186 protein-coding genes, 4 tRNA genes, 2 other RNA genes and 2 pseudogenes (1 of these 194 only partly in view) are annotated in these 230,686 nt (G+C 49.7%); 103 read left to right on the plus strand and 91 right to left on the minus strand.

The window, feature by feature from the left end:
• The first annotated feature begins 937 nt into the window (after window positions 1-937).
• The 6 genes from DYH27_RS01690 (at window position 938) to DYH27_RS01715 (ending at window position 6,679) form a co-directional block, all read left to right on the plus strand.
• Window positions 938-1,918 carry an IS982 family transposase gene (locus DYH27_RS01690; protein ID WP_044112721.1) on the plus strand — a complete coding sequence of 327 codons (981 nt, stop codon included), beginning with the start codon at window positions 938-940 and terminating at the stop codon, window positions 1,916-1,918.
• A 124-nt stretch (window positions 1,919-2,042) separates the two neighbouring features.
• The gene (locus DYH27_RS01695; protein ID WP_025067982.1) at window positions 2,043-2,942 is read left to right on the plus strand and encodes a diaminopimelate dehydrogenase; all 900 of its coding nucleotides are present in this window, start codon (window positions 2,043-2,045) and stop codon (window positions 2,940-2,942) included.
• A gap of 90 nt (window positions 2,943-3,032) precedes the next feature.
• Window positions 3,033-3,434 carry a PH domain-containing protein gene (locus DYH27_RS01700; protein ID WP_025067983.1) on the plus strand — a complete coding sequence of 134 codons (402 nt, stop codon included), beginning with the start codon at window positions 3,033-3,035 and terminating at the stop codon, window positions 3,432-3,434.
• Entirely contained in the window at window positions 3,431-4,744 is a 1,314-nt protein-coding gene (dacB, locus tag DYH27_RS01705; protein WP_025067984.1) for a D-alanyl-D-alanine carboxypeptidase/D-alanyl-D-alanine endopeptidase, read from the plus strand. The genes DYH27_RS01700 and dacB overlap by 4 nt, the downstream gene beginning before the upstream one ends.
• Before the next feature lie 22 nt (window positions 4,745-4,766).
• On the plus strand, window positions 4,767-5,981 hold the full coding sequence (locus tag DYH27_RS01710) for a mechanosensitive ion channel family protein (protein ID WP_025067985.1): 1,215 nt from the start codon (window positions 4,767-4,769) through the stop codon (window positions 5,979-5,981).
• Window positions 5,982-6,157: 176 nt separating this feature from the next.
• Window positions 6,158-6,679, plus strand: coding sequence for a hypothetical protein (locus tag DYH27_RS01715; protein WP_025067986.1), 522 nt, complete (start codon window positions 6,158-6,160; stop codon window positions 6,677-6,679).
• 35 nt (window positions 6,680-6,714) lie between these two features.
• On the opposite strand, the gene DYH27_RS01720 is transcribed toward DYH27_RS01715, so the two are convergent.
• The 8 genes from DYH27_RS01720 to DYH27_RS01755 form a co-directional block, all read right to left on the minus strand.
• Window positions 6,715-7,380 carry a DUF4276 family protein gene (locus DYH27_RS01720; protein WP_025067987.1) on the minus strand — a complete coding sequence of 222 codons (666 nt, stop codon included), beginning with the start codon at window positions 7,378-7,380 and terminating at the stop codon, window positions 6,715-6,717.
• Window positions 7,377-8,438, minus strand: a complete 1,062-nt coding sequence (locus tag DYH27_RS01725; protein ID WP_025067988.1) for an AAA family ATPase — start codon at window positions 8,436-8,438, stop codon at window positions 7,377-7,379. Before DYH27_RS01725 ends, DYH27_RS01720 begins: the two co-directional genes overlap by 4 nt.
• Window positions 8,439-8,668: 230 nt before the next feature.
• A complete protein-coding gene (locus DYH27_RS01730; protein WP_025067989.1) occupies window positions 8,669-9,052 on the minus strand; it encodes a protease inhibitor I9 family protein in 384 nt (127 codons plus the stop codon).
• Between the two features lie 262 nt (window positions 9,053-9,314).
• Window positions 9,315-9,773, minus strand: coding sequence for a DUF6078 family protein (locus DYH27_RS01735; RefSeq protein WP_025067990.1), 459 nt, complete (start codon window positions 9,771-9,773; stop codon window positions 9,315-9,317).
• 85 nt (window positions 9,774-9,858) lie between these two features.
• Window positions 9,859-11,592, minus strand: a complete 1,734-nt coding sequence (locus tag DYH27_RS01740; protein WP_029216483.1) for an acyl-CoA dehydrogenase family protein — start codon at window positions 11,590-11,592, stop codon at window positions 9,859-9,861.
• A gap of 88 nt (window positions 11,593-11,680) precedes the next feature.
• Window positions 11,681-12,079 carry an endonuclease domain-containing protein gene (locus DYH27_RS01745; RefSeq protein ID WP_025067991.1) on the minus strand — a complete coding sequence of 133 codons (399 nt, stop codon included), beginning with the start codon at window positions 12,077-12,079 and terminating at the stop codon, window positions 11,681-11,683.
• 125 nt (window positions 12,080-12,204) lie between these two features.
• On the minus strand, window positions 12,205-13,227 hold the full coding sequence (locus DYH27_RS01750; protein ID WP_013671644.1) for an electron transfer flavoprotein subunit alpha/FixB family protein: 1,023 nt from the start codon (window positions 13,225-13,227) through the stop codon (window positions 12,205-12,207).
• Between the two features lie 166 nt (window positions 13,228-13,393).
• Entirely contained in the window at window positions 13,394-14,263 is an 870-nt protein-coding gene (locus DYH27_RS01755; RefSeq protein WP_025067992.1) for an electron transfer flavoprotein subunit beta/FixA family protein, read from the minus strand.
• Between the two features lie 363 nt (window positions 14,264-14,626).
• On the opposite strand from DYH27_RS01755, the gene dnaG reads away from it, so the two are divergent.
• Genes dnaG through cls form a run of 3 tightly spaced genes read left to right on the plus strand, consistent with a single transcriptional unit; the run spans window position 14,627 to window position 19,674 of the window.
• A complete protein-coding gene (gene dnaG, locus DYH27_RS01760) occupies window positions 14,627-16,558 on the plus strand; it encodes a DNA primase (RefSeq protein ID WP_029216482.1) in 1,932 nt (643 codons plus the stop codon).
• Window positions 16,555-18,225 (plus strand): hypothetical protein, encoded by a 1,671-nt coding sequence (locus DYH27_RS01765; protein ID WP_029216481.1) that lies wholly within the window; start codon window positions 16,555-16,557, stop codon window positions 18,223-18,225. The genes dnaG and DYH27_RS01765 overlap by 4 nt, the downstream gene beginning before the upstream one ends.
• Before the next feature lie 27 nt (window positions 18,226-18,252).
• The gene (gene cls, locus DYH27_RS01770) at window positions 18,253-19,674 is read left to right on the plus strand and encodes a cardiolipin synthase (protein WP_013671640.1); all 1,422 of its coding nucleotides are present in this window, start codon (window positions 18,253-18,255) and stop codon (window positions 19,672-19,674) included.
• A gap of 184 nt (window positions 19,675-19,858) precedes the next feature.
• On the opposite strand, the gene DYH27_RS01775 is transcribed toward cls, so the two are convergent.
• The 3 genes from DYH27_RS01775 to DYH27_RS01785 all read right to left on the minus strand — a co-directional run bounded on the left by DYH27_RS01775 (window position 19,859) and on the right by DYH27_RS01785 (window position 21,972).
• Window positions 19,859-20,389, minus strand: coding sequence for an RsmD family RNA methyltransferase (locus tag DYH27_RS01775; protein ID WP_007368197.1), 531 nt, complete (start codon window positions 20,387-20,389; stop codon window positions 19,859-19,861).
• Window positions 20,390-20,534: 145 nt separating this feature from the next.
• A complete protein-coding gene (locus DYH27_RS01780; RefSeq protein WP_036860404.1) occupies window positions 20,535-21,431 on the minus strand; it encodes a DUF3822 family protein in 897 nt (298 codons plus the stop codon).
• 202 nt (window positions 21,432-21,633) lie between these two features.
• Complete coding sequence (locus DYH27_RS01785; RefSeq protein ID WP_004351708.1) at window positions 21,634-21,972, minus strand: MerR family transcriptional regulator; 339 nt, start codon at window positions 21,970-21,972, stop codon at window positions 21,634-21,636.
• 264 nt (window positions 21,973-22,236) lie between these two features.
• On the opposite strand from DYH27_RS01785, the gene alaS reads away from it, so the two are divergent.
• The 8 genes from alaS (at window position 22,237) to recA (ending at window position 32,025) form a co-directional block, all read left to right on the plus strand.
• On the plus strand, window positions 22,237-24,903 hold the full coding sequence (gene alaS / locus DYH27_RS01790) for an alanine--tRNA ligase (RefSeq protein ID WP_025067994.1): 2,667 nt from the start codon (window positions 22,237-22,239) through the stop codon (window positions 24,901-24,903).
• Window positions 24,904-25,586: 683 nt separating this feature from the next.
• A complete protein-coding gene (locus DYH27_RS01795; protein ID WP_029216480.1) occupies window positions 25,587-25,949 on the plus strand; it encodes a BlaI/MecI/CopY family transcriptional regulator in 363 nt (120 codons plus the stop codon).
• Between the two features lie 69 nt (window positions 25,950-26,018).
• Window positions 26,019-27,461 carry a M56 family metallopeptidase gene (locus DYH27_RS01800; protein ID WP_025067995.1) on the plus strand — a complete coding sequence of 481 codons (1,443 nt, stop codon included), beginning with the start codon at window positions 26,019-26,021 and terminating at the stop codon, window positions 27,459-27,461.
• 104 nt (window positions 27,462-27,565) lie between these two features.
• Complete coding sequence (locus DYH27_RS01805) at window positions 27,566-28,507, plus strand: tetratricopeptide repeat protein (protein WP_025067996.1); 942 nt, start codon at window positions 27,566-27,568, stop codon at window positions 28,505-28,507.
• 262 nt (window positions 28,508-28,769) lie between these two features.
• Window positions 28,770-29,390 carry a DUF6621 family protein gene (locus DYH27_RS01810; RefSeq protein ID WP_013671632.1) on the plus strand — a complete coding sequence of 207 codons (621 nt, stop codon included), beginning with the start codon at window positions 28,770-28,772 and terminating at the stop codon, window positions 29,388-29,390.
• Between the two features lie 13 nt (window positions 29,391-29,403).
• A complete protein-coding gene (locus DYH27_RS01815) occupies window positions 29,404-30,642 on the plus strand; it encodes a saccharopine dehydrogenase family protein (RefSeq protein WP_025067997.1) in 1,239 nt (412 codons plus the stop codon).
• Between the two features lie 4 nt (window positions 30,643-30,646).
• The gene (locus tag DYH27_RS01820) at window positions 30,647-30,967 is read left to right on the plus strand and encodes a TfoX/Sxy family protein (RefSeq protein ID WP_025067998.1); all 321 of its coding nucleotides are present in this window, start codon (window positions 30,647-30,649) and stop codon (window positions 30,965-30,967) included.
• 32 nt (window positions 30,968-30,999) lie between these two features.
• On the plus strand, window positions 31,000-32,025 hold the full coding sequence (gene recA / locus DYH27_RS01825) for a recombinase RecA (RefSeq protein WP_029216479.1): 1,026 nt from the start codon (window positions 31,000-31,002) through the stop codon (window positions 32,023-32,025).
• A 92-nt stretch (window positions 32,026-32,117) separates the two neighbouring features.
• Here the strand turns inward: recA and DYH27_RS13355 are convergent, their stop codons facing one another.
• A complete protein-coding gene (locus DYH27_RS13355) occupies window positions 32,118-32,273 on the minus strand; it encodes a hypothetical protein (protein WP_004351654.1) in 156 nt (51 codons plus the stop codon).
• Window positions 32,274-32,425: 152 nt separating this feature from the next.
• Between DYH27_RS13355 and DYH27_RS01830 the strand changes: the two genes are divergently transcribed.
• On the plus strand, window positions 32,426-36,448 hold the full coding sequence (locus DYH27_RS01830; RefSeq protein ID WP_025067999.1) for a DEAD/DEAH box helicase: 4,023 nt from the start codon (window positions 32,426-32,428) through the stop codon (window positions 36,446-36,448).
• Between the two features lie 135 nt (window positions 36,449-36,583).
• Here the strand turns inward: DYH27_RS01830 and DYH27_RS01835 are convergent, their stop codons facing one another.
• The 6 genes from DYH27_RS01835 to surE form a co-directional block, all read right to left on the minus strand.
• Complete coding sequence (locus DYH27_RS01835) at window positions 36,584-36,946, minus strand: GntR family transcriptional regulator (protein WP_025068000.1); 363 nt, start codon at window positions 36,944-36,946, stop codon at window positions 36,584-36,586.
• 5 nt (window positions 36,947-36,951) lie between these two features.
• The gene (locus DYH27_RS01840) at window positions 36,952-37,755 is read right to left on the minus strand and encodes a hypothetical protein (protein ID WP_025068001.1); all 804 of its coding nucleotides are present in this window, start codon (window positions 37,753-37,755) and stop codon (window positions 36,952-36,954) included.
• Between the two features lie 19 nt (window positions 37,756-37,774).
• Window positions 37,775-38,503, minus strand: coding sequence for a GIN domain-containing protein (locus DYH27_RS01845; RefSeq protein ID WP_025068002.1), 729 nt, complete (start codon window positions 38,501-38,503; stop codon window positions 37,775-37,777).
• A 19-nt stretch (window positions 38,504-38,522) separates the two neighbouring features.
• On the minus strand, window positions 38,523-39,344 hold the full coding sequence (locus DYH27_RS01850) for an ABC transporter ATP-binding protein (RefSeq protein WP_025068003.1): 822 nt from the start codon (window positions 39,342-39,344) through the stop codon (window positions 38,523-38,525).
• Between the two features lie 878 nt (window positions 39,345-40,222).
• Window positions 40,223-41,383, minus strand: a complete 1,161-nt coding sequence (gene lpxB, locus DYH27_RS01860; protein ID WP_025068004.1) for a lipid-A-disaccharide synthase — start codon at window positions 41,381-41,383, stop codon at window positions 40,223-40,225.
• Between the two features lie 12 nt (window positions 41,384-41,395).
• Window positions 41,396-42,169, minus strand: a complete 774-nt coding sequence (gene surE, locus DYH27_RS01865; RefSeq protein ID WP_004351679.1) for a 5'/3'-nucleotidase SurE — start codon at window positions 42,167-42,169, stop codon at window positions 41,396-41,398.
• A 114-nt stretch (window positions 42,170-42,283) separates the two neighbouring features.
• Between surE and DYH27_RS01870 the strand changes: the two genes are divergently transcribed.
• From DYH27_RS01870 to DYH27_RS01890, 5 genes are all read left to right on the plus strand, one after another.
• Window positions 42,284-43,051 carry a ParA family protein gene (locus tag DYH27_RS01870; RefSeq protein ID WP_013671624.1) on the plus strand — a complete coding sequence of 256 codons (768 nt, stop codon included), beginning with the start codon at window positions 42,284-42,286 and terminating at the stop codon, window positions 43,049-43,051.
• Window positions 43,052-43,210: 159 nt separating this feature from the next.
• On the plus strand, window positions 43,211-44,116 hold the full coding sequence (locus DYH27_RS01875) for a ParB/RepB/Spo0J family partition protein (protein WP_004351694.1): 906 nt from the start codon (window positions 43,211-43,213) through the stop codon (window positions 44,114-44,116).
• Window positions 44,117-44,334: 218 nt separating this feature from the next.
• A complete protein-coding gene (locus DYH27_RS01880) occupies window positions 44,335-45,114 on the plus strand; it encodes a DUF5683 domain-containing protein (protein WP_004351625.1) in 780 nt (259 codons plus the stop codon).
• Window positions 45,115-45,154: 40 nt separating this feature from the next.
• Window positions 45,155-45,397 (plus strand): hypothetical protein, encoded by a 243-nt coding sequence (locus DYH27_RS01885; protein ID WP_025068005.1) that lies wholly within the window; start codon window positions 45,155-45,157, stop codon window positions 45,395-45,397.
• A 56-nt stretch (window positions 45,398-45,453) separates the two neighbouring features.
• A complete protein-coding gene (locus DYH27_RS01890) occupies window positions 45,454-47,748 on the plus strand; it encodes a RelA/SpoT family protein (RefSeq protein ID WP_004351606.1) in 2,295 nt (764 codons plus the stop codon).
• A 616-nt stretch (window positions 47,749-48,364) separates the two neighbouring features.
• Here the strand turns inward: DYH27_RS01890 and DYH27_RS01900 are convergent.
• The 7 genes from DYH27_RS01900 to DYH27_RS01935 form a co-directional block, all read right to left on the minus strand.
• Window positions 48,365-49,033: an ATP-binding cassette domain-containing protein gene (locus tag DYH27_RS01900; protein WP_025068006.1), complete on the minus strand. Its 669-nt coding sequence runs from the start codon at window positions 49,031-49,033 to the stop codon at window positions 48,365-48,367.
• The gene (locus DYH27_RS01905; RefSeq protein WP_025068007.1) at window positions 49,030-49,944 is read right to left on the minus strand and encodes a hypothetical protein; all 915 of its coding nucleotides are present in this window, start codon (window positions 49,942-49,944) and stop codon (window positions 49,030-49,032) included. Before DYH27_RS01905 ends, DYH27_RS01900 begins: the two co-directional genes overlap by 4 nt.
• Window positions 49,945-50,040: 96 nt before the next feature.
• Window positions 50,041-50,817, minus strand: coding sequence for an ABC transporter permease (locus tag DYH27_RS01910; RefSeq protein ID WP_025068008.1), 777 nt, complete (start codon window positions 50,815-50,817; stop codon window positions 50,041-50,043).
• Window positions 50,818-50,823: 6 nt separating this feature from the next.
• Window positions 50,824-51,732 (minus strand): ATP-binding cassette domain-containing protein, encoded by a 909-nt coding sequence (locus tag DYH27_RS01915; RefSeq protein ID WP_025068009.1) that lies wholly within the window; start codon window positions 51,730-51,732, stop codon window positions 50,824-50,826.
• Between the two features lie 74 nt (window positions 51,733-51,806).
• On the minus strand, window positions 51,807-53,567 hold the full coding sequence (locus DYH27_RS01920) for a 1-deoxy-D-xylulose-5-phosphate synthase (RefSeq protein ID WP_029216478.1): 1,761 nt from the start codon (window positions 53,565-53,567) through the stop codon (window positions 51,807-51,809).
• 305 nt (window positions 53,568-53,872) lie between these two features.
• Window positions 53,873-55,351, minus strand: a complete 1,479-nt coding sequence (locus DYH27_RS01925) for an ATP-dependent DNA helicase (RefSeq protein ID WP_025068010.1) — start codon at window positions 55,349-55,351, stop codon at window positions 53,873-53,875.
• 408 nt (window positions 55,352-55,759) lie between these two features.
• Entirely contained in the window at window positions 55,760-58,927 is a 3,168-nt protein-coding gene (locus DYH27_RS01935; RefSeq protein ID WP_025068011.1) for a glycoside hydrolase family 2 TIM barrel-domain containing protein, read from the minus strand.
• A 219-nt stretch (window positions 58,928-59,146) separates the two neighbouring features.
• On the opposite strand from DYH27_RS01935, the gene DYH27_RS01940 reads away from it, so the two are divergent.
• Genes DYH27_RS01940 through DYH27_RS01950 form a run of 3 tightly spaced genes read left to right on the plus strand, consistent with a single transcriptional unit; the run spans window position 59,147 to window position 64,706 of the window.
• The gene (locus tag DYH27_RS01940; RefSeq protein ID WP_172462789.1) at window positions 59,147-61,834 is read left to right on the plus strand and encodes a SusC/RagA family TonB-linked outer membrane protein; all 2,688 of its coding nucleotides are present in this window, start codon (window positions 59,147-59,149) and stop codon (window positions 61,832-61,834) included.
• Window positions 61,835-61,866: 32 nt separating this feature from the next.
• The gene (locus DYH27_RS01945) at window positions 61,867-63,501 is read left to right on the plus strand and encodes a RagB/SusD family nutrient uptake outer membrane protein (RefSeq protein WP_029216477.1); all 1,635 of its coding nucleotides are present in this window, start codon (window positions 61,867-61,869) and stop codon (window positions 63,499-63,501) included.
• Window positions 63,502-63,509: 8 nt separating this feature from the next.
• A complete protein-coding gene (locus tag DYH27_RS01950) occupies window positions 63,510-64,706 on the plus strand; it encodes a metallophosphoesterase (protein ID WP_025068013.1) in 1,197 nt (398 codons plus the stop codon).
• Window positions 64,707-65,020: 314 nt separating this feature from the next.
• On the opposite strand, the gene DYH27_RS01955 is transcribed toward DYH27_RS01950, so the two are convergent.
• Entirely contained in the window at window positions 65,021-66,382 is a 1,362-nt protein-coding gene (locus DYH27_RS01955; protein ID WP_244595137.1) for a histidine phosphatase family protein, read from the minus strand.
• A gap of 435 nt (window positions 66,383-66,817) precedes the next feature.
• Window positions 66,818-68,221 carry a C1 family peptidase gene (locus DYH27_RS01960; protein ID WP_029216475.1) on the minus strand — a complete coding sequence of 468 codons (1,404 nt, stop codon included), beginning with the start codon at window positions 68,219-68,221 and terminating at the stop codon, window positions 66,818-66,820.
• A gap of 141 nt (window positions 68,222-68,362) precedes the next feature.
• Here DYH27_RS01960 and DYH27_RS01965 point away from each other — a divergent pair, with 141 nt between their 5' ends.
• From DYH27_RS01965 to DYH27_RS01975, 3 genes are all read left to right on the plus strand, one after another.
• Window positions 68,363-69,376, plus strand: a complete 1,014-nt coding sequence (locus DYH27_RS01965; RefSeq protein WP_244595138.1) for a tyrosine-type recombinase/integrase — start codon at window positions 68,363-68,365, stop codon at window positions 69,374-69,376.
• Window positions 69,377-69,758: 382 nt separating this feature from the next.
• Window positions 69,759-71,741, plus strand: a complete 1,983-nt coding sequence (locus tag DYH27_RS01970) for a leucine-rich repeat domain-containing protein (protein WP_029216473.1) — start codon at window positions 69,759-69,761, stop codon at window positions 71,739-71,741.
• 24 nt (window positions 71,742-71,765) lie between these two features.
• Window positions 71,766-71,975 (plus strand): hypothetical protein, encoded by a 210-nt coding sequence (locus DYH27_RS01975; RefSeq protein WP_029754977.1) that lies wholly within the window; start codon window positions 71,766-71,768, stop codon window positions 71,973-71,975.
• A 300-nt stretch (window positions 71,976-72,275) separates the two neighbouring features.
• Here the strand turns inward: DYH27_RS01975 and DYH27_RS01980 are convergent, their stop codons facing one another.
• From DYH27_RS01980 to DYH27_RS01995, 4 genes are all read right to left on the minus strand, one after another.
• Window positions 72,276-73,367 (minus strand): DUF4876 domain-containing protein, encoded by a 1,092-nt coding sequence (locus DYH27_RS01980; RefSeq protein ID WP_025068046.1) that lies wholly within the window; start codon window positions 73,365-73,367, stop codon window positions 72,276-72,278.
• 126 nt (window positions 73,368-73,493) lie between these two features.
• The gene (locus DYH27_RS01985; RefSeq protein WP_004351915.1) at window positions 73,494-74,900 is read right to left on the minus strand and encodes a hypothetical protein; all 1,407 of its coding nucleotides are present in this window, start codon (window positions 74,898-74,900) and stop codon (window positions 73,494-73,496) included.
• Between the two features lie 15 nt (window positions 74,901-74,915).
• Window positions 74,916-76,373: a hypothetical protein gene (locus DYH27_RS01990; protein WP_004351922.1), complete on the minus strand. Its 1,458-nt coding sequence runs from the start codon at window positions 76,371-76,373 to the stop codon at window positions 74,916-74,918.
• Window positions 76,374-76,387: 14 nt separating this feature from the next.
• A complete protein-coding gene (locus tag DYH27_RS01995) occupies window positions 76,388-78,814 on the minus strand; it encodes a TonB-dependent receptor (RefSeq protein WP_025068047.1) in 2,427 nt (808 codons plus the stop codon).
• A 689-nt stretch (window positions 78,815-79,503) separates the two neighbouring features.
• Between DYH27_RS01995 and DYH27_RS02000 the strand changes: the two genes are divergently transcribed.
• Both DYH27_RS02000 and DYH27_RS02005 read left to right on the plus strand, forming a co-directional pair.
• Entirely contained in the window at window positions 79,504-82,101 is a 2,598-nt protein-coding gene (locus DYH27_RS02000) for a transglutaminase-like domain-containing protein (protein ID WP_029216472.1), read from the plus strand.
• Window positions 82,102-82,130: 29 nt separating this feature from the next.
• Window positions 82,131-82,892, plus strand: coding sequence for a copper homeostasis protein CutC (locus tag DYH27_RS02005; protein WP_025068048.1), 762 nt, complete (start codon window positions 82,131-82,133; stop codon window positions 82,890-82,892).
• Window positions 82,893-83,469: 577 nt separating this feature from the next.
• On the opposite strand, the gene DYH27_RS02010 is transcribed toward DYH27_RS02005, so the two are convergent.
• From DYH27_RS02010 to rsfS, 5 genes are all read right to left on the minus strand, one after another.
• A complete protein-coding gene (locus tag DYH27_RS02010; protein WP_013671600.1) occupies window positions 83,470-84,168 on the minus strand; it encodes a SprT-like domain-containing protein in 699 nt (232 codons plus the stop codon).
• A gap of 31 nt (window positions 84,169-84,199) precedes the next feature.
• Complete coding sequence (locus DYH27_RS02015; protein ID WP_025068049.1) at window positions 84,200-84,964, minus strand: porin family protein; 765 nt, start codon at window positions 84,962-84,964, stop codon at window positions 84,200-84,202.
• 235 nt (window positions 84,965-85,199) lie between these two features.
• Complete coding sequence (locus DYH27_RS02020; RefSeq protein ID WP_029216471.1) at window positions 85,200-86,069, minus strand: phosphatidate cytidylyltransferase; 870 nt, start codon at window positions 86,067-86,069, stop codon at window positions 85,200-85,202.
• Window positions 86,070-86,083: 14 nt separating this feature from the next.
• On the minus strand, window positions 86,084-88,114 hold the full coding sequence (gene ftsH / locus DYH27_RS02025; protein ID WP_029216470.1) for an ATP-dependent zinc metalloprotease FtsH: 2,031 nt from the start codon (window positions 88,112-88,114) through the stop codon (window positions 86,084-86,086).
• Between the two features lie 50 nt (window positions 88,115-88,164).
• The gene (gene rsfS / locus DYH27_RS02030; protein WP_004352049.1) at window positions 88,165-88,524 is read right to left on the minus strand and encodes a ribosome silencing factor; all 360 of its coding nucleotides are present in this window, start codon (window positions 88,522-88,524) and stop codon (window positions 88,165-88,167) included.
• A gap of 320 nt (window positions 88,525-88,844) precedes the next feature.
• On the opposite strand from rsfS, the gene DYH27_RS02035 reads away from it, so the two are divergent.
• Window positions 88,845-88,915: transfer RNA gene (locus tag DYH27_RS02035), tRNA-Gln, on the plus strand.
• An 83-nt stretch (window positions 88,916-88,998) separates the two neighbouring features.
• Window positions 88,999-89,385, plus strand: coding sequence for a rhodanese-like domain-containing protein (locus DYH27_RS02040; protein WP_004351908.1), 387 nt, complete (start codon window positions 88,999-89,001; stop codon window positions 89,383-89,385).
• 334 nt (window positions 89,386-89,719) lie between these two features.
• On the opposite strand, the gene DYH27_RS02045 is transcribed toward DYH27_RS02040, so the two are convergent.
• From DYH27_RS02045 to DYH27_RS02070, 5 genes are all read right to left on the minus strand, one after another.
• Complete coding sequence (locus tag DYH27_RS02045) at window positions 89,720-90,589, minus strand: class I SAM-dependent methyltransferase (protein ID WP_004352031.1); 870 nt, start codon at window positions 90,587-90,589, stop codon at window positions 89,720-89,722.
• A gap of 121 nt (window positions 90,590-90,710) precedes the next feature.
• On the minus strand, window positions 90,711-92,600 hold the full coding sequence (locus DYH27_RS02050; RefSeq protein ID WP_004352005.1) for a DUF349 domain-containing protein: 1,890 nt from the start codon (window positions 92,598-92,600) through the stop codon (window positions 90,711-90,713).
• A 158-nt stretch (window positions 92,601-92,758) separates the two neighbouring features.
• Entirely contained in the window at window positions 92,759-93,685 is a 927-nt protein-coding gene (locus tag DYH27_RS02055) for a magnesium transporter CorA family protein (protein ID WP_004351934.1), read from the minus strand.
• Between the two features lie 486 nt (window positions 93,686-94,171).
• On the minus strand, window positions 94,172-95,221 hold the full coding sequence (locus DYH27_RS02065; protein WP_025068050.1) for an AMP-binding protein: 1,050 nt from the start codon (window positions 95,219-95,221) through the stop codon (window positions 94,172-94,174).
• 31 nt (window positions 95,222-95,252) lie between these two features.
• The gene (locus tag DYH27_RS02070; protein ID WP_025068051.1) at window positions 95,253-96,305 is read right to left on the minus strand and encodes an o-succinylbenzoate synthase; all 1,053 of its coding nucleotides are present in this window, start codon (window positions 96,303-96,305) and stop codon (window positions 95,253-95,255) included.
• Between the two features lie 197 nt (window positions 96,306-96,502).
• On the opposite strand from DYH27_RS02070, the gene mfd reads away from it, so the two are divergent.
• On the plus strand, window positions 96,503-100,063 hold the full coding sequence (mfd, locus tag DYH27_RS02075) for a transcription-repair coupling factor (protein WP_025068052.1): 3,561 nt from the start codon (window positions 96,503-96,505) through the stop codon (window positions 100,061-100,063).
• A 149-nt stretch (window positions 100,064-100,212) separates the two neighbouring features.
• Here the strand turns inward: mfd and menB are convergent, their stop codons facing one another.
• The 4 genes from menB to DYH27_RS02095 form a co-directional block, all read right to left on the minus strand.
• The gene (gene menB / locus DYH27_RS02080; protein ID WP_004351937.1) at window positions 100,213-101,040 is read right to left on the minus strand and encodes a 1,4-dihydroxy-2-naphthoyl-CoA synthase; all 828 of its coding nucleotides are present in this window, start codon (window positions 101,038-101,040) and stop codon (window positions 100,213-100,215) included.
• Between the two features lie 85 nt (window positions 101,041-101,125).
• Window positions 101,126-102,787, minus strand: a complete 1,662-nt coding sequence (menD, locus tag DYH27_RS02085) for a 2-succinyl-5-enolpyruvyl-6-hydroxy-3-cyclohexene-1-carboxylic-acid synthase (protein ID WP_025068053.1) — start codon at window positions 102,785-102,787, stop codon at window positions 101,126-101,128.
• A gap of 78 nt (window positions 102,788-102,865) precedes the next feature.
• Window positions 102,866-103,912 carry an isochorismate synthase gene (locus tag DYH27_RS02090; protein ID WP_025068054.1) on the minus strand — a complete coding sequence of 349 codons (1,047 nt, stop codon included), beginning with the start codon at window positions 103,910-103,912 and terminating at the stop codon, window positions 102,866-102,868.
• On the minus strand, window positions 103,913-104,329 hold the full coding sequence (locus DYH27_RS02095) for a PaaI family thioesterase (RefSeq protein WP_004351909.1): 417 nt from the start codon (window positions 104,327-104,329) through the stop codon (window positions 103,913-103,915).
• A gap of 280 nt (window positions 104,330-104,609) precedes the next feature.
• Between DYH27_RS02095 and lysS the strand changes: the two genes are divergently transcribed.
• The 4 genes from lysS (at window position 104,610) to DYH27_RS02115 (ending at window position 109,816) form a co-directional block, all read left to right on the plus strand.
• Entirely contained in the window at window positions 104,610-106,346 is a 1,737-nt protein-coding gene (gene lysS, locus DYH27_RS02100) for a lysine--tRNA ligase (protein WP_025068055.1), read from the plus strand.
• A gap of 250 nt (window positions 106,347-106,596) precedes the next feature.
• The gene (locus tag DYH27_RS02105) at window positions 106,597-107,592 is read left to right on the plus strand and encodes an NAD(P)H-dependent glycerol-3-phosphate dehydrogenase (protein ID WP_025068056.1); all 996 of its coding nucleotides are present in this window, start codon (window positions 106,597-106,599) and stop codon (window positions 107,590-107,592) included.
• 6 nt (window positions 107,593-107,598) lie between these two features.
• Window positions 107,599-108,957, plus strand: a complete 1,359-nt coding sequence (locus DYH27_RS02110) for a glucose-6-phosphate isomerase (protein ID WP_025068057.1) — start codon at window positions 107,599-107,601, stop codon at window positions 108,955-108,957.
• Window positions 108,958-109,081: 124 nt separating this feature from the next.
• Entirely contained in the window at window positions 109,082-109,816 is a 735-nt protein-coding gene (locus tag DYH27_RS02115; RefSeq protein WP_025068058.1) for an HAD family hydrolase, read from the plus strand.
• Between the two features lie 196 nt (window positions 109,817-110,012).
• Here the strand turns inward: DYH27_RS02115 and rsgA are convergent, their stop codons facing one another.
• The 4 genes from rsgA to rsmA all read right to left on the minus strand — a co-directional run bounded on the left by rsgA (window position 110,013) and on the right by rsmA (window position 113,284).
• Complete coding sequence (gene rsgA / locus DYH27_RS02120; RefSeq protein ID WP_025068059.1) at window positions 110,013-110,957, minus strand: ribosome small subunit-dependent GTPase A; 945 nt, start codon at window positions 110,955-110,957, stop codon at window positions 110,013-110,015.
• A 218-nt stretch (window positions 110,958-111,175) separates the two neighbouring features.
• A complete protein-coding gene (frr, locus tag DYH27_RS02125) occupies window positions 111,176-111,736 on the minus strand; it encodes a ribosome recycling factor (protein WP_025068060.1) in 561 nt (186 codons plus the stop codon).
• A 68-nt stretch (window positions 111,737-111,804) separates the two neighbouring features.
• Window positions 111,805-112,290, minus strand: coding sequence for a GAF domain-containing protein (locus tag DYH27_RS02130; RefSeq protein WP_029216469.1), 486 nt, complete (start codon window positions 112,288-112,290; stop codon window positions 111,805-111,807).
• Window positions 112,291-112,459: 169 nt separating this feature from the next.
• Window positions 112,460-113,284: a 16S rRNA (adenine(1518)-N(6)/adenine(1519)-N(6))-dimethyltransferase RsmA gene (gene rsmA / locus DYH27_RS02135; RefSeq protein ID WP_029216468.1), complete on the minus strand. Its 825-nt coding sequence runs from the start codon at window positions 113,282-113,284 to the stop codon at window positions 112,460-112,462.
• A gap of 78 nt (window positions 113,285-113,362) precedes the next feature.
• Here rsmA and DYH27_RS02140 point away from each other — a divergent pair, with 78 nt between their 5' ends.
• The 3 genes from DYH27_RS02140 to DYH27_RS02150 all read left to right on the plus strand — a co-directional run bounded on the left by DYH27_RS02140 (window position 113,363) and on the right by DYH27_RS02150 (window position 117,003).
• Window positions 113,363-114,394, plus strand: a complete 1,032-nt coding sequence (locus DYH27_RS02140; RefSeq protein ID WP_029216467.1) for a lysylphosphatidylglycerol synthase transmembrane domain-containing protein — start codon at window positions 113,363-113,365, stop codon at window positions 114,392-114,394.
• A gap of 68 nt (window positions 114,395-114,462) precedes the next feature.
• The gene (locus DYH27_RS02145) at window positions 114,463-115,917 is read left to right on the plus strand and encodes an aminoacyl-histidine dipeptidase (RefSeq protein ID WP_025068062.1); all 1,455 of its coding nucleotides are present in this window, start codon (window positions 114,463-114,465) and stop codon (window positions 115,915-115,917) included.
• Window positions 115,918-116,124: 207 nt separating this feature from the next.
• Window positions 116,125-117,003 (plus strand): hypothetical protein, encoded by an 879-nt coding sequence (locus tag DYH27_RS02150; protein ID WP_004352050.1) that lies wholly within the window; start codon window positions 116,125-116,127, stop codon window positions 117,001-117,003.
• Window positions 117,004-117,079: 76 nt separating this feature from the next.
• Here the strand turns inward: DYH27_RS02150 and DYH27_RS02155 are convergent, their stop codons facing one another.
• The 4 genes from DYH27_RS02155 to DYH27_RS02170 all read right to left on the minus strand — a co-directional run bounded on the left by DYH27_RS02155 (window position 117,080) and on the right by DYH27_RS02170 (window position 120,001).
• Window positions 117,080-117,658 (minus strand): hypothetical protein, encoded by a 579-nt coding sequence (locus DYH27_RS02155; protein ID WP_004351896.1) that lies wholly within the window; start codon window positions 117,656-117,658, stop codon window positions 117,080-117,082.
• Between the two features lie 669 nt (window positions 117,659-118,327).
• A complete protein-coding gene (locus DYH27_RS02160; protein ID WP_004353683.1) occupies window positions 118,328-118,750 on the minus strand; it encodes an RNA-binding S4 domain-containing protein in 423 nt (140 codons plus the stop codon).
• A gap of 33 nt (window positions 118,751-118,783) precedes the next feature.
• Window positions 118,784-119,356 carry an aminoacyl-tRNA hydrolase gene (pth, locus tag DYH27_RS02165; RefSeq protein ID WP_004353668.1) on the minus strand — a complete coding sequence of 191 codons (573 nt, stop codon included), beginning with the start codon at window positions 119,354-119,356 and terminating at the stop codon, window positions 118,784-118,786.
• Between the two features lie 30 nt (window positions 119,357-119,386).
• Window positions 119,387-120,001, minus strand: a complete 615-nt coding sequence (locus DYH27_RS02170) for a 50S ribosomal protein L25/general stress protein Ctc (protein WP_004353679.1) — start codon at window positions 119,999-120,001, stop codon at window positions 119,387-119,389.
• A gap of 264 nt (window positions 120,002-120,265) precedes the next feature.
• Here DYH27_RS02170 and nusB point away from each other — a divergent pair, with 264 nt between their 5' ends.
• The 5 genes from nusB to DYH27_RS02195 all read left to right on the plus strand — a co-directional run bounded on the left by nusB (window position 120,266) and on the right by DYH27_RS02195 (window position 123,838).
• Entirely contained in the window at window positions 120,266-121,345 is a 1,080-nt protein-coding gene (gene nusB, locus DYH27_RS02175; RefSeq protein WP_029216466.1) for a transcription antitermination factor NusB, read from the plus strand.
• 94 nt (window positions 121,346-121,439) lie between these two features.
• On the plus strand, window positions 121,440-121,769 hold the full coding sequence (gene yajC / locus DYH27_RS02180) for a preprotein translocase subunit YajC (protein WP_025068063.1): 330 nt from the start codon (window positions 121,440-121,442) through the stop codon (window positions 121,767-121,769).
• Between the two features lie 33 nt (window positions 121,770-121,802).
• Window positions 121,803-122,813 (plus strand): CdaR family protein, encoded by a 1,011-nt coding sequence (locus DYH27_RS02185; RefSeq protein WP_025068064.1) that lies wholly within the window; start codon window positions 121,803-121,805, stop codon window positions 122,811-122,813.
• Entirely contained in the window at window positions 122,810-123,373 is a 564-nt protein-coding gene (gene coaE / locus DYH27_RS02190) for a dephospho-CoA kinase (protein WP_004353686.1), read from the plus strand. The genes DYH27_RS02185 and coaE overlap by 4 nt, the downstream gene beginning before the upstream one ends.
• A gap of 27 nt (window positions 123,374-123,400) precedes the next feature.
• A complete protein-coding gene (locus DYH27_RS02195; protein ID WP_013671573.1) occupies window positions 123,401-123,838 on the plus strand; it encodes a DUF5606 family protein in 438 nt (145 codons plus the stop codon).
• Window positions 123,839-124,063: 225 nt separating this feature from the next.
• Here DYH27_RS02195 and DYH27_RS02200 read toward each other — a convergent pair whose 3' ends face one another.
• From DYH27_RS02200 to DYH27_RS02215, 4 genes are all read right to left on the minus strand, one after another.
• The gene (locus tag DYH27_RS02200; protein ID WP_025068065.1) at window positions 124,064-124,894 is read right to left on the minus strand and encodes a DUF4846 domain-containing protein; all 831 of its coding nucleotides are present in this window, start codon (window positions 124,892-124,894) and stop codon (window positions 124,064-124,066) included.
• A gap of 326 nt (window positions 124,895-125,220) precedes the next feature.
• The gene (locus DYH27_RS02205) at window positions 125,221-125,628 is read right to left on the minus strand and encodes an Hsp20/alpha crystallin family protein (protein ID WP_004353681.1); all 408 of its coding nucleotides are present in this window, start codon (window positions 125,626-125,628) and stop codon (window positions 125,221-125,223) included.
• 133 nt (window positions 125,629-125,761) lie between these two features.
• Window positions 125,762-126,100, minus strand: coding sequence for a DUF488 domain-containing protein (locus DYH27_RS02210; protein ID WP_025068066.1), 339 nt, complete (start codon window positions 126,098-126,100; stop codon window positions 125,762-125,764).
• A 4-nt stretch (window positions 126,101-126,104) separates the two neighbouring features.
• Window positions 126,105-126,629 (minus strand): hemerythrin domain-containing protein, encoded by a 525-nt coding sequence (locus DYH27_RS02215; RefSeq protein ID WP_025068067.1) that lies wholly within the window; start codon window positions 126,627-126,629, stop codon window positions 126,105-126,107.
• A 124-nt stretch (window positions 126,630-126,753) separates the two neighbouring features.
• Between DYH27_RS02215 and DYH27_RS02220 the strand changes: the two genes are divergently transcribed.
• On the plus strand, window positions 126,754-127,425 hold the full coding sequence (locus DYH27_RS02220) for a Crp/Fnr family transcriptional regulator (RefSeq protein ID WP_029216465.1): 672 nt from the start codon (window positions 126,754-126,756) through the stop codon (window positions 127,423-127,425).
• Window positions 127,426-127,571: 146 nt separating this feature from the next.
• Complete coding sequence (locus DYH27_RS02225; RefSeq protein ID WP_025068068.1) at window positions 127,572-128,498, plus strand: calcium/sodium antiporter; 927 nt, start codon at window positions 127,572-127,574, stop codon at window positions 128,496-128,498.
• Window positions 128,499-128,675: 177 nt separating this feature from the next.
• On the opposite strand, the gene DYH27_RS02230 is transcribed toward DYH27_RS02225, so the two are convergent.
• The 4 genes from DYH27_RS02230 to DYH27_RS02250 form a co-directional block, all read right to left on the minus strand.
• Complete coding sequence (locus DYH27_RS02230; protein WP_025068069.1) at window positions 128,676-129,167, minus strand: 3'-5' exonuclease; 492 nt, start codon at window positions 129,165-129,167, stop codon at window positions 128,676-128,678.
• 120 nt (window positions 129,168-129,287) lie between these two features.
• Window positions 129,288-130,301 (minus strand): acyltransferase family protein, encoded by a 1,014-nt coding sequence (locus DYH27_RS02235; RefSeq protein WP_025068070.1) that lies wholly within the window; start codon window positions 130,299-130,301, stop codon window positions 129,288-129,290.
• Between the two features lie 104 nt (window positions 130,302-130,405).
• Window positions 130,406-131,389 carry an ISAon1 family transposase gene (locus tag DYH27_RS02240; RefSeq protein ID WP_455430468.1) on the minus strand — a complete coding sequence of 328 codons (984 nt, stop codon included), beginning with the start codon at window positions 131,387-131,389 and terminating at the stop codon, window positions 130,406-130,408.
• A 1-nt stretch (window position 131,390) separates the two neighbouring features.
• Window positions 131,391-131,735 carry an ISAon1 family transposase N-terminal region protein gene (locus DYH27_RS02250; RefSeq protein ID WP_025068505.1) on the minus strand — a complete coding sequence of 115 codons (345 nt, stop codon included), beginning with the start codon at window positions 131,733-131,735 and terminating at the stop codon, window positions 131,391-131,393.
• A 634-nt stretch (window positions 131,736-132,369) separates the two neighbouring features.
• Between DYH27_RS02250 and DYH27_RS02255 the strand changes: the two genes are divergently transcribed.
• The 10 genes from DYH27_RS02255 (at window position 132,370) to DYH27_RS02300 (ending at window position 143,282) form a co-directional block, all read left to right on the plus strand.
• Window positions 132,370-132,442: transfer RNA gene (locus tag DYH27_RS02255), tRNA-Lys, on the plus strand.
• 38 nt (window positions 132,443-132,480) lie between these two features.
• A tRNA-Lys gene (locus DYH27_RS02260) sits at window positions 132,481-132,553 on the plus strand.
• 93 nt (window positions 132,554-132,646) lie between these two features.
• On the plus strand, window positions 132,647-134,071 hold the full coding sequence (locus DYH27_RS02265; protein ID WP_025068248.1) for a S8 family peptidase: 1,425 nt from the start codon (window positions 132,647-132,649) through the stop codon (window positions 134,069-134,071).
• 83 nt (window positions 134,072-134,154) lie between these two features.
• Entirely contained in the window at window positions 134,155-135,459 is a 1,305-nt protein-coding gene (xseA, locus tag DYH27_RS02270) for an exodeoxyribonuclease VII large subunit (RefSeq protein ID WP_025068249.1), read from the plus strand.
• A 187-nt stretch (window positions 135,460-135,646) separates the two neighbouring features.
• Window positions 135,647-135,835, plus strand: coding sequence for an exodeoxyribonuclease VII small subunit (gene xseB, locus DYH27_RS02275; protein ID WP_004354160.1), 189 nt, complete (start codon window positions 135,647-135,649; stop codon window positions 135,833-135,835).
• A gap of 131 nt (window positions 135,836-135,966) precedes the next feature.
• On the plus strand, window positions 135,967-136,983 hold the full coding sequence (locus tag DYH27_RS02280) for a branched-chain amino acid aminotransferase (protein WP_025068250.1): 1,017 nt from the start codon (window positions 135,967-135,969) through the stop codon (window positions 136,981-136,983).
• Between the two features lie 150 nt (window positions 136,984-137,133).
• On the plus strand, window positions 137,134-137,619 hold the full coding sequence (locus tag DYH27_RS02285; protein ID WP_004354158.1) for a ferritin: 486 nt from the start codon (window positions 137,134-137,136) through the stop codon (window positions 137,617-137,619).
• A 725-nt stretch (window positions 137,620-138,344) separates the two neighbouring features.
• Window positions 138,345-139,001, plus strand: a complete 657-nt coding sequence (locus DYH27_RS02290) for a hypothetical protein (RefSeq protein WP_025068252.1) — start codon at window positions 138,345-138,347, stop codon at window positions 138,999-139,001.
• Window positions 139,002-139,165: 164 nt separating this feature from the next.
• Window positions 139,166-141,166: a ribosomal protection-like ABC-F family protein gene (abc-f, locus tag DYH27_RS02295; protein ID WP_025068253.1), complete on the plus strand. Its 2,001-nt coding sequence runs from the start codon at window positions 139,166-139,168 to the stop codon at window positions 141,164-141,166.
• An 82-nt stretch (window positions 141,167-141,248) separates the two neighbouring features.
• The gene (locus DYH27_RS02300) at window positions 141,249-143,282 is read left to right on the plus strand and encodes a M13 family metallopeptidase (protein WP_025068254.1); all 2,034 of its coding nucleotides are present in this window, start codon (window positions 141,249-141,251) and stop codon (window positions 143,280-143,282) included.
• Between the two features lie 723 nt (window positions 143,283-144,005).
• Here DYH27_RS02300 and DYH27_RS02305 read toward each other — a convergent pair.
• Both DYH27_RS02305 and DYH27_RS02310 read right to left on the minus strand, forming a co-directional pair.
• A complete protein-coding gene (locus tag DYH27_RS02305; RefSeq protein WP_025068255.1) occupies window positions 144,006-144,512 on the minus strand; it encodes an HD domain-containing protein in 507 nt (168 codons plus the stop codon).
• Between the two features lie 94 nt (window positions 144,513-144,606).
• Window positions 144,607-146,073, minus strand: coding sequence for an RNA-binding domain-containing protein (locus DYH27_RS02310; protein WP_013671553.1), 1,467 nt, complete (start codon window positions 146,071-146,073; stop codon window positions 144,607-144,609).
• Window positions 146,074-146,439: 366 nt separating this feature from the next.
• Here DYH27_RS02310 and DYH27_RS02315 point away from each other — a divergent pair, with 366 nt between their 5' ends.
• A complete protein-coding gene (locus DYH27_RS02315) occupies window positions 146,440-146,652 on the plus strand; it encodes a heavy-metal-associated domain-containing protein (protein WP_025068256.1) in 213 nt (70 codons plus the stop codon).
• Window positions 146,653-146,885: 233 nt separating this feature from the next.
• Complete coding sequence (locus DYH27_RS02320) at window positions 146,886-148,805, plus strand: heavy metal translocating P-type ATPase (RefSeq protein WP_029216627.1); 1,920 nt, start codon at window positions 146,886-146,888, stop codon at window positions 148,803-148,805.
• Between the two features lie 180 nt (window positions 148,806-148,985).
• On the opposite strand, the gene DYH27_RS02325 is transcribed toward DYH27_RS02320, so the two are convergent.
• From DYH27_RS02325 to DYH27_RS02340, 4 genes are all read right to left on the minus strand, one after another.
• Entirely contained in the window at window positions 148,986-149,846 is an 861-nt protein-coding gene (locus DYH27_RS02325) for a hypothetical protein (protein ID WP_025068257.1), read from the minus strand.
• Window positions 149,847-150,040: 194 nt separating this feature from the next.
• On the minus strand, window positions 150,041-150,985 hold the full coding sequence (locus tag DYH27_RS02330) for an aldose epimerase family protein (protein ID WP_025068258.1): 945 nt from the start codon (window positions 150,983-150,985) through the stop codon (window positions 150,041-150,043).
• Between the two features lie 320 nt (window positions 150,986-151,305).
• On the minus strand, window positions 151,306-151,761 hold the full coding sequence (gene queF / locus DYH27_RS02335) for a preQ(1) synthase (RefSeq protein WP_025068259.1): 456 nt from the start codon (window positions 151,759-151,761) through the stop codon (window positions 151,306-151,308).
• A gap of 120 nt (window positions 151,762-151,881) precedes the next feature.
• Window positions 151,882-152,574, minus strand: a complete 693-nt coding sequence (locus tag DYH27_RS02340) for a queuosine precursor transporter (RefSeq protein WP_004354180.1) — start codon at window positions 152,572-152,574, stop codon at window positions 151,882-151,884.
• 185 nt (window positions 152,575-152,759) lie between these two features.
• On the opposite strand from DYH27_RS02340, the gene DYH27_RS02345 reads away from it, so the two are divergent.
• The 7 genes from DYH27_RS02345 (at window position 152,760) to DYH27_RS02375 (ending at window position 159,239) form a co-directional block, all read left to right on the plus strand.
• Window positions 152,760-153,596, plus strand: coding sequence for a peroxiredoxin family protein (locus DYH27_RS02345; protein ID WP_004354194.1), 837 nt, complete (start codon window positions 152,760-152,762; stop codon window positions 153,594-153,596).
• A gap of 558 nt (window positions 153,597-154,154) precedes the next feature.
• The gene (locus DYH27_RS02350; RefSeq protein WP_018910662.1) at window positions 154,155-154,634 is read left to right on the plus strand and encodes a hypothetical protein; all 480 of its coding nucleotides are present in this window, start codon (window positions 154,155-154,157) and stop codon (window positions 154,632-154,634) included.
• The gene (locus tag DYH27_RS02355; RefSeq protein ID WP_018910663.1) at window positions 154,621-155,013 is read left to right on the plus strand and encodes a hypothetical protein; all 393 of its coding nucleotides are present in this window, start codon (window positions 154,621-154,623) and stop codon (window positions 155,011-155,013) included. The genes DYH27_RS02350 and DYH27_RS02355 overlap by 14 nt, the downstream gene beginning before the upstream one ends.
• Window positions 155,010-157,076: a bifunctional DNA primase/helicase gene (locus DYH27_RS02360; RefSeq protein ID WP_029216626.1), complete on the plus strand. Its 2,067-nt coding sequence runs from the start codon at window positions 155,010-155,012 to the stop codon at window positions 157,074-157,076. Before DYH27_RS02355 ends, DYH27_RS02360 begins: the two co-directional genes overlap by 4 nt.
• Complete coding sequence (locus tag DYH27_RS02365) at window positions 157,064-157,372, plus strand: helix-turn-helix domain-containing protein (protein WP_004360030.1); 309 nt, start codon at window positions 157,064-157,066, stop codon at window positions 157,370-157,372. The genes DYH27_RS02360 and DYH27_RS02365 overlap by 13 nt, the downstream gene beginning before the upstream one ends.
• A 198-nt stretch (window positions 157,373-157,570) precedes the next feature.
• A complete protein-coding gene (locus DYH27_RS02370; RefSeq protein ID WP_004360031.1) occupies window positions 157,571-158,335 on the plus strand; it encodes a type IV toxin-antitoxin system AbiEi family antitoxin domain-containing protein in 765 nt (254 codons plus the stop codon).
• Window positions 158,328-159,239: a nucleotidyl transferase AbiEii/AbiGii toxin family protein gene (locus tag DYH27_RS02375; RefSeq protein WP_004360032.1), complete on the plus strand. Its 912-nt coding sequence runs from the start codon at window positions 158,328-158,330 to the stop codon at window positions 159,237-159,239. Before DYH27_RS02370 ends, DYH27_RS02375 begins: the two co-directional genes overlap by 8 nt.
• A gap of 221 nt (window positions 159,240-159,460) precedes the next feature.
• Here the strand turns inward: DYH27_RS02375 and ssrA (DYH27_RS02380) are convergent.
• The 4 genes from ssrA (DYH27_RS02380) to DYH27_RS02395 form a co-directional block, all read right to left on the minus strand.
• Window positions 159,461-159,859, minus strand: a transfer-messenger RNA (tmRNA) gene (gene ssrA, locus DYH27_RS02380).
• An 85-nt stretch (window positions 159,860-159,944) separates the two neighbouring features.
• Window positions 159,945-166,136 carry a helicase-related protein gene (locus DYH27_RS02385; protein ID WP_025068260.1) on the minus strand — a complete coding sequence of 2,064 codons (6,192 nt, stop codon included), beginning with the start codon at window positions 166,134-166,136 and terminating at the stop codon, window positions 159,945-159,947.
• Window positions 166,137-166,242: 106 nt separating this feature from the next.
• Entirely contained in the window at window positions 166,243-168,327 is a 2,085-nt protein-coding gene (locus tag DYH27_RS02390) for a type IA DNA topoisomerase (RefSeq protein WP_025068261.1), read from the minus strand.
• Window positions 168,328-168,348: 21 nt separating this feature from the next.
• Entirely contained in the window at window positions 168,349-169,749 is a 1,401-nt protein-coding gene (locus tag DYH27_RS02395; RefSeq protein ID WP_025068262.1) for a DUF4099 domain-containing protein, read from the minus strand.
• A gap of 390 nt (window positions 169,750-170,139) precedes the next feature.
• Here DYH27_RS02395 and DYH27_RS02400 point away from each other — a divergent pair, with 390 nt between their 5' ends.
• The 8 genes and pseudogenes from DYH27_RS02400 to DYH27_RS02435 all read left to right on the plus strand — a co-directional run.
• The gene (locus DYH27_RS02400; protein ID WP_025065555.1) at window positions 170,140-172,503 is read left to right on the plus strand and encodes a TonB-dependent receptor; all 2,364 of its coding nucleotides are present in this window, start codon (window positions 170,140-170,142) and stop codon (window positions 172,501-172,503) included.
• A gap of 21 nt (window positions 172,504-172,524) precedes the next feature.
• Window positions 172,525-173,763, plus strand: a complete 1,239-nt coding sequence (locus DYH27_RS02405; RefSeq protein ID WP_051132058.1) for a YncE family protein — start codon at window positions 172,525-172,527, stop codon at window positions 173,761-173,763.
• Between the two features lie 257 nt (window positions 173,764-174,020).
• Entirely contained in the window at window positions 174,021-174,335 is a 315-nt protein-coding gene (locus DYH27_RS02410) for a hypothetical protein (RefSeq protein ID WP_070668413.1), read from the plus strand.
• 228 nt (window positions 174,336-174,563) lie between these two features.
• Entirely contained in the window at window positions 174,564-175,055 is a 492-nt protein-coding gene (locus DYH27_RS02415) for an outer membrane beta-barrel protein (protein WP_025068263.1), read from the plus strand.
• A 70-nt stretch (window positions 175,056-175,125) separates the two neighbouring features.
• Window positions 175,126-175,740: a TetR/AcrR family transcriptional regulator gene (locus DYH27_RS02420; RefSeq protein WP_004362761.1), complete on the plus strand. Its 615-nt coding sequence runs from the start codon at window positions 175,126-175,128 to the stop codon at window positions 175,738-175,740.
• A 27-nt stretch (window positions 175,741-175,767) separates the two neighbouring features.
• Window positions 175,768-177,522, plus strand: a complete 1,755-nt coding sequence (locus DYH27_RS02425; RefSeq protein ID WP_025065558.1) for an ABC transporter ATP-binding protein — start codon at window positions 175,768-175,770, stop codon at window positions 177,520-177,522.
• 21 nt (window positions 177,523-177,543) lie between these two features.
• On the plus strand, window positions 177,544-179,271 hold the full coding sequence (locus tag DYH27_RS02430) for an ABC transporter ATP-binding protein (protein ID WP_025068264.1): 1,728 nt from the start codon (window positions 177,544-177,546) through the stop codon (window positions 179,269-179,271).
• Between the two features lie 6 nt (window positions 179,272-179,277).
• A pseudogene (locus DYH27_RS02435) lies at window positions 179,278-179,475 on the plus strand (hypothetical protein); the annotation flags it as partial.
• A 38-nt stretch (window positions 179,476-179,513) separates the two neighbouring features.
• Here DYH27_RS02435 and DYH27_RS02440 read toward each other — a convergent pair.
• A complete protein-coding gene (locus DYH27_RS02440) occupies window positions 179,514-180,497 on the minus strand; it encodes an ISAon1 family transposase (RefSeq protein ID WP_455430468.1) in 984 nt (327 codons plus the stop codon).
• 1 nt (window position 180,498) lies between these two features.
• Window positions 180,499-180,843: an ISAon1 family transposase N-terminal region protein gene (locus tag DYH27_RS02450; RefSeq protein ID WP_025068505.1), complete on the minus strand. Its 345-nt coding sequence runs from the start codon at window positions 180,841-180,843 to the stop codon at window positions 180,499-180,501.
• Window positions 180,844-180,909: 66 nt separating this feature from the next.
• On the opposite strand from DYH27_RS02450, the pseudogene DYH27_RS02455 reads away from it, so the two are divergent.
• The 3 genes and pseudogenes from DYH27_RS02455 to DYH27_RS02465 form a co-directional block, all read left to right on the plus strand.
• Window positions 180,910-183,090 (plus strand): annotated as a pseudogene (locus tag DYH27_RS02455) (efflux RND transporter permease subunit); the annotation flags it as partial.
• Between the two features lie 45 nt (window positions 183,091-183,135).
• The gene (locus DYH27_RS02460; protein ID WP_025065560.1) at window positions 183,136-183,915 is read left to right on the plus strand and encodes an outer membrane lipoprotein-sorting protein; all 780 of its coding nucleotides are present in this window, start codon (window positions 183,136-183,138) and stop codon (window positions 183,913-183,915) included.
• 2 nt (window positions 183,916-183,917) lie between these two features.
• Window positions 183,918-185,222: a DUF1302 family protein gene (locus DYH27_RS02465; protein ID WP_025068430.1), complete on the plus strand. Its 1,305-nt coding sequence runs from the start codon at window positions 183,918-183,920 to the stop codon at window positions 185,220-185,222.
• A gap of 21 nt (window positions 185,223-185,243) precedes the next feature.
• On the opposite strand, the gene mobC is transcribed toward DYH27_RS02465, so the two are convergent.
• The 3 genes from mobC to DYH27_RS02480 all read right to left on the minus strand — a co-directional run bounded on the left by mobC (window position 185,244) and on the right by DYH27_RS02480 (window position 189,004).
• On the minus strand, window positions 185,244-187,247 hold the full coding sequence (gene mobC, locus DYH27_RS02470; protein ID WP_025068429.1) for a conjugal transfer protein MobC: 2,004 nt from the start codon (window positions 187,245-187,247) through the stop codon (window positions 185,244-185,246).
• A 66-nt stretch (window positions 187,248-187,313) separates the two neighbouring features.
• Complete coding sequence (gene mobB, locus DYH27_RS02475; RefSeq protein ID WP_029216669.1) at window positions 187,314-188,594, minus strand: conjugal transfer protein MobB; 1,281 nt, start codon at window positions 188,592-188,594, stop codon at window positions 187,314-187,316.
• Window positions 188,591-189,004, minus strand: coding sequence for a plasmid mobilization protein (locus DYH27_RS02480; RefSeq protein ID WP_025068428.1), 414 nt, complete (start codon window positions 189,002-189,004; stop codon window positions 188,591-188,593). The genes mobB and DYH27_RS02480 overlap by 4 nt, the downstream gene beginning before the upstream one ends.
• A 589-nt stretch (window positions 189,005-189,593) precedes the next feature.
• Here DYH27_RS02480 and DYH27_RS02485 point away from each other — a divergent pair.
• The 17 genes from DYH27_RS02485 to metK all read left to right on the plus strand — a co-directional run bounded on the left by DYH27_RS02485 (window position 189,594) and on the right by metK (window position 203,440).
• A complete protein-coding gene (locus tag DYH27_RS02485; RefSeq protein WP_025068427.1) occupies window positions 189,594-190,397 on the plus strand; it encodes a division plane positioning ATPase MipZ in 804 nt (267 codons plus the stop codon).
• The gene (locus DYH27_RS02490; RefSeq protein ID WP_025065565.1) at window positions 190,384-190,902 is read left to right on the plus strand and encodes a DUF3408 domain-containing protein; all 519 of its coding nucleotides are present in this window, start codon (window positions 190,384-190,386) and stop codon (window positions 190,900-190,902) included. Before DYH27_RS02485 ends, DYH27_RS02490 begins: the two co-directional genes overlap by 14 nt.
• Entirely contained in the window at window positions 190,899-191,675 is a 777-nt protein-coding gene (locus tag DYH27_RS02495) for a hypothetical protein (RefSeq protein WP_025065566.1), read from the plus strand. The genes DYH27_RS02490 and DYH27_RS02495 overlap by 4 nt, the downstream gene beginning before the upstream one ends.
• Window positions 191,676-191,831: 156 nt before the next feature.
• Window positions 191,832-192,134, plus strand: coding sequence for a DUF4134 domain-containing protein (locus DYH27_RS02500; protein WP_004365152.1), 303 nt, complete (start codon window positions 191,832-191,834; stop codon window positions 192,132-192,134).
• A 4-nt stretch (window positions 192,135-192,138) separates the two neighbouring features.
• Window positions 192,139-192,474, plus strand: coding sequence for a DUF4133 domain-containing protein (locus DYH27_RS02505; RefSeq protein WP_008566149.1), 336 nt, complete (start codon window positions 192,139-192,141; stop codon window positions 192,472-192,474).
• Window positions 192,471-194,984: a TraG family conjugative transposon ATPase gene (locus DYH27_RS02510; protein ID WP_115337992.1), complete on the plus strand. Its 2,514-nt coding sequence runs from the start codon at window positions 192,471-192,473 to the stop codon at window positions 194,982-194,984. Before DYH27_RS02505 ends, DYH27_RS02510 begins: the two co-directional genes overlap by 4 nt.
• Before the next feature lie 27 nt (window positions 194,985-195,011).
• Window positions 195,012-195,641, plus strand: coding sequence for a DUF4141 domain-containing protein (locus tag DYH27_RS02515; protein ID WP_024985983.1), 630 nt, complete (start codon window positions 195,012-195,014; stop codon window positions 195,639-195,641).
• Window positions 195,642-195,693: 52 nt separating this feature from the next.
• Complete coding sequence (gene traJ, locus DYH27_RS02520; protein WP_029216702.1) at window positions 195,694-196,731, plus strand: conjugative transposon protein TraJ; 1,038 nt, start codon at window positions 195,694-195,696, stop codon at window positions 196,729-196,731.
• A gap of 51 nt (window positions 196,732-196,782) precedes the next feature.
• Complete coding sequence (gene traK, locus DYH27_RS02525) at window positions 196,783-197,406, plus strand: conjugative transposon protein TraK (RefSeq protein WP_025068476.1); 624 nt, start codon at window positions 196,783-196,785, stop codon at window positions 197,404-197,406.
• Window positions 197,407-197,410: 4 nt separating this feature from the next.
• Window positions 197,411-197,713 carry a hypothetical protein gene (locus tag DYH27_RS02530; RefSeq protein ID WP_004353772.1) on the plus strand — a complete coding sequence of 101 codons (303 nt, stop codon included), beginning with the start codon at window positions 197,411-197,413 and terminating at the stop codon, window positions 197,711-197,713.
• Entirely contained in the window at window positions 197,706-198,977 is a 1,272-nt protein-coding gene (gene traM, locus DYH27_RS02535) for a conjugative transposon protein TraM (RefSeq protein ID WP_025068475.1), read from the plus strand. Before DYH27_RS02530 ends, traM begins: the two co-directional genes overlap by 8 nt.
• A gap of 48 nt (window positions 198,978-199,025) precedes the next feature.
• Entirely contained in the window at window positions 199,026-199,976 is a 951-nt protein-coding gene (gene traN / locus DYH27_RS02540) for a conjugative transposon protein TraN (protein ID WP_029216444.1), read from the plus strand.
• The gene (locus DYH27_RS02545; RefSeq protein WP_025067685.1) at window positions 199,970-200,563 is read left to right on the plus strand and encodes a conjugal transfer protein TraO; all 594 of its coding nucleotides are present in this window, start codon (window positions 199,970-199,972) and stop codon (window positions 200,561-200,563) included. The genes traN and DYH27_RS02545 overlap by 7 nt, the downstream gene beginning before the upstream one ends.
• A gap of 12 nt (window positions 200,564-200,575) precedes the next feature.
• Window positions 200,576-201,043, plus strand: coding sequence for a DUF3872 domain-containing protein (locus DYH27_RS02550; RefSeq protein ID WP_025066642.1), 468 nt, complete (start codon window positions 200,576-200,578; stop codon window positions 201,041-201,043).
• Window positions 201,040-201,549 (plus strand): glycoside hydrolase family protein, encoded by a 510-nt coding sequence (locus tag DYH27_RS02555; protein WP_025066641.1) that lies wholly within the window; start codon window positions 201,040-201,042, stop codon window positions 201,547-201,549. Before DYH27_RS02550 ends, DYH27_RS02555 begins: the two co-directional genes overlap by 4 nt.
• A gap of 71 nt (window positions 201,550-201,620) precedes the next feature.
• Window positions 201,621-202,397 carry a hypothetical protein gene (locus DYH27_RS02560; protein ID WP_004380960.1) on the plus strand — a complete coding sequence of 259 codons (777 nt, stop codon included), beginning with the start codon at window positions 201,621-201,623 and terminating at the stop codon, window positions 202,395-202,397.
• The gene (metK, locus tag DYH27_RS02565; protein WP_004380961.1) at window positions 202,397-203,440 is read left to right on the plus strand and encodes a methionine adenosyltransferase; all 1,044 of its coding nucleotides are present in this window, start codon (window positions 202,397-202,399) and stop codon (window positions 203,438-203,440) included. Before DYH27_RS02560 ends, metK begins: the two co-directional genes overlap by 1 nt.
• 110 nt (window positions 203,441-203,550) lie before the next feature.
• Here metK and DYH27_RS02570 read toward each other — a convergent pair whose 3' ends face one another.
• From DYH27_RS02570 to ssrA (DYH27_RS02615), 10 genes are all read right to left on the minus strand, one after another.
• Window positions 203,551-203,769, minus strand: coding sequence for a hypothetical protein (locus DYH27_RS02570; protein ID WP_025066640.1), 219 nt, complete (start codon window positions 203,767-203,769; stop codon window positions 203,551-203,553).
• Window positions 203,770-203,773: 4 nt separating this feature from the next.
• Entirely contained in the window at window positions 203,774-204,028 is a 255-nt protein-coding gene (locus DYH27_RS02575; protein ID WP_025066639.1) for a hypothetical protein, read from the minus strand.
• A gap of 23 nt (window positions 204,029-204,051) precedes the next feature.
• Window positions 204,052-205,323: a PcfJ domain-containing protein gene (locus DYH27_RS02580; RefSeq protein ID WP_025066638.1), complete on the minus strand. Its 1,272-nt coding sequence runs from the start codon at window positions 205,321-205,323 to the stop codon at window positions 204,052-204,054.
• Window positions 205,324-205,340: 17 nt separating this feature from the next.
• The gene (locus tag DYH27_RS02585) at window positions 205,341-205,871 is read right to left on the minus strand and encodes an antirestriction protein ArdA (RefSeq protein WP_025066637.1); all 531 of its coding nucleotides are present in this window, start codon (window positions 205,869-205,871) and stop codon (window positions 205,341-205,343) included.
• A 12-nt stretch (window positions 205,872-205,883) separates the two neighbouring features.
• Complete coding sequence (locus tag DYH27_RS02590) at window positions 205,884-206,300, minus strand: PcfK-like family protein (protein ID WP_025067684.1); 417 nt, start codon at window positions 206,298-206,300, stop codon at window positions 205,884-205,886.
• A gap of 5 nt (window positions 206,301-206,305) precedes the next feature.
• A complete protein-coding gene (locus DYH27_RS02595; RefSeq protein WP_004374602.1) occupies window positions 206,306-206,737 on the minus strand; it encodes a hypothetical protein in 432 nt (143 codons plus the stop codon).
• A gap of 356 nt (window positions 206,738-207,093) precedes the next feature.
• Window positions 207,094-207,441 carry a hypothetical protein gene (locus DYH27_RS02600; RefSeq protein ID WP_025067683.1) on the minus strand — a complete coding sequence of 116 codons (348 nt, stop codon included), beginning with the start codon at window positions 207,439-207,441 and terminating at the stop codon, window positions 207,094-207,096.
• Window positions 207,442-207,581: 140 nt separating this feature from the next.
• Complete coding sequence (locus DYH27_RS02605) at window positions 207,582-208,049, minus strand: DUF1896 domain-containing protein (protein ID WP_025067682.1); 468 nt, start codon at window positions 208,047-208,049, stop codon at window positions 207,582-207,584.
• Window positions 208,050-208,054: 5 nt separating this feature from the next.
• Window positions 208,055-209,341, minus strand: coding sequence for a site-specific integrase (locus tag DYH27_RS02610; protein WP_018911100.1), 1,287 nt, complete (start codon window positions 209,339-209,341; stop codon window positions 208,055-208,057).
• Window positions 209,342-209,684: 343 nt separating this feature from the next.
• Window positions 209,685-210,084, minus strand: a transfer-messenger RNA (tmRNA) gene (gene ssrA, locus DYH27_RS02615).
• Between the two features lie 255 nt (window positions 210,085-210,339).
• Here ssrA (DYH27_RS02615) and DYH27_RS02620 point away from each other — a divergent pair.
• Window positions 210,340-211,701: a dipeptidase gene (locus DYH27_RS02620; RefSeq protein ID WP_025067681.1), complete on the plus strand. Its 1,362-nt coding sequence runs from the start codon at window positions 210,340-210,342 to the stop codon at window positions 211,699-211,701.
• Between the two features lie 242 nt (window positions 211,702-211,943).
• Here the strand turns inward: DYH27_RS02620 and DYH27_RS02625 are convergent, their stop codons facing one another.
• The 3 genes from DYH27_RS02625 to DYH27_RS02635 form a co-directional block, all read right to left on the minus strand.
• Complete coding sequence (locus tag DYH27_RS02625; RefSeq protein WP_025067680.1) at window positions 211,944-213,002, minus strand: agmatine deiminase family protein; 1,059 nt, start codon at window positions 213,000-213,002, stop codon at window positions 211,944-211,946.
• Between the two features lie 622 nt (window positions 213,003-213,624).
• Entirely contained in the window at window positions 213,625-215,115 is a 1,491-nt protein-coding gene (locus DYH27_RS02630; RefSeq protein WP_025067679.1) for a hypothetical protein, read from the minus strand.
• Window positions 215,116-215,237: 122 nt separating this feature from the next.
• On the minus strand, window positions 215,238-217,565 hold the full coding sequence (locus DYH27_RS02635) for an outer membrane beta-barrel protein (protein ID WP_244595139.1): 2,328 nt from the start codon (window positions 217,563-217,565) through the stop codon (window positions 215,238-215,240).
• Window positions 217,566-218,114: 549 nt separating this feature from the next.
• Here DYH27_RS02635 and DYH27_RS02645 point away from each other — a divergent pair.
• The 3 genes from DYH27_RS02645 to DYH27_RS02655 all read left to right on the plus strand — a co-directional run bounded on the left by DYH27_RS02645 (window position 218,115) and on the right by DYH27_RS02655 (window position 222,682).
• Window positions 218,115-220,961, plus strand: coding sequence for a putative LPS assembly protein LptD (locus tag DYH27_RS02645; protein ID WP_025067677.1), 2,847 nt, complete (start codon window positions 218,115-218,117; stop codon window positions 220,959-220,961).
• Window positions 220,962-221,144: 183 nt separating this feature from the next.
• Window positions 221,145-221,660, plus strand: coding sequence for a nitroreductase (locus DYH27_RS02650; RefSeq protein WP_025067676.1), 516 nt, complete (start codon window positions 221,145-221,147; stop codon window positions 221,658-221,660).
• Between the two features lie 137 nt (window positions 221,661-221,797).
• Window positions 221,798-222,682 carry a carbon-nitrogen hydrolase gene (locus DYH27_RS02655; RefSeq protein WP_025067675.1) on the plus strand — a complete coding sequence of 295 codons (885 nt, stop codon included), beginning with the start codon at window positions 221,798-221,800 and terminating at the stop codon, window positions 222,680-222,682.
• A 535-nt stretch (window positions 222,683-223,217) separates the two neighbouring features.
• Here DYH27_RS02655 and asnA read toward each other — a convergent pair.
• Window positions 223,218-224,255, minus strand: a complete 1,038-nt coding sequence (gene asnA, locus DYH27_RS02660; RefSeq protein ID WP_025067674.1) for an aspartate--ammonia ligase — start codon at window positions 224,253-224,255, stop codon at window positions 223,218-223,220.
• A 538-nt stretch (window positions 224,256-224,793) separates the two neighbouring features.
• Between asnA and DYH27_RS02665 the strand changes: the two genes are divergently transcribed.
• The 4 genes from DYH27_RS02665 to DYH27_RS02680 all read left to right on the plus strand — a co-directional run bounded on the left by DYH27_RS02665 (window position 224,794) and on the right by DYH27_RS02680 (window position 230,035).
• Window positions 224,794-224,867: transfer RNA gene (locus tag DYH27_RS02665), tRNA-Arg, on the plus strand.
• A 178-nt stretch (window positions 224,868-225,045) separates the two neighbouring features.
• Window positions 225,046-226,224, plus strand: a complete 1,179-nt coding sequence (locus DYH27_RS02670; protein WP_025067673.1) for a dicarboxylate/amino acid:cation symporter — start codon at window positions 225,046-225,048, stop codon at window positions 226,222-226,224.
• Between the two features lie 96 nt (window positions 226,225-226,320).
• Window positions 226,321-227,544 (plus strand): peptidase T, encoded by a 1,224-nt coding sequence (gene pepT, locus DYH27_RS02675; RefSeq protein WP_025067672.1) that lies wholly within the window; start codon window positions 226,321-226,323, stop codon window positions 227,542-227,544.
• A gap of 220 nt (window positions 227,545-227,764) precedes the next feature.
• Entirely contained in the window at window positions 227,765-230,035 is a 2,271-nt protein-coding gene (locus DYH27_RS02680) for a cation:proton antiporter (protein WP_025067671.1), read from the plus strand.
• A 616-nt stretch (window positions 230,036-230,651) separates the two neighbouring features.
• Here DYH27_RS02680 and DYH27_RS02685 read toward each other — a convergent pair.
• Window positions 230,652-230,686: the 3' portion of a DNA polymerase III subunit gamma/tau gene (locus tag DYH27_RS02685; protein WP_025067670.1), read on the minus strand. It continues 1,768 nt past the right edge of the window; the window shows 35 of its 1,803 coding nt (coding positions 1,769-1,803); the start codon falls outside the window, past its right edge; it ends in the stop codon at window positions 230,652-230,654.

Genomic DNA, 230,686 nt, shown 5'->3' on the forward strand with positions numbered 1-230,686 from the left:
AACGATGTGGTTTAGCTTTTATTGTATGTTAATGTATAAAAAGCAGGCAAGTGAACACTCTGTCCACCTCTTTCCGCTACGCTCCAAGAATACCTGCGCCGTCCCCGGAGTGATATTCCTCTACACCAAACATTGCACTTCTATCTTGAATGTTTAGCTCTGTCCACCACCTGTCCACCAGCCTCCTCCTCTGAAGGAAGGGCTTGATTACCGCTTGCCTTTATTAATTCGTCACCGCTTTTCCACCACTTTTCATGGCTTATGTCCACTCGTCACTGTCCGCCCCAATAGCCTTTTTGCCTTCCTCTCGGTCAGCACTGGTTGTCGTCGGGAGATTTTCAAGTGGTTTCGCTGTCTCTGTCTTGCTTTTTTTGGTCAGCTGCGGAGGGGGCTGATGATGCGTTCTGGTTTAGAAATAACTTTACAATCAAAAGGGCTGGAAGCATTGTTTTTCACACGTCAAGACACCCGGGAAACAGGCTGTAAAGAGTCCGTTGCATTGTAACTGACCACTCACAGCATTCTAAGTAAGGCTTACTTGCATTGCAACTAAGGCCTTTCTGGGCTTCAATTGAGGCTTAATAACACTGCAACTAAGCACCTTTTCAGTTATGGGATGTATGTGTGTGATTATAAGCTGATTATGCGGAATGCAAGGGCTTCTTCTCCGGCAGTTCAATCTTTCCTCTACCAGTTCTGCAGACTGATGGATCCTGTTGTGAATGTCCCGATAGACGGATTGGTAAATAATCAATACAAAAGTAAGACTCTCCCCCCTTGCATTTCTCTTCTGTCAAGGAGTCTGTCTTCTGACAGATATCCCCTGTTACAGCTGAATGGCAAGACAGACAGAGCTTTTCATGCCTCTCTCTCCAGAGGGAGGAGATGTGGGGACAGGGCTACTACCCGTTGGCGGAATTAAAATGTAGCTATAATGATATACAAAAAGTTGCACATGTCGTTGATTTTCAGTAACTTAGTGAAGTCAAAACCATTAAGTACAAATCCTCGTATGTGCAACTTATACACAAAATTCGTCAAAATCCTTGAGATATGCAAGCAATTCTCTCACAACCTTGTCAATGAGCAGGGAAATATACCCCGTCGTGGTCCCATGCCAAAATTTTCAGATTTGGAGGTCGTTGCCTTGTCCTTGACAGCGGAATCAGAGAGCATTGATAGTGAAAAATGGCTTTTTGATTATAAGCTTCAGGAGTACAAAGACAAAATACCTAACCTCATATCTCGCAGGCAATTCAACGACCGTAGAAAGAATACCGCAGGATTATGCGAAGACATACGAAAGAGAATCGCTGCCCAAATGGACGGTGGGGAAACTCAATTCTTCGTAGATTCCAAGCCGATAGCCGTATGCAGGGTTGCCAGAGGGAAGCGTTGCAAGATGGGGCGAATGGGAGATTTCTCACAAGCACCGGATTTCGGCTTCTGTGCATCTCAAAATATGTATTACTTTGGCTATAAACTCAATGCACTCTGTGGGTTAAGTGGGGTGATACACTCCTATGACTTGTCAAAGGCCAGCGTGCATGACCTCAATTATATGAAAGATGTCAAGCTGGTCTATCATGACTGTAACATCTATGGCGACAAGGGATATATAGGGGCTGATGTTCAACTCGATCTTTTCCAAACGGCTCACATTAGATTGGAATGTCCATATAGGCTGAACCAAAAGAATTGGAAACCAAAATTAATCCCTTTTGCCAAAGCCAGAAAAAGGATTGAAACTCTCTTCTCACAACTCACAGATCAATTTTTGGTTATCAGGAATTATGCGAAAATAACAAATGGTCTGTTTGCCCGAATAATCGGGAAAATTAGTGCGCTGACCATATTACAATATGTCAACTTTATTAATAACAAACCCATCGGAAGAATTAAATACGCACTAAATTAATTCCGCCAACGGGTGGCTACTATATAATTGTGTTAAAAATATGCCGCAAGGCAATACTTTCTACAAAGAAAACATTACTTTTGCAGATGTATAAAGAGTACTAATTATAAAAGGTAAAAGGAATATGAAAAAGATCAGAGCAGCCGTTGTGGGCTATGGCAATATCGGTCAGTACAGTGTTCAGGCATTGGAAGCCGCAAGGGATTTCGAGATTGCAGGTATCGTACGCCGTCAGGGTGACAAGGACAAACCTCTGGAACTTACTCCGTATGAGGTGGTTGACGACATTACCAAGCTCAAGGATGTGGACGTAGCTATTCTTGCCACACCTACCCGCAAGTGTCCGGAATATTCCGAGAAAATCACGGCACTGGGTATCAACACCGTTGACTCGTTCGACATTCACGGCTCTATCCTCGACTACCGTACGAAGCAGATGGAGAACAACAAGCGCACGAATACCGTCAGCGTGATTTCAGCAGGCTGGGATCCGGGTTCTGATTCTATCGTACGTGTGCTGCTGGAAAGCCTTGCACCGGAAGGCCTCTCCTATACCAACTTCGGTCCGGGCCGTTCCATGGGACACTCTGTCGTTGCCCGCAGCAAGAAAGGGGTGAGGGACGCATTGTCCATGACCATTCCTCTCGGCGAGGGAATCCACCGCCGTATGGTCTATGTGGAACTGGAAGAGGGGGCGACCCTCGAGGAGGTAACCAAGGAAATCAAGGCCGACGACTACTTCGCCCACGACGAGCTGCACGTGTTTGCCGTACCGAGCGTTGCTGCCCTGAACGATGTCGGGCATGGCGTTCACATGACACGCAAGGGCGTGAGCGGGAAGACGCACAATCAGCGTTTCTCGTTCGACATGAGCATCAACAATCCGGCTCTTACGGCGCAGGTGCTCGTGAATGTGGCGCGTGCCAGCTTCCGCCTTGCACCGGGCTGCTACACAATGCCGGAGATACCGGTCATCGATATGCTGCCGGGCAGCCGTGAGGACGTTATCGCAACGCTGGTTTAGAATGATGGCTTATGGGCTGAGAAGCCTTGTTGATCTTATTGGTCTTATTCGCCTGACAAGGGCGATAAGGCCAATAATCTTTTGCACAATATGAGAACTTTCCGACATAAAGTGACGATAAACGACGCAGGAGCCATCGTGGTGTTTGGCTTGGGATCCTTTTCCTGTCTGTGGAACAGGACGAACAGTCTGATGATTGTCCTCGGTGTCCTCCTTGTTGTCGTGACCATCAGGGCTGTGGACCGTGCCATCCATACGGAATATGTGCTGACTGATGACGGTGTGCTGCAGGTGAAGACAGGACGGGTCGGCCAGACAAGACGGATAGAACTGAAGAAGATAAAGAAGATAGGGAAACGTCCGTTTGCCTTCCGTTTAGGTGTCTACGCACTGATAGAACTGGAGGACGGAAGCGTTGTCAGCGTTCAGCCTGATAATATGGACGGTTTCCTGTCAGCCCTTGGAAAACGGATAGAAACGAAAGAGAAATGAGATTGAGACTCTTCCCGGCACTGCTTCTCGGTGTCGTGTTAAGCCTGCCGGTACAGGCGCAGGTCAGTTTAGACAGCACGATGGCTGCGGACACCATCGTCTCGAAGGCTTTTGCAGTACAGCCGGAGAACGACGATTCCATCAGCGAGGAAGAAGATACGGACAGTATTATCCCGGCCTTCTCTACAGACAGCCTGCTCAGCTGGAAGGAGAATGCCGTGATGCGGCTGGACGGCATACTCCGCAGCCCGTTGTTGGAGACAGTGCAGACGAGTGTGATGGTTTGGGATCTGACCGATGATGTACCTGTCTATCAGTTCCGTGAACGCCTCCATCTGCGCCCGGCCTCCACGATGAAGTGCGTCACTGCCATTGCAGCCTTGGACAGGCTCGGAGCCGACTACGATTTCCGGACACGTGTTTACTGCACTGGCGAAATGGATGATTCCACACTCGTTCTGCATGGCGACCTCTATTGTGTGGGCGGTATGGATCCGATGCTCTCGTCCTCGGACCTGGCGGAGATGGCACGTGTCATACGCAATCATGGCATCACGTGTGTAGAGGGCAATCTCTATACCGACTTCTCCTTTAAGGACCGCGACCGGCTGGGGAAAGGCTGGTGCTGGGACGACAAGAATCCTGTGCTCTCGCCGCTGCTTGTCGATCGCAAGGATGACTTCGTCGACCGTTTCCGCCGCCGATTGTCGGAGGCGGGCGTAACGGTGAACGGTATTACCGCCGACCGGCAGCTTCCTGACAGTGCCCGGCTGCTGACGATGCAGACGCACTCCGTCCGCCAGGTGCTCCGCCGCATGATGAAGGTGAGCGACAATCTCCATGCCGAGTCGCTGTTCTACCAGCTGGCTGCCAGCGGCGGTACACGGTGGGCGTCGGCACGCCAGGCACGGCAGTATGCGTATTCTCTCTTCAGCCGTATCGGGCTGAATCCCCGTGACTATTATGTGGCTGACGGGTCCGGTCTCTCTCTGTATAATTACGTGAGTACCGAACTTGAGGCAAGGCTGCTGCGGTATGCCTATCAGCATCCGGAAATCTATGAAGCCCTGCATGAGGCTCTGCCGATAGCGGGAGTGGACGGAACCTTACGGAAACGGATGCGCGGCACGGCTGCGGCCGGCAATGTGCGGGCCAAGACGGGTACGGTGAAAGGTGTCAGTTCGCTGGCGGGTTACCTCACGGCTTCCAACGGTCATCTGCTCTGTTTCTCGGTCATCTGCAACGGCGGACTCTCCAACGGTCCTATGCGCAACCTGCAGAACAAGATCTGTTTGGCACTGTGCCAATAGCTTATGAACTTAGGATTTGTGAATGATGAATTTCAAATTAACACCTCCCCGTCATTTTGTCAACGACGCACTTGAGGAAATCAGAATCTTCGTAGAGAACATTATCCTTTCGTTAGGTGTACACGGCCATGCCGTACCCGTCGTGCGCCATGTGTTGCTGGCCGTGGTTGCCCTCCTGCTGGCATTCTTTGCCGAACGGCTCTGTAAGTATATCCTCGTGCCGCTCATTCTCCGGCTGGTGAAGCGTACCGAAGCGCACTGGGACGATGTTGTCTTCGATCGTCAGGTACTGCGAACGGCCTGCCACATTGCCCCTGCACTGGTGATATGGCAGCTGATGCCGCTCGTCTTCTATCAGTTCCCCATGGTGCAGGAGGGGTTGCGTCGGCTCACGGCGGTCTATCTCACCATCGCTGCGACACGTCTGATTACCGGCATCATCGACCGTCTGCGTTATCTGAACACCCGCCCCGGCAGTTCCACGAGCCAGTATCTCAAGTCGTTCTGCGGCGTACTGAAGATTCTTGCCATCTTCATCGCCGTGGTTGTCGTCATCGGTATTCTCATCAATCGCAGTCCGATGGCATTGCTTGCCGGCCTGGGAGCGACTTCGGCTGTCCTCATGCTGGTGTTCAAGGACACCATCGACGGCCTCGTCGCCGGTATCCGGCTGACCAGCAACGAGATGATACACATCGGAGACCATATCACCGTACCCGGCGGATTCGTGGACGGAACGGTCATGGACATCACACTCACTACCGTAAAGGTGCGGCAGGCCGACAATACCATCACCACCGTGCCGCCCCTGACACTCGTCAGCGGTATCTTCCAGAACTGGAAAGGGGTGCAGGATGTGGACGGACAGCGGGTGAAGAAGATGGTCTACTTCGACGTGCGCAGCATCCGTGTAGTGGATGACAGCCTCCGGAAGCAGCTTCTGGAGCAGGGATTCGTGAAGGAGGAGGAGCTGAAGGGGGAGGTCGTCAACATGGCACTCTTCCGCCATTATATGGAGCATTACCTTGCCAAACGGGAAGATGTCAATGAGAAGATGACGCTCCTCGTGCGCCAGCTGGAGGCCACACAGGCGGGTGTGCCGATTGAACTCTATTTCTTCCTACGCACAAAAGACTGGATTCCCTACGAGCATTCGATGGCCGATATTCTCGAGCACGTCTATGCGTATGCCAATGCTTTCGGCCTGAAAATCTACGAGCAGACCCCTGTACAGTGAGCACTTCCTCCTTATTCCCCATCCCCTTTCGGGTGGGGAGAGGGAAAGGGGACCGCTTACATCATTCCTGCATCAGATAGCGTTTTTTATTACCGAAAAAGCTTCCAACTGGAAAAAAAACGGTATATTTGCACTATACTTCTATCGGATTGACTAACTTTTAAACAGGAATGAACATGAAACAACTGAAAACAATCAAACGTCTGACTGCCTTCGGCCTGTTGGTACTGATGACCGCCTGCTCCACAGAGAATACCGTTATCGGAAATGTCGGAGTAAGTGATGTGAAGTCGTCAGGCTGCAAGGCCTCTGCCTCGCAGCTGGATTCCCGTCCTGAATACTATAATAATTTTGTAGGACAGAAGTCTGTGCTGCATCTTACGCTCGGTGCGGATAACATCGTCAATGCACGCTTTGCCGACTTTATGGACAACTGTGCCATCGAACTGTTCCATGTTGATGCAAGCAGCAGCGAAGGGAAAATCGTCCTCGTTCTGTACCCCGATAAGGATATGGCGACAAACTGCATCTGCCGGTATGATATCGACTTTAAGATGCAGAACATCGTTCCCGGCAGCTATCAGCTGGAGGTGTACCATACTGCTGCTGACAAGCAGATCAGCAAGGACAATAGGGTCTATAGCGGCACCGTAAGCCTGGAGAATGGGAAAGAGGTTGTGCTGACAATGAGCCGGTAGGAGGATAGTGTGGAAAGTATGGTCGTGTTACCCTTTTATTCAAGGGCTCCTTCCATACTTTCCACCCATGTTTTGAATCTGGGGCATTTCTCCAGCAGCTCAGACATCCTCACAGTATTGATAATATCTATTCCATGTAACACTTTATTATAACCGGGGATAAGTTTTTTCAATCGCACGGAAGGAGCCGTGTCGGGGTGGTTGTTAATGTCTTCGGGATTAGGATGTTGTTGGATGACATCTATTAATCCTTTGTAATCCATTTCGTTTCTTTCAAACAGGGAGTCTATCCCATTGATGGAAGCAAACACCAAAGCCTCAAATTCATGAAGTTGGATATAGGGGATGAAGTTATCGAATTGATGTTTTTGAGTGTCTTCCAAGTCTTTCTTTATTCTTGTTTCGAGCAGATCTGCTTGTTCCTTGTGCGTTTGTGTTGCTGTCAGATCACTGAAACCGGGAAAGTCTGAAGGCAGACGGTAGAAATCTATCATCATTGATACGATTACATCTTTTTCATATATTGTGTTCAGAATGTCCTTTTTGATGTAAGAGTATTTGGAAACTCCCCCATGCGAGTGTTTTGTCTTGAAGCATTGTATGGTATTATACAGTCCTTTGGAACAGAAAAAAGGACGGAGTATATTATTGACGAAACTTTCTTCGGTTTCGCCTTCTACGATTATTACCAGTCTTTTCATAGCAATTTTGGTTGTCCGTTAATTATGCTTTTTGTCCATAATTCTCCTAAAGAGTAATCATTTAACCAGCTTTGCAGTGTGTCGTTGTTCAGTCTGTTGAAAGAGGATTGCCTGTCCTTGCGGTCTACAGTGATAATATCTTCAGCATCAAAGTTGTTGATAAGGTTTACCGACTGTGTGGATATGATAACCTGACAATTTCTGGAAGCAACGGATTTTATCATACCAGCCAGCTTGACGATAGCTGTCGGGTGCAGGCCCAGTTCTGGTTCGTCAATGATAATAACTTTGGGCAAGGTAGGTTGTTGCAGTAGTGTGGCAAGAGCAATGAACCGTATGCTGCCATCAGATAAATCATTGGCATCGAAATACTTCTCGTTATTTTCCATATCACTCCACTGTAAGTTGATCTGGCTTTCGTCGAGCAGAGATGGTGCAAGAGAGAAATTACCAAAGTAAGGCATAACAGAACGGATCGTCAGTTCTATCCTTTTCAGTGTCTTGGGATGTTTCTCTTGCAGCATATATAGAAACGCCGGGAGGTTGCTTCCGTCAGTCTTGAGAAAACGGTTGTCATTGATATTTGCACTGCTTCTCAACGGTGCGCCTTTACTTGTGTCATGGAAGTGGAAAATCTTGTAACTTTGGAGGTATTCTCTCAGCCACTTGTCGCTAAAGGTGGTTGAGTCTTTGATATAACTTTCATCTAAGTTAGAGACAACGTTGGGTCTTGATTGGTAGTAGCTTCTTTCTTCGGCGATAAACAGACTTCCGTTGTTCCGTGCCTGAAGCGTTACCCCATAGGCATTGTCGCCAAATTCCAGATAGCCTTTCAGTTCTTTGGTTTGCTTTCGCCCATAATGAAACAGTCTTTCTGCACTGTTCTGCATCGTATAGTTGTGCAGACGTTGCTCATAGATGATGTTTATCAGTCTGAAAAAAGAAATGAAGTTGGTTTTGCCAACACCATTTGAACCAATCAGTATATTGATCGGTCTCAATTCTAAATCTACGTGGTGGATAGATTTGTAACCATCTATGATAATTCTGTTCAGCATTGTGAAAATCTCATTATCGAAGTAATAAACAATTCCATTGCAAATATACGATAAATTTATCATCTTCACAACTATTTTCCTGATAGAGGACTAAATACTATTTCATGGTGATTGATTAGATGTATTGTTAGGTGGATTCTGTTTTTGAGGTAACCTGCAATTAAATTCAAGCCGCAATGCTCCCTGCATTGTGGCTTGGATTTAGTTTTTCTTTATAAAAGCAGATTTTGTTACTGCAACTGCATGATACCGTCTTTATTGACGCTCACGACGCCTTTTACTTTCCTGAAGTCGGCAATGGTTTTGTCGATGTCCTGGTTTTCATCAACCTTGACGGCGACCCCGCTGAACTCCTTGTATTTGTAAAGGAGGGTACAGCCCTGCTTCTTGATGGCTTTCAGCAGGGGCTTGTTGCCGGTCTTCCTGTCGAAGAAGATGATCAATGTGTGGCTGACAGATGTCTTCTCCCTCTCACGTCTTTCCTTTTCCAGTCCTTCGCCCTCATCGTCACCATTCATAATCTGCTCTTTAATTGGGCATTGTGCCATTGCTGTGGTAGACTGAACCAATAGGAAGCCTACCAATAATAGGCTCGCTTTAATGTATCTCATCATATTCTTTTCTTTTAAATACGTGTTGCAAAGATAGAGGTAATTCTGCATATCACCACAAAGTCGTATGTTTTATTCTGCTCTCAAAGTAATTGTATAAAATTGTCTGCCGTTGTACAATTCATTGTATATTGTCATACAATCCGTTGTATACCTATATACAATCGGTTGTATAAAGTCATACAATCCGTTATACACTGTCTTATTAAAGACCGAGGTGACAGTGTCGGGAGCGTAACCAACTATGCAAAACAACGTTGAAGAGTTATTTCTGGCGTGCTATTCGCATCAATGTCGGGTATTGCTCTTCGTATCTGTCGAACTCAATAAGGTTTCCGTCATACCCCATGTCAGTGATGGCAGAACGGATGCAGGACTGCTCCTTTTCTGTTATTGCGCGCCGTTGCTGTTTGATATGATAGTAGAGTGAAGTGCTGAAACAAGACATTACCTCCTGTTTGACACGATGAAGATCGGCCGCCCGCACATTGTCATAAATGTGGGAGATGCCCCATGCGAAGCGTTCTTTGCGGTCGGCATCATAGGCGGGACAGGGCTGCCTGCCGGTTATCACCTGTGGATTGGTAACGGTGAAATACTCCCGTGTGTTCGTATGGAGCAGGGTGTAGGCTGTGTGGCGCAGGCATTGATTGGCTTTCGGACAGTTCGTACCGGCACAGTGAGCGTAGTTGTAGTCCAATTGATTGTATTCTTCTTGGTTCATGATTCGGATTCCGTGATAGGGAAAAAGATGGGGAGGACGTGTTGACATCCTCCCCCCTCTTTAGATGTTTCTTGTGTATTGTTCGTTATGCTTCGGTAGGCTCGTCGTCTGTTGCCTTGAACTGCTCAAGGTCTTCCGGGTTGAAGGCTTTGATGTAAGCGGTGCTGCCGATCACCTCTTCTTCTGCCATACGGACGAAGACGTTGGCGGACTTCTTGAAGAGCTCCGGTGCCTTGGCGGCATCCTCGATGAGGAGGAGGGAACCGATGATGTCGGCAGTCATGTTATACAGCCGGCGTGCGAGGAAGTCGTGGACATCCTGGTTCTCGCCTGCATTCACCTTCTCGACCGCCTCTTCATAGAGCCGGACGAGGCGGGCGACACGGTCGCGCAGCGCCTTCATGCAGTCGCAGGCGAGTTCATCCTCAAGCATCTCTTTCATGATAGAGAGGTAAGTGCCGTTGGTGATGTAACGCACGGCAGCAACCACCTGCAGCTGCGTCGTTCCCTCATAGATGGAGAAGATACGTGCGTCACGGTACAGCCGCTGGCTCTTGTACTCCATGATGAAGCCGGAACCGCCGTGGATAGAGATGGCATCGTAGGCGGTCTGGTTGGCGTATTCGGAGTTGATACCCTTTGCCAAGGGTGTGAACGCATCGGCCAGACGGGTATATTTCTTCATCTCCTGACGTTCCTCCGGTGTGAGCCTCTGGTCACGCGCAATGTCTTCCAGTGCTTTGTAGAGGTCGACGTAGCGTGCCGTCTGATACAGAAGAGAACGGCCGGCATCGAGTTTCGCCTTCATACGGGAGAGCATATCGTAGACAGCCGGGAACGTGATGATCTTCTTTCCGAACTGTGCGCGCTCCTTGGCGTATGCCAGTCCTTCGTTGTAAGCCTCCTGCTCGACACCGACCGACTGTGCGGCGATGCCGAGACGTGCGCCGTTCATCAGTGCCATCACGTACTTGATGAGGCCCATGCGTGTGTTGCCGCAGAGCTCTGCCTTCGCATTCTTATAGACCAGTTCGCAGGTAGGAGAGCCGTGGATGCCGAGTTTGTTTTCGATGTGGCGCACGTCAACGCCTCCGTTGCGCTTGTCATAGATGAACATGGACAGTCCGCGTCCGTCACGTGTACCCTCTTCCGAACGTGCAAGGACGAGGTGGATGTCGGAATCTCCGTTGGTGATGAAACGCTTCACGCCGTTCAGTCGCCAGCAGTTTTCCTTTTCGTCGAAGGTAGCCTTGAGCATGACACGCTGGAGGTCGGATCCAGCATCAGGCTCAGTGAGGTCCATTGACATGGTCTCACCTGCGCAGATACGTGGGATGTACTTCTGACGCTGTTCCTCATTGCCGAACTCATAGAGTGTGTCGATGCACGACTGCAGTGACCAGATGTTCTGGAAACCGGCATCGGCGGCAGCAATCACCTCGGACAGCATGGAGAAGACGACGTTCGGCAGGTTCAGACCGCCATAGCGGCGGGGCATGGAGACACCCCACAGTCCGGCCTGACGTGTAGCCTCGATGTTTTCCAGCGTCTTGCTGGCATAGTGCATGCGGTTGTCGATGAGGTGCGGACCTTCCTGGTCGACAGCCTCGGCGTTCTGTGCGATGATGTTCGCCGCCACGTCGCCTGTGATGTCCAGGATGCGCTTGTAGTTCTCAATCGCATCTTCATAGTTCACCGGTGCGTCAGCGTGTGCAGCGGCATCAGCATAGTTACGTTCTTTCAGTTCTACGATGCGTTTCATCAACGGGTGCTCCAGATGGAACGCTATTTCCGGGTGGTCAGTATAATAATTTGCCATATTAAAAGTGTAGTGGCCCCTCCCCCCTTTCCCCTCCCCCAAAGGGAGGGGAGTAGAATGTTCTGTTCCTGGTGGTTAGGGGTCTTCTTTATTCGTTGTTTATAAAATCGTTTATTTGTTCAGTGACGTTATCAAGTTCCGTGCAAATCTCATCATTCGTGAATCTAAGTACGTTGAAACCCATGTCGTTGAGGCATTCTGTCCTCGTCGCATCATCTGTCATTTGCTGAGATTCATTATGATAAGCTCCATCAACCTCTATAACCAAGTTGTGAGAAAGACATACGAAGTCGACAATAAAGTCGCCGATCGGGTGTTGTCTTCTGAAGTGGCAATCACCCCTCATACCTCTTAGCTCGTTCCAAAGGATACTCTCTGCAAGCGTCATCTCCTTTCGATTCTCCTTTGCATAGTCCTTCAAGATATGATACCTGTCAGGTGATGAGGTTTCATAACCCAACTTCTTCTTTCTCCTATCCTCGCTCATGGTGGATTGCGTGTCAGATAATAACGTCTTCTGAATATAAGTGGAATAGTCCTATTCCGTCCTTTCAACACCTCTCTGTACATTTCACTCCCCTCCCTCTTGGGGAGGGGCCGGGGGAGGGGCCGTTACTTACTGTTCTGCTTATAATACTTTATCAGCTTCGGCACTACCTCTTCAACGGTACCATTGATGACATAATCGGCAATGGCATTGATGGGAGCGTCGGGGTCGTTGTTGATGGAGATGATGATGCCGCTGTCCTGCATACCGGCAATGTGCTGGATCTGGCCGGAGATGCCGCAGGCGATGTACACTTTCGGGTGGACGGTGACACCGGTCTGTCCGATCTGGCGGTCATGGTCAGCCCAGCCTGCATCCACGGCGGCACGGCTGGCACCTACTTCTCCATGGAGTTCCTTTGCCAGCTTGAAGAGCAGGTCGAAACCTTCCTTTGAGCCGACACCGTAGCCGCCGGCAACAACGATCGGCGCACCCTTGAGGTTGTTCTGTGCAGGCTCGACATGACGGTCGATGACCTTTACCACATAGTCCACCTCCGGTACATACTTCGCTACATCAGGATAGACAACCTCGCCCTTTGCCTTGCCCTCATAGAGAGCCTTCTGCATGACACCCGAGCGGACGGTTGCCATCTGCGGACGGTGGTCAGGGTTGACGATGGTCGCCACGATGTTGCCGCCGAAGGCAGGACGGATCTGATAGAGCAGGTGCTCGTAATGCTTGCCGGCTTTCTTGTCGTCGTAGTCGCCGATTTCAAGCTGTGTACAGTCGGCTGTCAGTCCGCTGGTCAGTGAGGACGATACACGTGGACCGAGGTCACGGCCGATTACAGTAGCCCCCATCAGGCAGATCTGCGGTTTCTCCTCTTTAAACAGGTTCACCAGAATGTCCGTGTGCGGTGCTGATGTGTAAGGGAAGAGACCCTCGCCGTCGAAGACAAACAGCTTGTCTACACCGTAGGGAAGAATCTGGTCTTCCACTTTCCCCTTGATACCGCTGCCGGCAACAATGGCGTGGAGTTCCACGCCTAACTCGTTTGCGAGCTTGCGACCCTTGGTCAGCAGCTCTTGTGAAACCTCCTGTACGGTGGTTTCCTCTATTTCGCAATATACAAATACGTTGTTCATAGGCCTCACCCCCGCCCCCCTCTCCGATTGGAGAGGGGAGTGAAATGCTTCACTTGCTGGGGGATTTTCTTATGTTTATATGATATCTCCCCATAATGTTCTATCTTATGTTTGACAGAACATTCTACGCCCCTCTCCATTCGGAGAGGGGTTGGGGGAGAGGCTTTTATCCGATAATCTTCTCTTCTAACAGTTCCTTTACGAGCCCCTCTACATCCTCGTCCGAGCCGGTGAGCGTCTTGCTCTCCTTGGCCTGGAAGACGATGTTCTGTACCGACTTCACCTTTGTAGGCGAACCGGACAGGCCGCACTGAACCTCGTCGCCGTCAACATCGGCTACCGACCACTGGTTCAGGGTCAGGTAAGGACGTTCCTCGTAAAGTTGTGTCCAAGGCTCATCGCCCTTTCGTTCCATCGGACAGGTAGCATACTTGTACTTCATCACGAGACGGGCATTGCAGGGACGGGCTGGAGCAGCGGTGCCGTTTACCGTGACAAGCACCGGCAGCGGTGCCACGACGGTCTCAACACCTCCGTCGATGTGGCGGCGGATTGTAGCCTTGCCGTCCTCAATCTTAAGGATTTCCTCGGCGTAAGTAACCTGGTTGAGTCCCAGTTTCTGTGCGACCTGCGGCCCCACCTGTGCCGTGTCGCCGTCGATCGCCTGACGACCACCGATGATAATGTCTACATCGCCGATTTTCTTCACGGCCGTAGCCAGTGCATAGGATGTAGCCAGCGTGTCAGCACCTGCAAACTTGCGGTCGGTCAGCAGCCAGCCGGTATCGGTGCCGCGATAGAGCCCCTGGCGGATAATCTCGCCGGCACGTGGAGGCCCCATGGTCAGTATCCCCACGGTAGACCCCGGGTTCTGTTCCTTCAGCCTGAGCGCCTGCTCCAGTGCGTTCAGGTCTTCAGGGTTGAAGATGGCAGGCAGCGCGGCACGGTTCACCGTTCCCTCGGCTGTCATGGCATCCTTCCCCACGTTTCTTGTGTCAGGTACCTGCTTGGCAAGTACAACGATTTTCAAACTCATAAATATAATAATGTGTTGTTTAGAAATTCTGTCACGTGTTTGATGGCAAAAGTACTGTTTTTTTGCAAAACAAACAAATAAAAGCCGTAAAAACCGTCCTGCCGTCACTGTCTTGGAACTGATTGGGAGAGAACAGCAGTCAGATGTATCGACATCACACAACGTCTACATCTTACCTCCACATCTACAGGACCGCCGTTTCCCGACTATCCGGGAACTGGATTCCCAAGGCTTGGGAATGCGGTTCCCAACGTCTGGGAACCGCATTCCCGACCGGTCGGGAACATATCAGCCTGACCGGTGCTGTTTTTTTTTCTGTTCTTGTTTTGTCATATCATCGGTTTATGTTATCTTTGTAGCATAATGATTGACAGACCGACCGTAGACAGGATTATGAATGCGGCGAATATCGTTGAGGTAATCAGCGATTTCGTTTCTTTACGCAAGGCAGGAACAAGCTACAAAGGCTTGTGCCCTTTCCATGATGACCGTACACCATCGTTCTCCGTCAGTCCGGTGAAAGGCGTTTACAAATGCTTTTCATGCGGTGCGGCGGGCAATGTGGTGAAGTTCATCATGGAACATGAGCAGATGACTTACCCCGAAGCCTTGAAGTGGCTTGCAAACAAGTATCACATCGAGGTACACGAGCGGGAACTTACGAAGGAGGAGAAGCAGCAGGAAAACGAGCGGGAGTCGATGTTCCTGGTCAACGAATGGGCTGCGAGGTATTTTGAAAATATCCTGCACAACGATGTTGACGGCATGGCTGTCGGTATGCAGTATTTCCGCAGCCGCGGCTTCAGGGATGACATTATCCGTAAGTTCCAGTTGGGTTTCTGCCTGTCGGGCCGTCATGCCTTTGCTGATGCTGCCTTGAAGGCAGGTTTTCAGAGAAATTTTCTCATAAAGACAGGTCTCTGTTTCGAGCGTGAGAACGGAGAACTCGTCGACCGTTTCAATGGGCGTGTGATGTTCCCGTGGATAGGTGTGAGCGGTAAGGTGACGGCTTTCGGCGGCCGTCTGCTGGATGCTCGCACGAAAGGAGTGACCCAGAAGTATGTCAACTCTCCCGACAGTGTCATCTATCACAAGGAACGCGAGCTTTATGGTATCTTCCAGGCGAAGAAAGCCATTGCCAAGTACGACCTCGTCTATATGGTCGAAGGATATACGGATGTCGTTTCCATGCACCAGTGCGGCATCGAGAATGTTGTCGCCAACAGCGGGACGGCACTCTCCGTGCACCAGATCCGCCTCCTGCACCGCTTCACATCCAACATTGTTCTGCTCTATGACGGTGATGCCGCCGGGCAGCATGCCGCCCTGCGAGGAACGGATATGCTGCTGTCTGAGGGCATGAATGTGAAGGTACTGCTGCTGCCTGACGGAAAAGATCCCGATGAGTTCGCACGCAGTCACAGTGCGGAGGATTTCAGAAAGTATATAGAAGACAACCAGACGGATTTTATCGTCTTCAAAATAAACATTCTTCTCAATGGTGTTACTGACCCTGTCAAGCGTTCAGAAGCCGTCAGTTCGATCGTCCGGAGTGTCTCTGTCATCAAAGATCCGATACTCCGTGACACCTACATCCGTGAGTGTGCCAACCGTACCGGCGTGTCGGAGCGTACGTTGATGGAACAGATGAACCGGAACATCTATTCCGACCGGGAACAGCAGACAAGAGAACAGCAGCAGCAACGGGCTGCAATCATACAGCAGCAGACAGACGGACAGACAGCAGTACCTGCCCCGCAGGTGCCGGAAGTGGAACAGATGCTCATGCAGGTCATCGTCAGAGACGGCGAAAAGGTCATCTTCCGTGACGTGAAGGACGAGGAGAGCGGGCAGCTGTACAGTCTGACAGTGGCGCAGTACATAGCCTTTGACCTCGGCAGTGACAATCTCGGCTTCTCGGATCCGCTTTATGCGAGAATGCTCCAGGAGGCTGTAGAGCATAGCGGGGAGGAGAACTTCAAGGCAGAGGAATACTTCATGCAGCATCCCGACATCCATGTTGCATCTGCGGCCGTGAAACTGGGTGTCGACCGTTTTCAGCTCTCGGAGAGCCTGCAGGTAAAGGAAACGGAAAAGACACTGTGCGACCGTGTGGTACACCTCATTGCCGACTTCCGTCTCGATTATGTCTCGTCCCATCTGAAAGAACTCAATGCAAGACTGACGCAGGTGAAGGATGCTGGGGAAATGAAGGAAATCATGGAAGAAATCATGAAGATACAGACCCTCCGCAACAAGCTGGCGAAGAAATTAGGTAGTGATATTCTGGTATGATAGACAAGATAAGAAAAATATTCAGGCAGCCACTTCAGCTTTCGAACCTCACGCCGGACGAGAACAGGCGGATTGTGTCGAAGGCCCTGAAAGCACTCAACTGCACCGGAGAATGGCAGGAAGAGAAGGATGCGGCAACGGTACGCTTCGACTTCCAGAGCGGACACTTCGGCATAAGCATCTCCAGCCGGCATCCGCAGGTGGAACTGTCGTTTCTCTTCTTTGCCGAGGCTGACATGAATGATATAAACATCGTGCGCCAGGTGTGCAACCAGTCCAACCTCAATTCTGACGGTCCACGCTTCACTTATACTGTCAATGAAAAAACGAATGTCATCGACCTGCACATCCTGACGATGCTCCTGCTGGATGAAGACCGTGCCAAGGATATCCTTTCGTCGGCGATGGTGGATGCATTTGCATGGCAGAACTCATTCATAAGACATCTGGGTGAGGTGAAACGTGAAGCCGGGAATGCGGGTACGAACGACCTGGAAAAGGCTGTGAAAGACTTTTCACGCAGTATCTTCCTCCTGCACGAGCAGGAGCTTTCTCACCAGCAGACGGCACCGGGATGGCGTCATAATGACAAGGAACCGGCCACGCTGGAGCAGTGGATGGATAGGGCTTTCGGCAGGGTGGATGTCATATTCTCGGAACTGACGGTCGTGGCAGATGGGATTACGGTCATCAGCGACCGTGAGGCGATTGCAGCCTACAACCTGTCGGACGCATTGATCGCCGGCGGAGCGTTCGTCCGTCCGAAGGCCATGCTCGACCTGATGTTTTTCCTTCCGTCCCATCCTGCGACACGCCGCCGTATGACTTTCAGCCTCCAGCAGGCAGACAGTTGCGCCGACATTCTCTACTATCAGGTCGCTGCGACGCTGCTGCCCCTGCAGGCAGCTTCGGACCGTTCGTTGCATACAAAGGAGATGCAGGTGGAGTCGCATTCCGCTTTGCTGGCATACGACCTCCGCAGCACAAAGCAGCTGCAGGATGAGTTCGTTTATATGTGGAAGGAAGCCAAGAGCAAGATTGTCTCCGGCGAAGCGAGGCAGCTTACGGAGGAACAGCAGTTGATTGCCAATGTGGTAAACATGGATGCCGGAGGGTTCGTCTATCGAGGCAAGGTTCTCTATCAGCAGAAGCGTTACTATGAGGCCACGGCAAGCCTGGAGAATGCATTCCGGCTGCTCTATTCCGGCTTTCTGAAGCTGAACAGGGAGGAACGAAACGTCTTCTTCGAAGTCTGCTTCATGCTGGGTTTCTGCTACAATGAGCTGCGACAGTATGAGCGTGCATTCTATTATTTAACGTTTACCCTGGACCTCTGCCGTGCCGGCTATGCCGAGGCATACGTGAACTGCCTCATCAATATGGGTGACTTCCGATCACTGAGGAGCATAGACGGTTTTCTGGACGAACTGCGCAATGCCGTGTCAGACGGAGACGAAGAAGAGTTGGAGTCCAGATTCCGTCTCTTGCTGCGGTTCCTTTACCGCCGCAAGACCTATGTCCTGATAGAAATGCGCCGGCTGGACGAGGCGGAGAAGATTCTCCTCCGGATGGCTGATGATCCGGATAATGCCGACTTTGCACGGGATGAGCTGGCCTATATCCGGCATCTGCGAAGAACAGGCACTGACAGAAAAAACATCCCGTGAAGATAGGAACGGGAAAGGAGGTAGAGGATGATTTACGTTCACTGGTTTACCCTGGTCATTTATGTTGTCGTCATCATCATGGTGATGGTACGTGTGCTGATGGACAACCGGCAGCCTGCCAAGACAATGGCGTGGATGCTGGTACTGACGTTCATCCCCATGCTGGGCATCATCCTTTACTTCTTCTTCGGGCAGACCACCCGCAAGGAGCGCAAGATATGGCAGCACAGCATGGACCAGCTGACGAAGCGGTCCATGCTGGAGTTCGTTGAACAGAAACGGCTTCATCTGCCAGATGCGTACCGTACGCTCATCAATCTCTTCATGAACCAGAACTGGGCCTTGCCCTTCAAGAACAACGAGACGGAAATATACACGTCAGGGTACGAATTCTTCCCCTCGCTGCTTATGGAAATCGGAAAGGCCGAGCACCATATTCATCTGGACACTTTCATCATTGTCGACGACCCGCTGGGGCGGATTGTCGCTGATGCTCTGATTGACAAGGCGCGGCAGGGCGTAGAGGTGCGTGTCATCTACGATGATGTAGGCTCATGGAAGACGAAGAACCGATTTTTCGACCGTATGCGGGCCGAGGGTATAGAGGTCTATCCTTTCATGCCCGTCCGATTCCCGGTCTTTACAAGCAAAGTGAACTACCGCAATCACCGCAAGATCTGTGTCATCGACGGCGAGGTGGGCTTTATCGGAGGCATGAACATCGCCATGCGCTACGTGAAGGGATTCGGAAAACTGGCATGGCGCGACACCCATGTGAAGATAACGGGTGCTGCTGTCTACGGACTGCAGCGTGCCTTTCTGGTAGACTGGTTCTTCGTGAGCCAGTCGCTGATTGCCGACCACGGTTATTATCCTGTGAACAAAGTAGAAGAGAACGACAGCCTCGTCCAGATTGTGACGAGCAACCCAACAAGTCTGTGGCCGGAGATAGAGCAGGGATATGTCAGGGTGCTTGCCAGCGCCAAGCATTATGTCTATATGGAAACACCTTATTTTCTTCCTACCGATCCCATACTCTTTGCCATGCGTACGGCAGCCCTGTCGGGTGTCGATGTAAGGCTGATGATACCTTACGAGACGGACACGAAGATTGTAGAGTGGGCCTCCCGGTCGTACGTGATGGCGACGGTCAAGGCAGGCGTGAAAGTATATCTGTATAAGGCAGGCTTCAACCATTCGAAACTTCTCGTTACAGATGACGCAATGGCAACCATCGGATCAACGAATGTAGACTTCCGCAGTTTTGAGAACGACTTTGAGTCCAACGCCTTCTTCTATGACCGGGATATTGCCTTGCGTGTGAAGGCGATTTTCCTTGACGACCAGGGGAAGAGCGTTGCCCTGGAGGATGTACGCAACCTTACCCACCGCTCTTTCCTGCAGCGGTTATGGGAGTCGCTGGTAAGGCTGCTCAGTCCGTTGTTGTAAGGATGTCCTGAAAGTCCCACATTGAACTTTTGCCTGCATGGACATTGTCAGCCCTTTGTCCCTTTTGGTTTTATGCGGCATATTCTGGTTTCACTTTCAGTCGCATATACCGGAAGGAGAGTCTGTCTGCCTGAAAAGGAAAGGACTGCAAAGGTGATTTTCTGGACCAGCCTGGACTGATTGTTTACTTGAACAACGTGAAGTTCACGCTGCCATAACTCCGGTGTTCGAGAAAATGCGGATGGGTGGAGAAGTCGTCGTGTTTGCCATGCTCAAAGACAAGCAGCCCGTCTTCTTTCAAGAGTCCGTATTGGAAGATGAGGTCGGGGAGGGTGGGAAGCTCGGGCAGCGCATAGGGAGGATCGGCGAAGACGAGGTCGAACTGCTGGTGACAGCTCTTCAGGAAACGGAAGACATCTCCTTTTATCAGCACATGGTTTTCCGTGCCGATTTTCTCCATGCACTGACTGATGAAGCGGGCATGGTCGCGGTCTTTTTCGACGCTCACCACCTGCGGACAGCCCCGTGAGAGAAGCTCCAGGGAGATGCTCCCTGTACCTGCAAAGAGGTCGAGTGCCGTGGTTTCTTCCCAGTCGGTGTAGCCGTTGATTACATTGAAGATGTTTTCTTTGGCGAAGTCGGTTGTCGGGCGGGCCTTGAAAGTGCGTGGGATGTCAAAGCGTCTGCCTTTGTATCTTCCTGTGATGATTCGCATTGTTTTTTGTTGTGGGGGTTAAGAAAAGTCTGTCTGCTTCCGGCAGGTATATTCCCGACTGTCCGGGACTTGTGTTCCCGAGGCCTGGGACTTCTGTTCCCGACGGCTGGGAACCGTATTCCCAGCCGTCGGGAATATTTTCCTGTCAGCCCAGGTAAATCGCCTTAAGGTCGTAAGGAATCTCCTTCCGTCCGGCCAGTGGAATGTTGCCGAAGTCGGTTTCCGGGTCGACGACCCTGTAGAGTTTCAGATACTGTCCGATATGCTCGACGAGCCAGTCCCGATGTGGCAGGTCGCCGATGAGATACAGCTCGTCCTTGTCTGCATCCATCCCCGTCAGCTTCCATATATAAAGAAGGTAATACAGGGCATCATGTGCGTGCGTGGCTTCGTATGAATTACTGAAGCGGAACCGGTTCTGCTGGAAACTGAACACCTCCATCTGTTTCTCATGGAAATAGGCGTAGAGCTTCCGGCGCGGTCCTGCGAAGGATCGTCGGTAGAGATGTGTCCAGACCGACTGCATGAGCGGTTGGAAGCGGATGTCCTGAAAGTGGTCGTCGATGACGAGCCTGAGGTCTTTGTTGACGGAGAAGACTGCAACGGCATTCAGGTCGGACTGTATGCTGGAAAGGATCTCCTCATTGCCCTGCCGGTGGTAGGTGTGATGATAGAGTGCCTCGGCATCCTGCGTCTTGAACTCATCTGCCGGCATGAGCATCACCGGTGCGTCCAGCTCTGCCAGTACCCGTTTGTACCCGCTCTGAAGCAGCTCCGAGACCGTGAAGGCTTCACGCAGGTTGGCAGCCATGGAGATACCCGCATTGACCTCGTAAGGTTCGTAAACAAGCATGCCGTTCTCCTGCGGGTCACCCACGGCGAATGCCATTGTACTTCTGCCGAACCGGATGGTCAGCCGCAGCTTCTTGTCGGATATGTTATGGTCGGTCTCTGTCATTGCAGATGTCATATTGCTTTTTACCATCTGCAAACTTACGCATTTTTTTCCGATTACGTTTGCTTTCCGGTTGATAAATATCATCTGACAGGTTATTATCGGGTATTAGAGGGTGGATGAGGATAGATTCCAGGGGGAGCAAATATCCTTTCACTCGCTTTTTCCCTGCTATGACTGTTCTGAAGGCTTTACGGATAGTCGCACAAAATAACGACAAAGGCCCACGGAAGCGCGAAAACTTCTGTGAGCCTTTGTCCATATATGTCCTGTCCCGGCAGGGACGATTCTATACCAGTCTGTCCAGATGTTTCTTGAGGTCCTTCAGCTGGTCGCGGACAGAGATGAGGCTTTCCATTATCTTCTGGCTCTTGTCTGCGCCGCTGCGGTTCTCCTGTAGCATCTTGCGGGCAGCGGCAATCTTGAAGCCGCGCACCTTGACGAGGTTGTAGATGACCTTGATCTGCTCGATGTCTTTCTCTGTGTACTGGCGCACACGGTTGCCGGTAGTCTTTGGGCGAAGGTGTGGGAACTCTGTTTCCCAGTACCGCAGCAGACTCTCCGTGACATTGAGCTGTCGTGCCACTTCCTTGATAGAATAATACAGTTTATGCGGATTCTCTGCCATGTCTTGTTTCTTTAATCATTCAAAAATAATAATTCACAATTCATAATTATGATTGTCTTAGTCTGCGGACGACCCTGTTCGTTTTGTACATTCTGTCCTTTAAATCAATTATTTACACAGGCTCGGTGTCGGACAGAACGGATGTATGCTCCTCAAGGAGAAGTTTTTGCGTATTCAGCAGCCTAATTGTTTGCAAAAATACGCAAAAGTCAGTATCTTTGCAACAATTTTAGATAGAAAAATTGAATTAAAAACAAAATAAAGATGATGACAGCAAACGAAATCCGCGACTCTTACTTGAAGTTCTTTGAGTCGAAAGGACATGTTATCGTACCGTCTGCCCCAATGGTTATCAAGGACGACCCTACGCTGATGTTTACCAATGCTGGTATGAACCAGTGGAAAGATATTATCCTCGGAACAAAGGAGCCGGAGCCTCGCCGCCGCACCGATTCGCAGAAGTGCCTGCGTGTGAGCGGCAAGCATAACGACCTGGAGGAGGTGGGACGTGATGCGGCGTTGAGCCACCACACCATGTTCGAGATGCTGGGTAACTGGAGCTTCGGCGATTACTTCAAGGAGGGCGCAATCGATTACGCTTACGAATATCTCGTTGACGTGCTCCATCTCGACCCGAAAGACCTTTACGTAACGGTCTTCGAAGGCGACGAGGCAGAGGGCATCAGCCGTGACGATGAGGCGTCAGGTTACTGGGAGAAGCACTTCCCGAAGAACCATATTGTCAATGGCAACAAGCACGACAACTTCTGGGAGATGGGCGATACGGGACCTTGCGGGCCTTGCTCGGAGATTCATATCGACTTCCGTTCGGAGGAAGAGAAAGCGAAAGTGCCCGGTGAAGAACTTGTCAACAAGGATCATCCGCAGGTCATCGAAATCTGGAACATTGTCTTCATGCAGTTCAACCGCAAGGCTGACGGCAGTCTCGAACCGCTGAAGATGCACGTGATTGATACCGGTATGGGCTTCGAGCGTCTGGTGCGCCTGATGCAGGGAAAGAACTCCAACTATGATACGGATATCTTCACACCGGTCATTGCCGAGATTGAGCGGCTCTCCGGCAGGAAGTACAACCACACCTTCCCGGAAGGTCCTAACGGCGAGGGCGTGAACGAGGAGCAGAAGGTAGACATCGCCATGCGTGTCGTTGCCGACCACCTGCGTGCCGTTGCCTTCTCGATCGCTGACGGACAGCTGCCCAGCAATGCCAAGGCCGGCTACGTTATCCGCCGCATCCTGCGCCGTGCCGTGCGTTACGCCTACACGTTCCTCGGACAGAAAGAAGCTTTCATGTACAAACTCTTGAACGTGCTGGTACACGAAATGGGAACAGCCTATCCTGAACTCGCCGCACAGCGTGAACTGATCGGCCGGGTGATGAAGGAAGAAGAGGATTCGTTCCTCCGCACGCTGGACAAGGGCATCACACTGCTGAACGGCGCAATGGACGAGCTGAAGGCGCATGAAAAAAAGGAACTCGACGGCAAGGAAGCCTTCCGCCTCTTCGACACCTACGGATTCCCGCTCGATCTTACTGAGCTGATCTGCGGTGAGAACGGTTATACCGTTGACGAGAAGCAGTTCAACGAGGAGATGGCACAGCAGAAGGCACGTGCCCGCAATGCGGCTGTCGTTGAGAACGGTGACTGGGAGGTGCTGCGTGAGGGCGAACAGGAATTTGTCGGCTATGACTATACAGAATACGAGTGCCACATCCTCCGTTACCGTAAGGTGACGCAGAAGAAAAACAGCTTTTATGAGCTTGTACTGGATCATACGCCTTTCTACGGCGAGATGGGTGGTCAGGTAGGCGATCAGGGTGTGCTTGTCAGCGAGGACGAGACGGTGAATGTCATCGATACCAAGCGTGAGAACAACCAGAGCATCCACATCGTCAAGCAGCTGCCGAAGAACGTAAAGGCCGACTTTATGGCCTGCGTCGACACCGAGAAGCGTGATGCCTCGGCTGCCAACCATACGGCAACCCACCTGCTGGACTATGCGCTGAAGCAGGTTCTGGGCGAGCATGCCGAACAGAAGGGATCGTATGTCAGCCCTGATACCCTTCGCTTCGATGTTTCCCACTTCCAGAAGATTACCGACGAGGAACTCCGGCAGGTGGAGAAGATCGTCAATGAGATGATCCGCAAGGACTATCCGCTGGACGAGCACCGTGATACACCGCTGGAGGAAGCGAAGAAGATGGGAGCTGTTGCCCTCTTCGGTGAGAAATACGGCGACAAGGTACGTGTTGTCCGCTTCGGTCCGAGCTGCGAGTTCTGCGGTGGCATCCATGCCACATCAACCGGCCGCATCGGCTTTTTCAAGATTGTCGGCGAGAGCAGCGTGGCTGCCGGCGTGCGCCGTATCGAGGCGATGACGGGCGAAACTTGCGAGAACGCTATCTATGTCCTCGAAGACACACTGCGCGACCTGAAGGCAATGTTCAACAATGCAAAAGACCTCAAGGCAGTCCTCACCAGATTCGTCGAGGAGAATGATGCCATGAAGAAGGAAGTCGAGAAGTTCCGTACCCAGGCTGTTGACCGTGCAGCAAAGACATTGGCAGAACGTGTCGAGATGGTTGACGGTGTACACGTCATTAAGGCGGTATTGCCTGTCGACCCCGCTTCAGCCAAGGACATCGTCTTCAAGGTGCGTCAGTCATTGCCCGAGAAACTCGTCTGCATCCTCGGCTCTGTCTATGAGGACCGTCCGCAGCTTTCCATCATGCTCAGCGATGACATGGTGAAGGAGCACGGTCTGAACGCCGGCAAGATAATCCGTGAAGCTGCCAAGCTCATCAAGGGCGGCGGCGGCGGTCAGCCACACTATGCACAGGCCGGCGGCAAGGACGCCGACGGGGTCAGTGCAGCGGTTGACAAGGTGATGGAGTTGATTAATTTGTAGTCATATTATACAGGTGAAAAGGGGGGCATGAGCCCCCTTTTTCAGTTTCATTCGATATTCCGGGTGATATTGCAATCATTATGTAATTGGAACATAAAGTTACCAGCGGTGAAACAACGATTGCATATACAATGGTATTCGAAGAATAAGATGCGCATTTTTTGAAACACGATATGTTCGTCTTTTCTGGGAGAGTATTTGCTGTCGACAGACAGATGCTCCGAGAATAATTTTCCTGTCACTCCCGTCACTTTCCCCTGACAGTCAAGATATTCATATACAGCCTGTTGGCAAAGGATGTTAAAATGACAGCAAGTTGAATTAAAACCTGTGTTATGAACTATTCAGCAGTTCTCATCTTAATTTCGGGTTGATTTTATCACGTGTTACAGGAGCAAAGATGTCCTTACTGCTTGTTTTTTATCTTCCTCTTCAATAACCTCCTAAACTCTTTGATGTTGATATTTTTTCTCCCTTGCAACATTCTGATGATTGATCATACTGACTTCACTAATCATCGTCTGCCATCCCCTCCTATCACCTACTAAAGCTACTAATAATTCGTATTATACTGATATATAATATAAAAGTATTTGCTTGTTAATATTATTTAACGCTTTAAACTTGACTCGCTTACGAAATAATCGTAAGTTTGCGGCAGATTAATGAAACATGATTTGAATATGGAAAAACTAACGAAACAAGAAGAAGAGGTAATGCTGCAAGTCTGGCGTCTGGGCAGATGTACGACAAAGGAAATACTTCAGCAATTGCCTGAGCCTCATCCTCCTTATACAACGACAGCTTCCGTGGTGAACAATCTGAAGCGGAAGGGTTATCTGAATGCAGAGCAACGGGGACTTACCTACCATTTTACACCTCGGATTGCGCAGTCAGCGTACAAGTCGGACTTCATGCGTAACTTCGTAAGCAACTACTTCAAGAATTCATTCCGTGAGATGGTTTCGTTCTTTGCGAAAGAAGAAGAAATTTCTCCTGAAGACTTGAAAGAGATTATCGACGAGATAGAAAAAGGAAACGAATAAGGCTATCAGAACAGTATGTAACCTGAATATATAACAAAACAAGGATATTCACCTGAAAATATAAAAGCTATGGGCATTTGTTTTTTGAAGATAAACATAGCACTCGTCATTCTTTTTGGCTTTTACAAGCTAATATTTTCGAGTGACACCTTTTTTTCTTGGAAAAGGGCAGCACTGATGGGAATGTATGTCGTTGCGGTTTTGGTACCGGGACTGAATTGTTCTTATTGGTTGAACAAGAGCGTTAGGGTGGTTTCCATGGCTAACGAATATGCCGATATTATTCTTCCCATTGTGACCATTACGCCGGGTGATAACGGTTCATTTGACTGGGAGACTTTCGCCATGACGGCTTATAGCATGGTAGTCGCTGTGTTGTTGTTGCGCCTTCTTTGGCAGTTGTCTGCAATTGTCCTGCTAAAGCGTAAGTGCAAGACGGCGGAAGTGTGTGGCATAAACGTCTATCTGTTAGAAGGGGATGAGGGTCCCTTCTCATTCTTCCACTGGATATTTCTGAATCCAATGAGACACAGCCTGCTGGAGCTGGACGAGATAATCGCACATGAGCGGGCACATTGCAGACAGCTCCATTCCCTTGACATTCTCTTTGCAGAGCTGTTTGCCATTGTCTTCTGGGTCAATCCATTTGCCTGGCTGCTGAAGCGTGAAGTGAGATTAAACCTGGAGTTTCTTGCTGATAATAACGTCCTGGCAGGAGGGCGAGACAGCAAGGAGTACCAATACCACCTGTTGGGATTGGCTTATAGAAAGAATGTAGCTACAATATCAAATAATTTTAATGTCTTACCCCTTAAGAAACGTATTAAGATGATGAACAAGAAACGAACCAATGGAGTAGCAAAAGCAAAGTATGTACTCTATGTCCCGTTGGCTGTAATGTTGCTTGCTGTGAGTAACATAGAGATTGTGGCACGCGAAATCGCCAGTGCAACAACTAACGGATCTGCAACCGCAGTGAGTGTTAACAAGCAAGTATCCAAGCCATTGATGGTTCAGAAAGAAAAGCCAATGGTGGTTGAGAAGAGTAATGCGGATTTGCCTGTCGGGAAAGAAGAGAAATCAGAGACGGAGGATGCTGTACCATTGACAGCGGAGGCAGAAGCCCCCGCAGTGGAGAATGAGGAGGCAGCCACGGAAGCATTTGAAGAGGAGCAGACAGATCAGAAGCAAAAGGAAGGAGCCCGAAAGGTCTATACTGTATCCGAAGAAATGCCTTCGTTTAATGGGAGTGTCAATACATGGCTGGTACAGAACATGAAATATCCTGTTGATGCAGCACGCAATAAGGAACAGGGGACCGTGATTGTGAAATTCATCATAACAGCCCAGGGTGAGGTGAAGGATCCTGTCATCGTGCGTTCAATATCTCCGTCACTTGACAAGGAGGCACTGCGTGTGGTTTCTGTAATGCCGAAATGGAATCCAGGGAAAAACAAAGGAAAGTTTGTAGATGTGTACTACTGTATTCCTATTCGGTTTAAACTGAACTGAAACGAGTGGAATCGATTTCTATGAGGCCGGGCTGTCCGGCTGACGGGTCTCATGGAAATCGTCTTACAATTTGATGTGCCTTAACTTTAAACAGATCCTGCACTATGCGGAAATTCATAATATGCCTTGTGATTTTATCCGGTATCCCCCTGTATGGTATGTCCCAGAATTATAAAAGGGATATCGAGAGAGGAGATAGCTGTATGGGAGTGTATGATTACTATAATGCTCTTTCATTTTACAGGCAGGCGCAGGTGCAGCGTGATGATCACGTTGTCAGAATGAAACTCGCCGACTGTTATTATCATCGTACATCGTATCAGCAATGTGCAAATCTCCTGCGGGCAGTCCCTGTGGACACGTTGACCCACGAAGCACTCAGGGAATTGTATTATTCGCTTGGTGCAACCCGGAGAATCGCCATGCAGGTCTTCTATGGAATGACACTGGTGGAACGGTTCCCGAGGGACAGCCATGTTATAGCCGATCTTATCGGCGTACTGTTGAGTCAGGATTATAACAGGCCCGAAATGGCAGTCATGTATGGCGAGCAGTACTGTAAGACGGACTCTTTCAATACGGAAGTCAATCGTTCCTTGGGGGAAGCGTACTTCATAGAGCGAAAGTTCACACAGTGTATTGATACTTATAGACGGGTGTTTGCTGCCGGTGACACGACTTATAATTCGCTCTATTATACAGCAGGAGCATTTGAGTATATGGAGAATCTTGACTCTGCCGTGTATTATTTCACCAAGGCTGTAGAAATGAATCCCAAGATGGCTGTCGGCAACTACAGGTTGGGTATTGTGGAGAATAAGCTCGGACGATTTGATGCTGCCCTTATACATTTGAAAACTGCTGCAGAACTTTATGAACCCAGCAAGCCGCTCATGTTTGTTATTTACAAGAACATGGGAGATGCAAAGTATTGTCAGAAAAACTTCAAGGAGGCTTATCTCTACTGGGGATATGCACTGGCTTATAATGAAGATAAAGAACTGACGGAGAAACGCATTGCATTGAAGAAGCAATTGAAATTATAACTTGTAAAAGAAGGATTGCGGATGTTGCCGGGATGAGAGTAATTTGCAGTTGGAGAAGGACTGTACTCTCCAAAAGCAAACAGAACTTATTGAATCAGGATGGGCTTACTTTCCCAGGAACTTTTCCAAAAGCAATGCGGAATTGTCAATTTAAAGGAGATTCCACATGGGAAATTATGCTGTTTAAGTTTTATCGGACAGCAATGACAAAAAATAATCTATTTGTTTTGCATTTCATTTGATTTAGTGTATCTTTGTGGCTATGAATGCACAAGAAGCACAGAGCATTAAATGGAGTGAGAACATCATCATCGTGGACGGCGACTATATAGACCGTGTCGCTTTCGACCTCATCGTGAATTTTGAACGGATGCTGGACCGCCGTATTCCTGCCGCCGACTTCAGTCAGTGGGTGGTTGACGTTGCGCTTGACGGACGGTTGCGCCCCGGTAATCATGAGACGCAGGTGGTTCTTCTGCATGATAAGAAGAATCAGAAATTAGAGAATTTCGCTCCTTCTTCTTACGGTAACGAACTCAACGGGCAGGCATTCAGGGATGCCAGACTCGGTGAGTTTATCATCAACAGCATTGCTACAGGTGATGAAAACACAACGAAGGATGCAGTTCTGCTTGACCTCTTGAAAACGCTTTGCAACCATGGAGAAGTAAGGCGAATCATGATTGTGCCCGATGCAGAGGATGGGGCATTGCTTCATTCAATAAAGCACACTTTGAATGATGTTGATGATGAACTGAAGCACATCACGTTATTTGCTATGCAGCCCATAGAATGCGGTAACTTCAGACAAGCAATATTGGGGTATTCAATACTGAATGCGATGGGAATTTCTTCTGCGGAAATAGACAGCAAGATAAAATAATAAATAAGACATAATGGGAAAAGTTTTAATGATTGGTGCAGGTGGCGTTGCTACTGTAGCCGCTTTTAAGATTGTCCAGAATCAGGACGTGTTTACGGAGTTCATGATTGCCAGCCGTCGCAAAGAGAAATGTGACGCACTGGTCAAGGCTATTCATGATAAAGGGTATAAGGCTGATATCAAGACTGCACAGGTTGATGCAGATGATGTTGAGCAGTTGAAGGAACTCTTCAATTCATTCAAGCCTGAGCTGGTTATCAATCTTGCACTGCCTTATCAGGACTTGACGATTATGGACGCTTGTCTGGCTTGCGGTTGTAACTATTTGGATACAGCCAATTACGAACCAAAGGATGAGGCACACTTCGAGTACAGCTGGCAGTGGGCTTACAAGGACAAGTTCGAGAAGGCGGGCTTGACAGCTATCCTCGGTTGTGGTTTCGATCCGGGAGTTTCGCAGGCTTATACGGCATACGCAGCAAAGCATCACTTTGATGAGATTCACTATCTTGATATTGTAGACTGCAACGCTGGTAACCATCATAAGGCATTTGCAACGAATTTCAATCCAGAGATCAATATCCGTGAAATCACTCAGAAGGGACTTTACTATGAGAATGGAAAATGGATTGAGACAGAGCCATTGGCTGTGCATCAGGATTTGACCTATCCGAACATCGGCCCCCGTGACTCTTATCTCATGCACCACGAAGAACTGGAGTCGCTGGTGAAGAATTATCCTACCATCAAGCGTGCCCGCTTCTGGATGACATTCGGCAAGCAGTACCTTACTTATCTTGACTGCATCCAGATTCTTGGCATGAGCCGTATTGATGAGATTGAGTATGAAGCACCATTAGCAGACGGCTCTGGCAAGACAGCGAAGGTTAAGATAGTGCCTTTGCAGTTCTTGAAGGCTGTATTGCCTAACCCACAAGATCTCGGTGAGAACTATGATGGTGAGACCTCTATTGGCTGCCGTATTCGTGGTATCAAGGATGGTAAGGAACAGACTTATTACATCTATAACAACTGCAAGCACCAGGATGCCTATAATGAAACAGGTATGCAGGGTGTCAGCTATACGACTGGCGTACCAGCAATGGCTGGTGCAATGATGTTCTTCAAGGGTCTTTGGCGTAAGCCCGGAGTCTGGAATGTGGAAGACTTCGACCCAGATCCATTCTTGGAGGTACTCAATAAGCAGGGCTTACCTTGGCACGAAGAGTTTGGTGGTGATTTAGAACTATAAGAAGATGGCTTGCTCTTTAGACTTTATTGAATTTGTCAGTAGTCAGATAGCTGCTGCAGGGACTGTGAGATATAGGAAGATGTTTGGTGGCTACATGGTTTATGTTGACGAAAAGCCTGTTATCATAGTTTGTGACAATATACCTTATGTCAAAGAACACGAGGCAATTAAATCAATGATGTTATCTGCCGAACGTGGATTCCCTTATGAAGGAGCTAAAGAACACTACGTTTTAGATGTTTCAAGGTCTGATTTTGCAGTCAGGGTTGTTAAGACCTTAGCTGAGGTTTTACCCTATCCAAAGAGCAGAAAAAAGAATAAATAATGTTTTATCAATTAAAAACAAGATAATAGTATATGGCAAAAGAAAATACAGGTACGACATCGGCAGCTGAAGGTAAACTGAAAGCTTTGCAGGCTGCAATGTCTAAGATAGAAAAAGACTTTGGTAAAGGGTCCATCATGCGTATGGGCGATGAGCAAATAGAGAATGTAGAGGTAATCCCAACGGGTAGTGTGGCACTTGACACAGCACTCGGTGTGGGCGGTTATCCACGTGGTAGAATCATTGAGATTTATGGTCCAGAGAGTTCTGGTAAGACAACATTGGCTATCCATGCCATTGCTGAAGCACAGAAGCAGGGTGGTATCGCAGCCTTCATTGATGCTGAGCACGCATTCGATCGTTTTTATGCAGAGAAGCTCGGTGTGGATGTTGACAACCTTTGGATTTCTCAGCCAGACAATGGCGAGCAGGCTTTGGAGATTGCAGACCAGCTGATTCGCTCTTCTGCTATTGACATCCTCGTTGTCGATTCTGTTGCCGCCCTTACTCCGAAGAAGGAGATAGAAGGCGATATGGGCGACTCTGCTGTCGGTCTGCAGGCACGCTTGATGAGTCAGGCTCTGCGGAAACTCACCTCAACTATCTCAAAGACCAACACCTGTTGCATCTTCATCAACCAGTTACGTGAGAAGATTGGTGTGATGTTCGGTAACCCAGAGACAACAACGGGTGGCAACGCCCTGAAGTTTTACAGTTCTGTACGCCTTGATATCCGCCGTGTTACATCTATCAAGGACGGCGATCAGGTGATTGGTAACCAAGTTCGTGTAAAGGTTGTCAAGAACAAGGTAGCTCCTCCTTTCCGCAAGGCAGAGTTTGAGATAACCTTCGGTGAGGGAATCTCAAAGATCGGTGAGATTGTCGACCTGGGCGTTCAATATGGTATCATTCAGAAGAGTGGCAGCTGGTTCAGCTACAACGGTACGAAACTTGCCCAGGGACGTGATGCCACCAAGACAATGATCAAGGATAATCCTGAACTGGCCGAAGAATTGGAAGGGCTGATAAAGCAGGCTATTGCCGAACAGTCGAAATAAGTGAACGGAGAGTGTCGGGAATGTCAATTCTGCAGGGCAGACAACCCGTCTGTCCTGCCGTTTTGTGTCGGATGGTTCCGTGCGCTCTCTTCCTATATGGAACAGTAGTCAGGCATCCATCCATGGATGGCATAGGCGTTGTCTTTCATCAGTCTCTGCACATAACGTATCCTACCGAACATTGAGACACCCGTTCCCAAGGCTTGGGAATCCTGTTCCCAGGCATCGGGACTTCTGTTCCCAGGCATCGGGACTTCTGTTCCCAGGCATCGGGAATCGTGTTCCCGGGTGTCGGTATGACATCTGTTTGCAGGAATGACGGCAGGAACAGTGCTTCTTTCGTGAATCCGGCCTTGTCTTTCTTTGCTTAAAGTACCATCATAATTTATTTTTTACTCCCATGTTACCGTTCTCTTCCCTTTCTTCCAATGAGCGTGCGCTTCTTATGCTGATGGCTTATTTTTATAGTGACAAGCTTACAGAAGGCAAGCTTAGGAATCTGTCAGCCATGATAATGTCCCCGGCTCTCTTTAAGCAGGTTTTTGTTTCGTTGAGGAAAAAGAAAGTCTTACGGGAAGAACTTAAATACTATTACAATGGTCCTAAGGTCTACCAGATAGGGAAGGAAATGGTGATACCGGCTGTCATCAGTCTTTTCAAGGCGGAAAACAAAAGGCTGTTGACCAGCATCCGTTCCGCTTATAATGCAGAACATAGATATGGTAAACCGGCATCGCTGGTCCGTCTGACAGCTTATTTTGCTGCGCCGACCGAACCGGAGGCGATAGAGTCGGCTTATGGGCAGACTGTTGATGATTTTTGCAGAAGCTGTTCCGCCCTGCTTTGTGACAAGGAGTATGCTTCGTTCTTTCAGTCTGTTTCTGACGATGTGTTCTCAGGAATTCTGAATCTCTCTCTCTGTGAAGCTTTGATACAGGATAAGGAGATTGACTGGGCTTATCTGAAAGGTCTTGTATCAGACTCCAGGAAGAATACACTGCTTCAGAAGCGCACCCTGGAATCCGTTTTCGCATTCTATTATTATTTGGGGACCGGTGAATTCTGCATCGATCTTCATAAGTCCATTGTCAATCCTTTCAGTCTCCAGGTAGCAGCCATTGACGCTTTGTACAAAGGCGACAATGCTTTGGCTTACAAGCTCTACACCAAGGCGATGACGGCGAACAACAAGGTTGCTCCCCAGAAAGGCATCTTCATAAATCCCATTTCAAATTATTATTTCGCACTCGCCTCCATCCTGACCAATACAGAGACATCCTTGAAAAAAGTCGAGACGATGATAAAACGGAATGGCGAAAGCTTTTATTCGCCGACTTATTTCCTGGTATCACCGTTAAAGGCTTATTTCTGTGACAAGTCAGACCCGGAGATTCCCAAGCAGGCCTATGAGAAGCTTTTTGAAAATACAGATATGCGGATGGTACTCTGGTTGACCTGGAGGCTGTACCGCCGTCTTGGCATTCTCTCTGACAGCGTGTCCAGGCCTCTTGAGAAGCCGAACTGGGCTTACCTGAAGCATGAGGTGGAAGTTGCGGAAGACAAGTCCTATGCAGGGGAGCTGCATAAGAAATTTGGAGGAGCATCTGTGCTTGGCAGGCTGGAGATAAAGTCGGTATGGCAGCTCCGGTTGGAAACGCTCATTGCAGAGAGCCGTGAAGATGGTGACAAGGGGAAAAGTGATGATCGTGAGTCAATGCTGGCGTATCTTATCCGTTATGGCATAATAGTTCCGATTCTTAAACGAAGGCTGAAGAACGGTGCCTGGTCCGTAGGAAAAGAACTGTCGGTCCGCGAACTGCTCAATCTCAATGATCCCTGTCTGGATTCCGTAGATCAGCATATCAAAGAAAGTGTTTCCCCGTGGGAATATAATATTTATGTTGACAAGTATATCTATCTCTTCGTCGACTGCGACCATGTTTACACAGGGACTACTTACGACCTGCATCCGGTGACGGTCCACTACGAGAAGCCCTATCTGATCATCGACAAGAGGAAGGACGGTTCCTTCGGTGTCTCAACGAATGTCGAAGAACTGGAGAAAGGCGAAAAAGGGTCCTTCTTCTACAGAAAGAATACGGAAACAGACTATTCCGTGTTTATCCCTTCAGCCTTTGAATACAAGACTTATAAGAATATTCTTGCGCAGAAGGTTTATCCGGCTGAGGCCGAGCCGCTGCTCATCCAGCTGATTACGGAAATCGGCGGGAAGACCGAGATACATTCTAATATGGTGGCGGAACTCGGCACTCTGGAGCGTGCTGATGTGCAGCCCTGCATCGTCCTCCGTGTTGTCTCCGCAGCGGACAGCAGCTTTCAGCTTACAGCTTCTGTCCGTGCCTCAGACAGCCTCGCCTTTGTCCCGGGGAAAGGAAACATTACTGCAATTGCCGAACGGGACGGAAAGAAATTCCAGCTGGTACGCAACCTGAAGCAGGAACGGGAGAACATGAAGCAAATCAGCAGGGGATTGTCTGAACTGGACTTCTTTGAAGAGGAGGAATGGATGCCGGAGAGTATTGCCGAATCGTTGACACTCCCTATCCGGACGATGCTCCCTTTCATCCAGTGGTGCAAGGAACACGAAGATGTCTGTGTGATGGAGTGGGCTGAAGGGTGTAGGATAACCTGTCATCCGTCTGTCAGCAGCAGTGCGGCACATATTGCCATTAATCCGAAGAACAACTGGTTTGAGGTGGAGGGCGATATCGAAATCAGCGATGGACAGGTCCTCTCGCTGCAGAGACTGCTCGACCTGATGCACCAGAATGCCCGGCAGAAGTATATCCGCATCGGCGACAATGAATTCATCACCATCAGCAGCCAGCTTTCGCGCATTCTGAAACGTCTCGATACAGTGACAAACGAGAGCCGTTCACATCTGCAGATGGCTCCGACGGCCGTGTCGCTGTTGGGCGACCTGCTGGACGATGAGACCCTGGACATCCAGTACAACGAGGCTGTAGACGCATTACGCCGTCGTATTGAGGAGAGCAGCAGGCAGGTCCCCGTCGTTCCCAAGACGTTGCAGGCACAGCTGCGCGACTATCAGGAGGAGGGATTTGAATGGATGTCGAAACTGACAGCATGGGGTGCCGGTGTCTGTCTGGCAGATGACATGGGACTGGGTAAGACCGTCCAGACAACAGCCCTTCTGCTTGAACAACAGGAAAAAGGGGCATCGCTGATTGTTGCTCCGGCATCGGTCGTACCTAACTGGTGCAATGAGCTCCGGCGTTTCGCACCGACTTTGAATGTAACGGTACTCAATCAGAGCGAGGACCGTTCCAAGGACATAAAGGAAGCCAAGGCAGGCGACATCATCATCATAACGTATGCCTTGCTGAACATCCAGCAGGAAGACCTCACTGCCCGTGAATGGAATGTTGTCTGTCTGGACGAGGCGCATACCATCAAGAATGCCAATACGAAGATGTCGAAGGCGGCCATGCGGCTGCAGGCGCAGCGCAGGGTGATACTGACGGGTACGCCTATCCAGAACCATCTGGCAGAACTGTGGAACCTCTTCCAGTTCATCAATCCCGGACTTCTGGGAAGTGCCGAGCAGTTCAAAAAGAAGTTTATCCTGCCTATCGAGGGTGACAACGACAAGAACCGGCAGAGTCAGCTCCGTAAACTGATTTCACCCTTCCTGCTGCGGAGAACGAAGAGCGAGGTCATCGATGAGCTGCCGGAGAAGAATGAAATCAAACTGCCTGTTGAATTGTCGTCTGACGAAATGGCCATGTATGAAGTCCGCAGGCGTGAAACGGAAGAAAGGGTGCGTGCCAATGTCGGCGACAAGATGAGTACGCTGGCGGAGATTACCCGCCTTCGCCAGATGGCGTGCAGCTGTTCGCTGGTCGACAGGAAATGGAAACTCCCCAGCAGCAAGGTGCTTGCTTTCATCGACCTGGCCGAGAGCCTTGACGAAAGCGGCAACCGTGCTCTTGTCTTCAGCCAGTTCACGAGTTTCTTTGAGGAAGTGAAGCAGGCTATGGACAAGGCGAAGCTGTCTTATCTCTACCTTGACGGCAGCACGCCGATGGCTATGCGCGAAAAGCTGGTGAAGGACTTCCAGACGGGCAAGTGTCCCTTCTTCCTGATCAGTCTGAAAGCGGGCGGACTCGGACTGAATCTTACGGGTGCAAACTATGTCATCCACCTTGATCCCTGGTGGAATCCGGCTATCGAACAGCAGGCTACCGACCGTGCCTACCGCATCGGTCAGAAGCAGAATGTGACGGTCTATCATCTGATCAGCCAGCATACCATTGAAGAGAAAATCCTCCGTCTGCACAAGACGAAGCGTAATCTTTCCGACTCGCTCCTCGAGGGGTCCGACATCGCGCATGCTATGACGCAGGAAGAGCTGCTCGAACTGTTGCAGGACAACAGATAGCCGTTTGCTGTCGTCGTACGTCTGTGAGAAATCCGAATGACAAAGAAGCCAAAGGAGGTAGACCGATGTTTTTTATGGCGAACTACATATCGGTCCAGCTCTTTTGGCTTCTGGGTCTGTTTCTGAATAAGATTGTTACTGCCGTTGAAGTTTTGTCCACTCCTCCTCAATCTCTTCCATGGTGATTCCCAAGAGATTCATTTCACGGAAGAGGGAAGGGAGTGTCCGGGTGAGAAAGACCTTCCGCCGTACAGTCATGATCTGCTTCCTTGCGCCGGGCGAGACGAAGTAGCCCAGTCCGCGCCGGTTATAGATGATCTCTTCACGTGCGAGCAGTTCATAAGCCTTCACGGCGGTGTTGGTGTTTACCTGCAGCATGACGGCATACTCCCGGACAGACGGTATGCGGTCGTCGGCTTTATAGGTTCCAGCAATGATCTCGTCGCATAGGCGGTCGGCCATCTGTTCGTATATTGCCTTGTTATCCTCGAATTTTATCATGTTCAAATGTTTATCCAGCGGTTATTGATCACTTGCATACGTGTATAGAGTTTGTACGAGCCCCAATACATCAGTATGATTAATGCCCAGCAGACGATGTTGTTGATGATGTGGCACCACAGTGTGTCTGGTAGATACACAACGTAATCGGTGTTGGTTTGTATCAGGAAAGCGAAAAGCGTAATGCCTGCCAAAACTGAAATTGCGATGATTGTCATTGCCGCCACGGTCTTCAGCCAAGCCGTCTTGCGGAAGAGCATACCGCCTAAGATGGCAAAGGCATTGGACAGCAGCATGGCCTCCAGCTTTGCCCATAGTGGCGTGGGACCCGTGTTCATCATTGGGAATTGGGAGAACGCACCGATGAGGGAGGCTCTTCCACCGTGGTGAATCATCATGTTGAGAAGCTGCTGCGCACAGTCTGCTGCAAGGAATGCCGCCATGATGACAGCAGGAAAGGCGATGGTTACGAGCAGGACCCGTGCGAGGAACTTCTCAAGGTTTGTGGCAGGGAGCATCATCTCGTTGAGGCGTGACTGCCGGGCTGACAGGTCCTTGATGACCATTGTGGCGATGACGAAGAATGCCACAAGGCAGATGATGCCGATGAAGTTCTGTGCGCCTGCGAGATTCCATGCCATCTCTTCATGTGAAAGGGCCGTCCAGTAAAAGGGCTGGCTGTTCAGCATGGCGATGATGAAGAAAGTAATGGCAAAGCCAGAGAAAGTATTGGTCAGTGAGCGGCGTCGTACGAGGATGAGACGGCTCATCACTTTCCCGAAGCGGTTTAAATCAAACTTTTTCATGTTTTTCTCTCCTTGTTCTTTATTTCGTTCTTGTTGTGTGGTCTGTGATTCCGCCGTTTCCGGTCACGTTCTGCCGTATAGGCAGGCGTGTCGTACCCGTGAGTTTGATGCCGGCATTGCCCGACACGTCGAAGGATGCGGTGTCTGCCCGGTTGAAGTTTATCTCCATTCCGGCGTTGCCGCTGATGTCGAAGGTTGCACGGCGAGCGGTGAGATTCTTGAATTTCACGCCTGCATTGCCCGAGAGTTCCATGTCGAGCTGTCCCACTTTCATCCGGTGTACCTTGACGGCAGAGTTTCCATCAATGTTGAGACTGAGCCTGTCGAACGTTACGGAGTCGGGGAATACCAGCGAGGCATTGCCGTCCTGGCTGATTTTCGTGAGCGTCGGGGAGGTGATATACACCTTGATTGTATTGTCTCCCTGATGGGAATGGCCAAAGAAGACGATTTTGTTCGAGCCAGCCTCGTCCGTGCTGTTGACGTTCAGAACGTTGTTCTTCACGCCTATTTTCATGCAGTCCAGCAGCTTTTTCTTGCCTTCGAGTCTGACACTGTATTCCTTGCCTTGCAGGAAGTAGACAGCTGTGTTTCCGTTCAGTTCCACGCTATTGAAGCTGGGGACAGTCATTGTCTTCTTGACGGTCGGGCCGTAGTCGGGCTTCTTCATGATGCAGGAACAGAGCAGCAGCGTGCAGACTGCGATGGACAGAGTGGCAGTGATGGTCTTGGTGGATGGTTTCTTCATAATAATGTCCTCCTTAGTTTTATTTTAGTTTACCTGATGTCACGGCATTGAACAGTAGTTCCAGATTGACGGGCGTCTCGCTGTAGCCTTCCTTTCGTCGTGCAATAGTGGCGTTTCCCTGCAGCGACGGTTCGGCATAGAGCACGGTATCGTCCATCTCGGCGGGCTGACGGATGCTGAAAGTATAATCTGATGTAATCTGTTCTGTAGCGGCATTGAGCAGTATCCGAGATTTGTCAAGGATGAGGATATGGTCCAGCAGCTGCTCCACGTCATGCACCTGATGGGTTGAGATGACAAGCGAAGAACCTTCGGTCATGTTGCCGGCAACTACCTGCCGGAAGAGTGCTTTGGAAGGAATGTCCAATCCGTTGGTGGGTTCGTCCATCAGGATAATCCGGCAGCCTGTTGCCAGGGCAAAGCTCATGTACACCTTCTTTTTCTGTCCCATGGACAGCTGTTTCATGTCCACTTCTGTCGGCATCTCAAAGTCTGCGAGGCACTTCTTGAGTGTTTCCCTGCTGAACCGTGGATAGAAGTCTTCGTGGATTCTGGTGTAACTTGCCAGGGTCATGTCGGGCAGGTCGTACTCTTCCGGTACGAGATACAGTTCCTGCAACATCTGCGGGTAACGGCGTGAAGCCGTGAGGCCATCTATCAGGATACTGCCTTTCTTCGGTTTCAGTAATCCTGCGATAAGATAGAGCAGGGTACTTTTCCCCATTCCGTTCTTGCCCAGCAGTCCGTAGATGCGGCTTTCGCTGAGTTGGAGCGTCAGCCCCTCAAAAACTCTGTGCTTGTTTCCCGGATAGCTGAAGGTGAGGTCGTTTACTTGAATCATAAGCCATTTCTCTTTTAATTGGGATTGTTCTTGTATGTTGTATTCCGTATGTTTTCTTATAGTTACTGTGTACTATATCAATATTACACTGCAAAAGTAGAACAATTATTTGATATTTGCAAGTCTTTTGGTCAAAAAAACAAGATGAGAAGCAATATTTCTTTTCCGGCCTCTTTTGTCCGGTCTTCCTTCATGGATAGGTTATACAGGATGTAATGATGATGTAACTGATTGAGAGGAACAGATTTGTACGATCTGATAAGATATATGGGAGATGCTGGGAACCTGCTGTTTCTGAATAGATATTAAATAGCCGTTTCATAATTTCTTCTAATGCTGTCCGATAAAACTCGAACAGCATAATTCCCATGCGTAATTTCTTTTGAACGGACAATTCCGTATGTTTTTCGGGGAGGTAAGCCCCTCTGGTCAGACAAGTGCTGCCGATACGGTTTTTTACCAGCTACAAGCCGGTCCCATCCCGGCAATATATTGTAAGGTTCGGGCCGTCAACACGGCTGGTGTCTGCCTGCAACTCCATAGGTGACGGGCATCAGCACATCTGCCGGAAAGGCCGGTTCGTTCCTGTCGCTATCATATACGGCAAGACACTGATGGCTGACTTGCACGGGAAATGCTTACCGGACAGCACTGAAATCCTTCCTGTCCGGTTTCTACATTCCCGCCCTCATTCCCCGTCTGTTCTATGACCGGTGGCAAGGAATGAGGCTGCCGGAGGTGCAGGATATACATCACAAGCAGTCCGGGGCAGACTGGGAGGGGGAGAGCGTGTGGTTGTATCGGACAGGGTAATGGCAGACAAAAGCAAGGCAGGCGGCGCATTGCTGAGAATATCGGTCAGACAGGTCTCCCGCCTGTCAATCCGTCGGTCCGTCTACTTGTCTACCCGACAATTTCCCGACCATGATTCTTGCAGCGTTGTCAGGTGCTGTCGCATTGCCCAGCTGCGTGCGTACAAGCTGGTAATCGGCGAGCATACGGTCGCGGCCGGTCTGGCCAGGTAGAATCCGATAGAGTTCGTCGGCAATGTTGCGGACAGAGAAACGGTCGGCAAGGAGTTCCTGTACGATTTCCTTGTCGGCAATAAGATTGACGAGGGAGATGAAACGTACCTTGATGATATGCTTGAAAGCAAAGTGGATCAATTTAGGAACAGGCGTCTCGTAACAGACAACCTGCGGGACGTTCAGCAAAGCGGTTTCGAGTGTCGCCGTACCGCTGGTGACGAGGGCTGCTGTGGAGTGGGCGAGAAGTTCGTAGGTCTGCGTCTTCACCATCTTTGCCTCACTGTCACCTAAAAACTTCTTATAGTAACTTTCAGTGATAGAAGGTGCCGCGGCAATCACCATCTGATAATCTGCAAAGTGGCGTGCCGCCTCGAGCATGGAAGGCAGGTTGTCCTTGATTTCCTGCCTTCTGCTTCCTGCAAGGATGGCGATGATGGGCTTGGCAGACAGACCGTTCCGCTGGCAGAATTCGTCCTTTGTCTCCGTATAGACATGGCGGAAGTTGTCTACCTCTTCGGCTGTCGGGTTGCCGACGTAATGTATTCTGTAATGGTGCTTCTTCTCATAGAAGGACACTTCGAACGGCAGGATGGAGAACATCTCCCTCACGTCACGCTTGATAGATTTGATACGCCACTCCTTCCATGCCCATATCTTCGGCGAGATGTAATAGTAGACGGGAATGTCCGTGTTCTTCTTTACAAACTTTGCAATGCTGAGGTTGAAGCCCGGATAGTCGACGAGGATGACGACATCGGGCTTCCATCGCACAATGTCCTCTTTGCACATCTTCATGTTCCTGAAGATGACAGGCAGATGGAGCAGTACGGGAACAAAACCCATGTAAGCCAGTTCACGATAATGCTTCACACGTGTGCCGCCAGCTCTGGTCATCAGGTCGCCGCCAAAGAAACGGAACTCGGCATCAGGGTCGTACTGCCTGAGCGACAGCATGAGGCGTGAGGCGTGCAGGTCGCCTGAGGCTTCTCCGACTATCAGATAATACTTCATAACATCTGTGAATTAAAGGGATTCCCACGTTTTCATCTTGTCGAGCAGCTCATGGTCGGTCACATCAATTTTCGTCGGTGTGACAGAGACATAGTCGTGCTCCAGTGCCCACTGGTCATTGTCGGCTGCTTCGGGTTCGTCGTTGCGGTAATGCCCCGTCATCCAGTAATAGTCGAATCCGCGGGGATGACTGCAACGTACAACTTCGTTTGTCCAGCTGCCGAACCCCATGCGGCAGACTTTCAGGCCTGCGAACTTTTCTGTCTTCGGGAAGTTCACGTTCAGGCAGATTCCTTTCGGCAGTCCCTCGGCAAGAACTTTCCTGACAATGGTTCTTACATAACCGCGCAGATAAGAGAGGTCGGCATTGGGGTCGTAGTCGCAGCTCGAGAAGGCGATGGACGGAATGTATTTCATGCAGCCCTCATAGGCAATGCCCATCGTCCCGCTGTAATGGTTGTTCACGGAAGAGTTGTCGCCGTGGTTGATGCCTCCCAGGATGAGGTCGGGCTTCCGTCCGGTAAAGATCTGGTCCAGCGCCAGCTTCACACAGTCGACAGGTGTCCCTGTACACGACCATACCTCACAGCCGGGTATGTTGTGGCGTTTCTTCAGCAGCAGGTAGTCAACCACGGAGAAGGCACATGAAAATCCCGAACGGGCAGCCTCCGGCGCACAGACAACAACCTGGGCGAAGTCGGAGAGGAACGAGACGAGGGTGCGGATGCCGTTGGAGTGGTAGCCGTCGTCGTTGGAGATGAGTATGAGTGGTTTCTTAGAATCCATAATCTTCACTTTGATTTCCGTGCAAAAGTACGAAAAAAGGTTTATAAAGTCCGCTTGTCTCGTATAAAATATGTATCTTTGTAGCCTGATAAACGTATTGGATTAAATAGAAAAATGGGAAAGATTATTGCACTTGCCAACCAGAAAGGCGGTGTCGGGAAGACAACCACCACTATTAATCTGGCGGCATCCCTGGCAACGCTTGAGAAGACCGTACTTGTCATTGACGCCGATCCGCAGGCCAACGCATCCAGCGGTCTGGGCGTAGACATCAAGGAGGTGGACTGCTCGCTTTACGAATGTATCATAGACCATGCAGACATAAAAGATGCCATTTACACCACCGACATAGAGGGGCTGGACATTGTCCCGAGCCACATCGACCTTGTCGGGGCCGAAATCGAAATGCTGAAGATCAACGGCCGTGAGAAAGTAATGAGCAACCTGCTTGCCTCTGTCCGCGGCGACTACGACTACATACTGATAGACTGCAGCCCGTCGCTGGGTCTGATTACCGTCAATGCGCTGACGGCAGCCGACTCCGTAATCATTCCTGTGCAGTGCGAATACTTCGCATTGGAGGGAATCAGCAAGCTGCTGAACACCATCAAGATCATCAAGAGCAAACTGAACCCGAAGCTGGAGATAGAGGGCTTCCTGCTGACGATGTACGACAGCCGTCTGCGTCTTGCCCGCCAGATTTACGATGAGGTGAAACGCCACTTCCAGGAACTCGTGTTCAAGGCGGTCATCCAGCGCAACGTGAAACTCTCGGAAAGCCCGAGCCACGGTCTGCCGGTCATCCTCTACGATGCCGACTCCACAGGGGCGAAGAACCACCTCTGCCTGGCAAAGGAAATCATCGAAAAGAACAAGGAGTAAGGTGAGGGAAAAACAGGGAATGCAATAAGGAGTGTGGCAAGGAATATGCAAGGCAAAGGCAAGGTTACAGACTGTCATCCCCGTCCGTCCCCGCTCATCCCCGCTTATTATCGCCTATTTCTGCCCATCATCGCCTATCCCCTACAAAAAAACAAAAACATGGCTGTACACAAGAAATATAACCGCAATGCAAAGACCAACGCCCTCGGGCGCGGACTTGACGCGTTGATTTCCACGGAATCAGTAAGCACACAGGGCAGCTCTACCATCAACGAGGTTGCCTTGGACCAGATTGAAGCCAATCCCAACCAGCCGCGCCGCGAATTCGACCCGGTGGCTCTGGAGGAGTTGGCAAACAGCATACGTGAGCTTGGACTTGTCCAGCCCATCACGCTCCGCCAGACCGATGAGAACCGCTTCCAGATCATTGCCGGTGAACGTCGCTGGCGTGCCAGCCAGCTGGCCGGCCTGACGGCCATTCCGGCCTACATCCGCACCATCAAGGACGAGAGCGTGATGGAACTGGCACTGGTGGAGAACATCCAGCGCGAAGACCTGAACGCCATCGAGATAGCCCTTGCCTACGAACATCTGCTGGAGAAGAGCGGCATGACGCAGGAGCGTGTGGCCGAGCGTGTGGGCAAGAGCCGTGCCGCCATTGCCAATTACCTGCGTCTGCTGAAGCTCCCGGCACAGGTACAGATGGGATTGCAGAAAAAGGAAATCGACATGGGACACGCCCGTGCGCTGCTTTCGCTGGACAGTCCTTCGCTGCAGCTGAAGCTCTATCGTGAGATTCTGAAGAACGGATACAGTGTCCGCAAGGTAGAGGAACTCTGCCAGCAGCTCAACAGTGGTGAAGACATCCAGAGTGCCAAGAAGAAGATCGCAGCCCGTACCCGCCTGCCGGAGGAGTTCAATCTCCTCAAGCAGCGTCTTTCGGCATTCTTCGACACGAAAGTGCAGATGAGCTGCAACACCAGAGGAAAGGGTAAGATCAGTATTCCGTTTGATTCAGAAGAAGAGCTGCTGCACATCATGGAGGTGATGGACAAGATGAAGTAGGCTCTTCCGGGTTGATGAGAGGACAAGGAATGACTACAAGATGGGCTGCAGGTGCCGGTCCGGGGGAATGGTTCCCAACTGCTCGGGAACATCATTCCCAGCCGTCGGGAACATTATTCCCGACCGTTCGGGAACCGTTGTCCCAACCGACCGGGAATTTCGCTTCGGCAGTCAGATGGCTGGGAAACGGCGGCTTGTGTTAAGACAAAAGGGTAGTGATGAGATTGAATGGTATAATCCGCAGAAGCCTGATGGCGGTTGGTGCGCTTGTCAGTATGACAGGCATACAGGCACAGGTACCGCAGCATGACACGATAAGGGTTGTCTATCCGGGCGACTCGGCGGTCGTCGAGGTGCCTGGTTCACAGGACAAGTACATCGAGGAAAAGGCGATCCTTACGCCGGATGATGAGGGAAGACTCACTTCCGTAATACGGAAGGACAGCACCGGCATGGTAAGGAAGAAAGGACGCGACTGGACCCGGTGGCGGCCCAGCCCCAAGCGGGCACTGTGGCTGGCACTCGTGTTGCCGGGCGCCGGCCAGGTCTACAACCGCAAGTACTGGAAGCTGCCGATTTTCTACGGAGGCTTCGTGGGCTGCATCTACGCTATGACGTGGAACAACCAGATGTATCATGACTATGCCCAGGCATACATTGACATCATGGACAACGACCCGTCTACACAAAGCTACAACAATTTCCTGCACCTCGGGACGACCATCACCCCGGCCAATGAAGAGCGGTACAAAAGCATCTTCAAGCAGCGCAAAGACCGTTACCGCCGCTGGCGCGACCTGAGTGTCTTCACCACCATCGCTGTCTATGCGCTGTCGGTCATCGATGCTTACGTGGATGCCTCACTGTCTGATTTCGACATATCGGACAACCTTTCCCTGCATATTGCGCCGACAGTCATCCCCGACAAGCGCATCACGGCATCCGGAACTCCTTTCCGCTCGTCGGCTATCGGCATTGGCTGCAGCCTGACATTCTAAGCAGCGACGCACAGGACTTGCGCCAACCGAACAATAAGCGATGAACCGAAAACGACATATAGTACTCTTCCTCATGGCACTACTGGGAACGGCCGGTATTGTCCGGGCACAGCACCAGACGGTTGTTGACAATCACGGAAAGGCTGTCGATGTGCTTATTCCCTCCACCGAGGGAATGATGGAAGGATATGTGGTTGCAGACTATTCCGATGCGAAATTTTGGCATGACGGAATGCTGTCGCCGGCACAGCTGGACAGGCCGCACCTTACCGGCAAGGCGTAATGGTACATTAACAAGATTCTTTCACCTTATTGTTATATATAAAGGGAGAATGCACAATGGACAAGGACAATACAGAAGTTAAGGAAACTGACTATGAGAAGATGGTAGACGATGCCTTCCAGCATCTGATAGACACCTATCTTGCCTCGCGCCACCGGAAGAAGGTGGATATCATCACCAAGGCATTCAATTTTGCCCGGCAGGCACACAAAGGAGTGCGCCGGCTGTCGGGGGAACCTTATATCATGCACCCCATCGCCGTCGCCCAGATTGCCTGTGAGGAGATGGGACTCGGGGCAACGAGCATCAGTGCGGCCCTGCTGCACGACGTGGTGGAAGATACCGACTATACTGTCGAGGACATAGAGAACATTTTCGGACCGAAGATAGCGCAGATTGTCGACGGACTGACAAAGATTTCCGGCGGCATCTTCGGCGAGCAGGCTTCCGCACAGGCCGAGAACTTCAAGAAGCTGCTGCTGACGATGAGCGACGACATCCGTGTCATCCTCATCAAGATATGCGACCGGCTGCACAATATGCGTACACTTGCTTCCCAGCCTGCCAACAAACAGTACAAGATAGCGGGTGAGACGCTCTATATCTATGCGCCGCTTGCCAACCGGCTGGGACTGAACAAGATCAAGACCGAACTGGAAGACCTCAGTTTCCGCTATGAGCATCCGGATGCATACGCCTCCATCGAGAAGAAACTGGCTTCCACGCAGGCGCAGCGTGACGCGCTTTTCGCAGAGTTCACGGCTCCTATCCGTGCCGAACTTGACAAGATGGGATTCCAGTATGAAATCAAGGCACGCGTGAAGAGCCCTTATTCCATCTGGAACAAGATGCAGAACAAGCACGTCACCTTTGAGGAGATTTATGATATTCTTGCCGTACGGATCATTTACAGGCCGAAGTCGCCGGAAGAGGAAATCAACAACTGTTTCCAGATTTATGTGGCAATCAGCCAGATTTACAAGAGCCATCCCGACCGTCTGCGCGACTGGGTGAACCATCCCAAAGCGAACGGCTACCAGGCTCTGCACGTGACCCTCATGTCGGCCAAGGGACGGTGGATAGAGGTGCAGATTCGTTCCGAGCACATGGATGAACTGGCCGAGCAGGGCTTCGCTGCCCACTGGAAGTACAAGGACGGCGGTGAAATAACCGAGGATGAAGGCGAACTGAACGAGTGGCTCAGTACCATCAAGGAAATCCTCGACGACCCGCAGCCCGATGCCATGGACTTCCTCGATGCCATCAAGCTCAACCTCTTCGCCTCCGAGATCTTCGTCTTTACACCGAAAGGCGAAATCAAGACGATGCCGGCAGGATGTACGGCACTCGACTTTGCCTTCCAGATACACACTTTCCTCGGCAGTCATTGCATCGGTGCAAAGGTCAACCACAAACTCGTGCCGTTGAGCCACAGGCTCAACAGCGGCGACCAGGTCGAGATTCTGACTTCCATGTCGCAGCACGTCAATCCGTCATGGATCAACTTTGTCTCTACGGCGAAGGCCAAGGCGAAGATACAGGCCATCCTCCGCCGCGAGAGCCGTGAGATACAGAAGACGGGGGAGGAGCAGCTGGCGAAGTGGCTGAAGGCGAACGACCTTGAGATGACCACCTCCGTACTGGACAAGCTCTGTGACTTGCACGATCTTCAGAAGCATGAGAGTCTTTTCCTTGCTGTCGGCGACAGGACGGTCATCCTCGGCGACACGGATCTGGACGAACTCCGGGGAAAGAAGAAAGGGGAGAAGGCCATCTCTGTGAGCAAGTGGCGGCGTTACGTGCCGTTCCTGAAGTCGAATGGGAAGAAAGTGACCGGGCCGGTGGATGCTGACGATACGGCTTCGGCAGAGGGACTGATTGTCGTGACCAGGGATTTCAACCGGAAGAAACCGGTCTTCATCAGCGAGGAGAATATCCATCGCTACCTTTTCCCACACTGCTGTCATGCCATTCCCGGCGATGATATCCTCGGCTATATAGACAACAAGAACCACATCGAAATCCACAAGCGGTCCTGTCCTGTGGCTTCAAAACTGAAGGCGAGCTACGGTACGCGCATTCTGGATGCCAAGTGGGATATGCACCGCCGGCTCTTCTTCGATGCGACAGTAGAGATACGGGGTATCGACCGCAGCGGAATGCTGCACGACATTTCCGATGTGCTTTCCGATCAGCTGGGCATCAACATCCGCAAGATAACCATCTCCAGTGACAACGGCATCTTCGAAGGGACAATCGAGATGCAGGTCTACGACCGGAAGGATGTCAAGTTCATCGTAGAAAGCATGATGAACATCAAGGATATGCAGGAGGTGCAGGAGGTGCTTTGACATAGCGGCCTCATTCCATCTCTTTTCCGAATGGGGGAGGAATAGTTTTTTTCGTTAAAAGCATAGACAGAGAATAAGACCGAGGCAGATAATATCCGGCAACTGCCGGCATTATACATCTGCAGTGACCGAGTCCCGATAAATATCAATGCTGCCTGATGGACATTTGCCGTGCAAGGCAGCCATCAGCGTTATGCCGTATATGATAGCGATAGGAGTGGAACGGCCTTTTCTTCAGATGTGCTGATGCCCGTCACATTTTGTGTTGTCGGCAGACACCAGTCGTGTTGACGGCCCGCTCCATGCCATATATTGCCTGGAGGGGAGCCTGCTTGTTGCCGGAGAAGAGCTGTGCGGGCAGAACTTATCTGAACAGGGGGGCTTTTCCGGAAACGATGCGGAATGGTCAGTTTAAAAGAAGTCATGGGAAATCTTGCGGTTTGAGTTTTATCGGATAGCATCAGATAAACATAAGTGCAGGAAAAGGGAATGTATGGTCTCGGTAAACCATCAGTCCCTCACGTCAAGCCCATACGCTCTTCACGATAGCCATCTGTGCATTTAACGGAAGGGCCTGGAATATGCCATTTGCCTGTAATCTGTTTTACAGGTAATTTCAGATGTCCTCTTTGAGTATGTATTTCTTTAGATCATCCTCAATGACTTTTGGAACGACTTCTTTTCCCTCATAGGTCTTCATCATCTTACCTTGGTGGATGTATGCCAGAGTCTCGCAGATATCGGTCAAGGCAGAGATGATGTGAGAGGATATCAGGAATGTGCTTCCCTCTCTCTTTCTTTTGACTATCCAGTCTTTCAGTAGGATGACACCTGCGACATCCAATCCGTTGAAAGGTTCGTCCATGATATAGAAGTCACACTTCTGCATCATCAGTGCCATGAGCATCAGACGCTTTCTCATTCCCAAAGAGTATTTCGACGGATAGCTATTCAACGGAAGATGAAACAGCTTGTTGTACTGATTGATTTCTTCACCGGTACACGGAAGATGGGCAGCTTTCAGGCAGAATTCCAGAAACTCCTTGCTGGTAACCAGCGGGTAAAAGTAAGGCGTATCGGGCAGATAACCTATCCTGCAATGTTCTTCCATGATGACGTTGCCCTGATAATGTTCCAGGCCCGCAAGACACCTGAACAATGTGCTTTTGCCGGCACCGTTCTCTCCTACGATGCCATACGCTTTACTTTTCTCTAACCGGAGGGTCATGCCATGAAGGATGACGGACGAGCCGTATTTCTTCCTTATATTGTTTATCTGAATCATGCTGAATATTTGCTGTAGACCATAAAAGATAACAGAAGGGTGGTGAACGCAGCCAAGGGAATCATCACGGTCTTCATATATCCTATGGCATCGACCATGAACAAAGCTGATAGCACAATCATGATTACAATCGGATTGTCTATTTTGAAATACCTGATAAGCTCCGACTGGAAAAGAAAGATCGTGGCAAGGATATATATCATGACGACTTCTCCGATAACAAGGGCGTCAGCTTTGTGTATCAGGAGGATAGCGAAGAAGGGACATAGCAGTGCGAATGTATTCCCGATGGCATATATTGACTGTAAATGAATCATTCTCAAAGGGGAAGAGTAGAACATCAGATGGCTCTTCCTGACAGGCTGACAGATGAGGAATCCAAGCAGATATACGAAGAGCAGTAGTGTGGCATAGGTGATATTGATGTTATGGTACAGCAGCCCCATGCAGGATGCGAATATCCCCAACAGGTAAGGGATAAGCAGCGTCCTCATACTGCCGGCATACTGATAAGAGCCTTTCAGCAGGAAAGGAAAAGTAAACATTGTGAACTGCAGCCGGGGTCTGGGCAGCATAGGCAGGGCAATCGCTATTGCCAGACACATGAGAAGTGGCAGCCAATAGAGGCGGAGCGCACAGATAGCTATTAATGGAGTGGAAAGAAGGACATACTCTGCCATCAGCAGCCTCTTCTCACTTCCGTACAATATCTGCAGGAGTTCCCTGTCGCCTCTGCTATAATGGAATCCGGCCACGAGAGCGGCATCAACCAGTATGATATTCGTCTGCGGAGCCAATGACAGTATATAGAGCAATAAGCCTGCGACACACAGCAGAAGGACAGAGATGATTATTCCAAGTCCCTTCATCAGACGGTAAACGATTAGAAGCTGTAATTTCAGGAAATTCATGTGCTTTGACCGGATAGCAAGGAGTCGGATTCTACCTTGTCCTTTATGAACCATTACATTGATGAGACCAAGGAGTGAAGCCGCTGCAGGCTGCCTTCAGAATTTTGACAGTGAACCGCTTTCTTTACTCTTGATGATTAAGAATTTCAGACAGAGATACCCTAAGAGCAAGTATAATCCATCATTGCAGAGAATGACCGTCAGGGTATTCGGTGTCAAAGATGATCCACGGAGCAACAACTGCTGTATGGCCGCATTCGCCTTTGCAAAGGGAAACAGCAACATGAGTGCTGTCTTGGAAGAGATAAAGACTGCCCCGTAGGTCAGGATACCAAAGACGATGGAGGATACCATGCTGTAGAATGACGATATGCTCTTGTATTTTAATGCCAGTGAGGCGCACATGATTCCCAGACCTATAAGCGAGAAGATGGATATGAGAAACAGCGGAAGTACAGAGAGCCATTGAATAAAAAGACCCGCTTGCACGGAAGGGACCAGAAGAACGCAGATAAACAGTGTGAGAACGGACTGGATGATGGTAATCACACTTGACACAAGCCCCTTGACCAGAAGTAATGTGAAGAAAGATCTTGAATTGAGATACAGCTGTTCTATTGTTCCCTGGACAGTCTCCGACACGATGGAATCCACCACGGAGATGAAAGAGTTGTTGGCGATGAGCCAGATCATGAACGAGCAGATAAACGCCCATGTCTTGACCTCCGGTTTCCCCCGGAGGAGGACATGGGAGAGCAATACCATGAGCACAGCCCAGAAGAGAATATTGAACAGCGTGTTGAATTTATACCTGAAAGCCAATTTGATGGATTTGACAAACTCTGCCTTCAAAAGTCCCCAGAAATACATCATGATGAATCAGTTTAAATAAAAATCTTTTAAGTTCTCTCCTTCTATCTCCACGCTTGTCACCTCGTGTCCTTCTTGGTTCAGTCTGTCGATTTCCTTGCCCAATAGGAGTGCAGTGGTGAGAAGTCTGATTGTACAATAGAGGTCGTGCCGTTCCAGAATTTCATATCTGGCGGCCTGTAACTTGTCGATATCAGGATGCAGGATTTTAAGGATGAAAGAGTTGTCGAAGCTTGCTGTATCTTCTTTCCTTTTCATGACTCCGTCTTGCAGCTTGAATATCTGCCGGGCGGTGCGTTCTATGAAGTTAAAGTCATGAGAAGTCATGATGATCAATCTGTTTGAAGTGATTTCCGGGGATGACAGGAAACTGCTCAGCCCGAATGCACTCTCAATGTCCAGTCCAAGGGTCGGCTCATCAAGGAATACGACGGGGGTGTTCATGCTCAGCGCACAGATGATGGCGACCTTTTGCTGCATCCCGCGAGACAGATTCTCTACCAGCTGATTCCTTTTGTCGTATAATCCTAATTTGTTGAGGAGTTCCTTGCTCTGACTACTTACGGCATTGAACGGGACGCCACGCACGGCGGCGAAATACTTTATGTTTTCCCATGGCGTCAGCTTGTAGTAGATGTTCCGGCTGCCTTCAGACAGCAGCGCAAAGGTCCTGTTCTTTTCTTCCTTGCTCATTGTCTGGAGGTCTTTCCCGAAATATTCTATCTTCCCCTCTTTATAGTCCAGCAGGTCTGTGCAGGATCTGATAAAAGTCGTCTTGCCTGCTCCATTCGATCCCAGGATGGCGACAACGCCTTTCTCCAAAACGATATTCACATCTTTCAGGACCTCATTCCCATTGGATGAGGTCCTGAAAGTCTTTTTCAAATGATGTACGGAAAGTGCAGTTGTATTATCCATATATCCCGAGTATTTCTTGCTGAATTTAGTGTTGTGGTGGATAGGAAAACTATCCAGACGGTTTTTCTGGCTCCCTACGAGATGAGTGCCATCACGTCCTCGACAATCTGCTCGTCGAGCAGGCGGTTGTCAGACAGCAGCTGGTGGAGGTCGAAGCGGTCGTAGAGGTCTTTCTTCACGCCGCCTACAAGCACTTTCATGCCGGACGTGCCGTAATAGGAAGCGATGCGCTCGCCGAAGCCGCCGTCCTTACTGCCGTCTTCCAGCGTCACGACCAGTTCGTGGCTCTCCTTCAATGCGTCGAGCGTCTCTGCATCCACGGCATTCAGGTAACGGGGGTTGATGAGCGTCGCATCAATGCCCTTTCCGTCAAGCAGACGGACCACATTCTCTCCTTTCTGATAGAAAGAGCCGGCAGCAATGATGGCCACCTTCTCCCCCTTGTGCGTTGTTTTGTATCGCGGTTCATAGCCGTACTCCGTGTCGACAGGTTCTGCCGTATGGTTCACCCCGTTGCCCGGTATGCGGATTGCAATGGGTTTCCTGTCCTGGCAGACGGCCCAGCGAAGCATGGCAAAGTATTCCTCGCACGTAGCGGGGGCAAGGTAGATGAGGCCGGGAATGCTGCACAGCATCGGGATGTCGAAGAGGCAGATGTGCGTGATGTCGTTCATCGATGCCGTACCACCCCCTGCCACGTTGATGACTGCCGGGTTGGAGTTGATGCAGAGATCCTGCGCTATCTGGTCGTAGGTGCGCTGGAGGAAGGTGCTGAACACCGTCCATACAGGATGCAGTCCGCCTTTCGCCATCCCCGAAATCATCGCTACGGCCTGCTCCTCTGCAATCCCCACATCGATGTGCTGCCGGCCGGCCTCCCGGCGTTTCTGCGGCGTGAAGCCTGCAACCGACGGCGTACCCGACGTGACGGCGACGAACCGGCTGTCCTGTTTCATCTCTTGCAGCATCCAGTCGCTGATCAGCTGATCGTAGGACTCGTGTGCAGGCTGCTCCGGACGGCTGCCGTCTGCCACGTTGAACGGCATGCTGTAATGCCATGCCTCCTTGTTCTCTACGGCGGGGAAGAAGCCATGTCCCTTCTCGGTGTGGATGTGGACGACTGTCGGCCTGTCCGTGTCTTTCACACTGCTGAACACCTCGATGAGTTTCTCCACGTCGTTCCCTTCTTCCAGGTATCTGTATTCAAATCCCCATGCCTTGAACCAGTTGTGCCCGCAGGTGCCGTGGCTTTCGCGCAGGGCACGCAGATTCTTGTAGATACCGCCGTGGTTTTCAGCAATGGACATTTCGTTGTCGTTCACGACGATGATGATGCCTGTGCCGAGTTCCGATGCCTCGTCCAGTCCCTCGAAAGCCTCACCGCCGGAGAGCGAACCGTCACCGATGACAGCGATGATGTTCTCCTTCGTACCCTTGATGTCGCGGGCTTTCTGCAGCCCGGTGGCAAGGCTTACGGAAGTGGAGGTGTGCCCCACCTCGAAGTTGTCGTACTCCGGGCATTCCGCAGGCGATGAATAGCCGCTGACGGCATCCATCTCTTCCTTATCGCCGAGGAATCCAGACACACGCCCCGTCAGTATCTTGTGCGGATAGCTCTGGTGGCTTACGTCGAATACGAGCTTGTCTTCCGGTGCGTTGAACACGTAATGCAGGGCGACGGTAGCCTCTACGAAACCGAGGTTCGGCCCTACGTGCCCGCCGTGTCTGCTTACACGGTTCAATACGGCCTGGCGTGTCTCGTCGGCCACGGTCTTCAAGGCCTCAATGTCCAGTTGTTTCAAGTCGGCTGGCGACTGTATCTTCTCTATATACATTGTTGTGATTTTATTTCCTGGTGCAAAGTTACTTTTTTTCTGCTTCAGTGCTATACTCGAAGTCCCGAAAATGCAACTTTCCCTACGTCTTATGGCAAAACCTTGTCCGGACAGGGAAGTCCTGAGAAGACATTACGTCTTGAGCGGATCGCCCGGAAAGGCTGCCATGTTCTCTCCGGCTACAGATTCCGGATTTCCCGACTGGCCGGGACGGCCGTTCCCAGGCATCGGGAATCATGTTCCCAAGCACCGGGACATCTGTTCCCGACCGTTTGGGACCTGTGTCGTCTGCCGCAGGATGCCGCTCATTTTCCGGTGTCTGTAGGCTTTGCCACCTGTGTCTCCGGCCAGTTGACAAGATAAAGATGCTCTGTGGCACGGGTAAAGGCAGTGTAGATCCAGTGGATGTAGTCGGGCGTGAGCATCTCATCGGTCATGTAGCCCTGGTCGAGATAGACGTGTGCCCACTGCCCGCCCTGTGCCTTGTGGCAGGTGACGGCGTAGCCGAACTTCACTTGCAGGGCGTTGTAGTAAGTGTCCTCACGGACTTTCTTCATGCGGTCGGCCTTCAGCGGTATGTCGGCATAGTCCTCCAGCACATTCCGGAAGAGCTGCTCGTTCTGTTCATGTGTCAAGGCGGGTGCTTCTGTCGTGAGCGTGTCGAGGATGACTGTCATTTCCTCTTCCTGAGTGTCATAGTCCGGAAACTCCAGCGTCACATCGGCAAACCGGAAGCCGTGAAGTTCCCGCACGTTGCGGACACGGCGGACAACGGCCCGGTCGCCGTTGGCGATGAAGGTCAGGGAAGCTGTGGCAGGCATGGAATGCTCTGTTGCTGTTTCCCGAGAGAGGCCGTCCGGCGGAGTCATATACTTGTTCTTCACCACCATCAGCATATCGCCTGCCGTCAGTTCCTCCTCACGTCCGAGTACCATGTTTCGGATGCCCTGGTTGAAGACGTTGGCACGCCTGTTGGAGCGGGTGATAACCATCGTCTCGTCCATACCTACCTTCGAATAGCTGGAAGCGAGGCTCTCGATGAGTTCGTCGCCGGGGACAATGGAGATGTCGGCAAAGCCTTCGAAGTGTATCTTCGGCAGCTGTGTAGCTTCATTATGGGTGATCATCCGACGGATGAGGGTGGCGTTGTAGAGAATGCCGGAATCCTGGCTCTGCCGGAGCACCTCGTCCAGATCGCACGTATAGACAGCCAGTCCGTAGGCCTGCAGCACATCTGCACGCAGGGCAGGGCTCTCCTCCTCGCCTACAGGTGGCAGCTGTGCCTTGTCGCCCACAAGCAGCAGACGGCAGTTGCGCCCGTTATAGACATACTGGATGAGGTCGTCCAGCAGGCATCCGCTGCCGAAGGTCGTATTGCCTGCCGACAGGCTGATCATCGATGCCTCATCGACCATGAAAAGCCGGTCGCGGAAGAGATTGACATTCAGGTTGAACTTTCCGTCCATACCTGTAAATGCCTTCTCCCGGTAGATAGACCGGTGGATGGTGGCAGCCGGCTGACCGGCATTCAGCGAGAACACCTTTGCGGCACGTCCGGTAGGAGCCAGCAGCGATACCCTCTGCTTCAGTTCCTGCATCGTTCGTACAATGGCGGCGGCCAGGGAGGTCTTTCCCGTACCGGCACTGCCACGGAGAAGCATCACGGAACGCTCGTTACGGTCGGTCATAAAGCGTGCAAAGACTTCTATGGCGTTCCGCTGGTCGTCGGTAGGAACGAAACCGAAGTTCCGCAGAACCCTGTATGTTAATTCTTCGTTTATCATCTCTGTTATTCCGGAATCAAGGAAGCTGGAGGTGAAGGATGTCTGTTTCATTGATTGGACTTCCTCTGCCGTTAAATCATATTTTGAAAGAAATATATTCTGTTTACAAATTTACATAAAAAAAGTGGATTATATGCCAGTCTGTTGAATAATGCCTCTTTTTCTGCAGAGAAATACGTTTCGCCGGTTCTGTCTCCATCATCTGCGCATGAAAACAGAAAGATACAGGGAGAGTTGACAATGCTCATATATGGACAGAAGTCCGGCGGTAGGAAGTAACTGTAAAAACAAAAACAGCCATATCTCTGCAGCGGATGCATTGATATGGCTGTTTTAATGCCTTTCAGGTTACAGAAGTCTGTTTATTCTGTAGGGGTGGTTTCTGTGGCGGATTGTCTTGTGAAAGATTCAGCGTACCGGTATGATCCAGAAGTGCATGGAGCGGTTCCCAGCCGGCAGCTGATACTTCTCCAGCGGTTCGGAACCCCAGCTGTCGATACCGCCGACCCCCATCATCGCCGCGTCCAGGGTGAGATTCGTGTACTCCGATAACGGTACCTGGTAGCTGTGACGTTGGTGTTTCTCCTTTCCTTCGTCGAGGTCTGAGATGTTATAATGCAGGGCGCTGGCAGAGAAAGCTGCCTCGTCAGGCTGTATACGGAAGCCACGGTTGCTGCTGTCAGTCTGCTGCCACCAGCGGATGTCGCTCTTCGTACCTGTTTCCTGTGGACGGATGTAGGGGAAGAACTGTTCGTCAGCCGTCTGCTCATAGCGTCCGATACGCTGTGAAAGTTTGCGGTCGGCATAGTTCTCTACAGGTCCGCGGCCGTAGAAGACCGACCTGTCCATCTTGTAAGGGAGCTGCATCAACATTCCGAAACGGGGGAGATTCGGTGTCTTGCTGCCTTTCTTCATTTCCATTTCCATACTGACATGGAGTGCGCCGTCCGGTGTGGCATGATAGACAAGACGCAAGCCAGCTCCTGTCTCCGGCATATCATACACTGCTGTAAGGCATCTGGTCTTCTTCTCAACTTCCAGCGATTTCAGCATCAGTGTGGGATTGCGCCATACAGAAAGGCGGTTCTGGAAGTCTGCCCCCATGTCATTGTCTGTCACGGCCCGCCAGAAGTTGGGCTTCAGTGTTCCGCCTTCACCCAGCAAGTCGTGCCCGTCAACCTGATAACTCGTGAGGAAGCCGGTCTTGCGGTTGAACGTGATGCTGAAGCCGTTGCCGGAAAATCGGACAAGATTTTCCTTTATCTTGTCTGTGACTTTTATCTTGTCCTTCACAACCGGTTCCCTCTTCTGTACGGGCTGCCAGGGCTGCACCTCCATCTGCGCTTCTGCCACGGTCTGTCCTGTTGTCATCAGTGGCTCGGCATCCTTCAATTTGAAGTCTATATTCAGCAGGACTTCACCGTCGTATTCCTTTCCTGTGATAGGCAGGGTGTATTCGGTGGTCTGCTGCGGTGCAATGTCCAGCTGGTCAATCGTACCGCTCTTGACGGTTTCCCCTTCATTAACGAGACTCCACTCCATACGGTAATTACCGAGGTCGCGGAAGAAGTATTCGTTGTGGATGCGTATCTTTCCTTGTCTGAGGTCGACCGGTGAAGCCCAGATGTTCTGGTATTCGTAGCCTACCTCATAGGCGTGCGGATTCAGTTGGCGGTCGGGGCCGATCATGCCATTGCAGTTGAAATTGTTGTCTGACGGGTCATGCCGGTTGTAATCACCTCCATAGGTGTATTCGGTCTTCACGTTCGCTTCCTTTGCCATACGCTCATAGTCGGCCAGTGAGCGGGAAGCATCGAAATGAGGGGTGCGATGCAATGCCTGGTCGACAAAATCCCAGTCGAAGCCGCCTTGGTATTTCGGGTATCTGCGGACGAGATCCCAGTATTCTTTCAGGTTGCCGCCCGAGTTTCCCATTGTGTGATTGTACTCACACTGGATGAGGGGACGGGTATGACTGTCGTCCTGTGCATATTTCTCACAGGCTTTCGGAGGATAGTACATCGGACAGAAGATGTCCGTAGCATATCCCTTCAGCTCCGCCCGTTCGTACTGGACGGGGCGGCTCTTGTCCTGCGACTTGATCCAGTCGTAGGCTTCATCGAAGTTCTTGCTGTACCGTGTCTCGTTGCCGAGACTCCAGATGACAATACTGGGATGGTTGAATTTCGTGCCTACATTGTGCTGGTTGCGCTCCATGATCTGTCTGGCAAAGAGGGGAGTGCCTGACACGGCATCCTCACCATAGCCGAAGCCGTGGCTCTCCTGATTGGCCTCGGCGACGACATATAGCCCGTACTCGTCGCAGAGATCGTACCACAGAGGGTCGTCAGGATAGTGGCAGGTCCGCACAGCGTTGACATTCAGCTGCTTCATAAGTTTGAGGTCCTGTATCATCCGTTCACGTGTTACCACATAACCGCCGTCCGGATCCATCTCGTGGCGGTTTGCTCCCTTGAAGAGGACTGGCTGCCCGTTGACCAGCACCTGTGCGTTTTTGATTTCAACTTTGCGGAAACCGACCCGGAGAGGAATTGTTTCAAGCTCTTTCCCGGTCCTGGCATCCTCGGTATGTACATACAGATAATATAGATAAGGTGTTTCCGCAGTCCATTTCCTGGGATTCCTCAATTCCATGAAAGCCTTTGCCTGTCCGGTTTTGTCCGGACTGGCTGCAGTCTTGCAGACAAGTTGACGGTCGGCATCTTCCAATACAAGGAATGCTTTTGTTCTACCGGAAAGCTGAAGGTTGACGCTGAGCGTTCCGTCCTTGTAGTCGTTTACGAGGTCTGGCGTGACACGTATGTCCTTCAGGTGCTGTCTGGCATCACGGGCGTAGAGGTAGCTTTCGCGCGCAACACCGCTGAGCCGCCAGAAATCCTGGTCCTCGCAGTAGCTGCCGTCCGACCAGCGGAACACCTGAAAGGCTATCAGGTTGTCACCTTTCCGGAGGTATCTTGTCACGTCAAACTCTGGTCCGATTTTTGAATCTTCACTGTAGCCGACGAACTGTCCGTTTACCCACAGATAGATGCAAGACGTTACCGAGCCGAAGTGGGCGATGACCTGCTTTCCGTCCCAGCTGTCCGGAATGTGGATGGTACGACGGTACGAACCGACGTGGTTGTCTTTGACAGGCACTTCAGGTGGATTGTTCTTGAAGTTCCCTCGCCATGCAAAGCCGATGTTCACATAGACGGGGTCGCCAAAGCCGTTCATCTCCCAGATGCCGGGGACAGGGAAGTCCTTCCACTGTGAATCATCGTAATCTGTACGGAAGAAGTCGGTCGGACGCTGGTCGGCATTCTCCACCCATTTGAACTTCCAGTTGCCGTCGAGTGGGAGGTAGTTCTTCGATTTCTTTTTGTCCGGTTGTTGGCCAACGAGGTCATCTTCTGGAGAAAAGGCAAAGAAGTCCGTGTGTGTTGCTAAACGGTTGACGGCGTTCACCTGAAGGTCGTGCCATTCCGTGAAATCCGGCATCTGTGTGGTGTTTTGTGCCCGGCTTCCCGTCACGGACATCCCCATCAGCAGAGCCGCTAAAAGTATCTTTTCCATTTGGTAAGAATTTAGGTTTTTCCCTTCAGGCTCTCCATGATAAAAAGATCCGTTGGGAGAATTATATCGACAAATTTAGCAAAAAAAATGGTAATCTGGCATTTGTCTCCCGGAAATTGTGTATATTTGCTAAAACAAACAGCATATATAACAAATATTACCTATTATAATATGACTGGACATAATTTCATTACCCATACGATTGTTTGCTGCTTTTTGATGCCGGTTTCTTCTGTTGTGGCAAATGCCCAAAGACAACACAAGCCACATATTACGGTTCAGAAGCCACTGCCGTTCCACGTCAATGACACGCTTCCCGTCATCGGGTCGATAGCGAAAATCGGAGAGAAACAGATGAACAAAGGTCTGGTCAGTTCGGCGCTCGACGCTTTGTCCGGACAGGCTGTGGGCGTGAATGTCGTCACGAACGGACAGGACCGTATGGCCATGCTGACAAGCGTGCGTGTGCGTGGTACTACCTCTCTTACCGGCGGCAACGACCCGCTGGTCATCATTGATGGAGTGTCTTCCGACCTGGCCACCTTGTCTACCATTTATCCGGCCGACATCGAGAGCTTTACCATTCTCAAGAATGCCTCCGAGACGTCCAAGTACGGTTCGCGGGGTGCGTCGGGTGTCATCGAGGTAAGGACGAAGCGCGGCAAGGGCAGCAAGTTCCAGATCTATTATGACGGGATAATAGGTTTCGAACACGTATATAAACGTCTCCGAATGCTGAATGCGGCCGAGTATGTCAGTGCAGCAAAGGCATTGGGACTGGACTATGTAGACAAGGGATTTGACACTGATTTCCAGAAGGAGGTGGTACGGACAGGCTTTGTCAATACACATCATGTTGCTTTCAGCGGTGGAAGTGAGAAGTCGAACTACCGTGCTTCGCTGGGTTATATGCGGGGACAGACGGTAATCAGGAACAAGGACTACAGTAATTTCACGGCAAAGCTGGACATCTCGCAGCTTGCCTTTGACGAGAAGCTGAAGATTGACTTCGGGGTCTTCGGGGCTTCCCAGCAGGATGACAAGATATACGACCTCCAGATGCTTGCCTACTCCACAGCGGCAATGAATCCCACCATGGCTTTCGGTAAGATCGGAGACGGCTGGCAACGCAACGGCAACTCCTCGCAGATAGCATCCCCCGCACCCTTGCTCCTGGAACGCAACGACGAGAAGAACCTTACGTTCAACACGCATCTGCAGCTGTCCCTGCAACTGGGACACGGACTGCAGCTTTCTACCTTAGGCTCTTACTCCTATACCTCGACGGAGAATGCGAAATTTGCTCCTACATGGGTGTGGGCGCAGGGCATGGCATACCGGGGAGAGCGGAAGACGGAAGAAATGCTGGGGAGTATCTCCCTCGACTGGAAACGGCACTGGGGCATACACGACCTCTCTGCCACCCTGCTTGCTGAATACCAGAAAAAGAAGATGGCTGCTTTCTGGACACAGGTGAAAGGACTTACCAGCAACAGCTTCGGCTACGACAACCTCGCTGCAGCATCCGACCGTCCTTACGGAGGAACAGGCAGCAGCTATGCAGACCCTGGACTTGCCTCCTTCATGGGTACTGTTACCTATACGCTTCTCGACCGCTATACGCTCAATCTGACGACCCGTACCGACGGTTCATCGATGGTGGGCAAGAGCCATACCTGGGGAGTCTTCCCTTCCGTTTCGATGACTTGGAACATGAAGAGGGAACGGTTCCTCAACAGCTGCAAACCGGTCAGTCTGCTTGACCTGCGAACGGGCTACGGCCGTTCCGGCAACCTCGGGGCCATCAGTTCCTATCTGACCATGAAACAGTTTGTTCCAGCCGGTCTGGTTTCCTACAATGGTACGCCGACCGTAACGATGGGAACGCTGCGCAACAGCAATCCTGACCTGCGGTGGGAGATACGAAGCACTTTCAACCTCGGTGTTGACCTCGGCCTGTTCAGCAACCGGGTGCTGCTTACGGCAGAGTGCTACTATTCCAAGACGACCGATATGCTCTACGAGTATGATGTGCCCGTACCGCCTTTCTCCTTCAACAAGCTCCTGGCCAACATCGGTTCGATGTCGAACACCGGTTTCGAGCTGGGCATCGGGGTCGTGCCGGTCTCGAAGAAGGACATGGAACTCAACGTCAATGTCAATATGTCCTGGCAGAAGAACAAGCTGCTCTCGCTGAACGGAAGGTGCAACGGCAGGGAGATGACCGCATCGGACATTACGGCCATCGGAGGCATGAACGGCGCCGGCTTCCACGGCGGCAACAGCGACATACTGTACCAGATTGTCGGCCAGCCCCTGGGCGTGTTCTATCTTCCTCACTGCAAGGGAATCGTTGACAACGGGCACGGACACTACAAATACGACATCGCCGACCTGAACGAGGACGGCGTGATCGACCTCAGCGACCATGGCGACCGCTACATTGCGGGACAGGCCACGCCGAAGATGACGCTGGGCTCCAATATCAGCTTCCGCTACAAGAACTTCGACATCTCGCTGCAGATGAACGGAGCTTTCGGCCATAAGATCTTCAACGGGACGGCGCTGTCCTACCTGAACATGTCGAACTTCCCCGACTATAACGTGCTGGCGGAAGCTCCCGGGCGCAACATCGTAGACCAGAACGTGACCGATTACTGGTTGGAACGTGGCGACTATCTGAACTTCGATTATCTCGCCATCTGCTGGAACGCCCCCGTCAGGAGCAAGTACATCAGTTCCCTGCGCTTTTCGTTCAACATCAACAACCTCGCTACCATCACTTCCTACAGCGGACTGACGCCGATGATCAACAGTTATGTGGTGGACAATACGCTGGGTATAGACGACAAACGCACCTATCCTCCTTACCGCACTTACTCCATCGGAGTGAGCATCAAATTTTAAGCATGGTATCTTAACACAAACAACTGTCCCACATGAAATACTTACGCCATACCCTGTTATTTTTAAGTGTTCTGACCCTGATCGGCTGCCTGGACGAGAATGCAAGAGACAGCCTCGACGAAGAGCAGGTCTATACCTCGGCGAAGGCCGTCTATGTCAATGCTGTCGCCACCTTATATAACTATATTGGAAGCGACAGGGACAGCGAAGGACTGCAGGGCACTTACCGTGGGGTTTACGATTACAACACCTTTACAACTGATGAGGCACTGATTCCGATACGGGGCGGTGACTGGTACGACGGCGGTTTCTGGGAGAATCTGTACCTGCATCGCTGGAAGACTGACGACAAGCCGCTTTACGATACCTGGGTGTATTTTTACAAGGTGATTATCTTCTGCAATGACGGTCTTGCCGTCATCGACAAGTACAGGCATCTGCTTACCGATGCACAGTACAGGGCTTACCGGGCCGAGGTCCGTGCCGTCCGTGCCATGTTCTATTTTTACCTCATGGATATGTTCGGCAATGTCCCGCTGATAACGAGTGTGGACGATACGCCTGGAAACGCCGTCCAGGCCGGCCGGCCGGAGGTATATGGGTTTGTCGTGAAAGAACTGCAGGAGGTTGAACCGTTGCTTCCTGCCGGCCACAGTAATCTTGAGGGGGCAGACTATGGACGCATGACGCGTTCCGTTGCTGATTTCCTCCTTGCCAAGCTCATGCTGAATGCCGAGGTATATGCTGATGCCGACTGGACGGACGGACAGCAGCCGGACGGCAGTCAGCTTTATTTTACAGTCGACGGACAGCGGCTGAACGCCTGGCAGGCCTGCAAGCACTACTGTGACAAAGTGACGGCGGCTGGCTTTACGCTGGCTTCCGACTACCTGAGCAATTTCGCTGTCCACAACGAGAACTCACCGGAAAACATCTTTATCATCCCGATGGACAAGCATCTCTATAAAGCCCAGTTCCAGTATCTGTTCCGTTCCCGCCACTATGCCCACGGCGGCGCGGTGGGCACTTCCTCTGAGAACGGGGCCTGTGCGACGCTCTCCACCGTCCACACCTATGGTTATGGAACCGGTACGGTTGACAAGCGGTATGCCTGTAATCTTTATTCTGACACGGTACGTGTGAACGGCGAGATCGTCCGGCTGGAGAACGGCGACCCGCTTGTCTATATGCCGCTTGCCGTGGAGGTGAACCTCACGAACAGTCCGTATGTCAAGACGGCAGGGGCAAGAATGGCGAAATACGAAGTGGATCCCAATGCCTACAACGACGGCAAGAGTCCGGACAATGACATTGTTCTTTTCCGTTATGCCGACGTCCTGCTGATGAAGGCTGAGGCCGAAGTGCGCAACGGAGAGAACGGTGATGCCGAGATGAATGCCGTACGCAGCCGCAGCGGAATGGGTTATCGGCCGGCCACTCTGGGCAACATCCTTGCCGAGCGGCTCATGGAACTGATGTGGGAGGGGTGGCGGCGCAACGATCTTATCCGCTTTGATCGTTTCCATCGCTCCTACGACCAGCGCACGGCACCGGCGACAGAGGCCGACCGGCATACCATCGTCTTCCCGATTCCGGCACGTGTCGTAGACCTCAACGGCAAGCTGGTGCAGAACAAAGGCTATGAGGCCCGTCCTAAGAGCAAATGAGCATATCAATGAGAAGAACTTTCAAGGAACAGCTGCTGCCCATACTGCTTTTCTTCCTGCTGCTCGTCCTGCCCGATGGGTATGTAGGATGGAGATACCTTCTGCCGTCCCATGTCCTTTGGCCCGGCATTGTCTGGTTTCTGCCGACTGTTGCTACCATCGTAGTCTTCTATCTCTTCCGTGCAGGGGTCTATCATAATGCACTTCTGCGTGCCTTTACGGCCATTCTTCTCTGTCTCGACCTGCCCAAGCTGCTGTTTGTCCTGTTGCAGTTCATCCTCCCGCCGGCGGCCGCCCTGCTGTGTGCCGCCGCACTGATAGCCGTCTTCATCTACGGCTTCTTCTTCGGCTGGCGGCGCATTGTTGTCCGGACGGCAACCTGTGAATCGCCGCTGCTCCCGCAGGCGTTTGACGGTTATCGCATCCTACAGCTGAGCGACCTCCACCTCGGCACTTATCTTCGTAATCCTGGGTTTATCAGGAAGCTGGTGCGGATAGTCAACGAACAGAATCCTGACCTGGTGGTTTTCACCGGCGACCTGGTGAATGTGCGGGCAGACGAGGTGCTCCCTTTCCTTGCCGACCTCGGCCGGATAACCGCTCCGGATGGTGTCTACAGTGTCATGGGCAACCATGATTACTGTGAATATGGGATGGAAGCAGCGAATGGGGACAGGCGCAGCGAACGGAAAGGAGCTTTCGCCAGGGAGCCGGCAGCACAGCGCAACCAGCGTGTACTGGAGTATCTGGAAGAAAAAATCGGCTGGCATCTGCTGATGAACCGTCACGTCAGGATTGTTCGCCGCCGTCAGGAAGTCGGAACGGAAGGCTCTGAGTCGATAGCACTTATCGGTGTGGAGAATATCAGCCGGCCGCCTTTCAAGAGCATGGGCGACCTGGAGAAAGCCATGGAAGGGCTGTCTCCGGGTACGTTCAAGATTCTTCTCAGCCACGACCCTACACACTGGCGGCGTGGTGTCCTGCACAAGACGGATATAGCCCTCACCCTTTCCGGACACACCCATGCCGGACAGTTGAAGATCGGGCGGTTCTCTCCAGTCAAGTGGGCTTATCACGAATGGGGTGGGAAATACGTCGAGGACGGCTCTATGCTCTATGTCTCTCTGGGTATCGGAGGTACTGTCCCGTTCAGATTCGGGGCATGGCCGGAGGTGAATGTAATCAGGCTCATACGCAGACCGTGAGCAGGCATCGCACAGCAAAGCAGCATAATCTCCCATACGCAGTCTCTTTTAGCATGGAGCGGGGCATCAGCACGGCTGGTGTCTGCCGACAACTCCATACGTGACGGGCGTCAACACGCTTGCAGGAAGGCCGGTTTATTCTCTGTCGAGGTAACATAACAGTAAGCCACTGATGACCGGTTTACACGAGAAACATTTACCTGACAGTATTGGTACAATATGGGCTTGTGTTTTGTTGCAGGAGGGACGTTATGGCATGGAATAGAAAGGTCATGCCATAACGTCCCTCTTTTTGTAATAGAAGGTGGGTGCTGTTACTGCTTGTGATAGCTGTCGAGCTTTGCAAGATAGAACTTTCTGAAGTCGTCCCACCTATAATAATAAGGTGTGCCGGTGGCAGGCAGCGGCATCGTTGCCTCTTCTTCATTGAGCAGTGCCTTCACAAGGATGTCGGCATTGGGCTTCCTGGCATTTTTGTAGAAGATAAGCTGTATGTTGGCAGCCATCGGGAAAATGCGCGATCCGATCCACCCTCGTGCCTCAAGACTGTCTACCTGGTTCACTTGTGCATTGCTGTTGTTGAGGTCGAGCAGGCACGCCAGCGGCATGACCATCGTTTCATGTCCGAAGCGGAGCGTCGCTCCCGGATGCGGAAGGGAAAGACACGAGTCGGCCGTGCTGATGATGTTGCGCAGCAGGTTGCGTTGTGAGAAGGGTTGTGTGCCGCCGTTCTGGGGTGCGCCTGCATAGTGGAGATACCACCAGACATTGGCACGCTGCCAGAAGCGGTACTGTTCATCGGGGGTGAAGAGGTCGTACAGCGACAGCGAGCGGCGTATCTCGGAGTTCTGGACGATACCTGCCAGACTGAAGAGGTCGTGTGCCAGCTGCGGCGCATCCACGTTCCGGGCTGCATAGGCTGTGTCATTGAAGAGACGGGACATCAGCGGACGATAGTCCAGATGCTGTTTTTCCCATTCCTCCATGGTCTTTTTCACCTCGTTATTCTCCTTCCGCCGGGCGAGCTTCTCGTCAGAGAGGTTCATGTAGTACATATCATGTGTACTGGCATCGTGACGAATCTGCAGGCGCGGATTGTGGCGGAGGAGTTCCTGAAGCTCATTTTCCATGGACAGGATGCAGCGGATGACGACCGTCGACCGGGCATCTACCCACACCGGACCGTTGAAGACGGACGGGAAACGCTCGTACATCCGCCGTGCTATCTGCCGGTGCTGCTCTGCACCCAGGGGTGTCAGTTCGCCCCATCTGTCGTACGATTCTGCCAGCATACGGCGTATCTTCGTTATTGCTTCCTTTCCCTTCCCGGTGAGGACACCTGCCGAGTCGGCCCGCTCCAGTACTTGCAAGGGGCGGGTGTACTGCTGCTCCCGGATAAGATAGCGTGAACCGTGCCGTCCGTAGTGGGAGATATAAACAGGGGCATAACCTGCCGGAGGCGGTGTGAGCCTGCCCGAAGGTGCGGGATAGGCAAGATAGTTGCTGGCCGAAAGCTCCGGCCGTGCATTGATTTCCTTTCTGAACGACTGTGCCGACAAATACAGGGTCGGCAGAAATGACAGCAGGAACAGTAGAAGCCTCACCCCCAGCCCCTCTCCGAATGGAGAGGGGAGTGGAATGTACTGTTTACTGTGGAAGGATATGGAATGGGACATATAGTTTACTGTGGAAGGATATGGAATGAAATGTAATGTTTACTGTGGAGGGATATGGAATGAGACATATAGTTTACTGTGGAAGGATATGGAATGAAATGTAATGTTTACTGTGGAGGGATATGGAATGGGACATATAGTTTACTGTGGAAGGATATGGAATGAAATGTAATGTTTACTGTGGAGGGATATGGAATGAGACGTACCGTTTACCGTAGAGGGATATGGAAAGAAATGTACTGTTTACTGTGGAGGGATATGGAATGAGACATACCGTTTATTGGAGAGGGATATGGAATGAAATGTACTGTTTACTGAGGAGCGGCAAGAAATGTACCGTTTACTGTGGAAAGGAGCAGTAGGCACAGTGGGGGACTCCCGGTGTTCACTCCCCTCTCCATTCGGAGAGGGGCTGGGGGTGAGGCTGTATACTGTTTACTCATCCTCCTGGAACAGCGGATCCTCCGGAACAACCATCACCGGCTTCTGCTGTGCAGCCTTCAGGATGTCGGCAGGTACATACTTGTTGTCGACCACCAGGCGGAAAGTATATTCATTGAACCAGCGGTTGGTCATGATCAGGCAGCCTTGCTGACCGTAGGCGGCTCCCCAGGAGTTCTCCACCTTCCACTTCTTCGGCTGACCGTTCCCGTCCAGATCGACCGCCGTGAGCGTCATGGCATGTGTGGAGCCGCTGTCGAAAGTGGCGATGCGGTCGGCCTTGTCCATGGGGAACGTCGTGCCGAAGAGTGTGGCATAGTCGTAGTTGTCAACGTCCAGATAACCCCGCTTGCGGTCGAGCTGCTTGCCTACATCATAGCTGGTGTACATCTTCGTCGAGTCTTTCAGCGAGGCGATGGCCATTCTGGCAATCTCCTCCATCGGCAGGTTGACGTATTTCCAGTTGTGTCCGTCATACGTGTGGCGGTCATATTCAATTTCGTAAGTCTTGTAGTAAGGGCGGCGCGGGTCGTTCATAGCCATGATGAAAGTCCCGTTGATAGGACCGCCCACGGTCTCCTTGTAGAATTCCTGCGGCGTATAGGTCTTTGCCGGGCCTGTCTGTTTCCCGTTCTTGTCCTTGAAGGCATACGTGAAACTCTTCACCGGCTCGCCCAGCGAGAGTGTCAGGATATGGTAGATGCTGGCAAGCATCTCCGTCTTGCGTGCCTTGACGGCTGCCTTCGGCTTCTTTCCGGCCACCATCCTGCGCAGCTCCAGTCCGTATTCCCGCAGCTTCGACGATACGATTTTCGCCATGCGGGAGGTGTTTTCGGCCGAGTAGGTCTCCGGCATCGCCTCCATCGGTACGACACCGTACTTCTCTGCCAGGTCGGACAGACCGCAGAATGTACCGCCGTCACTGATCGGGTTCTTGAAGAAGAACTGCACGCGCGGGTCGTCCAGAGGCTTCCCGGCATTGTCTATCACAGCCTGCAGCATCAGATTGGCCTTCTCCAGCTGGTCGTAGAAGGAGAGGTAGACGTGCGAATATTCCACTTTCAGCGTGTCTTTGTGCTGGCGGGCAAACTTGGACCGCAGCACGTTCAGTCCCGTGAAGAGCCAGCAGCGTCCTGAACTTTTCTGGTCTTGTATGCTCTGCTTGGGTGTCTCCACACTGAAGTAGGTGTCTACAGGACCGGCGTTGCGGAAGTTGCGTGCCAGGTTGTCTATGGAGTTTGTCGCAATGGCATTGGCCAGTGCACGGTCGGCCGCTGTCGGCCCGGCTTTCCGGATCTGCTGCAGCATCTGTGCGTCAATGCCGCCCTCTTTCGTCTGTGCCTGGAGCGTGAGCACACAGCCCAGCAGTCCGCAGGCAATTAAGATGTTTCTTTTCATTGTTTTTGTTTTATATTTAAAGGTAAAGGATTGTCTTTTCCCATAATACGCTTGATTTCATGTTTCCACTGCAAAGTTAGCATTATTTTCCTAATACCTTTGCAGAAACAGTCAAGAAAACATATAACTGACCAAAACAAAATGATACGTAGAAAATTTTGTCTGTTCATGGCATGGCTTGGAGTCGAGCGCAAGCAGACGACCTGCAAGACAGGAAGAAGAAAATCCTCCGTCCGTTCCTACACAGCTTTCGCACGACAGCAGATCCGGATGGCACGGCAGAGGGAGGCTTTCTGTACCGCCCGGAATTATCTTACGGCACTGAACTCTTTTACGGTGTTCTGTCGTACAGAGGAGATTACTTTCCCTATGGTGACAGCACAGCGCATGGAGGATTACCAAGCGTGGCTGCGGCATCAGGGTATCTGCCTCAACACCATCTCCTGCTACATGAGGTCGTTGAGAGCCGTTTACAACAAGGGAAAGAGGCAATGCGACAGCAGACGGGGCGACCCTTTCGCAAAGGTGTTCACGGGCAATGCCGTCACACAGAAGCGGGCACTGGACAAGGCGACCGTAGACAGGCTGCGGACAGCATCGCCCGAGCGAGGCAGCCGGCAACGGACGGCCCAGCAACTGTTCCTCTTCAGTCTGTATGCTATGGGGATGGCATTTGCCGATATGGCTTATCTCCGGATGGACGACATCAAAGGCGGGTGCATCATCTACAGGCGGAAGAAGACCGGACAGACCATCCGTATCAAGATAGAGCCTTGTATGCAGACCGTCATCGACGAACTGCACCAGGAGGGAAGTACGATGGTGTTCCCACTGCTGGACAGCGACAGACCGCACGCAATGCACCGCCAGTGTCAGGCTGCTCTCAAACAGCACAACCGGCAGTTGAAAGCTGTAGCAAGGGAAGCAGGCATCACAGAGAACATCACGTCCTACATGGCAAGGCATACATGGGCTACCCTTGCTCATGAACGGAACATCCCCATTGCTGTCATTTCAAAGGCAATGGGGCATACCAGCGAAAGGACGACAAGGATATACATTGCAGAACTGAACAGCGAAATCGTCCATACGGCAAATAAGGAGATAACCGATTGGATAATGGATGCTCCTCTTGCGAAGAGGAGCAGAAACTGACTTGTACGATGTTACGTCCTTGAAATTCAGTGCCTGACGAGAATGTTAAAAATCCTATATGCTATAAAAATAGATGAAATAATAAGTGCCTGTCTCAAGAAAAAAGTATAAATTTGCAACCGAATTGGATAAATCGGCACTACAAAGTCCTCCTCTTCGCAAGAGGACGGCTGACCACTAAGGGAATAACCCTATAGCAGACAGGAAGGGCTGATGGATAGAGAGCCCCCTGCTGGAAACAACACTTTTCATGTAATGACTGCACGAAAGGTGCAGTCCGTAGTAATATTCCTAAGGGTGTCTTAATCGTGAGATTAGGGCACTCTGCTTTAAAATACGATTTAGAGAGAGTAAAACAATAAGTAAAATTTAAACGAAAAGAATGAGACGAATTTATGTTTTAGGCATTATGCTCATGACCATCATCATGGCGTATGCCGGTCCGACTAAAGTGATGAAAGGCGATACGCTTGTCATCACGGTGAATGCTGACGGCGACCTCGCCCTGAGCAATTTCACGGAAGCAGAGAAGGCTGCCACCCATGTGAAGCTGGTTACTGCCAACGGTGTGAGGATTTCGCAGACCGACTGGACGAACTTCTTCGGTGGGAGCTATACCACTCCACCTTTTTCAAAGATCAAAGACTTAGATCTGGCATTGGCAGACTTTGCTAATGATGAGATGCTTGTCACTCTGGGGCAGAATTCAAAGTTTCTGAACGGAGGTAAAGTACTTGGTGAACTTGTCCTGCCGGAGAGCATCAAAGAGACCAAGTTCTCGTTTAACGATAATCTTAGCAAGTGGAGAAGCGTGGTATTCCCCAATGCTACCAAGGATGGGAATAAAGGGACTACGAAGATTGGTGCCAGTGTCTTCTCAGGTACAGAATGGCTCCATAAGCTGACCATCGGTACAAGTGTAGGGTCTATTGCAGACATGGCTTTTAACAACTGTAAAAACCTCACAATGGTAGATTTCCTGTATGGAGTGAAGAAGATTGATACCCATGCTTTCTGGGGCTGCACAGGACTGACCAGCATCATTCTTCCTGAAAGTCTCGAAGAGATTGGCTTGGGTGCTTTCGAGAGCTGTACGAACCTCACAACTGTGCGCCTTCCGAACTCGCTGAAGACCATCAAACAGGAAGCATTTGAGGGGACTGGACTGAAGACGGTCGTTATCCCTGCCAGTGTAGAGCACATCGAGCGCCAGGCTTTTGGTGGAACAAATTCTCCACTACAGGATGTGTATGTACTTGGCAGCAAGACAAAAGCAGATTTACAGGCATTCCAGCCGACTGGTTATACTTATGGTTATTCCTATAATGGGCCAGGTAAGGGCGAGGTCGTGGAACTTTCCCAATTCACAACACAAACCGGTCATTATACCATACTGCACTATCCAGAGGAGGCCTATGAAAAGTATATCAACAAATACCTTCAGGTGATAGGCACAGATAAGTATGCTGCATCTGGCTATCCTGAATGGGAAAACAAATGGGTGGTTGATAAAAACGGCAACAGGTATCCCACACAAGACAATGGCCGTTTTACCAACCCTGGTGGCGACTATGCCGGCTGGAACGAATTCATGCTCACTGCCAAGCTGAAGGATACGCACAAGGACGAGCGTCTTGTCGAGAGCAAGTGGTATTCCGTCTGCTTCCCGTTCAATCTGACGGAAGAGCAGATCAAGAATGCCTTTGGTGATGCTACGGAGGTATGCGAGTTCAGCGGTGTGAAGAGCGACAACGACCCGCATATCACCGGCAAGAAATACATTACCTTGCAGTTCAAGACCGAGGTGAAGGGCATGAAGGCACACCATCCCTACATGATTCACCCGGGTCTTCACCATGCCGAGTACAGTATTATCGTAGGTGTAACCAAAGATACTGACGCAGACAACGACAAGTTTGCCAAGAAGCTGAAGGCAGAGAGTGTCAGTCACGAAACGGACGGCGTGAAGTACACCTTTATCGGCAACTACACCGAGGGCATCAAAGTGCCGATGTACAGCTACTATTATTACTCCGGCAACAATCCGAAGTGGGAGAATGCCTTCTACAAGGCTATGCGCACAGACGTCATATTCACCCCGCAGACCGCAGTCGTAGAACTCAGCAGAGACAATGGCGTGTCGGGAGCTGCCAAGCAGGCGTTCTATACACGGAGCATCGATACCGATCCGACAGGCATCAGCACGCTTCCTGCCGCCGATACCTCGAAGTCGGCCCATCCTTTTGCCGGCCGCAACAACGTCTACAGTGTCTACGGACAGATTGTCCGCCTCGGTACGACGAACCTCGAAGGACTGCCGGCAGGTCTGTACATCGTGAATGGTAAGAAATACATTGTAAAATAAAGGAGAATGAAAACTATGACCGCAATGAAACAAACATATCAGCACCCTTACATTGAAGTTTCCTCTATAGAGATGGAGTTACTGCTTACAGCCACTTCTAAAAAAGACCAGTACGACATCGGTTCAGGCGATTCCAAGTGGCCGAAGTCGGGCGACGTACACGACGACACCGGCAACGGCCCAGGTGTCTCCGGTGCGAAGGAGCATCAGTCCTACGACTTCTGGGAAGACTAAGGGGGGAGAAGACACCTCAGCCCAGCCTCATCCCCGGCCCCTCTCCGAACCAACGGTCACTGGCAGAAGGGAAGAAATAGGGAGAGAGGCAGAATGCAAATGCCTTTCCGGGGTTTTACAGATTGAAAACATCCCAATAAGAAAAGCCCATTTCATGACTCCTTTCGGAGTAGGGAAATGGGCTTTTCTTTGCTTTTTAGAAAATCTCAATTTACAAATTGCGGGCTGTCAGGCCGTCGATTTGTATTTTGCCCCTTTGGGGGATGAGGGGCTGGACCGGGGCTAAAACAGCCGGGCCCTCTACTTTATCGCATTGCCCTTGCTGTCCTTTCTCGACAGCGAGGCGACTTTCACTTCAAAGTCGGCAGTGGTATTGTTGTCGTCTACGAACTTCTTTCCGTCCCATTTCCTCATCAGCGCAAGTCCGGAGAAAATGGGATAATCACTCTGTTTCATGCTGGCGAACGACACGTCCGTGACGGCATTGTATCCACGGTCCAGCTTGCTCGGGCGCATCTGGAACATACGGCGTGGGCAGATGGTGATGCAGTCGATGACGTTCTCAAAGGGAATCTCTATCGCATAGAAATCGCCGAAAGCACTGCTCGTGACGGTAATGTAGTGCAGATAGCCTTTTCCGTCTTTGGTGTCGGCATAGTTCTTCCGGAAGTCCTCGGGTGTCCAGGGCAGTTTTATCAAGGCGATGCCGTTGCTCTCCGATATGTTGGAGAACTCGTAGGAAGGACCTATGTTGCCCTTGCTGTCTGTCGATGTGAGAATGGCGTTCAGGTCCGGTACATCCGGATTGTTCTTGTGTCCGGGGTCGTAATTGATGTTCGTCCATTCAAAGTCGGCCTTGCTCAGGTCCAGGAAAGCCCCCAGTCCGCCATACATCTTCAGGTCTTCCCCCTCCAGTTCCGCCTCGAAGCGCGCCTTGTGGTCGATGGCATACTTCGCCACGATGATGGTCTGCCCCGGCTTTACGGGATAGTCATTGCCCTTTCCGGGGAAATAGGAGATGCCCGCCGCTCCGTAGTAGCGGTTGACGAAGTCGTCCTTCGGGGCGAACTGTATCGCCTTGCTCGGGTCGATGGCATTGTCGCACAGAGCCAGTCCGTCCAGGTATTTCACCTCGTCGGTAGGATTGTAAATGGCGATGTACTGGTCGTCGTTGTACATCTGGTTCATGTTCTTCATGCCCCATGCCTTTACGTCACGGTACCAGTAATGGCCTACGTAGAACACTTCCTTGATGATAAGGTGGTCCAGCTTCGTCTTTGAGGTGGACTGCTTCACGGGCATTTCGTTGCGCGTACAGCTGTCCAGGCCGAATAATATCAAGCCGAGGAGCAGGTATGCGGTCAGTCTCTTTTGTATCATTTGCTTTGTCATATTCTTTGATGATTATACGTTTTATTTTGTTCCCGACCGTCAGGGAATGCTGTTCCCAGTGCCTGGGAATGCTGTTCCCGATGCCCGGTACAGATGTTCCCGACCGGTCGGGAACCTGCATCCTGTCTACAGGAACCAGTTGCCGAAGCCTGATCCGCCGCCGATTCCGTGCGTCTGGACATTCTGTGCAGCCTCCAATGCGTCGAGCGGCGACAGACCGATTTCGTGTCCTAAGTAGAAGTAGAGCGGGTCGTTGGGGTCGATGGTCGTAGGATCCGTGTCGAAACTGCTGCAGAACACCTTGATGGGGATGTTGAACCGGAACAGCTCCTTCCATTCCGAGTCGGCCCCGTACTCCTTCGGCTCGTCCGGGTTGTAGAATTCCGAACAGATGAACGGACTGCGGAAGACGTAGGTGGAGTGGCGGTTCAGATACTCCTCTTTCGGTATCAGTGCCTTCTTCCCTTTCGGGCATTTCATCACCCGCACGGAGAGATAGAACTTAGGCAGGAGATAGGACGGACGTGTGTAACGGCCCGCCTCGCCCGTAGCAGGATCCGTACGACGTGTGATTTCCAACGGCCATTCCTGATGGAGGGCATCGTTCTCGTCGGCCTCGATGTCGAAGTTGAAGTGCCCCTTCAGCCCGACACGGTCCTGGTCGTAAGGTGCGACGGCCCAGTCGGCATCCTCGCGTGTCAGCGGCGGGAGCAGCCGCTGGTTGAACAGTTCGCGTGCGCCGTCGGCCATGGCATCCTGGATCCATGTGTCACGATAGGTGTACTCGAAGATCTTGGGAGTCAGGTCGGCCCTTTCCTTCCACGTCTTCGAGTTGGCGAAGTACGGTGACGGAACAGGGGTCGTGTCGACCGTTCCGCCTTTCTTCCAGTCGCCGAACTTGTCCCTGTTCGGTTTCCACGTCCCGCGGCAGTCCATCACCTCGTAGGGATTCCCCTTGTCGTCCACCTCGCTCACGGTGAAGAATATCTGGTATTCATCCGAGTGGTTCAGGATGTCATCGTTCATCAGTCTGCCCTCCTTGTTGAAGAAGTACAGGCAGAGTCCCCATCGTTTCAGCTTGCCGCCGATGATGCGGATGTAGTCAGGTCCCGTCTTCCCGTCGGCTTGTTCCAGATAGGTCACCGTACTCTTCCGCTGCACATCCACCGTCGGCCATTTGCCGGTGTTGTTGTGTACGATGACGAACTCTTCCTGTTTCCAGGGAGCGTTCTGATAGACAAAGTTGCCGTGCATCAGGGCATCGCCGTGCGAATGTCCCTCCTTGAACATCGCCAGGCAGGTTGCCCATCCGTTGAAGGCGCCGTCGGGGTCGGGGTTCGCCATGTCGCCGGACACCTTCACTTTCGACAGGCTGTCCACGTAGCGGTCGGCTCCGCTGCGGGCGACACCCTTTGCGCCCAGCGGGTTCTCATTGTAATCGACGTGTACGTTGCCGAAAACGAAGTCGTCGCACGCCGTGAAGAGCAGGGCGGCAGCCGACAGCAAAAGAATATTCTTGAATAGCTTGTTCATCTTCCCAATCTTTTTTTACATCAATACTACGTTCTGTCTGTACTGTATGAAGAAGTCGCGGGGCTGCGTAAGCATACGCCACAGCTGTGCCTTGTCGGCTGCCGGATAGAACCGCTTTACGTCTTCAAAGCACTTGTCTTCTCCGTCTTTCGTGTTCGCTATCACACGGACAGAGAGCGGATAGTCAATGTCGAAGCTGTCCCATCCCGGCTGCAGCTGGTTGAAGTCCCACAGGAATCCGTGCTCGCTGTTGTTCGTATTGCAGTATTTCGCCGGCTTCTCCGACTCTCCTGCGTGCTGCTGCCCCTTGTTCATGATATGGCAGATGCGCACCTGCAGCTGGAAAGCGATGTCCGACCGGTGGAACTGCATCATGCCCTTGAAGCCGAGACGGTCCATGTCCGAGCCTACGTCGAGGCTGCGCTTCTGGCGAAGGAAGCCTACCGTGTGGCCGTACCGCTGGCGCGGCGCTTCGGTATCGGGGTCGGTGAAGTCGTCGTTGTAGGCCTCGGTGAAGAGCTTGCCCAGTTCCTCTTCCACAGGGTCGGTGTCCCGGTATTCGTAGGTGAAAATCTCCGGGGTGATCTTGTTCAGCTCCATCGGGTCGATTGTCTTGAAGAGGCGGTAGGTCTTTCCGCCGACTGTGTAAGGCTGCAGAGCTTCCGGTTTCCCAGACACCTCAATGGCTTTCCAGGCCAGGTCGGCATCAAACGGTACCTGGTTTTTCCCCAGTACGAAGCCGTCAGGGGCATAGATGTTCGAGGTGGAGAACTTGGTTGCCGGTTCCGGATTGCCGTCTTTCGCACGGAAGGTATAGCGGTCATAATAAGTAGGCTGTGCCGACAGGGAGCGCGGGTAGGCCATCTGCAGGCCGCGCACCTGTTGTCCGTGTCCGGCAGAAGTGCTGTCTGCCACCTCCTTGTTCAGCGATGCGTTGCCGATGCCGAAGAAATGCTGGTGAACCAGGAGTGTCGCATTGTCTTCGTCGGGGATGTTGATGCCCTCCTTGTCCTTTGTGAAAGGATAACCGGAGAACTGGTGGTTGATCAGCATGCCGTTCTGGTCGTAATACTTCAGTTCCAGTCCGTAATAGATGTCGTCTGAGGCAATCACGTCGAAGCAGTCGCGCTCGGTCGTGATGGTCATCTGTCCGTCGTCATCCTTGGCTATGTCAATCTCCTGCATGACAGGGATGGACGTGGCACTGCTGACAAGATGATAGGTGTTGTAGGCCTGTACCGAGTCATTGCCGTCAGGTCCTACGCCGATCATGCCGCCTTTGTAACCCATTCTCAGGATGGCATGCACGGCATAGATCTGTTCGTGTCCCTTCACGTCACGTTCGATGGACGAAGGAGGAGCCTGTACAATCTTCTTGAAGAAGTCGTCTACCTGGTCGTTGGAGCAGCCTGCGAAGAGCAGTCCTGCAGCCATGACGGCCGACAGAAGCCGTATGTTTTTATGCTGTTTCATATTTTTTCTGTTATTTAGAACTTAAACAATGTTCGTAAGGAGAAGTTCGCCCCACGTTCGTGGGCGTAGTACCTGAAGCGGTCGGTGTACTCCTTGTAGAGTGCGTTGAGGATGTTCTCTCCGACGACCATGAACTTCAGCTCCCGCTTCTGCGGCAGTCCGATGCGGAACTCCGCCGTGCCGTTCAGCAGGAAGTAAGCCGGCGGCGAGTCGGGGACGAGGTCTTTGTCCGGGTCGAAGCGTGTCTGTTTCGTGACGTAGATGCCCGACAGCGAGAGCGACGAACGGTACTTGTGGTCCTTCGTCAGCGGCAGGTCGTAGGTGGCGGAGAGTCCGTAACGGTCGGAGGGCATGAAGGGCAGCCAGTCGTTGTGGGTGATGTTGCGTGCGAACATCCATTCGCCCTTGCCCACGAAGGTGAGTCCCTGGACGGGCTTTACCGTCGCCTCGATGTCACCGCCATAGAGTTTCACGTCGTCCTGGTCGTAGATGAACTTCGGATATTTGCCGCTGGGGTGGTTGTGGAAGCGGTCCTTGCCGGTTCCGATGTGGTCGTAAATGTAGCTGTTGATGCGCTGGAAGAAGAAACTCGGTTCTATGGAGAACCATGTGTTGCGGTATTTCGTACCCAGTACGAGCTTGTAGCCGCGTTCACTGGCAAGGTTCTTGTTGCCTACCACCCAGTAGGAACCGTCCTGCAGGCCGATGGCGTAAAGTTCGTTGATGTCGGGCGGCCGCCATGACCAGCCGATATTGGCACGTGCGTCCCACTTGTCACTGAACTGGTAATGCGTGGCGAAACTCATCGTGAAGTTGCTGTAGAGCTTGAAGTCATCATAGTAAGTGTAATTGCTCAGGCTGCTGTAGCCGTTCACGGACAGTACCCGGAAGTCGTAGCGCATACCCAGCGCACACTGCAGCCTGCCGAATTCCGCCTTGTGCAGGAAGTATCCGCCCATGGAAAGGGCAGCGAAGTTGGGCACGAAAGCCGGCTGCTTGGTGCCGGGATAGTTGAAGTTGGTCTGGTAGGTGTTGGAGAGCCCGGCATCCGTCGTCATCTTCCACAGTTTCCACTTCGCGTGCCAGAGCACATCGAACTTGTAGGTCTTCAGCATCAGGTCCTGCACCGGAATCCAGCTCCACTGCGCCTTCTTCCTGTTCTCGAACTCCTGGCGCAGGTTCTCCTGGAACGACAGCGTGAAGTCGAGCTGATGGTTCTGGCTGATGTTCCATTTCAGCTCCCCTTTCAACGTCACGTGCTGCGACTGCTGGAAAGGAGGCTTGATCTCGTAGGAGAAGGGCTTGACCGTCTCCGGGTCAGGCCGGCCGTATTCAAAGCGTTTGATCAGCTGTGACAGGTCGGATATCTTACTGGCATAATAGATGCCGCTGCGCTGGTAATAGATACTCGTGAAGAGGGTCGCCGTCAGTTTCCTGCCCTGATAGCCGGCAAGAGCCGACAGGCTGACGGTGTTGTAGCCGGTGTTGTTCAGCACGTAGTCGGCCGTATGGTAGTCGCCGCCCTTGGTGTACATTCCGTGCAGTCGCAGACCGAACTTTCTGTAGCCGGTCTCTACGCTGCCCGACCCGCTGAAGCCGCGTGCATTGGTGTCGTAGCCCATGTTGACGTTTCCGCTGACCTTTACCTTCTTGTTGTCGTAAGGCAATGGGGCATCGTTCAGCAGAACGACACCGCCCATGGCACCGAAACCGTAACGGATGCACTCTGCTCCCTTCACCACTTCCACCATGCTCGACCCCGTATAGTCGAGCTCGGGCGCATGATCGGCACCCCAGCTCTGGCTCTCCAGACGCACACCATTGTTCATCAAGAGAATACGGCTGCTGTGCATTCCCTGTATAACCGGTTTTGCAATTGTGTTTCCCGTACTGATGGAACTCACGCCGGGGACGGTCTCAAGCAGTTTCGCCAGGGAGGTAGCCCCACCTTTCTCCAGTGCTTCCTGACTGATGGCCGACGACTGCTGCAACACGCTTGTATGACGTTTCTGTGCTGTGACGGTCACGTTGTCCAGCAGCTTGGAGTCGTCTTTCAGCTGCAATGTCACGGTGCGGTCGGCTGGTATGACAACGACTTTCGTCATCGTCTTGTAACCGATATAGGAGACCGTGACTTTTACCCGCTCTGTGGTACGCCGGAAATTGACGACGCAGCGGCCGTCGATGTCGGTGACAGAAGGATTCGCAACCCCCTCACAATGTACGACGGCACCGATGAGCGGATCCTGTGACTGTTCGGCGACGACCCGGAAGGTAACGGATGATTTGGCATCCTTGTCCTCTCCGCCGGCAAGTTCCTTCCCATGTGCCGACAGCGATGGGGCAAAGGGTGGCGAGAAGAGGAACAGGGAACAGAAGAGGAGGGCGGAGAAGACGTGTCTGCCACGCCGCCTTTCATAGTTCAAATTCGATTTGTTCATATACTCAGATGATACTTTTATTTATGTACTCAGATTACATCTTTCACGTATTCAGATAGCTTCTTCTACGTACTCAGATTACATCTGTTTCTCGGATTATATTTTTGCTCATGTGCTCAGATTGCATCTTCTGTCTGCTTATTCAGCTTGCATTTCTTTGCTTTCGGACAAGCCCTCTTTCTCTCCTGTTGTTGCAGGAGAGGGAAGACAGGTCCGTATGTTTTACTCAGGTTCAAGACTAAGTCCACAAGGGTTGTAGATGGAGTCTGTCTTGTCTTTCCAATCTTTTACGATTTCACGGCTGCAAAGTTAAAAGAATAAATCGTATTGCACAATACTTACTTTTAGTGAAATTGAGTTTTCTCTGGTGAGTCTTGGCGATTCATCAGCCCGGGGGAACTCCTCCGTCCTTTCCCCAAAAGGAAGGGAAGAGACGGTGTGTGACAATCAGCCCCCCGGCAGTAATCATTGTGTGGTATTCGCCATGTGTCTGATACGGGTACGGTTCTACGTACTGCATCTGCTTCTTGTAAATACCGATTATAAGGTTCTTTCCGTTGCGTACATCTCTCTGCCTGGTCCATCGTATAATTTTCTATGGAAAACATTTGCATATCTTGTTTTTTTTTACGAATATTGCAGACGAATATTGTTGACTGTTGAAAGTCTTAAAAACTAAAAACAAATCTATGAAGAGAATCCTGCTGAGCCTGCTGCTTGCAACTGTCAGCTTCACCGCCTATGCACAGCATTTCATCACTAACACCGCCTTCAGGCAGAAAGTTGAAAATGCGTTCCATGCCAAGATGAAACTGATCGGCATGAAGTTCTATGACACGCACGGCCTACGTGTCTCTCCCGAAGAGGAAGAGGCACTACATTTCCTGTATGCCTATATGCCCATAGCCGATGCCACGGACTATCCTACGGCTTATCACCTGAACAATGTGCGTACAGCCCTGCGTACAAGGACGACGATGACTTGGGGCAAGACCGTACCCGAACTGCTCTTCAGGCACTTTGTCTTGCCCATGCGTGTGAACAACGAACCGCTTGACAGCTCGCGGGCCGTCTTCTATCGTGAACTGAGCGGGCGGGTGAAGGGCCTGTCCATGAAGGATGCCATACTCGAAGTGAACCACTGGTGCCACGAACGTGTCACCTATGAGCCTTCCGATGCACGCACATCCTCGCCCCTGCAGTCTATACGGACCGGCCGAGGACGCTGCGGAGAGGAGAGCACGTTCACCGTGGCCGCCCTCCGTTCCATCGGCATTCCTGCCCGGCAGGTCTATACCCCCCGTTGGGCACATACCGATGACAACCATGCCTGGGTGGAAGCCTGGGCAGACGGGAAATGGTACTTCATCGGTGCCTGCGAACCCGAGGCAGTCCTCAATCTTGCCTGGTTCAACGAGCCGGCCTCCCGTGCCATGCTCATGCACACCCGTGCGTTTGGCGACTATGAAGGCCCGGAGGAAGTGATGCTGCGCACCAGCAACTTCACGGAAATCAATCTTATCGACAACTACGGCAGTACGGCAAGGATTGATTTCAAGATAGTGGACAGGGAAGGAAAGCCTGTCGATGATGCCCGAGTCGACTTCAAGATCTACAATTATGCCGAGTTTTACACGGCCGCATCGAAATACACGGACAGAAAGGGGGAGACCTTCCTCTCCGCTGGCAAGGGCGACATGATAGTCTGGGCATCCAAGGACAACCAGTTCGGATATGCCAAGGCCTCCTTCGGGAAAGACAAGTCCATCACCATCAGGCTTCTCTATAACGAGAAGAACATTCCCAAGGAGACGGATATGGACATCGTCCCGCCTGCCCAGAACGCTACTCTCCCTTCCGTGACCAAGGCACAGCGCGAAGAGAATGCACGCCGGCTGGCTTATGAGGACTCCGTCCGCCATGCTTATATCGCCACGTTCCCGACCGAAGAGACAATGAAGAACTACCGTTACCCGGCAGCTACACCTTATATAATAAAGGCACGTGGAAACTGGAAGACCATCAAGGCTTTCGTAGAGAAATATGCCGGCAGACAGGAACGTGCCCTCCGGCTGCTCTCCACACTGAGCGACAAGGACCTGCGGGATATGCCGGTGGACATTCTGGAGGATAACATGAATGCCCGAAGCAGCCAGCTGTGTCCGCGCGTAGAGAGTGAGATGATTCTTGCCCCCTACAAGAGGTTCTTTGAGAAGGTCTTTGCCAAAGATTCGGCACGCTTCAGAAAGAACCCTGCCCTGCTGGTGGAATGGATCAGGAAGAACATCCGCATGAATCCCGACGGGCAGGCAATGCGGATTCCGCAGACACCGATAAGCGTATGGAAAAGCCGTATCACCGACTGGCGCAGCCGTGACATCTTCTTCGTGGACGTGGCACGCAGTCTGGACATAGAGGCACGCATGGATGCCGTGACAGCGAAGATACAGTACCGTCAGGGAGGGAAATGGGTAGACGTGGACTTTGAGTCTGAGGCGCAGCAGACAGCCAAGACAGGCAGGCTGGTACTCAACTTCAGGCCTGACGGCTTCCTCGATGATCCGAAGTATTACAGCCACTTCACCATCAGCAAGATCGTCAACGGGCGCACCTGGCTGATGACCTTCGACGAAGGACAGCTGGATATGGGAGGCGGCGCGACATGGTCGAATACTTTCAGGAACGGATCAACGCTTGATGAAGGAACTTACCTCCTCGTCACCGGACAGCGCATGGCAGACGGAAGTGTCCTTGCACACAGCCGTTTCTTCCGTATAGAACCGGGAAAGACGACGACACTGCCGCTCGACATCCGGCAGGAGAGCGAAGGTGTGAAAGTCATCGGTAGTTTCAATAGTGAGGACCTGTTCGATAAAAACGGTCAGAATGTGTCGATACTGAGCCAGACCGGACGCGGCTACTATGTCCTGGGCATTCTGGGCGTGGGACAGGAACCGACCAACCATGCCCTGCACGACATCGAGAAGATGAAGGACAAGCTGGACAAGTGGGGCCGCCCGTTCGTGCTGCTCTTCAAGGACGAGGCGGAGGCACGGAAGTTCCAGGCGCAGAAGGGCGAGTTCCCGAATCTGCCGGGAAAGACCATCTTCGGTATAGACAAGGACGGCAGCATCCAAAAGGAGATTGCCAGGGAGATGAAACTGCACAATGCCGATCAGCTGCCGATATTCATCATCGCCGACACCTTCAACCGGATCGTCTTCCTGTCACAGGGCTATACGATAGGACTGGGTGAACAGCTTGTGAAGACAAGCAGCAAGCTGTGAGATAACCATTTCCCCAAACATCGATGCACATGAAGCGAAGTGATTTTGAGATAGAAGTCTGTGCCAACAGTGTGGAAAGCTGTCTGGCGGCACAGCGGGGTGGGGCAGACCGTGTGGAACTCTGCATGGGCATCCCCGAGGGCGGCACCACCCCCTCGTACGGCGAGATAAAGATGGCAAGAGAAGTGCTGACGAAGGCACGGCTGCACGTCATCATTCGGAACCGTGGAGGCGATTTTCTCTATACGGATCAGGAGCTGCGGCGAATGGCAACGGACATCGACCTTTGCCGTGAGCTGGGCGTGGATGGTGTCGTCTTCGGCTGCCTGACGGCTGAAGGCGACATCGACAGGGCCGCCAATGCGTTTCTGATGGCGCACGCAAAAGGGATGAGCGCTACTTTCCACCGTGCTTTCGACCGTTGCCGGAATCCCGGAAAGGCCTTGGAAGAGATTGGTGCGCTGGGGTTCAGCCGAATACTCACTTCCGGACAGCAAGCTACTGCGGAAAAGGGAATTGGACTGCTCCGGCGGCTTAACACGCTGTCCGGAGGGCGTGTGAAGATCATGGCTGGCTGTGGTGTGAACGAACAGAATATCGCACGTATTTACCGGGAAACAGCTGTCCGTGCCTTTCATTTCTCGGCCCGCGAACCTTTTCCAAGCCGGATGATCCATACCAATCCTTCTGTCTATATGGGTGCTAAGGGGGCTGACGAAGATATAGTCATGCTGACAACTGACCGGCGGGTAAGGAATACGGTGGAAGCTTTGATGGAGGAAAACGCTTAGGAAAATGCAGCTGCCCCTTGCAACGGATCGGAAGAAGATATGCCTGTCCGTGTTGCAGGGGGATGATACAGGTATTCTCGGTATATCAGTTCTTTTTCATGTTGTTTTTCTGTAAGTTTTTTTTCAGCATACTTTTCCTTTCTTCCAAAGACGGAAAGAGGACTTCGTTGTACTTCGGATGTCCGCATAAAGCAGCCGGGCTTCGGGATTTTCCATAGCAGAAGAAATGTGTTGATTCAGATTTCGTGTGTCGTCTTTGTATGGATGAAATCTATTCTGAAGTTGATTGATTTTCAGCTGTTTACATACAGGGTGGTAAAAGAGGCCTACTTGCACTGCAAGTAACGCCTGATTGAAGCGCAGGTAAGGCTTGGTTGCGATGCAAGTAAGCCTTGCCTGCAATGGAGGTAAGGGATGGTGAGGTTTCTGCCGGGTGTCGGGACTCCTGCATCCTATGGTCAGTCTGGTTTCCGGAGACCATTTACTCGGACAGAAAAGGTGGGACTTCAGACCTTTGTCTACGTATTTGAAAGGAAACGGTTTGTAAAGACCTTTCGGATTCTTATCCCTCTTTTTTTTATTTCAGCAAGGTCATCTTGTCTGTCAGGGTCTTGTAAATCTCTGGGGAAACCCGCCTGCCACGCAGTGTACGTACACGTGGCATATTGCGGAAAAAATCATCCTTTGAGCAGTACCAGGCGTAATGGGCTATTCCATGTGTCCGTGCCAGAGAACCTGCCAGCTTTCCGGCAGCTGACGGATTGACGGAAGAGAGATAACAGGCGCCTTCTTTCATCTCCAATGCCAGTACCAGATAGTCCTTGTGCTGTTGTTGCTCACGTGCCTGCAGATTGCGTGTGTTGACGGAGACGGTGATGTGTCTTCCAAAACGCCGGTTGACCTTTTCCATCATGCTGCGGAAGATGACACCATGCGGAGAGGTGTCTTTCAGTCCCGTGTAGGCAATGGAATAGTGAATCATCTCATGGATGAGCACATCGTCTGTCTGCTCTTCCGTGAGTTCATAATAAGTTGAGACGGAAATGGTGTAGTCGTAGTATTTTGTGCGCCCCAGGCTTGTCTTCCGTTTGCATGCCATCTGTCCCAGACGGGTTCTGGCACGCGACCATCTCAGCCGGGGGACAGGAAGCCGTCCGTCGAAGATGAGGGCATTGTATCTGTTGAAGCGTTCAAGCAGGCTTCTTCCCTCCGGTGTTCCGCTTGCATCGGGCCGGGAAGAGGAGTCTTGACGGCATATCTTTGAGAAAGAGGACATTGAGACGGATCTGTTTTTGAAAAGGGTGGTGCTATAGGTGGAACCTGTAGCCCAAGGTTATGGCAAAGGTACTGTTCATCACTTCTTTGTCATTGAGATCGTTCGTGTCGGCAATCTTCGTGACTCCCCACAGATAACGGGCATCCAGCTCTATGTTCTTGTAGCTATAGGAAACTCCTATGGGAATGGCAACGGCATCTTTGTGGAACTCTTTTTTTATGTTCTGGTCATAATCGCCGAACCTGACAGTCCCATTGATTTTCGTTTCCTGTTTCGCTTTCATGTGAGCACTTGCCAGGTGGTCCCATTGTACTCCGAGCCTTAAGGCCAGTCCTTTCCACACATGAGCCTGTACGGTTACAGGTACGCTGATGTAACTGAGATAGATTCTGGGACTGGTGAGATAGAAGTAGCCCGGGCTGGTGTCCCGGTCGAAATCAATGTGTGCATTCTTGCCCGTGACGATACGCAGGGTGCTTCCGGTAGGACCGGTATAAATTGTTTCTTGGTCTGGAGTCTGGGTGAAGGTCGTCAGCATGACTGCGTTTTCCTTGGCTCCCTGCATGCTGTAGAAGAGTCCTGCAGAGAGGGAAAAGGTCCGGCTGAGGCTGTATTCGAGATCTGCGCCGGCGATGAAGCCGGCTTTGGGACCGTACTGGTCGTGGATGGGACAACAGGCGAAGTCGGAGACTGTCATGCCGATACGTGGTGTCAGGGTTAGTCTGCTGTGACTGTTCTGTGCTGCTGCAGTCCAAGGCATGACAAGTGCCGCTGCAAGATAGACGAGCTTCTTCATTGTTTTGGATGTTGGATAATATCAGTGTATGGACTTCTTGAGAATTTATGCAGTCTTTGCTGATGATGCTGCAAAGTTAGAAAATAAAATTGTAAAAGCAAAGGCAGATATGTGTTTTCCATGGGCAAGGACGTGTTATAAACAACAAAGGCAGGCTTCCCAGCCTGCCTTTATGGGGACTTCTGTCCTTGCTTGATAGAATATTTGGTATGTCTTTTGGCTGATGGAGTAGGGGTCAGCCCTGTATAAGTGTCAATGTATAGAGGTACACCACGGCCGCCGGTATCGCCATGAGTGACGAGTCGAAACGGTCGAGCATTCCGCCGTGTCCCGGCAGAATCTTACCGCTGTCCTTAATGCCGAGTGTGCGTTTGAAGAGACTCTCGACGAGGTCGCCCCATGTACCGAAGATTACGACGACCAGCCCCAGGCCTGTCCATGCCGGAATGTCCAGTATATGGGGGGTAGCACCCATATTGGCAAAATAGCCGATGAAGCCTGCCACGACCAGTACGAGGATACCGCCCCCGATGCTCCCTTCCCAGCTCTTTCCCGGACTGATACGCGGGAAGAGCTTGTGTCTGCCGAAGAGCGAACCGCTGACGTAAGCCCCCGTGTCGTTTGTCCATAGGAAGATGAATACACTTAGCGGAAGCAGGAAGTCGAAGGTTGTCTGTCCCGCTTCATTCTGCTGGAAAGCCAGGATATTGATCAGGGAAAAAGGCAGGGCGATATACAGCTGTCCCAGCATGGTGTATGCCCAGCTGTTGACGGGATTCTCATTTTTCAGATACAGTTCTGCAACGAACAGGTACATAATTGTCAGTACATAGGGGATGAAGACGATGAAACCCTCTCCAGGAGCCAGCCGCAACCCTGCCGTCGACAGGAAGAAATAGACACCTGCGATGGTGGAGATGAAACGGTTGACCTTCACGCCTTTGATGTTATTTACCAGCCCTGTGTATTCCCACAAGGCAGCTCCCGTGATGAATGCGAAAAGGACAATCAGACTGTAAGGATGGAGGATGCCCAGGACCATGACGGCGACGAAGATGATTCCTGTAATGGCCCTGACAATCAAGTTTTTCTGTTTATCGCTCATAACTGTATATTAATTTATAGATCACTGGCTTTGTCGCTCCCTTCACGTGCGATACGTGCTTCGTGCTCCGCCTGGGCTTTCTTTACCTCCTCTGGCATGTCCTCAAGCTGGGGCTGCGACTTTTCTTCCTGCTCCAGCAGCTCTTGTGTGCGGCTGACCCAGGGACGTTTGCCGAAGATTTTCTCAACGTCTTCGGCCATGATGACTTCACGGTCTACGAGGAGCTGTGCCAGCTGATTGTGCCCTTCCTTGTGATCGGTCAGAATCTGTTTTGCACGTTCATACTGTCCGTTGATCATCTTCAGGACTTCCTCGTCGATCGTCTTGGCTGTCGTATCGGAGTAAGGTTTCTGGAAGCTGTACTCATCATTGTTGTAATAGCAGATGTTCGGCAGCTTGTCGCCCATGCCCGCATAGGCTATCATGCCATAGGCACTCTTTGTCGCACGCTCGAGGTCGTTCATGGCACCTGTTGAGATATGGCCTGTGAAGAGTTCTTCTGCTGCACGTCCTCCAAGCAGTGAGCACATCTCGTCCAGCATCTGTTCCTTGGTCGTGATGGGTCGTTCCTCCGGCAGATACCATGCCGCACCGAGTGCCTGGCCACGTGGGACGATGCTCACCTTTACCAATGGGTCAGCGTGTTCGCAGAACCAGCTGATGGTGGCGTGACCAGCCTCGTGGATGGCGATGGTACGTTTTTCCTCGGCGGTCATCACCTTCGTCTTCTTCTCCAGACCGCCTACGATACGGTCGACAGCATCGAGGAAGTCCTGTTTTGACACGTCCTTGCTGTTGTGACGTGCTGCGATGAGGGCGGCTTCATTGCAGACATTGGCAATGTCGGCACCCGAGAAGCCGGGAGTCTGGCGTGCAAGAAGGTCGATGTCGAGATTCTTCTCCAGTTTCAGAGGCCGCATATGAACGAGGAAAATCGCCTTGCGTTCTGTGAGGTCGGGCAAGTCCACATGTATCTGCCGGTCGAAACGTCCAGCGCGTAGAAGTGCCTTGTCGAGCATGTCGACACGGTTGGTCGCTGCAAGAACGATGACCCCCGAGTTGGTCCCGAAGCCGTCCATTTCGGTCAGAAGGGCGTTGAGGGTGTTCTCACGCTCGTCGTTTCCGCCCATGGCCGGATTCTTCGAACGGGCGCGGCCGACGGCATCAATCTCGTCGATAAAGATGATACAAGGAGACTTCTCTTTGGCCTGACGGAACACGTCGCGTACGCGGCTTGCGCCGACACCGACGAACATTTCGACGAAATCAGAACCGCTCATGGAGAAGAAGGGTACGCCTGCTTCGCCTGCGACAGCCTTTGCAAGAAGGGTCTTGCCTGTTCCCGGAGGCCCGATGAGCAGTGCTCCCTTGGGGATTTTGCCGCCGAGGTCGGTATATTTCTTCGGGTTCTTCAGGAACTCGACAATCTCCTGTACTTCCTGCTTGGCACCTGTCTGCCCAGCGACATCCTTGAAGGTAATACCCATCTCGTTGGCTTTTTCATAGAGCTTGGCCTTGGATTTGCCCACGCTGAAGACGCCTCCGCCCCCTCCGGCCCCTCCGCCCATGCGGCGCATGAGGAAATACCAGATACCGAAGAAGAGTATCCATGGTGCGATAGAACCGAATATGTCGAGGAGGGTGCTGCCGGATTTGTTCTCGTAACTGTAGCTGGCGATTTTCTTCTGCTGTACCGCCTGGTCGAGGAAAGTCTCCACCTTGTCGACCGATCCGATCTCGACGGTCACGTAAGGAGCTTTTCCCACTTCCTGCGTCCCTTGTCTGAAGATGTCGCGGATATGGTCAGGACTGACGTACATACGGAGGGTGTTGTCACTTCTGTTGACAACCACTTTCGTGCCGTACCCTTTGGCAATGTATTGCTTGAAGGTGGTGTAGTCTCTTTCTACGCCGGCACTTGAAGCTATCAGCCCGTTTCCTCCGGCGAAAAACATCACTGTCAGGGCAATGATTACGAATATGTAGAGCCAGTTCATGTTGAACTTGGGCATATTCGGCTTGTTGTTTGGAATTGGTTTGTCCATTTTGATGTCTGGTTTTGTGATATGAAAAGGTCGATTACCAGGTAACTGCGTCAATCCGCATCCGGCAGGCTGGTCAGTTTGGCATCTTCCCAGAGGTGTTCTATGTCGTAGAACGAGCGTGTCTCCGGGAGGAAGATGTGGACGATGACATCCACATAGTCAATTGCCACCCACTGGTTGTTGCCGAGTCCCGCACAGTTGACAGGTTTCTCGCCGATAGTCTCGCGGACATAATCGCTCACTGATTCTGCAATGGCTTCTACCTGTTGTGTGGAGTTACCTTGGCAGATAACGAAATAGCGGCAGATGGTACCGTCGATCCCCGACAGGTCTGCAATAACTATGCCACGACCTTTTTTATCTTGAATGCCTTTTGTTATCAGTGCTACTAAATTCTTTGTTTCTTCCATTAAGTTACATTATAATCATAAAATTCCAGTTCCTTGCTTTAAGTCGCATGATAATGAATTTCCTTGTTCCTTCCATCAAGTTACATGATAATATAGGAATTGCAAAGGTAACGTAAAACAGATGAAGCACAAAATAAATTTGTTTTTATTTTGCAGTTCGTTCTGACCGGCTGGGTCGGCAGATGGGCTTTCCCGGGTCTGCGGCATCCATTCAGACTATATTTTTGCAGTTTTTGTGAAAAAAGTCAGTAGAAGTTTTGGCGTTTCAAGAAAAAGCACTAACTTTGCACTCGCAATTCAGAGATGATTTGCAAGTCTATTGGGATATGGTGTAATGGTAACACTACAGATTCTGGTCCTGTCATTCCTGGTTCGAATCCGGGTATCCCAACAAGTGAGGAGAGTTGATTTTTCAACTCTCTTTTTTTGTTCTATAAATTATTAAATAAAGTGTGTAATATTGATTAAAGAAATATGAGAAAGACGCTTACAGCCATCTTGGCAGCTTTGGGATTCAGTCTTGGCACAACAGCCCAGAATATCTTTGAGAATGTGGATGTCAATCATTTTGAACAGTTTGTCAGGTCCGATTCTGTCCAGCTGGTGGATGTCCGTACCCCGAAAGAGTATGCAGAAGGCCATATTGTCGGAGCCGTAAATATCAACGTGAAGGATTCTGCCTTTCTGACAGCCGCCTTATCCCGGCTCGACAAGGAACGCCCCTGCGCTGTCTATTGCCGTTCGGGGAAGCGTTCTGCACTTGCCGCCTCGCTTCTTGCCAAGAGAGGCTTTGCTGTCACCAATCTTCTGGGTGGAATCGTTGCCTGGACAGAAGCGAGGAAGGAGATTACAAAAGAATAAGCGAGAGACCATTCAGAGACCTCTGCAAAATCCCATTTTTCTCAAACAGTACAATTGATTATGGTGAACTACATCTCACTATTCGCTATAATGTCTCATATGAGAGCTTTGTAGAGGTCTCTTTCTGTAAGAATCCGTGGGAATCTCTCATAGACAGACAGTTTTCATGCCGTCTTGACTGCATAGACGGACGGAAGTGGCAGTATCAATTGACACACTTTCCCCTTTCACAGATATTATCTTACTACATTACTATAAAATAAGGGGAATATAGTGAAAGGGAAAGGTTGGGCGTTGTAGTCAGAAAGTAGAAATAGCAATTACTACGAACTGACTACATATTACCATGTCTTTGCGGATTCTTCACGGCAACAACAGAAAACAGCATCGGTATCTCTCCGCCCTTTCCTGCTATTTTGAATGTTCCATTCTTTCCTGCTGTCATATTTCCGAATAGGTTGAAAGGCGAGTAATCATACTCTCCAAAGGACTGTATCTGCAAGTTGTTACTGAGTAGGCCATTCAACACTACAGCCAGCCCATGATTCCATGTAACGGTCTTTTGACAATTATCTTTTTCTGAATCAGTATAGGTGGCTTCTTCCATAATATAAGGTTCTTTGCGTGAATAAGCATATTGGACTTGAGAAAAATCTTCATTGAACATCCATAATATGGGGTGAAATTCCACAATAACGAACTTACCACCGTCTTTCAGCATTTGCGAAATCACATACCCCCATTGGGTTAAGTCGGGCAGCCAATTGACAACGCCGTAAGATGTATATACAATGTCAAACTCTTGCCCCTGCAGCACGGCAGGTGCATCGTAGATGTTGCAGCAGCAGAATTGTGCATTCAGTCCTAATTCCTCGTTCAACGACTTTGCCGTTTGTATGGCCTCTTCCGAGAAATCCACTCCCACGACATTAGCCCCCATCTTTGATAAAGACAGCGTATCCATGCCGAAATGGCATTGAAGATGCAGAATAGACTTTCCCTGGACATCTCCTAATAGCGACAAATCCAAGTTGGGAACAGACTTTACCTCTCTTTTGAACTTGTCCAAGTCGTAAAATGAAGAACGCAAATGAATTTTTGTTCTTGCATTCCACGCTTCTCTGTTTGTATTATAATAATCTTCCGTCGTTTGTCTTCCCTTTAATGTTAGTATGTGTAATGTCCTAAAACGGGCTGTCAGCACCGATTTCTGTTTTATTTAGAGAAACCTCAATAATAACGCCACAGCTTCTCCTGTCCGTTATATGCCCTTTCCTCTGACTGTCCACTGCTATTTCCGACTGGACCGGACAGGCGTGTGAGACCTATTTGTTTTCGGCGTCGATGGCTTTGATTTTCTGCTTCACCTCTTCCATGTCATCCTTGAGTCTCTGTATGCGGCGGTTCATCTCATCGATGAGGCTGTTGCCTTTCTTGGAGCTGATATTGAGGAATCCGAGGTTGTTTTCATAGGTGTTTACCTCCTGCTTCAGCTGCTCGAAGCGGCGCATCAGTCTGCCACGTTCATTGTCGAGAGCGTCAGCTCCCCGGTCGGCCACCTTTCTGAGGTTGTTGCGGAAGTTGTCCACACGCTTGCGGGCAGCCGTTATGTGGAGGTCTTTGTACAGTCTGTCCAGCACCTCATGGTACTCCTTATAGAGCTTGTCTTTCTCTTTGTAGGGGACATGACCGACTTTGTTGTACTGTTCTGTCAGTTGCTGCACCTTCTCCTGCAGGTCTTCGCCCGCATTTTCAAGCAGCTCTTTCAGTTGCGTAATGATGCCGCGTTTCTTTTCCAGGTTCTCATGTTCCTCGTTGCGTGTACCGGCGTGTACGGCGTTGCGTGCCTCGAAGAAATGGTTGCAGGCAGCCAGAAAGTCGTGCCACAGCTGGTCACCCAGTTTTTTCGGCACCATGCCGATGGTCTTCCATTCTTTCTGCAGGGCGATGAGCTTGTCCGATGTCGCCTTCCAGTCTGTAGAGTCGGTCAGTGCCTGTGCTTTCTCGACAAGTACCTTCTTCTTCTCTGCATTTTCGGCGAACTGAGCCTTGAGCTGCTTGAAAAACTCGCCCTTCCGTCCGAAGAAGTCGTCGCAGGCAGCGCGGAAACGTTCGAATATCTTTACGTTCATCTTCTGCGGGGCGAATCCGATGGTCTTCCATTCCTGCTGGATGGCGATGATTTCCTTGGTACGTTTCTCCCAGTCGGCAGAGGTTTTGTTCTCCTGTCTGGCAATTTCCTCTACCTGTTCGCAGAGTGCGGTTTTCTTCTTCAGATTTTCTTCCTCACGGCTGCGGAGCTCCTCGAAGTGCTGTTGGTGGCGTTTGTTGATGACCGTACTGGCAGCCTTGAATCGTGTCCATATCTGTTCGCGCAGTTCCTTTGCGACGGGGCCGGTCTCCCTGTATTCCTGGTGCAGCTCTTGCAGTTGGTGGAAGGCACTGATGACATCCGGCTCACCGGCCAGTTTCTCCGCAGCTTCACAGAGCCGGGTTTTCTTCTCAAGGTTCTTCCTGAAGTCGTATTCGCGTGCCTCCCGATTGAGATTCAGCAGGTCGTAGAACTGTTCTACATAGAGCTGGTAGTTGCGCCACAGTTCGTTTGCTTTTTCTGCAGGCACCGTTTTTATCTCTTTCCATTCCTGCTGCAGTTTCTTCAGCCGATCGAAGTTCCTGTTGGCTTCCTCCGGAGTAGTCACCATTGCCTTGATCTGTTCAATGATGTCCTCTTTCCGCTTGAGGTTCTTCTGCTTCTCCTCTTCAAGGGCGAGGAATGCTTTCTGGCGTTTCTCTTTGATGATGGTCATCTCAGCCTTGAAGGTCTCTTCGTCCTCGTCGGGCAGCACCTGGTACTTCTCCGGGTCGCCCCCGTTGTCGAGATAAGCCTTCTGCTGTGCCTCCCGTTCGGCAAAGTGCAGCTTGTAGAAGACCGTCTTCAGATGGTCCACTTCGGCCTTCTCCGGTGTTTCGTCACTGTCGGCGATGGTCTTCAGGCGTTCTATGATTTCTTTCTTTGAACTGTATGCCTTCGCTGCGGGATTTTCCTCCACGTCTCTGGTCTGTGTTTCAGCTGGCTGATCCGGGCTTCCTGCTGCCGTATCGGCTTGTACGTTCTGTTCTCCGGTATTTTCCGCTACGTCATTGACAGCAGCTTCTTCCGGCAGCTTTACTTCTTCTGTACCCTGGTTCAGGGCATTTTCTTGAGAGTCCATCATTTCACTTTTTGTTTGTGATTCGGGTTTTTCCACATTTAAGGTTTCCGACGGTTGCGTCCGTGCGCAGCAATCGTCCACCATAATATATATCAAGTGCAAACTTAGATAAAAAGTTTGAAAATACCTAATTTTACGTTGATTATTTTCGTTTCTTCATTCTAAAGCAGGCGTTTGCGGCGCAGAAGCCACCACGAGGCGGCTGAAACGACTACCGACAGGAACAGTGCGATGGGGAATCCCCATGAGTTGGTTTCCATGCCGTTGATGAGATTCATTCCGAAAAGGGAGGAGATGAGTGTCGGCAACATCATCACGATGGATACCGACGTGAGCGTACGCATCACGGTGTTCATGTTGTTGTTGATGATGCTTGAGTAGGTGTCCATCGTCGACTCGAGGATGTCAGAATAGATGCTCGTTGTCTCCCGTGCCTGCGACATCTCGATGTTCACGTCTTCAATCAGGTCGGCATCCAGCTCGTCTACCTGCAGCTTGAACTTCAGTTTTGCCAGCAGATTCTCGTTTCCACGGATGGATGTAATAAAATAGGTGAGCGAATCCTGCAGCCGGCTCAGTCCGATCAGGCTCTCGTTGTCCACCCCTTTGTCCAGGTTGCGCTTGGCTTTCTCTATCAGGGTGTTGATCTGCTTCAGCCGTTTCAGGTACCATACGGCAGAAGAAAGGAAGAGGCGGAAGATAAGGTCTACGTAGTCAGTGAATCCCTCGCCCCGTTTCTGCTGGTAGCTGACGAAGTCGAGCATCATGTTCGTCTCGAAGTTGCAGACCGTGATGGTCACGTCTCTCTTATGGATGATGCCCAGCGGTACGGTGGTGTACGGAGTCCGCGACCGTATTTCCTTCACGTAGGGAATACGGAGGATGATCAGCATCCATCCGTCGTCGTATTCATAGCGCGCACGCTCGTCGGTATCGCTGATATCCGAAAGGAAATAATCGGGGATATGGAAGGTGTCTTCAAGTTCCTGCTGGTCCTGCTCTGTCGGGCAGGTCACCTGAATCCAGCAATTCGGCTGCCATTCCTTAATGACATTCAGGTTTCCGTTGATGTTCCAGTATGTCTTCATTTGCTAATCTCCAAAGTGTTAAGGTGGTGTGGGGATTAGCAGCTCTCGGTTGCAATCCTCACGCCTGCAGATTGAAATTTTCCGCGTGATAATCGTCCATTTAATAATGATGTATTGGTTTTGTGACTGCAAAATTATACAAAAAAAACGGTTTCAGCAAGCAAACGCATAAGTTTTTCGTTGCCGTAAGGGGGCTTTCCGGGGCGTATTCGGTGTATGTTACACCGGATTCACATCACAGGCGGTATTGTTCCCAACCGGCAGGGACTTCTGTTCCCAACATCTGGGAACAGGAGTACCAGGCACTGGGAAGAGAAGTCCCTGCCGGTTGGGAATTGCGGACTGTGTAGCAAAGACATTGTCTTTTCCTGGTTCTTTTGACACTTTCCTGCTTTGTTGTCTGAACCTGTAGACCGTCTTTCTGCAAGTCTGCCGGATGGTCAGATACAAGTGGAATTTCATACCGTCCGGCTAATCTGTGTCCGTTTATAGGCCTGCGGCTTCGGCCGCTGTGTTTTTATACAGTCGGAGGGAGACTGCCTTTATCTCGGCTCTCGCCGGCTTTCCGGTATCTGTCTGTGGAATGGTAGCGGTGTGGAAGATGTGCCGGGGTTGCCAGTATTTGGGCAGACACTGTCGGCAGAGAGCCTTGACGGCGCAGGTGTCGGTCTGTGTGGTGAGCAGGACGACTGCTTCTCCGAACTGTTCGTCCGGGCAGCTTGTGATGGCGAATCCGCCTGTAAGGATGGGTCGCAGCCGGTTTTCCACTTCCTCGATCTGAATCTTGATGCCGCCGGAATCAATCACATTGTCTTTCCGTCCGAGTATGCGGAAGCAGGAGGCTGTTGCATTGTCCTGCCGGCCGTAGGACCGAAGCTCGGCTCTGTCGTTGGTTACCAGAGTGCCGGGGCATACTGCCGGAGCATCGATGACAAGGCATCCGTCGCTGTTGAGTCGTGTTTTCACTCCGTCGAAAGGCCGGTACCAGTCGCTGGCATCAGGACCGTTCAGCCGTCTGAGGGCGATGTGTGAGAGCGTCTCTGTCATGCCGTAGGTGCTCCATACGGCGTGGGGGAAGTCGTGTAGGGCTTCCGCCAGCCTCTCGTCTATTGCCCCGCCGCCTATGATCAGATGGCGGATGCGGCGCAGCCGTTCGTGTTCTTCGGGTACTTGCAGGGAATTGTAAACCTGCAGCGGCACCATGGCGGCAAAGGTGATTTCTTCATCGGGGACTGCCAGTTGGGACAGTGATGCGTCGGAAAGCGGATGTCCGGAGGGCGTTACGCTAAGCAGATGCATCCTGCGTTCGAGGCTTCTTACCACAACCATCTTTCCTGCAATATAGTCGAGCGGCATGCAGAGCAGTGCGGTGTCGTCAGGCTGCAGGCCGAGGAAGTCACAGGTTATCCGGGCGGAATTGAGCATACGTTCTTTCTCCACCCAAAGCTGTTTCGGCTTTCCTGTTGATCCGCTGGTGTGGACGAGAAGGTGAGGATTGTCATTCTGCCATTCTGAAAGGAAGTCCTGTAGTGTCATTGTCGTTTGATTTTATCGGGGGTACGTCAGCCTAACAGCCTTTTGCCTGATGGCTTATCCATAACTGGTCGCCCCTTGTTTCCAGGGGCATGGGAATGTTGTCCGCAAAGAGCTGCCCTGTTCCCAGCCCCTGCGGCAGACTGATATGCGGCCCGTAGACATCGGCCGTGAGCTGGGCAATGGCGTTCAGTCCGATGTTGCTTTCCAGTGCGGAGGTGATCCATGAACCGATATTGCGCTCCCGGGCAAGCCTTATCCATTCTCTCGTGCCCGCCATGCCGCCGTGGAGGCTCGGCTTCAGGACGATGTACTGTGGACGGATGGTGTCGAGCAGTCTTGTCTTTTCCATGGGATTGTTTACCCCGATGAGTTCCTCGTCGAGGGCTATCGGAAGTGGGCTGCCGGCACACAGGCGTGCCATCTCCGTCCACTGGTGCTGTCGGATGGGCTGTTCGATGGAGTGGATGCCGTATTGTGCCAGTTGTTCCAGCCGCTGCAGTGCTTCCTCCGGGGTGAAGCCGCCGTTGGCATCCACACGCAGTTCCACCTGCTTGCGGGTGAAGGACTGGCGGATGTGACGGATGAGGTCGAGCTCTTTTTCAAAGTCGATGGCTCCGATTTTCAGTTTCACACAGCGGAATCCCGCCCTGAGTTTCTCCTCCAGCCGTCGGTACATCTCGTCGAAAGTCCCCATCCAGACCAGTCCGTTGATGGTGATGCCTTCCTCGCCACGTCCGAACGGCGTATTGAAGAAATTGATGCTTCCCTTGGCTTCCAGCTGTGCTTTTGCCGTCTCCAGTCCGAAGAGCATGGAGGGATAGGGACGCATTGCATCGGTGTCGATGCGTCCCGTCCGGCAGAAGCCGTCGCAGAAAGTGCGCAGTTTCTGTTCATATTGCCTGTCGGGCATGGCATCGCATGACAGGTCGGGCAGTGTGGCGCATTCTCCTGTGCCTGTCGTTCCGGGCCGTTCGCTGTCGGAGAGGGTGAGATAAAAGCTCTTCCTTGTCGTATAGACACCACGTGATGTTCCTGCCGGATGGAGGAAGTGAAGCGTTCTGGAGGATATTTCTATGTTGTACATTCCTTATGCTTTTAAGACTGCAAAGGTAAGAAATGAAAGGCACAATCATGTCTGTATCCTGTTAAAATAGATGTGGCAGGAGGCTGGGACCTGTTCTCTCCTCAGCTTTGTTTTTCGCTTTCTATCTGTAAAGCTGTCCCTGTTTTGTTCTCTCTGTCTGAATTTTGTTGTAACTTTGCAGGCACAACGCATCTGCGATGAAGATACAGGATATACGGAAACTATACGCTATGCTGCCGCAGGCAGGAGCGATACAGAAGATACAGGAAGACGTGTCGGTGAAGACGGTTTTCCTGCAGGGACTCGTGGCATCGGCTGCCCCGGTGTTCTTTGCATCGATAGCTGAACGGTGGAAGACGACGACCGTCTTCGTGCTGAACGACAATGACGAGGCCGGCTATTTCTACAACGATCTCAAGACGGTCGCCATGCCTCAAGAGGGTGGGGACAGGGTGGCAGATGTGCTGTTCTTCCCCTCGTCCTATCGCCGTGCCGTAAAGTACGGCCAGCGGGATGCCGGTAACGAAATCCTGCGTACGGAGGTGCTGACCCGTCTCTCTGCGCTTGCTTCGGAGAAAGACGGCACACGGCCGCTCTATATCGTGACCGATCCTTCTGCTCTTTCTGAACTCGTCGTCTCGAAAAAGCAGCTGGACGAACGGCGGCTGACGCTGTCGGTCGGACAGCACATCGACATCATCGAGGTGGAAAAGACCCTGCGGTCGTTCGGGTTCACCGAGACCGACTACGTCTACGAACCGGGACAGTTTGCCGTGCGCGGCAGCATCGTAGATGTCTATTCCTACTCGAATGAGCTGCCGTTCCGTATCGACTTCTTCGGCGACGACATCGAGACTATCCGCACGTTTGAGGTGGAGACACAGCTTTCGGATGAGAAGCTGAAACGGGTGGAGATCGTTCCGGAACTGATGATACTGTCGGAAGAGAAAGTTCCTTTCCTGCATTTCCTGCCGAAAGATGCCGTGCTGGCCTTCAAGGATTTTCTCTATGTGCGTGATGCCATAGACCGGATTTATCAGGAAGGATTCACCTCGCAGGCAATGACTGAAAAGCTGGAAGGAAAGACGGAGATGGAACAGCAGGAGGTGGAACAGGCTTTCCGCAAGGAGGGGCAGCTCATCCCGGTGTCACGCTGGATGGACGATGCCCTGGACTTCCGTCGTGTGGAGTTCGGTGTCAGCCATTCTGCCTCAGAACAGACAGGGAAGAACGATGGCACCCGGGCGACGGTCAGCTTCAATATCTCCCCGCAGCCGCTTTTCCACAAGAACTTTGAACTCCTGTCCAGGACCCTCCGCGACTATCTTCTCCAAGGTTACAAGCTCTATATCTTTGCTGACAGCGAGAAGCAGACGGCACGTTTGAGAGATATTTTCGATTCCCTGTCCAATGGCAATCTGGGCGCAGACTCCGAGAATCTGTCCATAGCAGACGGAACTGCTTCCCCTTCCGGTGAGGATGGAAAAAGGGCTTCTATCCCTTTCACTCCGGTCAACCGGACACTGCATGAAGGCTTTGTTGACAGTACGCTGAAAGTCTGCTTCTTCACCGACCATCAGATCTTCGACCGTTTCCATAAGTACAACCTCAAGTCGGACAAGGCCCGGCAGGGCAAGATGGCATTGACAATGAAAGAGCTGCAGGAGATGGAACCTGGCGACTTCCTTGTTCATGTTGACTTCGGTATCGGCAAGTTCGCCGGGCTTGTCCGGGTCCCTGCCGGCGACTCCTATCAGGAGATGATACGCCTCGTCTATCAGCACAACGACATTGTGGACGTGTCTATCCATTCGCTTTACAAAATCAGCAAGTATCGCCGGAGTGATACCGGCGAGCCTCCCCGGCTGTCTGTTCTCGGTTCTGGTGCATGGGACAGACTGAAGGAAAAGGCAAAGAAGCGCATCAAGGACATTGCACGCGACCTCATCAAGCTCTATGCCAAGCGGCGGCGGGAGAAAGGATTCGCCTTTTCGCCCGACTCATTCATGCAGCACGAACTGGAGGCTTCGTTCCTTTATGAAGATACCCCCGACCAGTTGAAAGCCACGCAGGAGTTGAAGCAGGATATGGAAAGCGCACGCCCGATGGACCGGCTGGTCTGTGGTGACGTGGGCTTCGGTAAGACGGAGGTCGCTATCCGTGCCGCTTTCAAGGCTGCTGTCGACAACAAGCAAGTGGCTGTACTGGTGCCGACGACTGTGCTGGCCTTCCAGCATTACCAGACGTTCAAGAAGCGATTGAAGGATATGCCTGTGCGTGTCGACTATCTGTCGCGTGCCCGCAGTGCCAGGCAGACCAGGCAGGTGCTGGCCGACCTGGCGGAGGGGAAGATAAACATTCTTGTCGGTACGCACAAGCTGATAGGCAAGTCGGTGAAGTGGAACGACCTCGGACTGCTCATCATCGATGAAGAACAGAAGTTCGGCGTATCGACAAAGGAGAAACTCCGGCAGCTGAAGACGAACGTTGACACGCTCACCATGTCAGCTACCCCGATTCCACGGACGCTCCAGTTCTCGCTGATGGGCGCACGCGACATGAGTATCATGCGCACACCGCCTCCCAACCGTTATCCCATCCAGACCGAGATCGCCACCTTCTCGCATGAAGTGATTGCCGATGCCATCAACTTCGAAATGAGCCGCAACGGGCAGGTCTACTTTGTCAACGACCGTATCAGCAACTTGCAGGAAATCGCAAACCTCATCAGGAAGTACGTTCCCGACTGCCGTGTCGCCATCGGACATGGACAGATGAAACCCGAGGAACTGGAGAAAATCGTGATGGGATTCATGAACTATGATTACGATGTACTGCTTTCGACGACGATAGTTGAGAACGGAATAGACATCTCCAACGCCAATACCATCATCATCAACGATGCCCACCGTTTCGGACTCTCCGACCTGCATCAGATGCGCGGACGTGTGGGACGTTCCAACAAGAAGGCCTTCTGCTATCTCCTTGCGCCGCCCCTGGCTGCACTGAACACCGAGGCACGCCGCCGGCTGGAAGCACTGGAGACCTTCTCCGACCTTGGCAGTGGCTTCAATCTCGCCATGCAGGACCTTGACATCCGTGGTGCAGGCAACCTCTTAGGTTCTGAGCAGAGCGGCTTTATGGAGGACTTGGGCTATGAGACCTATCAGAAAATCCTCAACCAGGCAGTGATGGAACTGAAGAACGATGAGTTTCAGGATCTTTATGCAGAAGAGATGAGCGAGGGAAAACAGATAACGGGCGATGACTTCATCGACGACTGTGCCGTAGAGAGCGACCTTGAAATGTACTTCCCGGACAATTATGTGCCCGGCAGTTCAGAACGTATGCTGCTCTATCGTGAGCTGGACAATATTGAAACCGACCGCGACCTCGAGGCTTACCGGCAGCGGCTGCAGGACCGCTTCGGTCCTGTTCCCCGCCAGGGTGAGGAACTGATGCAGGTTGTTGCACTCCGTCGTGTAGGCAAACGGCTGGGCTGCGAGAAGATTATCCTCAAGCAGGGACGTATGCAGATGCAGTTCGTTTCCAACCCCAACAGCATGTATTATCAGAGTGCAGCCTTCGATAAGGTGCTCAATTACATTGGCTTTCATCCACGCTGTTGCAATCTGAAAGAGAAGAACGGGAAGCGATCGATGGTGGTCGACGACGTGAAGAGCGTGGAGGAAGGTGTAACTGTGCTTCGGGCTATTGAGAAAGAGCCTTGCCCCACGGCCACGGCGGATAAACAGTAAAGCATTTTACTTTTTCCATTTGGGAAAGAGGCAATTGCCGTATGAACTATGTGTGTATGGATTCCATAGGGATTCCTGTTGCACAAAAAGAAAGGGATGACTTGCGACGGAAGTTGCAGGTCATCCCTTTCTTTTTGTCCCGTAAGCAGTTAGGGGAACTGCGGATACTTGTCGAAGTCGGGCTTGCGTTTCTCGAGGAAAGCCCTGCCGCCTTCCTGTGCTTCATCGAGTGTGTAATAGAGCATGGTGGCATCTCCTGCAAGCTCCTGGATGCCAGCCTGCCCGTCGAGTTCGGCATTGAAGCCGGCTTTCATCATGCGGAGAGCGAGCGGGGAACGTTCCATCATCGTCTCTGCCCAGTCTACGCATTCGTCTTCAAGGCGGTCGAAGGGAACAACCTTGTTGACAAGTCCCATGCGTTCCGCCTCGACGGCAGAGTACTGCCGGCACAGGAACCATATCTCACGCGCCTTCTTCTGTCCGACAATGCGGGCCAGATAAGAAGCCCCGAAACCGGCGTCAAAGGAACCGACCTTCGGCCCGGTCTGTCCGAAGATGGCATTGTCCGAAGCGACAGTGAGGTCGCATACCACGTGAAGCACGTGTCCGCCGCCGATGGCATAGCCGTTCACCATGGCGATGACAGGCTTCGGAAGCCGGCGGATCTGCATCTGCAAGTCCAGGACATTGAGGCGTGGAACGCCGTCGCCGCCGACGTATCCACCGCGTCCTTTCACGTGCATATCGCCGCCCGAGCAGAATGCCTTGTCGCCCGCACCTGTCAGAATGACGACCCGTATGTCGAGTGCTTCCCGGCAGTAGCTGAATGCCTGCGACATCTCCCACACGGTACGGGGTGTGAAGGCATTGCGGTAACGGGGCCGGTTGATGGTTACTTTTGCGATGTGATTGTACTCTTCAAAGAGGATTTCCTCGAAGTTGAAGCCTGCTATGGGCTTCCATTCTCTTTTCTCCATAGGGTTTTATTGAAAATGATGATAGACGATGATAAACGGTGACAAGCGGAAGGGGTGGTGGCAATAGGGGGACTGGCAGTGACGGTTAAAAGGCCAGGTAGTAATCCTTCAGGGCCTGTGCGTCGTCCTCTGAATGGGTGAATACTTCCAGAAGAACCGGGCCTTCCTCTGCATTGAAGAACCGGTCAAGGTTCTTGGCAAGTTCTTTCTCGTTATGTGCAGAGAGATAGACGAGGTCGTGTGCCAGACAGATTCCCTTGGCAGAAACCGTATGCCGGCCCGCTATGGCACTGTCCCTGTAAGGTGAATGCTCCAGTCCCGGCAGCTGGTGGAAGATGCCGCCGCCGCCGTTGTTGAGCAGCAGGATGGAGAGGTTGGGCGGCAGCTTCTCGTTCCACAGTGCATTCTGGTCGTAGAAGAAGCTCAGGTCGCCGATGACACAGTAGACATCCTCCTCGTCCTGGTGGGCGAGGGCATAGCCGACTGCCGTTGACAACGACCCTTCGATTCCGTTTACCCCACGGTTGACATAGATGTACTGGTCGGAGAAGATGTTGCCGAGCCGCACGGCCGAGCTGTTCCCATAGAACAGTTCGCCGTCAATGTCATGCTCCCGCATCTTCTCGTGGAAAGCCTTGACGACAGACAGCTGGGAATAACGTGGCCTTGCCTTCCGCCGGATGGCTTTGGCTTCGCCGAAAACCTTGTTCCATTTCTCTACAAAATCTTTCTCTCCTACGTTTTCCGTTTCATTGGCAAGGATGCCGAGGACATCCTCCGGTGTCCCCTGGATAATATCAGTCGTGTGCATGAACGTGTCGCAGCAGTCGCCACGCTCGTTCACAACGACAGAAATCTTGCACGGACATTGGCGCAGGAATTGCCGGAGCTGTTTGCTCACCACGGTCCCTCCCATATATATAAGGTGGTCGGGACGGTAGGACACATCGTCGCCTATTCTCTTCAGGACCTCATCAATAGGTTGCGAAGGGCAGATGTCATCATCAGCCAGTTTCTCCTGAATGACGACAGTGACGCGTTTCAAAGCCTCGATAGCTTCCAGCGAATTGCCCACAACCTCGGGGAGCATCTGCCCAAGCACAATCATCGGTTTCTCTCCGCAGAAGAAATCAGCAGCTACTTCGCAGACCCTTGCAACGTCGGTTACTGCACGATGCAGGATGGTGCGGCGTTCGTCGGGAAGTTGCAGAACCCTGTAGTCGAACAGGGGCTCGCCGATGGCTACATTGATGTGTACCGGACCGCCGCCGTCTATCGTACTGGCGTTCAGAGCCTCGTTGACCAGTCGGTTGCAGTACCAGCGTTCCTCGTCGTCATGTGGCTCCGGCAGTGTGACACTCTTGCGGACGTTGGGGGCCAAGGCATTCTGCTGGTGGATAGTCTGCCCGTCCTGCTGGTCAATCCACTGCACCGGTCTGTCGGCTGAAATGATAATCAGCGGACGGTTCTGGTAATAGGCTTCGGCAGCAGCTGGAGCGATGTTGAGCAGTGCTGACCCGGAGGTGACACAGACGGCGACAGGCTCATTGTCGGCCAGCGTCATCCCCAGAGCCACGAAGCCGGCCGATCGCTCGTCGGTCACGGGATAGCACGTAATATCCGGGCAGGCGCATAGGTTGTGTACGATGGGCGAGTTGCGGGATCCGGGGCAGACTATGGCTTTCGTAATACCTTCCTTTACGAGCAGGGCGGTGAGGATGTTTACGTTTTCTTTGGAACTGTACATAGGCGGGGATAGACGATGATGATAGGCAGTGATAATGGGCGGTGATAAGTGGTGATGGGAGGATGATGGGGGATGAGGCTAATCGGAACGGAGCAGCTGGCGCATCGTGTCGAGTTTGGCTTCTGTTTCCTGCCATTCGTTCTCTTCGTTGCTCTCCTTCAGAATCCCGCCGCCGGCATACAGCCGGCATACGGTGCGTGAGAGCTGCATACAGCGGAGGGTTACGTAGAGCCTGGCTTGGCCGCTGCGGCCGATCAGGCCGCTGAAACCGCTGTAATAACTGCGCTGCAGATGCTCGTTCCGGAGGATGAACTGCCGCGCTGCTTCCTTGGGCATACCGCACACGGCAGGGGTGGGATGGAACACCGACAGGAAACTTCCCAGTCGCTTCCTGTCCCTGAGATGGAAAGTGAAATCGGTACGGAGGTGCGCCAGATGGGCTGCACGGGCTGTATAAGGTGTGCTCTCTGCAATCTCAGCGGCGAAAGGCTGCAGACCGGTACGGATGTATTCGGCAACGAGCTGTTGCTCCTCCCGGTTCTTGGCAGACCACTCCATGTCTTCTCCCTCGTACTTCATCGTGCCCGCCAGTGCCATTGTCTGATAGCCGTCGGCACTGCCACGGAGCAGGATTTCAGGGCTTGCAATGAGCCACATTCCTGTCTCCTCGGTATAGAAAAGGGCAATGTACGACCGTGGATAGCTTTTGCAGGCCTTTATGAAAATGCTGCGGGGTGTCAGTTTCTCGTCTTTGTACTCCACGGCAGACCTTGCCAGCACGAGTTTGCGGAACATTCCGTCTTCCAGTTCTCCGTGGAAGCGGATGAAGTCGGCGTGATAGTCCGCCCGGGTATGGCCCGGGAGATGTACCGTCATGCTGCCGGTCTGCCAGTCGGGAACCGCTTCAAAGCTGTCTTCACGGTCTAAAGGCAGGTCACGGGTGCATCCGCTCTCTCCGTTCAGAAGACAGATAGGGTGCTCTGCATCACAGCTGAAAGGTGCAATGACGAATCCTTCGTGTCCGTCAAGTTCTGGAAGCGAACGGAACAGTACCGGCCTTTCCTGTTGTGTATAGCAGTGGAATGTCCTGTCGAACGGCTCCCGGTAGATGAAGAACGGCTCCATTTATTTCTGCTGGGGGGCTATGACGTAGTTGGTGACCTGGACACTGGAGATGAGTTCGCCCTCGTCGTTTTTGATGTCGATGTTCCACACGTGCAGCGTATGCCCCTTGTGAATCAGCCTTCCATAAGCCGTAACGGTACCGCCGTAGGGCATTGCCTTCACGTGGTTGCCGTGGACGTTGATGCCCAGAGCCATCTTCCCGGGACATAACGCCATGGAACCGACGCCGGCAAGGTTCTCGGCAAGTGCCAGCGAGGCTCCGCCGGAGAGGAAACCGAACGGCTGTTTGTTGCGGTCGTCGACGGCCATCCGTGCCTTCAGCGTGTCGTCTTCGGGCGTGGAAATGAACTCCATGCCGAGTGTGCGGCTCAGTCCGTCTTCCTGGTGGATACTGTTCCAGAGATTGTCTATGTTCATAATCAGATCAGCTTAATGCTATGCAAAGGTAGTAAAAGTTGGTCAGATGGCAAAATCAAAAGCATTTCCCTGTTATTCCCAACCGGACGGGAACAGCATTCCCGGGCGTTGGGAACAATATTCCCGACCAATGGGGAACTGTATTCCCTGTCGGTCGGGAACATTCCTTTGTCGTGTGCCCAAAGGCTTTTCTCTGCCATAAAAAACGCAAAAGCAGCTCTGGTTTGCGAATAATTTAGTAAATTTGCAAACAGTAAGAATATTCGGTTTAATTGTAAATATGAACGTTTTAGAATTATCTGAGCAGGAAATCGGCCGTCGCCAGAGCCTGCAGGAATTGCGTGCGATGGGCATCAATCCCTATCCGGCAGCAGAGTTCCCCACCAATGCTTACTCTACTGACATCAAGGCGCAGTTCAAGGAGGGCGAGCAGCGTGAGGTCGTCATTGCCGGCCGTATGATGGGGCGCCGTGTCATGGGCAAGGCCTCCTTCGCAGAGATACAGGACAGCAAGGGCAGAATCCAGGTTTACATCACCCGTGACGACATCTGTCCGGGTGAGGATAAAGACTTATACAACAAGGTATTCAAGAAGCTGCTCGACATCGGCGACTTCATCGGTATCAAGGGTTTCGTCTTCAAGACGCAGATGGGCGAGATTTCTGTTCATGCCAAGGAAATCACGCTGCTGTCGAAGAGTCTGAAGCCGCTGCCGGTCGTCAAGTACAAGGACGGCGAGGCATACGACAAGTTTGAAGATCCCGAGCAGCGTTACCGCCAGCGTTATGTCGACCTGGTTGTAAACGACGGCGTGAAGGATACTTTCCTCAAGCGTGCAACGGTCCTGCGCACGATGCGCCGCTTCTTCGACGAGGCGGGATATACGGAGGTGGAGACACCGACGTTGCAGAGCATTCCCGGCGGTGCGAGCGCGCGTCCGTTCATCACCCATTTCAATGCGCTCAACATCGATATGTATATGCGTATCGCCACGGAGCTTTACCTGAAGCGGCTGATTGTCGGAGGATTTGAAGGTGTCTATGAAATCGGAAAGAACTTCCGCAACGAGGGTATGGACCGCTTCCACAACCCGGAGTTCACCTGCATGGAACTTTATGTGCAGTACAAGGACTACAACTGGATGATGTCGTTCACCGAGCGGCTGCTGGAGAAGATCTGCACGGAAGTGAACGGAAAACCGGAGGTGCAGATGGGTGACAAGACCATCAGTTTCAAGGCTCCTTTCCGCCGGCTGCCTATCCTTGACGCCATCAAGGAGAAGACGGGCTTCGATCTTGCCGGCAAGTCGGAAGAGGAAATCCGCCACATCGCCGTAGACGAACTGAAGCTGGAAGGTATTGACGAGAGTTTCGGCAAGGGGAAACTGATTGACGAAATCTTCGGCGAGTTCTGTGAGGGGACGTTCATCCAGCCGACCTTCATCACCGATTATCCTGTCGAGATGTCGCCGCTGACGAAGATGCACCGCTCCAAGCCGGGGCTGACAGAGCGTTTCGAGCTGATGGTAAATGGCAAGGAACTGGCGAATGCTTATTCCGAGCTGAACGACCCGATCGATCAGGAGGAGCGTTTCCTCGATCAGATGCACCTGGCCGACAAGGGAGACGACGAGGCGATGATCATCGACCAGGATTTCCTCCGTGCGCTGCAGTACGGCATGCCGCCGACCTCCGGTATCGGCATCGGTATCGACCGTCTGGTTATGCTGATGACCGGTAAGGAGTACATCCAGGAGGTATTGCTCTTCCCGCAGATGAAGCCGGAACCGAAGATTCCGCAGTCATCTGTCAAGGAATGGGCAGAGCTTGGCGTGGCAGAACCATGGGTGTATGTGCTGCGCAAGGCCGGCTTCAACCTCATCTCCGACATCAAGGACGAGAAGGCACAGGGCCTGCAGCAGAAACTCGGTGAAATCAACAAGAAGTACAAGCTCGGGTACGAGAAGCCTTCTGTCAACGAGATTCAGCAGTGGATTGAAAGAGCAAAAGAAAAGTAAAAGGGTAAAAAGTAAAAAAGTAAAAAGTAAAAAGGGTGAAAAGTAAGAAAGTGAAAAGGTGAAAAAGTGAAAGTAAAAGAAAGGATGGAAAGATGATGAAGGGGGAAAGAATAAGCTAAGAGGTAACAGGGAAGGCAGAAAGCAGGACTTTGTGAAAATGTCAGGTCATGATATATTGCCCGCTTACTTCACTTTCTTACTTTTCACCCTTTCACCCTTTTACCTTTTCACCTTTTTACTTTTGAAAGTTATGTTCGACCTCGGTAAAATAGCAATCATTGGAAGCGGTAGCTGGGCAACGGCTATCGCCAAGATTGTCGTGGAACATACGCACCATATCGGTTGGTATTTCCGACGTGACGACAGGATAGAGGAGTTCCGCCGGAGAGGTCATAACCCGGCTTACCTTACTGCGGTGCGGTTCAATTTGGACGAGATTGTCTTCTCTTCGGACATCAACTGGATTGCGCAGGAATACGACACGCTGGTGTTCGTCACGCCTTCTCCCTATCTGAAAGCATTGCTGAAGAAACTGAAGACAAAGCTAAATACAAAACTGGTCGTGACGGCTATCAAGGGAATCGTACCTGACGAAAACCTCGTCTGCTCTGAGTATTTCCACGAGGCTTACGGTGTTCCGTATGACAATCTCGCTGTCATCGGAGGTCCTTCGCACGCCGAGGAGGTGGCGATGGAACGGCTCACGTATCTTACCGTGGGCTGTGCAGACCTCGACAAGGCACGTGCTTTCACGGAGGTGCTGGCTTCCGCCTATGTCAAGACCAAGACCTCGCCGGATGTCCTGGGCATAGAATATGCTTCCGTCCTGAAGAACGTTTATGCCATAGCGGCCGGTATCTGTTCGGGTTTGAAGTATGGTGACAACTTCCAGGCGGTACTCATGTCGAACGCCATGCAGGAAATGGACCGTTTCCTCAACACGATCAATCCCATCCGGCGGTCCATCATCGACAGTGTATATCTCGGTGACCAGCTGGTGACGGGATATAGTAAGTTTTCGCGCAACCATACTTTCGGTACGATGATCGGCAAGGGATACAGCGTCAAGTCGGCGCAGATTGAGATGGAGATGATCGCCGAAGGGTACTTCGGGACGAAGTGCATGAAGGAAATCAACCGGCGGCTGCACGTCAATATGCCCATTCTCGATGCCGTCTACAATATCCTCTACGAGCGTATCAGCCCGCAGATTGAAATAAAATTATTAACAGACTCATTTAGATAAACGCAAATGGAAAGTATTAAGTTAGACATTTCAAAAGCCGCCCAGTTCTTGAATCCGGGCGCAGTAGAGGCTTATGCTCCTCATGTAGCTGCCGCACAGGAAGCGCTGGAGAAGGCTACTTGCCCTGGCAATGACTTCCTCGGATGGCTGCATCTGCCGTCGAGCATCACGCCGGAGTTCCTCGGTCAGATTCAGGCAGTAGCCGATACACTTCGTGAGAAGTGTGAGGTGGTTGTCGTTGCAGGTATCGGCGGTTCTTACCTCGGTGCCCGTGCCGTCATCGAGGCCTTGGGAAACAGCTTCGCATGGCTTGTCAACGACAAGAAGAATCCTACTATCCTCTTTGCAGGAAACAATATCGGTGAGGATTATCTTGCTGAGCTGACAGCTTACCTGAAAGGAAAGAAGTTCGGTGTCATCAATATCTCCAAGTCGGGAACGACGACAGAGACCGCCCTTGCTTTCCGTCTCTTGAAGAAACAGTGTGAGGACCAGCTGGGCAAGGAAGCTGCCCGGGAGGTCATCGTGGCCATCACCGACGAGCACAAAGGGGCTGCGCGTGCTGCTGCAACCAAGGAAGGTTACAAGACCTTCATTATTCCTGACAATGTCGGCGGCCGCTTCTCCGTCCTCACTCCGGTAGGTCTGCTGCCGATTGCCGTAGCCGGTTTCGATGTGAAGAAACTCGTTGAAGGTGCGCAGCAGATGGAGAAAGAGACTGCAAACGACGTTCCTTTTGCAAGCAATATCGCTGCCCGATACGCTGCAGTCCGTCAGGGTCTCTATTCTCAGGCAGGCAAGAAGATTGAGATTGTTGCCAACTTCCAGCCGAAGCTCCACTTCTTTGCAGAGTGGTGGAAGCAGCTCTACGGCGAGAGCGAGGGCAAGGACCACAAGGGCATCTTCCCTGCAGCCTGCGACTTCACGACCGACCTGCACTCGATGGGTCAGTGGATTCAGCAGGGCGAACGTTCCATCTTCGAGACGGTAATCTCCGTGGAGCAGCCTAATGCCAAGCTCCTCTTCCCGCATGATGATGAGAATCTTGACGGATTGAACTTCCTTGAAGGGAAGCGTGTTGACGAGGTGAACAAAATGGCGGAACTGGGTACCCGTCTGGCACACGTTGACGGTGGCGTACCGAATATCCGTATCAGTGTTCCGGCATTGAACGAGTATTATCTCGGTCAGCTTATCTACTTCTTCGAGAAGGCCTGCGGTATCAGCGGTCTTGTCCAGGAGGTGAATCCTTTCAACCAGCCGGGTGTTGAGGCTTACAAGAAGAATATGTTCGCTCTTCTCAACAAGCCTGGCTATGAGGCTGAAAGCAAGGCTATTCAAGAAAGACTGACCAAAGAGAAGTAGATGTCTCCCCCAACCCCTCCGAAGGAGGGGATGGGGGTGATGAAAGGTAAGAAAACCTTCCCCAACCCTTCTGAATGAGGGAATATATTGGGTGATGATAGATAATGATATAAAAGGAGTAATGATGTTATCCCACAGGCAGCAAGATACCCCCTCCATCGGAGGGGTTCGGGGAGGTTTCAAGGTCGTTCTCTTTGACATGGACGGCGTTCTTTATGACTCAATGCCCAACCACGGCGTTGCATGGCAGCGTGCCATGAAGGAGTTCGGTATCCATTTCACGCTTGAAGACGCTTATGCAACGGAAGGGGCACGTGGGGTTGATACCATCCGCAGGTATGCCAAAGTGCAGCTCGGCAAGGGACTGACTGAGGCAGAAGCGCAGCGGATGTACGATGTAAAGGCACGTTATTTCCACGAGATGCCGGAAGCAAAGATCTTCGACGGCGTGACAGACCTTATGCAGAAGATAAGGCGTAGCGGATTGAAGATAGGTATCGTGACCGGAAGTGCGCAGCGTCCGCTCATTGAACGTTTGAGCCGTGATTTCGGAGAATTCGTTTCGCATGATCAGATTACAACTGCCTTTGACGTAAAGCGTGGCAAGCCCGCCCCCGATCCTTACCTGATGGGACTGCAGAAAGCCGGTGATTATGCGCCTGCAGAAGGTATTGTCGTCGAGAATGCGCCACTGGGTGTACGTGCCGGAGTGGCAGCAGGTTGCTATACGGTGGCTGTCAACAGTGGCCCGCTGGCTGATTCCGTACTTTTGGATGAAGGCGCTGATATCCTTTTTCCCAACATCCGCAGGTTTGCTGATAACTGGGAGCGTATCTTGAATGGTTTTTCAAAGTGCTGATCAGCATCTTTTCCGGCTTTACCCTGATGGTCTTCTATATATCCGTTTTAATGAGATAGAGACACAAGGAAAGGCTTCTTTCTGATTTATTTACGTGAAGAGAAGTATTTATCTTCATGAAAAAAAATATTTCTCCGCTCGTAAATAATTCTTTCTTCTCATGTAAATAATTCGATAAAAACAAAACATCGTAAAGCTAAAAAGCCTCACGATATTTGTTCTCTTCTTTGTCTTCAAGCATTGAGAGGTAACTGTTATATCGGCTTTCGGCGATGTAATGTTCTTCCACAGCCTTGCGGACGGCACAGCCGGGTTCATGTGTATGTGTGCAGTTGGAGAAGCGGCAGTTCTTGGAGAACTTGAATATTTCGCGGAAGTAGCTTGTCAGTTCTTCCCGTTCGATGTCAAAAGTGCCGAAACCTTTGATACCCGGCGTATCAATGATATATCCCTCTATTGGCAGTTCCAGCATCTCGCTGAACGTCGTTGTGTGCATACCTGTGTTATGCGCATCGGAGATGTCTGCCGTGCGAAGGTTTGCATGAGGCAGGAGAGCATTGATGATCGTCGATTTCCCCACACCGCTGTTTCCGCTCAACAGCGTTATTTTTCCGGCCAGCAGCGGTTTCAGTATCTCCACACTGAACTCATCGGTAGGTTCTGCACTTGCCTGTATCTCTACGCACTGATATCCGATTGTTTCGTAGAGATTCATCACGGCATGCTGATAACGCAGCTCATCATCGGAAAGCAGGTCGCGCTTGTTGAACACCAATGTCACTGGAATGCGATAGGCCTCTGCACCGGCGAGGAAACGGTCGATGAAGGTGGTGGATGTCTCGGGATAGTTCACGGTGACAATAAGGAACGCCTGGTCGATGTTGGCTGCGATGATATGGCTCTGCTTTGAGAGGTTGGGCGATTTCCGGATAATGTAGTTCCGACGGTCTTCTATCTCTGTAATGAAAGCCGTTCCCTCCTGGTTGGGCGTGATGACGACGTAGTCGCCGACAGCCACAGGATTGGTAGAGCGAATCCCTTTCAGTCGGAAATTGCCTTTTATCTTGCTGTCTATCGTTTTGCCGTCTTCTGTCTTTACCGTGTACCAGCTACCTGTGTTCTTTATTACTAAGCCGCGCACTATTGAAAAGTAAAAAGGTAAGAAGCTAAGTGAGTAAATGATGAAAAGTAAAAAAGTAAGAGTGTAAAAAAGTAAAAAGATAATCGGGTAGAAGGGAGCGGGAAGAGGTCTGACAGACAGTTTTGACATGAAGTACCCTTCATTTTCAAACGCTTATTCTTCCTTTCTTTCTTCCTTCCTTTTTCCCTTTCCTTCCTTTTTTCCTTTTTTACCGTTGTCTAAACGGTCATGATCTCTTTCTGTTTCTCCTCCAGTAAAGCATCCACCTGTTTGATATACTTGTCGTGGAGCTTCTGCAGGTCGTTTTCTGCATCTTTCTCATTGTCTTCTGAAAGCCCGTCCTTGATGGCCTTCTTCAGTTTGTCCTTGATGTCTGAACGCACATTACGGATTTCCACCTTTGTGCGCTCGCCGATTTTGTTGCACTGCTTTACCAGTTCCCGGCGGCGTTCCTCTGTCGGTTGGGGAAGGTTCAGGCGGATCATCTCGCCGTTGTTTTCCGGTGTGATGCCCACATCTGAATCCATGATGGCCTTTTCAATGTCCTTGATGGCTTTCCTGTCCCAAGGCTTGATGGCAATGGTGCGTGCATCGGGTACCATGACCGTAGCTACCTGGTTCAAAGGTACCTTTGAACCGTAAGAATCAACTCGTACACCATCGAGAATGGCTACGTTTGCCCTGCCGGCACGGATGCGCTGCAACTCGTCACCGAGATACATTGCTGCCATTTCCATGCGTTCGCTGGCATCATTTAATGTCTGCTTTACGTCTAACATATAATTGATGTATTATTATTCTATGTTACAAAAATAGGAATTAATTCGGATATGTACAAGATTTTGCTTTATTTTTCCACAAAGAGGCCTTCTGTTTCCTCCATCAGCAGGGCAGCAATGCGCTCCAATCCTTGCTTGTCATCGTTGTTGAAGTCGTCGGGACGAGTGCTGTCGATGTCGAGAACGCCGCGGAAGGTGTGTGAGGAATCGTACATCGGTGCGACAATCTCACTACGTGAAAGACTGCTGCAGGCGATGTGTCCGGGGAAACTTTCTACGTCCGGGACGATGAGCGTTCGCCCTTCTTCCCATGCCTTGCCGCAGACACCCTTTCCGTATGGGATGGCATAGCAGGCGACGGAGCCCTGGAAGGGACCCAGCCGGAGATGTCTTTCATCCTGGCGAAGATAGAACCCGACCCAGAAGAACCGTTCCGGGAAGGTGTCGTGCAGGGCTGCTGACACGTTGGCCAATATGCCCACGAGGTTTTTCTCGCCCTTGATAAGTGCGGCAATCTGCGGTAGCAGCTGCTCGTATTGTTCTTTTCTGGTCATGTTTTGGAGGTTAAAGAGCTAAAGCGATTAGGGGGAATTGAAGAAGTTTAGGGGAGTTAAAGGTGTTAAGAGTGTCAGGGAGTTAAAGGAGTCGAACCGACAGTTCTGAAGGTATTGTTCCACGAGGTATTTGGCCTAAATCCCTGAAGTTTCCTTAACTCCTCACATCCTACCTCTCTCTTCCTCCATTCGCAAAAGAAGCGAGTTCCAGTTGTTCGGCAACCATGTTCGTCAGTCCGACAAGCTGCGGTATGGACAGCTGCTCCGGACGCTTGGTCATGATGTCCTGCTCATAGAAGCCGTCGGCTGGCTTGCCTGTGTTGAACAGCTGGCGCAGACTGACGCGCAGCATCTTGCGGCGCTGGTTGAATACGGCTTTTACCAGCCGTTTGAACAGTCGTTCGTCACAGCCTAAGTCTGTCACGTCGTTCCGTGTCATGCGGATAACGGCACTCTTCACCTTTGGCGGCGGGTTGAATACGTTTTCATCCACTGTGAAGAGATACTCCACGTCATACCACGCCTGCATCAGGACAGACAGTATTCCGTATGCTTTCGAACCTGGTGCGGCAGCCATCCGCAGGGCCACTTCCCGCTGAATCATCCCTGTACAGCAGGGGATAAGATCCTTGTAGTCGAGCATCTTGAAGAAGATCTGCGAAGAAATATCGTAGGGATAATTGCCTGTAAGAACGAACTGCCTGCCATCGAAAATCTGTGAGAGATCCATACGAAGGAAGTCTTCACCGATAATGTTCTCACGCAGCCTGGGGAAATTCTCATAGAGATAAGCAACGCTTTCCGCATCTATCTCCACCGCTTTCACTTCACGGGGCTTCTCGACGAGATACTGTGTGAGGACTCCCATGCCCGGTCCGATTTCCAGTACAGGTGTGTCGGGACAGGCATCAACGGTGTCGGCAATCCGGTGTGCAATGCTTAAATCGGTAAGGAAGTGCTGACCCAGATTCTTCTTTGGTTTGACAGATTTCATAATTTTTCTTTATTCGTCTACAAAGATATACATTTTATTTTGCATTTAAAAGCATTTTCCTTATCTTTGCTCCATTATATGAAGACGAAGAGACTGTTCAACAATACTGTGAAGATTGCATTGCCGTTACTGCTTGGAAGTGCAATCCTTTATTGGATGTATAGGGGTTTCGACTTCTTCAGCATCCGTCATGTTCTCTTTCATGAGATGGACTGGACGTGGATGCTTCTTTCTCTCCCTTTCGGCGTTCTGGCACAGGCTTTCCGTGGATGGAGATGGAAACAGAGCCTCGAACCCATCGGCGAGCACCCCCGTACGTCGGTCTGCGTCAATGCGGTTTTCCTGTCCTACGCCGTCAGCCTGCTGATTCCCCGTATCGGCGAGTTTGCTCGTTGCGGTGTTTTGAACCGGTACGACAAGGTGCCTTTTCCGAAAGCAATCGGTACGGTGGTAACGGAGCGGGCTGTCGATACGCTCATTGTTCTGCTCATCACTGCCATCGCTTTCTTCATGCAGCTGGCAGTGTTTTCCAGTTTCTTCTCAAGGACCGGCACGCGCATCGACGACGTCTTCGGGATGTTCTCGGCAACAGGCTGGCTGGTGACGGCTGTCTGCGGTATAGCCTCTGTCATCCTCTTCTATTATGTGCTGCGTCGTCTGGCTTTATATAATAAGGTGAAGGAGATGCTGGCCGGTATATGGCAAGGCATCGGTTCGCTGCGGAAAGTAAGGAACATCCCCCTGTTCCTTTTCTACAGTCTTGCGATATGGGGGAGCTATTTCCTGCATTATTACCTGACTTTCTTCTGCTTCGATGCGACGGCACATCTCGGCCTTTCCTGTGCGCTGGTCAGCTTTGTGGTAGGTTCTATTGCCGTCATCGTGCCGACACCGAACGGAGCAGGACCGTGGCATTTCGCCGTCAAGACGATGCTCATCCTCTATGGCGTGGCGGACAACCAGGCATTGTATTTTGTCCTGATCGTGCATACTCTCCAGACGTTGCTGGTTGTCCTTCTGGGCGTATATGCGTGGATTGCATTGAGCTTTACCCATACGCCCGTCTCACTGGTGAGCCCGACAGAGCTTACCCGGCCGGTAGAAGAATAAAATATCAGAACAATGAAAGAAAGACAGATAAACAATCCATAACTTAATAACCTTTTAAAATCAACATTATGAGTGAAATCAGAAATCTTAAGCCGGAAGGTGTTTGGAGAAACTTTGATGATCTGACACAGGTTCCGCGTCCGTCAGGACATCCAGAGAAGGTGCAGAAGTTCTTGCTGGACTTTGCTGCAAGAGTCGGTGTCGAGGCATACGTGGATGCCGGCGGCAATGTCGTCATGCGCAAGCCTGCCACACCGGGATATGAGAACCGTAAGACTGTTCTGTTGCAGGCGCACATGGACATGGTGCCGCAGAAAGCTCCCGACAGCAATCATAACTTCGAGACCGACCCGATCACGACCCATATCGTGGACGGATGGGTATATGCCGACAATACGACGCTTGGTGCTGACGACGGTGTAGGCGTTGCGGCCATCATGGCGGTCATGGAGGACAAGAGCCTGAAGCATGGAGCTGTAGAGGCACTGATTACACGTGACGAGGAGACGGGTATGTTCGGTGTCAACGAAATGCCCGGAGGCGAGCTGCACAGCGACATCCTCATGAATCTCGATTCGGAAACATGGGGAAAGTTCGTTATCGGTTCTGCCGGCGGTGTCGACATTACATCGACCTTGGAGTACAAGGAGGTTGTCAACGACCAGGAGGCAGCTGTCAGGGTTACCCTGAAAGGGCTGCGCGGCGGACACTCGGGCCTTGAAATCAACGAGGGACGTGCTAATGCCAACAAGGAAATGGTACGCCTGGTACGCAAGGCTGTCACCGAACTGGATGCCCGGCTGGCACGCTGGGAAGGAGGCAATATGCGCAATGCCATTCCGTTCAAGGCAGAGGTCGTTCTTGCCTTGCCGCAGACCAATGTCGCGGCTCTGAAAGAAATGGTCGCCTGCCAGAAGGCACTCGTCGAGGACGAGTTCAAGGGTATCGAGCCGAACGTGGAATTTTTTGTCGAGGAGACAGAAAAGCCCGGAAGCCTTCTTCCAGTGGAAATCCAGGACAACCTCATCGATGCCATCTATGCCTGTCACAATGGAGTATTGCGTATGATCCCGTCTTATCCGAATGTGGTAGAGACCTCCTCGAACCTCGCCATCATCGCCATCGACCCGGCCAAGGCCGCCATCAAGATCCTGGCCCGCTCGAGCCGGGAGGATATGCGCGACTATATCTCTGCCCAGCTGGAGAGCTGTTTCAACATGGCAGGTATGAAGACGGTCTTCAGCGGACAGTACGGCGGCTGGGACCCGAACCCGGAGAGCGAGATACTCAACCTTCTGAAGAAAGTCTACAAAGAGCAGAACGGTGAAGAGGGTATTGTGCAGGTAGACCACGCTGGTCTTGAATGTTCAGTTATCCTTGGCAAGTATCCAGGTATGGATGTTGTTAGTCTTGGTCCAACTCTCCGCAGTCCACATACAGCGAAGGAGCGTCTTGAGATAGCAACTGTTGAGCCATTCTGGAAACTTCTCGTTCAGACTTTGGAGGAGATTCCTGTAAAGTAAGCTACTGAGGCTGTGATAGAACAGCTGGATAAAGGTAAAATAAAAGAATAGATAATAGAACTGCTTTCCGTCTTTCTATATGAAGATGGGAAGTAGTTCTTTTTTTATTTATATTTTTTAAGGCATAAACTTGCAAATTTAAACTTTTTGTTTACTTTTGTGCAACGAATTATATATCGGTTTTATTACTAATTATATACAAGGAAAATGATGAGAAAATATAGAAAGCTAAGGATTTTTACAGCCTTATTATTCACCTTTGTGGGTATAGGTATTCTTACCGCTTGTTCAGCTTCGGGAGTTCGGAAAGCTCCTACCGATGCTCAAGTTGAGGGTACATTTGCTGTCCAAGAGGATAAAACAATGAAGACAGAAGATTACGCTAACGAGAGTGTGATGATGGATACAGTCTATGGAGACTGGCGTGTTCGGATTGATATTATTGATAGTAAGACTAAGGTGAAGAATTCTGATGAGTTTGTAAAGAAGATGGTTGTGACGATTTCAAAAGGTGGTAAAGTCTTGTTTGATAGGAAAGTGTTTACACGAGAAGACATTTGGAAAGGTGCGGATGAGGAATTTCAGGTTTATACTGCTTTAGTTTCCGACATAACTAACACTTCTGTTTATTTGCCAGTTTCTATCTGTTATCCAGAAACGGATGATGGTTTTACCTTCTTGTTGGCGTTGTCTAAAGATGGAAGTAGTAAGGTTTATCCTGTTCCTATGGCGTGGGACGAATCAGATATGGTAACAGATTTTTACGTAAGATACACCCACGAGTGTCAGCAGAAACCTGTAGATAAGGCTTCACTATTGAAACTTGCCCGAGACTATGGCTCTCCTGCGTTTGTGGAACAGCTGACAAAGGGAGGGACACAGATTGTCTTTCCTGCAAAGGTGCTTGCTCGAAAGAATATGAAAGTAGTTCCAGAAGCTGAACTTGTGAAGGGTGGATGTCTGGTAAGATTCTCTACTTCATACGATAATACCCAGCCTTTTGATTCAATACGTGTTGAGTTGAAGAAGCGTTCGGTGAAGAAAGATTACGATTATGAGTATATGATAGATAAGGTGATTCACTAATTTCTCAGTGTTTGTAAACACAAAGCAGGGGCGCACGATACGTACGTCCCTGCTTTTGTTATTATCTGTTTCTTAATTAAAATGCCCAACCGAAGCCGAGGTATGGATAGAAGAACGCTTTCTTAACTGCATTCTTCTCCCCAATAGTAAAAGAAGGACTGAAACCTGCACGGAACAGGAAACCCTTGTTAGATACGTGACGATAGCCGATGTTTCCAAAGATATAGTAGCCGAATTTGTTACGACTCTCATTGTAAGCCAGCCAGGTCTTTGTTCCTTCTGGAGTGTTATACTCTCCCACAGCATGCTTCTGTTGGTCAGCTGACAACGAAGACTTCGGACCATCTACAGACTCCACAAAGATACCGTGTATATTGTATATACCCACACTTGTACCTACACCAACCTCAAGGTTGTTCTTTTGGCTACCCAAGAGATAGTTAACTTCCAATGGTACAGCATAGCCACGTACGTCTGAACCTTCCCAGAATATGCTGGAATTATGACCATAACCGAAGCTCAATCCGGCTCTCCATCCAAAGCGTGTGTGGTCGTTGAAACGTGCATCATAGTTGATACCTGCAAGGTTTGATGCGCCCAATAGCTCCAAGTAAACGGCTTTGTCCTTTTCTAATCCGCTAGATTCCTGTGCCATAGCCACAGTTTGTAAGCCGAGGAATAGTGCAAAAATTAGTAATTTCTTCATTCTTTTATTTATATATGATTATTTGTTACAAAGGTATAAAAAAACTAACAGCAACAAAGAATTTGTTAAGGTTTTATAGAAATGGGATAAGTATATTGTCGTTGTGTGATTTTTTATAGATGTAGAGGGAGTTGGTAAGGATGTTTATCATTGTATATTTTGTAATAATATTTCACATCCTCTGTTTTTGTTGATGCTCAATTGGCTTCTAAAAGACGCTCTTTTAGCTTGCAAAAGGTGCCCTTTTGAGGTCTTACTAACGCCCTTTTGAAGTCCAATTAGGCACCTTTTACATTGGTGTTTTGTAATCGATTGATTTGTTGATAGTTATAGATGTGTTTGAAAAAGGGTGTTTCTGCCCTTTTTAGACAACGTAACATGAGCTTTTTGTAATAATATTTCGCAGGCTTTGTGCGAATGACCGATTTGGATTTAAGTCAAGATAATGAGCTGTTTTTATATAAGAATGCACGACTCTTACATCCGTTTATAATTATTATTAGCGGAGTAGGAGTCGTGCATTCCTATATTTTTACAATAACCTTTGTTGCAATGTCAGTGGGATATAGCCTTTGTTATGCTGTCTATCAGTTTGTTTAAACCTATCAGACAACGATTTTAGAATGTTTCATCCTCATCATCGTCCTCATCAAAACCGAATAGGGCAGGGTCGACGAAGGCATCCATCTGACGGCGGTCCTTCTTAGTTGGGCGTCCTGTTCCACGTGCTCTGTCGACGAAGCCGCTGATACGGCTCATCTCCAGCAGCTCGTACTGCTTGGCCTCGGTTACGTTCTCATAGACTTCCGGGATGAATTTGGCACCCACCCTTTGCTCGATTGTCTTCAGCACTTTAAAGGAATAGGTAACGGGCGGTTTCTTTACATTCACCACTTCGCCCGCCTTTATCGTGTGAGAAGGCTTTACATTCACGCCTTTTATGGTGACCCGTCCGTTCTTACAGGCATCCGCTGCGATGGAGCGTGTCTTGAAGATGCGGGCTGCCCACAGCCATTTGTCTATTCTTGCAATGTCATTCATCGTTCCGTCCTGTTTTTGTAAGAATGCCGGGTGTTATTTCTTTCCGAGTTTGTTAAACTGGTTCATCGTGATGTCGATGCCGGCAAGCACAAAGCTCTTGATGATGTCTATGCTCAGGTCGATGGACGGCTGGAGTACTTTCATTTCCTCGTCAGAGTAATGCCCCAATACCCAGTCGACCTGTCCGCCCCGTGGATAGTCGTTGCCGACTCCCATCCGCAGGCGGGCATAGTCCTGTCCGATGAGCTGCTGGATGTGCCCGAGGCCGTTGTGTCCGCCGTTTGAACCGCTTCCCTTCAGGCGGAAAGCACCCAGCGGAAGTGCCACGTCGTCCGATACGACCAGCAGCCGGCTCTGGTCGATATGTTCCTTGTTGAGCCAGTAGCGCACGGCATTCCCCGAAAGATTCATGAAGGTGGTGGGCTTCAGGAGAATGACCTTTCGCCCCTTTACGGTTGTCTCGGCTACGAATCCGTATCGTTTGTCCTCAAAAACAATATTGGACGCTTTCGCAAAAGCGTCCAATACCATATATCCTGTGTTGTGCCGGGTTCCCTCGTACGTTTGTCCGGGGTTGCCCAGTCCACAGATCAGATACTTGTCCAATGTTCTGTTGTTATGGGTTTGCCAGACTGATTACTCGGCTGCAGCTGCAGGTTCTTCCTCAGCGGCTGCAGCAGCCTGGATGGAGTTACGTGTTGCCTTGATAGAGCATACGACAACCTCTTTCGGGGTAACCAGCTCGAGACCCTCGAAGCTCAGTTCGCCCACCTTGATGCTCTTGCCGAGGCGGAGATCCGTCACGTTGATGTCGAGGTGCTCCGGAATCTGCTGGTAAGGAGCCTTGACATTGATCTTGCGGATGGACATATTCATGCGGCCACCGTCGCGGACACCCTGTGCCAGGCCGACGAGCTTCACGGGAACGCCGATGGTGATAGGCTTCTGGTCGTTGACCTCGTAGAAGTCTACGTGGAGCAGTGCGTCTGTTACCGGATGGAACTGAAGCTCCTTGAGGACAGCCGTGTGGGATTCGCCGTCGATGACCAGCTCTACGACGTAGATGTGCGGTGTGTAAACCAGTTTGCGCAGTTCTGCCATGGAAGCAGTGAATGACAATGCTACCGGCTTGCCGTCCTTGCGTGCCTCGCCATAGAGGTTACAGGGAACAAGACCCTCTTTGCGGACCAGCTTTGAAGCTTTCTTTCCAAGGTCTGTACGCTTCTGACCTGTTACTTTAATTTCCTTCATAATTTTGTGTTACTCTAAATTAATATGAACTTTAATTCGCCATCACACACTGAGAGATCAAGGAATTGGAAATCCGGCGGAGTGTTCACAATTTTCAATCCTCAATTTGCAAAAAGCGCTGCAAAGTTACCTCTTTTCGCTGGATTGACCAAGTATTGTCTTAAAAAACATAGAAAAAGACGGTATTGTTTGCACGTACGGAGGAAAATTCATACATTTGCAAAGTAAAGTATTCAATACGAAACACAATCTTTAGAACAGACAATGATCAATAGGGAATTAATAAGAATCAAGATTGTCCAGTTAACCTACGCATACTATCAGAACGGTAACAGGAATATGGACAATGCTGAGAAGGAGCTTCTTTTCAGCTTGGCGAAAGCGTACGACCTTTATAATTACCTTCTGGCTTTAATCGTATCTGTCACACAGGAAGAACGCCATCGTGTGGAGATTGCCGCCAGTCGTGCTGTACGTGAAGGAACGGAGGCTCCTTCATCACGCTTCGCCAACAACAGGTTCGCCGTACAGCTGGAAGAGAATAAACAGCTCAACCTCTTCATGGAGACCCAGAAGCGTCGCTGGGAAGATGATATGGAGGCTGTACGTAAACTCTGCGATCAGGTCGAGCAGAGCACCATTTACCAGGAGTATATGGGCAGCGAAGAAGATTCCTACGAAGCGGATCGTGAAGTGTGGCGCAAGATCTACCGTACGCTGATTCAGGAGAATCCAGATCTGGATGCCGTTCTGGAAGAGAAGAGTCTCTATTGGAATGACGACAAGGAGGTGGTTGACACTTTCGTCATCAAGACCATCAAACGTTTCGATCCAGCCAACAAGGAAGACCAGGAACTGCTGCCGGAATACCGTGACGAGGAAGACCGTGATTTTGCCGTCAAGCTCTTCCGGGCTACGATTCTCAATGCTGACGACTATCAGCACTATATGAGCGAGTCGAGCCGTAACTGGGATTTCTCCCGTCTGGCCTATATGGATGTCATCATCATGCAGATTGCCATTGCCGAGATGCTCACGTTCCCTAACATCCCGGTGACAGTTACCATCAACGAGTATGTCGACCTCGCCAAACTGTACAGTACGCCGCGCAGCGGCGGATATATCAACGGTATGCTCGATACCATCGCCCGTCATCTTATCCAGACCGGTAAGATGATGAAGACCATGCCGGAGCCTCGTCCACGCCGTCCGTATAACGACCGACAGGCCGACAGGACTCCGCGTCGTGAGGGGCGCCGCCCTACGATTGCGCAGACTTCTGCCCAGCGTGTCGCCGCCCGTGAGCAGACAGAGGATGCCGGCAATAATGATCAGGTGGAATAGAGTGTGATGATCTTTCGCTTATAATCGCTTATAGTCACATATAGCCTCTCGTCACCGCCCCTCACCGAAAAGAAAACATAATAACTGATAAACAATGAATACAGCTCTTATCCTCGCAGCCCAGGCTGCAGGTCAAGGCAGCCCGATGCCTATGATTATCATGATGGTTGCAATCTTCGCCATCATGTGGTTTCTCATGATCCGTCCGCAACAGAAGAAGCAGAAGGAAATCCGTGCATTCCAGAATGCCCTTTCTGCCGGCGACACTGTCGTGACCGGAGGCGGTATCTATGGAACGGTAAAGCACATCGATATGACTACCAACAAGGTAGATGTTGAGATTGCACGGGGTGTTGTCATCACTGTTGACAAGAGTTACGTCTTTGCAAGTGTGCAGGCTTCTCAGCAGAACCAGAGTAAGTAAGCCTTATAGACAAGTAAAGGAGCAAGGCATTTGATGAGAAAAGGAAGGCCGTTTCATACATTCAGCATCTTCAGAAACTTCTTGTCGAGAATAATCAGCAAGGAGTTTCTGATTTTTTTGTTCTTCCTGGTGTTGAGCGGTGCGTTCTGGCTGGTTATGACACTGAACGAGACGTATGAGCGGGAATTCAGCATCCCACTCCGTATGGCCGATGTGCCTCGTAATGTGGTCATTACCAGCAGTCCGGACTCTGTTGTCCGCTTTACCGTCCGTGACAAAGGGTATCTGATTGCCGCTTATGGGCTTGAAGATGCTTTCCGACCTGTCTTCGCTGATTACCGGATCTATACTGACGGACGAGGAAGAGGAGAAATTTCTCCGGCCGACATACAGCGGCAGATTTATCTCCAGCTGTCTAAAAGTTCGAAGATCACTTCGGTCAAGAACGGCAAGTTCTCTTTCTCTTTCAATTTCGGCCGACACAAGAAAGTGCCTGTCCGACTGTTGGGGACCGTCACGCCAGGAAACAACTATTATCTTGCTCATGTCGAGTTTATCCCCGACAGCGTGCAGGTATATGCCGCGCGTGGTGTGCTGGACAGTATCCAGACGGTTTATACAGAGCGGCAGCACGTCAGCAATTTCACTGACATCAAGGAACTGACGGTGAACCTCCGTAAGTTCGCCGATGCCAAGTGCATTCCTGCCAGGGTGAAGATGAGGCTCTATCCCGATGTGCTCACTGAAGAGAGCGTCGAAGTGCCTATTGAGGCTATCAATATGCCGGCGGACAAGGTCCTGCGAACCTTTCCGGGAAAGGTACGTGTGAATTTCGTCGTCGGTGCCTACCGGCTGCGTACAATGCCGAAGAATGCCGAGACAAGGGAACTGCTGCCGACGGGCTTCCGGGTCGTCGTCAACTATAAGGAGGTCGAAGAACATCCTGCAGACAAGTGTCATGTCTATGTCCTTGTTTCCCCCAACGGTGTGCGCAATGTACGTCCGGCACTCACCACGGTTGATTATCTCATAGAACAGCGATGATTGTTGCATTGACAGGAGGAATAGGCAGCGGGAAATCCTATGTCTGTCGGCTTCTGGCCGAACGTGGCATTGCGGTCTACGACTGTGATGCCCATGCCAAGGAACTGATGCGCACGTCTCCTCCGCTTCGGCAGCAGCTGAAAGAACTTGTCGGTGACAGCGTGTTCCGTAACGGTATTCTACAGAAATCGGTTCTTGCCGAGTTTCTCCTCCGCAGCGACCGCCATGTGCAGGCTGTCAATGCCGTGATACATCCAGCCGTGGCCTGCGACTTCGAGCAGTCCGGACTGTCATGGCTTGAGAGTGCCATTCTCTTTGACAGCGGTTTCGACCGCCGTACGCATATAGACAAGGTGGTATGCGTGACGGCTCCTGCTGAGGTTCGCATCCGAAGGGTGATGGAGCGCGACGGAATCAGCAGGGAGAAAGCCCTCGAGTGGATGGCACGGCAGCTTCCGCAGGAGGATGTTCTCCGCCGCAGCGATTACGAAATCGTCAACGACGGCGTGTGTCTCCTTGCTCCGCAGGTAGACCGGCTGCTGTCTTTCATTTCAGAATAAGTAAATCACAAACAAGATTATATCAAAATGTTACAGACAATTCTTTCAATTGCAGGGCGTCCAGGTCTTTACAAGCTGGTAAGCCGTGGTAAAATGAATCTTATCGTTGAGGCTCTTGATGAAACCCACAAGCGCCAGCCAGCCTTCGCCACTGACCGTGTGACGAGCCTGGCAGATATTGCCATGTTCACTGATAGCGAGGACATTCCTCTGGGCGATGTGCTGGCAAAGGTACGTGACAAGGAAGGGGGCAAGGTCGCTTCGCTCAACTGGCGCAAGGCTTCTGCCAAGGAGTTGCAGGACTACTTTACTGAGGTTCTGCCCGACTTCGATCGTGACCGTGTACATTCCAGTGACATCAAGAAACTCCTTCAATGGTATGAGATTCTCGTCAAAGCAGGCATCACCAACTTCGAGGAAGAGATGAAACCGACAGAAGGGGATAACGTCGACGACAGGAAGTAAAAACGCTTTCAGAGCGGAAAATTAAGACCATAAAAGCACCGTGAACCCGTTCACGGTGCTTTTTTTCTTGCCTGCTGTTTTCCCATGAGGCACCCGAATGGCCTGGACTCGGGATAAGTGGTATAGAGTTCTTCTGTTTTAATTACCAGCTTATTACAGACTTTTCTTATCCCGAGTTCAGGTGAATAGGGTTCTTGAAACAAATCTTGCAGATACCTCTTATGCTTACCGGAAGCGTTTCGCATAGTTTCCACGGAAATACCAGCCAGGAGTCTCAAGGTATTTCACCTGCGGATTGATGCAGAACCACTGGTTGAAAATCTCAATTTCCTGTGCTGGGGTATATCCTTGTGCAAGCAGGTAGACGGCTTCTCCTGCCTTGTTGACGGCCTTGTCTACGACGATGACCGTATGTCCGGGATGACCGCCATTGATGATCACATCGCCAACCTGCAGCTCCTTGCCGGTGACGGCGGACAGCTCCTTTTCCAGTGATGCCGTTCCGGCATAGGTGAAGACGATATTCAGATACTTGCGGAACGTCTTGTAGGAATAATCTGTTCCAGTGTCTTTGCTGTACCGACACTTCCACGTATGCTTGTCAATGTGGATTCGTTCGCCTTTTGCCCAACGGACATAGTCTGCCCGGAATCCGTTGGTGAAGTTGAAGTGTATCTTGTCATACTGCTTTGTCCGCCAGAGCCATACGGCTCTCAGATAGATGACCGCATCTGCACACTGGTCTGCAGCCCCATGGCCAAAGTCGACATCAACTACCGCTCCGTCATAGCTGTGCTGCTTGACGCTGCCATTATAATAATGCAGGTCGCTTCCGGCTTTCTTTAAGGGAAGATGGCGCAGGAATGAGGCGAAGGAACCCTCCGGAAGTTTCACCTTTTTGTAACCATGGGGTGGTGCCAGTCGTTGCGGTTTTTCTTTTCGAGACTGTTCGTCCAAGGTTTCCGGACTGTTCTGTCGTGGCTGTCCGTTGGTCTGTCCTGTGCAGGAGAGCAGGAATGCGGTCAGTATTACGGAGATTGTAAGTATCGTTCTCATCGTTCTTTGTATGCTGAGTGTTATGGTCTTCATCTGCAAATATACGCAAAATCTCCTGACCAGTCAAGCTGACGTTGTTGAAAATCTCCGTCAAAGGTAGTCTTTGGGATCTTCCTGAAACGGATTGCAGACAGCTCTGCAAAGACTGGCGGATAACCCTCATAGACGCTCTGCGGCAACTTTGCACAGGATTCCGCATACACAAAAGCCCCCGGACGCGGACACGTCCGGGGGCAAATTCATTTCTAACGGAATCATCTCAATTCCTGCCTCCTCGTTTCTCACATTGAGGCCGGTGTCCCTCCATCAGAGAGCGGCATACGGCTTTAGTCTACTGTAATCTGACGTGCGACTTTCTGTTCCTGGACCTTGATCTTAGGCAGGACAACGGTCAGCACACCATTTGCGACACGGGCGGCAATCCCCTCTTTTTGGACATCATCCGGCAGAATCAGGGTCTGCTCGTACTTGCTGTAAGCGAACTCACGCCGCAGGTAGTGTCCCTTTTCTTCTTTCTCTTCGGCTTTCTTTTCCATTTTGATGGTCAGATCACCGTCGCTGTTGATGTTCACATCGAAATCGTCCTTGCTCAACCCCGGTGCTGCAAGCTCTACGGTGTAATCCTTGTCAGACTCCTGTACGTTGATGGCCGGTGCTGTCGCATTTGCCTTAGGCATATTAGCCGTGTTCAAAAAGTCATTGAAAACTTCTGGTAACCATGAATTTCTATACATATCTTAATCTCCTTTACTTTAGTTGTTTGTTAATGTTTTGTACTGACTGTTCTGCAAGGAGCGTACCAGCGGGTTGCCTCTGACATTCTGTCTGCTTTGTGTGACAATTTGTCTTTTTCCTGTTCTTGAACCCTTATTCAGCCAATAATTCTTTCAGTACGACGGCATTGTTGCGTTCTTCGTCGTGAGCGGCAAAGAGCAGGGTAGCGTCGGGATGTTCCCTGAGAACAGCCCGGAGCTCGTCTAAGGCTCCGCTCCCGGCCAGCTCTGCACGATACCGTTGCTCGAACTCGGGGAATTTCTCCGGGTCGTGTCCGAACCACTTGCGCAGTTCATTGCTCGGCGCAACCGACTTCAGCCAGAGGTCGATCTGCGCTTTTTCTTTACTGATGCCCCGCGGCCACAACCGGTCGACGAGGATACGATAACCGTCGGATTCTTCCGCCGGTGCGTAGGCACGTTTGATTTTCATTGTCTTATTCCAGTTTTAGTGCTCTTGGAAAGATGATCATGTTCTCCACATAGACGTGTTCGAGAAGATAGTCACGGAACCGGCGCAGGTCGGCAAGAACCTTCCCGTATTCCGGCTCGGCATCCGCAGGCGCAGTGTAGTTGTTTGTGAGTACGGCAATCCGCCCGTGGCGTTCAATCTCGTCGCTATGGTCTGCCATCATCGCATCGATGGGGTACTGGATCGTGCCGCAATGGAACGGCATGTGCTCCTGTCCCAGCTCCGAAGCGTGGAAGAGGTCGATGATGAAAGGGAAGAGTACGTTCTCTTCTTTCTGACAGTGTACGTCGAGGTCGGCAACGCTGTTGCGGAAGTGGTCTGCCACACGGTCCAGTTCCGGGTGTGTGGCAGCAAGTTCGTCCAGTCTGCCCAGCAGCTCGTTCCCATACTTGCGTGTGTTCCGGTGATGGAACTTCAGAACATAGTCGACAAGCAGGTCGAGGTCCCATGTCTCAAAGGGAATTGCAGGTTTAAATGATGTTTCTGACATATTGTTTGATTTTTCGACAAAGGTATATGGATTATCTGTATTATGAGGTAACATTTGTGTCCGTGAGAGATTAAAGTTGGTTAAAACATGAGTATTACGGGGAAAAATGCTAACTTTGCACACCATGGAAGATAAAGTTATGAAGTCGCTCCGGACCTGTCCGCTCTTTGCCGGGATGAGCGATGTTGAGATAGAACTGACCCTGGACAATGTGCCCCACCAGCTGGTCTCGCTGCCTGCCCATGAGGTCTATGCACTGGCAGGCATGCCCTGCCGCCATGTTGATATTGTGGTAAGTGGCTTCCTGATCTGCCGTATGGCGGCCCTTTCGGGGAAGCAGGTTGAGGTGAGCCGTCTGCGCAGCGGCAATCTTGTTGCGCCGGCCTTCGTGTTCTCAAAGGACCGCAGTCTGCCGGTGAGTGTGGAGACAGACGGGAAGGTCGACCTGTTCCGTATGCAGCCTGAGGCACTGAAGACGCTGATGGACACGGATGAGACCATCCGTATGAATTTTATCCGTATCCTGTCGAATATCGATGTCTTCCTGACGCGTAAGATGAAGATACTCAGTCTTTTCACGGTACGGGAGAAAGTAGCCTACCTCCTTCTTGAAAGAGCAGGGGAACAAGGCAGCGACGAGATCCATCTTGAACGGTCCCGGCAGGAGATAGCCGACTCGTTCGGCATTCAGAAGTTCTCCCTTCTCAGAGTCCTGTCCGATCTGGAGAAAGAGGGCGTCATAGAAATCAAGGGGAAGAACATCAAGATTCTCGACCGCCATAAGCTGTCCCGGTAGATGCATGGTCCGCTGTCCGCTTTCAGGAAGGAGAAAGGACTGGCTTGTCTGAAAGGCGGAAATCCAATAGAAGTGATTTATGGAATCGGTTTGTATTTGAACGGCCATGACGGTCGTATCAGGAGACGTTTTACTGTTCGGGAAAGATGACACTGAATGTTTTATGGATTCTTGTGGGTATAGCCCTTGTGTTATGGGGAGCTGACCGCCTGACGGACGGTGCGGTGGCTGTGGCAGAGCAGATGCGGGTGCCGCAGATTGTCATCGGGCTGACCGTCGTGGCGATGGGGACGAGTATGCCCGAGTTCTGTGTGAGCCTTGTTTCGGCATTGAAAGGGACTCCCGATCTGGCGGTGGGTAACATCGTCGGGTCCGACATCTTCAACACTTTACTCATCGTAGGTGTGTCGGCACTGACAGCACCGATGGCCATCCTGAAGAATACTGTCAGGAAGGACATTCCCTTTTCCCTTGTTGCATCAGCCGTATTGCTGATCATGTGTCTTGACGGAGAAATCGGCAGGGGGGATGCCGCTGTTCTGTTTGTGCTCTTTCTCACCTTTATGTACATGACGATCAAGGAAGCCGGAACGGAGGAGGAGGCCGGGGGTGACAGCGACAGGAAGAAGCCGCAGGCAGCATGGCTTTCGGCAGTGTGGATTGTCGTCGGCCTGGCGTGCCTGATAGGCGGCAGCAATCTTTTTGTTGAAGGAGCGACGGGAGTGGCTGCAAGTCTAGGTGTTTCGGAGGCCGTTATCGGTCTGACAATCGTTGCCGGTGGTACGTCTCTTCCGGAACTGGCGACGAGTGTCGTCTCGGCCCGCAAGGGAAACAGCGGCATAGCTGTCGGAAATGTCCTCGGATCCAATGTGTTCAATATCCTTGCCATCCTCGGTGTTACCGGAATGATAACCCCTATGAAGCTCCGGGGGATTACCATGACCGACCTGTCCATGCTGGTGGTCTCTGTGATACTTCTGTGGCTCTTCTCTTTTACCAGGTACAGGATTGAGAGATGGGAAGGTGCCGTGCTGACGGCAGTGTTCGTGGGGTATATGTGTTATTTGGTGTGAAAGCCCTCTGGGCCGGCTTGCGCATGAAGAATTCCCGGCCGCTGGGAACACGGTTCCCAGCAGCCGGGAATGTCGTTCCCAACGGTCGGGAACTGTGTTCCAGACGGCTGGGAATACCGTTGATTACCGATACTGCCGGAGAAGACAGACTGGAATCCCGGTCTTCCAGTCAGCATACTATAGAATCTCTCTTGCTATCCATGCGCAGGCTTCGGCATCGGCGAGAGCATGGTGGTGCCGGGAGAGATCGTAGCCGCAGGCTGCTGAGACAGTGTGCAGCTGGTGGTTGGAAAGGTGAGGAAAGACACGCCGTGCTGCCCTTAGCGTGTCAAGGAACTCATAGTCAGGATAGTCCATCCGGTAGGTTTGAAAGCATGCCTGCAGGCATCCCTTGTCGAACGGAGCATTGTGTGCCACAAGCGGAAGTCCCTCGATGAGCGGTTCTATCCTTGCCCATACCTTGCTGAAGACCGGAGCACCGTCGGTATCTTCGCGTGTCAGCCCGTGAACCTGTGTACACCGCCATTGGTAGTAGTTCGGTTCAGGATGGACGAGAGAATAGAACGTGTCTGCAACCTCTCCGCCCCTTACGATTACGACTCCCACCGAGCAGACACTGCTGCGCTCGAAATTGGCCGTCTCGAAATCAATTGCTGCAAAGTTCTGCATAATCTCCTGTAAAGCGTTTGAGGTCTCTGTTTGTTTTTTCTGCAAATATACGTCTTTTCAAAGTAAAACTAAGAGCTTTACCCAAGATTCTTCCTGCTTTTCGGTAAAAAAGACTGAGCATTATCTCAAAAAGGGAACACGCCGGATAACTGCCTGGGCAAGACGGCTGATCGGAAGGGATACGCCATAACTGATCGCAATCAGGATGACATAAATCACCAGCGGATATCTGAAACCATAGATGAAGTCGTGGAACAGATGATAGCAGAAATAGGAATGGGTGAGCCACATGACCATGGAATGTCTGCCCATTGTTATAAGGAATCGTCTGGTCATGCCGTTGATGTTTATGTGTGATAAAAGGTATATGTAGGAGAATTCAAACAGATAAGAGGTTGCTGCGCTTGAAATAAGACAGTTTACGATGAATAGAGAAAACAGCAGAATGGAGGTAACTGTCCTGTGTGAATGCAGGAAAGGAGAAGAGGCCCTTCCTTTCTCTGTCTGACGATGGAACGCTGCGCCGATTGCAAAAGGGAACAGCACGTCGAAGTAGGTCAATACATAGCTGTACCATTCTGTATATGCCTTGGCAGGTGCAACATACCGGCTGATGACATAGCAGCTCACCATATACAATCCCCATGAAATGATGAGACTTCTGGCAATTCCTATCCTGTCCATGCATCTGAAGATCTGCATGGATGTCAGTGAGAGCAGCATATAGGGAAAAAGAAACCATGTCTCGGAATTATAACTGCTGCTTAGGCTCGTTACGTTCATGAGGACATCTGTGGGACTTCCGGGATAACGTTCAGGTCTTACGAAACACCCGACGCTGACGAAGACCAGCAGAGTAATCCAGTAATGGATGTACAGTTTCAAAAGCCTTTTAAACTGGTTTTTGAGGGAAAGAGTGCCATGGAAATTAATGTAGCTTAGTCCATAGCCGCTCAGCATCAGGAAAATACCGACAGGGCTACATGCACGGCTGACGATGTAGACAAGTGGTTTCCCATCGAGATAAACCATTGGTCTACAGTAGTCCCCCAGGCTGGGATTATTGAACAGATGTAGAAACAGCATCATCAGGATTGCCACGCCTTTCAGCAGGGCCGTCTGTTCTTTTGTCATTGCATTAAACCGTTTAATGCGATGCCTTGTACCCAAATCGCGAAGGTCACAGCCAAGTACCTGTATGGGGTCAGTCCTAAAACCCAGTTGCAAACCTACTTCTCTTAAGCACACAATTTCATAAGCCTATATAAAAAGAAAGGAATATCTGTGACTCCTCTGAACTGTGCCCTGAATGCCTTAACCTTGGCATTGAATGACTCAGCATTTGCATTTGTTGCTCTGTTTACAAAGAAATTGAGTATGGTTTGATAATGATTTTCAAACGTGTCAATCACCGTGTAGAAATTGTCCACTCCCAGCTCTTCAACCTCATTGAACCATTTAGCCAGCTTCAGTCTTGCAGCATCCTTGATGCTCTTGATGTTATAAATATCGGTAAGTTTCATAGCCAGATCATATGCCTTTTTCAGTGTAGGATAATGTTCAAAGATGATTTCCGCCCTGGCTTTCTGTGCTTCAGTCCACTTGGTCCTGTGCTTGGTCAATATGAACTTTGCCCTGGCGAGCAACTGCTTACGCGTGTCACCATTGCTGTATCTAAATGGTATATATTCCTTTCCCTCACTTTTAGCTTCTTTTATCTCCTCATTCTCTTTATCCCTTGCCATCCACCGGTAAGCGATACGCATGTCATCCAGAGCATCATAATACAGTTTCTGCACATGAAACCTGTCATTGGTAATGAGTGCTTTGGGAAAAACGGCACGGGCTATGCGCATCATCGAAGATGACAAATCAAGTGTTATCTCTTTGACAGTCTTTCGTTTGGACAGGTCTATCTTCTTGACAACCTGAATAACGTCCTCTGCCTTGGTCCCTTTAACCACAGCCACTAAAGTTCCATTTCTGCCCTTTCCCGCCTTGTTGGTCAGAAAAGTATAGACCTCGCCACTGCTTAGACAGGTCTCATCAATACTTAGACTCTCACCTATGTTATTTTCAAACAATAGCCAGTCTTGAGCATGATCCAACTGATCCCAGCTGCGGTAGTCACTGAAATGTTCCTTGTACTGTGTGGATAACTGCTTGCCATTTACGCCATAGTGCGCACCGATGCTTGCGATGCTCTCTGCAGTGGACTCAATTCTATTCTTTTAAAAAAGAAACGAACTCGGGGGATAGTTTACTGCCCTCAGCCGTCAAGTCATCATATGAATAAGTAAATATCTCTCCGTTGGAACTGTCACGCCACTTGCGTCGGCGAACATGGAGGTAGACGGCTTTGCCACGAAGAGGAAAGTCCTGAATTACACGCTCGCTGGTAAAACCATAACTGCTTACAGTGCCTAACTTATGGTCTGACTTTTCCATAAAGTTACGCTCGTCAAGCCAAAAGTCAAACTGGGAAACACCCTCTTGAATATCGACAACATCAAAGTAGTCGGCAAGTACATCTGGAAAGATGCAACGTAATAGTTGGTCACTCTTCATGATGCAAAGGTAATAAATACTTATGAAATTATGCGCTTAAGAGAAGTAGGTTTGCAACTGGGGTTTAGGACTGACCCCCTGTATGTGAAGCGTGGACATTGTCATCCACGTTCAGAGGTACTTGGCGGAAACCTACAACAGGAGATGAGAAACGCCCACACTATCGCGGACGTTCACTGATTCATCCATTCCTGTTGTTCATTCTACCGCCAAGTTTCCTGAACGTTATTGAATAAATAGCAAACGCTGAATTGTTAACCCACAAAATGGGACCGGACACACTCCTGTGTCTCAAGTCCAGGTGCAAATATAGACAAAATTCTCCAATTAGAGGTCAGTTGGGGCTGAAAAACGGGAAAATGTTCTTCCAGAGGCTGCCGACATTCCTGAAAGCAGCTGGGAGAAAATGCCGGGAAGTTCTGGCCATCGTCTCCCGGATGTTCTGAAGTCCAGGTTCAAATCTTTCGTTCTGTCTTGAAAACATCCTGGTTGCCTTTTTAGGTGCATAGACACGTTGGCAGTACTCGGAGTAGTACTGGGGGGAGTACTGAAACCTGGAAATTACAAAAAAACACAGAAAAGTTTGGTCGGTTCGCAGGAAAATCGTACCTTTGCACTCGCAAAAACGAAATGAGCGCCCTTAGCTCAGCTGGTAGAGCAACTGACTCTTAATCAGTGGGTCTAGGGTTCGAGTCCCTAAGGGCGCACACAGACAGGCTTCTGACCCGGGCCTTTTCGTTTAGCAGCGCCCTTAGCTCAGCTGGTAGAGCAACTGACTCTTAATCAGTGGGTCTAGGGTTCGAGTCCCTAAGGGCGCACATAAAGAGGATTTCCGTTCATTGGGAATCCCTTTTTGTTTTTCTGTTCTTTCCGCTGTATAATCCGATTAATTTTGTGTAAATTTGCAGCTTATGAAGCAAAACCGCCTCAAGATATATACTACACTTCTGCTCTTCCTCATCATGTCAGGTGCATGGGCGGGCAGTGGAGGTGATGGACTTATCGGTTATCCCGGAGGAAAGTGTTATATGTTCCGTGTCACGTTGGTGGACAAAGCCGGTACGCCCTACTCCCTGGACAGGCCGGAGCAGTTTCTGTCGAAAGCGTCGGTTCTCCGGCGGCAACGGCAGGGGCTGCAGCTTGACTCTACCGATCTCCCTGTGTCGCCGGCCTATATCCAGCGAATCAGGAAGGAGGGAGGAAGGATTGTGGCAGTGAGCAAGTGGAACAATTCGGTTCTCGTCCGGGGCGACAACCGGCAGACACTGGAAGACCTGAAAGTGCTGCCGTTCGTGAAGGACAGCAGGCTGGTATTCGTCTCTCCGGACTCTGTCCGTCCTCTGTCCCAGCGCGTTCGTTACCGTACAGATCTGCAGGTCCTTGACTCAACGGTCCACGACTATTACGGGATGGGGAAGGCGCAGCTGGAGAATCTGGATGGCAGGAGACTGCATAATCTGGGCTTTATGGGGCAAGGGATGACGATCGCCGTGCTGGATGCAGGTTTCATGAATGTGGACAGGATTCCTGCCTTCAGGAATGTGAACATCCGTGGTACGCGTAATTTCGTCGCAGGATATGACGACGATGTCTTCAAGGAGATGGATCATGGGACCAAGACGCTGTCGACGATAGCCATGAACCAGCCTGCCGTCTTTGTGGGTACGGCCCCCAAGGCCGCTTTCTGGCTTCTTCGCACGGAGGATTATCTTACGGAAAGCCCGGCGGAGGAAGACTTCTGGATAGCCGCTGCGGAGTTCTCCGATTCTGTAGGAGTGGATGTCATCAGTTCCTCTTTGGGCTATCATGGCTTTGATGACAAGTCGGCGAATTATCATTATTCCGATCTGGACGGCCGTACGGCTCCCATATCGCAAGTGGCCTCCCGCCTGGCAGGAAAGGGGATGGTCCTCGTCAACAGTGCCGGCAACGACGGCATGGGATCGTGGAAAAAGATCAATGTTCCGGCGGATGCTTTCGACATTCTCACGGTGGGGGCAATATCTCCTGACGGTGTGAATGCTGCATTTTCGTCGGTCGGTCCTACGGCAGACGGTCGTGTCAAACCTGATGTGATGGCGTATGGCTGTCCGACGAATGTGGTGTCGGGGAGGGGGTATATCACTCCTGATACCGGTACGTCGTTTGCCTGTCCGCTCATTGCCGGAATGGTAGCTTGTCTGTGGCAGGCGTTGCCTCATAAGTCTGCAACGGAGATTATCGAACTCGTCCGCAGGGTGGGAAGCAACTGCCGCAGGCCTGACAATATCATGGGGTATGGTGTTCCGGACTTCTGGTCGGCCTACCAGTCGGCTACCCGTTGTACGGAGGGATGATGAGGGGGCTGAATGTGCCTTGATGGAGGCAAGAGGAATCAGAGGAAGATACACCTTATTATATAGGGGGGGATTTGAATAAAATGGAGAAAGCACTCACGCTCTATGAACTGAACTGTATGGTGGCAGACACAATCGACGCCACTCTGGCACGCTCCTACTGGGTAGAAGCCGAACTCTCCGAGGTCCGTGAGAACCGCGGACACTGTTACATGGAACTGATAGAGAAGGACGGGAATGGAAATGTCCCGGTAGCCCGGGCGTCGGCCAAGTGCTGGCGCAACGTATGGTCGGTCATCATGCCCTACTTTGTCCGCATTACCGGTCAGCAGGTGCATTCGGGAATGAAGCTGATGTTGCAGGTGCATGCCCAGTTCCATCCCCAGTACGGCTTCTCGTGGATTGTTGATGACATCAATCCTGAATTTACTATGGGTGACATGATGCGGAAGCGGCAGGAGATCGTCCGCCGGCTGAAGGAAGAGGAGGTGTTCGACCTGCAGAAGGAGCTTCGTCTTCCTATGTTCGCCAGTCGTATTGCCGTTATCTCCTCCGAGACTGCGGCAGGCTATGGGGATTTCTGCAACCAGTTGGAAACGAACGAATATGGTTTCAAGTTCCATATAGAACTGTTCCAGACCGTCATGCAGGGCGGACAGGTGGAGCCGGGTATCATATCGGCTCTTGACAGAATCAACGGGCGTGAGGATGAGTTCGATGCTGTTGTCATTATCCGGGGCGGTGGCGCAACGGCCGACCTCAGCGGCTTTGATACATTGGAGCTTGCAGAGAATGTGGCGAACTTCCCCCTGCCGGTCATAACGGGTATCGGGCACGAGCGTGATGAGAGTGTGCTGGACATGGTGGCGTTCCTGCGTGTGAAGACACCGACAGCTGCTGCGTCTTTTCTCATTGACCAGCTGGCGGCAACGCTTGCGAGGGTAGAGAATGCACAGAGAACGCTCGCCGAAGGTGTCAGGAGGAAACTAGAGACGGAAAAGATGCGTCTCCGGCATTTCGGGTCGCATATTCCGGTGCTCTTCTCCCTTGTCCGTACGAAACAGGAGGCACGGCTTGACGCACTTTTCCATAGGCTTGCAGAACGGATGGGCGAATCCCTGCACCGGTCGGCTTTCCATCTCGATGCACTGATGCAGCAGGCATTGCCCCCTCTGCATCTCGGTCTTTCCGAAGCGTCTCACCGGCTTGAAATGCTCGATCAGCGTGTGCGCCTGCTCGACCCCTCTCTGCTGTTGAAACGGGGTTACAGCATTACGCTGCACAACGGCCGGGCTGTCCGCAGTGCGGGAGAGCTGAAGGCCGGAGATGTGATCACGACAAGATTTGCTGAAGGAGAGATTGAGAGCAAGGTGGACAGTCTGAGATAGCTTTTCCCCGGCAATTGTGGAACTGGCGTTTTCAGCTTTTCTGCTTTCCTGATATTCCATTCTCTCTGGTCTTTTCAGGCTCTCTGGTCTTACAGGCTTCCCCAGTACTGGATAGAATCGCCGGAATCTCATAGACCAGTTTCCTCTCTATGGCTGCCAGGATTAATAATGACAAAAAACAATCACAATGAAAGAAGTAAATTACGAAGAGGCTGTTCATCAGCTGGAGAACATTGTCGAGAAGATGGAGCGCGGCGAACTGGATGTTGATTCCATGGTCTCACAGCTGAAGCGGGCACAGGAACTTGTAAAGCTCTGCAAGAAGAAATTGAAGCATACTGATGATGAGATTCAGAAGCTGCTTTCTGACCAGTAGACTGTGTCCCGTGCGGGAAGGGAATGCCAGAGAGGGCATTAACAAACCCGGTATTTGGTTTGCATGGTAAAAGAATTTTGCGTACTTTTGTATTTTAGTGTCACAGAATGTTAGATTAAATACATATTAATATGAAAAATCTGGATTGGTCAAACTTGACATTTGGCTATCAGCCAACTGATTACAACGTGCGCTGTTATTACCGTAACGGGAAGTGGGGAGAAGTGGAAGTCTGTTCGGATGAATACCTGAAACTCCATATGGCTGCAACCTGCCTTCACTACGGACAGGAGGCTTTTGAGGGCTTGAAAGCTTACCGGTGTCCCGACGGAAAGGTACGTGTCTTCCGTATGGAGGAGAATGCCGCCCGCCTGCAGAATACCTGCCGTGGCATTGTCATGCCGGAAGTTCCCACGGAGTTGTTCGTCGAGATGGTCAAGAAAGTGGTCCGTCTCAACCAGGCGTATATCCCGCCCTATGAGAGTGGAGCAACGCTGTACATCCGCCCGTTGCTGATCGGCACTTCTGCTCAGGTAGGTGTCCGTCCGTCCGAGGAATATTGTTTCCTGATATTCGTCAGTCCTGTCGGGCCTTATTTCAAAGGTGGATTCTCGGCCAATCCATATGTCATCGTACGTGATGCTGACCGTGCTGCACCGCTGGGAACGGGAATGTACAAGGTGGGCGGAAATTACGCTGCATCCCTGAGAGCCAACCGACGGGCACACGAGAAAGGCTATGCTTCTGAATTCTACCTTGATGCAAAGGAGAAGAGGTATGTCGATGAATGTGGAGCGGCCAACTTCTTCGGCATCAAGAACAACACCTATATAACTCCGGAGTCTACCTCCATCCTCCCCTCCATCACCAACAAGAGCCTGATGCAGATTGCTGAAGACCTGGGCATGAAGGTGGAACGCCGCCCCGTCCCCGAGGAGGAACTCGACAGTTTTGAGGAAGCTGGTGCCTGTGGTACGGCGGCTGTCATCTCTCCCATATCTCATCTTGATGATATGGAGACAGGAAAGGTTTACAGTTTCGGCGACAGGCCCGGACCGTGGTCAACCAGGCTCTATGAGACCCTCCGCGGCATCCAGTATGGGACCATTGAAGACAGACACGGCTGGACGACGGTCGTGATTGAATAGTTCCCGGGTGTCTTTCCGGGGCGGTTTTCATGTGACTTTATTTTTGGGCCATTGACGGTAAAAAGTGCCATTTTTGCAGCATGAATCACCGTCAGTGACAGATACAGGATATTTTCATTAATCATATAAAAAAATCAGGAGAGTAAGAAAATGAATATGACAAAGAAGATGCAGGATGCGTTCAACGCACAGATTGTCGCAGAATTGTGGTCGTCAAACCTCTATCTGCAGATGGCATGCTGGTTCCGCAAGGAGGGCTGGAAAGGTTTTTCGAGCTGGATGTACAAGCAGGCAGAGGAGGAGAGACAGCACGCCATGGATATGGCGCAGTTTGTTCTCCACCGTGGCGGAGAAGTAGTCCTTACGGCGATTGATGCCGTCAAGACTGACTGGGCGGATGCCAAGGAAGTTTTCGTAGATACGCTGGCGCATGAGCAGAACGTGACAGAGCTCATCAACCGGCTGGCAGACGTCGCCGATGAGGAGAGAGACCGTGCTTCACAGAACTTCATTGCAAAGTACATTGACGAGCAGGTGGAGGAGGAACGGAGCGTCCAGGACATTCTGGATTCCTTTGCACATCTGTCGAGCCATGCCGTTGCGCATATTGACAGTCAGCTCGCCAAGCGTCAGTAATACGGACGTGGATACACGACGGAAGAGTGCCGGGGGCAGGCTTGTCTCCGGCACTCTTTGTTTCTGAGCCGTTGTATAAGAACCTCCGGATGTCTGTAGAGATGTGTCGTGGAACGGTGCTGTCCGATAGACATTCCCCGTGTAAGTCCGGCCATCAGTGCCTTACTGTATATGAAAACGGAAGGAATGAACGGGCCTTCCTTGCAGATGTGTTGATGCCCGGCACACATTGTGTTGACGGCAGGCTCCAGCCGTGTTGAGGGTTCACACCCTTACAATATATTGCCGGGACGGGAGCCGCTTGCGGCTGGAGAAGAGCTGTGCCGGCAGAACTTATTCGATCAGGGGGCTGCTTTATCCATGAACAATGTGGAATTATCTGTTCAAAAGAGATTACGCATGGGTGTCATGCTGTTGAAGCCTTGCCGGACAGCTTCCAAGGGATATAAGTGCAGAGAAGGGAATGCACGGACTCGTTAAACATTCGGTCCTGCACGCTAAAGCTATATGCTCTACAGGACAGCCATCTACGTATTTAGCGGGAGAACCTTACTTTAGAGGGTAATATTTGTTGTTTATCCATCTGTTTCATTGTCTGTTCGAGTTATTTTTGCTATCTTTGTCCTGCTAATGGCAGAAGGCTGCCTGAACAGGGCAGCAGATGGTGACATGACATGTATCAAGAATTCCCGTTTGATGCAGACGGTGAGTGAAATGTAAAAGCTATGTTCAAATTTTTCAAGGAAATCATAGAAAGTTTTAAGGAAGGTGTAGAAGAGGGTAGAGCTGAACTTGAGAGCGAAAGGCAGTCCGAGTATAATGCTACCCATGGAGCAGTTTCCAAGGTGAAAGGGCAGGGCCTCCCAACTGTGGAGAATCTTGCTCTGGCGTTGAGCTGTCCTTTCCGTTCCGTCCTGACTTCAGGTTTCCCGATACGTCTGATGGAGTTCGGTCGGTTGGCAGATGATGAAATGAGAAGACTGAGGAAACTCCTGAAAAGAGATTTTGGAATAAGAGATGCCGCAGATGTTTCCAGCGTCTTGGAAGAGCTGGAGGAAGCGCATGACGAGGAGGACAATCTTCCCCGTTCTATATTTTTAGCAGGACTGAATCTTTATATTCTGACATCTGCTGTAGATGTCGGATATCTGCCTTTCTGTAAAGTTGAACCTCTTTGCCGTGAGAAAATAAACTTTATCAGTACGAACGTAGTTTCGTGGCAGCAGTTCGGACTGTTGTTCATGGAAGGCGAGTGTATCAACAATGCCATTGGAAGGCGGTTCTTGAAAAAGAGCATACGGTCATTGCTGGTGGAAGAATCCAGTCCATGGTGCATCTTCCCATGGGAGAGTATTCCCAAGGCCCTTGATTCTGTAGAATGACAATTGTGACGGGACTCTCTATTCAAGGTAAAATATTGTCTTTGCAGGGAAGAATTTTGGACATTGAGCCTTGAGCATCGAACTTTGTGATATGTGTCGAGGGAATCCTCCTTGATGATAATCAGACAGTTTGATTTTCAACAACCAGAAACAGAAAAAGGAAAATGATTTCAATAGACGGACTGACAGTGGAATTCGGCGCGAAGCCATTGTTCAAGGATGTTTCATTCGTCATCAACGAGCGAGACAGGATAGCCCTGGTGGGGAAGAACGGCGCCGGAAAATCAACGATGCTGAAGATTCTCTGCGGCCTGCAGAAACCTTCAGGCGGATCGGTATCTGTTCCCAATGAAACGACTGTGGGTTATCTCCCGCAGGTGATGAAGTTGTCCGATGACACGACTGTGAAAGAAGAGACGCGCAAGGCGTTTGCTGATACGACAAAGATGGAAACACGTCTCAGGAAAATGGAAGAGGAGATGGCCGAGCGTTCCGACTATGAGAGTGAAGGGTATGCGGAGCTCGTGGATCGGTTCACAACGGAACATGAACGGTATATGATGATGGGAGGAGAGAATTATGAAGCCGAGATTGAACGTACGCTGACGGGGCTCGGTTTTGCAAGGGAAGACTTTGACCGCCCTACACGTGAGTTCTCCGGCGGATGGCGTATGCGCATCGAACTTGCGAAGATTCTTCTCCGTCGTCCTGATGTGCTCCTGCTTGATGAGCCGACGAACCATCTTGACATAGAGTCTATCCGGTGGCTTGAGCAGTTTCTCTCACAGAGTGCCAAGGCGGTTGTGCTCGTGAGCCACGACCGTGCTTTCATCAATAATGTGACGGACCGTACGCTGGAGATTACCTGCGGACACGTTGAAGACTACCGTGTGAAGTATGACGAGTATCTCGTCCTGCGTCGTGAACGCCGTGAACAGCAGCTGCGTGCCTATGAGAACCAGCAGAAGGAGATAGCCGACATGAAGGCTTTCATTGAGCGTTTCCGTTATAAGCCCACAAAGGCCGTACAGGTACAGCAGCGCATACGTCAGCTGGAAAAGATTGTACCTATAGAGGTGGATGAAGTGGACAGCTCTGCAATGCACCTGAAGTTCCCCCCATGTCTGCGGAGTGGAGATTATCCTGTCATCGCAGAGGAGCTCAAAAAAGTCTACCCAAGCAGATTGCACGGCGACGGACCGGGACAGACGGTGTTCGAGGGCGTCAATCTGACAATCAAACGAGGCGAGAAAGTTGCCTTTGTAGGTAAGAACGGTGAAGGAAAATCAACCTTTGTGAAGTGCATCATGGGAGAGATTCCTTTTGAGGGTACGCTGAAGATAGGGCATAATGTACAGATAGGGTATTTTGCACAGAACCAGGCACAGCTGCTGGATGAGAACCTTACAGTCTACGAGACGATAGACAGAGTTGCGACAGGTGATATGCGCCTGAAGATAAACGACCTTCTTGGTGCTTTCATGTTCGGCGGCGAGACATCCGACAAACGCGTCAAGGTGCTTTCGGGTGGTGAGCGTTCACGTCTGGCAATGATAAAGCTCCTGCTCGAACCCGTCAACCTCCTCATTCTCGACGAGCCGACAAACCATCTTGATATTCCTTCAAAAGAAGTTCTGAAGGAAGCCATCAAAGCTTTTGACGGAACGGCTATCATAGTGAGTCATGACCGTGAGTTCCTCGACGGGCTGGTTAGCAAGGTGTATGAGTTCGGTGGTGGGTGCGTGCGAGAGCATCTGGGAGGAATTTATGATTATCTTGAAAGTCTCACCTCCCTTGATGCCTCTTCTGGAGAGAAAGGAAGTGTCAATCTGGATTTTCCGGTGCGTGGCGGCAACCAGCCGGCAGCTCCCTCTCTGAAGGAAGAGGGCGGAGATACCTCCGTGAGTTCCGGGTCTTCTGCCTATGCTGAACACAAGGCCCGGCAGAAGAAGATACGCAAGGCACAGCGTGCCGTGGAAGAGACGGAAGCGAAGATAGCTGAGCTGGAAGCACGGAAGCAGAAACTTGATGAACTCCTCATGATAGCAGAAAATGCTTCGGATATGGAACTCGTGACGGAATACACAGATATTCAGCGGGAACTTGATGAAGAGAACGACAGATGGATGGTGTTGTCGGAGAATCTGGAGGCTCTCAGGAGCTAAGCAGTTCTTTCCCTTTTCGGTATAGGGGTAAGGAGAGAAGAAGACGGTAGGAAAGAAGAATTTACTTTTAATTTATTATTATATGAAAATCAAGACACTTTTACCAACGATGCTCATCGCATCTGTCCCGATTACTGGTATGGCGCAGAGTCAGGCAGGTATCAAGGCCGAGAATTTTGACAAGTCGGTCCGACCGGCTGACGACTTCTTCACTTTTGCGACCGGAGGATGGCAGAAGCGCAATCCGCTCCCTGCTGCATTCTCCCGTTTCGGCTCGTTCGATCAGTTGCAGGAGAATAACAACAAACGTATCAATACCATTCTTTCAGACTTGCTCAAAAAGCAGGGTAAGGAAGGGACAGTCGAGAAGAAACTGGGTGACTTCTATCGGCTTGCCATGGATTCTGTGCGCCGTAACAAAGAGGGTGTCAGTCCTGTCAGACCCTTGCTGGACGAGATGGAAGAGGCAAAGACATTGTCAGACCTCCGTGCGCTCCAGCTGAAGTATGCCGTCTTCGGTTACGGTGTGCCGTTCGACTATGGCTTTGATGCCGATGAGAAGAATGCGAAGATGAACATCCTGAACATCTCACAAGGCGGGCTGACTCTCGGACAGAAGGAGTACTATCTTGACAATGACAGGGCGACGAGTGACATTCGGAATGCCTATCGAAAGTTCATTGTCAATATGTTCCGTCTCTATGGATTCTCTGACGGTCAGGCACTGGCGAGGCGCGATGCCGTTATGCGTTACGAAACGATGCTGGCATTGCTTTCTAAAAGCCGTACGGAACTGCGCGACGTTGAAGCCAACTACAATAAGATGACACTCGATGAGTTCAAGGCGAAGTATCCTGAAATTCCTCTTGAAGAGCTGGCGAATGCGGAGGGGATAAGGAGCGAGTATATCCAGTCGATGGTTGTAGGTCAGCCCGCATTCCTTGCAGGTGTTGACAGACTGGCCTCGACAGAGAGTGCTGATGAACTCCGTGCGCGTATGGAGTGGAGTGTTATCCTCTCTTCGGCTAACTATCTGAGCGATGACGTTCGTGCTGAATACTTCAGCTTCTTCAGCAAGACAATGCGCGGGACGAAGCAGGATTATCCGCGTTGGAAACGTGCGACACAGCAGGTGGAGAGTCAGATGGGAGAGGCTCTCGGACGTATCTACTGCGAGCGTTACTTCCCTGCAACAAGCAAGAAGCGCATGGAAGATCTTATCAAGAACCTGCAGGCAAGTCTTGCCGAGCGCATCAAGGCGCAGGACTGGATGAGCGATCCGACAAAGCAGGCTGCCCTCGAAAAACTATCCACTTTCTATGTCAAGGTGGGCTATCCCGACAAGTGGAAGAATCTGAGCCAGCTTGCAATCGATCCGTCAGCGTCTTATTACAAGAACGTACAGGCCTGCCGGAAGTTCTGGTCGGAAGACGCCATCAGGGAGAAAGCTGGAAAACCGGTCGACAAGGACCTGTGGCTGATGACTCCCCAGACCGTAAACGCATATTATAACCCGACGACAAATGAAATCTGCTTCCCGGCAGGTATTCTCCAATACCCGTTCTTTGATCCAAAGGCTGATGACGCTTTCAATTATGGTGCCATTGGTGTGGTTATCGGACATGAGATGACCCACGGATTTGACGATCAGGGACGTCACTATGATAAGGATGGAAATATGACCGACTGGTGGACTGCAGAGGACGGCAGGAACTTTGAAGCCCGTACCGGAAAGTATGCCGACTTTTTCAGTGCCATCAAGGTGTTGCCGGACCTCAATGCGAATGGCAAGCTCACTTTAGGTGAGAACCTTGCCGACCACGGTGGACTTGAGGTCGCATTCAACGCTTTCGAAAAGACACCTGAAGCAAGGAAGGGTAAGGTCATTATGGGCTTTACACCTGAGCAGCGTTTCTTCATAGCATACGCCGGTGTCTGGGCTAACAACATCACCGAGGCGGAGATACGTAGTCGTGTGAAGAGCGACCCCCATTCCCTGGGTGAGTGGCGCGTAAACGGTGCTCTTCCGCATATTGATGCATGGTATAAGGCCTTTGGTGTAAAGGAAAGCGACAAACTCTTCATCCCGGAATCTGAACGTCTGAAACTCTGGTAATCATTATCGGAACGGATAAGGGCTGCATCAAAAGTGCCAACAGACTTTTGATGCAGCCCTCTTTGTTTCCGTAAGATTTTTCCTGTCAATTGACTCTTTGAGTATGGCCCGCCTTCTGTTGGTGACTTTTCTGTTTTGTGTCTGACGGATTTGCTGTTGAAGATAGTTTTTGTCCCGATATTTTACCTTTCCCGATAAGAGATTTACTCTGGACTCTTGTATTTTCTGTAATCCTTTGAAGAGGCTATGACGGATAAGGATAACACGATTCGTAACAGAAGTATAAGCTTTTGATTTTCAGAAAGATAAGTATATACATCGAGATGGTGCTTAGTTGTATGCCAAGTAGGCCTCGGTTGCGCTGCAAGTAGGCCTTGAAAGAACCGCAGGCAGGCGTTGATTGAGATGCAGGTTGTGGCTGATTGCAATACTAATGAATTTCGACGCATGTTCTGTTGACGTTCATACGCTGAAACGAGAATGCTTTGAAAGGAATGAATGTAAGGTTATTTCATCTTTGCAGGAGCGTCATCATGCACTTTAAAAAGAACCGGTATCAAAGATGCCAAACTTCAAGACAGGGTTCTACATGGGTCCGGTCATTATAAGCACCAGTAACCGTTTTGACCAGACAGAATCATGCTTTTGCGGAACAGATACTCCGCTTCAATCCATCCAAGGCAGTTACTTGTCCGGTGTGCCGCCAAAGGGATAATCCGTTTGTCATGTCTCCTTTTTGTCAAACATACTCCTCAGGATTCCGATTCCGGTATCTGTCTTGAAAATGTTTCTGCAGGCATTTTCAATCGCATGAGCCGAACAATTGTCCTCATGGAGGTTTACAAGGAAGTCTGCCTCCACGAGTATCTGATAATCAGGACCGTCAATATGACTGTACGTGTGATGATGTCCGATGAGATAGCAGATACGGTTTATCTCTTCTTTCGTGAAGTCACCCAGCCCTTCCATCAGCCTCTGCGCCTCATCCGGTCCCTCTCTTTCCTGATATTTACCGTTGCAGGAACCGTATTTCTGTTCGCTAATGTGGATACCGATATCATGCAGGATGGCAGCGGACTCAAGAATATCCTGCGTCTTGGGGTCAAGCCCTTCAAGAATACCGATAGCAGCGGCATAGTCATGTACTTTCATGAAATGCTGGATACGCTTCGGGTCCCCTCTGTCGTATTCCGTCATAGCGACAATGAGCTTAGCATGTTTAACATCCATAGTTGTGTATGTCTTTGTTCAGTTGCAAAAATAGTCTTTTAATTCTAAAGAAAAGAATCTGAAGGAATGAAATAACAGAAGATATGTCACAGCCTCAGTAGAGTGAGGTTGTGATATAAGTCTGTCTCGGACTGTTCGGACTCTTCTTGTCCGTCGGTTCCAGCAGATGTGCATCCAGCAGATGGGTGAGAATCCTGCGACGGAAGCTCGTCCGGCTTTTGTATCCTGTAGCATCCATCATGTTGAGAATCGACTTCGGAGTCACGCAGAGCCTGAGAATTTTTTCAGCACGTTCCGTCTCCTCTTTGGGAAGCGTAGGACAGTACCGTTCTATGCTGGGAGTGTGTCCTGATGGACGGCCATATTCCATTACCGGTTCAGACACCATGTTCGGCATTTCATAAGGGACAGGACGGTACAGCACGCACTTGAACTGATTGCCCGATTCATCATTGATGAAGTCAATCTTCGGATATTCGTTCATTGCACGGATGATGCCCGAACCCAGTCCACGGTAAAGCATTGTCTTCGCGCAGAAGCTCGCCATCAGACGGTTTCGGATGAAGCTGTTGCCGAGTTTTATATCGTCTACGTCCATGCCCCCAGGAAGTTTGCCTGGAGATATGATTTCCACCCGGTTGTCGAAGATGAGCAGACGTACGGCAGCAGGCTTCAGGTAGTCACGGTGGACAAGTGCATTCTGCAGGACCTCTTCCAAGGCTATTTCGGAAATCTCCAGGTGTCCCACGGAATTGAAATTCTGTCCGTCCTGTAGGGCATGCAGGTTGCTTCTGAGGAATGACATACCCTCGGAAAAGAGCCTTGGGATTGTTCCGTCGATGTCCCTACTGTCACGATAGTTGACGCTTCCTATGTTGTTGCCATAGAAAGAGACAGCCTTGACAACCATTTCCGGACAGAACATCTGCGGCATATTGCCGAAATAAAGAAGTCCGGCTAAAGTCAGCCTGCCGTCTAAAGTCGTGATCTGCATGTTGCGCATCAGAGCTTCGAAAGGAAGGCCGAAGTCCGAGGCCTTCTTGTGGAACACCTCCATGAGGTACTTGTCAACCAGCCATTTGTCGAGGTCTGCAATGCTTGTATTCTTCACCCCCTCTTCATCCGGATGATAAGTCCCCGACTCATAGAACAGCTCCAGGAGTTCGTTGTTCTCTGTAATGCGTCGTTTGTCTGCCCCCTGCTTGACGAAGATGTTCCCGCTGATGTCCTTGTAGGGTTTGCTTATACCTTCCTTGATATGGATGACAAGTAGTTTCTTGCCCTCTATGGCCACGGTTTCGCTTTCAACGTAAAGAGTAGGACGGATGTTTTCGTTGGCAGTATTGCCCACCTGGCTGCTGATTTTCTGTATTTCTTCGTAGCTTAATCCTTTGACGTTGCCTGTTTTGTCTTCTATGCCGAAGATGAGGTAGCCGCCTTTGCTGTTTGCAAATGCGACAATCTCGTCTGCAATGGCGATGTCCTTGCTGAAGTGTTCTTTGAACTCAACTCGACTGTTTTCTCCTAATGAGATGATTGTTTTCAGCTCTTTTGCATCCATAGGGGGTGTTGTTGTCTTTTGTTGTTTTCTGTTTGGTTAAGTATTTGCTTTTACTTATCCACAAAGATATATATTATTATTCGTACTGGTTAAGTAATTGTTTATTTTAACATATAATTAACAAATAAATAGAATTTTTCTCGCTACTTAACCGGAATTGTATTAATGGTTGGTTAAGTATGTTGTTTTGTTGGTCAAGTAGATGTCTCATTTCGGATAGGTTGTTTAGGAGGATGGAGAAATCTTGTAATCTTTATCCATAATTCCATAACACATCCTTTATAATATATATGTAACTTTGCAAGCGACAGGAGGGAGGAACTTTATCGTAATAAATGACATTAGCAAAAGAAAGGAATAGTAATTATGAAAAAGAGTGTTTTTGCAGTCAATGGTATGAAGTGTGTACATTGCAAGGTTAATGTGGAGAATGCCTTAAAGGCTGTCACAGGTGTACAGGCGGCTGAGGCCAGTCTTGATGATGCGAATGTTACAGTGGAATATGATGAAAATGCGGTAACCCCTGAACGGCTCAAGGAAGCCGTTGAGGACAGTGGACGTTATGAAATGAGTTTGTGAAAGCCTGTGCTACATCCTGCCTGCGGGTTCACTGTATGAATGAGGTGGGTGGTCTAAGGAGTGTTGAAGATTTCTGGAAGACCGAAGAGGTATGGACTGTCAACGGGCGAGATTGTCTGTACGTGGTTGTTTACCCTTTTCTTTCTGGATGTAGCATGGACTTCTTTCCTTCGTATGGAAAGATGTGAATTATTATGGAGAGAAATGAATTATATGGTAAGGATTGAAAGATTATGAAACAGACCATTCCTGTTATTGGCATGGCGTGTTCGGCATGCTCTGCCAATGTTGAAAAGAAGCTGAGCGAGCTTGATGGCATCAATTCAGCCTCGGTATCGCTTCCTGGCCGTTCGGCTCTGATAGACTATGACCCTGATGTGATTTCACTTGAGAAGATGAAGACTGAAATCAATGAGATAGGTTATGATTTGGTCATTGACAAGAAAACATCCGTAGAGGAGATAGAAAAGCGTACGTACACATTGCTGAAGCGCAGGACTTTGCTGTCGTGGCTGTTTGCGATTGCCGTGATGTGTGTGTCGATGCGGTGGATAGACCTTGGCTCGCGTGACATTTCCAATCAGGTCTCATTACTGATAGCTCTGTCGAATATGCTTTGTTGCGGTCGTCAGTTCTATGTTTCTTCGTGGAAGCAGCTGCTCCATGGTACTGCCAACATGGATACTTTGGTGGCATTGTCTACAGGCATTGCATTCTTGTTCAGTTCCTTTAATACGTTTTGGGGTGATGCGGCATGGGCGAGTAGGGGTGTTGTGTGGCATACTTATTTCGATGCATCGGTAATGATCATCACATTTGTCTTGACTGGCCGCTTACTGGAAGAAAAGGCTAAAGACGGTACGGCATCGTCTATTCGCCAGATGATGGGCATGGCACCAAAGACCGCCCATGTCGTTGAGGGCGACAGGATCGAGGAAGTTCCTATCTCGACAATTGGGGTAGGGGATGTCCTGGAGGTGCGTCCCGGTGAGAAGGTACCTGTCGATGGCGAAGTTATATCCGCAGAAAGCTTCATGACGGCAGACGCTGCGTACGTTGACGAGAGCATGATTACAGGAGAGCCGACGCCAGTTGAGAAAAAGAAAGGCGCAAAGGTACTGGCAGGAACGATACCGAGTCAGGGTAAGTTCCGCATGCGTGCCCGCCAGGTCGGTGAAGACACAGCCCTGGCACATATCATCCGAATGGTGCAGGAGGCACAGGGGTCAAAGGCTCCTGTGCAGCGGGTTGTCGATAGGGCAGCATTGATATTTGTCCCTGTTGTAGCCTGCATAGCCCTTGTCACGTTTCTGTCATGGTGGGTTATCGGAGGAAATACTTATCTCCCGCAGGCTATTATGTCGGCTGTTGCAGTGTTGGTCATCGCCTGTCCTTGTGCTATGGGACTGGCGACACCGACAGCTCTCATGGTGGGTATCGGCAAAGCTGCCCAGAAACAGATTCTCATTAAGGATGCCACAGCCTTGGAAAGTCTGCGCAAGGTGACTGCCTTGATAACGGACAAGACAGGCACGCTGACCATTCCTAACAGGAACATCGACTTTACAAAGGCTGACAACCTTCCGCTTGAAGTGCGTGAGACATTGAAGCCCAAGGCCCGTGAGGCGATGGAATCCCTGCAGCAGAGCGGAATAGAAGTCTATATGATGAGTGGAGACAAGGAGGAAGCAGCACGCTACTGGGCTGACAAGGCAGGCATCAAGCATTATCATAGTGAAGCATTGCCACAAGACAAGGAAAATCTTGTCAGGCGGTTGCAGACAGAAGGAAAGTGTGTCGCCATGGTCGGAGACGGAATCAATGATACCCAGGCTCTGGCACTGGCTGATGTAAGTATTGCCATCGGAAAAGGAACGGATGTCGCCATGGATGTCGCACAGGTGACGCTTATGGGGAATGACCTTTCTGCAATTCCAGAGGCAATACGGTTGAGTCGTAATACCGTCCGCATGATATGGGAGAATCTCTTCTGGGCCTTTGTCTATAATATCATCTGTATTCCGCTTGCAGCCGGTTTGCTTTATGCTTTCGGCATTGACTGGCAGATAACCCCTTCATGGGCAAGTGCCCTGATGGCTTTCTCCAGCGTCAGTGTGGTACTTAACAGTCTCCGTCTGCGTTGGATGAAATAGATCCGTCTCAGTTTTCTTTGCAAAAAAAAACAGAGTTTACCGATTACCAGTCCGGCTTGAGGTGCCGTGGTAATGGTAAACTCTTTGTTTTATGTGGATTCTCTTCTGTGTGTTGGTAAAATCTCTCTGAAGTGTTCTCTCCAACAGCATAAAAGTCTCCCTGCCGTCTGTTCCTGTCGTCTATCTCACGGGATAGTCATACCGGCTGGTATTATAATATCCGTTACGTTGTGTGGGGACATGGTCGAATTCAACGTTGACGGAGATGGAATTCTGGTTGTGGGACCCCCATTGATAGGTTACACCGCCCCCGATTCTGTCCATGAAACGGCTGGCGACAGCACCGTACCCCCATCCCATAGGAGCATATTCGTATGCCATCGGTGCGAAGCCGTAACCTATCGGGGCATAGCCCCCGACACCGTAACCGTACCAATAAGGTGATCCATAGCCGAATGCCTGCCCGAAGTTGTCTGAAGTAAAGGCTTTCTGTACGAAAGCGTATGCGCTCCAATGTTCATTGAACTGATAGCCGAGGACGGCATTGACACCGCCTACAAAGTAGTTGCCACCGCGATAGGTAAGATGATTTACATATCCACCTACCGCCAATGTCGCTTTCTTTGACAGGTTAGTGACATACATCAACGAAACATCCTGAGAGAAGCCTGCACCGTGACTGTTTCCGTGTCCGAAGCCTGCAAAGGCCGATGCGCTGAGGTTCACATTCAGTCCCTCATGCAGTCGCCATGCCCCGAAGCCGTATCCCCAGCCCGGATAATAGAAGTCACCGGGCGTGACGGTCTGTCCGTTCTCCGCAATGAGAGGCAGGTTGCTGTCAATCTGGGCCTGCTGCGCCCGGTCCTCTGCCAGCCTTCTTGCATACGCTTTCTCTGCTTCTGTGGCTTCACGTGGCCCTTGCAGGCGCACCGACTCTATAGGCTCCACGGCGGAAGTGTCGCCGCTGTAATTCCCTTTCGTGTTCTGTGCAGACAGCGGTGTACACAGAACGACAGCCATTATGAAAATGTATTTCCTCATTTGCCTGCAAATATAAGTATTCGGTGGTCGTCTGCCAAGCATTTTAAAGATAATTAGAGCTTTTTCAAGTTGCAGTAACTATTCCTCGGGTCCAGCTGGTTTCAATGTAGAATGAGACATTTGTGTAATCCGGATAGATTCTGTTCCCCGACGGAGGCCGATTGTCATGAAGTGCTCTGCGGAAAGACGTGTTGTTATTTTGTCCGCATGATCAGCGGAGGGTCGGTAGTGAAGAAGAATACCGTAGCACCGTGGAAAACCTGCCCCGGAAGGAGTTCGTTGTTTATTTTTTCCATGCCGCTATTATATCCTGAGTGGAGAGGCTGCAGAGAGATGCCACAGCTTCCCTTGCCATAGGTGTTGATACAGAGAGTCGGCTCGCTTGAGTAGACGGTCATGGCGCGGCCGCTCTGTGCGTCGAAGAGAATGGCGGCCGGCTTCTGCATATTGTCAGGATGGCGCAGCTGGTAGGCATTGTCATATCCGTTGTTTGTACTCTTGATGCGTTCGCCGATCTCCCGTGGTTTGGTAAAGTCGAACGGTGTATTCCTTATGCGCTGCAGTACACCCGTCAGCTGCCTTTGTTTGTTATAGGCATTGGACAGGAAGGCATCGATCCACAGATGCTGCTTGAGGATAGACCGGTGCATATCTCCCGACAGATTGAAGCAGATTCCATTTGTCACCTCCAGCTGTGTTCTGGCTGTTGTCGTTATCCGGTAGTCGATGTCGAGTGCGTTCTGGTCGGACAGGGTGTAGGTGACGGTAACGTTCAGCTTTCCGTCCAGTCCGTTTTCTCCTTCAGCAGTCACATATCGTAAAGAAACGGACTGATTGTCAGAACTGACGAGCTCCCAGGTCTTCCCCGACAGCGTTTCCGCATTCTCCTTGCCGAAGCAGATGATCGTAGCACCCAGAGCCCTGTCTTTCAAATATCCTTCCTTGTCTGCATATCCCTTTATGACAGGCTCCAGCCTGCCGTTCCAGTTGTGTGCAGTGAGTGAGACAAGACGTGCTCCGTAGTCGCTGACAACCGCCTCCATGCCGTTCCCGTTGACCAGTCGGAACTGTTTCTGCGCATTTGAACAGAGGACAATGCCAAGCATTGCTGCTGTCAGTATGATGTGTAAATGCTTCATAGCTTTATCTGTTTGATCCCTGACAATGCAAATATAGGAAAAAAAGTCGAGACGAGGATGGGAAGCTGCGTTTTTTATTGTTTGGAAGGCTCTGAAAAACTATCTCTGATGGATTTTCGCCTTTCAGGCGGTCTCACGTAGCTTTCCTAACCCCGTCAACCAAGTTTGAAAGTGAGACGGAGAGCAGTCAACCAAAAACATTAAACTGCATTCATGAAAAATTCCCGGCTGCTGGGAATCGTGTCCCCAGCGTCCGGGAATGTCGTTCCCAGCGTCCGGGAATCCTGTTCCCAGACGGTCGGGAATCCTACTCGTCGTAGTTACTCGTGATTCATGAAACGGTGCTCAGCCAGCTGTTCATACTTCGTTCCCTTTCTGCCGTAGTTGGCATAAGGATAGATGCTGATGCCGCCGCGCGGTGTGAAGATTCCTGTTACTTCTATATATTTCGGATCCATCAGGTGGATAAGGTCTTTCATGATGATGTTTACACAGTCTTCGTGAAAATCGCCATGGTTGCGAAAGCTGAAAAGGTAGAGCTTCAGGCTCTTGCTTTCCACCATGCGTATGTCCGGGATGTATGAGATGCGGATTTCGGCAAAGTCGGGCTGCCCTGTAATCGGGCAGAGACTCGTGAACTCGGGGCAGTTGAACCGTACCCAGTAGTCGTTCCCGGGATGCTTGTTGACGAATGTTTCCAGTACTTCCGGGGCATAGTCCGTCTTGTATCGGGTCTTTGCACCTAATGATTTCAGGCCCTCTTCGTTTCTTTCCATTTTCTTTTAAAGGATTTAAGGGAGTCAGAGTAGTCAGAAGGAGTTAAGCCCACTGTTCTGGCTGTCTTGGCGGACAATCAACAGTATGGAATTGGCCTCCCTCTGTCTCCTTTGCTCTTTTTAGTTTAATGCGAATATCTTCCAGATGCTGTAGTTCACGTCATTGTCGTAGACATCCTCACCCTCATGTGCCTTCATCGCTTTCACGATGCGGATGGTGACGGGAAGGGCTATGACTTCGTAGATGGTCTTCAAGAATACCTGCCAGAGCATCAATTTCGGCAGTTCCTCTGTCGGGACGACTCCGCCCAGGGCCAAGGGGAAGAAGATGATCGAGTCGCAGCTTTCTCCGGCAATGGTACTGAGGATGGCGCGCCAGGAGAAATGCCGCCCCTTGTCGTGGATTTTCATCCGGCTCATCACGTAGGCATTGGCAAACGATCCTACGATGAATGCCACGAACGAGGCTGCCGCCACACGTGGGGCAAGACCGAAGATGGCGTGGAAACCGGCATCGTTCGTCCAGTAAGGAGCACCCGGAATCCAGTCGCACAGCGCACCCATCGCCACGAAGAAGAAGTTCATGGCAAAGCCAGTCCATATCAGCAGTCGTGCTTTCTGGAATCCCCATACCTCACAGACGCAGTCGTTGATGATGTAGGAGACGGGGAAGACAATCAGTCCGCCTGTCAAAGAAATGCCGAGTACGGAAATCTGCTTTGTTTCGAGAATGTTTGCCGAAATGAGGCAAACGCAGAAGAGGATGCTGAAAAGCATAAACAGCACGCTCACCTGTTGTTTACTTTTTGTCATTATCTTGTTTTGTTAAAGGGGGTTGACCAAGTACCCCTGTTTGAATTAAGCGGCTGCAAAGGTACGCATTTTTATCCACCTGGCAGGACAAAACACATAAAAAAACATAATAACCCATTGTGATAGGCGGAAAATCATTACTTTTGTAGCCTTATCGGATTATAGTACTAAATTTAAGGAATAACATGAGGAAAATCATTCTGATGACCATGCTGGCTACGGTCGCATGGGCTGCCAAGGCGCAGGACACCAAACCCTATGAACAGAAAATGTCTCAGATCGAGGCACAGTATAAAACACTTGAGGCGGATTACCGGGCTTTCGGGAAGAAAGATCCCACGACGTTCACTGATGCCGAAAAAGCCAGACTGAATGAGATAATGATGAGGGCTGACTCTCTTGACAAAGTGCAGAAAGCTACCGTGTTGGAGATTGTGGAGAAGTTCAAGACGACAAAGTTCCCGGCAAAGTACGTGGCAGACATCATGTATGATGTGGAATATGATCAGCTGAAGGCACTTTGTGATCCGAAGACAGGCTACTACAATGAACCTGAGATGACGAAAGTAAAGCAGCTTTTCGACTCTTACAAGCTTCGTCAGCCGGGATCTATGTACAAAGACCTCACCATGGACGACCTCAATGGAAAGCAGGTGAAGCTGAGCCAGTGGGTCGGCAAGGGAAAGTATGTGCTGGTAGACTTCTGGGCAAGCTGGTGCGGCCCCTGTCGCGCTGAAATGCCGAACGTCGTTGAGGCTTACAAGCGTTTCAAGGACAAAGGGCTGGAGATAATCGGCGTCAGCTTCGACAGCAACAAGCTGCAGTGGTCTGCTGCCGTGGAGAAACTGGGTATGACTTGGCCGCAGATGTCCGACCTCAAGGGGTGGCAGTCGGCTGCAGGGGCTGTCTATGGCATCCGCAGCATTCCTTCCAATATTCTCCTGGATCCGGATGGTAGGATTGTCGCCATGGATCTCAGAGAGGCGAAACTGCTGGAAGTACTGGCGGAGAAGCTGAAGTAATGTGAAAGAGTTGGTCTAAGTCTCCCTCCCATGCGGAAAGACCCGGTTCTATAAACGAACAGTCGCCGTAACTCGTTGGAGTTACGGCGACTGTCTGGTTTCAACCATTTTGTTTTCCTCTTGTTCAGAGTAAGTTAAGGTGGACCTGGTGGTAAATGAACTTACCTATATCAGTCCTTGATATTCAGAAATTTAGCCGAACCTCAATTTTTACTGTAGCCAATCTGTAGCCATTTCAGATATTTTTGAGAGAACGCACAGAAGTTGCATAGACTTCTTGTTTTCGGGTTCAAAGTTACAAAAAGATGATACATCTTCCAAATATTTGACTAAAAATGTTTTAGAAAGCTTGTGGCTACAATTTTTCAGTGCACGGTGCAAGACCTATCTATATATAGGCTTGCACCGTGCACTGAAGAGCCTTGCCACTTGTGATATACTGCTGATAATCAATATATAAAATGGTATTATATTACCAGACAATGGTATTTTGATATTCCGTTAGAAGCTCATTTCATTAGGAACTTTGCAGCCATAATCATTATAGTCCAATGTATTATGGCAAACAAAAACAGCAACTCAGAACAAAAGGGACACCTGTACATCGGTTGTCCTACGCTTGAAACTTTAGCTCTTTCATGCGTCAATGCAAAAGATGCTGCTCATACAAGTAGCATCGAGTATTCAAATTTCCTAAAGGCTTGCAAAATGGAAAAGGACATCAGAATCAGCACATATCGGAAATGTGCAGCAGGTTTAGGAAAAGAAGTTCTAATCATACATCTGCCTTTGGGAACCATAGAGTCGATGACCAAACCCAAAGCCCATGTGAAGAATCTTTATGAAACAATTGAACTGGATGAACTGATCAAGGTTTTAATGAAGGTTATGCCAAGTGATGGAATGAAGATAGTGAACTTCATGGAAGAGTTCAAAGGGCATCTAACAAGACACGACAAGGAGAACCTGATGAAACCCTTTCTGTCAGCTATTGTAGAACTTTGCCAAAACTTACTTAATGATGATGGAAAACCATGAAACACGCTCCCTAATGAATGAGCTTCAAACTCTTCGCGAAGAGTTCAGGCAGATAGCCTGCTTTATCAGAGAGCTAAAGCGTGACTACTCTGTATTAGAAGAGAAAATAGAGTTAAGTACGGCAGATGTCTTGCATCTGCTTGGTATATCTAAGGCATCCCTTGCCAGATGGCGGGAAGCGAACTCTATTCCTTACCGCTATGTATCAAGTAATCATGTGGTCTATCCATTCAAAGGACTCTACCTTTCTGTAAAGACAGGTAGGGCTACATTCAAGGGCTTTCGCCGCTTGGAGGCTTTGCAGCGTCTGAACGCCTACAAGGATGGTGTCCTTAAAGGCTACATGGGGGATTCTCAAACCTTATTTGAAGAACTATGAACATCAAAGAAGAAATACTAAGCCGGACGAACAAAGGACTGGAGGTGTTCTGCTTCTACATGCCCATCAACTTTGTACCCAAGCGCAACTTCCGTAATCCATTGTATGACGATAGGCGTGCATCATGCAATATCTACCTCGATAATAAGTCTGGCTGCTACCGCATGAAGGACTTTGGCAATGACGCCTACTCAGGTGATTGTTTCTGGTTTGCTGCAACTATGCTCGGTTTGGACGTGAGAAAAGATTTTATGAATGTTCTTGAAACAATCATCAGAGATTTACAACTCAATATTCGTCTTGAAGAAAGAAAAGAATACGGTAATAAGCGACCTGTCTTAATAAAACCTTCAAAGCAGCCTATATTACCTCCACCCGACCTTAATACTTCCATGACAAGCGAGAAGTGGTTTACATATATCGAACAGCCCTTTGGAGAAGAGGAACGAAATTATTGGCGACGATACGGCATTGATACCAGGACTTTGCTACGCTTCCATGTTAAATCATTAGCACGCTATGAATCCGTTTCAAGTCAGGGCAAGCCATTCTCACTTGTTTCTACGCGAGAAGAGCCTATGTTTGCTTATTGCCTTGGCAGGTTTGTGAAAGTTTATCGTCCCAATAGTAAATTGCGCTTCCTCTATGGAGGCAAGGAGGTGGATGACTATGTGTTTGGTTTTGAGCAGTTGCCCTGCAAAAGCGATATGATATTCATTACGGGGGGAGAGAAGGATGTGCTTTCACTCTCGGCTCATGGATTCAATGCCATCTGTTTCAACAGCGAGACAGCACAGATACCAGAGAATATCATTGAGGGACTATTGCTCCGTTTTCGACATCTAATCATATTGTATGATACGGATGAAACAGGACTAAGAGAAACTAAACGACAAGTCGAAGCTCTATCCAAGTTTAAGGTGCTTCACTTAACATTGCCCTTACAAGGCACAAAAACAGAAAAGGATATTTCCGATTACTTTGCCTTAGGCAATGGTTCGGAAGGTTTAAAGGCACTGCTTTCTGATATGTTTACCCAAATGTATGCACAGACGATGATGATATTGCAATCTTGTGAAATAGACTATGACAATCCTCCCGATGCCTCGAAGTCGGTGGTAGCAGTAAACGGCGTACCCCTCGGTACACAGGATAATCTGTTCTGCATCACTGGCGGAGAAGGAACAGGCAAAAGCAACTACATTGCTGCCATTCTTGCCGGTACTCTTGGTGCAGAACGCTTACAACCAGAACAAACTTTGGGATTGGAGGTAACCGCCAACCCCAAAAGATTAGCTGTACTCCATTACGATACAGAGCAATCAGAAGCACAGTTGCATAAGAATTTGGGGAAGACACTTCGTCGGGCAGGAGTCACGTCTGTACCAGAGTTCTACCATTCTCTTTATTTGGCTTCACTTTCTCGTAAAGATAGATTGAAAATTATTCGTGAGAGTATGGACTTGTTTCACCATAAGCACGGAGGAATACATCTTGTGGTAATTGACGGCATTGCAGACTTGATACGATCTGCCAATGACGAAACGGAGAGTATAGCCATTGTGGATGAACTCTATCGTTTGGCAGGAATCTATAATACTTGCATCATCTGTGTGCTCCATTTTGTCCCTAACGGTATTAAGTTGCGTGGACATATTGGTTCCGAATTACAGCGCAAGGCGGCAGGTATTCTCTCCATAGAGAAAGACGATAACCCTGAATATTCGGTTGTAAAAGCTCTGAAGGTGCGTGACGGCAGTCCACTCGATGTGCCGATGATGCTTTTCGGCTGGGACAAAGATGCGGATATGCACGTCTATCGTGGAGAGAAGTCGAAAGAGGATAAAGAAAAGCGTAAGACGGATGAACTTTTGGCTGTTGTAAAATCAGCTTTCCATACCAAGCTAAGACTCTCATATCAAGAACTATGTGACGTATTGATGCGTGAAATGGAAATCAAAGACCGAACGGCAAAGAAGTACATTGCCTATATGAAAGAGCAGTGTATATTGTCGCAGGACGCAAGTGGTAACTATCAAAAGGGTGAGCTATGCCATACTTAGAACAGACAACAGAGAACGATTGGTGCAAGCGATTGTTTGACAGCTTGAGAACTATCGAGAGCAAACTCGACCAACTGCTTGTGATGAAAGAGCAATCTGTTGACACAACTATTCATCCGCCTCTTAAACCAGAGTATCTTGACATAATCGACGTGTCGAAGATTCTCAAAGTAGAGCAGAAAACCATTTACAATTGGGTATGGGCAGGAAAGATCCCATATCTCAAAGCGAATGGTAGACTGCTGTTTCTTCGTGACGAGATAGACGATATGCTTCATAAACGAGAATGTTGGTGATCAACAAGCAATTTGTTTATTGCCGAATTCTAACTTATGGCACATCTTAAAATAGACATGAATATGAAGAAGATAGTTAAATTTTAGGACAGTAAATCAACTATTAGTTTATTTGTGGGAATTATTTTCAACCAATAAGCTATTATTTGAAATGATTTGCTTATCTTTGCGGTTGAAATAAATACAAGCAAGTAAACTATGAGTGTATCTACAGGTAACAAAATCAACCAAATGCTCCAATTAGGACAAAAAAACGGATTGTTGTTTGCTCAATGGCTAACAGGACGAGGATATTCCAGTCAGCTATTAAAAAGATACCGCATATCGGGATGGTTAACACCTCTATGTAGAGGTGTAATGTACCGTACTGGGGATAACCTATCTGCCTATGGTGCATTGCAGTCGTTTAATGAACAGTTAGGAAAGAAGTTCCGTATAGCTGCTCATTCTGCATTAGAGTTATGGGGCTTCAATCATTATGTGCCAATGGGTAAGCCATTGCTAGTGATAACTGCTACCAATGAGAGAATGCCTCAATGGATGAAGCTTAACGTATTCGACCGTGATTTTCATTTTTTCAAAACAGACGCATTTATGCAAGCACAAATAACGACTTTGTCTTATTTAGATTGGAATTTACTCGCGTCTACTCCAGAACAGGCTTTTATGGAATGCTTGTTACTATCGCCGCGGCAATACAACTACATGGACTTGTACTATATAATGGAACAGCTAACAACATTGCGTTCAGAGGTTGTCCAATCGTTATTGGAAACAACCAAGAACTATAAGATGAAGCGCCTATTCTTATATATGGCAGAAAAAGCAAACCATTATTGGTTTGAAGAATTAGACTTATCTAGGATAGATTTGGGAACTACAAAATTGCAGTTGGTAAAGTCGGGGGTATATCTCAGTAAGTATAAAATGACAATCCCCAAAGAATTGAACGACTATGAATAATCATCAGTATAAAAGTCAAGTGGCACTATTGGTACGCATCATGCCCTTGGTTTATAGAATCAAAGATTTTGCCGTACATGGTGGTACGGCTATCAACTTGTTTCATCAGAACATGCCACGGTATTCTGTGGATATAGATCTTACCTATATTCCCTTGGAGGCACGTTCAACGAGCTTGGAACATATCAATCTGAATCTTCAAGACTTGAAAACGAGCATCGAACGAGCCGTACCGGGAATACATGTGGTACATAAAACTGATGTATGGAAACTGCAATGCACATACAATGGCACTACGGTGAAAATCGAAGTGAATGGCACCAAACGTGGCATACTTGGAGAAGCGGAAGTAATGAACCTCTGCCCAAAGGCGAAAGATGAGTTTCAAGCTAACTGTAAGGCACGCATCGTACCTTATCCACAACTATATGGAGGTAAGATAGCGGCTGCTCTCAGTCGCCAACACCCACGTGATTTGTTTGATTGCAAGTACATGAAAGACGAAACATTGGATGAAGTAAAAGACGGTTTGTTTCTGTGCTTACTGGGAAGCGACAAACCCATCATAGAATCACTTTGTCCTAATGACATTAATCAGGAGGAGGCTCTTGAACATCAGTTCAAAGGAATGACCGATATTCCTTTCACTTACAAGGATTATGAGTCCTCGCGTAACGACATTATCAGAAAGGTAAATGCCTGCCTTACCGATGAGGACAAAGACTTCATCATTTCTTTTGAAGAAGGCTCCCCGCAATGGGAACTATGTTGTGCTGGTGATTTGAGCAAATACCCATCCGTACAGTGGAAACTGCTCAATATCGAGAAACTAAAAAAGCAAAATCAAAAGAAGTTTCAAGAAGGAATTGATAAACTCAAAACTTTTTTTGAAAAAATGATGTAGGTATAATCCGAATATAAACACTACCTTTGCAACGTAAATAGTGCCGATAAGGACTTTTGTCGCTTTATTAGCACTCTAAAAAGGGGAAATGGGGCTGTGTACTTTGTCGATACAGTCCCTTTTCGGTGTATTAAAACTTCAAAATCTTATGGATCTCTGAATAGAGCATAATAAGAAAGAAGACTATCAGCTGCTTAAAAACAATTAATAGTCCTCTCTTTTAGTGGACTTGCGGAGAGTCGAACTCCGGTCCGCACAAGGAAACCATATGCTTTCTACATGCTTATTTCAGCCTTCTGTTTTCGAGTGTTGGCAAGACCTGAACCACCAACCAACACCTTATCCTCTAAATTTCATCTATGCATCGAGGCATACACAAACTATTTCCGATTTACCTGCACCGCTTGACCCTTAGATTCGGAACAACATCCTTGGAGCAGTGTCTCGTCGCATCACCTGGTGACGCAATAAAGCCAGTAATCTACTATGCTTCGATTAGGCAGCGAGAGCGTAATTGTTTTCGCCAATTAATTTTTTGACCACTCAGATTTAGGAGGTAGCCGTCGAGCCTCCGCATGCTTACATACCATCTCATCTTGCCGTCAAATCCATACAAGCCCTCGGTATGTTCTGCAAAGTTACATATTATTTCTGAATTTGCTGAATGAGATTCGATAATTTTGTTGCAAATTTATTCTTTTAGATTCAAAATCTTACTTTATGACGTACTATTGTCTCTTTTGCACTGTGTTCTGAAACTGTATCAGGAGGATTTTGCAAGTCTGATTTTGGGGAGAGTTCTTCATCTCCTTCTTTGTCCGCAGTAATCGTCAAAGTGATTTTTCTGTCCAGCTCTGCCGACTGCCCTTTGAGCGAGCGAAGTTCGTCCTCTTTCTTCCACGTCCCATTAGCAATAGCAGTGTAGATTTCCTTATTGGCAGCAACCTTCTCTTTCTCCTTTTCATGCGATTCTATCACCTTGGGGATTCGCCCCAGCGCACCCAAGAAGTTCTCACACGCAAGTTTCGGATCCGTAGCCAACTTACCATTATTATAGGTATAATAGATACTCTCCTGCCCCTTGACAAAGAAACGATTCACGGAGCAGTCAAACAGATCTTTTGAGGTACTCTCTGTCTTCACCATGATGAAAAAGCCATAAATCTCTCCGATTTTGTTGTACTCGCCTTTGGTGCGTGCCTTGTCGTTAATCTCCTGCAGGCGTGCAGCAATGACTTTGAGGTCCGTACTGTCCTCCACGCCTTTGATGGTGAGTTTATTGATTGGATTGCCGTCCTTATCACGCTCCACACGCTTCTCAAAGCATGCCAAGTCCGCCTTGGCTTCCTTAATCTTGTCCGAATGGAAAGACACGGAGCTGTCAATCTCCGCCAACTTTCCTGTTGCGGCATCACGCTCACGGAGAAAGTTCTTACGCTCGGATTCCAGCGTGGCAATCTTCTTGTCGAGTTTGGCTTTCTCTAACAAGTCTGTATTACCGGATAGCACGGCAACATACTCTGAAAAGTTCATACCGCTATCCTCGTCCATTGAGCCTTCATCAATGGTACGACTACCGAGCGTATTGGTCTTCAGCTGATTGATAAACAATTGCTTGTTATGTAGTAGGTTGAACTTATAACTGTCCAACGACCGCTCCACGGCATAGATAATCACATCGACCTTATTGTCCGCAAATTCTTTGGCAACCATATTGCCTTTACGGATTGCCCGACCATTGCGCTGCTCCAAATCTGATGGTCGCCAGGGCGTGTCAAGTTGATGCACCGCCACCGCACGCTGCTGGGCGTTGACACCCGTTCCAAGCATAGAAGTAGAACCGAAGATAATACGGATGTCGCCCCGATTCATGGCATCCACCATTGCTTTCTTTGCCTTCTCATTCTTGCATTCCTGAATGAAGCGTATCTCGTATGCTGGGATATGGTAGTCTTCCACCAACTTTCTTTTGATTTCCGAATAGATGTTGAAGTCTCCACCAGGCTTGTAAGTCCCCAAATCAGAGAAAACAAACTGCGTTCCTTTCTGTGCATCGTACTTCTGATAATAGTCATTCAAGAGTTTCGCACAATGACTTGCCTTGTTGTCAATATGATCTGAGTACGCATTTTCATCAATCATGCGTAAATCAAGGCTCATCTTGCGGGCGTAATCAGTTGCAATCAGCATCTTTGCCTTTTCCTCCTTTTCGGTTAATGGCGCACGCCCTAAAAGGGTGGCATTGCCAGTTTTGGCAAACTCCATCAGTTTTCCAATAAACTCCTCCTGTTCGGGAGTTGGCGGTATGTTATGCAGTATCTCGTTCTTCTCAGGGCGGTCGATACCGATGTCCTTTGCTGTACGGAAGTCGCAAATCTCCGCATAGAACGAGGCAACTTCCGGCACTTTGATGAATGTTCTGAAGCGTTCCTTCTGAATAATCTCATTCGTGATGGAAAACTCATAGTCGGTTGATTTCTTGGCAAAGACCGCCGCCCACGCGTCAAAGCTGTTGATACCCTGCCTTTCCAATGCCTGTGGGCGCAGGTACTTAAACAGAAGGTACAATTCTGTCAGTGAGTTGCTGATGGTCGTTCCCGAAAGGAAGGTTGCCCCCAGATCCTTGCCCGACCGCTCCTGTATAGTGCGAATGGCAAAGAGCATATTGAGCGCACGCTGTGAGCCGTCAGGATTGCCCAATCCCGACACTCTATCGTGGCGGGTGTTGAACATCAAGTTCTTGAATTGATGGCTCTCATCTACAAAGAGATGGTCAATGCCCATCATCTTAAAGTCCACAGCATCGTCCTTGCGCTCGGCTATGCTGTCTTGAATACCCTGTAACTTCGCCTCCAAGGTCTGCTTGCGTTTCTCCAATCCTTTGAGCATGGCACGGGAAATGTCTGCTCCTTGTTGGCGCAATACTTCAAGGTTTTCTTCTACAGAGTCTTTCTCCTTTTGTAAGATAGCCTCTTGTATTTCTAAGGCTTGGGGTATCATACCGAACTGCTCATGCGTTAAGATAATACAATCCCAATCGTTGTTCTTGATGTCGTTGAATATACGCTGGCGGTTCTGCTTGTTAAAATCGTTCTTGCCCGGATAGAGAACCTTGGCATTGGGGTAAGCCTTGCGGAAGGTGTCTGCAATGTCGAAAACATTCGCCTTCAGTCCGATAATCATCGGCTTGTTCGCCAATCCCAAGCGTTTCATCTCGTATGCTGCCGTACACATGATAAGCGTCTTGCCCGCTCCCACCTCGTGGTCGCAGATACCACCGCCGTTGGTCTTGAGCATCCATACGGCATTCTTCTGGCTTTTATATAGGTCGGTTATGCCCAACCGTTTCAAGTCAAGGTCGGGAAAAGTCTGATGCGTGCCGTCAAAGTTTGGTCGCACAAAGCAATTGAAAAGGCGGTTGTAACGGTCGGATAACTGCTCCTTGAACGTGTCGGGCGTACGTCCGAGCCAATCTACAAAGCCCTGTCTGATTTCCTCAATCTTGGCATTCGCCATCTGGATGGCATGTCCGTCCCTTACTTTAATGGTCTTCCTCTCTCCCGTAACCTTGTCCGTCACTTCCTTACTCTTGTTGATGTCGGGAATGGTATTGTGCAGGGCGTGCTTGAGGAGATTGATGCCATCATAACGGCGGAACTCCCCCTGTACGGCATACTTGTGCCAGATATTGGCATTCTTTCGGTCGCAGACAATGCTGTACTCGTCCATGTTGGAATGGTAGGATACGCTAATATCCGTCCCGAAAAACTCCGAGGCAAACCTACCATAGACTTTAGCAGGTATCCAGCGTTCACCGAGATTGAAGTCCAAATCAGCAAAGGGAATGGGCGTTGGCGTGGCGGCACGCAGGGCAGTCAGACTCTGTTTCGCTTCCTCATGCTCTGGATGCTCCAAGAGCCACGACTCGATACGCTCCGCCTTTTCAATCACATTGCCTGAAATGAACTTGTCGGCTACCTCATAGCCGTCCTCTTCGGGATTAAAGAAGATGCGTCCTTCCAAGGCGGAAAGCATATCACTCTCTTCCATATCGGGAAGCAGGGAGCTCATATAATCAAGTTCCACCGTACCGTACTTGTTGAGTGATGCGCCCAATGCCTCCATCGGGTCTGCGGCAATGGAAAGCTCGGAGGTGGAGAAAGCCGTCGGATGGTCGAAGATGTCCGCCTTGATGTATTTGCCGTTCTCGGAGCGTTCCAAAAACAGCATTTCCACTCCGGTGGCATCCATCTTGATGATATCGGTGTTTCCCTTCTGGTTAAAGTACCCCCAACGACCTACATAGCCGTCATAAAGCCGGTTGAGTTTCTCACGCTCTTCCTTGTCCTCCGCTTGGTTGTTCGCCTCATAATCATAGAGTCGGTGATAACTTTCTCTAATCTCAATGTATGCTTTCAGCCGTGAGAGCTGGGCAAAGGGCAGGTCCATCGGATTGAAGGTAGGATGCCGTTTCAAGTCAGAGAGAAAACCGACCTGTCCTTTCTGCACGACAATAGAGCCGTCCCTCAGATGAGAGTCGGGCGATGAGAGAAAGGGACGCGGTGAAGCGTCAAACTCTTTCTTGACTTCTGCTATGGGCTGTGGCTTACGAGGCTCGGCTTCCTCCATAAAGTCAAAGAGCGAGGGCTCTCTGACGGGAGTCGATGCAGTTTTCTTGTTTCTGCGGGGACTGGTGGGTGTACTTCTTGTCGGTTTAGGTTGCCTGCTCGCAGAAAGCGGTTGGTTATCGCTGACCTTCTTTTGTTGAGCAGCCTCTTTGATTTCATTATTTACACGGGTTACATCTTGTGTCCAAAGACTATACTCTTCCGGGGCAAACAAGAGCTGCTCCGTTGCTTCGGTCTCTATGGTGCTATCCATAATCGGATGATGGTCTTCATCAAAGAATACCGTCTGTCCGTTCATTTCACGTGGGGCTTCCACGTCCGTGCGAATTTCATGACTTGCCTGCTCATATTGTCTTTGAAGGGTGATTACGGGGACACCTTCGGGAGCAGGTTCATTTTCAGGCTCTATTGTTGGAAGTACCTGTGCAGCTTGTGCTTCTTTTTTTGTCTCTGCTTCGTCTTTTGCTTCATCTCCCACTATCTTATTACCTTCTTCGATATTCTCTTGGGGTTGAGTGTCTTCCTGCACGGGTCTCAGAACTTCCTGACGGCTTTCATCCTTGACTTCCTCAATGATGGGTTCTTTGGTGTATTGTCCTCTGACAATCTCTTCCAGCTCCGCAATCTCGTGCAATTTTGTGGGTTTGAAGTATAAGTCCCGCTCAATACCCAAGCCTTTGACCTTTACTTCCTCCATTTCTTTAAGGGACATATACCCAAGTTCCCAGCCATAGCCCATCGTTACGGCACCAAAACCGATGCGTTCTTTGGGGTCGTATTCCAACATATATGCGGTATAGGCTCCCATAGGAAAGAAATAGCGAGCGTATGCCGTGCGGTCGCCAATGAGCCGTTTTTCCGTTGCATAGAGCTTGGGAAGTTGCTTCTTGGTGCTGTCGGGCATCAAATTGTAGGCATTTTCTTCTTCTTTTTCATCTTCCTTGTCCTCTTTCTTTTCCTCCTTATCCTTGATTTCCTGTTCTTGAGGTATTCCTTCCGTTTTTATGTTTTCTTGCACTTTCTGCACCATTTTGTCCACGTGTACCTGCCATTCCTCCCCGTTCATGGGTATGCCAGTTTCATAGAGTTTACGATCGAAACGCTGCTCCACTTCCAAAGAGAGTTGTGTACGCAGGCTGTCAGTCATATCCTCGATACTGCCGTCAAACGTATATTCCCAAGCGGGCTTGCCGTAAGGGTCTGTACCCATCGTGCGCTCTGTGGCAATCGTGCGGTGGGAAATATCCTTCCATTCGCCCTCGAAGAGGGAGTTATGGTTGAACGCAATAGAAAAGCCATCGCCTTTGGGAACAGAGGCAGTTTGTACAAACTGCTGCTCAATGCCCTCACCAATTTCTTTGCCCGACTGCTTTTGCAGGACAATGAGGTCGCTGCCCACATCCGTACCCGCATTCTCGGAGAACATACCCGAAGGCAAACGGATAGCGGAGATAAGTCGGCTGTTCTGCATGAGGTAACGGCGGATGGCTTCATTCTTGGGGCTGTCCAATACGCCCTGCGAGGTAATAAATGCAAGAAGTCCGCCCTCTTTGATAGTGTCCAGCCCTTTCACAAAGAAATAATTGTGAATGGTTCTGGTGGATTCCCGTTTAAGGATATTCTCTCCCTTGCTATAATCACGGTCATAAACCATAAAGTCGCCAAATGGGATGTTGCTGGTGATAAGGTCGTACTTGTCCTTGTCTTCCAATTCACCGATAGCTTCAAAGGGTTCTTGCCGAACAAAGATATTATCCTTACCATAAGGATGGAGGGCTTGTGTGATGCGTGCCGTCAGCAGGTCTTTTTCAATAGCATCGACCATACCGGCACTTTTGGCAAAGGTTTCGGTAAAGGCTCCCATACCTGCGGAAGGGTCCAGGCATCGTCTTACTTGCACATCGGTGGAACTTAGGGCATCGGCAATGGCGGAGACGATACGGGTGTCGGTATAGAAAGAGGTCAGTACGCTTGCCTTGATGCTCTCCCAATAGCGTTTAGCGGTATTGGCATCGACGGCATCACGGTAAATCATCTGTTTGAGTCTTTGGGTAGGCTTGAACAGGTTTTGCTCCGATGCACTCCAATAACGAAGGTCATCGGGATTATCACAACGGTTTAAGACGCATTTCAGACCACCGAAACCTTGATAACCTCTAAGCAAGACTTTTTCGGCATCGGTGGCTTCACGACGTTCTTTTTCTAATCGAAGGACCACACGGATGGCTTCCGTGTTGCCCTCCAAGACTGCTTTCTTATTGTATGCCATAGTTGTTCTTTTTTATGGAGCGGAAAAATAGTCGGGAGATAATTTCAGTCATATAGAAATTTTCCTATCTTCCGACTAATTTATTTTAGCTCCGAGTCTGTAATAACTATCTCCCTCGTGCTTTTCCTTTCTTTCCTTCAAACTCAAAGGCGGTGGCGTGGTCTTCGCCCAGAACAAGACGTGCGTTGAACTTTTTGCCAGCCTTACTCGTCAATCCTTTGAGAATGGGCGTTCGCCCGGTGATTATCAAATCACGGATATTGTCTTCGGAAAGGAACGTGCCGCAGATTTCACGGAAGATGTGGAAGTCGCAGCCTTCGTGCCTGCATTTGGCAATCTTGGCATAGATGCCCACACTTTCGTTGCCACATTTGGGGCAGCGGTAAGTAGGATATGATTTCTGCATCGGTGGAGCAAGGGCGAGGAGTTCCTCGCAAATAGTCTCCACGTAGGAGTTGATTCCTTGCGCGAATTTCTCGGGCGGCATCTGTCCTGCTTCGATGGCGGCAAGGGTCAGTTCCCAACTTCCTGTCATCTCCGCATTGGCAATTCGTTTGTCTTTGACAATCTCATAGACTGCCAAGCCTTTTTCAGTAGGGACAATCGCTTTCTTTTCTCTACGGATATATTCACGCAAGATGAGTGTTTCGATGATATTGGCACGAGTGGCTGGTGTACCGATGCCGCACTCTGCCATTGCTCTTTTACTTTCTGCATCTGATACCTCTTTCCCTGCGTTTTCCATAGCAGAAAGCAAAGTCGCTTCTGTATAGAGCGGTTTGGGCTTGGTCTTGTGCACAGTAATTTCTGAAGAAAGCAGTGGTAACACCTCGTTTTCTATTAGATTGGGCAATACGGATAAAGTCTGTTCTTCGTCCTCCTTGCCTTTTTCATCGTTCGTGCCAGTACTATGCTGTACGGCTTTCCAGCCCAAAGAAATATTTCGGCACGCCTTCCAAATGAAGGTGTTTGTACCATCCGTAAGTTCCACCTGCATCCGCTCTTCCTCTGAGTCGGGAGAGAAGGTTTCGATGAAACGATGGACTACCATTTGGTAGATAGTTGTTTCATCTGCCGATAGTCCCGATGGAGTTTCACCTGTAGGGATGATAGCATGGTGGTCGGTTACCTTGTCGTTGTCCACAGAGTGGCGGTTAAGTGAGAAAGATAATCCTTGTCCTATCTTGCCAAGCAAGACGGGTACTTCCTCGAAAACGTCTTCGCTAATGTATCGGCTACCGGTGCGGGGATAGGTCGTGATTTTCTTCTCATAGAGGCTTTGTGCTATTGAGAGGGTCTTGTCTGCTGAAAAGCCGTACTTTCTATTGGCTTCCTTTTGTAAAGAAGTAAGGTCGAACAAGAGGGGTGGCGACGTATGTCCTACCTTTCTTGCGACCGAAGTCACGGTAAGCTGGCTCTGTTCGCGAAGCATGGCGAGAGCGGACTGTGCATCGGCTTCATTCTCGAAAGCACTGCTGCTCACGGCTTTCAGCGATATGCCCTCTTTCTCTGCTGCGATGGAGAGTTTCCAATAAGGAACGGAAGAAAAATCACGATTCTCTATGTACCGACGGCAGACCATAGCGAGTGTCGGGGTCTGTACCCGCCCCAAAGAGTAACCGCCTTTGCGAGCGATGGACAGGGCACGGCTGGCATTGATGCCCACAAGCCAGTCGGCTTCGCTTCTTGCCTTGGCGGAGTGATAGAGATTGTCATACGCGCCTCCTGCCTTGAGATGGGCAAGTCCCTCACGAATGGCTTTGTCTGTAAGCGAGGAAATCCAAAGTCTTTCAAAAGGCTTATGGCAGTTCAAATGGTGATAGATATAGCGGAAGATGAGTTCACCTTCTCGCCCTGCATCGGTGGCTACGATGATGCGGTCGGCTCTGTCGAAACAACCTCGAATAGCTTTGAGCTGTTTGAGTGCTGCGGGGTCTGACGTGTACTCCTTATCCTTGCGCACTTGTCGCACGATAAGCTGGAAAGGATTGGGACGAATGGGCAGGTCTTCGGCTTTATAGGCAGCAAAACCGTAGGCTTCGGGCATGGCAAGGGTGATGAGATGTCCCATCGCCCATGTTACCACATAACCGCTACCTTCTAAAAATCCGTCTTGCCTATTGTTTGCTCCTACAATACGGGCTATATCTCTGGCGACCGAGGGCTTCTCGGCAATAATACAAGTAATCATATTCGGGTATTATTTTAAGGGTTACATCTTACGTCCACGGCGCTGTTGTTTCTTCTCGTCCTGCTTCTGCTTTTGGGCAGCAGTGGGCTGTGTCTGCCCGGACTTTAACGGCTCGTTCACGTTCTTGGTGGCTTCGTTGGTCTTACCTTGGTTGTTTACGGCAATCTGTGTTTTGTGTTCTTCGGCTACGGCTACCACCTTTTCCTTGCCGGTCTCCTGCTTCTTGTCAGGATTCCACTTGTAAAAGCGGGGGCGGTTCTGTTCCTTGTCCATCTTGACGTAGGCATTAAAAGGTTGCCCTTCCTTGTCCACCATATTTTTCAGATAAAGCGTGCGACCGCTATCCAATGCCTCACGCTGCTTGTCGGAGAGTTCCAAACCGCAGAGCTTATGTGGTGCGCCTTGTTGCTGAGAGTGCTGCTGTCGCTCCTTCAAGCCTTGCTTGTTCTCGAAGATAAACTCGATGCCTTTCTTCTCGGCATTGACTTGCAGAGTGGCATTGAAGGACTTACCACTCTTGGCGGTCATTCCTTCCACTTTCACGGCTTTGCCCTCAACAAGGTCTTTATACTGTGCATCAGAAAGTGTAACGCCCTTGATTTCCTTAGGGATGTTCACACGGTCAGCACGCAAGGCAATGAGTTCATTGGTCTGCGGGTCAATGGAAATGTAGGCGGCAAATGGCTCACCATTCTTGGGTGTAATTTCGATGGTCTTGCCAAGATTGCCCGTTGCAAGGAGTTGCTCTTTCTCTTCGGGAGAGAACTTGTGTCCCATATAGGGGAAGTCGAGCTGTGGCTCTTTGCGAAGAGGGTGAACTGCCAAGCCGATGTTGCCCTCGCCATCGGTACGGAATGCCAAACGGGCATCGGTATAGATGGTCGTATCGCCCATAGGGATAGCGATGGTAACGAGGTCGCTCTTCTGCCAGTTCAGCATCTTGTCTAACTCTCCGCTCTGCTCCAATCGCTCACGGGTAAGTCCGAGGTTGTCGAGCTGCTTCCAATCAATCTTCGACTCGTCGATGGCGGTGGCGTTCTTCTGCTTGGGCAGGAAATCATCAAAACGCACCTGACTGTCTGCCAACTGCTGCTTATTCTCCGGCTTCTCACGGTTCTGCAGCATGGTGTGGAGCGATGCCACACCTTGCTCCACGTTGTTTGCCACTACCTTGTAAAGTCCAAAGCGTGACGGCTCGTTGAACTGTTTGAGGAAATTGGTCATGAAGTTCTTCAACAAGCCGTCCTTGTTATTGAACTTGAAAAAGGCTGCCTGATGCACGTTTTTGGCTTCCGTTGTTTGGAGCTTGCCTTTGTCGTCAATCCCAGAGACCACTGAGAGTTTTCCTGCTTCTTTCTCGTTCTTCACTTCCGTGCGGTCTTCCAATACCAGCACATAATTGTCATTGTTGTTCGATTCCATAAATCATTGTTTTTAAGATGAATAAATCATTGTCGAATAGCAAAATTAAAGCAATAATATTATAGATTTTGAATTAAAGAAAAGGCGGGAACTCGTGAGAAAAGCAAGGAAATCTCCCATTATTGAATAATGCGTTTTATAAGAAATCACTATTTTTGGGTATTGTGGAGAAATGTCATTATTTCTAACTTTGCAGCATCTAAAAAAAGTTTATGACAAAGGATAAATATCATATACAAAGAGTTTCTGTATTGAAACAGCATAGAAGCGCATCATTCATCATAGAATGGTGCGCTTTTTTTTGTGAACAAAACTAACTATTGTTCATTTTTGAGAAAAAGAATAGAACAAGTACTTTTTGCAAAAGAATAATGGAGTTTAATAGTAATCATGAGTAATAAAAATATTTTTCACAACTTCCTATTGGTGCTAATTTTCTCATTCACATGGCAGAATATGTTAGCTCAAAAAATCGTTTATGGGCAAATTACGGATGAGCAAACTCACCTGCCGTTAGATGGAGCTTCTATTATTTTAGAAAATACTAATATCGGAACAATTTCGAATCATGCAGGCGTGTTTAGAATGGAACTTCCTCCAAAAAGCAGTAAAAAGATTATTGTTCAATATGTAGGATATAATAGTCGTAACATAATACTCAATAAAAAATCATATGTCAAGGACAGCATTTGCTGTAATGTGGAATTACAGCCATTAAACAACATCTTATCTGATGTACTGGTGTTTGGAAAGAGTAAGGCTCAAAAGCACCGTGAAGTCCCGTCCGCAGTTACCATTATAGATGGTCAATCTCTTAAATACAAGACTGCGACATTAAACGAGATTCTTGACAATGCCGCAGGTATCAAAGTAGCTCAACAAGGCGGACTGGGCAATGCTTCACGTATTATCGTACAAGGGATGGACGGTAAGCGCGTCGGTATTTTTGTCAATGGTATGCCTATGGGAAATTCCGATGAATTTCAACTCAGCAGCATTCCTCTTGATATGGTAGATGAAGTGGAGATATACAAAGGCATCATCCCTGCATGGCTGGGAGGTGACGGATTAGGCGGTGCCGTGAACATCCGGCTGAAAGACTTCAACAAAAATCATTTGGAAATGGCATTTGAGGTAGCATCATACAATACCTATATCGGCAGTCTGCAACTGAAGCAATATATTGGCAAGACCTCAACGGCTTTCCACGCCGGTGCCACGATGAACTATGCTAAAAACAATTATAGTTTTTCTTCTCCTTTTGAATTGGGGCGCATTATCCATCGCGACCACGATGCGTACACGCATGGAGGTTTTAACGTGGGTGTGAGCAGCCAACAATTATGGTTCGACCGATTTGACATCACATTGAGTGCCGACTACTATCGCAAAGAGATACAAGGAGGATTGATGAACGTGCAAAATAATATTCAGCATGCCTTTACGCGGACACGTTCTGCCAATGCGGCACTGAGTCTTGAGAAAAGTTTCTTAAACGGTAAACTCACCGCACAACTACATTCCATTGTTGGTCTTAGTCTCGTCAATCAAGTAGATACTTCACATTATTGTTACGATTTCATAGGTAACAGATTCCCAAGCGGTTCAGGACGCGGAGAGATTGGCTCTGTTCCAAACGATTCACATGACAGGCATACTACCATTCGTGAATTACTCAACCTGACTTATAAGATTGGTGGCAATCAACTTATCACATGGAACACCAATTACCGATATGGTCGGAAGATGCCAAAAGACGAACTTGCCGACCAATACTCGCGTCTGCCTACAAGCGGATACCCAAGTACGGTACACGCCATAGTATCCGGATTGTCTCATAAATTGAATCTAAACAGTGGTAAATTTACCAACGAAATAGGAGTAAAACTTTTTAGTCACCACTCGGAAGTCCTTCCGTTTGCCGAAGCAATCATGTTGCAAGACAAGCTTAAAACATCGACCAACCACAGCACAATGATTGGCTGGAGCGAGGCAATGGCATTTCATCTTCTCCCCAATAATGCACTGACACTGAAAGCCTCAGTGCAATCAACCGTGAGAATGCCCATAGCCGATGAGCTGTTTGGTGACGGAGTATTGCTCCTCCCTTCAGAGAAACTTCGTCCGGAGCGTAGTTTTAACGTCAATGCAGGTGCAATATGGCTTAGTGATGCCAACTCTTATCCGCAGGTGCGAATCGGGGTGAATGCATTCTACATGAGTGCAAAAGACATGATTAAACTGATGTATAGCTCCATGAACATGGCTTATGACAATATCGGCAAGGTTCGGGTGATGGGGCTGGATATGGAAATCGACAGCAAGCTGAACCGCTGGCTGGACATACAGGGAAATATCACATGGCAAGATGCCCGCGACATGAGAAAGGATGCCGTAGGCGGCGGAGAAAATTTTCACTACCGCTACCGAATCCCCAATATGCCTTATCTGTTTGGCAACGTCGGATTACGCCTGCACAAAGATGGTTTGCTGGGCAAGACTTCTTCTTCAGCCTTTTCCTCTACGTTCGGATTTACCAAAGAATTCAGCTACAACTGGGAAGCAAGCAATAACAATACAATGCTTATACCGGCAAGATACAGTTGGGACGTTGCCGTTCACCATTCTTTCAACAAACATTGCCAGCTTAGCTTTGAGATACGGAACCTACTCAACCGTGAAAACTGGGCAGAATTTCGCTATCCGATGGAAAGGCGCACATTTCACTTGAAGATAAAATATATTATTAACTAAATATAAACATAAGTAAAAAGCATGAAAGCAAAAAAAATCTTTTGGGTACTGCCTTGTCTTACCCTGCTGTTTGCAACAACAGTGTCATCTTGTTCAGAAAACAATGACGACCATCCACAGTCTGAAAAGAAGCATCATTTCCTAATGTCTGCACAATCAGACAACAGCTTCTTCATCACCAGCTTCGAGAATTTCAACGAGGGTACGTCCGTGTCTTACGACAAGGCCATAACGCTTCCCACAGGACACCTCTTCATGGAGAAACTTGGAAAGTATGTTTATCTTCAATCCGGCTCGATGTATGGTTATGGTGGCGAGCAAACTCTCCACAAATACGAAGTAAACGCAAATGGACAACTGTCTTCTCATCCTGTGGGTTCACTTTCCTTCCCGGGTTCACCCAATGTGGTTGAAATCATATTTGCGAATGATACCAAAGCTTATGCAGTCACATGTGCAAGCCGCGGACAACTTATCGTGTTCAATCCGAGCACAATGAGCGTAACGAAGGAAATAGACCTGTCTCCCTATGCAGAGGGTGATAAAGATCCGGACGGAGGCAATGGCATTGTGCGTGACGGCAAGCTGTTCCTCCCTCTCAACCAAGCAAAGTCTATGAAGGAAATTCTTGCGACGCCTGCTCAAGTAGCTGTCATTGACGTAGCTACCGATAAGGTAGAAAAGGTTATAAAGGATGACCGTGCAACGAGCCTCGGTATGGTCGGACATACATCGCCTGTTATGGATGAAGCCGGTAACATCTATTTCAACACGGGACCTCGTGCGGCAATGATGTGTCAGTTTATGCCCGGCAAGGGGTACAAAGACGGACTGCTGCGCATCAAGAAGGGAGAAACGGATTTTGACAAGGACTTCTATATGAGCCTGCAAACAACCGAAGGCGCGGAAGTTGGCTCCTACGGTATGTACATGACCTATGGCGGCAATGGAAAAATCTACACGTTCCTCTATAAACCTTCACTCGTAAAGGATCCCAACGATCAGACTTATATCGTCAACAAATGTTATGTCCCTTACGAGATTGACGTAAACAAGAAAACAGGTCGTATACTTCCTCTTCCAGCGTCATGCGGCTGGGCTGCCAATGCCATCATCAAGGTGGAAAGCTCCATTTATTTCGGTGAACATACCGACAACGGCATAGGATTCTATCGTTACGATATGGCAACAGGGAAGGGTTCCACGCAACCAAGCGTGAAGACGCCAAGTGGTGCCTATAAAGTGATTTCACTCGACTAAACGAGTTGAGGGTGTATCAAAAAAGTTGGCACATTCTCTTAAATGAAAGAATAAGCGCTGTCCCACACCGGGACAATGCTTCTCGAAAAGAAAAAGCGCTGTCCCGCTTTGAACAGCACTTCATTAGGAAACCTGCCGGATTCGTCCGGTAATTAAACATTCAAAATTAAAAACATATAAGGATGAAAAAGAATCTTAAAATTTCAATTCTATGGGTTGCCATAGTCGCAGGCATGTCCGCGCATTCTCTGACTGACATGATACCTCTTTTCTGGAATGCCAACATTGCCGTTTATAACGATGGTGTAGCACCGATGTCAATGCTCGTATTGATGGCCGTTGTTTCACTCACGATACCAATGACAGGATTGCTCCTTTCGCTCTATGCCCGCAAGCGCTGGCATAAGACGGTACATCTCTGTCTCGCCGCCTTCACAGCCCTGTTCTGTACGGTACATAGCACGGAACTGATATTCAGCTTTGAGCTTCCGCAGCTCTTTATCCATCCTATGCTGGTCATAGTGAGCATTGCGCTCGCTTATGAAGCGTGGAAATGGAATAATAAAGAATAAATCATTCCGAACGTTCATTCTACAAATAAAAAACGCATTATATCAAAATGATAAGTGCGTTTTTTAACCTGTCAGATTGAACGGCGTTCACTTTTCTTATAGCTATCAATAAACTTTTTGATAATGAAAAAACAGCTATTTATATTTATCCTATCACTCGTTCCACTCATCGGCCGGACGCAAGAGCAACACACTTCGGCTTTTCAAGAAGACGATCATGAAGAGGGATTGTTCATAGGCGGTGCCGTTACTTATTGGAACAACACGAAAACCAAAGCCACCACTTTGCAGTTCTGCCCCGAGATAGGCTGGCACTTCAATGAAACGTGGGCCGCGGGCATCATGTTGGGTTATGCCTTCAACTCCGAGCGTGGCGATAATGAGCGCGAAAAGACACACACCCTTAAAATTTCGCCTTTCGCGCGCTACTATTATCTTCACAAAGGCCCGTTCAACCTCTACTTAGACGGTGGCATCGGCTACAACTACATCTCTCCAACCGATCCGAACAAAACAGATAAGCACCACGGCTTCGAGATAGGACTGCGTCCGGGCGCATGCGTGGACCTGACAAAAGGACTGTGCCTCTGTATGCGCATGGGGTTTGCGGGCTATCGGAAAAACTATTTCACAGGTGAGGAGCGGGAAATCGGCAATGACGGCTTTGGGATCCACTTTGCTCCGGAGGAAGTGATGATCGGTCTGGAACTGGAGTTCTGAAGATACCGTATTCTCACCGATTACCCATGCGATATGAATGAATTATATTCCCTTTCCTTAAAATTTGACTATGCAGACATTGAAGACAGACATAAAGCAACGCATATTGCAAGTTGCCCATAGAGAGTTTATCAAAAATGGTGTGCAGCGTACGTGCATTAGAAACGTGGCGCGTAAGGCTGGCGTGACTGTGGGAAACCTGTATCATTATTTTGACAGTAAGGATACACTGTTTTGTGCGGTATTGCAACCATTGCTGACCGCGCTTGACCGCTATATCCTCTCGCATAATGATGAGGAATTTCTCTCGCTCGACGTGTTCGATTTGCGGCAACAGCAAATCAATCACATCATGGCGATGCTCACTCTTGTCAAGCAGTTCCGCCCCGAACTGCGCCTGTTGCTGTTCAATGCCGAGGGAACTTCGTTGGAGGGGTATAAAAACAAAATCATTGATCACCAAATGAAGGTCGGCATGGAATACCTCCGACTGATGAAAGAACGATACCCACACATCAACACCAACATCTCTCCATTTCTGATTCATCTCACCAGTTCGGCTTGGACGACTCTCTTCTGCGAATTGGTGGAACACGAGGAATATAGTGAGGAGGAAGTCAAACAAGCACTCATGCAGTACATCACCTTTGGAACGGCAGGTTGGAAAGAGCTGATGAAACCATAGGATAACATTCAAAAAAACAATCATGATATGTTCAAAACACTCAAACGATTAGGAGCTTACATGGGAGGGCGCAAGTGGTTGCTGCCCTGCTCCGTCGGGCTGTCGGCAGTCAACGGACTGCTCTCGCTCGTCCCGTTCGTTCTTTTGTGGCTTGTGGTGCGCACGCTGCTCACCGCGGAGGGCAGTCTCGCCGATGCACCCGTATGGGACTATGCCCTTGCCGCCTTCATCGTGTCGGTGGCAAACGTGCTGCTCTACTTTGCTGCACTCATGTTCTCGCATCTTGCTGCGTTCCGCATCGAAACCAACATGCGTCGCAAGGCAATGCAGCGACTCATGCGCGTGCCACTTGGATTCTTCGACACGCAGAACACGGGACGTATGCGCAAAATCATTGACGAGGACTCAGCGCAGACCCACACCTTCGTGGCGCACATCCTGCCCGATGTGGCGGGGAGCATCGTTGCCCCCGTTGGCGTCATGGTGCTACTGCTGACGGTCGATTGGCAATTGGGCTTGGCAGCCATGCTGCCAATCATCTGTGCCTTCGGCATCATGGGCTATATGATGAATCCCAAGAACAACGATTTCCAGCGGATGTATCTCGATGCACAGGAGAAGATGAGCGGCGAGGCGGTGGAGTATGTCCGTGGCATTCCGGTAGTAAAGGTTTTCCAGCAGACGGTCTTCTCGTTCAAGCGGTTCCACGACAGCATCATCCGCTATCGCGACCTTGTCATCCAGTACACGCTGATGTGGCGGTCGCCTATGTCGGCCTATACCGTTGCCATCAACGCCTTTGCCTTCGTCCTCGTACCGGTAGGTATCATCCTGATTGGGCATGGGGGAAGCGTGGCGATCATCGTGGCCGACCTCATTCTCTTTATCGTCATCACACCGGTCATCGCAACCAATGTGATGAAGATGATGTATCTCAGTCAGAATCTATTCCTTGCCAATGAGGCGGTGGACAGATTGGAGAAACTCACCGATACTGCTCCGCTGCCCGAGAGCGGCACGCCCCGGATGCCACAAGCCTGCGACATTTGTTTTGAGGAAGTCTCGTTCAGATACGACGGCGCGGAAAAGGATGCCGTCAGCCACCTCAGCCTCACCATTCCCGAGGGGCAGACGGTGGCACTCGTTGGGTCTTCGGGCAGCGGAAAGACAACCATAGCACGGCTCATTCCCCGCTTTTGGGATGTGTGTGAGGGAAGTGTGAGCATCGGCGGAGTGGATGTCCGGCAGATGGATAAGTCGCAACTGATGCGCAGCGTGTCGTTTGTATTCCAAAATACCCGCCTGTTCAAGACCTCGCTCTTGGAGAACCTACGCTATGGTAATCCCGAAGCAACGGCAGAACAGATAGACCGGGCGATAGACCTCTCGCAAAGCCGTGAAATCATCGACCGACTGCCCCAAGGTTTGGATACGGTCATTGGAGCGGAGGGCACTTACCTCTCCGGTGGTGAACAGCAACGCATCGTCCTTGCGCGTGCCATTCTGAAAGATGCACCCATCGTGGTGCTTGATGAGGCTACCGCCTTTGCCGACCCTGAGAACGAGCATCTTATCCGAAAGGCTCTGGCACACCTCACTCACAGCAAGACCGTCCTCATGATAGCTCACCGACTGACCACCGTGCAGAATGCCGACAGCATCGTGGTGGTGGACAATGGGCAGATAGCCGAACAAGGAACGCACGAGGAACTGATGACCCTGCAGGGACGCTATCACACGATGTGGAACGAATATCAGAAAGCAGTGGCATGGAAACTATAACCAATCAAAGGAGACACCAAGATGATTAGATATTTTCAAAACCGTTTCACCCTTTCGGACAAAGGGGCAAAGGACTTGCGCAGAGGTATCGTCTTCTCAACGCTACTCAACCTTGCGCTGATGTTGCCACCCACTTACCTCTTCCTCTTCCTCATGGAATACTTGGAAGTTGGCACCGACCAACACACATTGTGGTTTTATATATTGTTGGCAGTGGTGTTGATGGGCATGATGTTCTTCATCGCCCGGTGGCAGTATGACAGCACCTATACCACCATCTATAACGAGAGTGCGCAACGCCGCATCAGTTTGGCAGAGAAACTGCGCCGTCTGCCGTTAGCATTCTTCGGCGAGCGTAACCTTTCCGACCTGACTTCTACCATTATGGAAGACTGCACCTCATTGGAGCAAATATTTTCTCATGCAGTACCCCAATTGTTCGCATCGGTGCTGAGCATGTTCATCATAGCCGTAAGCCTGTTCTTCTACGACTGGCGACTGGCTGTCGCCCTCTTTTGGGTGGTGCCGATGGCTCTGGCAACTTTGCTCTTGGCAAGACATCTGCTGGACAAAGCATTTGTACACCTATATCATGTGAAACGTGGGGTTACCGAGCAAGTACAGGAAGGATTGGAATGTGTACAGGAAATCAAATCGTATTGCGGAGAAAAGGCTTATAACCAAAGTTTTGATAAGAGGTTGAAAGATTATGAAAAAGAATTGGTCAACCATGAACTTGTAGCAGGTGTTTTTGTTAATCTTTCTGCTATGATATTAAAATTGGGTATGCCTACTGTCATTATCACTGGCGCATGGTTGTTGCAAAGAGGCGAGGTGTCAATCTTTATTTATCTGGCATTTCTCCTTGTTTCGGCAATGGTCTATAATCCTATTCAGGACGTGTGCAACAACCTCGCCATCCTTGCTTTCCTCGATGTGCGCATCAATCGCATGAAGGAAATGGAGGCGATGCCGGAGCAGGAGGGAAGCAAGGAGGTAAAAATGGATAATTACGACATCGAGTTCCGCAACGTGAGCTTTGCCTACGAAACCGAAAAGCAAGTATTGCACAATGTTTCCTTTACAGCAAAGCAGGGAGAAGTAACGGCACTTGTCGGTCCGTCGGGAGGAGGAAAGAGCACTACTGCCAAACTTGCCGCACGCTTCTGGGACATTGACGGTGGAAAGATTCTATTAGGCGGAAACGACATCGCTCACATCGACCCCGAGACGCTGCTTCGCAACTATGCCGTGGTGTTTCAGGACGTGTTGCTTTTCAATGCTTCCGTTTCCGACAATATTCGCATCGGTAAGCGTGATGCCACCGACGAGGAAGTGCGGCGTGTGGCACAACTGGCACAGTGCGACGACTTCATCAGCCGTATGCCGCAGGGATACGACACCGTTATCGGCGAGAACGGCGAAACCCTTTCAGGTGGCGAGCGACAGCGTATCTCCATTGCCCGTGCGCTTCTGAAAGACGCTCCCGTCATTCTCTTGGACGAAGCCACCGCCAGCCTTGATGCCGAGAACGAGACAAAGATTCAGGCGGGCATCTCCGAACTGGTGCAGGGTAAGACCGTCATCATTATCGCTCACCGCATGCGCACCGTCCGCAATGCCAACCACATCGTGGTGCTCGGTGGCGGAACGGTTATCGAGCAGGGCACGCCCGAAGACCTCATGGCTAAAGGTGGAGAATTTGCACGGATGGTAAAACTGCAACAGGAAAACAATAATGAAAAATAAATAGCAATGAAAATCGAAAACATCAACAGAAAATTCAGGCAGTTGGCGGTGTGGATATTACGCCACCGACTGTTGGTAATGGGGCTGTTTGCCCTGCTTATCGCTTTCTCGTTCGTGGGTACAAAGCGCATCGTCATGAAAACATCGTTCGACGACTATTTCGTGAGCGATGACCCGATGTTGCTCAAGACAAACGAGTTCAAGTGGGTCAGTCCTAAAACCCAGTTGCAAACCTACTTCTCTTAAGCACACAATTTCATAAGCCTATATAAAAAGAAAGGAATATCTGTGACTCCTCTGAACTGTGCCCTGAATGCCTTAACCTTGGCATTGAATGACTCAGCATTTGCATTTGTTGCTCTGTTTACAAAGAAATTGAGTATGGTTTGATAATGATTTTCAAACGTGTCAATCACCGTGTAGAAATTGTCCACTCCCAGCTCTTCAACCTCATTGAACCATTTAGCCAGCTTCAGTCTTGCAGCATCCTTGATGCTCTTGATGTTATAAATATCGGTAAGTTTCATAGCCAGATCATATGCCTTTTTCAGTGTAGGATAATGTTCAAAGATGATTTCCGCCCTGGCTTTCTGTGCTTCAGTCCACTTGGTCCTGTGCTTGGTCAATATGAACTTTGCCCTGGCGAGCAACTGCTTACGCGTGTCACCATTGCTGTATCTAAATGGTATATATTCCTTTCCCTCACTTTTAGCTTCTTTTATCTCCTCATTCTCTTTATCCCTTGCCATCCACCGGTAAGCGATACGCATGTCATCCAGAGCATCATAATACAGTTTCTGCACATGAAACCTGTCATTGGTAATGAGTGCTTTGGGAAAAACGGCACGGGCTATGCGCATCATCGAAGATGACAAATCAAGTGTTATCTCTTTGACAGTCTTTCGTTTGGACAGGTCTATCTTCTTGACAACCTGAATAACGTCCTCTGCCTTGGTCCCTTTAACCACAGCCACTAAAGTTCCATTTCTGCCCTTTCCCGCCTTGTTGGTCAGAAAAGTATAGACCTCGCCACTGCTTAGACAGGTCTCATCAATACTTAGACTCTCACCTATGTTATTTTCAAACAATAGCCAGTCTTGAGCATGATCCAACTGATCCCAGCTGCGGTAGTCACTGAAATGTTCCTTGTACTGTGTGGATAACTGCTTGCCATTTACGCCATAGTGCGCACCGATGCTTGCGATGCTCTCTGCAGTGGACTCAATTCTATTCTTTTAAAAAAGAAACGAACTCGGGGGATAGTTTACTGCCCTCAGCCGTCAAGTCATCATATGAATAAGTAAATATCTCTCCGTTGGAACTGTCACGCCACTTGCGTCGGCGAACATGGAGGTAGACGGCTTTGCCACGAAGAGGAAAGTCCTGAATTACACGCTCGCTGGTAAAACCATAACTGCTTACAGTGCCTAACTTATGGTCTGACTTTTCCATAAAGTTACGCTCGTCAAGCCAAAAGTCAAACTGGGAAACACCCTCTTGAATATCGACAACATCAAAGTAGTCGGCAAGTACATCTGGAAAGATGCAACGTAATAGTTGGTCACTCTTCATGATGCAAAGGTAATAAATACTTATGAAATTATGCGCTTAAGAGAAGTAGGTTTGCAACTGGGGTTTAGGACTGACCCGTTCAAGTCCATCTTCGGCAACGACTACTACGTGGCGGTATTAGTGAAGAACAAGGACGTCTTCTCCAAGCGCAGCCTGACACTTATCCGTGAGTTGAGCGAGGAGCTGAAGGACAGCCTGTCGTATGCCGACAAGGTTACATCGCTCACCGACCTTGAATTTACCGTCGGCACTGAGGAGGGAATGACCATCGAGCAGATAGTGCCCGACGAGATACCTTCGGATGAGGCTTCGCTAAAGGAAATCAGACGCAAGGCATACAGCAAGCCCTATCTCTCAAAGAAACTGGTGTCGAAGGACGGTACGATGACATGGATCATGGTGAAGCTGCGTCCCTTCCCGGAGGATAGCGTATGGAAGAAAACGAGCGATATTGCCCCGGATATGCTCACGGGCAAGGAAGCCGGGCACATCATCGGCAAGGCGAAATACGCGAAGCTGTCGCCTGCTGCCGCAGGAATGCCCTATCTGAGCTACGAAAAAGTGGTTTATCTGAAACATGAAATGGGGCGGCTGTTCCTCATAGCTTTCCTTGTTTCCATTGTGGTGATGATTGTCGTAACCCGTTCATTGCGGGGAGTCATCGCCCCGTTGCTCACGTCGGTGTTTGGTCTTCTGATAAGTTTTGGTGTGATAGGCTGGACCGGACTGTATATAGATATGACTACCGCCATGATAGCGGTCATACTGGCCTTTGCCTGTTCCATTGCCTACAACATCCATCTGTACAACTTCTTCAAGACGCGGTTTGTGGAAACAGGCAGGCGCAAGGCTTCCATCACCGATGCCGTAGGCGAAACCGGATGGGGTGTTTTGCTGTCGGGATTGACAACCATAGCGGCTATGATGACTTTCCTATCTATGAAGATAGTCCCCATGCAGGCTATCGGCGTGAACACCTCGCTGTGCCTGCTTTCGGTATTGATTACCTGTCTGATTGTTACCCCTGTAATACTCTCATTCGGAAAAGACCGCAAGCCAAGCATAGACGTATCTAAGAGTCTCGAAGGATACGTCGGCGGACGGTTTGAGCAGTTTGGTAGTTTCATCCTGCGTCGCCACCGCCCGATATTCATTGTCTCGGTAGCCATCACGCTTTTTTGCGGCATCGGCATGTTCTCCATCGAGCCGGCATTCGACATTGAGAAGACTATGGGACGGAAGGTGGAATATGTAAAGAAATTCCTCGACCTCTGCGACACGGAATTAGGAAGCATGTACTCCTACGACCTGATGATTACACTGCCGCATGCCGACGACGCGAAGAAGCCCGAGAACTTGAAAAAACTCGACCAACTGGCAACCACCACGGAAAGCTACCCGCTCACCAAGCGGCACAATTCCGTCACGGACATTGTGAAAGACATGAACTGCACGCTCAACGGCAACAATCTGAAGGAATATCGCATTCCCGACAATGCCGACATGGTGGCTCAGCTCTTGCTGCTCTATGAGAATGCCGGAGGTACGGAGTCGGAATACTGGATGGACTATGACTATCAGCGGCTACGCCTGCAAATCGAGTTGAAGAGCTACAACTCCAACGAGGCGGAAAAAGAAATGGATTTGCTCCAAACCGAAGCACGCAAGCTCTTCCCCGGCGCACATGTATCGGTAGTGGGCAATATACCGCAGTTTACGGTGATGCAGCAGTATGTGGAGCGTGGACAGATGTGGTCGATGCTGCTCTCGGTGCTGGTCATTGGCGTGATACTCATACTCCTGTTCAGAAGTTGGAAGGTGGGACTGGTGGGAATGATACCCAACATCGCCCCCGCCATCATCGTAGGCGGCATGATGGGCTGGCTGGGCTATCCGCTCGACATGATGACAGCCTCGCTCATTCCTATGGTTTTGGGTATCGCCGTCGATGACACCATCCACTTCATCAACCATTGCCATGTGGCGCATAATCGTTATAATGACTATAACATGGCTATCCGCAAGACTTTCCGCACGGAGGGACTGGCCATCGTGATGTCAACGGTCATCATCTCGGCTACATTTGCCGGCTTCATGTCGTCGGACGCCACGCAGACGAAGAACTGGGGCTTGCTGGCTGTAGCAGGTATGGTGTCGGCATTGTTGGCAGACTTGTTCCTCACGCCGATACTTTTCAAATATTTGCGGGTGTTCGGAAAGGAAAAAGGTTCAAAAACAAATAGTTAAACAAACAAGTAAGGTTAAAATATTCAATCATAAAATATAAAGAAAATGAAAACAAGACATTTTATTTTATCCCTTATTGCCTTGATGACAATGAGTGTTGCACAAGCAGCTGGTCTCACCGGAAGAGACATTATGCAAAAGGTAAAGAACCGTGCCGATGGCGATACACGCTATGCCACCGTGGAAATGACACTTATTCAAAAAAGTGGGCATAAGCGTGTGCGAAAAATTGAATCGTGGGCAATGGACGAAGGTAAGGACACAAAGAAAATCATGTTCTTCACCTATCCCGGCGACGTGAAGGGCACGGGATTTCTCACTTGGGACTATGACAATCCCGGCAAGACAGACGACAAATGGCTCTATCTCCCTGCCATGAAAAAGACAAGGCGCATTAGTGGAAAGTCATCGAAGACCGATTACTTCATGGGCAGCGATTTTACATACGACGACATGAGTACACGCAGCGTGGACGAGGAAACACACACGCTGCTGCGTGAGGAAGTGGTAAGCGGACACAAATGCTGGGTGGTGCAGTCCGTGCCTAAGGACAAGGGAGAAATATACTCAAAGCGCATCACATGGATCAGGCAGGACTGTCTGATGGTTATTAAGGCGGAATACTACGATAAGCTCAATAAACTGCATCGCAGCCTTACCATTTCGAATATAAATAAAGTGCAGGGATTCTGGACGATGCACCTCATGCAGATGGAGAATGTACAGACGGGGCATAAGACCATCATCAAGATGGACAACCAGCGGTTCAACGTCAAGGTTGCGCCCAATCTCTTCACTGTCTCCAAACTGGAAAAAGGACTCTGACCATGAAAATACTGCGATTATGGACGCTGTTGCTTGTGCCGATATTCTCGGCACAGGCATTTGCCCAGATTGATACGCTGACGGTGGAGAATGATTCTGCTGATACGGAATATATGCAAGAGGAAGAAACGGATGACAACGCCTTGCGTGTTCAGGTAAAAGGCTTCCTCGACACATACCATGCCGTCAGGACAGAAGGCAGGAACGACTGGATGGCTTCGAGAACCCGAGCGCGCGGAGAGGTGAAACTTGAAAAAGGAGCAGCTTCCCTTTTTGTTTCCATGAACGCTACCTACAACGGCGTACTGAAAGACCGCACGGGACTGGAACTGCGTGAGGCATATCTTGCATACACCAAAGGAAACCTTGACCTTCGGGTGGGGCGGCAGATTGTGGTATGGGGAGTGGCAGACGCATTGCGCGTTACGGACTGCGTGTCGCCGTTCGACTATACCGAGTTCCTTGCGCAGGACTACGATGACATCCGTATGCCCGTCAATGCCTTGCATGCAAGATACACGTGGCATTCGGTAACATTCGAGGCGATATGTAATCCCGTGGCGGATTTCTTCATCCTTCCCACCGACCGACGCAATCCGTGGGCACTGACTCTGCCGTCAGCCCCTCTTCCCTATACCATAGATTTGGAAAGTGGCAAACCGGAGAAAAGACTTCGGAATATGGAGTACGGCGGGCGGATAACGACCAATCTCAGCGGGATTGATTTTTCTCTGAGTGCCCTGCGGACGTGGAACAAGATGCCTGCTCTTTCCCTTGCTGTGTCCGACGATGGAAAGTCGCTTTTAGCCAAAGGGGAATACCGCCGGATGACGATGCTCGGAGCCGACTGCTCTCTGCCTGTCGGACAGATTGTCCTTCGCGGCGAGGCTGCTTGCTATTTCGATGAAGCGCAAAGCAGAGGTGTGGGAAAAGACGTAGTATGCCGAAATACGTACAATATCCTTGCCGGTGTGGACTGGTATCCGGGCAACGATTGGAACTTCAGTGCACAATACTGCCACAAATATACGGCGGGGAACCTTGACGGTCTTTCCGTTTATCGTAATGCCGGCCTTGCCACGGCAAGAATATCGAAAGAACTGCTGCGGAATATGCTGAAACTTTCAACATTCGCCTATATTGACGTAACCAATGGCGGCGTTTTCAACCGCTTCTCTGCATCCTATGCCTTGAACGACCAAATCGAACTCACCGCCGGCTATGATTACTTCCATGCCGACAAAGGCAAGTTTCAAATGTATGACAGAAATTCTGAAATATGGGCAAAGATGAAATATAGTTTTTGAATGACATAAAGACATTGCATCTCATTCTTTTACAAGATGACAAAGAGAAGGATCTTCTTTTATCCTTTTTATTTCTTTTTCAATCAAAACAATTATTTCTCGCTTAACACATTTATAGTTGGCTTCGATAGTCTCTTTGAGATTATCGGAGCCATCTTCGTTTTGAAACGCATTGATTTCAGGAATGGACTGGTATTGCTTCATTTCGGCAGAGACTTTAGCACTATCCACCACTATTTCAGCATGGAAAATCTTTTGGTCAATGCGTTCGTCAAAGTTGTCGGACACTGCACCTACGAACATACCCTGTGTGAGGTTGCTGATTTTCGATGCAGGGATAAGACTATCCATCTGGGTCGAGATAGAGGTGGATTTATCATTACGGTTGATTGTCATAGACTGCCGTTGTTGAAGCACCTTGCCGAAGCGTTCGGAGAGAGTCTTGGCAGTTTCACCTACCACTTGCCCACTGAACACATTGCCCACTGTGTTTTGTATCACCTTGCTTTCCTTATCCCCATAATCGCGGGTAAGCTGCGAGAAGTCTTGAAAGCCCAGACACACGGCAACCTTGTTACTACGGGCTGTGGCAATGAGGTTGTCAAGCCCACGGAAATAGATGGTCGGCAACTCGTCGATAATCACAGATGATTTGAGTTGCTTTTTCTTGTTGATGAGTTTCACGATACGGCTGTTGTAAAGTCCGAGTGCTGCTGAGTAGATATTCTGGCGGTCGGGATTATTTCCCACGACCAACACCTTCGGCTCGTTGGGATTATTGATGTCGAGCGAGAAATCATCACCTGTCATTACCCAATAGAGAGCCGGCGAAATCATACGTGAAAGCGGTATCTTGGCACTGGCAATTTGTCCCTGCAACTGGTCTTGCGCTCCGCCCTCCCAAGCATCCATAAAGGGAGAAAGGTAGTTGGCAAGCTCATCGTAGGAAGTAAGTATCGGAAATATCTGTGCGTACGGACGGTTCAGGAATTCGATGGCATGGGGAAAGGTGCAATACTTGCCGTTCTCATAGATTTTCAGAAACCAGATGATGGCTGCAAGCAATATAATCGGCGACTCAACAAAGAAATCTCCCTGCTTCTGAATCCATGAACGATTAAGGTTGAGCATAATAGTGTAGGCACTCTCGTAAGCGTCCGATATGTCCGTCATAAAGGCAGGATTGATGGGATTGCAGCGATGGCTCTTGCGTGGGTCGTCGAAGTTTATCACAAAGAACTGCGGTTTTACCTTGTAGGCGTCCAAATGGTTAAGCAAATGATTGTAGGCTATCTCTGACAAATCCGGGAACTTGTAGTCGTAAATATACATGGCAAAGCCTTTCTCTATCTGCTGCTTGATATAGTTGTTCACAATAGCATACGACTTACCCGAACCGGGCGTACCGAGCACCATCGAGGCACGAAAGGGGTTGACCACGTTAATCCAGCCCTTATTCCACTTCTTTTTGTAATAGAAACGTGTGGGAAGATTGATTGAGTATTCATTCTCCATCAACCGTGTTTCCTGCATGAAGCTTTCATTTTCCGTGTTGAACACATCATCCATCAGATTGTTTTTGAGCAATCGACTCATCCACACACCTGCCATCAGCAGACAGATATAGCCAATGGAGAGCGTGAAGATATAGAGTGAAGCCGCTCCAATTTTTCCAATGGGCAATGCCAACAGCCACCAGTTGAGAAAGAAAAAGACAAAGCCTGAGAAAAGCACCGTCCAAATCTTTGACCAAGTGATTTTCTCTTCTTTCACGCCTTTCGTTCCCAAACATGACAAGGTAAGAAACACCACACAAAAGAGTTTCGTCCATAGGATAGATGAAAATAATCCCGTGGTGCGTTGAAAGTTCATCAGTATCTTGTTGATGATACCGAGTGTGAAGTGCCATTCTTGAAATGCCTCGTAGCAGAACCAATAACAGTTAATCAGGAGGAATATCACCGATATACCCCGCATAAAGTCCATGACCTTACCTAATGCCCTTAAATCATCTTCTTGTGCCATAATAATATTATTTTGTAGCCTCCCCCAACCCCTCCGAAGGGAGGGGAGATAGAAATGCTCGTTTATTTAATGTTTTCTTCGTCTAAGTTTTACCTTACTTTGTCTGCGGAGTTTACGCTGCCATGCCGCTTCCTTCCAATCATCGTTGCCCGTAGTTCTGAATGATTCACCCACCATATCCTCGATAAGTTCATCGACAAGGTTGTCGCTTTCTTCTGTATTTTGTTGCAAAGTTTGAACGGTTGCCGATTGTTCCAAGCGGACAGACGGACTGCCATACAACGTTTCGTCCAAGAATGGGTTGTACGTTGAATTGGAGAAATACGCATTGAATATGTTGGCAGCATACCCCTTGCCCAATCGTGAGCCGTTGAGCGCAATGCCCACTTCATCATCAATGAAAGTAATGCCATAGATGCGTCCGCTTTCGTTCTTTCGGATTACCACACGCAAGCCTTGTTCCTCCAATCTTTGTTGTAAGGCCTTCTCTGTTTGAGGAGAAGAACACATCACTTCCAATATCCTGTGTCTCATTGCCGGTATCAGTGGCTTAATAGCTTGCTTTGATTTCTGTATCCTGTTCTGTACAGCAGTATAGCCCATACCACGACCAATGTCCGATGCGTTGATGGGTGTACTTATTTTGCCTCCCTTATCATCAGTCGGAACATAGACCACTCCATCGTATTTCTTTCCCCGAAACTCCGTTTTGATTTCCTCTACGGCAAGGTTGTATGCAGAAAGGATGGCGTTCAGCTCGCCCAAGGAGCAGAAGCGATAATGCCCCAGCACCATGCGGACAACGCTTGCCACCTGCTCCTTGATATTCCCTTTACCAATATCTACCTTGGGCGTTTCTGCTACTGCCTTTTCAGTAACCTTTGAACTTGGAATGAGACCAAATTTTCTTTCCAAGGCATCGGTAATTTGCTTGCTCCGCCGTTTTTCAAACTTGTCGTTAATTTTCTGTCCACGACTATCCACCCGAAGCGACACGATGTGTATATGCTCACGGGCGATGTCGTTATGCTTGAACACGATATAGGGTTGCTTGCCATAACCAAGTGCCTCCATATACTCCTTGGCAATCTGCATAAGCGTTTCATCGGAGAGTTTCTCGTCCGGGTGCGGATTGAGCGAGCAATGGAACACCATCTTCTTTGTCCGGCATTTCTTTGGTATCAGAGCCTCCATGTCGACAAGCACGTCTTCCATCGTATAACGTCCCTCCTTGTTCTGATACAACTCTGCTGCATGGAGAATGCTCGCTTCCCCTTTTTCTACCTTTTTGAAGTTATAACCGAGTGCCCCTCCAAGGTTCTCCGTACTTGAAATCTTCGCTATCATTTCTTGCGGTAATCTATGGTAAGACTGATAGCCTGCTCCTGCAAGGCAATGATTTGAGCCGACAGTTTCGCCAACTTTTCAAGCAGAATCTGTGCGGTCTTGACCGAATGATAACTGTTGATAGCACGTACAGTCTGATTATACAGCACACCAATCTTATGGATTTGTGCCGTCAATTCAGAGAGTTTCCGGTAGTATTCTACAGCGGATTTATCCACCGTGATGACCTTAAAACTCTCTCCAAGAATACGCCCACGCACAAAATCCGACTTCGTTTCTGCTCCTGAACGCTGAAACAAATCAATCGCTTTTTGCTGGTCTTTGGGGTTGGGCAACCGCACATGCCAGTTGTCCCAACGTGGCTTTTCTGCCGTTTTTCGTTCTGAACGATGTTCCTCCTTCTTATCCATATCCATTTGGTTTCTAATTACGACTTTGGAGTAATTCATCTCCCCTTCGGGGCAAGGGTCTTTGTGGTACAAACGGAGGTTTGTGTTACAAAGACACACCTTGCTGGTATTAAGAAATGATACGATAGAAGTATCCACCCTCGTGGGGTGTCTACTTCGGGATATTACCTCCATGTATTATTCTCGCCTGCAAAGTTACGGCGAGTTTTCAAATAACTCATTATCAGCGATATTCCCTCTTTTCCCTTGTGTTTCCCTGTGTTTCATCGGTGTAATAAAATCAACCAAAATATCATTTATTTTGCAGCCAAAACGAGCGAACTATGGTATGATGACACAAGCAAAAGACACATCGTATTACCGTTGGCTTGCACCAAAGATGCAAAGAAGAAACGAAACATATTCATGACAATTTGTTGTCATGACAAACTATTGTCAATACAACAGATTGCAAGAACTATAAATCGTCCTTTCAGACTATCGCACGAACCATACGCAGCCAGAACAAACTGTCTGCTGATACTTCTCAAGAATGAGAGCACATCCAAACATCAAATAGACAAGTAATATGAACTAAGAAATTATCATTATGGAGAACAAACAACAACGCCCCCTCTTTCTGGGGTTCTCCTCACAAAAGGGAGGAGTAGGAAAAAGCACGCTTGCTGAAATTGTGAGCAGCATATTGTACTACGAACAGGGCATCAACCTCTTCGTGATGGACTGCGATCTGTCGCAGGACTCCTTTTACAAACTGAGGGAACGCGAGAAAAGTGTCGTTCAGGAAAGCGAAGAGCTTTCCATGTCCATGGAGGAATACTTTCACTACCTCGGCAAAAAGGCATACAGAATTTATAAGTCCAGCCCCAAAGAAGCTGTCAGGATTGCACGGAATAAAATCGACACTATCAACAATGAGACGTACCAGTTGGTCGTGTTCGACTTCCCCGGTCATGCAGGGACCACAGAGTTGATGGAGCTGTCCCTTCAGATGGACTATATCCTATCTCCACTTGAAGCCGATATACAGTCACTCGTCTCTTGTATGGCATACGCCAAGACCATCACGGATATTGGTGTTTCTATGTCCGACTCACGGATAAAGGACATTATCCTGTTCTGGAACAAGGTGGACAGAAGGGTAAGGAACGTCATCATTGACGAATACACAAAACTTATCCAAGGACACGAACTCACACTCCTGCCCGGCTATGTATATGCCACACACCGTTTCTCCCACGAACTTTCCACATACGGGCTACGAGGCGTGTTCCGTTCTACCTATCAGCCTCCTGCAAGGGGATTACGAACGGGCACGGGGCTGGATGAACTCGTCTCCGAGATAATTCAACGTCTCAAACTAAAAACAAAAACAGAACATGGCAACGATTGAGGAAAGAAAGCAGCAACTGGAAAAGAAGCTGAAGAAAATGGCAGAGGACAATGTAGTGGTGAAACCTGTCACGGTCCCCAACCCCTTCGATCCATCCGAGGACACCGAGCCTTCCCTCGCAACATCACGAGAGGAAGACAAAAGTTCGGAAGAAATGAAGACGGCAAAAGAAGAACGAACAGACGAAACTGGAGGAGAGGAAATCGGGAACACGGAACCGAAAAGAGAAAGAAAACCGAGAATAGAAAAGTCTGGCATGTCGTCCCTTTCCATAGAGGAATACCGTTCCCTATACTTTCATCCCGTACGTTCGCAAATGCGGACGGCTTTCTCCATCAATTTGGAGACATTACAGAACCTGCGCAATGTGCTACAAGACTTAGGAGAAAGGGTATCTATTGCTTCCTATATTGATAATATCCTCCGGGAGCATCTGCGGGAACATCAGGAACTTCTCAATAATGCAGCAGCAAAGCAAAGACGTAAGACAACAATAACACTATGATGGAAACAATACTTTTCAGTTTTATATTGGTACTCATCATCATTTGGATGATGCTTGGTATCCTGTATTTCTATATGCGGTATGTATCTCCGTATGACTTCATTATCAAGAAAAACGGAAAGAGCGATGAAGATAGCAAGAAGAAAGGAGCAACGAAGAAAAAAGACGGACAGAAAGGAAAAGGAACAATAGAGCAAGCCGAGTTTGTACTGATTGGAAAAAGCCGTTCCACTTCCCCGATTATCCCACAAATTCCCTCTGTTTCATCATCTGAAAATTCAAAGCAGAATAATAATAATTTTGCACCGCAGAACTCCGAAAAGGAGGAAGAAATGAAAGAGGACAACGAAATGGACGTTGATTTCGAGATGGAGAGAGTGGACGAAGATGAGATTGTCCGTGAGGAATTAAACCTATCCATCGAGTCCACATCGGGCGAAGCCGAAATTTCGGAGCAGTCCGTCCTCGCACGTGACTTAGTCCGCCTGCAAAAGTGGGCAAAGAACAGTGAGGAGGCTAATGAGGAAGAAGTCAAAGAGACCGTTCTGCAGCTTCAAGACTCAGACCTGTTGGATAAGTACAAAGAAAACATCGCCAAGATGCTGGGTGAACAAGCCTTGCTATTGGAGAAAATCCGTAAGGCGGAAGAAAAGGAAGAACAGAGTGCTCAACCAGCAATGCTTTCATCACAAAACCCAACACCTCCTGTTTCTGGCATATCTGACACAGCGGTGGGCGATGCTGACGACAAACCGCTGTCCTATTATCTGTAAAAATGGTTTCTTGATTTTCATATTTTGGAGGAATGCAGGGGTGGCTCAAAAGTAAAACAATCAACCAATATCAGTCATACGATAAAACCGAGTCACCCCTTACCACCTCTATCTAAAAGAAAATAATTCATTTAACAACATAAAATAAAAAGAACAATGAACAACAAAAAGAAAATCACAATGCTGTTCCTGCTGACGGCTACAGCCATAGGAGCATACGCACAAGGCAACGGCATGGCGGGTATCAATGAAGCCACAAAGATGGTAACAAGCTATTTTGATCCCGGAACAAAGCTTATCTATGCCATCGGAGCCGTGGTAGGTCTGATTGGAGGAATAAAAGTGTACAACAAGTTCTCAAGTGGTGACCCCGATACGAGCAAGACCGCAGCCTCTTGGTTCGGTGCATGTATCTTTCTCATCGTGGCTGCCACTATCCTGAGAAGTTTCTTCCTGTAAGGCGATGGCTGCATTTGAAATCAACAAGGGTGTAGGCCGGACGGTAGAGTTCAAGGGCTTGAAGGCGCAGTACCTCTTCCTCTTTGCAGGAGGGCTGCTGGCAGTCTTCATTCTCGTGGTCATTCTCTATCTCTGCGGCATCAGTCAGATAGCCTGTCTTGTCATAGGTGTAGTGGGTGCCACCATAGTGGTGTGGCAAACGTTCACCATGAACAGAAAGTACGGGCAGTACGGACTGATGAAGAAAGGAGCAGTGCGTATGCACCCACGCTACCTTGTGAACCGCCGTACGGTCTGCCACCTTATTCGTAACCTTCAACCAAAGAAAGCGAAGAAATGAGAAATAAAAGCAAGATAACAACCTTGGAATCGAAGTTTCCGCTGCTCTCCATAGAGCAGGGCTGTCTGGTGAGCAAGGATGCTGACATCACGGTGGCTTTCCGTGTGGAGCTGCCCGAACTCTTTACCGTCACTTCTACAGAATACGAGGCAATGCACTCTGCCTGGCATAAGGCTATAAAAGTGCTACCCAATTACAGCATCGTACACAAGCAGGACTGGTTCATTAAGGAGGACTACCAAGGAAAGCTCTCCGATGGCGGACTGAGCTTCCTTGCCCGTTCCTCTGAACGGCATTTCAACGAGCGTCCGTATCTACACCATTCAGTCTATCTCTTCCTTACCAAGACCAACAAGCAGCGTATGGCACAGCAGAGCAACTTCTCTTCACTCTGCCGTGGACACCTGTTACCCAAGGAAATCACCAACAAGGAGGAGGTGATGAAGTTTATGGAAGCCGTAGACCAGTTCGAGCGTATCATCAATGATACCGAGCAGATAAGGATTGTCCGCATGACTGAAGACGAGTTAGTCGGCACAAATGAAAAGGGCGGTCTGCTTGACCGTTACTTCTCCCTTTCTGAAGAGGGACATGCTTCATTGGAGGACATCCGTCTGGGCGCAGACCTTGTACGTGTAGGCGACAATCAGCTGTGCCTGCATACGCTTTCCGATACGGACGACCTGCCTACAACGGTAAGCACGGACAGCCGATATGAACGGCTATCTACCGACAGAAGTAACTGCCGTCTTTCCTTTGCCTCTCCCGTGGGTCTGATGTTGCCCTGCAACCATATCTATAACCAGTACCTCTTTATCGAGGATAGTGATGTCAACTTGGAACGCTTTGAAAAGCAGGCAAGGAACATGCACTCGCTGGCACGCTACAGCCGTAGCAACCAAATCAACGAGGAGTGGATACAGGAGTATCTCAATATTGCCCACTCACAGGGACTGACCTCTATCCGTGCCCACTTTAATGTATTGGCATGGAGTAGCGATAAGGAAGAACTTCGCCAGATCAAGAATGACGTGGGCTCTGCACTTGCTCTTATGGAATGCCACCCTCGTCATAACACCATTGATGCTGCAACGCTCTACTGGGCGGGCATTCCCGGCAATGCGGCAGACTTTCCTGCAGAAGAGTCGTTCTATACTTTCATAGAGCCTGCCCTCTGCTTCTTTACGGCAGAGACGAACTACAAGGACTCGCTATCACCCTTCGGTATCAAGATGGCAGACCGCCTTTCGGGAAAGCCCGTCCACTTAGATATATCGGATTTGCCGATGAAAAAGGGAGTCATCACCAACCGTAACAAATTTATCTTGGGTCCTTCGGGCAGTGGTAAGTCTTTCTTCACCAACCACATGGTACGCCAGTATTACGAACAGGGGGCGCACGTCCTCTTGGTTGATACGGGTAACTCATATCAAGGCTTGTGTGAACTTATCCACCGCAAGACCAAGGGCGAGGACGGCGTGTATTTCACCTATACCAATGAAAGTCCGATTTCCTTCAACCCTTTCTATACGGATGATTACTTCTTCGATGTAGAGAAAAGGGAGAGTATCTGTACGCTACTGCTCACGCTCTGGAAGAGTGCTGATGAGCATATCACCAAGACCGAGGCTGGCGAACTTGGTTCTGCTGTCAACTCCTATATCGAGTTGATATGTGCTGACCACAGCGTTACACCCTGTTTTAATACTTTCTATGAGTATCTGCGGGACGTGTACCGAAAGGATATGGAAAAGCGAGACATCAAGGTAACGCTCTCGGACTTCAATATCAACAACCTCTTAACGACATTGAAGCAATACTATCGTGGTGGTCGATATGATTTCCTGCTGAACTCGGACAAGAACATCGACCTGCTCTCTAAACGCTTCATCGTCTTTGAGATTGACCAAGTAAAGGACAACAAAGACCTCTTTCCTGTGGTAACGATTATCATCATGGAAGCCTTCATCAATAAGATGCGTCGATTAAAGGGTATCCGCAAGATGATACTCATTGAGGAAGCATGGAAAGCCATTGCTTCGGCAAACATGGCGGACTACATCAAGTATCTCTATAAGACGGTGAGAAAATATTTCGGGGAGGCCATTGTCGTAACGCAGGAAGTGGACGACATCATCCAGTCACCCATCGTCAAGGAGAGCATCATCAACAACTCCGACTGCAAGATACTGCTTGACCAGCGCAAGTACATGACCAAGTTCGACGGCATACAGGCGATGCTTGGTCTTTCGGAAAAGGAAAAGAGCCAGATACTATCCATCAACCAGAACAACGACCCGAACCGACTCTACAAGGAGGTATGGATAGGGCTGGGCGGTATGCAGAGTGCCGTCTATGCCACAGAAGTGAGCATGGAGGAATACCTGACCTACACCACGGAGGAAACCGAGAAAGTGGAGGTGATGAACAGGGCTGCACAGCTCGGTGGGGACATCGAAACGGCTATTCGTCAGCTTGCCATAGAGAAAAGAAACCATAAAAAGAAATAAGTACAAACCATCAAAACTATAGTAACAATGAAAAAGTACATTTTCATGGCTCTCTTAGGATTGAGCCTTTCTGTTCCCAAAGCCCACGCACAGTGGGTAGTAACCGACCCTGGCAATTTTGCCGGCAACATCGTCAATTCAGTCAAGGAGATAGCAACAGCTTCGAAGACGGTGAAAAACACTCTTGACGGTTTTAAGGAGGTGGAAAAACTCTACAACGACACCAAGAAGTATTACGATGCCCTGAAGAAGGTGAATAACCTTATAGGAGATGCCTACAAGGTCAAGGAGTGCATCCTGATGGTGGGCGATATCTCGGAGATTTACGTCACCTCGTATAAGAAGATGCTCTCGGACAAGAACTTCCGCCCTTCGGAACTCGCTGCGATGGCTTCGGGCTATGCCAAGCTCTTGGAGCAGAGTGGGGAGAGTCTCAAGGAACTAAAGTCCATCGTCAAGTCGGGTGTCCTCTCGATGAACGACCACGAGCGCATGCAGGCCATCGACCGCATTTATACCACGTTGAGGGAAAACCGCTCGCTCGTGTCGTATTACACAAGGAAGAACATCTCCGTAAGTTACGTCCGTGCCCGTGAGAAGAACAACCTTGCCTCTGTCAAGGCACTCTACGGCAATACGGCAAGCAGGTATTGGTAAATCCACAGACAAAAAAAGAACTTGAAAGAACTTTCATAAAACACTTTTGCTTATGGATTTTGCCAGTTTACATGAGCTACTACGCTCCACCTATGACGAGATGATGCCGCTCTGTGCCCAGATGACGGGCATTGCCAAAGGCATTGCGGGCTTGGGTGCACTCTTTTATATTGCTCTTCGGGTATGGGCTTCCATTGCCCGTGCCGAGGCGATAGACGTCTTTCCCTTGCTGCGCCCCTTCGTGCTGGGCTTCTGCATCATGTTCTTCCCGACAGTCGTACTGGGTACGATGAATGCCGTTCTCTCGCCTGTAGTGCAGGGAACGGAGATGATGGTACACCAGCAGGAGGGGAACCTTGCAGAACTTACAGCCAAGCGGGACAAGTTGCAAGAGGAAGCCTACCTTAGGAATCCTGAAACAGCCTACCTTGTCTCCAACGAGAAGTTCGATGAGAAGATAGAGGAAATGGGCATCATCGGACCTGAAGATGCCGTGACGATAGCGGGTATGTATGCCGAGCGTGCTGCCTATCAGACCAAGCAGTGGGTGATGAAGATGGTGCATGACCTCATGGAGCTGCTGTTCCATGCCGCAGGACTTATCATCGACACGCTGCGCACCTTCATACTCATCGTCCTCTCCATTCTCGGTCCGATAGTCTTCGGCATAGCCGTATGGGACGGTCTTGCAGGTTCGCTCACCGCATGGTTCTCACGCTATATCTCTGTCTACCTGTGGCTGCCTGTCAGCTCTATCCTTACGGCACTGCTCACCAAGATACAGGTGCTGATGGTACAGAAGGACATCGAGGCACTCAGCGACCCCAACTACCTGCCCGACGCGGGGACGTGGTACTACATCGTCTTCTTCCTTATCGGCATCGTAGGTTACTTCTGCGTTCCCACCGTAGCAGGCTGGATTATCGAAGCAGGTGGTGGTATCGGCTCTTATGGTCGCAATGTCAATCAAACGGCACAGCGCGGTGCGCAAAGTGCCTACACGGGCGGAAGATATGCCGCAGCAGGTGCCGGGTCGGTCATCGGCAATGTCGGTGGACGTATCAAGGGTGCACTGCTCAAAGGAAAATAGAAATCGAGCAATAATGCTTAATTAACCAACAGCTATAAAAGGAAAAAAGAAATGGAATTTAAATCACTTGGTAATATCGAGACCTCATTCAGACAGATAAGACTCTACGCCTTTGTCTTTGCCATCGTCTGCGTGGCAGTAAGTGGTTATGCCCTCTATGCCTCGTACAACTTCGCTAAGGAGCAGAGGGAGAAAATCTATGTGCTTGACCAGGGAAAGTCACTCATGCTTGCCCTCAGTCAGGATGCAAGTCGTAATCGTCCCGTAGAGGCAAGGGAGCATGTACGTCGCTTCCATGAGCTGTTCTTCACCATTGCGCCTGACAAGGATGCCATTGAGAAGAATATGGAGCGTGCCTTCGTTCTGTGTGACAAGTCGGCTTTCAACTATTACAAGGACTTGGCAGAGAAGGGCTATTATAACCGCGCCATATCGGGTAATGTCAATCAGCGCATAGAGGTGGACTCTATCCACTGCAACTTTAATACTTACCCTTATGCGGTAACAACCTATGCACGAGAGTTTATCGTCCGTCAGAGTAACGTTACAGAGCGTAGTCTCATTACGACCTGCACGCTGCAGAACTCTGTCCGTTCGGACAATAACCCGCAAGGTTTTCTTATGGAGAACTTCCTTGTGAAGGAAAACAGGGATATACAGACTTATAAACGATAAGGCTATGGCAAGGAAAAGAAACTTTTTACTCTCACGTCACTATCTGCGCTTTCACCTATGGCTCCGCCATCGTTGTGAAAGGCTCACGATAAGGCAGAGAAAGGAAATCGTCTATGGGCTGAGCTTCATCTATCTGCTCTGCTCACTCTGGATGATAGCGCAGTTCTTCCTTCCTCCAAAGAAGGAAAAACTACCCATCCCCACGGGAAAGCTGACGGACAGTCCCATACGGACGGACAGCACCTTACAGGAGTTACACGGCAATTTTTACCTACAACATCATCAAACAATCAAGGAAAATGGATAATAAACAGAAAGAACAAATGAAGAAAGGCTTGGTCTTCGGAGGATTAGGACTGCTGTTTGCCCTCTCGATGTGGTTTATCTTCGCGCCTTCGGGCAAGGATAAGACTGCAGCGGAGCAGGGGCTCAATGACAGCATCCCGCAGGCAACGACAGAAAAGCTCACCGAAAACAAGCTCAAAGCCTATGAATTAGGCGACAAGGCACACGAGGAAGAACAGACCCGTGAGGAGATGGGCAGACTATCGGACTATTTCGCACAGAACACTGCTCCATCAGAGGCGCAGCGTGCAGAGACAGCTGCTTCTACGGCAAAGATAGAAAGCTCCATGCATCGTTATGAGGAGAACAATCGCCTCTTGAACTCCTTTTACGCTCCCGACCCACACGAGCAGGAGCGTGAAGCCCTGCGCTCGGAGATAGATAACCTTAGAAAGGAACTCTCTGCCAAAGACAGCAGGGAGGACAATGAAGAAAAACGGCAGCTTGCCTTGATGGAAAAGAGCTATCAGATGGCAGCGAAGTATCTTCCCAAGGCTTCTGCCGTTCCACCATCTTTGGGTAATGACTTTACCGAGGGTAAAGGGCAAACGGCAACGAACAAAGGTCAGAGTATGGGCAGTAATATAAGCGGAGGTTCGGCCGACTTGCCTGCAATGGAAATCTTGGCGGAACGCAAACAGGTAGTGTCCTCACTGGGGCAGCCGATGAGCGACGCTGACTTCATCAAGGAGTATGGCACGAAAGCACGCAACTTGGGCTTCCATTCGCTCGCAAGTGCGGCTGCACCCACGATGCGCAACACACTCAAAGTGGTGGTGGACAGGACAACGACGCTCAAAGAGGGCGACAATGTCGTGCTTCGTCTGCTTGAAACCGCCAAGGTACAGGGACTGCACATTCCACGGCAGAGCCGACTGATAGCTATCGCCAAGATAGAAGGTAACCGTATGCACCTGCTTGTCAAAAGCATTGAGGTGGACGGCCATATCATAGCCGTCAAGCTCTCGGCATACGACATGGACGGGCAGGAGGGTGTGTATATACCAGGTTCGGAGGACATCAATGCGCTTAAGGAAGTCGGGGCGAACATCGGTGGTTCAATGGGCACATCTTTTACCTTCGCTTCCTCTGCCAAGGACCAGATTATCTCCGAGGCTGCCCGTGGGGTGATGCAGGGTGCAAGTCAGCTGCTTCAGAAGAAACTTCGCACCATCAAGGTAACGCTCAAGGGTGGCTACCGCCTTTTCTTGGTTCAGTCCAAATAAAACAATCGAAAATGATAAGTAAAAAATAACATCAAATCAAAAGGAACAATGAAGAAAATTATTTTATCAATGGCTATGCTTGCCATGGTGGGAGCAACAGCCACAGCACAGGAAAACAATGATGGTCTGACACCAAGCCGTCCGCTTACTTCGGGAGAGCTCTTTCAAGGGATGAGCCGTGCCATACCAACGGGGCGTGTCGTACTGCCGTATGGTCTTGACGTTACCTTTGACAAGACCGTGCATCTTATCTTCCCTTCTGCCATTCGCTATGTAGACTTAGGTTCGCAGAACATCATCGCAGGGAAGGCGGAGGATGCAGAGAACGTACTACGTGTAAAGGCTTCGGTGAAGGATTTTGAGACGGAAACTAACATGAGTGTCATCTGTGAGGACGGCTCATTTTACGCTTTTAATGTAAAATATGCCGATGAACCGGAAAAGTTAAGTATCGAGATGAAAGACTTTCTCTCTACAACAGAAGGCAGGCTGCCAAGCAATCGCTCTGACATTTACTTCAAGGAACTCGGTAATGAGTCGCCCGTATTAGTAAAGCTGATGATGCAGACCATCTATCAGAATGACAGACGCAGCATTAAGCACATTGGTGCACAGCAGTTCGGTATGAAGTTTCTGCTTCGTGGCTTGTATGCCCATAACGGCTTGCTGTATTTCCACACTCGTATGGAAAACGGTACGAATATGCCATACTCGGTGGATTTTATCACATTCAAGGTGGTTGATAAGAAGATGGCAAAGCGCACCGCCATACAGGAACAGGTGTTGCAGCCACTTCGTGCCTATTATCAGGTGATGCAGGTGCGTAGCATGGGTAGTGAACACACTGTGTTTGCGCTCGAACAGTTCTCTCTTGCAGAAGACAAGCAGCTAGAAGTGACACTCTATGAGAGAAAAGGCGGTCGTACGCTGACTTTTTATGTGACGGCAGAAGACCTGCAATTGGCAAAGAAGATTGATAACCTCAAACTGAAATGGTAGACATTATGAAGAAGAAAATCATTTTATCGGTTTGCGTTGCGGTGGCTATGACTTTCAGTCTGCCATCTCAGGCACAGCGACTGATCCCCAAGCAAAGGGGCATAGAGGTCGTAGGGAGTGTTCCGCTTATCAAGGGAGAAAAGTTCCTTGCTGCTGACAATTTCGGCATGGGAGCATCACTCACCCGATATCTGGGTCGTGAGAACTATACCTTTGTTATGGCAGAGTATGAACAGCAGAATATGCCGTACAGAAGTTATAACGTAAAGCTCAAGGATGCTCTCTTACAGGTGGGCTATATGCACCCTGTTCTCTCCGACAATGGTAAGAACGTGTTTCTTTATGGTGGCATATCCGCTTTGGGTGGCTACGAGGAACTGAACGAGGATAAAAAACTGCTGCCCGATGGGGCAACACTGCTCGACCGTTCACGCTTTGTCTATGGCGGTGCCGTGCATGGCTCGGTGGAAGTGTTCCTGACGGACAGAATTCTCTTTCTTATAAAGGCGCAGGGACGTTTCCTCTTTGGAACGGACGTGCATCGTTTTCGTCCGGTTGTTTCAGCAGGACTAAGGTTAAACTTTTAAGTAGAAGAAAAGATGAAGAAGATATTGAATACGATTTGGGTAATGGGTGTGCTGACCCTTGCCGTGTTTTGCCTATCTGCTTGTGATAGGGATTTGGATGTTCAGCTGTCTTATCCTTTCACTGTCGAGACGATGCCCGTTCAGAAGGACATCGTCAAAGGACAAACGGCAGAAATCAGGTGTATGCTCAAATGGGAAGGCAACTTTGCCGACACGCGCTACACCATCAGATATTTCCAACCGGACGGGAAAGGCACGCTAAGAATGGACAATGGAGCAGTCTTCAAGCCCAACGACCGCTATCCGCTTACAAAAGATGTGTTCCGACTTTACTACACCTCCGCTTCCACAGACCGACAAACCATTGATGTGTATGTGGAGGACAACTTCGGACAGACCGTCAAGCTATCATTCAACTTCAACAACGAGAAGAATGAGGACACGCCCAAAGTGATAGTAAAAGTACCGATACGACAATGAATTTAGCCAAGACAATCATATTATTTTGTTTGCTTTTAATGTGTTTCCAACCATTGTCAGCTCAAAGTAGGCGGAGGCGGCTCGCTGATCTCCCGCCCTTTGAGCGGGCGGTGGTCTGCATCAAGTATTTTGAGGGAATGCACGACAAGAAGGATTACCCATATGTCGGATATGGGCATCGACTATTGCCCGGTGAACAATTTTCTTCCAATATGTCAGAATGGCAAGCGGACTCCCTACTTCGGGCAGACCTTTGGAAATGCTTTGAGATATTCAAGAAGTACGGAAAAGATGCTTTGCTACTTGCCGTGCTGTCATATAATGTTGGTGTAGGACGAATTTTAGGTTATGGAAAACATCCAAAAAGTCAGCTGCTACGAAAGATTGAAGCTGGAGATAGAAATATCTACAAAGAACTTCTGACCTTTTGCAAATACAGAGGTAAAGTCTTGAAAGTGCTAGTTAAGCGGAGACAAGTAGAATATTTCCTATTTTTCAATCTTTAAGATTGAAGTTGAAAAAGAAGGGAAAATGGACACTTTTTCATAAAAAAACTATACCTTTGCAAGAAAACCTCATGGAAAGAATATTACCCTATGAAATTAGTTACAAATGCTTAGAAAAATGGAGATTTGTTGAAAATGGATTTTTATGGAGTCTTCTTCTATGTCCTTTTTTAACAGTACTATTACAAAAACAAAATAATGAGTTTGTTGTAAGATGTATAAACATATTATCAATAATCAATTATATATCTATAATAGGATACGCACTGCTTTATATAATTGTAGAGATTTTAATGCAGCCAATGACTGCAAGCAGTAGAAGAAAAGGGTTTATTGATAATTCTTTAGGAACTAAGTTTTTAGATCAGCCAGTTACTAATTACTATGATAATGATTCCATTAAAGTTGGAACATATAAAATGTTAGTAAACTGTTTTGAAAATTGTTTTTTCACTTTTAGCCTAGTTAAGGCTACACTATCAAGAAAATTTTTTAAAAACGTAATAATCGCATTGATTCTTATTTTCTTTACATATTATGGAATCAAGAATTTAGATGTGACAATACCTATATTACAACTTTTTCTTTCATTCTTCTTTTTAATGGACTTAGCATATCATGTTAGCTTTTATTTTAAACTACGCTCACTATTTGAAAGATTTAAATCTATTTTTTCAAAAAAGTTATCCAAAAAGGAAACACTTCAGCAGGCATTCTATATGGTTCTTGAGTATGAATCAGCTTTAGCCTATAATAAATCATCAATCAGTAACTTAAAGTATAAGGAGATGAACGAAAAATTGACAAATGATTGGGCAGAAATAAAAAGAAATTACAACATATCATAATGAAATATACTGTAGAAAACGTCTTGCAAGGCCATCCTGATAAGATTTGTGATCAAATAAGCGATGCGTTATTAGATGAATGCCTTAAATTAAACAAATATGCTCACACTGCAATAGAATGCCTTGGTACTGGTCATAATGTTGTTGTAGGTGGAGAGATTGACGGAATTGAAGATTTAGAATTAGATGTAGTGAAAATTGTAAATGATCTGTATCACTCTATTGGATATGAAGAATTCCTTTCCGTTCAAAATTTATTAAGATGCCAATCAAGTCAACTTAAAATGGGCCTCATTAAAGATGGTGCTGGTGACCAAGGTATTATGTATGGATATGCCGTCAATAATAAATATAACTATTTACCTTATGGTGTATATTTATCAAGTTTAATAGCAAAAGAAATTGATAAGTATAGACTTAATTCCGACTATCTATTACCTGATGGAAAAATTCAAATAATAGTAAATGATAATAGGCTAGAAAAATTATCAGTTAATATTCAACATAAGGGTAAAGTCGATAAATGTTTTATGGAAAATGATATTGTGGACAATGTTTTGAGTAAATTTATTGACCCATCTGAAACAGAATTTAATATAAATCAAAACTCAAATTTTCTACAAGGTGGCTTTTTGAATGATACCGGACTAACTGGACGAAAAATCATAGTCGATACTTATGGAGGAATAGCTCCTCATGGCGGAGGAGCCTTTTCTGGCAAAGACCCAACTAAGATGGATCGAACAGCTGCATATATGGCACGTTTTGTTGCCAAAAACATTGTTGCTAACGGATTTGCAAATGAATGTACAATTTCAGTAGCGTACGCTTTTGGTGAAGAAAGGCCAATTATGTTGCAAGTTGTAACTGAGAAAAGAGATAATCATAAAATGCTGACTCAGCTAATAAATGAGAGATTTGACTTTAGACCAGAAGCTATAATAGAGCGTTTAGGATTAAGACAGTTTTCATTTTTACCTACATCTCGTTATGGTCACTTTTCAAATTCTGATTATCCATGGGAACAAGTCTATACATTATAGAAAACATCTATAATCCTGCGACTTTCTTTTGCTTCTTTTCTTTGGTCGCCTGCTCGTTCAAAGAAAAAGAAAAGAAGCCACGCAATTTTGAGGTTGCGTGGCTCATTATGTTAGGGCTTTTCAGTTGTTTCAATTATCCGCTCTTCGGGGTGGGTATTAAAAGCCCAATTGATTTGTTCATCGGGCAGTGTGCTGTGTATTCCTCTGCCCATCACCATTCCACAATCTTCAAGGATTTTCCGCTCGGCTTCTTCTCGGTCTGTGGCTGCTACCTCAAATACTCCTTCAAAAACGTATTGCGTGCGTACTCTATAAACTTTCCTTTCCATATTTTCAAAATTCAGCGATTAGTAATCTGTGTTCCATTGGCTCGCCATTCGATAGCCAACGGTGGGTTAGCCAAAAATGATGTGCACCGTAACCATAGACAAAAAACTTGTCAAGTTCCGTTTCTTGGGAGATTTGGAGGAGTGCGGTCTGCAACTCCTCCTTGTTCTCAGCTATGCTTATGGCATTGATTACTCTCACGATGATGTTGGGGATTTCGTCTGCCCAACTGCGAATAATGCCTTCTATCTGTACTTTCATATTGCTTTGTTTTATGGATTGTGTTATGCGGTTGCTCTCTGCGCTATCGTTCTCATATTCTTCTGCATCAAGGCGAGTATCTGCTCGTGGTACTCGGTGTTCTTGTTGCACACGCCACGACTTTGCACCACTTTCATAGTTTCCAATGATACCTCGATGGTCTCGATGCGCTCTCCGTCCTTTGTGGCAGAAAAGATAAGCGACTGCGGTTTGCTGTAATAGCGTGCATCATATACGCAATGGTGCATTGCTGTGCCTTCCTCCAAATGCTCCTGCACACTCTCCAAAACGTGGATGCGGATAATGCCGTCCGTAAACTCTATGCCAAAGAATTTTGCTTTGAGTTGCTTGTACTCTTGTTCGGCTTCCATTGCTTCCTTACGCTTCTTGATAATGTTCTCACGTTCTTTCATCGCTCTGCGCTTGGCTTGGTAATGGTCGTGTGCTGCTCTTAGGTCGGTGGGGCAAACGTACTTCGGACTGCGTATGTCCTTGTTGAGTGTCGCAAGCGTATCAACCATATCGCACCACAAATTGCCGTCCTCCACTTGGTAGCTGTTGCGCAAACAGATACGGATAGATGCCCAATACTTGTCAATCTTGGCATATCTGTCCCTAATGAAGTGGCGAAGTAGGGAGATTTGTCCAGACTTCAATAAGGTTTCCGCCTTGTTGTCCGTAAGAATGGAATGGAACAACTCAAAGGGGGTAAGGTCGTGGAACGCTCCCTTAAATCCGTTGCGCCTAATGTCTTTCATCACTCCATAACGTGGGTAAATGCCGTGTGGGAGTATGTCGTACAATAGTTTGTCGGGACGGATTTCCAACTTACTGCCAAACTGCCACGTATCATACCAACAACTCATCGGGCGAAGTCGTGCCAATACTGCGCTTTTGCCGTTGGGTGCCATCCAACGCTCAACCACCTCAGAACAAAATCGTCTTATCGGTTGCCCTTGCTTGCGGTACACCTCCATATAGAAGTAACGTATCACTTGGTAGCCTTTGAAGGTGGTAAGTACGCAATAGTATGCAATATCTCTAGATACCCTCTGACGTTCTGTATGTATGGTGAGTTTCGTTCCGCAATGGGGGCAAATGGTGGTCTTGCCTTTATGCCGTGTGTCCGTCCATTGGTGTCCACACTCCAAACAAGTGTGTTCGCCTTTCGTGTTGCGCTTGGCAATATGCTCAAAAAGGTGCGTATATGCCCACTGACTTTGCTTGTCGGTAATGGTGGGGAGTTGGATAGCCAACTCCGCCACTTGCTTCTGAAATTTATTTCTTGGTTTCATTTTCTGTCCTCCTTGTTTTACTCGTCACGGAATACATATCCACTCTCAAACCAATACCCCTCGTCAAAGAGTTCGTCCGCATATTTGTCATAATCGAAATATCGTTCTGCAAACTCGGATAGTTCGTGTTCCATACTTACTATTTCCCTTGCAAACTCTTCTTTGTTCACATATCTGCCTACAAAAGCGGAATTGAATTGTCTCATTAGGTAATAGACGGACTCGGTTAAATCCTTGCCGGTATTCTCTACCCATATCCAAAAGGCACTCACATTCATACCGTCCAAATTCTCCAACTCGTCCCTCAGTTCAAAGAAGTTGCTATCCAAATGCCCCTCGTCAATGAGTTCTTCGGGTATGTTCCCCCAATCTTGGAACATCAATTCGGGTTCTTCCTCGTCTTGGTGGAGTTCGTGGCATACTTCCATAAACTCGTCTTGGTCGTAACACTCTGAAAGGTCTATCCACTTACCTCTTAGTGAGCCTTCGTTGTACTTGGCGTAAGTGCCTACATAGATGCGTGCTTCGCTTAAATCGTATCGTTCCATAGTCTTTGCTTTTTAGAAGTCAAACAATGAAGGTTGTGCAACCTCTGCCGTTTCTCTCTTTTGTGGTCTTGCGTTACGGCTCTGTATCTTGGCAAGTTCCTCGCGTTGGTACTGCTTGATGGCTTCCTGCCGTGCTTCGGCTTTCTCCTCCTCCGTGAGTTCCACAATATGGTTTACTGCCACTCTGCAAGTGATAGCCTTACCCACCTCGATTTCGTCCTCGTCATAGTAGTGGACTGCCATTGAGTAGATTTCATCGTCCTCAAATCCATTGCAGCCACTCGCCTGCACTTGGTTCAAGATGTAGGTTACACACTCCTCGATGCTCTTGTTAGGCTTCATCAAGTTGGGAGCAAACAAAGGGTCTGTCGCTGCACGCTGATTGAGATACTCGGCTATTGCTCTCGTAAAATGTTCTGTTCCTTTCATATCGCTTAGTATTTAGGGATTTCTACAATTTGGTTTATCTGTCCGCAAAGGAAACTTCTTAGGCTGGTGCGGTCGGGTGCATAATACTCTGACCAATGTCCGTATTGATTGACCAAATACTTCTTCAATACGTCCATAAAGTCAAACCGATAACCCATTAGGGGAACGGCTGTGCGGAAATAGGTGTTGGTGTTCACCGCTTCGGCAAGCCAATTCTTTTCCTCACGGCTCATTCGCTCCCCACGATTGAGTTTCAAACGTAGGAGATACACCTTACTGCCACTCAGTCTGTCCAACGGCTCAACGTCCCACTGCACAAACTTAGTTGCCACCAAACGCTCACTTTCATCAACCACCGAACTTATGCGGTAATGAGAGGAGGAGCTATATCCTTTTTCTTTCATCGAAGATGTGATATTTACTTTTTGCTGTTCCATAATGACATTTTTTTTATGCGTCCAAAGATCGGAGTATGCTGATTCCTTTTTGTAGCAATAAGAAGGTAGGGGGCGCAGCCGGCACAAGGTTTTGCAGGAAAATACTACCCGAAATGAAATGTAGGTGTGGAGATTTTCCGTGCAAACCAAAGGCACAGACCTTGTGCAAGCCGTAGCCCCTTACTACCTTTGCGAATAAAAAGAAATCAGCACCGACTTATGGCACATCAAAGTGGAATAGATGGAATTTAGAAGCGAAAGTGCAACGCCGGTATGGAAAATGAAAAAGGTGGCTACCTCAATCGAGATAACCACCCATAAAGAAGAATGAATCGAAGAAGATCTTTCCTTGTGCCTTAGAGCACACAGAGCAGGATTGCCACGATGACGGCAAGCCAGAACAGCCAACGCAGGATTGTAAAGGTTACTTGCAGAATAACTCTGACAATGAAGCGTAGTATCAGGAAACCGAGAATAACTGAAACGGCGGTTACGACTTGCGGCGTAACGATCTTCGAAATGAGGTAAACTGCACCGATAACGATGGAAAGCAGAACGGTGAGTTCGATGAAGCGTGTCCAACCGAAGTGGCGGACTTGCTTGGGAGAAGTCGGCTGCTGTTTGATATTATCGGTTTTGTTCGATGCGTCTGCCTTGATGAAGGCGGGTGTGTGAACGTCTTGATTCATGATGATTGTATTCATAATCGGGACTTTTAATAGTTTCAAGAGCGATAACAAGATGCGCACACTACACAAAGACAAGTGTTTGCAAAACTCTTGACGTGTGGAGTGGAGCGTTTATCTTGGCTCTTGACACTACAAAAGCCCCCGATGGTGAAGTATCAAGTCATGTTCTCACCGCCTATCGTTGGTAGACCATTGACCTCGATGAGCAGCACGATGGTACCGGTCAGCTCGGTGTACAGTTTGTCGTATTCTGTATCTGCCGCAAAGTCGTCCGTAAGTTCGTACCTGGCAAATACCGCTTGAATAGCCTTGTTGTTCAGTAAAATTAGTGCTAACCTTTCGGGAAGCGGACTTGGCAGCTCCTTCTCAAACTCCTGCTCCAGCAGGGAAACAAGGGTATCATACTTTGAGAAATGCAGGTTGTGGTACAGCACCTCGCTTGCCATCGTCTCTGCTTCGGGGTAGGAGAAACCTTGCGCCACGGCATCGCAGTAAGCCGTCAGAGCCTCGTCTGCTCGAGCGGTTACAAACGCATTGTCATTCACTCTCTCTGGAAAATGCTCTCCGAGATATGCTTCTAACTTCAAACGGAAGTAAGAAAGCTCTTTCTTTGTTGTTGCCATAAGTCTTAATGATTTGTTATTATAATAGGTGTATCACTCTTTTTGGTATAACGTCGCTTGGTCGCCTTTGCAGGCGGAGCACTTGCGAAGTCGAACTTATCCAATTTCTTGGATACGGCAAGCATATCATTCTCAATCTTCTTGTTCGTTATGCGGGCATAAAGCTGAGTTGTAGTTATGCTTGTGTGTCCTAACATCTTGGACACTGATTCTACTGGAACACCCTTGGTGAGCATCATCGTGGCAAAGGTGTGCCGGGCCATGTGAAAGGTCAGGTTCTTGTTGATACCGCAAACATCGGCTATCTCTTTCAAATAAGAGTTCATACGCTGGTTGCTGAGAATGGGTATCAATCTACCATTCTTTGCTTTGCCCTCATACTTCTTGATAATCATCTTAGGAATATCGAGAAGAAGGATATGGCTTAACGTATCAGTTTTCTGACGTGCCGTTACGATCCACTGCTTGCCGTCCATCGTTATGATATTGTCAGGAGTAAGGTTGGCTACATCAACGTAAGCAAGTCCTGTAAAGCAAGAGAACAAGAAGATGTCGCGAACATTTACCAATCGCTGCGTTGCAAATTCCTTGTGCATGATGGTATCCACTTCTTCGTCTGTCAAAAAGCCACGATCAACTCTTTTGGTCTTGAAGTGGATATTGAGGAATGGGTCGTGATTAAACACTCCAGCCTTTCGACCAAATATGATAACCGTCTTGAAAGTCTTTAAGGTCTTGATGGCCGTGTTAAAGCTCTGTCCAACCACCGTCTTGAGATAGACATCGAAATCGTGAATGACAATCGGGGTTAGTTCAATAATATTGAGGTCTGTGCGTGCATACTTCTCTTGAATGAACTTGGCGAAGTGACGCTTGCAGATGTCAAACTTGCGATAATTGGCTTTGGTAACTCCACAGCCAATCTGTGCATACATATCATTATTATATTTGGTAAACAATGAAAGAACGGTCTCCATATCCTCACGTTTACCAAGATATTCCGATTTGATGCGTTCAAGGCTGAGTTCTTCTGAGAACTCCAATCGTTGGAATATCATCTGAAGGTCTGTGCTGATGCTCGTCAGTTGTGCGTTGGTAGCCAAAGCCTCCTTGGTTCGTCCCCGTACTTTACCCAGTGTGCTATCCCACATTTCGGGATCAACACTAACGCCTGTTGTGCCGAGTGCCATTCTTTCTCCATTAAGATGGATACGCATCATAACCGATGCTTTTCCTTCTTTGTTCAAATAATTGCTTCGCAGATAGAAGCTTGTTCTGAAAATACTCTTCATACTTACAAGTTTTTAGTGCAGAAGTAAATCGTGCTTTCGACCCGTTTAAGGGTGAGTTACGCGTTATTTTTACAGCTGCAAAGTTCGACATAATTCTTTGAATAACAATGAAGTATGCGGTATCTGTGTGTACTCTGTACGGTATCAGTGGCTACAATTTTACAAAGTCGATTTTTTCTGTAGCCATATTGTAGCCAGTTGGGAGTATTTTGAGCGTTTCGGCGGTATCTGTATGTACTCCCAAGCAGGGAAGTATATAAACGAATAATCGCCGTAACTCGTTGAAGTTACGGCGATTATCTGATTTAATCATTTTTTGTTTTTCTCTTGTTCAGAGTACGTAAAGTGGAGCTGGTGGGAGTCGAACCCACGTCCGCACAAGGAAACCATACGCTTTCTACACGTTTATTCCAGCCTTCGGTTTTCGTATGCCGGCAAGACCTGGACCACCAACCGGCATCTTATCCTCTAAGTCTTCATCTGTGCAGCGAGGCGTACACAGACTATTTCCGATTGTCCTGCATCGCTTGACCTCCGGATTCGGAACAACATCCTCGGAGCGATGTCTCGTCCAGCTATCTGATAGCCGGATAAAGCCAGTAACCTACTGTACTTCGGTTAGGCAGCGAGAGCGTAATTGTTTTCGCCAATTAATTTGTTGATAGCTGATATTTAGGAGCAAACTAACGACGCTCCGCGTGCTTACGTACCATTTCGTCTTGCCGTCAAATCCAAACAAGCCCATAATGATATTGAGGAAACTTGAGAGGCGAAAATGCCCATTGTTCCTTGCCGATTCAGATAGAACTGGTCTGCAAATTTAACAAGACTTTATGGAACTGCCAAACTTTTTTGTGCTTTTTCGCTTGCATTATGGTGTTAATTGCTCTTTCCGTGCCAGCCAACCAGGCGGGAATAAAAAACCATGGAAAAACTTGCAGAAGTCATAAATCATGCTTATATTTGCGAACATTACGAAAATCAACAATCAAATCACTATGATCAAGAACTATGTAGAAGAGAACAAAGACAGGATGCTCGAGGAGCTGTTCAGTCTGATACGCATACCCAGCGTAAGTGCGCAACCGGCTCATAAGGAGGACATGGTGCGCTGTGCCGAACGGTGGAAGGAACTGCTGCTTGAGGCAGGTGTCGATAAGGCAGAGGTGATGCCGTCAGAGGGTAATCCGATGGTTTATGCCGAGCGGATGGTCGATCCGAAGGCAAAGACGGTATTGGTTTACGGGCATTATGACGTGATGCCGGCCGAGCCTTTCGAGCTGTGGAAGACTGAACCTTTCGAGCCTGTCGTGAAAGACGGCCATATCTGGGCACGCGGTGCCGATGATGACAAGGGGCAGTCGTTCATGCAGGCGAAGGCTTTCGAGTATGTCAACAAGCACAACCTGCTGAAGCATAATGTGAAGTTTATCTTTGAAGGTGAGGAGGAAATCGGCTCCGGAAGTCTCGGCCCGTTCATCGAAGCACACAGGGAACTGCTGAAGTGTGACGTGATACTCGTGTCCGACACGGGTATTATCAGTCCTGATGTCCCCTCCATCACAACGGGGCTGCGGGGTCTGTCCTATTGGCAGATTGAGGTGACAGGGCCCGACCATGACCTCCATTCCGGGACGTTCGGAGGGGCTGTTGCCAATCCGATCAATGTCCTCTGCAAGCTGCTTGCCGATGTGACGGGACCTGACGGGAAGATCCGTATTCCTGGTTTCTACGATGATGTGGAGGAGGCTTCCGATGAGGAACGCAAGCTCGTTGCATCGATTCCTTTCGATGAAGAAGCGTACAAGGAGTCTATCGGTGTAAAGGCCCTCTTTGGTGAGAAAGGTTACAGTACGATAGAACGTACAGGCTATCGTCCGTCATTCGATGTCTGCGGTATTTGGGGCGGTTACACTGGTGACGGTGCCAAGACCGTCATTCCATCAAAGGCATATGCCAAGATTTCGTCCCGTCTTGTCCCACATCAGGACCACAACAAGATCAGTCAACTGGTAATCGACTACTTCAACTGTGTCGCTCCCGACACCGTTACCGTGAAAGTGGAGAAACACCATGGCGGTTACGGCTACGTCTGTCCGATCGACTTCCCGGCCTACAAGGCTGCGGAGCGTGGCTTTGAGGCTGTCTTCGGCAAACGTCCGTTACCAGTCCGTATCGGTGGAAGCATCCCCATCATCTCTACCTTTGAGAAGATGCTCGGTGCGAAGAGTGTTCTTATGGGTTTTGGTCTGGAGTCGAATGCCATCCACTCGCCGAACGAGAATATGCCAGTTGACCTCTGGCTGAAAGGCATCGAGACCCTTATCAATTTTCACCTCGAGTACGATAAGGAAGCGTAAGTGTAGTTTTGCCGTCTTGCCTGCTGTTCCATGGGGACGGCCCACAAGGTCCCTCAAGAAAAAGTCAGCGAAGAAAAGTCTCTCTTCAGATGTGGAATTGAAAGAGGGAATATGTATGCAAAAAGCCAGTGATTGGTAAGCACGAGGAATAGATGCTCTCGTTTGTCCGACAGACAATCTGTATCGTGGACAGACGAGGGCGTTTCCTTTACCAGATTGTATGTTTTTTGCATCGGCTGATGTCAAGGCAGTTGCATCGTCAGACAGTGTATTGAGCCATGCTGCCTTATGATTGTACGGCTGTCGATACCGATAATCTCCCGGCCGGGGAACGCCTCCTGTATGGTTTCTAATGCAGCCTTGTCCTTTTCGGGCTGATGGTATGTGGGTACGAGTACGGCCCCGTTGATGACAAGGAAGTTGGCGTATGTCGCCGGCAGACGCTCGCCGTCATCGTAGACAGCATCCGTCATCGGCAGCCGGAGCAGCCGGTAAGGATTTCCGTCAAGTGTGCGGAGTCGTTTCAACTGCTCCTCCAAGAGGTGGAAATCCTCGTAGTGCTCATCCTCCTTGTCGTCACACCCTATATATAATAAGGTTTCATCCGGAGCAATCCGCACGATGGTATCAATATGTCCGTCGGTGTCATCGCCTGCCAGCTGACCGTGGTCCAGCCAGACGACATGTTCCACATTCGGGAAGAGCAGGCGCAGCCGTCTGTCAATATCCTCTTTTGTGAGTGGCTGATTGCGGTGTGCAGCTGTCAGGCAGCCGGTTGTCGTAAAGAGCGTATGGTCTCCGTCGCTTTCTATCGAACCGCCCTCCAGCACAAAGTCCTTGTGATTTTCCAGTGTACCGTGGAAGAGTCCTGCTTCATAAACCTGCCGGTTGATACCGTTGTCCTTCTCGGCTGCAAACTTCCCGCCCCATCCGTTGAAACAGAAGTCGAGCAGGTGGATGGGCTGGAAGCTGCCCTTGGGCTGCGCATCCGATACGAGGGAGATGGGAGCAACGTCTCGTGCCCACGTGTCATTGCTGTCACAGGCGAAGAGGGTTACCCGCCTCATCTGTCTCTCTGTCAGTCTTTCTGCCAGTAAGGTGCGCACCTGTTCTGTGTTTCGTGTCGTGATGAGCAAGGCCTCATGGCGTGTAATGGCATCCGCCATCTGGAGATAAACCTCGGTAATCTCTTTCAGGTAAGGCCGCCAGTCGGTGTCTTCGTGCGGCCATATCAGCATGACGCTGCTTTGCGGTTCCCATTCTGCAGGCAGCCTGAAACCGTGATGTCTGTTTGTGTTCATGGTGCAAAGGTAAGAAAAGAAAACGTGATACGTATCTTCCAGCCTCCATTTTGTTATTGTAGTCTTATATGTAGAATCTGGTTCTTTGGGAGGTGGACGATATGATCAAGCAGACAGTGCGGCTTGATGTAAGTCAACCAGGAGAGTTGATGTAAGTCAATTCTGTCGTTTGATATGTGTCAACAGCTTTGACGGAAGTCAACTTTTGCCCAAAAATCAAGGTAAAAAAGCAGTTTTCTTTGTGCAGAGCCGGGAAGTACACTAACTTTGCAAACACAAAACAAAAGAACCGGCACCTCATCAGGATAACAAGAGGTGGCCACTGAAAGGGCTTCAGTCTCAATAGGCAGACACAAGTAAAAAGATTGTTTAACAAGAAAAGAAAGGAAAACGTTATGAAAGAGAGAATCAAGAAAGCAAGCGTTATGCGTAAGCTGTTCAACTATCTGACAAACGTCATCAGTGAGTACAATATGGGTCGTGCAACTTGTCTGGCATAAGCCGGCAGCACGCTCATTCCTTACGCTAAGAGTTTAGAAAGAAAGTAAAGTTTGAGAGAATATAAAGAGAAATCGGATCGGAGTCCCTGTGGATTCCGGTCCGATTTTCGTTTGCGGAGGGCTTACTTGTTGCCGGCTGCATCGTAATCGGCAATCAGCTGCCGCAGCCCTTCCAGTGTCCGGGTGTCATATTTGGAGGCATCCATATCTGGACGGTTCAGATATTCTGCTGTCAGTTTTGTCCTTGTCTTTGCGCTCCGTGTGCCCAACAAAGCTTTGTCGCCAAGATAGATAGCTTCCTTTCTGTCCTTCAGCTTCAGATAAAGCTCGTCTTTATCCAATGGATGTTCCAGGATGTAGTTGCCCTTTCCGTCGGTAAAGCGTACCTCAAAGAACTGTGGGTGGCGTGTCCCGATATTGATGGAACCACTGCCGCCGGCATTCGTCAGCACACCGTCTTTCGATCCTTTTACGCCGATGTAGGTCTTGCCGCCTGCATAGACGGTTACGTTGTCGGCAGCCTTGAACTTCTGTTCGGTCTTGCCGTTCGCATCGTTGTGCGTCAGTGTTACGGCTGATCCCATTGCCGGAGCGTCAAGGTCGAGGATGCCACTGGTCCCTTTGCCCATCTTCTTTTCAATGGATTCATAGACGATGGTGATGCTGCCCTCATGTGTCGTACCGTCGGCAAGTACCACCTTGCCAGGCACATTATAGATGTTCACGGAAGCCTCCCTGGCCTCTTTCACCAGCTGTCGTTCTTCGTCGGCAGCCTGCTGTTCTTCTGCTTTTGCCTTGTTGGCCAGTCGCAGCTTGATGTTCTCCGTCATGTCTCCCAGTGCATAGCCGTTGGCAAGCAGTTTGGATACCATGCGGCGTACCATCTCGTTCTCGGAGAGCTGGGGTGCCGTCTTGTATTGCAGGAAGGGAAGTTTCCTGTCATCACAGGTCGTTATATTGCTGAAGTTCTCGCTGCTGCTCCACGATTCGAGCTTGATCTCGGCTATCTGATTACCCACACGGTCCTTGATATAATAGTTTCTTTTCCCTAATGAAGGGTTATTGACAAGCACCTTTCCCACCATCTCTTTGTTGATGATGATGTCGCCGTTGTCGTTGATGGAGAAAGGATGCTGTGCGGTGAAGTCCTCATCAGCTTTCTCCATCTTTTTGACTACGGTATAGATGCTGTCCCATTTTGCAGAGAACGGACGTGAGCCTTGCCCGAAGAGGTCGGCAATGGCGGATTGGTTGATGCCGCTGCCGGCGATGAGCTGGGGCTTGCTGTCTAACAGCTTGTAGACAAAGTACTTTGTGTTGGACAGAACAATCCTGTCTTTCGGGTTCTGCAGTTCAAAGACTGCGCCTTCGGGCGATGTGAACTGGAGCCAGTCTTCCGGTGTGCTGACGCCTTGTTTTGTCCTGTTCGTAATGAAGAATGTGAACACCTTTTTCCCATCAGGCGTAGACAGGTCGCAGACTCTTTTCTCTTCTTTTACAAGTGCTACTGGTGTTCCGTCAAGTAATACCTCTCCTTTCTTGATTTTCAGATCCTGGGCGTGTGCGGAAAGCACCATGAAGCTGGCGATGAGGCCTAATACTGTTTTTCTCATTTTACTTGTTTGATTTTGATGTTGTTGAATTTGTCCGTAGAGATATGGATTTTATGTCTGATGTCCGTGTTTCCGGTGAATGGAGTCCCCGGTGTCTGCCAGGTCTGTCTTGAGGGAGGCTCCTACAGTCGTTCCGCCTCCTTCACCCGGTTCTTGTCTGTTTCAAACTTTCTGCTTCCGAAGTTATAGTGTACACGGAAGAGTACCTGTCGGCTTTCGCTGTGCCCCCAGATGTCCAACTGCAATGCTCCCTTGCGTCCGTAACTGTCCCAACGTTCCGTGTGGAAGAGGTCGGTAACCATCAAGGACAGTGAGAGGCGGTCACGGAGCAGCCGTCTGCTCAGTCCGATGTCTATGCTTCCGCTTGGCTTGAGCACCTCATAACTCCTGCCTTGACGCTTGCTTACATATTTAGCAGACAGCTCCATACGTATCTTTGCAGGCAGTTGTATGTCGTTTGAAAGGGTAAGATTGCACGATGGACGACGATAATCTTCTCTGTAGGTTTCGTAGTCAAGGTGGTTGACAAAGTAGCAGGCACCGATGTTTGTACTGATGTCCCACCATGATGCGAGGCGTCTGTTATAGATAAGGTCAAGTGCCAGCTGCTTCTGCCTGCCGATGTTTTTGGTCGTCATGACAATGCTGTTCTTCTTGTAAGCATCGGGAAGTTGTGTGAAATAGTCGTTCAGCTGGTTGTAGGAGAGGGTAAGGCTAAGGTTGTTCTTGGTATAGCCTAATGAAATCTTATGGCCTATCTGCGGCTGGATAAACGGATTTCCTTTCCAGTAGGTCAGCTCGTCCAGCAGATATTCAAAGGGGTTGAGGTCTTCATATCGCGGCTTGTCCTGTCGTTTGCTGTAGGCGAGTGTGAGCTTTGAACTGTTGTTGAGGTCGTAACTGACGGAGAGGTTGGGAAAGAACCTTGTGTGACAGTTCTTGTTCTCTTCCATCACTGTTCCGTCCTGATAGGATTTCAATGTCCCTACAGTCTGCATATATTCAACCCGCAAGCCTGCAGAAGCCTGCAAACGCTTCCACTGCCGAGCATATTGCAGGTAGCCTTCAAGGTTTTCCTCTTGATAGGTAAACCTGTTTGACCTTGTGAGGTCAAGCACACCTTTTGCATAGAAGCCGAACCGGTTACGGCTTTCCACCTTGGCAGCCTTGACACCTGCCATCAGTTCTCCGCCACGGTTGTTCTTCAATCTGTAGTCTATTGTTGACGACAGGATGTTGATAGTTTTCTTGTTTTCAGCCGGGTAGTTGTCTTCCCGCAGCAGCTTTCCGTCAGATGAGTAGAACGCATTGGGCTGCTGGTTCCTGCTCAATCCGTCAACGTGAATCCAGTCGGCATTTGCAGCGATGCTTTGCTGTTCTGTGATGGCAAACTGATAGCCTATGCCCGTCGTATATTTTGTATTCTCCTGTTTGGTATAGTCGTTTCTTGCCTTCAATATTTCATGGAGCGTTTCCCTACCTTTATATATCCATGTAGTGGTTGCCGTAACTCCCGGACCCGTCAGAGCGTCAATAGATGCGTTCAGCGTCAGCTTGTGTCGTTTGCTGGGCTGGAAGACAAAAGCCAGTCCGCCAGCGTAGGTGTTACGCTTGTCGGTATCGTCGGTCTCCGAGAAGTTGCGGTCGCCGTCCTGTATCCTGTCAGTGCCATACTCCATGTCATAGTGCCCGATGTTGTGGCTGTAATTGATGCCCAGCTGCCATGTCCGACTGTTGTAAGCCATGCTGAAATCAGAACTCTGGCGCAGGTGGTTCCAGAAGGCGACACCATGAGAGGTGGCGATATAGAGTCCTCGTTCGTTGTTGTTCTTCAGTGTGATGTCGATAATACCGCCTGCTCCTTCCGAGTCGTAACTGGCATCGGGATGGGTGGAGGTGGTTATGCTGGCGATATTGGAAGACGGGATAGCACGCAGATAGGCAGTAAGAGCTTCACCTTGCAGCCGTATGCGCTTTCCGTTCACATAGACAGTAGCACTGCCGAGGGCAGAAAGCGACAGATTCCCTTTGCTGTCAAGTCTCACACTGGGTGTATGGCGCAGAACATCTAAGGAATTGCCAAGGTTGGCAAGATAAGACTGGGCTACGGAAATGCTTATCTTTCCGCTTTCCATCTTTATCAACGGGTGTCGTTTGCGGGCTGTAACAACAACGTTCTCCAGCTCTGTTCCGTCAGGGCGCAGGTAGATGTTATAAGTGTCGTTGTTGTCGGGAATGGAGAAGAGAACCGTGGTGTCACGGCATCCGATGGCTCCGCAATACAGCTGGTAACTGCCGTCCGTGAGCTGGTAGCTTAGTTTTCCGTCTGCTTCCGTCAGTCCATTGGCAACGACTTTGCCTGTTTTCTGGTCGGTAATGATAAGCGTTGCAGCGTCAACAGGCTCTTTTGTCTGCTGCTGGATGTGAAAAGTAACATTCTGTTGAGCCATGGCATGCGACGTATGAAGTAGCAGCAGGCCCATGATCAACAGAGAAAATGAAGCGGAACATTTGGTCTGTAGATTTGTCATCGATATAAGTTCAGTTTCGGTTTGTATTAATTTGGTTTTTATCTGATAGGTTTGTATCGTCTGCAAATTTACGAAATAAATCCGGATTATATGTGTGGCCAGTCAAGGAATCTCTTTTTCTTTCATCAGAGGGAAGCTCATTCTTGTCTGTGCTTGTGCAATGTATGGATAAGCGTGACACAGCAGGCTGTACTATTGTGAGTGGAAGCGGAAACATTCCCGACCGTCTGGGAACTGCATTCCCAGCTGTCGGGAATAGGATTCCCAGCCGTTGGGAACAGCGTTCCCGATACATCGGGAAATCAACGCAAGTGTAGTTGAATGTTTTTGGTTGACTGCTTTTTGTCTTGCTTCTAAACTTGGTCGACGGGTTTTAGAAAGGATGGAGGGATTTCCCGAAAACGTTAAAATAGCGTAATGGTAGTTGTTTTCGGCATTATTTGAGTATTTTTGCACGTTATTTAGGCAATGAGAAATAAGAGCATTATACTCCTTCTGTCGTTTGCCATCGTCTGTGCGATGGCAAGTGTCAATATGCCTGTTCCGAAGGGTAAGAAAGCCCGGAAAGCAAAAGCCAGCACGATTGTGGTTGACAGTCTGCTGCAGGGACAGGGGACAGGAACGGACAAGGAAGGCGGCAGGCATATTCCAGATACCACGAAGATGGATTCTCTCCAGCTGGCGATCTACCATCATAATAAGGCCATCGACGACTCCATCCGTGCCGACAGTATGATGCGGGCACGCTCGAACGGCATCGATGCACCGGTAAAGTACTCGGCTGACGACTCCCTCGTCTACGATGCGGCCACGGGAACGGCCTTTCTGTATGGCAATGCGAAGGTGGATTATGAGAACATGAAGCTTGCGAGCGACAAGGTCTTCATGAACCTTGACAGCAGTACGGTGCGCGCCACGGGAACGGCCGACTCGGCGGAGGAAGACGGCATAAAGGGGAAACCGCTCTTCACGATGGGCAAGGACGAGTACAAGAGCGATACGATGGCCTTCAACTTCAAGTCGAAAAAAGGCCTGATCAAAGGGGTCTATACCGAGCAGCAGGACGGCTTCCTCAGTGGTGAGGTGGGCAAGCGCGACTCTTCGGGTGTCATCTATTTGCAGCATGGCCGCTACACCACCTGTGATGATCCTCACCCCGACTTCTACATCGCCCTCTCGCGTGCCAAGGTGCGTCCGGGCAAGGATGTCGTCTTCGGTCCGGCCTATCTGGTCGTGGCCGACGTCCCCCTTCCGTTGGCAATCCCCTACGGGTTCTTCCCTTTTTCGAAGAAATATTCGAGTGGCTTCATCATGCCGAACTACGGTGATGAGAACGACCGCGGGTTCTATCTGCGCGACGGCGGTTATTATTTCGCCATCAGCGATAAGTGGGACCTGAAGCTCCTGGGGGAGATTTACACCAAGGGGTCGTGGGGCGTTTCGGCAGCCAGCAACTACCGGAAACGCTACCGGTATTCCGGCTCGTTCCTCTTCAGTTACCAGGATTCGAAGACCGGCGACAAGGGACTGCCGGACTTCACGGAGCAGGAGAGCTTCAAGATACAGTGGAGCCACCGGCAGGATCCCAAGGCTAACCCCTACAGTTCGCTGGCGGCAAGCGTGAACTTCGCCACGTCGAGCTATGAACGCAATAACCTCAACAGCATGTACAATCCGCAGACGCTTACGCAGTCTACCCGTACATCGTCCGTCAGCTGGAGCACGAATTTCTCAAGTATAGGCCTCTCCTTGAGTGCTACGACCAATCTGGCACAGAATATGCGCGACTCGACTATCCAGATGACGCTTCCTGACTTGAACATCAGTCTGAGCCGTTTCTATCCGTTCAAGCGCAAGCACGCTGTGGGCAAGGAACGGTGGTATGAGAAGATTTCAATGAGTTATACCGGCCAGCTGTCCAATTCCATCTCCACCAAGGAAGACAGGCTGCTGCATGCCAACCTTTTCAAGGACTGGAAGAATGCCTTTCAGCATACAATCCCTGTGCAGGCGAACTTCACCGTGTTCAATTACATCAATGTCACACCGTCGTTCAACTTTACGGACCGTATGTATTCTAAGAAAGTGCTGCGGGGATGGGACAATGTAAAACAGAAGGAGGTCGTGACAGATACCACATACGGCTTCCACAACGTGTATAACTGGAGCATGAGCGTGGGAGCCAGCACGAAGCTGTATGGATTCTGGACACCGAGCAGGAAACTCTTTGGTGATAAGATCCAGGCTATCCGCCATGTCATCACGCCGCAGATATCGTTTTCCTATTCACCTAATTTCGGCGCACGCCGTTATGGTTATTATGACAGTTACCAGTACACGGATGCCAGCGGTAACGTGAAACTCGTTGAGTACTCGCCTTATCAGGATGAATTGTACAGCGTCCCCGGGAAGTACAAGACCGAGATGATCAGTTGGGACGTAAGCAACAACATCGAGATGAAGGTCAAGAGTGACAAGGACTCTACGGGCTTCAGGAAGATAAGCATCATCGACGAGCTGGGAGCGAGCATGTCGTACAATGCCGCTGCCGACTACCATCGCTGGAGCGACCTCAGCGTGCGCCTGCGTCTGAAGTGGTGGAAGAACTATACCTTCTCCATGAATGCGCAGTTTGCCACCTATGCTTACGAGCTCGATGCCAACGGCAAACCTTATGTCGGCAACCATACGGAATGGGGTTATGGCCGGCTGCCCCGCTTCCAGGGAATGTCGCAGAATTTCTCGTTTACTTTGAATCCGGAAAAACTGAAGAAGTGGTTCGGACATAAGGATGACAAGGAGGATGACAAGGTGGAGGGAGACAGTGACGGTCTTGATACGGACATTGAATCCAATATGGATGACGACCTTGAAAAGGGGAAGTATGCGGCAAAGAAGAAGCGCGGCAACATTGCCGAGACGGACGACAACGGTTATATGCGCTTCAATATGCCGTGGTCGCTGACAATCGGCTATGGCATCACGATGCGTGAGAATACGGCCGGACGGTTCAATACCAAGACGATGCGTTATCCTTATAAGTTCACGCAGACGCTGAACTTCTCGGGGAACATCCGCATCAGTGACGGCTGGAACATCAACTTCTCCAGCGGCTACGACTTCGAAAACCATGCCATGAGCATGACTACGGCCAGTCTGTCGCGCGACCTTCATTGCTTCAATATGAGCGCGTCGGTGGTGCTGGCACCATATACATCGTATAACTTTACCTTCCGTTGCAATGCCTCGACGCTGACGGATGCGCTGAAGTATGACAAGCGGAGCGGCATCAGCAATGCCGTCCAGTGGTATTGATCTGGAAAGGAAAGGGGGTTGTCTGGTACGTCCGGAGCAGGCAGAGTCCCCCCTTTGAACGCCTGTTGCTGAAATGTCCCGGGGGCTGCACGCCGACTTCGGTCTCTTGTCCGGATTCGGGAATGCGATGGACAGCCGCATACACCTCCTCTCTCTGATTCTCAAAAACTAAAAAATACGACGATGGAAACATTAGAAACATTGCTGACACGCCGCAGCATACGTGCCTATGAAGACCGTATGCCGGCACAGGAACTGATTGACAAGGTGATGGAAGCCGGTCTTTATGCTGCAAGTGGAAAGAATATGCAGACGGCCATCATCGTGGAAGTGACGAACAAAGAGGTACGCAAACGTCTCTCGGTCATCAATGCCGAGATTATGGGTACAACAGCCGATCCATTCTATGGTGCCCCTGTTGTCCTTGCTGTTCTGGCCGATAAAAGCAGTCCAAACTATGTCTATGACGGTGCGTTGATGATGGGCAATCTGATGAATGCAGCCCATGCCGTCGGTCTGGGAAGCTGCTGGATCAACCGTGCCAGGGAGACTTTTGACCGTGCAGACGGCAGACAGATGCTGGAGGAGTGTGGAGTAAAGGGCGACTATGAAGGCATAGGCTTCTGCATCCTCGGCTTTGCTGCAAAGGAGGGAAAGGCGGCTCCACGCAAATCGGGACGTGTGTATTATGTGAAGTGAACTATGACGGATAGCCGGTTTGGCCTGGAGAAAGGGACACTTTAAGATAAACAACAATACAATCCCTGATGTCCTCGGTATGGGAACTTCCTCTTTGCTTCCATACTAAGGCGGAGGGTAGGGGAAGGAGGCTTCTTATGAAAGAACTGAAGATAGGAATCCTGCAACAGCACAATGTTGCAGACACAAGAACAAATATGGAACGGCTGGCGGAGGGCATTGCCGATCTTGCGCACCGTGGTGCAGAACTCATTGTCCTGCAGGAACTGCACAACTCGCTCTATTTCTGCCAGACGGAGGATGTCTGCAACTTTGACCTTGCCGAGCCCGTCCCCGGTCCGTCGACAGACTTCTATGGTGGACTGGCACGCAGGCTGGGGGTCGTTCTTGTGACATCTCTCTTTGAGAGGCGGGCGGCAGGCCTGTATCACAATACGGCGGTGGTAATAGAGAAGGACGGCAGCATAGCCGGCAGGTATCGGAAGATGCACATCCCGGATGATCCGGCCTACTATGAGAAGTTCTACTTCACGCCGGGCGACCTCGGTTTTCATCCTGTCGACACGAGTGTGGGACGGCTGGGCGTGCTTGTCTGTTGGGACCAGTGGTATCCTGAGGCAGCCCGGCTGATGGCTTTGCAGGGAGCGGAAATACTCGTTTATCCTACTGCCATCGGCTATGAAATCAGCGATACGGACGAGGAGAAACAACGCCAGCGTGAGGCATGGACAACCGTCATGCGGGGTCATGCCGTAGCAAACGGACTGCCGGTCGTCGCCGTCAACCGTGTCGGCTATGAGCCGGATCCGAGCGGGCAGACTGGCGGCATTCAGTTCTGGGGCAGCAGTTTCGCTGTCGGGCCACAGGGCGAACTGCTTTATCGCGCCAGTGAAGGCAAGGAGGAAAGTGTCGTCGTCAGTATCAACCTTGACCACAGTGAACAGGTACGCCGTTGGTGGCCTTTCCTTCGGGACAGACGGATCGAAGAATATGGTGCGATAACAAAAAGGTTTATTGACTGAAGCCTCACCCCCGGCCCCTCTCCGAATGGAGAGGGGAGTGAAATGTACCGTCTGCTGCCTTTAGATGGTATAATCTCCAAGCAGTGAATCGTATAATACTTTCAGTGAAATGTACCGTCTGATGTCTTTAGGGAGTATAATCGTCAGGCAGTGAACCGTATTTATATACTTTCAGTGAAACGTACTGTCTGCTGCCTTTTTTCGTATAATCTCCAAGCAGTGAATCGTATTTATATACATTCAGTGAAACGTATCGCTTGTAGTTTTCAAGATTTTATTAGGAAAATAGAATAGATAACGATTGCCGCTATGATGGCAAGATAACAGCTGCCAGTCTGATGACAAGAGAGTAGCTGCCGGTATGATAACAAGAGAACGGCCGCCGGTGTACTGTTAATTTAGGAATGGGAAGGACACGGTTGCCGGTGTACTGTTAAGGTAGCGGTTGCTGATACATGGAAAGTTACGGTTAGCTTCCAGGGACATCACGGTATTTACTCCCCCTCTCCATTCGGAGAGGGGTTGGGGGGAGGCATCATATCAATTCCATCCCCGCTTCCTCGCACTCTACTCTCATCTCTTCCGGCCAGATGCTGGCCTGTATCTCTCCGATATGTGCCTTGTGCAGCATGATCATGCAAAGACGGCTCTGCCCGATGCCGCCGCCGATGCTCAACGGCAGCTTTCCGGTAAGCAGCTGCTGATGGAAGAAAAGGTGCTTACGCTCCTCCTGTCCTTCAAGGTCCAGTTGCCGGAGCAGTGCAGACTTGTCTACACGGATGCCCATGGACGACAGTTCGATACTGTGCCCGAGAACGGGATACCAGATGAGAATGTCGCCATTCAGCCCCATTTTCCTGTCTTCTGCCACTGTAGACCAGTCGTCGTAATCGGCTGCACGCCCGTCATGCTTCTCCCCGTTGCTTAGCTTGCATCCGATTCCTTCGATGAATACAGCACCATATTCTCTGCTTATGGCATCCTCGCGTTCCTTGGCGGTCATCGTAGGATATTTGTCCAGCAGTTCCTGTGCATGAATGAAATGTATCTCTTCCGGAAGGAACGGTTCCAGATCGGGATAGGTTTCGCAGGCAAGAAATTCCGTACGGAGAATGGCTGCATAGATACGGCGGACGACACGTTCCAGAAAGGCTCGTGTTCTGTCGTCTTCTGTAATGACCGCTTCCCAGTCCCACTGGTCTACATAGAGCGAATGGAGGTTGTCCAATTCCTCATCGGCACGAATGGCATTCATGTCGGTATAAATGCCATAGCCCGGTTGTATCTCGTAGTCGGCCAGCGTCAGCCGTTTCCATTTCGCCAGCGAGTGTACCACTTCTGCCTGTGCTTCTCCCATATCCTTGATGGGAAAGGAGACAGGACGTTCGACACCGTTCAGGTCGTCGTTGATGCCCAGGCCTTTCAGTACGAAGAGCGGTGCCGTGACACGGCTCAGCCGCAGTTCGGTTGCTAAATTCTGCTGGAAGAACTCTTTTATCAGTTTGATTCCCTGTTCGGTCTGGTGTTTGCCAAGTACTGCTTTATAGCCTTCCGGCTTTATCAGTCGACTCATTCTTGATCCTTTCTGTTAATCTGTTTGTCAGTCGGTGTAATTGTCTGCAAAGTTATAGAATAATCGTCATATTGAAAACAATATGCTTGAAGAACTTTTCAAAATAATACGGAAAACGTCTTCTTCAGACACTTTGTGATAAAAGATAAACCATCTTTTGCAGGTTCACCCTATAAGTCTTTCCTTGCCTCAAGAGGGGCGGCAAGTCCCTTCATGCCTGTGGCCGGTGACTTGTCGTATGGCTTGCTGACAGATAAGGTGGTGGAAGTCCGTAAAACATTAAACTGCAGCTTATGTTGTTCCCGACCGGTTGGGGATTCTGTCCCCAAAGCCTGGTACTTTAGTTCCCAACGGCTGGGAAACCTGTTCCCAACCGATTGGGAACAAACGGATTGCGGTCTTTTTCAAACTTGATAAGCAGTATTTGAAGATGAGACGACGGGCTGTCAGCGAGCTGTCGATTTCAAAATCTTTTGCAAGAATATTGGCTGTTCGTTTGGTGTTCTGCAAACTTTACCGTATCTTTGCACCGCTATTAGGCTCCGTAGCTCAGCTGAATAGAGTGTCAGATTCCGGTTCTGAAGGTCCAGGGTTTGAATCCCTGCGGAGTCACTAAAGGGCAGGACTTCCTCTGGAAGAAATCCTCTAATGCGAAGGGATAGAGGCGGGTCGCCCCCGAAAGAATTACAGATTGTCAATAAAGGATGTATGGTTTTTTACTGTTCATCCTTTTTTCGTTTCAACAAACCGGTCTGCCTGGCAGATTGTGTGCCTTCTAAAACAAAAGAACATGGAAAAGAAACTCAAGATCGGACTGCTCCCACGCGTCATCATAGCCATACTTCTCGGGCTGTTCCTGGGCTATTATCTTCCCGCACCCGCAGTAAGGATATTCCTTACCTTCAACGGCATCTTCAGCCAGTTCCTCGGTTTCATGATACCGCTGATCATTATCGGGCTGGTGACTCCCGCCATTGCCGGTATCGGAAAGGACGCAGGGAAGTTGCTGCTGGCTACGGTAGCGATTGCCTATGTCGACACGATAGTGGCCGGCGGTCTGTCCTATGCGACAGGGACATGGCTGTTTCCTTCGATGATTGCTTCGACGGGCGGCAGTATGCCGCATATAGACAAGGCAACCGAACTGGCACCTTACTTCTCCATCACCATACCGGCCATGATCGACGTGATGAGCAGTCTGGTATTTTCGTTCATCGTAGGTCTCAGCATTGCTTACGGTGGCTTGCGCACGATGGAAAACCTTTTCAATGAGTTCAAGACGGTCATTGAAAAGGTCATCGAGAAAGCCATCATCCCGCTCCTGCCTCTTTATATATTCGGCGTGTTCCTCAACATGACCCACAATGGGCAGGCACGGCAGGTACTGCTGGTGTTCTCACAGATTATCCTCGTCATCCTCGTACTGCACGTCTTCATCCTCGTCTATGAGTTCTGTATTGCCGGTGGCATTGTCAGGCGCAATCCCTTCCGGATGCTGTGGACGATGCTGCCCGCCTATCTGACGGCATTGGGGACCAGCTCATCGGCAGCGACCATCCCAGTGACATTGAAGCAGACCGAGAAGAACGGCGTAAGCAAGGAGGTGGCCGGCTTTGTCGTCCCGCTCTGCGCTACGATCCATCTTAGCGGCAGCGCAATGAAGATTACGGCGTGTGCCTTGACAATCTGCCTGTTGACAGGTCTGCCGCACAATACAGGTCTCTTCGTTTACTTCATCCTCATGCTTGCCATTATCATGGTGGCGGCCCCCGGTGTCCCGGGCGGTGCCATCATGGCAGCCTTGGCTCCCCTGTCGAGCATTCTGGGCTTTGACGACGAGGCACAGGCATTGATGATTGCGCTGTACATTGCCATGGACAGCTTCGGGACAGCCTGCAACGTGACAGGCGACGGCGCCATTGCCATTGCCGTAGACAAGTTCTTCGGCAGGAAAGCATCAGGACTATAAGAAATCATAAAAAGAGACGGCTGATGTCCCTTCATTAGGCTTTCTCAGAATTAAATCGTATCTTTGCAGGACAGACAACTAAATATCCGTAACATCATGGAAATAGTAGAAAGATTTATCAACTACACCAAGTTTGACACACAGTCGGCTGAAGATTCCCAGACCGTGCCCAGTACACCGAAGCAGCTGGTCTTTGCGAAATATCTCAAGGAGGAACTTGAACATGAAGGAATGAAGGAAGTCGAGATGGACGAGATGGGGTACATCTATGCCACGCTCCCTGCCAATACCAAGAAGAAGATTCCTACAATCGGTTTCATCTCCCATTACGACACGGCGCTCGATGCCAGCGGTGCCAATATCAAGGCCCGTGTCATCAAGGATTATGACGGGGGGGACATACAGCTGAATCCTGACGTAGTCAGTTCTCCGCGTATGTTTCCGGAACTGCTGGAGCACAAAGGAGAAGACCTCATCGTCACTGACGGTACCACGCTGCTGGGGGCTGACGACAAGGCCGGTATCGCCGAGATTGTACAGGCGATGTGCTTCCTCCGCGATCATGATGAGATAGAACATGGTGACATACGCATCGCATTCAATCCGGACGAAGAAATCGGCAAGGGTGCCCATCACTTCGATGTGGAGAAGTTCGGCTGTGAATGGGGATACACCATTGACGGTGGCGACTTGGGTGAGCTGGAATACGAGAATTTCAATGCGGCCGGTGCGAAGGTGCTGATCCATGGTGTGAGTGTCCATACAGGTTATGCCAAGGGAAAGATGGTGAATGCGAGCCGTCTGGCATGTGAGTTCAATGATATGATTCCGGCAGAGGAGATTCCGGAGCAGACAGAAGGCTACCAGGGCTTTTACCACCTCCTCGGCATTGACAGCCGCTGCGAGGAAGCAAGGCTCAGCTATATCATCCGCGACCACGACCGCGACCATTTCGAAGAACGGAAGCACTTCATGGAGAACTGTGTGAAGAAGATGAATGAAAAGTACGGCGAAGGGACTGTCGAGCTGAAAATGAACGATCAGTATTATAATATGAAGGAGAAGATCGACCCCAATATGCACGTCGTGGAGCTGGTTCTCCGTGCCATGCAGCAGGCCAATGTCGCTCCTAAGGTGCAGCCGATCCGTGGCGGTACGGACGGTGCACAGCTTTCGTTCAAGGGGCTTCCCTGTCCGAACATCTTTGCCGGCGGAGTCAACTTCCACGGCCCTTATGAGTTCGTCTCGGTGCAGGTCATGGAAAAAGCCATGCAGGTTATCATCAATATCTGCCGGCTGACGGCAGAGTTTAATGATTGATATTCCGTGGCGATATTCAGATATGCCGATGACAGGCAGAAAACAGGGACAGACGTGCCTGTCTGTCCCTGAGAATCGGATGTTTGATGACTTTCATGTATTGGCCGGGCCGATAAGACCCATAAGGAATCTTGGTGATAAAAGGAGAAATTAATTACTATCAATCCCACGTGTCCAGGCTTCCTCTCTTGTGGAGGAGTTGAATCTGGATGAACAAATCATGTCGGAGCTTCCCTCGCTGGTCAAAGACCTCGCACTGATTCTTGTCGTAGCTGGAATCGTAACGCTTGTGTTCAAGAGGCTCAAGCAGCCGTTGGTGCTGGGCTATATCGTGGCAGGTTTCCTGGTGTCTCCCCATATGCCCTATCTGATGAGCGTTGTGGACAAAGCCGACATACAGACCTGGGCTGATATCGGCGTCATCTTCCTGCTGTTTTCATTGGGGCTGGACTTCTCTGTGAAGAAGATTCTCAGGACAGGGGCTGCTCCCGTCATTGCCGCCTGTACCATTATTTTCTGTATGATGGCACTGGGTGTCATCGTAGGCTACAGCTTCGGGTGGAAAGAAATGGACTGTATTTTCCTGGGCGGTATGCTTGCTATGAGTTCTACTACCATAATCTATAAGGCTTTCTCCGATATGGGACTTACCCAGAAGGGCTTTGCCTCCACCGTCATGAGCGTGCTTATCCTGGAGGATATTCTTGCCATAGTGATGATGGTAATGCTCAGTACCTTGGCCAGCGGTGCCAGTCCTGATGGTGTACAGGTTGTCGGAAGCATTCTTAAAATCGGATTCTTCCTTGTACTGTGGTTTGTCGTCGGACTTTTCGTCATCCCGCTCTTCCTGCGTTCTGTCCGCAAGATACTCAACAACGAGACACTTCTTGTCGTAGCCTTGGGCCTCTGCTGTCTGATGGCAGTCGTGTCGACGCAGGTCGGATTCAGTGCTGCCTTCGGTGCCTTTGTCATGGGAAGCATCCTGGCAGAGACGGTCGAAGCCGACAAGATCATCCGTCTTGTGGACCCTGTCAAGAACCTCTTTGGGGCTGTTTTCTTTGTGTCTGTGGGAATGCTGGTTAATCCGAAGATACTTGCAGGCTATGCCGTTCCCATTTTCCTGCTTGTCCTTGCGATTCTTGCAGGGCAGGCTGTGTTCGGAACCTTGGGCTACCTGCTCGGCGGACAGACCCTCAAGAACGCTATGCGCTGCGGCTTCTCGATGGCTCAGGTGGGTGAGTTTGCCTTTATCATCGCATCGTTGGGACTGTCGCTACACGTTATCAGCGACTTTCTCTATCCGGTTGTAGTCGCCGTCTCGGTCATCACGACCTTCCTTACACCGTATATGATCCGTGCGGCAGAGCCTTGTTATGATATTGTCATCAGGTTTCTACCCAAACGGTGGGTGCGTCGCCTGACACATATACAGACCGGTGCGTCACCCGGAAATACCGTCGCAGACAGTCTTTGGAAAGTGCTTGCCAGGAAGATGCTGATCAATACGCTTGTTTACGGCATTCTTTCTTCGGCCGTCATCGCCATCATGTTTTCTACGGTGCTCCCGGTATGCAGGCTTTTCTCTGTGGAATGGACGGGCAGTCACTGGGCGGGCAATGCCGTTTGCGGTTTCCTCACGGTAGCTTTCGTCTCGCCGTTCCTGCGTTCCATCGTCATGAAGCAGAATCATTCCGAGGCATTCAAAGCGTTATGGACCGGCCGTCGCATCAACCGTCTTCCGCTGATAGCCACGATTCTTGCCCGTGTCGTCATTGCCGTCAGTTTCATTTTCTACATCTGCAATTATCTTACACGGTTTCAGAATGCGCTGATGATTGCCATTGCCGTAGGTATACTTGTTCTGATGATTCTTTCGCGCCGCCTCAAGAAGAGAAGCATTACGCTGGAACGTCTGTTTATCCAGAATCTTCGCAGCCGTGACATCAAGGCACAGCTGCAGGGGAAGAAGAAGCCGCTCTTTGCCGACCATCTGATAGACCGTGACATCCACATCGCCAATCTTGAACTGCCTGACGATTCTCTCTGGGCCGGCAGGACGCTGCGCAGTCTGCAGCTGCGCAACCGTTTCGGCGTACACGTCAGCAGCATCCTCCGCGGTTCACACCGCATGAATATCCCGAACGGCAATACGATTCTCTTTCCTGGTGACAAGCTGCAGGCTATTGGCGATGACGAGCAGCTGACGCTGTTCTCTTATGCTATGAAGGCAGAACTGCAGCCTGAAGATACCGATATAGAAAAGCATGAGATGAAACTCCGTTGCTTTACGATGTCAAATACGAGTCCTTTCATTGGCAAGACACTCAGAGACAGTGGTATCCGTGACAAGTATAACTGTATGGTGGTGGGCGTGGATGAAGGACAGAAGAATCTTACGCTCATAACGCCCTCGCGCTGTCTGCAGGCCGGCGATGTGCTGTGGGTCGTGGGCGAGCAGGATGACCTTGATCGGATTACGACGTTAGGGTAACTGTGTCTGCCGCCGGAAAGTTGAAGCCGGTAGGCCAGACGTGAACGGAAATGGTCTGGCTGTCATCTGTCTCATTCCGGTGCTGTCCGGCAAACATTTCCCGGCAAGTCGGCTGTCAGCGTCTTGCTGTATATGATAGCGATGGGAGCGGACCGGCCTTTCCTGCAAATGTGTTGATGCCCATCACCTGTGGAGTTGATGTCCATCACTTATGGAGTTGCAGGCAGTCACCAGCCGTGTTGACGGCCTGATCTTTGCAATATGCTGCCGGGATGAGAGCGGATTGCAGCCCGAGAAGAGCTGTGCCGGCGAAACTAATGTGATCAGGGGAGCTTGTTTTTCCGAAAACAATGTGGAATTGTCGGTTTAAAAGAGATTACGCACGGAAAATTATCATGTTTAAGTCTTATCTGACATCGTTGGTCTCTTTTGCAGAGCAACGTAACTTCTTTTTTTCAACCAGCTGCGTTTTTCCAGTTGTTGCGATGTGAAAGTAAACCCCGCGGGCTGCGGACAGTCGTTAATGAAAGGCAGACAGGACTGTCCTGCCATGAACAGATCTGTTATTAATCTGCCCGGCTGTCTTTTCAAATAAGAAAATGACTTCTGCTGTCTGCTAAGCCAGATCCAGCCCCAAAGCCTCTACGAGTT

This window comes from Prevotella denticola (assembly GCF_900454835.1).
In the GTDB taxonomy this organism is placed as follows: Bacteria; Bacteroidota; Bacteroidia; order Bacteroidales; family Bacteroidaceae; genus Prevotella; species Prevotella denticola.

Coding starts and splice junctions, on each gene's coding strand:
- DYH27_RS02605 (WP_025067682.1), bottom strand. CDS start 208,049: ATGGCAACAACAAAGAAAGAGCTTTCTTACTTCCGTTTGAAGTTAGAA.
- DYH27_RS02340 (WP_004354180.1), bottom strand. CDS start 152,574: ATGACAAAAAGTAAACAACAGGTGAGCGTGCTGTTTATGCTTTTCAGC.
- mfd (WP_025068052.1), top strand. CDS start 96,503: ATGAAGATACAGGATATACGGAAACTATACGCTATGCTGCCGCAGGCA.
- DYH27_RS02280 (WP_025068250.1), top strand. CDS start 135,967: ATGAAAAATCTGGATTGGTCAAACTTGACATTTGGCTATCAGCCAACT.
- queF (WP_025068259.1), bottom strand. CDS start 151,761: ATGGAAAGAAACGAAGAGGGCCTGAAATCATTAGGTGCAAAGACCCGA.
- DYH27_RS02200 (WP_025068065.1), bottom strand. CDS start 124,894: ATGAGAACGATACTTACAATCTCCGTAATACTGACCGCATTCCTGCTC.
- DYH27_RS02230 (WP_025068069.1), bottom strand. CDS start 129,167: ATGCAGAACTTTGCAGCAATTGATTTCGAGACGGCCAATTTCGAGCGC.
- DYH27_RS02055 (WP_004351934.1), bottom strand. CDS start 93,685: ATGAAGACATACTGGAACATCAACGGAAACCTGAATGTCATTAAGGAA.
- DYH27_RS02575 (WP_025066639.1), bottom strand. CDS start 204,028: ATGAAAGTACAGATAGAAGGCATTATTCGCAGTTGGGCAGACGAAATC.
- DYH27_RS02000 (WP_029216472.1), top strand. CDS start 79,504: ATGAAGAGAATCCTGCTGAGCCTGCTGCTTGCAACTGTCAGCTTCACC.
- DYH27_RS02625 (WP_025067680.1), bottom strand. CDS start 213,002: ATGAACACAAACAGACATCACGGTTTCAGGCTGCCTGCAGAATGGGAA.
- DYH27_RS02515 (WP_024985983.1), top strand. CDS start 195,012: ATGAAAAAGTACATTTTCATGGCTCTCTTAGGATTGAGCCTTTCTGTT.
- DYH27_RS01820 (WP_025067998.1), top strand. CDS start 30,647: ATGGCTTGCTCTTTAGACTTTATTGAATTTGTCAGTAGTCAGATAGCT.
- DYH27_RS02235 (WP_025068070.1), bottom strand. CDS start 130,301: ATGACAAAAGAACAGACGGCCCTGCTGAAAGGCGTGGCAATCCTGATG.
- DYH27_RS01885 (WP_025068005.1), top strand. CDS start 45,155: ATGAACCGAAAACGACATATAGTACTCTTCCTCATGGCACTACTGGGA.
- DYH27_RS01780 (WP_036860404.1), bottom strand. CDS start 21,431: ATGATATTTATCAACCGGAAAGCAAACGTAATCGGAAAAAAATGCGTA.
- DYH27_RS02285 (WP_004354158.1), top strand. CDS start 137,134: ATGAATATGACAAAGAAGATGCAGGATGCGTTCAACGCACAGATTGTC.
- DYH27_RS02655 (WP_025067675.1), top strand. CDS start 221,798: ATGAAAGAACTGAAGATAGGAATCCTGCAACAGCACAATGTTGCAGAC.
- DYH27_RS02680 (WP_025067671.1), top strand. CDS start 227,765: ATGTCGGAGCTTCCCTCGCTGGTCAAAGACCTCGCACTGATTCTTGTC.
- pepT (WP_025067672.1), top strand. CDS start 226,321: ATGGAAATAGTAGAAAGATTTATCAACTACACCAAGTTTGACACACAG.
- dacB (WP_025067984.1), top strand. CDS start 3,431: ATGAGATTGAGACTCTTCCCGGCACTGCTTCTCGGTGTCGTGTTAAGC.
- DYH27_RS02155 (WP_004351896.1), bottom strand. CDS start 117,658: ATGGCACAGGAATCTAGCGGATTAGAAAAGGACAAAGCCGTTTACTTG.
- DYH27_RS02065 (WP_025068050.1), bottom strand. CDS start 95,221: ATGACACTACAGGACTTCCTTTCAGAATGGCAGAATGACAATCCTCAC.
- DYH27_RS02410 (WP_070668413.1), top strand. CDS start 174,021: ATGATACCTCTTTTCTGGAATGCCAACATTGCCGTTTATAACGATGGT.
- DYH27_RS02360 (WP_029216626.1), top strand. CDS start 155,010: ATGAACATCAAAGAAGAAATACTAAGCCGGACGAACAAAGGACTGGAG.
- DYH27_RS01875 (WP_004351694.1), top strand. CDS start 43,211: ATGGCTGTACACAAGAAATATAACCGCAATGCAAAGACCAACGCCCTC.
- DYH27_RS02405 (WP_051132058.1), top strand. CDS start 172,525: ATGAAAGCAAAAAAAATCTTTTGGGTACTGCCTTGTCTTACCCTGCTG.
- nusB (WP_029216466.1), top strand. CDS start 120,266: ATGATCAATAGGGAATTAATAAGAATCAAGATTGTCCAGTTAACCTAC.
- DYH27_RS01785 (WP_004351708.1), bottom strand. CDS start 21,972: ATGGCAGAGAATCCGCATAAACTGTATTATTCTATCAAGGAAGTGGCA.
- DYH27_RS02110 (WP_025068057.1), top strand. CDS start 107,599: ATGGAAAGTATTAAGTTAGACATTTCAAAAGCCGCCCAGTTCTTGAAT.
- DYH27_RS01920 (WP_029216478.1), bottom strand. CDS start 53,567: ATGTATATAGAGAAGATACAGTCGCCAGCCGACTTGAAACAACTGGAC.
- DYH27_RS01720 (WP_025067987.1), bottom strand. CDS start 7,380: ATGAAAAGACTGGTAATAATCGTAGAAGGCGAAACCGAAGAAAGTTTC.
- DYH27_RS01975 (WP_029754977.1), top strand. CDS start 71,766: ATGAAACAAACATATCAGCACCCTTACATTGAAGTTTCCTCTATAGAG.
- DYH27_RS02650 (WP_025067676.1), top strand. CDS start 221,145: ATGGAAACATTAGAAACATTGCTGACACGCCGCAGCATACGTGCCTAT.
- DYH27_RS02460 (WP_025065560.1), top strand. CDS start 183,136: ATGAAAACAAGACATTTTATTTTATCCCTTATTGCCTTGATGACAATG.
- DYH27_RS01945 (WP_029216477.1), top strand. CDS start 61,867: ATGAAATACTTACGCCATACCCTGTTATTTTTAAGTGTTCTGACCCTG.
- DYH27_RS02465 (WP_025068430.1), top strand. CDS start 183,918: ATGAAAATACTGCGATTATGGACGCTGTTGCTTGTGCCGATATTCTCG.
- DYH27_RS02040 (WP_004351908.1), top strand. CDS start 88,999: ATGAGAAAGACGCTTACAGCCATCTTGGCAGCTTTGGGATTCAGTCTT.
- DYH27_RS02195 (WP_013671573.1), top strand. CDS start 123,401: ATGTTACAGACAATTCTTTCAATTGCAGGGCGTCCAGGTCTTTACAAG.
- DYH27_RS02215 (WP_025068067.1), bottom strand. CDS start 126,629: ATGTCAGAAACATCATTTAAACCTGCAATTCCCTTTGAGACATGGGAC.
- DYH27_RS02385 (WP_025068260.1), bottom strand. CDS start 166,136: ATGGCATACAATAAGAAAGCAGTCTTGGAGGGCAACACGGAAGCCATC.
- traM (WP_025068475.1), top strand. CDS start 197,706: ATGGATAATAAACAGAAAGAACAAATGAAGAAAGGCTTGGTCTTCGGA.
- ftsH (WP_029216470.1), bottom strand. CDS start 88,114: ATGGACAAACCAATTCCAAACAACAAGCCGAATATGCCCAAGTTCAAC.
- DYH27_RS01795 (WP_029216480.1), top strand. CDS start 25,587: ATGGAAAAACTAACGAAACAAGAAGAAGAGGTAATGCTGCAAGTCTGG.
- DYH27_RS02010 (WP_013671600.1), bottom strand. CDS start 84,168: ATGTCCTCTTTCTCAAAGATATGCCGTCAAGACTCCTCTTCCCGGCCC.
- lpxB (WP_025068004.1), bottom strand. CDS start 41,383: ATGAAGTATTATCTGATAGTCGGAGAAGCCTCAGGCGACCTGCACGCC.
- DYH27_RS02315 (WP_025068256.1), top strand. CDS start 146,440: ATGAAAAAGAGTGTTTTTGCAGTCAATGGTATGAAGTGTGTACATTGC.
- DYH27_RS02050 (WP_004352005.1), bottom strand. CDS start 92,600: ATGATGGACTCTCAAGAAAATGCCCTGAACCAGGGTACAGAAGAAGTA.
- DYH27_RS01910 (WP_025068008.1), bottom strand. CDS start 50,817: ATGATGTATTTCTGGGGACTTTTGAAGGCAGAGTTTGTCAAATCCATC.
- DYH27_RS02345 (WP_004354194.1), top strand. CDS start 152,760: ATGAGGAAAATCATTCTGATGACCATGCTGGCTACGGTCGCATGGGCT.
- DYH27_RS01755 (WP_025067992.1), bottom strand. CDS start 14,263: ATGAGTTTGAAAATCGTTGTACTTGCCAAGCAGGTACCTGACACAAGA.
- DYH27_RS02225 (WP_025068068.1), top strand. CDS start 127,572: ATGACACTGAATGTTTTATGGATTCTTGTGGGTATAGCCCTTGTGTTA.
- DYH27_RS02350 (WP_018910662.1), top strand. CDS start 154,155: ATGGCAAACAAAAACAGCAACTCAGAACAAAAGGGACACCTGTACATC.
- DYH27_RS02265 (WP_025068248.1), top strand. CDS start 132,647: ATGAAGCAAAACCGCCTCAAGATATATACTACACTTCTGCTCTTCCTC.
- DYH27_RS02290 (WP_025068252.1), top strand. CDS start 138,345: ATGTTCAAATTTTTCAAGGAAATCATAGAAAGTTTTAAGGAAGGTGTA.
- DYH27_RS02495 (WP_025065566.1), top strand. CDS start 190,899: ATGATGGAAACAATACTTTTCAGTTTTATATTGGTACTCATCATCATT.
- DYH27_RS01900 (WP_025068006.1), bottom strand. CDS start 49,033: ATGATTCAGATAAACAATATAAGGAAGAAATACGGCTCGTCCGTCATC.
- DYH27_RS02500 (WP_004365152.1), top strand. CDS start 191,832: ATGAACAACAAAAAGAAAATCACAATGCTGTTCCTGCTGACGGCTACA.
- DYH27_RS02580 (WP_025066638.1), bottom strand. CDS start 205,323: ATGAAACCAAGAAATAAATTTCAGAAGCAAGTGGCGGAGTTGGCTATC.
- DYH27_RS01880 (WP_004351625.1), top strand. CDS start 44,335: ATGAGATTGAATGGTATAATCCGCAGAAGCCTGATGGCGGTTGGTGCG.
- DYH27_RS01925 (WP_025068010.1), bottom strand. CDS start 55,351: ATGATAAACGAAGAATTAACATACAGGGTTCTGCGGAACTTCGGTTTC.
- DYH27_RS02015 (WP_025068049.1), bottom strand. CDS start 84,964: ATGAAGAAGCTCGTCTATCTTGCAGCGGCACTTGTCATGCCTTGGACT.
- DYH27_RS02310 (WP_013671553.1), bottom strand. CDS start 146,073: ATGGATGCAAAAGAGCTGAAAACAATCATCTCATTAGGAGAAAACAGT.
- DYH27_RS01990 (WP_004351922.1), bottom strand. CDS start 76,373: ATGAAACAGCATAAAAACATACGGCTTCTGTCGGCCGTCATGGCTGCA.
- DYH27_RS02430 (WP_025068264.1), top strand. CDS start 177,544: ATGATTAGATATTTTCAAAACCGTTTCACCCTTTCGGACAAAGGGGCA.
- DYH27_RS02305 (WP_025068255.1), bottom strand. CDS start 144,512: ATGGATGTTAAACATGCTAAGCTCATTGTCGCTATGACGGAATACGAC.
- DYH27_RS01915 (WP_025068009.1), bottom strand. CDS start 51,732: ATGGATAATACAACTGCACTTTCCGTACATCATTTGAAAAAGACTTTC.
- DYH27_RS01810 (WP_013671632.1), top strand. CDS start 28,770: ATGAATGCACAAGAAGCACAGAGCATTAAATGGAGTGAGAACATCATC.
- DYH27_RS01840 (WP_025068001.1), bottom strand. CDS start 37,755: ATGAAAAAGTTTGATTTAAACCGCTTCGGGAAAGTGATGAGCCGTCTC.
- traJ (WP_029216702.1), top strand. CDS start 195,694: ATGGATTTTGCCAGTTTACATGAGCTACTACGCTCCACCTATGACGAG.
- asnA (WP_025067674.1), bottom strand. CDS start 224,255: ATGAGTCGACTGATAAAGCCGGAAGGCTATAAAGCAGTACTTGGCAAA.
- DYH27_RS01965 (WP_244595138.1), top strand. CDS start 68,363: ATGATACGTAGAAAATTTTGTCTGTTCATGGCATGGCTTGGAGTCGAG.
- DYH27_RS01950 (WP_025068013.1), top strand. CDS start 63,510: ATGAGAAGAACTTTCAAGGAACAGCTGCTGCCCATACTGCTTTTCTTC.
- DYH27_RS01815 (WP_025067997.1), top strand. CDS start 29,404: ATGGGAAAAGTTTTAATGATTGGTGCAGGTGGCGTTGCTACTGTAGCC.
- DYH27_RS01735 (WP_025067990.1), bottom strand. CDS start 9,773: ATGAACCAAGAAGAATACAATCAATTGGACTACAACTACGCTCACTGT.
- DYH27_RS02390 (WP_025068261.1), bottom strand. CDS start 168,327: ATGATTACTTGTATTATTGCCGAGAAGCCCTCGGTCGCCAGAGATATA.
- DYH27_RS02590 (WP_025067684.1), bottom strand. CDS start 206,300: ATGAAAGGAACAGAACATTTTACGAGAGCAATAGCCGAGTATCTCAAT.
- DYH27_RS02070 (WP_025068051.1), bottom strand. CDS start 96,305: ATGTACAACATAGAAATATCCTCCAGAACGCTTCACTTCCTCCATCCG.
- DYH27_RS02330 (WP_025068258.1), bottom strand. CDS start 150,985: ATGAAGCATTTACACATCATACTGACAGCAGCAATGCTTGGCATTGTC.
- DYH27_RS01725 (WP_025067988.1), bottom strand. CDS start 8,438: ATGCTGAACAGAATTATCATAGATGGTTACAAATCTATCCACCACGTA.
- DYH27_RS02395 (WP_025068262.1), bottom strand. CDS start 169,749: ATGGAATCGAACAACAATGACAATTATGTGCTGGTATTGGAAGACCGC.
- DYH27_RS02545 (WP_025067685.1), top strand. CDS start 199,970: ATGGTAGACATTATGAAGAAGAAAATCATTTTATCGGTTTGCGTTGCG.
- DYH27_RS01695 (WP_025067982.1), top strand. CDS start 2,043: ATGAAAAAGATCAGAGCAGCCGTTGTGGGCTATGGCAATATCGGTCAG.
- DYH27_RS02320 (WP_029216627.1), top strand. CDS start 146,886: ATGAAACAGACCATTCCTGTTATTGGCATGGCGTGTTCGGCATGCTCT.
- DYH27_RS02510 (WP_115337992.1), top strand. CDS start 192,471: ATGAGAAATAAAAGCAAGATAACAACCTTGGAATCGAAGTTTCCGCTG.
- DYH27_RS02670 (WP_025067673.1), top strand. CDS start 225,046: ATGGAAAAGAAACTCAAGATCGGACTGCTCCCACGCGTCATCATAGCC.
- DYH27_RS01765 (WP_029216481.1), top strand. CDS start 16,555: ATGATAGACAAGATAAGAAAAATATTCAGGCAGCCACTTCAGCTTTCG.
- DYH27_RS01960 (WP_029216475.1), bottom strand. CDS start 68,221: ATGAAAAGAAACATCTTAATTGCCTGCGGACTGCTGGGCTGTGTGCTC.
- DYH27_RS02150 (WP_004352050.1), top strand. CDS start 116,125: ATGATGAGAAAATATAGAAAGCTAAGGATTTTTACAGCCTTATTATTC.
- DYH27_RS01995 (WP_025068047.1), bottom strand. CDS start 78,814: ATGAACAAATCGAATTTGAACTATGAAAGGCGGCGTGGCAGACACGTC.
- cls (WP_013671640.1), top strand. CDS start 18,253: ATGATTTACGTTCACTGGTTTACCCTGGTCATTTATGTTGTCGTCATC.
- traN (WP_029216444.1), top strand. CDS start 199,026: ATGAAGAAAATTATTTTATCAATGGCTATGCTTGCCATGGTGGGAGCA.
- DYH27_RS13355 (WP_004351654.1), bottom strand. CDS start 32,273: ATGCCTGGGAACAGAAGTCCCGATGCCTGGGAACAGGATTCCCAAGCC.
- metK (WP_004380961.1), top strand. CDS start 202,397: ATGAAATATACTGTAGAAAACGTCTTGCAAGGCCATCCTGATAAGATT.
- DYH27_RS02220 (WP_029216465.1), top strand. CDS start 126,754: ATGGAAGATAAAGTTATGAAGTCGCTCCGGACCTGTCCGCTCTTTGCC.
- DYH27_RS01775 (WP_007368197.1), bottom strand. CDS start 20,389: ATGCGAATCATCACAGGAAGATACAAAGGCAGACGCTTTGACATCCCA.
- lysS (WP_025068055.1), top strand. CDS start 104,610: ATGAACGTTTTAGAATTATCTGAGCAGGAAATCGGCCGTCGCCAGAGC.
- mobC (WP_025068429.1), bottom strand. CDS start 187,247: ATGGCACAAGAAGATGATTTAAGGGCATTAGGTAAGGTCATGGACTTT.
- DYH27_RS02375 (WP_004360032.1), top strand. CDS start 158,328: ATGAATAATCATCAGTATAAAAGTCAAGTGGCACTATTGGTACGCATC.
- DYH27_RS01830 (WP_025067999.1), top strand. CDS start 32,426: ATGTTACCGTTCTCTTCCCTTTCTTCCAATGAGCGTGCGCTTCTTATG.
- DYH27_RS02130 (WP_029216469.1), bottom strand. CDS start 112,290: ATGACCAGAAAAGAACAATACGAGCAGCTGCTACCGCAGATTGCCGCA.
- surE (WP_004351679.1), bottom strand. CDS start 42,169: ATGGATTCTAAGAAACCACTCATACTCATCTCCAACGACGACGGCTAC.
- DYH27_RS02400 (WP_025065555.1), top strand. CDS start 170,140: ATGAGTAATAAAAATATTTTTCACAACTTCCTATTGGTGCTAATTTTC.
- DYH27_RS02595 (WP_004374602.1), bottom strand. CDS start 206,737: ATGGAACAGCAAAAAGTAAATATCACATCTTCGATGAAAGAAAAAGGA.
- coaE (WP_004353686.1), top strand. CDS start 122,810: ATGATTGTTGCATTGACAGGAGGAATAGGCAGCGGGAAATCCTATGTC.
- DYH27_RS02550 (WP_025066642.1), top strand. CDS start 200,576: ATGAAGAAGATATTGAATACGATTTGGGTAATGGGTGTGCTGACCCTT.
- DYH27_RS02370 (WP_004360031.1), top strand. CDS start 157,571: ATGAGTGTATCTACAGGTAACAAAATCAACCAAATGCTCCAATTAGGA.
- xseA (WP_025068249.1), top strand. CDS start 134,155: ATGGAGAAAGCACTCACGCTCTATGAACTGAACTGTATGGTGGCAGAC.
- DYH27_RS02620 (WP_025067681.1), top strand. CDS start 210,340: ATGATCAAGAACTATGTAGAAGAGAACAAAGACAGGATGCTCGAGGAG.
- DYH27_RS01970 (WP_029216473.1), top strand. CDS start 69,759: ATGAGACGAATTTATGTTTTAGGCATTATGCTCATGACCATCATCATG.
- DYH27_RS02635 (WP_244595139.1), bottom strand. CDS start 217,565: ATGGCTCAACAGAATGTTACTTTTCACATCCAGCAGCAGACAAAAGAG.
- DYH27_RS02585 (WP_025066637.1), bottom strand. CDS start 205,871: ATGGAACGATACGATTTAAGCGAAGCACGCATCTATGTAGGCACTTAC.
- alaS (WP_025067994.1), top strand. CDS start 22,237: ATGATGACAGCAAACGAAATCCGCGACTCTTACTTGAAGTTCTTTGAG.
- DYH27_RS02645 (WP_025067677.1), top strand. CDS start 218,115: ATGAGAAATAAGAGCATTATACTCCTTCTGTCGTTTGCCATCGTCTGT.
- DYH27_RS02210 (WP_025068066.1), bottom strand. CDS start 126,100: ATGAAAATCAAACGTGCCTACGCACCGGCGGAAGAATCCGACGGTTAT.
- rsmA (WP_029216468.1), bottom strand. CDS start 113,284: ATGAAATCTGTCAAACCAAAGAAGAATCTGGGTCAGCACTTCCTTACC.
- DYH27_RS02425 (WP_025065558.1), top strand. CDS start 175,768: ATGTTCAAAACACTCAAACGATTAGGAGCTTACATGGGAGGGCGCAAG.
- DYH27_RS01730 (WP_025067989.1), bottom strand. CDS start 9,052: ATGATGAGATACATTAAAGCGAGCCTATTATTGGTAGGCTTCCTATTG.
- frr (WP_025068060.1), bottom strand. CDS start 111,736: ATGTTAGACGTAAAGCAGACATTAAATGATGCCAGCGAACGCATGGAA.
- DYH27_RS01750 (WP_013671644.1), bottom strand. CDS start 13,227: ATGAACAACGTATTTGTATATTGCGAAATAGAGGAAACCACCGTACAG.
- DYH27_RS02570 (WP_025066640.1), bottom strand. CDS start 203,769: ATGGAAAGGAAAGTTTATAGAGTACGCACGCAATACGTTTTTGAAGGA.
- traK (WP_025068476.1), top strand. CDS start 196,783: ATGGAATTTAAATCACTTGGTAATATCGAGACCTCATTCAGACAGATA.
- DYH27_RS01890 (WP_004351606.1), top strand. CDS start 45,454: ATGGACAAGGACAATACAGAAGTTAAGGAAACTGACTATGAGAAGATG.
- DYH27_RS02140 (WP_029216467.1), top strand. CDS start 113,363: ATGAAGACGAAGAGACTGTTCAACAATACTGTGAAGATTGCATTGCCG.
- DYH27_RS02630 (WP_025067679.1), bottom strand. CDS start 215,115: ATGAGAAAAACAGTATTAGGCCTCATCGCCAGCTTCATGGTGCTTTCC.
- DYH27_RS01935 (WP_025068011.1), bottom strand. CDS start 58,927: ATGGAAAAGATACTTTTAGCGGCTCTGCTGATGGGGATGTCCGTGACG.
- DYH27_RS01715 (WP_025067986.1), top strand. CDS start 6,158: ATGAAACAACTGAAAACAATCAAACGTCTGACTGCCTTCGGCCTGTTG.
- DYH27_RS01845 (WP_025068002.1), bottom strand. CDS start 38,503: ATGAAGAAACCATCCACCAAGACCATCACTGCCACTCTGTCCATCGCA.
- DYH27_RS02555 (WP_025066641.1), top strand. CDS start 201,040: ATGAATTTAGCCAAGACAATCATATTATTTTGTTTGCTTTTAATGTGT.
- DYH27_RS02090 (WP_025068054.1), bottom strand. CDS start 103,912: ATGGAGCCGTTCTTCATCTACCGGGAGCCGTTCGACAGGACATTCCAC.
- DYH27_RS01745 (WP_025067991.1), bottom strand. CDS start 12,079: ATGAGCGAGGATAGGAGAAAGAAGAAGTTGGGTTATGAAACCTCATCA.
- DYH27_RS02485 (WP_025068427.1), top strand. CDS start 189,594: ATGGAGAACAAACAACAACGCCCCCTCTTTCTGGGGTTCTCCTCACAA.
- DYH27_RS01700 (WP_025067983.1), top strand. CDS start 3,033: ATGAGAACTTTCCGACATAAAGTGACGATAAACGACGCAGGAGCCATC.
- DYH27_RS02420 (WP_004362761.1), top strand. CDS start 175,126: ATGCAGACATTGAAGACAGACATAAAGCAACGCATATTGCAAGTTGCC.
- DYH27_RS01905 (WP_025068007.1), bottom strand. CDS start 49,944: ATGAATTTCCTGAAATTACAGCTTCTAATCGTTTACCGTCTGATGAAG.
- DYH27_RS01850 (WP_025068003.1), bottom strand. CDS start 39,344: ATGATTCAAGTAAACGACCTCACCTTCAGCTATCCGGGAAACAAGCAC.
- DYH27_RS02020 (WP_029216471.1), bottom strand. CDS start 86,069: ATGAGCGATAAACAGAAAAACTTGATTGTCAGGGCCATTACAGGAATC.
- DYH27_RS02115 (WP_025068058.1), top strand. CDS start 109,082: ATGTTATCCCACAGGCAGCAAGATACCCCCTCCATCGGAGGGGTTCGG.
- DYH27_RS01980 (WP_025068046.1), bottom strand. CDS start 73,367: ATGACAAAGCAAATGATACAAAAGAGACTGACCGCATACCTGCTCCTC.
- menD (WP_025068053.1), bottom strand. CDS start 102,787: ATGTACAGTTCCAAAGAAAACGTAAACATCCTCACCGCCCTGCTCGTA.
- DYH27_RS02005 (WP_025068048.1), top strand. CDS start 82,131: ATGAAGCGAAGTGATTTTGAGATAGAAGTCTGTGCCAACAGTGTGGAA.
- DYH27_RS02145 (WP_025068062.1), top strand. CDS start 114,463: ATGAGTGAAATCAGAAATCTTAAGCCGGAAGGTGTTTGGAGAAACTTT.
- menB (WP_004351937.1), bottom strand. CDS start 101,040: ATGGAGAAAAGAGAATGGAAGCCCATAGCAGGCTTCAACTTCGAGGAA.
- DYH27_RS02560 (WP_004380960.1), top strand. CDS start 201,621: ATGGAAAGAATATTACCCTATGAAATTAGTTACAAATGCTTAGAAAAA.
- DYH27_RS02105 (WP_025068056.1), top strand. CDS start 106,597: ATGTTCGACCTCGGTAAAATAGCAATCATTGGAAGCGGTAGCTGGGCA.
- DYH27_RS02160 (WP_004353683.1), bottom strand. CDS start 118,750: ATGAATGACATTGCAAGAATAGACAAATGGCTGTGGGCAGCCCGCATC.
- DYH27_RS02505 (WP_008566149.1), top strand. CDS start 192,139: ATGGCTGCATTTGAAATCAACAAGGGTGTAGGCCGGACGGTAGAGTTC.
- DYH27_RS01985 (WP_004351915.1), bottom strand. CDS start 74,900: ATGAACAAGCTATTCAAGAATATTCTTTTGCTGTCGGCTGCCGCCCTG.
- DYH27_RS01805 (WP_025067996.1), top strand. CDS start 27,566: ATGCGGAAATTCATAATATGCCTTGTGATTTTATCCGGTATCCCCCTG.
- rsfS (WP_004352049.1), bottom strand. CDS start 88,524: ATGGAAGAAACAAAGAATTTAGTAGCACTGATAACAAAAGGCATTCAA.
- DYH27_RS01940 (WP_172462789.1), top strand. CDS start 59,147: ATGCCGGTTTCTTCTGTTGTGGCAAATGCCCAAAGACAACACAAGCCA.
- DYH27_RS02365 (WP_004360030.1), top strand. CDS start 157,064: ATGCCATACTTAGAACAGACAACAGAGAACGATTGGTGCAAGCGATTG.
- yajC (WP_025068063.1), top strand. CDS start 121,440: ATGAATACAGCTCTTATCCTCGCAGCCCAGGCTGCAGGTCAAGGCAGC.
- DYH27_RS02450 (WP_025068505.1), bottom strand. CDS start 180,843: ATGAAGAGTGACCAACTATTACGTTGCATCTTTCCAGATGTACTTGCC.
- mobB (WP_029216669.1), bottom strand. CDS start 188,594: ATGATAGCGAAGATTTCAAGTACGGAGAACCTTGGAGGGGCACTCGGT.
- DYH27_RS01710 (WP_025067985.1), top strand. CDS start 4,767: ATGATGAATTTCAAATTAACACCTCCCCGTCATTTTGTCAACGACGCA.
- DYH27_RS01800 (WP_025067995.1), top strand. CDS start 26,019: ATGGGCATTTGTTTTTTGAAGATAAACATAGCACTCGTCATTCTTTTT.
- DYH27_RS02490 (WP_025065565.1), top strand. CDS start 190,384: ATGGCAACGATTGAGGAAAGAAAGCAGCAACTGGAAAAGAAGCTGAAG.
- DYH27_RS02250 (WP_025068505.1), bottom strand. CDS start 131,735: ATGAAGAGTGACCAACTATTACGTTGCATCTTTCCAGATGTACTTGCC.
- DYH27_RS02610 (WP_018911100.1), bottom strand. CDS start 209,341: ATGAAGAGTATTTTCAGAACAAGCTTCTATCTGCGAAGCAATTATTTG.
- DYH27_RS02205 (WP_004353681.1), bottom strand. CDS start 125,628: ATGTATAGAAATTCATGGTTACCAGAAGTTTTCAATGACTTTTTGAAC.
- recA (WP_029216479.1), top strand. CDS start 31,000: ATGGCAAAAGAAAATACAGGTACGACATCGGCAGCTGAAGGTAAACTG.
- DYH27_RS02185 (WP_025068064.1), top strand. CDS start 121,803: ATGAGAAAAGGAAGGCCGTTTCATACATTCAGCATCTTCAGAAACTTC.
- DYH27_RS02600 (WP_025067683.1), bottom strand. CDS start 207,441: ATGAATACAATCATCATGAATCAAGACGTTCACACACCCGCCTTCATC.
- DYH27_RS02300 (WP_025068254.1), top strand. CDS start 141,249: ATGAAAATCAAGACACTTTTACCAACGATGCTCATCGCATCTGTCCCG.
- DYH27_RS01870 (WP_013671624.1), top strand. CDS start 42,284: ATGGGAAAGATTATTGCACTTGCCAACCAGAAAGGCGGTGTCGGGAAG.
- DYH27_RS01740 (WP_029216483.1), bottom strand. CDS start 11,592: ATGGCAAATTATTATACTGACCACCCGGAAATAGCGTTCCATCTGGAG.
- DYH27_RS02325 (WP_025068257.1), bottom strand. CDS start 149,846: ATGAGGAAATACATTTTCATAATGGCTGTCGTTCTGTGTACACCGCTG.
- xseB (WP_004354160.1), top strand. CDS start 135,647: ATGAAAGAAGTAAATTACGAAGAGGCTGTTCATCAGCTGGAGAACATT.
- DYH27_RS02480 (WP_025068428.1), bottom strand. CDS start 189,004: ATGGATAAGAAGGAGGAACATCGTTCAGAACGAAAAACGGCAGAAAAG.
- DYH27_RS02095 (WP_004351909.1), bottom strand. CDS start 104,329: ATGAACATAGACAATCTCTGGAACAGTATCCACCAGGAAGACGGACTG.
- DYH27_RS02170 (WP_004353679.1), bottom strand. CDS start 120,001: ATGAAGGAAATTAAAGTAACAGGTCAGAAGCGTACAGACCTTGGAAAG.
- DYH27_RS01955 (WP_244595137.1), bottom strand. CDS start 66,382: ATGTCCCATTCCATATCCTTCCACAGTAAACAGTACATTCCACTCCCC.
- DYH27_RS02530 (WP_004353772.1), top strand. CDS start 197,411: ATGGCAAGGAAAAGAAACTTTTTACTCTCACGTCACTATCTGCGCTTT.
- DYH27_RS02355 (WP_018910663.1), top strand. CDS start 154,621: ATGGAAAACCATGAAACACGCTCCCTAATGAATGAGCTTCAAACTCTT.
- abc-f (WP_025068253.1), top strand. CDS start 139,166: ATGATTTCAATAGACGGACTGACAGTGGAATTCGGCGCGAAGCCATTG.
- dnaG (WP_029216482.1), top strand. CDS start 14,627: ATGATTGACAGACCGACCGTAGACAGGATTATGAATGCGGCGAATATC.